The sequence below is a fragment of the Veillonella sp. genome (assembly GCF_032470285.1).
Classification (GTDB): domain Bacteria; phylum Bacillota; class Negativicutes; order Veillonellales; family Veillonellaceae; genus Veillonella.
In genome coordinates, this window is the sequence record NZ_JAWEKP010000001.1 from 1 (window position 1) to 230,686 (window position 230,686).

Below are 230,686 nucleotides of genomic sequence, written 5' to 3' on the forward strand. Positions count from 1 at the left end.
AGGATCCACCTGTTCCCATCTCGAACACAGTAGTTAAGCTCATAAACGCCGAAAGTACTTGGCTGGAGACGGCCTGGGAGGATAGGAAGCCGCTGATTGACTAAAAGAAAAAGGTCTACCTAAAGGTAGGCCTTTTTCTTTTTGCTAGTCTTCGACTAGCTAACCCTACTAGAGCAGCCTCCAGCCAAGGTTGTAGAGGTTGTATCTATGTACGTGTCCGTGTAAGACGGCCCTGGGAAAAGCAGGGCAGTAGAAGATGGAGGAGTGAAACGACGACAGATTCACTGCATCGCTTTCTTCCGAACGTAAGATTTACCGAGCTGCGAAGCAAAGAAGGAAAATCCACAGTGAGGAAGCAAGTAGGGCAACCGAAGAGGTCTTAGAGCTAAGCGACGCAGCCGAACCATATGAGTGCTTCCGAACGTAAGATTTACCGAGCTGCGAAGCAGAGAAGGGAAATCCACAGTGAGGATTGATAGGAAGCCGCGGCTAATGGTAGTATCTAACTAATCCATACGGTAACGAGGCACAACGTGCCAATGTTACCGAACCGTAAAGCAGTTGAGCTACTTTAAATATATGTAAATAAACTTTATCTAATCGATACCGCGGTGCGCAGCACCAATGGTATCGAACCGTAAACTAGTTGAGCAACTCCATATTTATGTAAATAACAAGCCCCATGATCACAAAATCATAGAGCCTATATATTAATAACAACTTATTAGGAATTTAATATATATACAAAAAAAGAGCTGCCTAAGCAGCTCTAATTCTTTATTATTCTACACCAACCATTACGCTAGTGGATTTGATAACAGCGACAACTTCTTTGCCAACTGCTAAGCCTAATTCTTTAACGGATTGAATAGTAATGTCAGCAGTAACAATATTATTATTACCTACGTTGATTTTTACGATTGCATTTACAGCGCCTTCTTGGATCTCAACGATAGTACCTTTTAATTGATTTCTTGCACTTAATTTCATGGATATCTCCTTAAAAAACAATACAAAAAGTATATATATTATAATATTTTGCATATAATTTGTGATATACATTACATCACAAATTATATGGAGCGGGCGAAGGGAATCGAACCCTCCTCTCAAGCTTGGGAAGCTCGCATTCTACCGATGAACTACGCCCGCACGATGTAAATATTGTATCATATATTTACATATACATTCAAGTAATCATAGATATATCTATGATTATACCTATAGTAGTAAATGTATTGAATTACTTTCAATCTAGATGTATAAAATAATAGAAAAGGAGGAATTCGTATGTCAAAAGTATATAAAGTTCATAAATGGTTATCTATCATTTCCTTAATTTTCTTCTTAATGTTTTGTATTACAGGATTAGTACTCATGTTTCGAACTGAGTTAAATGCATGGGCTCAAGGTGGAACAATACATCATTCATCAGCTATAATGTCGATGAATGAACATGAAGAATCTATATTTAAGTATGCTGATCAGGGGGCACTACTTGTTAAACAGAAATATCCATCAAAAGATATTTTGAATATATCCCCTGCTATGGGGGCTACACATATTTTACGGTATCGTATTATTGAATCTACGGCTACGGTAGCACCTCCAGCTCGCATGGGAATGGGTGGGGATTATGTTTTATATAATCCTATATCTAAAGAACTGATTACTTCACATAATGAGCCTCCTGTACATCCTTGGATTCGTAGTATGTTACATACTCTTCATCAATTACATACACGATTAGATTTAGGTAAAATTGGCATATATATTGTAACATTCTTATCATTTTTATGTAGTCTCACTATTATTTCAGGGATTTTTTTATATGGTCCATTTCGTAAAAGTTATTCTAAAGCCTCTGTTTTATCTAAGAAAATGAAAATAGGTGTATTACATCGTGAATTCTCAATAGTTGCAACGGTCTGGGGATTTATATTATGTATAACAGGTGTATGGATTGGGGGCTTTTTTATTGCAAATGATAACTATAATGCCGATGTACTTCATAATGCTAAACAGGAACTTTCGATTGGACAATCTGAAATATTGCAACCATCAGAAGCAATTTCTCGTATAATGAAAGTATATCCAGATCGACAAGTTATTTCTATGGATTATCCATCTAAGTTTAACAATTACCATTATGCATTTTATTTAGGTGCAGAAAATGATGATGATCCAGCTATGTTTCTTGGACAGCCTGTATATGCTAACTTGTATGTCGATTCTAGTAATGATAGATTTTCTACTAAAGCAGTTCCATGGTATTTTACAGGTATGACGACTATGATTAACCTACATATTCATAATCATAATACGATGGCTCTGAAGATATTGTGGGCTATATGGGATATTGTTCTCATTATTGGTATCGTGACTGGACTTATGATGACTATTATTAGAAAGTATAAAAAATCAGATGTAATTCTATCTAAAGTATCGGTAGAGGAAAAGCATATTTGGCGTACACCATTATTTTGTAGTATATCTGTTCTTATAGGATTGCTTCTACCACTTTGGCAAAATCCTGTTATGAATACGATTGCTGCTATTTGTTTAACTGTATCACTTATTGTATTTTTTATCTCTTTACTTAAAGAAAGTAAACAATATTGATTATTTTCGAACTGAAATGATATAATAATAAATATAGTTGTTTTTATATACATAAAAATACGTATTATTATTTATGACTCAGAAAGTGGTAGTTATTATGAATTTTATAAAAGCATTTTTCCAGTCAGAGTCTGCTGGTGGGATATCCTTGCTGTCCGCTGCTATTTTAGGCGTTCTTGTGGCGAACTCACCGATTGCAGCACAGTATTTTGCAGTCATGCAAATACACCTTGGTCCAATGACTATACTGGAGTGGGTAAATGATGCCTTAATGGCTCTTTTTTTCCTTTATGTTGGTATAGAGATCAAGAAGGAAATGATTTCTGGGGAGCTTGATACGAAGGCGAAACGTGTGCTTCCCGTATTAGCCGCATTTGCAGGTGTTATTACGCCAGCTATTGTGTATTATTTTGCGGCTGGATATATGCCAGAATATAGACATGGTTGGGGGATTCCTACCGCTACAGATATCGCTTTTGCTATAGGCGTTATTACAATGCTTGGTAATAAGGTATCTACAGCGATGAAAGCCTTTCTAGCTGCATTAGCTATTATTGACGACTTGATTGCCATAGTCGTTATTGCTCTCTTTTATGGGGCAGGCGTTAATTTTATGGATTTAATAGCTGCTGCGGCTGTAACTGGTTTACTGATTTATACTAATAAGCAAGGCTATTTAAGACCACTTCCGTATTGTGTTCTAGGATTAGTTCTTTGGTATTTAGTTTTAAAATCTGGTGTGCATGCTACCATTGCTGGTGTTGTACTGGCTATGACAATTCCTTTTAAAGGTAAAGTTATAGATAAGGTAGTATATCCTATGGAAGAATGGGCCCATGCTTTACGCAATTGGGTAAACTTCTTAATTATACCATTATTTAGTTTTTTAAATGCTGGTGTATCCTTTGCTGATTTTTCCATAGATAATTTATTCCATCCTGTAATCATAGGTGTTTCATTCGGTTTAATCTTAGGAAAACAATTAGGTATATTCTCTGCCGTCTACATTTTGGTTCAATCTAAGGCAATTAAGATGCCTACAAAAACGACGTGGCCTGAAATTTATGGGACAGCTATTTTGTGTGGTATTGGCTTTACTATGAGCCTTTTTGTTGCTACACTGGCTTTCCCACCAGGTATAACACAAGAAATGGCTAAGGTAGGTATCTTTATAGGATCAATCACGGCAGGCTTGCTAGGTGCGATTGTCCTAATTTTAGCTTATCAAATACGCAAGATGCGTGGTAAAATTTAATAAAATAATCTTTTGTAAGTATAGAAAGGATTCAAATGGAACGCATTTTTGTTTTCTTACGTTCTCCAGGTGCAGCTACATCTGTACTCCTAGGAGCAACAGTACTCGCTTTAATTTTAGCGAACTCTCCATCATCTGAACAATACTTTCAAATCGTTAATCACCATATAGGTAATCTAACAATTTTAGAATGGGTTAATGATGCATTGATGGCAATCTTCTTCCTTTTTGTAGGTCTCGAAGTTAAGCGTGAATTAGTATCAGGTGAGCTTAATACTAATGCTAAGCGTGTGATGCCAGGCATTGCCGCATTATTTGGTGTTCTAACGCCCGCTTTTATCTACTACTTAATTGCAGGTTTTCATTCTGAATATATACATGGTTGGGCAATACCAACTGCTACGGATATTGCATTTTCCATCGGTATTATATCTGCATTAGGCTCTAGAGTACCGAATTCAATGAAAGTATTTCTAACAGCTCTTGCCGTTATAGATGATTTGATTGCTATCATCGTAATTGCAATCTTCTATGCGTCAAGTATTCACATGATGTATTTAGGTGCAGCTGTCGTAGTTGTAGCTGCTTTAATCTATTGTAATAAGCAAGGATATGTACGACCTTTACCATATATCATTCTAGGGTTTATCCTTTGGTATTGTGTATTAAAATCTGGTTTACATGCAACTATGGCTGGTGTAATCTTAGCTATGACAATTCCTTCAAAAGGCAAACGAGGCCGTAAGTATGTTCGCCCAATGCAACATTGGGAACATTTATTGTCCAATTGGGTTAGTTTTTTAATTGTACCAATATTTGCATTCTTTAATGCTGGTGTAGATTTACGTAATGTATCTGTTAATGACTTAACGCATCCTGTAGTGCTTGGTGTTGCATTAGGCCTTATTATAGGGAAACAAATAGGTATTTTTGGTGCAGTATTTGCGATGGTGAAATGTGGCCTTGTACCAATGCCGACAGAAGCTAATTGGAAGCATGTATATGGTACTGCGATTGTATGTGGTATAGGCTTTACAATGAGTATCTTCGTATCTATCTTGGCATTTGAACCCGGTCACGCTCAAGAAATGGCAAAAGGTGGCGTTATACTTGGCTCATTAATCTCTGCATTATTCGGCTACATCTTCTTAAGACTTGTTGGTGCAAACCGAAAAGAATGTCATATTGGTGTATACCATAACTGCTAAAATTGAATAAAACTATTAAATCTCCATTATAGACTGAAGAGTATTTCCGACTTTAGAAGTAATCTAAGCGAATATTCTTGCAGGATATAATGGAGATTTTCATTGGTATCTTATAATTTTATGATATATATGTAATACACCCTTAAAACTATACTATAACTATAATTTAATATATATGAATTATTGATATTAATAGAACTTTTATGGTTTATAGATTATTTAAAACTGTATAGTATACTACTTAATGTAAGGTGAGGTGTATATGATAAAAAAAATAATTATTGCATGTACGCTTGTTTGTATGATTGTAATGGTATCCTCTGTATCATTAGCAAAAACTATTGATCGGGGGCAACGAGGGCATCACGTTAGTAAGGTGCAAACCATGTTAAAGCATCAAGGTTTTTTACATGATTCTATAGATGGCATTTACGGTCATAATACAGAACAAGCTGTTCGAAAATTTCAAAAATCTAAAGGGCTCGCTGTAGATGGTCGTGTTGGTCCTGCTACGATGAATGCTTTAGAAAAGATGGAGACTCGTTATGGTGGACATGGCACAGAACGCGATCATAATGGAGTGCCTAATAAATACTCTAAAGTTTTAACGATGGAGGCTAGTGGCTATTCATCTCAAGATCCTGGCAACGGAAAATATACAGCTACAGGCAGTCGTCTACGGAAGGGACTTGTATCTGTAGACCCTAAATTAATTCCTTTGGGAACGCGATTATATATTGAAGGTTATGGCTATGCTGTAGCTGACGATGTAGGTGGTGCTATTAAAGGGCATCGCATTGATTTAGCCTTTGATTCTCGTGCAGAAGCATTGCAGTTTGGACGTCAATCTGTAAAGGTTTATATTTTATAATGATAACTCTCTAGTTTTATATGATTATATGATAGATGTATAGACTACAATCATATTCTTGTATAACATGCTAGAGAGTTTTTCTTTTACCGAATTATAATGTATTCAAAACCTCGAATATTCGGAAAATATGGTATAATAAATAATAGATATATGATGATGACTCATGATGTTAAATTAATAAGCATACTTAATAGTTATATGATGAATGGTAAAGGATAATCCTATGGATAAAGTACGGCGCGTAGAACGAATGGTGGCAATGACAAAACTGTTAGTTGATTCACCGCAAAAATTGATTCCTTTAAATTACTTTTGCGACTTTTTTGGCATGGCTAAATCAACGGTTAGTGAAGATTTAACATGTGTAAGGCAGTCTATGGAACACTTTCAACTGGGGACCTTAGAAACGGTGGCCGGTGTAGCTGGTGGGGTACGATTTATTCCGCATCGCAAGGGAATACAAGCGAACGATATTCTACGCGATGTGCAAGCTCGTTTAATGGAGCCAGATCGCATCATTCCAGGTGGTTTTATTTATATGTCTGATATCTTATATGATTGGCATGTAATGACACGTCTGGGTGAGATTATTATGACTCGTTTTGTGGACCGTGAACCAGACTATATTTTGACTGTAGAAACAAAGGGGATTCCTTTGGCTGTAATGGTAGCGAGAGCTTTCAATAAACCACTTGTTATTGCTAGACGTGATAGTAAGGTAACAGAAGGTTCTGCTATTAGTATCAATTATGTAACAGGTTCCTCTGGGCGCATTCAAACTATGACTCTAACTAAACGGGCAATTCCTCCAAATGCGAAAGTGTTAATTATCGATGACTTTATGAAAGCTGGCGGTACCGCTAAGGGGCTTAAAGAATTAGTTCTTGAAATGAGTGGCGTCGTTGTTGGCACAGGTGTTCTTGTAGCTACAGCTGAACCAAGTCCGAAGTTGATCGATGATTATGAATCACTATTTACTTTTTATGGTATCGATGAAAATACAAAGAAAATTAGTATAGAGCCTGTGTTAGATGCAGAGTAAATCATTAATATTAGGAAGATTATAGGCTGATATAATGGTTTATATTGAGTATTGACCTATGGGCTAAATAATGACGTAAATAATATTTAAAATGGTTTAGAGATATAAGAGATAACAGATAGGAGATTACTATGAATATTGCAAGCCTTATTTTAGCTGCTGGTAAGGGCACGCGTATGAAGTCTAAATTGCCAAAAGTGTTACACAAGGTCGGCGGTAAGGCGATGGTAGAACGCGTTCTTGAAACGGTTCAATCCATTGGTACCAATCGCGATGTTGTTATCGTTGGTTTTGGTGGCGATGCAGTACAAAATTACTTGGGAGAGCGTGCTGAATTTGTTCGTCAAGAAGAACAAAATGGTACAGGTCATGCAGTTAAGATGGCTCAACCAGTACTTGGTGATTATGATGGTACAATCTTATTGTTATGCGGTGATACTCCCCTGGTTACAAAAGAAAGTTTAGAAGCACTTTTAGAAGAACATAAAAATTCCGGTGCAGCAGCTACAATCTTAACTGCTCATATGCCGAATCCAACTGGTTATGGACGTATCATTCGTAATGAAGCGGGTTCTGTAGTTCGTATCGTAGAACAGAAAGATGGTAAACCTGAAGAATTAGCGGTTCAAGAAGTAAATACAGGTATGTACGCTTTTGATAGTAAAAAATTATGGCCTTGCTTAGATCAATTATCTGATGATAATGCCCAAGGTGAATTGTATATTACTGATGTAGTTGGTATTCTCGTAAATGGTGGCGACAAGGTAAGTGCATACATGACTAAGGATTTTGAAGAATCTTTAGGTGTAAACTCACGTTTGCAATTAGCAGAGGCTGAAGCTATATTAAAACATCGTAAAAATGTTGAGTTAATGACTGCTGGCGTAACAATTATTGATCCTGAAAATACCTATGTGGCTCCTGAGGTAACAGTAGGTGCAGATACAATTTTGCATCCTGGTACAATTCTTGAAGGTGATACCGTGATTGGTGAGCGTTGTGAAATTGGACCACACACTCGTTTGACGAATGTAAAAGTCGGCAATGATACGATTATCCACTTTACTTATGGTCATGACTGTGAAGTAAAAGACGGTGTAGATGTAGGTCCATATGTCCATTTGCGTCCAAATACAGTTTTAGGTAACAAGGTTCATGTAGGTAACTTTGTAGAAGTTAAAAACTCTAATGTTGGGGAAGGTACTAAGTTCCCACATCTCTCCTATATCGGTGATAGTGATGTTGGGGCCGGTGTTAATATTGGCTGTGGCACTATTACCGTGAATTATGATGGGAAAGTTAAGCATCGTACGACTATTGGTGATGGTGCATTTGTTGGTTGTAATAGTAACTTAGTTGCCCCTGTAACAGTAGGTAATTATAGCTATGTAGGTGCGGGCTCTACTATTACTAAAAATGTACCAGATAAGGCCTTGGCTGTAGGGCGCAGTAAGCAAATTGTGAAAGAAAATTGGGTAACAGAGGATACTTTCAAAAAGAAATAAAAAAAATCTCATATTTTTTAACACAATTAGGTCAAAATAGTATACAATAAAAAGGCAATAGTGTGTATCTGTAATGTATAGATTATGGATAAGTAACCAGTATAGGAGCAAATGAAAGGGTAACAAAATGGCATTTGAAGACGGCAAAAAACTCAAGATTTTCACAGGTAATGCAAATCCTGCATTGGCAAAGGAAATTTGTGATTATTTAGGGTTGCCTTTAGGTGAAGCATTTGTAGGTCGTTTTAACAATGGCGAAGTACAAATAATGATTGATGAAAGCGTACGTGGCAAAGATGTATTTATCATTCAACCAACTAGCTATCCTGTAAATGATAATTTAATGGAACTCATGGTTATGGCTGACGCGTTAAAACGCGCTTCTGCACGTCATATCACTGCAGTAGTACCTTACTATGGCTATGCTCGCCAAGACCGTAAGACTCGTGGTCGTGAGCCGATTACAGCTAAATTAGTAGCTAATTTGATGCAAACGGCAGGTATTACACGTCTTGTAACAATTGATTTGCATGCAGGCCAAATTCAAGGTTTCTTTGATGTGCCTGTAGATCATTTGTTTGGCGCATCTATTTTGGCTAAATACATTAATGAAAAAAATATGGAAGATGTTATCGTTGTATCTCCTGACCTTGGCGGTGTTACAAGAGCTCGTGATTTGGCTGACCGCATTGGTGCACCGATTGCAATCATTGAGAAAAAACGCCCTGAACCAGGTGTGGCTAAAGTTATGAATCTCATCGGTGATGTGGCAGGTAAAAACTGTATTATTATCGATGATATCGTAGATACGGCTGGATCCTTGGTTGAAGGTGCTAAAGCATTGGAAGAATTCGGTGCTAAATCCGTTACCGCCGCTGTTACACATGCAGTGTTGACAGATCCGGCAAGTGAACGAATTGCAAATTCCAATATTAAGGAACTTATCGTTACTAATACTATTCCATTGCCGGAAAATTGCAACTTACCAAATATTACGCAATTATCCGTAGCTCCATTGTTGGGTGAAGCAATTATGCGTATCTTCCATGAAGTGTCTGTAAGTAATTTATTTGATAAATAATAGGTGATTCTTGAAATTAGTAGTAGGCCTCGGTAACCCCGGCAAGCAATACGAAAAGACAAAACATAATATTGGATTTATGGTTATTGATGCCATAGCCGATAGTGTCCCTCACACGCCTTGGAGAGAGGAGCAACGTGCTGAGGTATGCAGTATTACCGTAGATGGTGAGAAAGTATTACTTGTAAAGCCGCAAACATTTATGAATCTAAGTGGTGAGTCTGTAGGACCGTTAATGCGGTACTATAAAATTGATCCATCTGATGTGTATTGTATCTATGATGACATGGATTTACCTATAGGTAAGTTGCGTATTCGACCAAATGGTAGTTCAGGTGGACATAATGGGATTAAATCTTTAATTTCCCATATAGGAACAGAAAATTTTCCTCGTTTCCGCGTAGGAATTGGACGTCCATTGCCACAATGGACTGTCATTGATCACGTTTTAGCACCATTTAGTGAAGAGTCGCAAGAGAAGGTACAAAAAGGTATTAAGGATACGGTAAAAGCCGTATTAGGCACCTTAGAGGTAGGTATTGATAAAGGCATGAATCAATTCAATCCTAAACGTCGTCCACGGCGATAAATACATGCATAAGGGCATGAGTCTCATTGAGATTCATGCCCTTTTTACGAGGTACATATGAGTAATCAAGAAAAAATGCCTTTTGTAGAGGCTTTAGAATCATATAAAGAACAACATTTTGTGCCCTTTCATACGCCAGGTCATAAGATAGGTGTTGAAGCACCTCAACTGTTAAAGAATTGGATGGGGCCAGCGTTATCCTATGACTTAGGTGTTATGTATGCTTTAGATGATTTACATGAACCTGAACGGGAATTAAAAGAAGCGCAAGACTTAACAGCCGAATTATATGGAGCTGATTGTTGTTGGTTTTCTATTAATGGTACTACAGCTTTGATCGAAGCCATGATCATGGGCACTGTAGGGCCTGATGAAACCATTATCATTCCTCGAGAAGCACATCGTTCTGTTATTAGTGGACTTGTTCTCTCAGGAGCCAAACCAGTATATATGGGCTGTGATTTTGATGAACGCTGGGGGATTCCACTAGGAGTATCATTAGAAAATGCTATCAAATCAATGGATGCACATCCAGAGGCAAAGGCGATTCTTTTAGTGTATCCAAACTATTATGGCGTGGGCATAGATATTGTTAATATCATACAAGAGGCTCATAAGCGGGAACTTATTGTACTTGTTGATGAAGCTCATGGGCCTCATTTGCCGTTTTCTGAAAGTTTACCTATAGAAGCTACAGAGGCTGGAGCAGATTTGGTGGCTCAAAGTACACATAAATCTGTTGGCTCTTTGACACAAACATCTTGGCTATTAGGGCAAGGTAAAAAAATTGATAAGCGGCGTATTACGCAAATGCATCAAATGTTACAAAGTACGAGTCCAAACTATATTTTCCTTGCTTCCTTAGATATGGCGCGCCATCAATTAGCCACAGCAGGTAATGATTTAGTAAGTCGTGCAGTAGAGTTGAGTATGTACTTACGTGAGGAACTCAATAAAATTTCTGGTATTGCTGCTATGGAATACACGGATATTCAAGAGCGAGTAATAAATTATGATTGTACTAAGGTGCTGATTGATGCTAAAGAATTAGGGCTCACAGGTGTAGAATTTGAACGGATGTTACGAGAACATCATATTGAGGTGGAGTTAGTACAAGCTCATCATGTGCTAGTGCTCATTACCATAGGTGATACAAAAGAGTCTGTAACTGCTCTTATTAAGGCTGTACAAGCTGTAAGTGAAAAGGTGTTACGTGCATTTAAAGAATTTAATAAAACAGAGGAAGAGCAATTGCAAGACATTAGTAAAGATTCTGCGCTGCTGCCAGCGCCTATTGTGCGCATAACCCCTCGTAATGCTATGTATGCAAATCGTGAGCAAGTACCTTTAAAAGAAGCACTTCATCGCATTGCAGGGGAGACAATTGCTTATTATCCACCGGGTATTCCCTGTGTAGCAGTAGGTGAAGAGATTAGTGCCTCTGTGTTACAATATATAGAGAATCGCAAGGCTTTAGGTTTTGTACCGAATGGTGCTGATGATATGACATTGGAAACGATTTGGGTATTACAGGAGTAATTATGGGGACTTTGATTATATTAGAAGGTGGAGATGGCAGCGGTAAGGCTACACAAACTAAACTCTTAGTAGAACGCTTAACCAAAGAAGGGCATGCCGTTAAGTCTGTGAGCTTTCCAAACTATGATAGTGGCGCCGCTATGCCTATTAAAATGTATTTAGCTGGTGAATTTGGTAAAGATGTACATGATGTAAGTCCTTATGTGGCAAGCTCTATGTATGCCATCGATCGATTTGCTTCCTTTAGAACTGATTGGGAGCAATTTTATAAAAATGGGGGTATCATCATTGCAGATCGTTATACAACGTCTAACATGGTGCACCAAATGGTAAAATACGATGATCCGAAGGAACGCACTGAATTTTTAGATTGGCTTGAAGATTTTGAGTTCCAAAAATTTGGCTTGCCTAAACCTGATGCGGTGTGCCTTTTGGATATGCCCCTTGAAGTGAGCGAAGCCCTTATGGCGGAGCGCACTGGTAAAACTGGGGGCAATACTGGTGATATTCACGAAGGGAATCATGCATATTTAGCAGCCGTCCACGATGCGTATGAAGAATTAGTAAAGCGTTATCAATGGCACCGCATACCTTGTGTGGATAAAGCTAAATCTAGTCAGTATACATTACGTACTATTGAAGAAATTCATAATGATGTATATAGTGTAGTAGAAAATCTACTACCTTAGAAAAAGGCGACTCTTTTAAAAGTCGCCTTTTTCCTATATAATATTAATATTGAGCATGTATTGATAGGAGGCGCTATGACATATTTTGATTCTATAATTGGTCAAGATTCGATTAAGGCACACCTATCTGAACTTGTAAGTCGTAATGCTTTACCTCATAGTCTCTTGTTTTATGGCGAATCTGGTCTTGGCAAGCTAGATATGGCCATAGGCCTAGCGTCTTTATTACTAGGACGTCAAGTATTCTCTCAACCTAAGGGGGAATCTTATTTAGCAGAGGTTAAGGAAGCCCGTTTAGCAAATGGGGATACGGAAAAACGTATCGAAGCCGAAGGATTATCTATCTATATGGATAAGGGTGATGCCTTTTGGATTCGCCCTATGAAAACAACCTTAAAGGTAGAGCAGTGGTATTCATTATTACAAGATCATCTGTCTGTGGCGGGCAATGGGAACCGCGTTGTCATTGTGGAGGACTTTCACACAGCCAATGCAGTTATGGCAAATGCTATGCTAAAAACCATTGAGGAGCCACCTGAACAGGTGTACTTCATCATTATTACGAACAAGATTAACACCGTATTGCCTACCATCATTTCTAGATGTATGGGAGTTGGTTTTAACAGTGTTGATGTAGATACGATTCGCACCGCTCTTATAGCGCGTGGAATTACCGGTGATATAGAACAGGCTTTATTAGCTGGTCATGGTAATCCACAATTGGTGGAAAAACTGACGACACAAGGTCGCATTGAAATGCTAGAGTTAGCCGTTAAGGTGATGGATATATTAGCTTTTGAAACGCGATGGTTTACTATGATTTCCTTAGCTTGTGAAAGCTTATCTCGTGAAAGCCTAACGGAATTGATGCGCTGGCTACGCCTTGTAAGTAGAGATATGATGGCTCTTAAAATGGGGGCTCAAGACACGCAATTACAAGTACCTATGTACAAAACTCAATTATTACGATTATTACCGCGCTGGTCCATGCAAGCATTGTCAGAGGTTGTTACTGAAACATTGCAAGCAGAACGGGCTTTGCGCTTACATATAAAAACCGCTCTCGTGGTGGACGGTCTTAGTATCGCCCTTCATGATGCTCGGGAGGAGGATTAAATGCTAACCATAGTTGGCGTACGCTTTAAAAAGGCGGGAAAGATTTATTATTTTCAGCCTGAACAATTAGAACTATCCGTTGGGGATGGAGTTATCGTTGAAACAGCACGTGGTGTAGAATACGGCACAGTTGTGATTGGACCTAAAGAGGTCTATGAAGATTCTGTTGTTGCCCCTGTGAAGCCTGTTATTAGACAGGTGACGTCTAAGGATTTGAAACAAATCGAGAAGAATAAAGAGCGCGAAGAAAAAGCCTTTGAAATTTGTCTCGAAAAAATTGAAAAACGCAAGTTACCGATGAAACTTATCAATGTGGAATACACATTTGATATGAATAAGATTATATTCTTCTTTACTGCAGATGGCCGTATTGACTTCCGTGAGCTCGTTAAAGATTTGGCAACTATATTTAGAACGCGCATCGAGTTACGCCAAGTAGGTGTCCGTGATGAGGCTAAAGTACTAAATGGTATCGGTGCTTGTGGTCGACCTTTGTGTTGTTCAAATTTCTTAGGTGACTTTACGCCTGTATCGATTCGCATGGCAAAGGATCAAAATTTGAGCTTAAATCCTACGAAGATTTCTGGTGTATGTGGTCGATTGATGTGTTGTCTTAACTATGAAGATGATTTATATAAAAAAGGTGGCGACCTATATGTGAAGAAGGAACGCCCTCAATCTCCTCAAGATATAGCACCTCCTGGCATTGGTAAGGAGGTTGTTACCGATGAAGGTATTGGTAAAGTTTTAAAGGTAAATCATCATAAGCATACTGTAAAGGTACAGCTCGAAGCGGGCCGTACTATCGATTTGAAATGGTCCGAGGTGGCATTGCCTGATGAATGATCAAGAACGACTTGATGATTTAATTATCGATGGCTTACAGATTTATCAGCGTTCTGATATGTTTCGCTTTTCCTTTGACGCCATAGCACTCATTCATTTTTGTCGTTTTAATGGTCGTCATACCTATGTTGATCTTGGAACGGGGTCAGGGGTTATGCCGCTTATAGGTACGTCATTAGGGGCAGGTCATATTACAGGTATAGAAATTAATGAAACTCTCGTTGAGTTGGCTAAGCGTAGCGTAGAACATAATCGTAAACAAGATGTGGTAAATATATTATGTGGCGATTATCGACATATGACATATCGCGATATACAAGATAAGCCTTTTGATGGTGTTATTGTTAATCCCCCTTTTTATGATTGTGAAAGCGGTGCAAAGCCTACATCTGAAGAGCGTAATTTAGCACTTCATGATGGACATACAACTTTATGTGATGTTCTGAAAGCGGTACAGTCCTTTATTAAATATAAAGGTCGTTTGTGGATGATTTATAGTGCTAGTCGCTTGCAATATGTATTACATGAACTAGAAAGGTTTAACTTTCAAGCAAAACGAATTCGGTTTGTTCATGGTATGCTAGATAAACCAGCAAAATTAGTTTTGATAGAGTCTATTTTTCAAGGTCAGGCAGGTCTTGTACTTGAGCCACCACTCATCGTTTACAAAAAAACGAATGTGTACACGAAGGAGGTGTCCTCTTGGTATGAACGATAATGAATGGGGCACCTTATACTTGGTGCCTACACCGATTGGTAATTTAGAAGATATGACGTATCGATCTGTTCGTATTTTGGGTGAGGTAGATGCTATTGCGGCTGAGGATACGCGTCATACGGGCATATTGTTAAAACATTTTGATATTAAAAAGCCTTTGATTTCTTATCATGAACATAATAAGGAGGAAAAAGGTGCTTATATTTTGGAGCTTTTGTTAGAAGGTCAGTCGATTGCTTGCGTTAGTGATGCGGGTATGCCTGCTATTTCTGATCCAGGGGCAGACCTTGTAACAAAGGCCATTGAAGAAGGCATAACTGTAGTTCCATTACCAGGAGCCAATGCGGCGTTAACAGCACTTATTGCATCAGGTTTAGATACTAAATCCTTTACCTTTGCAGGGTTCTTGCCTAAACGGGGAAAACATCGTATTGAAGAATTAAAAAGACTTTCACAAGTGACGGGAACCTTGCTGTTTTACGAAGCCCCGCATCGACTACAAGAGGTTTTACAAGATATGTATGAAGTCTTTGGTAATCGCTCTATAACGGTGGCAAGGGAATTGACGAAGAAGTTTGAAACCTTTGTACGCACCGATCTAGAAAGCCTTGTAAAGGATTTAGAACAGCTCACCTATAAAGGTGAATTCGTCCTTATCGTAGGCGGTGCTGATACAGTGGAGTCTGATACTAGTGAAGTGTTGGATGAACCAGTATCTTATGAAGATGCTGTGCAAGCCCTTGTAGATACAGGGGTACCTAAAAAAGAAGCTATTCGCCAGGTGGCAAAGCGTTTTAACGTTTCCCGCCGGGATGTATATAATATTGTAGAACGTTAAACCTTCCCATTCGAAGGTTAGAAGGAGGCTCATCATGGGAGACACAAAGAAAACGTATTATATTACGACACCTATTTATTATCCAAGTGCTAAGTTGCACATTGGTCATACGTATTGTACATCTGTAGCAGATACGATTGCTCGTTTTAAGCGATTGGCTGGTTATGATGTACGTTTTTTGACTGGTTCAGATGAACATGGCCAAAAAATCCAACGTGCTGCAGAAGCACAAGGCATTACTCCTCTAGAATATACTACAAATATTGTAAATGGTTTTAAAGCATTGTGGGAAAAAATGCATATTTCCAATGACGATTTTATTCGGACTACCGATGAACGTCATGAAAAGGTTGTTCAAGCGTTATTTACAAAAGCTTATGAGAAGGGCGATATTTACAAAGCCGAATATGAAGGCTGGTATTGTACACCAGACGAAACTTTTTGGACAGAGCAGAAGCTAGGACCTAATCATACTTGTCCGGATTGCGGTCGCCCTGTAGAGCGTGTTAAAGAGGAAAGTTATTTCTTCAAACTCGGTAAATATACGGATCAATGGCTTAAGTTTATTGAAGAGAATCCTGACTTTATTCAGCCTGAATCTCGTCGCAATGAGATGATTCAATTTGTAAAGCAAGGTCTAGAAGACTTGGCGGTGTCTCGTACATCCTTTGATTGGGGAATCAAGGTTCCATTTGATCCTAAACATGTAGTATATGTTTGGTTCGATGCATTAGTGAACTATATTAGTGCCCTTTCTCCATTTGATGGTGATGGTGAACTATATAAAAAATACTGGCCTGCAGATCTTCATTTAGTAGGTAAGGAAATCGTACGTTTCCATACAATTATTTGGCCTATGATGCTCATGAGCCTTGAGTTGCCATTACCAAAAAAGGTATTTGGACACGGTTGGATGATTGTAGATGGTACAAAGATGAGTAAATCCTTGGGGAACGTAATCGATCCAATCCCATTGATTGATACATATGGTGCAGATTCTTTGCGTTATTACTTATTAAGCGAGATTACGCTAGGTAATGACGGCAACTTTACGTTACCTAACTTCGTTACAAAAATTAATGCAGATTTATCTAATGATTTAGGTAATTTATTAAACCGTACTATTGCGATGATTGAAAAATACCATGGTGGTGTGATTACAAAATGCGATGATATGGACGATTTGGACCGTGATGTATCTACATTAGCTGTTCAAACTGCAAAAGATTTTGAAGCGGCGATGGAAAATATGGAGCTTAATAAAGCTATCAAAACTGTATGGGCTTTTATTGGTCGCATGAATAAATACATTGATGAAACAATGCCTTGGGTATTGGCTAAATCTGAAGATGCGCATGATAAAGCGCGCTTGCAATCTGCTATGTATCACTTGGCAGAGGCATTGCGTATCATTGCCATCTTGGTAAGCCCTGTAATTCCTGTAGGAGCTCCAAAAATCTGGGAACAATTAGGGCTTACAGGTTTTGAAGCGGCTACGTTGGAAGATGCTAAAACTTGGGGATTATTGGCAACAGGTACTAAGGTTGTAAAAGGTGAGCCTATCTATCCACGTTTTGAAGTTCCTGAAATGGTAGATGTAGTTGTTACAGAAAAAGTTGAAGAAGCTGTAGATACATCTAATATTCCACCATTAAAAGAAAATATTACCTATGATGACTTTGAGAAACTCGATCTTCGTGTAGCTAAAGTTATAAGCTGTGAAAAGGTGCCTAAGTCCAAAAAGTTGTTGAAATTTGTATTGGATATCGGTATTGAAGAACGCACCGTATTAAGTGGTATTTCCCAATATTATGAACCGGAGACTATGGTTGGTAAAAAGGTAATCTATTTGTCTAACTTGGCTCCTAAAAAGATGATGGGCATTGAGTCTTATGGTATGATTTTGTCCGCCTCTGATTGGGAAGAACATTTAGAGGTAACAAATATCGAATCATTACCGGCAGGAAGTGTGGTTAAATAATGAAACTTTTTGATACACATGCTCATGTGAATGATGGGCGCTTTGATAATGATCGTAATGAGATGTTACAAGCCTGCTTTGATACAGGTGTAGAATATATTATGATTCCTGGTGTTGATAGAGGTACCGTTGAGTCTGGTTTAGCTTTGGCTAAACAGTACGATCAATTATATGCTGCTGTAGGGACTCATCCCCATGAATCAAAGGACTTCACAGAAGAAGACTACGAGTTTTATAAGGAACAAGCTCTTAACAATGATAAGGTACGTGCTATTGGTGAAATTGGACTAGATTATTACTATGATTTTTCTGACCGTGAAACACAAAAACGCGTATTTATTCGTCAGTTAGAGCTTGCTCGTGAAGTAGATCTCCCGATTATTATCCATGACCGCGATGCACATGGTGATATTATGAATATCTTGCGCAATGAAGGGAAGGATAACTGGGGCATTTTCCATTGCTATTCTGGTAGCTGGGAGATGGCAAAAGAAGCCATTAAAATGGGCTTTTATATTTCCTTTGCAGGTCCTGTAGTATTTCCTAAGTCTACAAATCTTAAGGAAGTGGCAAGACAAGTGCCATTAGAACGAATCCTCATTGAAACCGATTCACCGTATTTGACACCACCACCATTTAGAGGCCGTCGTAATGATCCAAGTAAAACTCAGTTTGTGGCAGAAGAAATTGCAAGCCTTAAAGGGCTCGATGTAGATGAGTTTTGTGAAATTGCTTTTAATAATGGTAAACGAGTATTTGGTATCGAGTAAATGTAGAAACTAGTTCATAAGATAATTAGCGAATAAAATATCTGTTTGGCTTTAATTACTAAGTTTTTGCGTACAAAGTATTAGAATACATGATAAAACTAAATTAGAATTATAAATTATAAAACGCGGTTCTCCCTTATCGGTGAGAATCGCGTTTTTCTATGGTATACTAAAGTATATTCATACTGAACAGAAGTAAGATGAGGATAGCAACATGAAACGTATTGCATTTATAGATTTAGGCTCGAACTCAGTTCGTTTTGTCATATATGAAATTTCTAAGACTGGTAGTTATCGACTGATATATCAAGAGAAAGAAAGTGTACGTCTCAGTGAGAATATGTGGGGAACTCACGAACTGACCAAAGAAGCTATGGAACGCTCTTTGCGTGCTCTAAAAGGTTTTGTACACATGGCTGATGCAATGGAGGCAAATACGATTAAAGCTGTTGCTACCGCAGCAGTACGTTTGGCTAAAAATGGGGATGCTTTTATTAAATCTGTAAAAGAACGAACGGGTTTGGATTTAGAATGTATTGCTGGTGAAGAAGAGGCTCGCCTAGGGTTTCTTGGCGTTATCAATACCATTGGACTTAAGGATTTTATTATTTTTGATTTAGGTGGTGCCAGTACCGAGATAACCCTTGTACGAAATCGTCATATTACAAAATCGGTGAGCTTGCCGATAGGGGCCCTTACCTTAACAGGCACCTATCAGAAGGGGGATGAATATACTCCTAAAGAACTTGATAAACTGACGAAGGTTGTGAAGAAAACGATTAAGGAACATACATGGCTTCGCAATGTGAAATTACCGCTCCTTGGTATCGGCGGCACTGCTCGTAATATTGCTAAAATGGATCAACGCAAGTTATCTTATCCTATTACAAAGCTACATAATTATGAAATTCCATATCATAGATTCCATGAGATTTTGGAAGAAGTAAAAGGTAAATCTCTAGAGGAACGCAAAAAGATTAGTGGTTTATCATCGGAGCGCGCTGATATCATTATTGCAGGCCTCACTATCGTAGAAGAATTATTTAACTACGTAAATACTAAAACACTCGTTGTTGGTGGTTGTGGTCTGCGTGAAGGCTTATTTTACGACTATTATGGAGAGCACTACTTAGGTGGTAACTCTATTATTGATGATATTTTAGTACATTCTGCAGAGAATGTCTTGTTAGGTATGACTAAACATGAGTTAGTTCATGCTAAATATATTACAGGTTTAGCTATTAAACTGTATGATGTATTAGAGCCACTTCATAGAGCTGATAAAAAAACAAGACGTTGTTTGATTGCTGCTAGTTTATTACATGATATTGGTAAACGGATTAACTATTATAGTCATGCCCGACATGGCTGCTATATGCTTGTCAATAGTAATTTATATGGGCTTTCTCATGTTGAACAAGCTTTTAGCGCGTTCCTTGTTATGAACTCTCATGGTTTGACACCAAAAGAGTATAAAAACTTCTTATACGGTAAATTATTAGATCAAGAGCAGCGTTTGTTGGGTCAAAAAATATCTATTATTCTGGCTTTAGCTGAAGCTCTTGATGAAAGTCATGAACAATTTATTCGCCATTTATCCGTGAATCTAAAATATACTAGTGTACTATTAGTAGTAACCTATTTGAACGGTCGCGATATAAGTGTAACAAAAGCGGCTGTAGAGAAATTAGGAAAATCTTTCAAAAAAGAATTTAAGAAAACATTAGAAATAGAGTGGAAGGAAGCTCGTAAGGAGGCATAATGGCATTACCAAAAGCATTACGATATGCAGTGCTACATGTAGGCTCCAGTAGCATGAGTATTACTATTTTAGAATACAAGGGCATCGATGATGTACGCGTTATAGATTATGCAGCTAGGGAGGTAACCTTTGGGGAAGAATTATTCCAAACCTCTCGTTTGAGTTTTGAAACAATTGAGGAAATTTGTCATATCCTAAAGGGATATAAACAATTAATGGCCGATTACGGTGTGAGTCGCTCTAGATTATATGGCACTACTGTAATACGTGAAGCCGCTAATCGTCGTAGTATTCTCGATCAAATTTATATTCAAACAGGTATGCGTGTTGAGGTTATCGACATGCCTAAAGAGGTGTATTACAAATATGCCTTACTATACTACAAGATGACTAATCAGTACCGCTTGACGGATCCTACAAAGGCAACATTATTCCTTGATATTACTTCTGGTGGTGTAGGTTTAACCGTTTGGCGTGGTGAAAGCTTATTATTCCAGCGCAATATGCATAGCGGGTCATTACGTGTTATGGAATCTTTTAATCGCAACCAACGTTCCTCTACATCGTTTCCAATGGCTATTACTGAGTATTTACATCGCATGATAGGCCCATTGCGGGAGGAGCTTAAAACTTTTAATATTAATAGTGTCATTTTATCTGGCGATGAAGCTCAATATATGGCGCGTCTCATGGGAGATGGCAGTAATAAGGACGATATTATTACCATTGAACCAGAACGTTTTAAGGGCTTCATCAAATCCTTTGATGGTGTAACAGCCACTAAGTTGATCAATCGATATAAACTACCTGAATATAAGGCGAATATTTTGATGCCTACTATGATTTTATTTAATGAAATTATAACGGCTATAGAGCCTAAATCGTTGATTTTTAGTAGCTTCTCCTTTTCACAAGGAATAAGCTGGTTCTATGGAGTTGAGGCGGAAAATAATCCCTTTATGTACCAATTGCGTGAGCAAAATGCTCAGCTAGCTCGTGCTGTTGCCGCTAGATATCATACTGACAGCATTCATGATGCTGAGGTGGAACGTTTCAGTTCTTTGTTTTGTAAAACATTACGCCATAAAGGTTTACCGGAGCGGTGGGGTTACTTATGCCGCATTGCAGCTATATTGTGTTCTGTAGGTAAGTTTGTTAATTTACGAAACCATGGAGAGCATGCGTATCATATTGTGATGGGCACAGATATTTTCGGGCTTTCAGAAGAAGAAAAACAAGTAGTGGCAAATGTCGTATTTTATCACTATAAGGGAACTCCATCAGATGATGATACATATTTTAATTCTTTGACAGAATTACAAAAGATTCAAGTTACAAAGTTAGTAGCTATCATTCGTGTGGCCTGTGCTCTCGATGCAGGGAGTAACCAAAAAATCTCAGATGTTATATTGGAAGAGCGCGATAATGTATTGTATGTATTCTGTCGCACTAATGAGGATATTTCTCTAGAATGGTGGACGTTTAATCGAGATGCTGAATATTTTACAGAAGTATTTGGTATGGAACTTATGCTTGTAAGAGGAGGTGACCGCCATGTTCAGTAATGCTAAATATTATTTTAATCGTGAATTATCTTGGCTAAAATTTAATCAGCGTGTACTATTAGAGTCCATAGATACAAATACTCCGCTGTTGGAGCGGTTGCGTTTTATTGCTATTGCTAGTTCTAATTTAGATGAGTTTTTTATGATTCGAGTGGCTGGTTTACGTCATCAAGTTGTGAATGGCATTGTTAAATATGATGCGGCTCATATGGATGCAAAGGCACAATTAAAGGCGATAGATGAATCTGTACAACGCCTTGTTGCTATGCAAAGTATGTATTTAAATAATGTTTTGACTGAACTAGAAAGTTATGGTTTTTTCTTTACACATCCTGATGAGCTAGATGTAAAAACAAAAGCCTGGCTACGCCATTATTTTGAGGAACATATATACCCCGTAGTAACACCATTGGCTGTTGACTCGGGGCACCCATTTCCATTTTTAACAAATCATACCATTAATGCAATTGTACGTATCTTTCAAATACAAGAGGATGGGACTAAGGATTACAAGATTGCTATCTTGCCAATACCATCTGTATTAGATCGAATCATTGAAGTTCCAAGCCGTGGCAATAAGGAACATCGATTTGTTTATCTAGAAGATGTCATTACTTATTATGCAAATCAATTTTTCCAAGGTTATGGTATTGAAGATTATATGGTTTTCCGTATTACTCGTGATGCAGATCTTGAAATAGATGAGGAAGAAGCAACAGATTTGCTATCTGAAGTAGAGGCATCCTTGCGGCGTCGCCGTCGTGGTGATGCGGTACGTCTTGAAGTTTGTGGAGAGATAAAGGATCACTTATTAGATTTTGTCCTTACAAGTGTAGAATTAGAGCAAAAGGACGTATATCGCATTGATGGACATTTGGATTGCCGTATGTATTTTGATTTCTGTAATTATCCAGGTTATGATAAGCTCCGATATGAACCGTTTGATCCTAAGATTCCTAGTGAATTAGTTGATTATGAAGGTGATAGCTTATTTTCTATTATTGGGAAGCAAGATCTTTTTGTTCATCATCCCTTTGAATCTTTTTCAGTGGTTGAGCAATTTATTGCACAAGCAGCGATAGATCCTGATGTATTGGCTATTAAACAAACATTATATCGCGTTAGTGGGGATTCTCCGATTATTGCGTCCTTAATAAAAGCGGCAGATAATGGGAAACAAGTAACCGTCCTTATGGAGGTTAAGGCGCGGTTTGATGAAGAAAACAATATTCATATGGCTCGTCGACTCGAAAAAGCGGGATGTCATGTTATTTATGGTTTAAAAGGTCTTAAGACACACTCTAAAATTACTATGGTGGTACGCCGGGAAACGGATGGTATTAGGCGGTATGTCCATCTAGCAACGGGAAACTATAATGGTAAAACAGCTCGGATGTATACTGATTGTGGTATATTTACTTGTAATGATGAGTATGGTGATGATGCGTCACGTTTTTTTAACTTGATTTCTGGATATTCTGACCCACCGATTTGGAATAAGTTTATTGTAGCGCCTTTAAATTTACGTGAAAAAATTATGGAACTTATTGACCGTGAAATCGAGTTTGCTAAGAATGGGGAAGAAGCCTATATCATTGGTAAGATGAATTCTCTGCTCGATAAAAAGGTCATTGCTAAGTTGTATGAAGCTTCTTCTGCTGGAGTTCGTATCGATCTTATCGTGCGTGGTATTTGTACGCTTCGTCCTGGCATTGCCGGTGTTAGTGATAATATCACAGTACGCTCTATTGTGGGGCGTTTTCTTGAACATCATCGTTTGTTCTACTTCCGTAATGGAGGGAATGAAAGTCTGTACCTATCTAGTGCAGATTGGATGCCTCGAAATTTGAATGAACGTGTAGAGCTTATGATTCCGATTGAAGATAAACGCCATAAAGAACGGGTAAAAAGTATTTTAGATTTATATTTAGATGATACATTAAAAGCTCATTTTATGAGAGCAGATGGTTCGTATCATAAAATCAATGATCGAGAGAATCCTATATCTGCTCAAGAGGAGCTAATGAAAACTGCTATTGAGCATGAACACAGAGAGTCAATGACGGTCATTGAACGGTTACAACCGATGTTAAAAATGAATAGATGATGAAAAAACCTTAATATATTAGGTAATGAATTTTAATACAATTACATAACATATAAAAAGCCCATTATATGGGCTTTTTTACTTTCTTATACATTTAAAAATGAGGAGAAAGTGAAGTTTTGAGTGTTCTAGAAAATATTGGTAACAATTGAAAAACACATAAAAATACAAATTTAGTAATAAAAAATCTGTATATACTATATGTGGTATTAGTGTTGTATATATGTACACAATTCGGAATATATTGTATAGTATTTAAAAATATAGATATGTACGCATACAGTGGACTTTTATTAAAAAATACAAAATACAATCTATTACGAATTCAGTATTTATAAAGGGTTTCGTCTTATTGTTAACTTATGGTGTTTGACAGGTTGTATCTATCTGTAGTAGAATAATACCATTACAGGAGGGATTACAACATGAGAATTCATAAGACACACAAGCGATATATTTCGTCTGTTGTTGCCGGATTGATTGTAACAGCTGTAACCATGACCGGTTTTTCTTATAATGATAAAACCGTTACCGTTATGGTAGATGGTGCAGCACACACTGTTAGAACGCATTTAAATTCTAACGAAGGCATTGTACGCGATGCTGGGGTTAAGTTAAATCCAAATGATAAAGTTATTTCTAGTTCATCTACAGTTCAAAATGGAACAACCTTAACGGTTGTTCGTGCTATTCCAGTTTATGTAACTGTAAATGGTAAAACAAGAGCTGTATTCACTACAGAAACAACTGCTCAAGGTGTTGCTAATGAGCTTGGTTTCAAAGCACCTAACTATGTAGTAGTGGGCGATGAAAATGGATCTGTTTTAAGTGGTACACGTATAACAATTGCTCAAGTAACAAGCCGCTCTCTATCTACAGTAGATCAAGAAGTTGCTGTTGAAGTGGTTCGTCAAAAAGATGATACTATGGCTAAGGGCGAAGAAGAGGTTGTTCAAGTTGGTCAACCTGGCTTAGAACGAGTACAACGTGAAACACTATATAGTAATGGTACAGTTATTAAAACTAATGATGTATCTAAAGTAACACAACGTGCAATGGTACCTACAATTATTAAAGAGGGCACTCGTGAGGTGACTACATCTCGTAATGTAGCAGGACGTGCATCTCGCGCTATCGTAATGGAAGCATCTGCTTATCTTGCTGGCGATGGTGATGGTGCTGGTATTACCGCTACGGGTCTACCTGCAGTACGTGGCATTGCCGCAGTAGACCCAGATGTTATTCCATTGGGTACACGTTTATTTATTCCTGGTTACGGTGAAGCTATTGCTGCCGATACAGGTGGTGCTATAGTAGGTAACAAAATCGACCTTGTAATGGACTCTTATGGGGAGGCTATGGACTTTGGTCGCCAAGACGTTACAGTGTACGTTTTGGACTAATATGATGATTTAGAGGGTATATCTATAAGATATATTCTCTTTTTATTGGACCTACTTAGCTCAGTAATATTCAATTATAATAGATATAGTAGAAGGACGCCTTATGATTAAGGCGTCCTTTTTTAGTCTTCAATATATGGAATTAGATATTCGTACTTTGTACCTTTTAATTCATCTTTAGGGATAAATCGTAAAGATGATCCATTGATACAGTAGCGAAGAGAGCCATTAGGACCATCTTCAAATACATGACCTAAATGAGCATTACCGATGCGGCTACGAACTTCTATGCGATTCATACCATGTGAGTTATCTTGGTAATACTTGATAACATCTTTAGCTATTGGTTTAGTAAAGCTAGGCCAGCCACAATGAGAATCGAATTTATGGGCTGATACAAAAAGGGGTTCTCCAGTTGTAATATCTACGTAGAGACCTGCTTTGAACTCATCTGTTAGTTCATGGCTGAAAGGTGCATCTGTAGCAGAGTTTTGAGTTACTTCAAACTCTTGTGGCGTTAATGCCTCTAAATCTTCCTGGGAAGGTTTAGCATATGTATTATCATCGATGAGTGGTTCATCAGATAACCCCAATGGAATGTGACAATAGCCATTAGGATTTTTGTCTAAGTAATCTTGATGGTATTCCTCAGCAGAGTAGTAATTCTCTAAAGGCAATACTTCAATAGCAAATGGTTTACCTTCAAAGGCTTGAGCACGTGCTAAGGTACTTTCAATAACGGCTTTATCGGTTGGATCAGTATAATAAATACCCGTACGATATTGAATGCCTACGTCACCACCTTGTTTATTGACACTAAAGGGATCAATAGCACGTAGAAAATATTGAATTAAGTGATCTAAAGATAGTATATCAGCATCGTAAATGACCTTGAGAGCTTCTACGTGCCCGCTATTGTGGCATACATCTTCATAACTTGGATTTTCTGTAGGACCATTGGCATAACCTACTTCGGTAGAAAGGACACCGGAGATCTTTTTGATATACCCTTGAAGGCCCCAGAAGCAACCACCGCCTAAATATATAGTATGTTCATTCATTTAATCACCCCAAACTTCATGAGCTATTTCTTTGACTAATGCGAGTTTAGCCCATTGTTCTTCTTCGGTCAATTGATTGCCGATTTCACAAGAAGCAAAGCCACATTGAGGAGATAAACAAAGTCTTTCAAGTGGAATATATTTTGTAGCTTCTTTGATACGTTCTTTGATGATTTCTTTATCTTCTAACTCTGGGCGTTTAGATGTGATAAGACCTAATACAACTTTTTTATTAGGAGAAACTTCACGCAATGGCTCAAAACCTCCAGAGCGATCATCATCAAATTCTAGGTAATAAGCGTCTACATTTTCCTTGGCAAATAGGATAGGGGCAATAGGTTCGTACCCACCACTAGCGGCCCATGTAGAGTTATAGTTACCACGACATACATGTGTAGTAAATGCTAAGTCGTGAGGGCGACCTTCAAGAGCTAAGTTATTCAAACGTAAATATTTAGCGGTTTCACCTTCAATGGTTACACTTTTATCCTTTTGACGACCTGTCCAGTAAGCATGGTCACAACACATACCCCAAGTACAATCATCAAATTGAATATTGCGGCAACCTGCATCGTAAAGGTCTTTAATTACTTGGCGATAGGCGGCAGCAATATCTTGAATCAATTCTTCTAAATCTGGATAGAAGGAGCGCGTTGTAATGCCATTGTCTTCACGGAATAACTCTGCCAAAAACTGAGAGGGAGCAGGAATCGTTTGACGCGCCGTAGTATTTTCGTCTTCAAATTGTTTTACAAATTTGAAATGTTCAACGAATGGGTGGTTTGTTCCCGTAATTTTGCCAGTAAGGGCGAGGGAACCTGGCGCTGTTTCTTGACCGACGAATTTGTAACCGTGTTCCAGTTCAATTTCTTTTACGCCGTTAAAGCCCCACATGAAGTCTAGATGCCAATAGGCACGACGGAATTCGCCATCTGTAATCACTGGTAGGCCAGCTGCTTTCTGTTTTTGAATGAGGTCTGTAATAAGACGATCTTCAACGGCTGTTAATTCTTCTCGAGTAATATTTCCCTTATTAAAAGCTTCGCGTGCTTCTTTTAATTCTGCTGGGCGTAGGAAGGAACCTACGATATCAAAGTGGAATGGTGCTGTATGTTTGGACATAATAATCCTCCTTATATAAACGATTAAACCGATAATTTTGATAGGTTAATTATAGCTAAGTATGATTATATATAAAAATATCAATATATTTGAGTTGTATATAGTTTAAAGTTATGTCTATGAGTGATTTTATGCTTTAAGTTATACCCAAGAAGGCACTCTCTAAAATAGAGAGTGCCTTCTTTATGGATTATCTGATACATCTAAATTGAACAATAGTGTTGTATCGCTCTATAAATAATATGATATATAATTATTTTTTGTTTTCTGGTAATTGAATATGTCTACCGTAATTACTAACGTATTGTTCTAGAGCGTGGATATATTCTTGACCTAAACGGCTGCGTTGCATTTTATTATTAGTAATGTAGCCAATGTGCATTAAACCTTCTTCGGCAAGTGGAACGGAAATGATATTTTCACCATTTACCTCTTTATCGATTACACCACTAGATACAGTGTATCCATCAAGGCCAAGTAATAGGCTAAATAAAGATGCTCTATCGCGAACACGGATATGTTTTGGGCGCACTACGGTACTGAAGATTTCTTCAGAGAAGTAGAAGGAGTTGTGATCGCCTTGCTCAAAGGAAATATATGGATATTCCTCTAATTCGTCCATAGAGACTACCTCTTTATGGGCTAATGGATGCGTTTTACCAATAAAGATATGAGGATGGGCCGTAAATAATTCAGTAAAGGTTAATTCGTTAGTGTGAATTAATTTTTCTAATACAGGACGGTTGAAATCATTATAATAGAGCAAACCAATTTCACTCTTCATATGAGCCACGTCATCGATAATTTCATAGGTTTGTGTTTCTCGTAAGGATACATCATATTGATCGATTTCAGCGCCTTTTAAAAGCTCTACAAAGGCATTGACTGCAAAGGAGTAATGTTGAGTAGACACAGAAAATTGTTTTTTACCACCGCTTTGGCTCTTATATTGCTCCTCTAAAAGGGCTGCTTGTTCTAACACTTGGCGCGCATAGCCGAGGAAGCGTTCCCCTTCTTTAGATACGGTAATTCCTTTATTTGTACGATCGAAAATGGTAATACCCATTTCTTTCTCTAGTTCTTTAATAGCCTTGGTGAGACTCGGTTGAGACACAAATAATCTCTTGGCTGCCTCACTAATACTGCCTATATTGGCAATTGTTGTGACATACTTTAATTGTTGTAAGGTCATAATTGGCCTCCTTTTATATATTACACTATTAATACTACTCGATTATAAGTATTTAAGCAATGTTATATATATGTTACAATGTATTAATAGAATAAAAGGGGGATATATGTTAAAACAAGTCATTGTCGTAGAAGGAAAATCTGATATACAACGTATCGCTCAAGCTGTAGACGCTGATTGCATTGCTACAGAAGGATTTACCCTCAGAAGAGGTGTTATCGATATGATTCGTGTTGCCTATGAGAAACGTGGCATTATTATATTAACTGATCCTGATACAGCAGGGGAGCGAATCCGACGCGTTTTAACTAAAAAATTCCCTAATGCACAACATGCTTTTGTGCCTCGTGACGAAGCGTTTGCAAATGATGATATTGGCATAGAACAAGCATCTCCAGAGTCAATTAGAAAGGCTCTATCTACATTACACGTAGAATCTCTAGAATCATCTAACGAATTTACTATGGTGGACTTAGTGCGTCACGGATTGTCTGGTATGCCTGATAGTGCAGCTCGTCGAGCGGTTATTGGTGCTAAATTAGGTATTGGATACGGTAATGGAAAGCAATTTTTATACCGTTTAAATCATTATGGTATAACCCGAGATGCTTATGAAGAGGCAGTAAATTGTTAAAATAGGAGTTAAGATGTTAGAATCAGTAATTGCAAGCCCAGAGGTTGTGCATTATATATGTAAGCGCTTTGATATTAAAATGAGCAAAAAGCTAGGACAAAACTTCCTTATTAAGCGAGGTATAGTCGATGAAATTGTACATGCTGCGGAATTAACCGTGGGAGAACCTGTTCTAGAGGTCGGCCCTGGTATTGGTACGTTGACACAAGGTTTAGCTCAAAGTGGGGCAGATGTAACGGCTATCGAGCTAGATCGTCGCTTATTGGAGGTACTAGATACGACATTGGCATCTTATGACAATGTACGTATCATTCATGGTGATGTGTTAAAGCTTGATGTGCCAACGATTATGAATCATAAACCATTTAAAGTGGTTGCCAATTTGCCATACTATATTACAACACCTATTATTATGTCTTTGTTGGAAAGTAAACTACCTATTGAACGTCTAGTTGTGATGGTGCAAAAAGAGGTGGCCTTACGGATGATAGCAAAGCCCGGTACAAAGGACTATGGCGCATTATCTGTTGCTGTTCAGTATTATACGGAACCAGATATTGTTCTTGATGTACCGCCTAAATCTTTTTTGCCAGCTCCAGCGGTGACAAGTTCTGTTATCCGTTGCGTATTGCGTGATAAACCACCTGTAGATGTGATTGATGAGAAACTATTTTTTCGCGTTGTGAAAGCTGGTTTTGCGCAACGCCGTAAAACATTCTCTAATACGATGAAGACAACGGGTTTAACAAGAGATAGAATTGAAGAGTTATTAGCAAAAGCAAATATTGATGGTCAACGAAGAGGTGAGACCTTTACACTTCAAGAATTTGCTGATGTAGCCAACGCATGGGCAGCATTAATCAAATAGTATAATACATAAAGAGCTTATTGGACTGATAAAATATCATTCCAGTAAGCTCTTTTTCATGAAAAAAGGACCCGAATGGGTCCTTTTTAGTTAGTAAAGAATGCCAGCCATGGTTGTAATGAGGAAAGCATTCGCAAAGTCAATTAAGAATGCACCTACTAAGGAAACTACGAGCCAAGCACGAGGAGATGGGCCGTGTTTACTTGCTAAGGATAACATGTTAACTAATGCGTTTGGTGTAGCACCCAATCCGAAACCGATAGCTCCGGCACCAAGCATAACTGCATCGTAGTTGCGACCAAAGAGGAAGTAAATAAGGTATGCAAATACACAGATAAGTGCCATTTGTACAACTAAGATTGTAATAAGCGGTAAAGCAAGATCAATTAATTGAACTAATTTCAAGCTGTTGATAGCCATTGTTACGAATAAGGATAATGCTACATTAGATACTGCATCAAGAGCTGCATCGTTGATTTTGTATGCTTTAGTAAAGTCACCAAAGTTACGAATTACTGCTGCACAAATCATAGCGCCAATATATGCAGGTAGTGGAGTAAGAACAGACAATCCAGCACTTACGATGGTACCGATACCTAATGCAAGGCCAATCCACATACAAATTGTTAAAAGATCTTGAGAGTTAAATTGTTTGCCGCCGCTCTCAACGTGATCTTCGATCATATCGATGCCTTCATCCTCCATTAATTCAGGATTTTCATAAGGTGTTTTAACTTTATGCATTTTAATAATGCGTTCACCTACAGGCGCGCCGAGGATTGTACCAGCTACCATGCCAAATGTTGCAGCTGCAACTGCTGCGGAAGCGGTACCAGGGATACCAAGTAATTGTTCGTAATATGGACCGAAGGCACCAGCTGTACCAAGGCCACCAATCATAGATACAGAACCAGCCATGATGCCAATAATCGGCTCAATTCCTAATGTTTTGGCAATCATAATACCTGCAGTATTTTGTACTACAATCCACACCGCACAAGCAAGGAAGAAGAAGATAATAAAAATACCACCCTTTTTGAGGACTTTTAAAGATGCCATTAAACCGATAGTGGTAAAGAAGGCAAGCATTAGAAATGTTTGTAAGGAACCTTCAAAGGTAATGTTTAAGATTTTATAATAAGACAAAATAGCAGTTAAAAATGCAAATGGAAGAGCGCCTACGGCTGGTGCAGGCATACACATACGTTGTAAGAACTTGGAATGCTTATTGATCCAAGTACCGATGAATAAGGTAATTACAGCAAGACCTACAGTTTGAATCATGGACAGTTTTAAGGTCCATACATTGTTGACTAAGGCTAAGTCAATAAGTGGCATAAAATCACTCCTTTAAAATAAAAAATAAATCTGAATTTTATGGTATCATGAATGGTCAAAAAATACTATAGAATATATAACGTATAAAAAGTTTACATTTTTATCTTTAAACACTCATAACAACACAAAAAAACAATAATATTAATAAAGCTATTTTTATGATTATACATATAAATATAGAAAAGTAATAGTATATATTACTTATGTACATAATCATACTATATATATTCGACTTAAATCTGTGATTTTCCTTCTTGTTATAAAAAAATAAACTGGAATATATTTTTTATATTTATAATCATATAAAATATACTCCAGTTCTAAAACTTAATATTTTTATGTTGATTTAGTAAGACTCTAAATTATATATGGCGATAAATTCGCTCTATAAATGCATGTTAAGATATAACTAAAATGTATAGACCTAGCAATAAGTTAATTAGAAGTTATAACTCATGGTGTAATTTAGGGGTCGTTAAGAATGTTACATCCGGATTACGCTCTTGAACCCAACCCATTTGCCATTCATTGGAAATAAGAACAACGGTGCGATCGCGATTATCTTTTACAATCATCGCATTATCTATACCTTTCAAGGATGCAATATCAACTTCGCCGTCAATCCAACGAGCAACACCATATGGCAAAGTATGATTTAATAAATCTACACCATATTCATTTTTGAGGCGGTACTCAAGAACTTCAAATTGAAGCATACCTACGGCACCGACCACGAAGGAATCAAGGGCAACTGGTTGTTCAAAGATTTGAACAGCCCCTTCTTGAGCCAATTGAGTCATACCCTTTTGGAATTGCTTACGTTTCATAGTATCTTTTGGGGATACACGAGCAAAAAACTCAGGAGGGAAGACAGGGAAGTCGCCAAAGGTTACTTTATGCTTTTGTGCACAAAGCGTATCTCCTACGCCCATAGTACCGGCATCAAAGACACCAATAATATCGCCAGGGTATGCATCTTCTACGATGGTACGTTCCGTAGCCAAAAATTGTTGAGGCTGAGATAGGCGGATTGTTTTATTAGATTGGCGATGTAATACAGACATACCTTTTTCGAATTTACCAGAGCAGATACGCATAAATACGATACGGTCATGATGATTAGGATCCATATTTGCTTGAATTTTGAATACTAGAGCAGAGAAGTCTTCGCTAGTAGGCTGTACCATTTCCTCTACCGCTTGTCGTGGAGCAGGGGATGGAGCTAGTTCTAAGAATTTTTCTAAGAATGGTTTTACCCCAAAGTTCGTCATAGCAGAACCGAAAAACATAGGCGTTAATTCACCAGCACGAACCTTATCAAAATCGAATGGATCGCCAGCAACATCGAGCAACTCAATATCGTCAAGCAATGCTTGGTATACATCGTCACCTAATAACTCTTTCATACGAGGATCCGTTAACGCCCCTTTTTCGGAAGCTAACTTTTCTTGACCATGTGTTTCGTCTTTTGCAAAGAGCTCTATAGTTTCGTGTTCTCTATCGTATACGCCTTTGTATTCGCCATTAATACCGATAGGCCAGTTCATAGGACACGTACGAATACCGAGAACATTTTCGATTTCTTCCATTAGATCGAATGGGCTGCGACCGAAATGGTCAATTTTGTTTACAAATGTAAAAATAGGAATACCGCGTTCTTTTGATACAGCAAATAGCTTCTTTGTTTGGGCCTCTACGCCTTTTGCTACGTCAATAAGCATGACAGCACTATCAGCAGCCATCAATGTACGGTATGTATCTTCAGAGAAGTCTTGGTGACCAGGAGTATCAAGGATGTTTACGCGACAACCATCGTAGTCAAATTGCAATACGGAACTCGTTACAGAGATACCACGTTGTTTCTCGATTTCCATCCAGTCGGATACGGCGTGTTTTGCAGTTTTACGAGACTTTACGGAGCCTGCTAAGTGAATAGCACCACCATATAATAGTAATTTTTCCGTTAATGTTGTTTTACCCGCATCCGGGTGAGATATGATTGCAAACGTACGACGACGTTGTACCTCTTCTAAAAATGTCATGATTCACCTCTATTAATATGTTGTGAAAGCAGATAAATCTTTAGGCTCTACTTTCACAGTCTATATATCGTAAAAATTATACATGATTTTTCTAGTTATGACCACTAAATTGTAGTATAATGAGATTTCATAGAACGGCTTGGGGTTAGCCGTTATCTTCAGGTTAAGGAGGGGATCCATGCGGTTATTTATTGCAGAAAAGCCATCCATGGCTCGCGAAATCAGTAAATGCTTACCAGAAAATAAGAATATCCAAAAACGGAATGGTTATTTTATCCAAGGGGATGATGTGGTGACTTGGGTAGTAGGTCATGTACTGCATCAGGCTGAGCCCGGAGATTACGATGATAAATATATCCGTTGGCGTCCTCAAGATTTGCCTATCGTGCCAGCTGAGTGGAAATTGCTTGTCACAGATAGCAGCCGTCAACAGTTTGAGATTGTAAAAGACCTTATCGACAAAGCTGATGTCATCGTCAACGCAGGTGACCCGGATCGGGAAGGGCAACTCTTAGTTGATGAAGTTTTGTACTATGTAGGTAATACAAAACCAGTACAGCGTATTCTATTAAATGCCCTCGATGAAAAATCCATTCGTTCCGCTCTTGATGATTTGAGAGATAACAAGGACTTTCACAATCTATATCAATCTGCATTGGCAAGAGCACGGGCAGACTGGCTCATTGGGATGAATTTATCTCGGGCCTATACATTATCTGAACGTTATAAAGGTCATAAGGTAACATTGCCAATTGGTCGTGTAAAGACGCCAACGTTAGCTCTTGTTGTACGTAGAGAACGAGAGTTAGCTGCATTTAAACCAGTAGACTATTTTACTGTAAAGGTATTATATAACCATCCTAATGGGGTGTTTTGGGCGACTTGGCAGCCTACAGACGAACAAAAGGGGCTTGACCCAGATGGACGACTCATTAATAAAGCTATTGCTGATGAATTAGTAGAATGTTTACAAGCTGGACCAGACGGTTTTATTAAAGGTGTTACAAAGTCTAAGAAAAAAGATGTACAACGATTGCCTTTATCCTTATCATCCTTACAAGTATTGGCAGGTAAAGCCTTTTCTTATGATCCACAGACTGTACTTGATACAGCGCAAAAATTATACGAAAAGAAATTAACTACCTATCCACGTTCTGATTGTGAATATTTACCACCCAATCAATATGATGATCGCAATGCAATCCTCAACAATCTACAAAATGCAGGTGATGAGAGATTAGCACAGTGGGCTGCCGATGCAGATCGTTCTATTAAGAGCCGTGCTTGGAATGAAAAGAAAATTACCGCCCATCATGCTATTATTCCTACAACGGTGGCTTGCAATATAAATAGTTTGTCCCAAGAGGAGCGAAATATTTATTTCCTCATCAGTCAAGCTTATATTGCGCAATTTTATGGGGAGCATATTTACGAGCAAACTAAAATTGTAGTAGAACAAAGTAAGGAAGAGTTTGTAGCTAATGGTCGTGTAGTTATCGAAGAAGGATGGAAATTGCTTTATAAACGACATAAGTCTAAATCTACGACGGACAATGACGAGCCCGATCTAACCGATGAGCGTGGGGCTGAATCAGACCCTAAAAAAGAGGTTATTGAAGAAACGGACCACTTGCCAGCGGTTAAAAAGAACGATACTGTTTTATATACGGATTCTTCTATAGAGTCTAAACAAACGAAACCACCATCCCGTTTTACGCCGTCCACATTACTACAAGCGATGAAGGAAATTCATAAATTCGTAAAAAATGAAGACTTGAAAAAGCAATTAAAGGCTGTATCTGGTATTGGTACAGAAGCAACTCGGGCAAACATTATTGATGAGCTTATCAGTCGAGACTTTATGAAAACGTCAGGGAAGAAGCAAGTCTTATCTCCAACGGAAACGGGCTATCTCTTAGTAGATGCTCTGCCAGAAGAGCTGCTTTATCCTGATGAAACAGCTGTTTGGGAAGAACGCTTAGCACTTATGAGCGAAGGAGAGGATACATTAGATTCCTTCTTAGCGGATCAAATTAAGTTTTTAAAATTATTAATTGATAAACTTGGTTTTGATAAAGTAGTAAGCTCTGATCAAATGATGCCCAATGTGGTGCGAACTATAACGAGTCAAAATCGTAAGCGCCCTATGGATAGTGAAAGCGTAGACTTGTCTTCCTTACCTGTATGTCCTAAATGTAAAAAAGGACGTTTGCAACAGCGGAATGGTAAATTTGGTGCCTTTTTAGGGTGCACGAATTATCCTACGTGTAAACATACTCAGCCAGTAGAAGGGGATACTTCTAGTGTTGAAGGTAATATTGAAGTATCTGATGAAGATAAACAATATAAATGCCCTAGATGTAACGTAGGTTACTTTGTGAAACAAGAGGTGAGAGGTCGAACAAACTGGATTTGTAGCAATCGATCTCAATGTAAGACCCAATGTTCTGATGTAGATGGGGTACCGAGCATTTATGCCAACAAATAAAGTAACCAATAAAAGGTAACTTATTATCGGTAAATATATATAATCGAATATAGATTATTGTAAAGTTTTTAGTTATCTAAGATTACCAAGAAACAACTATTTTTACAGTGATAATAAAAAGACGCGTACAGCTTAGCTGTGCGCGTCTTTTTTTGAAACTGTTCTTGTAGAAGAAAAATTGCTTCATTTAGTTTAGGATATTAAGCTGAATTTTATCTGCGTTTGCCACGACGACCAGTTTGGGAGGTAGAAGCACGGCGTTGGCGTGTATTGGAGCCTTTATGGCCTCGTGCTTTGTGAGCTTTAGCCTTAGTGGATTGGTAAGTGCTTGTAATCTTAGGTTTACTAGCTAATTTTGTGCGTTTTGGAGCAGTGCTAGCATTGCCCTTAGTTTTGATCTGACCATCCTTAGTATATTTTGTAAGTGTAGCTTGGATAGCTCGTTCGATGCGTCGTAACCATGATTCGTCTTGTGGTGTCGCAAAGGTTACAGCCACGCCAGAGTTACCAGCACGACCTGTACGGCCAATGCGGTGGATGTAGTAATCTACATCGCGAGGTACGTCGTAATTATATACATGTGTGATACCTTCGATGTCGATACCGCGAGCCGCAATATCGGTAGCCACTAAGATTTGTGTTTTAGCTTTTGCAAAGTCTCGCAGAATTTGTGTGCGACGACCTTGTGTCAAGTCACCGTGCATTTCTGCTATATTGAGCCCCGCTGCAGTTAATTCGTAGGATAAACGAATGGCACCTTCCCGTTTATTACAGAAAACTATAGCTAAAAACGGATTATCATCTTCAATCATTTTGATGAGCCGTTGTGTTTTTTCTTCAGGATTCATCATATACACTCGTTGATCAATTGATTCGAGAGTGATGTGTTTTCCTTCTGCCGTTACTGAAACGGGTTTAGACATATATGCCTTTGCGAGATTTCGGATTTTATCTGGAATTGTAGCGGAGAATAGTAATAGTTGTCTATTGGCATCTGTTTGGCCGATGAGATTTTCGATATCTGGTAAGAAGCCCATGTGAAGCATTTGGTCTGCTTCATCTAGTACAACACGACGAATACAGTCTAGATGGAGAGAACCGCGCTTTGCATGATCCAATAGACGACCAGGTGTACCTAAGATGACTTGAGGTCGGCGGCCTAACTGTTGTAACTGTGCCTCGATTGTTTTGCCGCCGATAAGAGGGAGGATATCTACATTTAAAATAGAACCTATTTCCTTCGCTTCATCGGAAATTTGTTTAATTAGTTCTCGTGTAGGCGCAATGATAAGCACTTGTTCTTGATGAACATCAGTATGTACACGTTGTAGAATTGGCAGTAAGAATGCTAGTGTTTTCCCCGTGCCGGTTTGAGCTTTGGCTATGACATCATTCCCTTTAAAGACGACAGGAATGGATTGTTCTTGAATTGGCGTAGGCTCCTTTATACCTTGTTTTTGTAGGGCTTGGATAAGTTCATCACAAACACCTAAAGATTTAAAAGATTTCATGAATCGTCCTTTCTATAATACATATTATATTAATTATAACGTATGCACATATTAGGGGCAAATGAATTGAACTTGGAAGATGTATAGTCTTAACATACTCTAGGCTCAATAAATATTATAGTATTTTGGGTATATTTTTTTGATAATATATGGAAAAATACTGATATAACTAAGTAAAATGAGAAATGAAAATATTAAAATAGCTACATTTAAACTGTTTATAAACTATTAATTGAGAATGTGAGAGTATTTGTAAATGATAATCTTAATAGAGTTTATTGATTACAGTATCTAAATATATAGCTATGAAATATTAAATTTCAGCTAGTATTCAGTATTTTATTAGATAATTATATAGATAATCTCATATTAAATATGATAATAAAATATAGATATGAGATAAAAAATAACCATAAAAATGATAATAATTGTTGAAATTAATGCTTGATTTGATATAATAATTTAAGATATTAATACGCATTATTATTTGGTGTGTTTAATATGAGGTTGTTAGGTACAATAATTAGGAGGTGTCGTATGGCTATCAAAAAGTTAAAAGACATGAAACCAGGTGAGTCTGGTCTTATTGTTGCACTACATGGCAGTGGCAATGTTAAGCATCGTCTAATTGACATGGGTCTTGTAAATGGTACAAAAATCCATGTTATGAAGTTTGCCCCTTTGGGGGATCCGGTGGAAATCAAAGTAAAAAACTTTGAATTAGCACTTCGTACAAGCGAAGCTGGCATGATTGATGTAGAGGTTCAATAGGAGGTTCACATGGCAGAGAATGGGCAAATTCGCATTGCCTTAGCAGGTAACCCTAACTGTGGTAAAACTACAATGTTTAACAATATCACAGGGGCGAAGCAACACGTTGGTAACTATGCCGGCGTTACAGTAGAAAAAAAGGAAGGCCATACGAACTTTGATGGCCATGAGTTATTGTTTATTGACTTACCAGGTACATATAGCTTAACTGCACGTTCCTTGGATGAGTTAGTAGCGCGTAATGTTATCGTAAATGATAACCCAGATGTTATTGTTAATGTTCTTGATGCATCTAACTTGGAACGTAACTTATATTTAGCTGCACAATTATTGGAACTTGAAAAGCCAATGGTTATTGCTCTAAACATGGCTGACGTTGCTGAAGAAATGGGCATCAAATACGACCTAAAAAAAATGGCAGAAATGACAGGGGCTACAATTGTTAGCACAGTAGGTCGTACAAACATTGGTACAAAAGACTTGTTAGAAGCAACAATTAGTGTAGCTGCTTCTCAAAAAGCTCCTGGTGTAACAATTAACTATGGTGATTTGTTAGAAGGTAAAATTAGTGAGCTTGTAGAATTGCTAAAACAAGCGGGCACTGTTACATATCCACTTCGTTGGATTGCTGTTAAGTTGTTAGAAAAAGATGCTGACGTTATTGGCAAAGTTATGCGCTTTGATAATACGGAAGCTGTTATTCAAAAGGCTGAAGCTATTCGTGAAGAAATTAAGGATCAAGTTGATCTTGATATTGTCTTCCAAGAATATCGTCACCGCTTTGCAGTAGAAGTATATAATACATGTTTAACACAAGCGCCAACTCAATTGGAAACACGCTCTGACCGTTATGACAAAATCTTAACGCATCGAATTTGGGGCTTACCAATCTTCATGGTTGTTATGTACTTATTGTTTGCGTTCGTTAACTTCGTTGGTGGTATTCCTCAAGGTTGGATCGAGGATGGTTTCGCTGCATTACAAGCTTATGCGGTTCAGACTATTCCAGAGGGCCAATTACAGTCACTCGTATCTGATGGTATTATTGCCGGCGTAGGTGCGGTACTTTCATTCTTACCATTAATTTTATTACTCTTCCTTGGCATTTCTTTCTTGGAAGATACAGGTTATATGGCTCGTGCAGCCTTCGTTATTGACCGTGTAATGCGCGCATGTGGCTTACATGGTAAATCCTTTATTCCTTTATTATTGGGTTTCGGTTGTTCCGTACCATCCGTAATGGGTGCCCGTATCCTCGACAACTACAAGGATCGAATGGTTACGATTTTGATTACACCATTCATGAGTTGTTCTGCACGTTTGCCAGTGTATATCTTATTTGCAAATGCGTTCTTCCCAAATGGTTGGGATAGTACTTTAGTTGTATTCTCTGTATACTTCTTGGGTATCATCTTCGGTATTATCTTTGCAAAAATTTTCCGTAAGTTCTTATTTGCTGGTGAAGCAGAACCATTTGTAATGGAATTACCTCCATATCATTTGCCTACATTGAAAGCTACATGGATGCACATGTATGAACGTGCTAAATTGTACATCATTAAAGCCGGTACTTTCATTATGGCTGCTTCCATCTTGATTTGGTTCATCACTGCATATCCAATGGATGTAGAATACTCCAAAGATTATGATGCAGTGAAAGAACAAGTTGCTCAAGAGTATGAAGTAAAAGATGCAGCTACATTATCTCAATTCGGTATTGCTACAGATGACCAAAAAGATGCAGTTGATAAAATTGTTGAAGATATGAAATCTACTGTACAAGATGCTACTGATGCTGCTAAGCAAGCAGGAGAAGATGAACCTGAAGTAGCAGTAGAGGATGATTCTGAAGCACCTGAATTATTCAATGATATTAAAGATGAAAATAAAGACTTGTTCCCAGCAGCATGGGCAATGTATAAAAACAGTGCTAACTTAGATGCTGAAAATGACAAACTTGATAAAGAACAAGCTGCTGAAAAAATTGAACAATCCTATGCAGCATCCTTTGGTAAAGCAATCAACCCAGTACTTGAACCATTGGGCTTCGACTGGAAAATGGGCTTATCTCTCGTAGCTGGTTTAGCGGCTAAAGAGGTAGTAATTTCTACATTGGGTACAGTATATGCAGTAGGTGGTGATGATAAAAATCCAGCTCCATTGACTGATTACTTACAAAATGATCCAAACTTCTCACCATTGATTGCATTAACAATGATGTTGTTCGTATTAATTTACCCACCTTGTTTGGCAACATTAGCTGTTATCAAACGTGAAACAGGTTCTTGGAAATGGGTTGCATTCATGTTCTGCTATGAAAATACATTTGCATGGATTGCATGTTTCATCTTCTATAACATAGGTCGCGCATTAGGTTTCTAATCTAAAATCGCTAAATAGGAGAGTTTAGCCACTTTTAGATTCTTTAAACAAAAATGAATTTAAAAATTGCGATTTTGTTATAAGTAATTTAAAAATAATACTTGATAATTATCAATATTCGTGGTTAAATGATAATGAGAAAAGGGAAATATCCTTTAGATATTGCTTTTATCTTGTTTATCACTAATACACATATTATAATTTAGTAGATATTGAGAAAGAGGCATAATAATGGATAATCTTGTTATAGGACTCATAGTTGTATTAGCATTAGCTTATATCGGTAATAAATTTTACAAACAAATGTCTGGTAAAGGTGGCTGCGGCTGTGGTGGCGGTAGCTCCAAGTCTGGCTCTAAAAAATCTTCTGGTTGCGGTGGTAACTGCAGCTGTGATGGTTCCAATAAAGCACTAGGCATTAAACGTACTGCTAAGTAAGCTAATACGAATTCTGAATTTGAATGAGGGGTCTCTATAATGGCTCCTCTTTTCAAATATAGTAATTAAATTTTTTATCATATTTAGTAGAAAGGAATATTATCATGTTCAACATCGATCAAAAAAATCTTAAAAACGCTAACTTATTCGCAGCAGGTCTTGCATTGGGTACTGTAGGTCTTAAAGTATTAACTTCTAAAGATGCTAAAAAAGTATATGCTGGTATCGTAGCAGCTGGTCTTCGCGCTAAAGAAACTGTATTAGAAACAGCTGAAAAAGTACAAGCATCCGCATCTGATGTATTGGCAGAAGCTCAAGAAATCAACGAAGCACGCAACGAAGAAATCTTTGAAGAAAACAAATAATTAGAGGATTGCACATATGTTACAATTTTCTGTAGTAAAAAAACTCAGAAATCGCTTGCATGTTAAGGTAACTGGTCATCACTTTACAGAGGCTGAAGCAGCTTATGTAGAGGATACATTACTCCTTAATGATGCAATTGTAGATGTAACCTTCTACACTCGTAGCAGTCAAATCGCCATTAAACATACTGGCGATGTTGATGCTGTGCGTGATGCAGTGCTAGGTCTACGCGATTTAGATTTGTCTGAAGCTCCTGCTTTAAACGAATATTCTCCTCGCTTGGTAAATAAAAAATACCGTGAAATGATGATCAACCGTACTGCACTTTACTTAGGTAAAAAAGCAGTGCTTCCTGCGCCTATTGCAGCTGCATGGGCTTGGTTTGATGGTATTAAATTTATTGGTAAGGCTATTAAAACATTGTGGCAACGTAAGTTAACTGTCGAAGTACTTGATGGTGTAGCTATTGGTGCTGCATTACTTCAAAAGGATTACCCTACAGCTGGCGCTGTTATGTACCTATTAGGTATTGGTGATATCTTAGAAGAATGGACTCACCGTAAATCTGTATTAAATCTCGCTCAAAGCATGTCCTTGAACGTAGATAAAGTATGGGTTTTAGTTGATGACATTGAAGTGAGCAAGCCAGTTAACGAAGTTGTGGCAGGTGATCAAATTATTATTCGCCAAGGCGAAGTGATTCCTTTGGATGGCGTCGTTATCGATGGTGTTGTTCTTGTTAATGAAAGCTCCATGACTGGTGAACCAGAAGCGGTTCGTCGCGATCAAGACAGTTCTGTATATGCAGGTACTGTTGTTGAAGACGGTAAAGCTATTGTAGAAGTACGTAGTACATCCAAAACATCTCGTTACGAAAAAATCGTTAACCTCATTGAAGAGTCTGAACAAATGAAATCCGGTATGGAACAACAAGCATACCGCATGGCAGATAAATTAGTTCCAATTAGCTTTATTGGTGCTGGTTTAACATATTTGTTGACTCGAAATGTAATGAAAGCATTGTCTTTCGTTATGGTTGACTTCTCTTGTGCTCTAAAATTATCCATTCCATTAGCAGTACTTTCCGCTATGCAAGAAGCATCTAAACGCGGTATCACTGTTAAAGGTGGTAAGTTCTTAGAACAAATTGCACAAGCAGATATGATTGTGTTCGATAAAACTGGTACTCTTACAAAAGCAGAACCTGAGTTTGAACAAATCATCCCGTTCAACGGTCATGATGCAGATGAAATGTTGAAATTAGCTGCATGTATTGAGGAACATTTCCCTCACTCCATGGCAAAAGCAATTGTACGCGCTGCTAAGGATCATGACTTGCCTCACAAGGAAATGCACTCCGACGTAGAATACGTTGTAGCTCATGGTATTGCATCTAAAGTTGGTCGCTACCGTGTACGCATTGGTAGTGCTCACTACATCTTTGATGATGAAAAGACAAAAATTCCTGCAGATGAACAAGAAAAATTCAACAATTTACCAAATTCATCTTCACATATTTACCTCGCTATTGGAGGTACACTAGCAGCGGTTATTTGTATTAAAGACCCTGTTCGTGAGGAAGCAAAACAAGTTATAGCTGATTTACACACATTGGGTATTAAAAAGGTTGTCATGATGACTGGCGACTCCAAACGTAATGCACAACGTGTAGCTGACGAACTCGGCATCGATGAATTGCATGCTGAAGTATTGCCAGAAGATAAAGCAGCTTATGTAAAACAAGCAAAAGCTGAAGGCTATACTGTTATGATGGTAGGGGATGGTATTAACGATTCCCCAGCAATTTCTGAAGCACATGTTGGTATCGCTATGAATGAAGGCGCACCAATCGCTCAAAAAATTGCAAATGTTACTATTTCTTCCGATCATCTACAAGCTCTTGTAGATTTACGCCGCATTTCTATGGCATTGATGAAACGTATCAAAGCTAATTACAATGGTATCGTTGGTTTCAACGGTGCTCTTGTAGGTGGTGGCGTACTCGGTATTATGCCGCCAAGCCAAACAGCATGGTTGCATAATCTATTCACATTGGGTATCGGCTTAGAAAGCATGACTCCATTGTTGAAAAAAGAAGAACCAAAGGACGCTGTTCCTACAATTGATGTAACAGCTGACTCTGTAGTAGCTTAATTAGAAACCTCCATATAAGGTATTCATTTACCTATATGGAGGTTTTTCTTTTTTGATGACATTTATCTATGATTATTGTAAAATACAAAGAGATTACATATCATAGGAGATCTTTATGAACACATTAATGGATATTTGTAAAAGATCCATCTACTTGAATCTATTTATTGTAGTCATTCCTATTATTGCGTATATGATTCATAATGGATCGAGTGCGATGGTAGCACTTGTATGGTATTTGCTTTTATCCCTAATTATGCCTTGGGCATATTTATCATTTAAAAGTAGTACCTTTGGAGATGGTAAATCGATTAGCCGTATTGCTTATGTTGTAAGTTGGATTATAATCCACGGCATTAGCTATAAAGGTATTTTTCTCGGTGTAGATTTATCGATGTTATGGGGCTGGCCTACAGCAGGCCGAGATGTAGCTTTCTTAGTAGCTATGTATATCGGTGTCACTATTAGCTTGATTCTAGCGTATGGTCTTACTCGCTTAGTGGGAGGCCGTAATGAATAAGAGTTTCTGGTTATTTACCGTTGTTTGCGCTTTATTTGTAAGTGCTGTAACAACAGTTCTTTCCTTGAGTGGAGCATTAGCGTTACCTATATTAGTATTCCCTGTATTGTCTCTTGTAATACCACTCATGGTGCGTAGACTTAAGAATGCTAAATTTAACGACGACCTACCATTGAGTATGGGCTATCATGCATATAGTTGGGCTTGGTGGACAGTATTTTCATTTCTTCATACGCCATTTAGCTTTACAACAGAGAATGGAATTGTAACAGCATTGCTTCTATTCGTGGTGTATTTTATCGTTCAAGTGCTCATTGAACTTTGTGGTCTGTTAGCAACTAAGTTTTTTGATCGAAAACATCGATGGGGCATGGTAGATGAAGCCCTTGATATAATCGGGTATACTATACCAATCCCATTTTTATACATTGGTTCGCTTTTGTATATTGATTTACAGGATCCGATGGTATACTTCATGTATGCATCATCAATGAATGTGAATATATTATTTGCTGAACTTGTATTATTACTAGTTTCTTTGTTGGTATTTGTATTTTATTTATATCCAAGAGATATAGCATATAGAGGTATACGATTATTTCGCATTGTTTTAACCGCTGCTTTATGGCTTGCTATGAATGCCCATATTTTATACGGTGGTTATATTCCAGAATTTATTGTATCTTTAGTTCCCACCGTTTTCCCAACGTATCAAGGTAATCCGCTCGTGTTTGTTACTCCCACTTTATTAGAAGCTGGTATGACAGGTATAGCGGTGATTATAGGCGCATTGGTAGAACGTGGTATAATTTCACGACGCCGTGAACGTATTTAATTTCTAGTTTCGACTTATATCCGTAAGGAATGAGAACGAAGGAGGATCTATGAACAACATTGAACGTCCAGTGGATGATAACTCAACTGTATCAATCCACGACAATGAAAAACTGAAGCAAGTTGAACGTAAAGAGGCCAAAAAAGAGAAGAAAAGTGGCATTACGATTCGAGAATTGACAATTATTGGTCTACTAGCAGGTATCACTATTGCATTAGGGCTTTCTGGTTATGGTATTATTCCATTAGGACCGCTAAATGTAACAACTTTACATGTACCAACTCTAATTGGTGCTATTGTAGAAGGACCAAAAGTGGGGGCCTTTGTTGGCTTTATCTTTGGTTGCTATAGTTTGTGGCAAAATATTACAGCTCCTAATATTTTATCCCCACTATTTATTAATCCAATCATTTCCGTATTACCGCGTATACTTTTCCCAGTATTAGCATATTTGGTATATCTATTATTGTGGAAAGCACCGCAAGGTCCGCGTATTATTGTTTCTGCTTTTATGGGGACTGTATTTCATACGATCATGGTTATGGGATTAATCTTCTTACTCTATGCAGATATGTTTGCTCTTAAAATGAATCTTAGTCCAGATCAAGTATTAGGCTCTATTGTATTCTTGTCTGTTACACATGGTATTCCAGAAGCAGTTTTTGCTGCTGTAATTGTAACACCAGTGGCAATGGCTTTACGAAAAGTATTGCGTAAGGATGCTCCTAAGAAAACTAAAGGTGAAGCTATGCGAGACGCAAAAGTTACAGACCATCAATTAGGAGAAACTGAAGTGGTAGAAACCAAATAAGCTGAAGTTGTAGACGAAAATATAACGAAATAGTATTTTACAGGCTTTTTATAAATATGATAAAATAAATATCATTCGATAAGTATTGAGGAGGATAATCATGGCTAAACGTATTCGTACTATCAACACTGAATCCTTACAAAAAACTGCTAAAACTGGCGGTTGTGGGGAATGTCAAACATCTTGCCAATCCGCTTGTAAAACAAGCTGCACAGTTGGTAACCAAGTTTGCAAACAAAAATAATGAAGAGGCTCGCTTAGCGGGCCTTTTTTATTTATGTTTTAAAGACATACATTGTATAGTATATCTTTATGACTCTTTTTATAACGTTTAGTGTGGAAATGTGGTACAATTATCTAGAAAGTTCTATATACTAGAGCTTTTACCATACAAATCAATTGGAGGTACCATGTTAGAATTAAAACCAATGATCCATAAGTTTCGGATGAAGGATAACTATTACTGCTTAGACGTAAATAGCGGTATTATCCATGTTATCGACGAACTCATCGATAGAGTTCTTGACATATATGATGGCACTAATCGCGATGCTGTACATGCTGCGTTAGATGCTAAAGAAGATGCAGTAGAACTAGATGAGATTATGGACGAGTTAGATGAGCTCATCAAAGCGGAGCAATTATTTGCACCGATGAGTAAAGAGTTTAAACTTGTAGTAGGTGAGAAACCTATTGTTAAGGCATTATGCTTAAATATTGCTCATGATTGTAACTTAGCATGCAAATATTGCTTTGCTAGTCAAGGTGATTACGGCGGTGTTAAACGAGAATTGATGAGCTTTGATGTAGCAAAACGAGCTGTGGACTTTCTTATTAAAATGAGTGGACCTCGCCAACATTGTGAAATTGACTTTTTCGGTGGTGAGCCATTGTTGAACTGGGATGTTGTTAAGCAAACGGTTGAATACATTGAATCCATTCAAGAAAAGCACAACAAAATCTTCAAACTTACATTGACCACGAATGGTATGCTTTTAACACAAGATAAAATTGATTATGTGAATGAGCATAAGATGAGTCTTGTATTATCTTTGGATGGTCGTGAATCCGTTCATAATGCGATGCGACCTGTAGCGGGTAGTGGTGCTGAATCCTATAAATATATTGCAAAGAATCTTGTCAATGCTGTAAAACAGCGTCACGGTCTTGAATACTATGTACGTGGTACGTATACACATAAAAACTTAGACTTTACTAAAGACGTTATGGCAATGTCTGATCTCGGCTTTGAGCATTTGTCCATGGAGCCTGTTGTCGGTGAAGAAGGGGACTATGTACTTCGTGAAGAAGATTGGCCAGCTTTAGAGAAAGAATATGAAAAACTAGCAGATATTTATTTACAACGCCAGTTAGAAGGCTGGGGTGAGAAGTTTAACTTCTTCCACTTCCGCATGGATTTATATCGTGGGCCATGTATGGCGAAACGCCTTCGAGGTTGTGGGGCAGGTCATGAATATATGGCGATTGTACCAAATGGTGATATTTATCCATGCCATCAATTTGTAGGCAAAGATGGATACGTGCTTGGTAATGTGTATGATGGTTTACAAAATACAGAGATTCCTAAAGATTTCCGTAATACACATGTATTCTCTAAGCCAATTTGTGCTGAATGTTGGGCGAAATTCTTCTGTTCCGGTGGCTGTCATGCTAACAACATTACATTGGGTGGCGATCTAGAGACACCTTATGAATTTGGTTGTCGTTTACAGAAGAAACGTATTGAATGTGCTATCATGATTCAAGCTGAATTAGAACAAGCTGGTATTGATGGCAGTATTCCTGTTGCATTAGGTTAATTACACTTGATTCTCCGAGTATAGTAGGAGTTTATATGAAACAAAATAGTAATCAAACTACAGAACGCTGGGGAATTCGCTATACCGGTATAGTTCAAGGGGTCGGATTCCGACCCCTTGTTTCTATGTTGGCCCATTCTCTAGGATTAACAGGTTTTGTATATAATGATAGTCAAGGCGTGTATGTTGAAGTTCAAGGTTTTCTAGGTGAATTGCAGTTATTTTTAGATGCTGTTCAAGAGGAGCAACCTCGTTTATGTCGTATTACTAGTCAAACTGTACAGCATCTTACACTTAATATGCATGAAAGTGATTTTGTTGTGCAGGCATCCCCTTTAGGTGAATCCGTGAGTACCTTTATTAGTGCTGATACTGCGCCTTGTAATGATTGCCTTAAAGAGTTACAACAAGATAAACGTAGAAAGGAATATCCTTTCATCAATTGTACAAATTGCGGACCAAGGTATACGATAATCAAATCTTTGCCCTATGATCGAGAACGGACGACGATGAATGAGTTCCCCATGTGTGAAGATTGTAAGGCTGAATATGAAGATATAGAGGGGCGTCGTTATAGAGCTGAACCAAATGCATGCACTTATTGTGGGCCTTGGTATACTTTATACAAGCCAAATCGCACGGCTGTAGATACGGTAAATGTATGGAATACTACGCGGGAATTGATCAATGAAGGTAATATTATCGCCATAAAAGGTGTAGGAGGGTATCATCTTGTTTGCGATGCTAGAAATGACGCTGCTGTACAACGATTACGTAAGCGGAAGAATAGACCGCATAAACCATTAGCAATAATGGTGGGATCTCTAGATATGGCGATTGAGTTAGTACATATTAACGATGTAGAACTAGATGTATTAACGGGGATGGAACGTCCTATTGTGTTATTAGAAAGGAATCATAATAGTTCTGTTCGGTTAAGTCCTCACGTTGCACCTGACAATCATATGTTGGGTGTGATGTTGCCTTATTCACCAATGCATGAGGTGTTATTGCCCTCTGATGCAGCCTGGGTTATGACCAGTGGTAACAGAAGTGGTGATTCCGTATTATATAATGACGACCAAGCGTTTAATGAACTAGGTGAGGTAGCAGACTATTTCCTCGTTCATAATCGTGAAATCTATGCTCCTCTTGATGATTCTGTGGTGGTGGTCATCAATAATAAACCTCGATTTATTCGTCGCAGTCGTGGCTATGTACCTGAGCCAATTCATTGTGACTGTTTAGAACAAACTTCGATATTAGCTATGGGCAGTGATTTGAAAAATGCGTTTGCTGTGAATAAAGGTAGTGAAGCTCTTGTAGGACCCCATATTGGAGATTTAGAGAATGCATCTACTCATAAAACCTTAGAATGGACCATTGAGCGATATAAAAATTTATTTTCTATACAACCAGAAAAGATTATTATAGATAGTCATCCCCAGTTTTTCTCTTCTCGGTTAGGTGAAAGAATAGGTGAAAGTTTCCATCTTTCTGTTATACCTGTTCAGCATCATCATGCTCATATAGCGTCTGTTATGGCAGAACACAATTTAAGGGGGCTGGTACTAGGAATTGCTATGGATGGTACTGGCTATGGACCAGATGGGACTATATGGGGGGGGGAATTTCTCCTTTGTAAAGGCAATCAATATCAGAGATTGGCACATATTCATGCGGCTCCATTGCCTGGTGGAGAAAAGGCTGTTTCTGAACCCTGGCGACAAGCCTTATGGTATATTCGTAATTATTATGGCGATGATATCCCTTTTGTATATAAAGAGTGGATGAAAGAACTTCCAAAGGGATGGGAAATTTTAGATAAAGCATTACAATCTACGATGCCCATGATTCAAGCTACAAGCTGTGGGCGATTATTTGATACTGTAGGTGCTTTATTAGGTCTTGGTATGGTCCATAGTTATGATGCACAAATTGCCATTTCCTTAGAAACTCTATGTGGTGATGAAAAAGGATCACTACTTGCTTACAATTATGACGGACATATTCTTGATTTTACACCTACAGTTCAATCTATTATGGATGGCGTTGTTCGTGGTGAATGTCGAGCTCATTTAGCCGCTTCATTTCATAAAACAATGGCAATCGCACTATGCGAAACGGCTGCAGACTTGATGGAGCGATATAATATTAGTGATGTGGCTATGTCTGGTGGTGTATTTCAAAATCGTAAACTATTAGAATTTATATATAAGACGTGGCATATAGGTAATTTATATATGAATGAAGCGGTTCCCTCTAATGATGGTGGACTTGCTTTAGGACAACTGTGGTTAGGAAATCAATTATAAATTGTCATATAGCTCTTATTCTTAGATAAATTTATTTAGTAATGTCCTGAATATTGTTTAATCTATGTGAGTGCCATAGCTAGTTTAAGTTCTAGTTGTTTGTGCACACTATCACTAAATAATGAGTGTAACTGTGATACAATAATATTAATTTTATTCATATATTTCGGAGCTGTTTTATTGAAGTAAATGTATATAAAACTTGTTATAAATGATATAGATAAGGAGATAATATGTGCTTAGCTGTACCAGCGCAATTGATTGCTGTGAATGATGCTATTGGTACCGTTGAATTGACAGGTGCTACCCGTGACTGCAGCTTGCTCCTCGTACCAGATGCAAAGGTCGGGGACTGGTTGTTAGTTCATGCAGGTTTTGCTGTACAAATTGTTGATGAAGAAGAGGCTCAAAAAACATTAGAGGCCTTTAAGGAGTTAGAAGAACTTGAAGAAGCTTACTTTGCAGGAAAAGCAGCACACAGCTGATGCTTTGTTAAGGCGCATCAATGCGCTTCATAAGCCCGGTGAAACTGTGCGGCTTATGGAGGTTTGTGGTACGCATACAGTATCGATTTTCCGAGAAGGTCTTCGTCAATTATTGCCAAGTGGCATAGAACTTGTTAGTGGACCAGGATGTCCAGTATGTGTAACTGATCAAACCTATATGGATAAGGCTTTAGCCTATGCAGAACGTGAGGATGTTATTATTGCTACCTTTGGGGATATGTTAAAGGTTCCAGGTAGCTATAGTAGTCTCAATGAAGCTCAAACAAAAGGAGCTCATATCCATGTTATTTATACGCCTTTAGAGGTAATAGAACTTAGCAAAAAATATTCAGAAAAGAAAATAGTATTCTTAGCTATTGGCTTTGAAACGACTATTGCGATTATATGTGCTACTGTGAAAGCCGTTCACGCAGCAGGACTTAAGAATGTATTCTTTTTAGTATCTCATAAATTAGTGCCTCCAGCATTGCGTGCACTATTAGATAAACAAGAAGGTCATATCGATGGATTTATTTTACCTGGCCATGTGAGTGTTATTATTGGTGAAGAACCATACCGATTTTTGCCCAAAGAATACGGTATTCCATCTTGTATCGCTGGCTTTGATGGCTTAGAAATATTGTCTGCCATAGCTAATATTTTAGAGCAACGTGAGTCTGGTAATATTGTGGTGGGCAATACGTATCATTCTGTAGTTATGCAGAAGGGAAACCCTGTAGCCCAAGCTATGATCGAGGAAGTATATGAAGTATGCGATGATGTATGGCGTGGTATTGGTGTGATTCCTAACTCTGGTTTAGCATTAAAGGGTGAGTATGCAGCTTATGATGTAGAGCTTGTCCTTCCTATTAACTTGGATAAACCATCTCTTGATCCTAAAGGCTGTCAATGTGGACGTGTTTTGCAAGGCCTTATTAAACCGAGTGAATGTCCGTTATTTGGTAAAAGCTGTACCGCAGATCATCCGGTGGGTGCCTGTATGGTATCTGTAGAGGGTAGCTGTGCTGCATGGTATAAATATGGTTATTCTAGTGGTGGATCGACGTGGGAGGATTAATATGGAACGAGTTCGCTTAGTCCATGGTAATGGTGGACGATTTAGTCATGAGTTGACGGACCGTTTTATTTTGAAATATTTTACAAATGATTTATTGGCGCCCCTACACGATGGTGCCCAGTTTCCTGTTACAGCCGGGCGCATGGCCTTCTCTACAGATTCTTATGTGGTGCAACCTGCGTTCTTTCCTGGTGGTAATATTGGCAAGTTGGCTGTTTGTGGAACTGTGAATGATTTAGCCATGAATGGCGCGATACCTCAATATTTAAGTTGTGGTCTTATTTTAGAAGAAGGTTTGGCCTTTGAAGAGCTAGATGAAATTCTTCGCACTATGTCAGAAATGGCAAAAGCCGCAAATGTTCAAATTGTTACAGGTGATACAAAGGTCGTTAAAAAGGGCGAAGTAGATAAAATCTACATTAATACTGCTGGTATTGGCATGATTCCAGATGGAATAGATATTGGTCCACATCGTGTGAAAGCAGGGCTAGATATCATTTTGTCAGGTGCTATTGGAGATCACTCCATTGCCGTTATGGGGCAACGGTTTGGGTTAGATTTATCTGACTCCTTAACAACTGACTGTGCACCACTAAATAAGATGGTTCAAGCAGTATTAGATAAAGTAGGAACTCAAGTTGCTTTGTTGAGAGATCCCACTCGTGGTGGCCTAGGTACCGTTTTAAAAGAGATCGCTGATCAGAGTCAAGTAGGCATTAAAGTTGAAGAAACGGCCATACCTATTCATGAAGAAGTGCAGTCAGTATGTAATATATTGGGGTATGACCCTTTATATTTAGCGAATGAAGGGAAAGTAGTTCTTATCGTTGAACCATCTGTTACGGACGAAGTTCTCAAGATTCTTCATAGTTTTGAAGAGGGAAGCGAAGCAGTTTTAATTGGTAAAACTTTAGATAAAAATATTGGTAAGGTTGGTCTACAAACGGCTATTGGAGGTGTTCGTTTGATTGATTTATTAGGCGAAGATCAGGTTCCACGAATTTGTTAAATTTATAATTAATAAAAGTAATTAAACTATATCATTTTGTTAATCTTTTTATTTCAATTTTTGAGCTTTCTAGATGTAGCTCGTATTAGATATTGACACGATTTATCGTTGATGATAGCATTAAATTAAGTTGCGTAAAATTCATTAAGAATTCATCGAAAATCTATATTATGTTAGTATCTTTATGTGTAAGTTCTTATACTTTCACTAGAATCTATGTATAGAATTTGTTAAAATATAAGTATCTATAGGAGGCTTATTATGAAAAAGAAGATTATTACAGCTGTTCTAGGGATTTGTTTAACTACAACTGCATTTGGTGGTATCTTGACAACTCAAGCTGGTGGACTTAGTAGCATTCTTGGTGGTGCAGCTAAAATTGGTGGTATCGGCATTGTTGTTAACAAATTTGGTCCACAAATTGACTCTTTCCTAAATAAATTATTGAAACAAAATAACTTGAGTACTGAATATACAACTAAAGTAGTTCCTATTATCAGTATTGGTACAAAAGGTTATATCGGTGCTGCTCAAGTTACTGGGCCTGCTTCTAGCATTGAAGAAGTTAAAGCTGTTGCTCAAGTAGAAGGTAGCTTTAATGGTATGGTTCGTGTCAAAGGCTTAGTTCCTGTTGATAGCACAAACCCAGTTGGTGCATCTCGTGTTCAAGGCGTAGGTGTATCTGCTATTATTGATTTGAAAATTTAATGGCCACTGAGCATATAAATTGATAGACTCAGGGAATAAGCACGGTCTTAGGCCCGTGCTTATTCTGTTGTATAACAGTTATACATTAGATACATTGTGGAGGAATTTATGAAGAAACAAGTACTTACACTTTTAATGGCATCCCTAATTTCAGGCACTGCATTTGCCGCTCCTGGTACAGTAACTGAAAAAACAAATGTTTTAGAAACTACTGTATATGGAACTGTACAAGATGGTGCTGTTGTGGACCGCATTAATCAACTTGATGAAACCGTGTATGGTACTGGTTTCAATGGTAATTCCGCAACATTGAGCAAACGTGTTGACTCCCTCTACAATTCCGTAGAAGGCAGTGGTACTAATATTTCTTTGCGCGAAGAAATGGATGCATTGGAATATACATATCAAAATAGCATTAACGCAGGATCTCTTGTAGACCGTGTAGAAAAGATGGAACGTAGTGTTAATGGTCGCATTGGTAGCGGTTCCTTACAAAAACGTATTATTTCTTTGAAGACAAAGGTATATGGTAGCAATGTGTCTCTTACTAACCAAGTAGGCACATTGTCTGGTAACCAAGTGTTCAAAGTGACTTTAAATGAAGCGGTTTCTTCTAAAACTAGTCGTGAAGGTGATACTGTATCCTTTACTGTTGCAGAAAATGTAATGGATGGCAATGTCTTATTAGTACCTGCGGGCACTGTAGGTTCCGGAACAATTACTTCTTTGAAAAAGGCTCGTTCCTTTGGTCGTAATGGTGCGTTAGATATTACATTTGATACAATCCCAGCTATTGATGGTACAGAATTTACTGCTGTACAAGGTAAAGAGGCTAAGGATAAAACTCGTAGTGAAGTTAAAGCAGCAGGTGCATCTGTGGCGGGCGCAGTTCTACTCGGTCCTGTTGGGCTTGTAGGGGGCGCTTTCATCAAAGGTAAAAATATTGAGTACCCAGCTGGTGCTACTGTATATGTACAACCTCAAGATTCCGTAACAATTCAAGGTCTTGTTATTGGTGGTGATGGTTTAGCTCATAGTGATGATGAATTAGCTGATGCTGTAACTGTACCTAATACAACAGGTGAATCTGAAGAATATGTAGAAAATAATGATACTGATGAAAATGCAGCTGTAGCTGAAGATGCTACAGCAGTTGAGGAGCCAGAAGAACCTGTAGAAAATGTTTCTCAACCTATCGTTGTTGTAAAGCGTAATCAATAATTAACAAATTCTTAAAGTAATAGGAGTTCTAGTAACCATGAGGAAACGTAAAGTACAATGGCTGGCAGCGGCATGTGTTGTTTGTTTAGCACAACCTGTATGGGCCGCTACTGAGTCAACTATTGTATATCAAGATACATTGGATAGCGTAGGTCAATCCTATGCAGGAGAAATTTCTAAAGCATCTACACCTGAATATAGTAATATCCGTGTTGTACGTCGTGGTGAAAAAGCGAAATCTGCTACTCCTGCTGAACAGTTGCCTACACGTATCGATGCTAACAAAATGTCTTATACTGGCTCTACAGGTGATGTATATGCTCAAGGCGATGTTGTGGTGTCTCAAGGTAATCAAACTTTGATGGCTCCACGTATTGAAGGTAATACTAAAACTACAGAGTATCGTACTGTTGGGGGCTATCGCTATTTGGAAGATGGCGGTAAAACAAAAGATATTACAGGTCAAAATATGACGTATCGCACTAGCGATCGTCACTTTGAGGCGGACCAAGCCATGGGATGGAGCGATCCCTATTATGTAAAAGGCAATAACGCTACTTTTGATGGACAAATAGGCCATATGGAAAAGGGCATGGTAACTACAAAACATGCAATGGCTTTTGTTCATACTCCAGATTATCGTGTGGAGGGTCAAGATATTCAGGTATATCCTGGTGATAAAGTCGTTATTAAAAAACCATCCTTTTATATTAAAAACTTTAAAGTATTATCCTTGCCATCTTATACGACTTCATTGCGTCATGACAAAGAAGGCAAATTTAGTATTTTTTCCTTAATACCAAAACCTACGTATAGTAACGATGATGGTATTGGCTTACATGGTAGTACAGAATATCCTATCGGTAAAAACGGTGAAGCTTATATTGACTATCGTTGGTATTCTAAATCTGGTTTTAAACCTCAGGTGGGATATCGTCATTATTTACCTTGGGGGACTGCTTCTGTTGGGTATAGCAAGGAGTCTAATGAATATAATGATGAAACAGTATGGGTAGAAAAAATAGGTGAAGCTCGTTTGGATACTCATACATATCATGTAGGGAATTCTCCAATTACTGTACGTGGTGGTATTAATGCTGGTTATTGGAAAGAGGGTTCTGTAAAAGGTTCTCATAAAGAATATTATGCAGAAGTTTCTCATGATCCTATTAAGCTTGGCAAAAATGCTGATTTGCGCTTCTTAGGTGGTTACCAACGTGACTACTATGGCTATGATGGTAGTATCCGTAGCATGCCTTATTGGGGGGCTAGATTCCAATCTAAAGTTGGTAATCGTGCTAATGTATGGGTTAGCTATAATCAACGAAATATTACCTACAATAATTCACCTTATCGTTTTGATACGACAGAGCTTCCAAAAGAGCTTATTTATGGTGGTACCTATAAATTGACTCGCCTTGATGATATTTCTGTAAGTGTTAAGAATAACATGATGAGTGGGGATATTGATTCGGTCTATTATACATGGCATCGTGATTTACACTCCTTCGATATGTACTTAACATATAAAGATGGACATAAAAATAAAAATGATCAATGGAAAATTAAATTTGTAGGTAAAGACTTTTAGTTAGGAGAATACTATGCAACGCATTAGAAAAGCTGTAATTCCAGCAGCTGGTTTTGGTACACGTTTCTTACCAGCTACCAAGGCACAACCAAAAGAAATGCTTCCTATTGTCGATACACCTGCTATCCAATACATTGTAAAAGAAGCTTTAGATTCTGGGATTGAAGAAATTCTAATTATTACAGGTCGTAATAAACGTGCTATTGAGGACCATTTTGATAGTAGTGTTGAATTAGAATTGTTATTACAAAGTCAAGGTAAAAATAAACCATTGGCTATGATTAAGGATTTGGCGGACATTAAAGTTCACTTTATTCGTCAAAAAGCACCTCGTGGACTTGGTGATGCTGTATTGTGTGCAAAAGCATTTATTGGTGATGAGCCATTTGCAGTATTACTTGGTGATGATATTGTTTACAATCCAGAAAATCCATGCTTAAAACAGTTGATTGATTGCTATAATGAGCATCCTGGTATTATTTTAGGCGCTCAATTTGTACCGGAAGATAAAGTTAGTTCTTATGGTATTGTATCTGGTGAAGCATTGGCTGATAATTTATATCGCGTTGATAACTTGGTGGAAAAACCTAAGAAAGAGGATGCTCCATCTCGACTCGCTGTATTAGGTCGTTATATTTTAACACCAGATATTTTCAATATCTTAGAAGCTACTAAGCCTGGTGTAGGTAATGAAGTCCAATTAACTGATGCATTGGCAGCCTCTAAAACGGATACGTATGCATTAGCATATGAAGGTATTCGCTACGATACAGGGGATAAATTGGGCTATTTAAAAGCCACTGTTGAGTATGCATTGCGCAACGAAGAATTGGGTGAAAGCTTTAAAGCTTACCTAAAGGAATTAGATCTAAAATAGATAATCTATGAGACTTCCATGTGAGGGGCCTATGATATATGTCATAGGCTCTTTTTATTTATAGTTTCAAACTCATTTGATATTTATTTGTTAACATATGAACAATGCATTTTGTTGACGAATGAAATAATGTTGATTATAATCAAGATATTGAATAAATAAAAGGACTGTGATTATATGAGAACATTATTTAAAGCATTATGTAATAATGATTTGAACCTGCCAGGACATAGCGTTATTAAACATATGCATTATGATTCCTCAGGTAGTGATAGAACCGTATGTGAAATTGTATCGAAAGTAGCTAAAACCACCACAATTGGTATTATGGATACGACTGGCTTCTTAATGGTCGATTTACGACCAGTGCCAAAACAATTTAACATTCGTTCTACTATAAACCAACAGGGAACAGATGGTGCTATATCTTTCTCTAAGGAAGAGGTCATACGATTTGTAAATGATATTAATGATACGAACCCCATCCATCGTGAGAATCCTTATGTTGTTCCTGGCTGCATGATTTTAGAAACGATGTGGGATTTTTGGAATATTAGTAAATCTGCTCTGCAAATGGCGATTTATTTTCATGCACCAGTTATTGCAGATGACAAGGTAACTTTGGTGGAATATCCTGAAGATGCTCATGTAGAAGGTTACATTGGCGATACATTGGCATTTTCGGCTACGTTTTTTGGTGAAAATGAAGATTCATCATCTTTGAAACAAAGATGTATTAGTTAGAGGTAATTATGGAAACAAGACGTTTAACAAAAATGGCTTTATTAACAGCCTTATTATGTATTTCAGCATATATTTCTTTCCCATTGCCATTTAGTCCCGCTATGGTAACGGCTTTGACTTTGGTAGCCACATTAATCGGCCTATTGTTACAGCCTAAGGATGCACTTATCGTATTTATCATTTATATTTTGCTTGGTGCAGTTGGGTTACCAGTATTTGTTGGCGGTACGGCTGGTCTTGGCAAATTGTTGGGACCAACAGGTGGCTTTATTTTTTCTTGGCCAGTTGCATATACATTACTAAGTATATTTAAAGGTTCTAAAAAAAGCTTTTTCTCTTATGCCTGGCGATCTCTTGTGATTACCATTCCTGTAGTGTACCTCTTTGGTGTAGCAGGTTTTATGATTGTTACAAAAACAGAACTTTGGGCGGCCTTGCCTGTAGTCATGTTCCCATTTATTCCTGGAGATATCGTAAAATGTCTGGTTGCTTCTTGGTTAGCAACTAAAGTTAAAATTTAGAATACAATTAAAGTGGCATTCTGCGGGATGCCTCTTTTTTGCTTTTAATAGAAGGAGTATATATGTCAGTATATATTCATGGTGGGCTTAGAAGTCCTATCGGCGTTTTAAATGGACAATATAAACATATGAGACCCGAGATTTTGGGCTCTCAAGTAATTGATGAAATAATTAATCGTTATACTATTTCACATATAGATGGAATCTTCTGTGGTAATGCAGTTGGTACTGGTGGTAACCTTGGCCGTCTCATGGGTCTTATGTGTAATTTACCAAATTCTGTGCCTGCTATCACCGTTGATATGCAATGTGCCTCAGCTTTGATGAGTATTGAGATAGCATATGCACATATTGTGTCTGGTATTATGGATTCTGCTATTGCAGGCGGTATTGAAAGTTCGTCGTTACAGCCAGAGCGGGTGTATGCATCTGGGGATGACCGAGAAGGTCCCTATAAGGTAGCTCAATTTACGCCCCAAGATCAATCGCCTTTAGCTATGCTCAAAGGGGCCGAGCGGACTATTCATAAATACAATGTAACAAAGGAAGATTTATATCCGCATATTATTGGCAGTCATCAAAGAGCATCAGCAGCTTTAGATAACCCATATTTACAGTCATATATTATGCCTATTACTATAGATGGTAAAAGATGTATAGATGAATGTATTCGACCTACGATGAACGAAAAACTCTTGTCTAGGATGAAACCTTTGTTGGGAGCTGACTCTATTACAAATGCAGGCAATGCGTGTTTAACTCATGATGGAGCGGCCTTTGTATATTTATCTAATAAAAAAGGTCCTTTTAAAATTCATAGCGTTAAACCTTGGGCAGGAAATCCTCAGTTTAGTCCGGAGGGCGCTCTTGAAAGCACAGAAGGCATTTTAAAACGTACAGGTTTAACTATGGATGATATTGATGTGGTGGAATGGAATGAAGCTTTTGCCATCATTGATGTTCTTTTTAACAAGGCGTACCCTAATCACATTAAAAAATATAACATGCTTGGAGGTGCCTTAGCTTATGGACATCCCTATGGATGTTCTGGTGCCATATTAGTGCTTCACTGTATGGCTGCTTTAGAATCTTGTGGTGGTCGCTATGGTTTATGTGCTATTGCTGGTGCAGGGGGCACAGGTACGGCTTTAATTATGGAACGCATGTAATATGACAATTATTGAACGCTTACAACAGCATAAAGATTTAGAGCCCCATAAAATGGCTTTAATCGTAGATGACATACAATATACATATGGTGAACTATATGATGCTATTCTATCGGTAGATATTAATAATACAAGTCGCATTGTAAATCTTACTCAGTCTAAAAAGACATTAAATACTAAGATTCTTTTAATTCAGGAACTGTCGTTTGTTGAACAACTTACACAGTGGCTTGGGGCATTACATAAAGGTAATATTCCTATGGTATGTCACAATGAGATGGATACGGCTTATGTAGATGAGCTAGCTCGTGTTATAGCCTATGAAGGTGTACCGCCATTAGCTGATTTTGGGGTACTTACATCGGGGACTACGGGACAACCAAAACCTTTGTGGAGACGAGAAATGTCTTGGCGCGATTTTTTTGATATTCAAAATGATATTTTTCATATAAACAAAGATACTAAAATCTTTTTACAGGGAAACTTTAGTTTCACAGGTGTTAGCAATATGGTCATTGCCTCTTTATGGGCTGGAGGGACTGTTGTTACAACGAGTTCCTTGCGTCCTAGTAGATGGATGCAGCTTATAGAGGAATACAATGTAGACCATATATATGCATTACCAACGAAACTACGATTATTGGTTCGACATTGTAAAAGTAAATTATCATCCATTAAATACATCATTGCAGGATCTCAAGTTCTGGATCGACAATTAATGGAACAGTTACAACATATATGCCCTGATATGGAGTTTATCTTGTACTATGGTGCATCAGAGCTTAACTATATAACGTATTGCACTGGTAAAGAATGGTTAGCGCGAGAAGGTACGGTAGGGAGACCATTTCCAACCGTGAAAATCGCAGAGAATGATAATGTCATTTATGTGACAACAAATTATCGTATTGAAGGGATTCCCAATACGTATACTGTAAATGATTGTGGATACATTGATAGTGACGGGTATCTTATGTTTAATGGGAGAGCAGGTGACGTAATCAATAAAGGGGGATATAAAATTTCTATCCCAGAGATGGAATTGTATTTACAATCCTTACAAGGGGTTTCCGAGGTTGCTATTATCGATATTGCTGATGAGATACGAGGAGAAGACTACGTAGTTTATATGGTGCTAGATGGTGAGGCTAGATTGAGTGAAGTTATAGAACTTATTCATAATAAAAGACCTCCTGTAGAGTGGCCAAAAGCTATAATAGAAATTCCTATGTTACCCCTTACGGAATGCTCAAAAGTTGATAAACGAAAGTTAAAAGAGTGGTATAATAAAGGGTAAACATTTTTTGTACTACAAGGAGGCATCATGCAGATTAATAAGGCGGCGCTAGAGATTTTCGACTTTACATCCTCGTTAGCTGTATATTCTGAACATGAATTAAAGGTTGGGGATCAAGCTATACAAGATTATATAGCAAATCATGTAGTTAAGGCTTTTAAAGATCCAGGGGCTAGAACCGGAACCCTACATGATGCGAGTCCTGTAGGCAAACAATTAGTAGACTATAAAAATGGAGCGCTTAAGTTTATTGATTTATGTAAGAATTTAGGTGAAAGCTTGTTTACATACATGAAACAAGCTACTGATTTTGTTGTTATTGATACAATTATCTGTGAAGCCGTTACGGATATGCCTTATGTTTGTATTCTTTTGTGTCAAGCTCATGATGCTTTTACCCATCAATTATTCAGTGAAGATGATGGTACATTGGCTACAGAACTCGTTTCTCATAAGGCAGTACTACCTATGCCATCACAAAAATTACGGGCCTTTGCATCTATTAATCTCTCTAATTTTAGTGTTCGTATTTTTGAACCTAAAGGTGAATTTGATGGTGAGGTATCCTATATCCTAGCAGATAAGGTCTTGCAATTAGGGACTAATCAATCCTCGCGAGATACGGTGAGAAAGGTAAAGACTATCGTAGATAAGGTGGCTCAAGCTCATGAGTCTGATGGCGTTGTTGAGTTGACAACCGCTAAATCTATGATTGCTAAAAATGCAGAAGTATCAGATACCGTTGATCCTGTTCGTATTGTAGAAGAGGTATTTAAAGCGAATCCTATTCAACAAGAGGCGGCAAAGAAAGAATTAGCTGATGCGGATATGCTGCGTCCTTTGCCAGTAAATCGTGAGTTCGCCACGAAGGTTGGAGAGCATCATAAGATTAAAACAGATACAGGTATTGAGATTTCATTTCCTGTAGAATATATGAAAAATCGTGAGTTTATTGAGATAAAAACTAATGATGATGGTACTTTGCGTATTGAATTAAAAAATATTAATAAAATCATAAATAAATAGTAATGAAAAATTATATTTGTCTATAGAAATATATTATGTAATGATTAAATTTATTTGCTATGCTAGTATATGGAGGTTATGATGAGTAAAGAGAAACATAAAAAAACAAATGCATTACGTATTTTAGATACTCATAAGATACCTTATAGTATTAGCGAATATGAGTGGTCTGAAGAGCGTGCTGCTGGCCTTCATGTAGTAGAAGCATTAAAACTCGATGAGAAACAAGTCTTTAAAACATTAGTTGGCAAAGGTGACAAAACTGGATATGTAGTATTCTGTATTCCTGTGGCTGAAGAGTTAGATATGAAACAGGCAGCACGTGTTAGTCATAATAAGTCTGTAGAGCTTGTTCATGTTAAGGATTTGTTAAGTATTACAGGTTATTTGCGCGGTGGATGTTCTCCAGTAGGCATGAAAAAAGCATTTCCTACCTATTTTGATGCTACTATGGAACCCCAAAAGTTTGTATATGTAAGCGCAGGTTTACGCGGGATGCAAATGAAGGTAAATCCAAAGGATTTGGCATCTGTCGTAAATGCTGAATTTGTTGAACTGACAATGGACCATTAAGGGGGGCGTATGGCAAAAAAGTTTTATGCTGTTCGTCAGGGTCGTGTGCCAGGAGTTTACACTACATGGTCTGACTGTGAGAAACAAGTAAAGGGCTATGGTGGTGCTATCTACAAATCATTTTCCACAGAAGTAGAAGCACGTGCTTTTGTAGAGAATTCAGGTTTGTCTTTAAGTGATTTTATGAGCGCTAAAAAGAGTGAACTTAAATCGCCACAAGAAGTGAAGTTTAAATCTAAAAATTCTAGGCCTATAGGTTCTAGTTCTAGTATTCAAAGTAAAGTATCAGCAAGTGTTGTGAAACCAGATTTTACTATTCCAAACTATATGGTTGGGTATATCGATGGTAGTTATAATAAAGAGACTAATACTGTTGGGGCAGGTGGGGTTATCTTTTTGAATGGCAAGAGGAAAACTTTTTCTTTTTCCTCTACTGATGAACGATATACATCGTTTTGGAATGTAGCTGGTGAGTTGTTGGCTGCTATGCATGTTATGAAATATGCTGTTGATAATGGAATTTCTGAATGCTCACTTTACTATGATTATATGGGCATAGAAATGTGGGCTACTAAGAGATGGAAACGTAATAATGAGCTAACCAAAGAGTATTCAGCATTTTATGATTCTATAAAAAATCATGTGCGAGTATACTTTCACAAGGTGGCTGCTCATACAGGCGATACATATAATGAAATGGCTGATGCACTAGCAAAACAAGGTGCAGGTATTTAAAGATATTAGAAGGGAGGGCGCTATGAATATATGTGTTACTGGTGGGGCCGGATTTATTGGGTCCCATTTAGTTGATAGATTAATTGAATTAGGGCACGATGTACTCGTTATAGATGATTTATCTACAGGTATGCGCTCCTTTGTACATGAAGATGCTCGATTTATTGAGATGGATGTACGAGATCCAAAATTACTATCTGTATTTGAAGAGTTTAAGCCGTCTATCGTATTTCATGAAGCGGCGCAAACAATGGTTCAATCCTCCATGGAGAACCCAAGTTATGACTGTGATGTAAATCTAATAGGGCTTATTAATGTTCTCGATGCTTGTCGTAAAGTGAAAGTTGAACAATTTTTAATGCCTTCATCAGCTGCTGTATATGGTGACTTGGCAGTATTGCCATTGACTGAAGACTTGAGTGGTATGCCTTCGTCTTTTTACGGCTTGACAAAGCTTACTGCAGAAGGTTATTTGCGAATTTATCATGAAGCTTTTGGATTAAATACAGTATGCTTTAGATATGCAAATGTATATGGACCACGTCAAGGTGATGGCGGTGAAGGTGGTGTTATCAGTATTTTCAACCGCTTGATTGTCAAAGGGCAAGCATTAACTGTATTTGGTGATGGTGAGCAAACTAGAGATTTCATTTATGTAGATGATGTGGTAGATGCTAATATTAAGGCTATGGAGAATGGTCAATGCACAGGTATTTATAATGTATCTACCAATATGGGAACATCTGTGAATGAGTTGATTACGCGATTCCGGGCTATTAGTGGGACAGATTTTATGGTTTATTATGAAAATGAACGTATAGGGGATATTAAACATTCGCGCTTAAGTAATGTGAAAGCTGAACGTGATTTTGGTTTTATTGCCACTACAACATTAGAAGCTGGTTTACAAAAGACATTGGAATATTTTAAAGCTCATCATAAGTAAGAAAAATAAGGTTTGGGGATATGAGTGATACGCAATTTTGGGTGACCGTAGGTATTTGGAATCTTATCGTATTTAGTCTGTATGGATATGATAAATTATGTGCCATTAATGGATATGATCGAATTTCAGAGTTTACATTATTATTTTTAGCGTTTGCCTTTGGGGGTGTTGGTGCTTTATTAGGCATGGTCCTATGGCGTCATAAGACGTTAAAGCTTAAATTTAAATTAGCCATTCCTTTTGCATTACTTTGGTCTGTATATGCAGTTGGATTCGGTTATGGCTTGTGGGTAAAATGATTGTATAAACTAATATTTTATTCATTCTTTTATGGTATAATAAAAAAATATTGTACATAAAATGTCAGTGAAGGAGATATTTGATGTTGCGATTACAATCAGGTTTTGAGTTAGATTATGCTAATATATATAATGAAAGTTGCATACAAGAACGCGATGTGAATAATTTTGAACGAGCTATACAAAATGTATGGCGTCATACAAATATTTTGCGTTCTACAGGCTTCGAAGAAGGTCATGTTTCTAAAGATGGTTTACCTGAACCTGTGTTGTTTTACCAACTTCCATATATTTCAGAAGATGGTATCAATACACCAGATATGTTAGAGCGGCTCTACGAATTACGTGACTATGCACGCCATAATATTGATACGGTTGTATCTCTAGGTATTGGGGGCTCCTATTTGGGAAGCAAAGTTATTTTTGATGTGCAATGTGGAGCATTTTGGAATAACTACAGTGCAGAGGAACGCGACGGCTATCCTAGAATGTACTTTGCAGGCTTTAATGTGGATGGTGATTACTTAGTAGGGCTAATTCGTACGTTAGAGTGTCAAGCTCAGAAAAAAGGTCCTGATTATAAGGTGATGCTCGTTATTAATTCTAAGTCTGGATCTACCATTGAACCTATGGCTAACTTCATGATTTTGGAGAAGGCTTTACAAGATCGTAATATTAACTACGAAGTGATAGCTGTTACAGATGTATCTGATGATGAACATCCTACGATTTTACGATCTATGGCGATAGAAAATAATTGGAAGACCTATAGTATTCCTTATGGCGTAGGTGGTCGTTTCTCTGTATTTACAGAAGTTGGTTTTGTAACGGCCGCTCTTGTAGGATTTGATATTGAAGGATTTTTAGCTGGTGCTGCATCTATGGATGTAGCATGTCAAGAAGAAGACATTTTTAAAAATCCAGGCCTTTTAAGTGCATTATTGAAATATATTGCATCTGAACGATATGGTCGTATTATAGAGGTGTTTATGCCTTATAGTGAAGCACTCCACTCATTATCTGATTGGTATGTACAGCTCCTATCCGAATCTCTTGGAAAAATGAGTAATACTTGTCTACCATATGGCCGCACGCCAGTAGCTGCAGTAGGTACTATGGATATGCATGCTCAAGTTCAAGAGCATCAAGAGGGGCGCCTAAATAAGGTAGTTCAATTTATTAAGGTTAAGGACTGGAAACATAATCTCATTGTTCCAGATTCTTATAGTCAATATGAACGTTTACACTCTCTATCTGATGTAGGCATTTGTGATATTTTAAACATTGCTTTAGATGCTAATAGAGAAGCCTTGTCTAGTGACAATCGTTTTAACATGACTATAACTGTACCAACATTAAACGCATTCCATTTAGGGGAAATTATGTTTATGCATTGTTGGGCCGTTTATTTTGAGTCCATTTTTGCGGGCGTTGATGCTTTTGATCAACCAGGGGTAGAGGTTTATAAGCGTCTCATTGGGCCCAAATTGGCTCGAGCAAAGGATGTACATAATTCATGAGGGGGAACTATGAATATTTTAGTAACAGGTGGTGTTGGTTATATTGGGAGTCATACTGTACGTGCTTTACAACAAGCAGGATATACACCAATCATTGTAGATAATTTATCTCGAGGGCATGTAGAATCTATTCCTGAAGGGGTAAAGTTCTACAATATGGATATTGCAGATCCTAAACTAGTAGGCATTATGAAAGAACATAACATCCTAGGTGTAATGCATTTTGCTGCTCACTCACAAGTTGGTGAATCCATGCAAAATCCAGCTATTTATTATGAAAATAATGTAGTTGGTTCCTATCACCTTATTGAGTCTGCTCGTACCGCAGGTATAAAGCATTTTGTATTTTCTAGTACGGCTGCTGTGTATGGTGAGCCAAAGGTAGTGCCTATTCGTGAGGATGCTCAACTGCAACCAACAAATGTATATGGTCGCACTAAATTGATGATAGAAGAAATGATGTCTGATTATAGTTCTATCTATGGTTCTACATATGTTGCGTTGCGTTATTTCAATGCGGCCGGTGCAGATCCGTCTGGTATGATTGGAGAAGACCATCATCCTGAAACTCATTTGATTCCACTTGTGTTAGATGCGGCTCGCGGTAAAAGAGAGCATATAACTGTATTTGGTACTGATTATGATACGGCTGATGGCACATGTGTACGCGACTATATTCATGTCAATGATTTAGCAACTGCTCACGTATTGGCTATGGACTACTTACGTAAAGGCGGAGAATCTCAAGTATTTAATCTTGGTAGTGGCAATGGATTCTCTGTAAAGGAAATCATCGAGACTGCAAAAGAGGTTACAGGTATCGATATTCCTGTTCAATATGGTGATCGCCGTGCTGGTGATCCAGGAACATTAATTGCATCCTCTGAAAAAATTAAAAATTTACTTGGTTGGGATCCTAAATTTAGTAATGTTGCTGATGTTATCAAAGATGCATGGCATTGGCATACATCTCATCCAGATGGGTTTAGTAGTAAATAAAGAACAAATAGTTTTGATTTGTCAATATAATGAATGACTCTATTAGTCACCGTGGTGACTGGTAGAGTCATTTTTTTGTAGGATTTTAAAAGAGCCTCCTAGAATATGTCAGCAGGAGGTGGATTATGAATTTACGAGACTATATAGAACGTATGAAAATGTGGATTGATAAGCAGCATTTTATTATGCGCCACTATAAGTTTGCACTTGGTATTTTCCTTATCATTGCGGTGGCCCTTTTAGGTATTGGTATTTTTTATCCTCATGAGGAGGAAAATGTTCATATTAGTTTAGATCAATCTAATGGTAGAGATGGTAATCAAAATGAACGAGGCTCAGAGAAATTATCAAAAGAAACAACACATGGTAATAGAACAGGGAAAGGAAAGAACTATTTTAAAGATGAAAGTGATATAAAAAATGTAAAGGATAGAGAGGTAAAAAGCAATGTTCATGGACGATTATTATATGATATTACCGGTGTTGAGCGAGCAAATCCTTGGCGAGAGGTTTTTAAAGATATTCCTATAGATGATTTACTTGGTCAGAATAAGATGACTAAAGATAGTAATGGCAATTTCGTTGATATAAATAATAATTTATATGAGTCCGATGATGAAAAGAGTACTTTTGGAAAAGCGGAAGATAAAAGTCGTAGAAATGGAAAATATCAACAAAAAAGAAATAATAAAAAGCATAGTGGTAATTATATTGAATTAAAATCTAAAGATACTAGTGCTAGACGAGTTGGATCCAGTATACAACCTACTATAAGTAATCCTATCAAACAACATCCCATAGAGCTTATAGGTATTATTGAGGGACAACAGAATATTGCCATTTTACGAAAAGGTACAGAGGAACAAATGGTTAGTATAGGAAGTGTGTGGAAAGAAATATCAGTATCTAAGATAACTGCAAGTGGTGTAGAAATTATTGAAGGAGGTTCATCACGGTGGCTAAGAATCGAGTAAACTTTCTAGGTCTAAAATATATAGATAAGATTATAGTGATAGTTATATTGCGAATAAGCTTATGGATGGTCGTCATGCTTGTAACTCCGTTCATGGTATTTGCTAATAGTACTGATAGGATAGGTACTAATAGAAATGATAGAATAACTGCTAGTAGTTCTGAAACTATCGTAAATAGTAGTGAAGTAGATAAAAATGAAAAAAAGGTTGGGAACGAACTCATAACGATTTCTGTACGCAATGCATCCTTAAAGGAGACCGTCTTAGGCATTTGTCGTAGTTATGGTATATCCGTAATTGGTGTAGAGTCGTTAAAAGGGAGTATTACGGCCACTGTAAAGGGAGAATCACCAGAAGCAATTATTAATGAATTAGGTAAGTTATATCATTTTTCCGTATCGAAGGAGCATAATACCCTTCTTATTGATTCTGATGATGAAAAACTTGAAAAAAGAGAGCTATATGTTATATCACCTGAACATTTGCCGGCTGAGTCTTTGAAAAATGTGGTAGGCACAGTGGTAAAAAATGATAAAATGGCAGTGCTTTCAGAACAAAACGAAGTAATTATGCATTTGACGAGTGGAGAAAAGCGACGTGTAGAAACCTTAGTACGTGCTATCGACAAGGAACCAAAACAAGTGCAATTAGAAGCTACCATCATTGCTATGGAACAATCCTATGCTAAGGAACAAGGATTTAGATGGTCTTGGCTTAGCTTGACCGGCCATGGAGAAGATAAAACACATTCCTATGGTGCCGTTACCTTTGGCAAAACTCCGACTGGAGAGGCCTATAAGTTCTTTGTAAAACCAGAGCTAAGTCTTATGGAAAGCTCAGGTAAAGCCGTTCTAATTGCAAAGCCATCTATTATGGCTCTCAATGGTGAGACTGCACATATCTTGATAGGTGAAAGAATACCAGTTATAGAAGAATCGGAAGTGAATGGAGAACGAAAGCGTTCTACTCGTTATGAAGAGGTGGGCATTAAGTTGAATTATACTCCTATTATTACTGCTGATGATGGTGTAGATGCTAAAATACATGCAGAGGTGAGTACACCTATTATGGTATCTGAAATGAAAGCCTATAAAATAAGCACACGTCAAGCACATACAAGAGTACGATTACAACCAGGAGAAGTGCTGGTTATTGGTGGACTCATGGACAATCGAGATCAACATCAAATACAAAAGATACCTATTTTAGGAGATATCCCTTTGTTAGGAAAATTATTCCGTCATAGTCGAAAAACAAAAGACTCTATAGAAATGCTAATGTTAGTGAGGGCAACTGTGGTATAATGAAGAGTAAATGATTAGGAGGTTGTGAATGGAACGCATTCGAATGATAGGCCTTGGAAAATCGTTTGGAGTGCGCCAAGTATTTTCCAATGTGTCCTTTGAGTTAAAAGAAGGTGATCGACTCGCCTTGGTAGGCCCTAATGGGGCTGGAAAATCTACCTTGTTAAAGTGCATATTAGGCTATGAAGAGCTGGATGAAGGTAATGTAGTCAAGTCGCCTGTTGCTAGTATTGGCTATTTACAACAAGATGTAAATCTGGGGGATGATAGCCTTGCTACAGAAATAGAAAAGGCTTGGGCCGATGTTCATGCATTGGAAAAACAATTAAAAGAACTCACTAGTCGATTGGAATCTGAAGAGGCTAGCGAATCGGATTTACAACGCTTAGATTATTTACAGAATCGTCTAGAATGGTTAGGCGGGTATGACTACGAGCAAAAGACAAAGCGCATAGTCTATGGTCTTGGTTTTACTGACGATGACTTAGATAAGCCGGCTAATGCATTTTCAGGTGGTCAAAAAACACGTATTAACTTAGCTAAAGCATTAGTACGTAGTCCCGATTTTTTATTCTTAGACGAACCAACTAACCATTTAGATATGGATATGCTGGAGTGGTTAGAGGGGTACCTATCTGCCTATCAGGGTGGAATTTTCATTGTAAGTCATGACCGGTATTTTTTAGACCGTATTGTCACAGGTGTTGTAGAGTTAGATAATCACAAGGCTACAACCTATCGCGGTAACTATAGTCGGTATATTCAACAACGGGATGAACGCTTAAAGGCAGATATGGTGGCTTATGAAAAACAACAGGAGTACATTAAGAAAACAGAGGCTTATATAGATAAATACCGTGCTGGTATCAAGTCTAAAATGGCTCGTGGTCGTCAGTCTCAACTCAATCGATTAGAACGTCTAGAGGCACCTGTTACTTCACATCATTTACAATTTTCGTTCCCTCCTGCAGCAATGAGTGCCGATAAGGTTTTAGTACTAGATCGCTTATCTGTAGGATATGGTGAAAGTCGTATTATTAATGATATCTCTCTTGTTGTTCGACGTGGTGAATCCGTAGCACTTATCGGGCCTAATGGAGCTGGTAAGTCTACACTGGTGAAAACTATTGTAGGAGAATTATTCCCTGAAAATGGTCATGTAGATATTGGCAATCGGGTACAAGTGGGTTACTTCTCACAAGAGCACGAAGAGTTGCACGATTCTTGGCAGGTAGTAGAAGAGATTATGAATCACTTTAACTACAGTGAGGATAAGGCGCGTAATGTGCTTGGGTCGTTCTTATTTAAAGGTGATGATGTATTTAAGCTAGTAGGTGAATTATCGGGTGGTGAGCGCGCTCGTTTAGCTTTGCTTAAGTTATTTCTTCAAGGCGATAATTTCCTAATTTTAGATGAACCGACCAATCATTTAGATATTCCTACACGAGAAATCGTAGAAAGAGCATTACAACAATTTGAAGGGACTTGCTTTATTATTTCTCATGATAGATACTTCTTAGATCAAGTTTCTACAAAAACAGTAATTCTAGATGAAGGTAAAATTACAGAGTACCTCGGTAATTATTCATACTATAAGGAAAAGCTGAAAGAGCAAGAAGACTTATTAGCATTAGCTAATGAGAAAAACTCTGAGAGCAGTAAGCGTGATAGTAAAGCTACTCCTACTAATGAGTCAATGCTTTCAGCATCAGAAACTATAGAGGAAAATCAGAAGAAGCCAAATGCTTATATGGTAGAAAAACAATTAGCTGAGGTAGAAGCTGAAATTGCTCGCCTCGAGGCGACGATGAAAATGTATGAGGTGCAATTAGCTAATCCTGTAGTACAACAAGATTTAGATGAAATGTCTAAAATTTCCATACAAATTGAAGAGACTCAAACTGAGTTGGATTCATTATATGAGAAGTGGGAACGGCTATGTGAATAGCTTTTTAATGTATATATTATTAAGGAATTAAAATCATTTTCTTTTAATTGACAAAAGATTGAAATTTCTCATAATATAGGTATAGAATCAAAGTTTTATGTTTTAAAGGAAGGGTGTAACATGAATAAATCCATGTTAAAAAAAGCAGTCATTTTTGGCCTTGCTGGTGTAATGGCAGTTGCTGCTGGTTGTGGCAGCAATAAAGATGCAGGTAATGCAAATAGCAATGAAGCTAAAATCGCATTGTTGACAACAACAACTGGTGGTGCAGCCGCATATGGTGAGTCCATTAAAGCTGGTGCAGAATTGGCAGTAAGCGAAATCAATGCTGATGCAAATGCTGTAAAAATTAACTTATTAGTAGAAGATACTAAAGGTGATAAAAACGAAGCAATTAATGCAATGAATAAAGTAATTTCTAAGGATAAAGTTGTAGCTGTTATCGGCCCAATGTTATCTGGTGAAATGATGGCAGCTGGTCCTGTAGCAAACAAAAGTAAAATCGTAGCTCTTGGTACATCTACAACTGCTGAAGGTATTACAGATATCGGCGATTACATTTTCCGTAATGCTGTACCTGAATCCTTGGCAGTAGATACTGCAATTAAAGAAGCACATAAAACTTTAGGCTTCAAAACTGCAGCTATTATGTACTCCAACAATAATGACCAAATGGTATCTGTAAATAATACAGCTCGTAAAGCATTGGAATCTGAAGGCGTACAAATCGTTGATACTGAAACATTTGCAGATAAAGATACTGATTTCTCTGCACAATTAACTAAGATTCAACAAGCAAAACCTGATGTTATCGTAGTTGCTTCTCTTTACCAAGAAGGCGCATTAATCATGAAAAAAATGCGTGAAATGGGTATGAATCAACCTGTAGTTGGTTCCAATGGCTTTAACAGCCCTGAATTCATTAAAATTGCAGGTGCTGCAGCTGATGGCGTTATCGTAGGTACACCTTGGTTCCCTAACAAAGACGATCAAAAGGTAAAAGATTTCCGTAAAGCTTATAAAGATAAATACGGTAAAGAACCAGACCAATTCGCAGCTCAAGCTTATGATGCGGTATACCTCTATGAAGCAGCTTTGAAAAAAGCAGGTTCCACTACAGATCGTGAAAAATTCCGAGAAGCTTTGAAAAATATTGCTGACTTTGTTGGTGTAACTGGTCAATTCAAGTTCAACGAAAAACGCGACCCTTCCATGGAAGTTCAAGTTTTACAAATTAAAAACGGTCAATTTGACGCATTAAAAAAATAAAAGTTGAGGTAGTATAGTGTTTTTACAACAATTAGTTAACGGGTTAACCCTCGGTAGCTTATATGCTGTACTCGCTATTGGCTTAACACTTGTGTTTGGCGTTTTAAATATCATCAACATGGCACACGGAGGCATCTTTATGATAGGTGCCTTCGTTGGTCTTTTTATGGTAACTGTTTTTGACGTTAACATTTTTGTAGCCCTTATCGTAGCTATGGCTGTCGGTGCTATCCTTGGTTATCTTTTAGAATTTGTGGCGCTTCGTCCACTTCGTAAGAAAAAGGTGTCTCACTTGGCACCACTTATTAGTACCATTGGTGTTTCTATTTTCCTTGAAAGTTTGGCACTATTGCTTTGGGGCCCTCAAACTAGATCGTTCCCACCAGACTATATTGGTGGCCTAATCGACTTTGGAGCTTTCAAAATTTCCATGGTACAAATTATTGGCTTAGGCGTTTCTATTGTTTTAATGCTGATTCTTAATATAGTTATTAAGAAAACTAAGATTGGTAAGGCTATTCGCGCTGTATCTATGAGTACGGAAACAGCAGCTCTCTTGGGTATTAATCCAACAATGATTATATCTGTTACAGTTATGATTGCATCTGCTTTAGGTGCTGCTGCAGGCGTGTTGGTAGGCTTGTCCTTTAATGCTATTGAGCCTACGATGGGGGTTATTATAGGCTTTAAAGGCCTTGCAGTACTTATCTTAGGTGGCCTTGGTAATATTACAGGTGCCATGGTTGGCGGCTTCATTTTAGGCGTAGCAGAAATCTTCTCTGTTGCATATGGCGCATCTACATTCCGTGATGCTGTGGCCTTTGGTCTCATCATCCTATTATTATTCTGGCGCCCACAAGGCTTGTTTGGATCTAAAGATAAAGGGGGGAGACCATAATGGATTTATTGAACCCGTATTATCTACAGATCGTGATGTTTTTCATCATCAATGCCATCATGGGTATTTCAATTTATTTCACACTTGCAAGTGGTCAGCTTTCTTTAGGGGCTGCTGGCTTTATGAGCGTTGGTGCATATGTAGGCGCTATCCTTTCTTTGAAAGCTGATTTGCCTATCGTTTTAGGCATTATCATTGGTGGTTTAGTTGCTAGTCTTGTAGCCGTTATTATCGGTTTACCAACAACACGTCTTCGCGGATTATATCTTGCCATTGCTACTCTTGGTTTTGGCGAAGTTGTGCGTGTTATTTTCTTGAATTTGGATATTACTAATGGTGCATTAGGCCTTTCTGGTATTCCATCCATTCCTCAAGAATTAACAAACTTAGCCTATGAACTTGATATCGATGGTTTAATGGGCATTGATGCTGTTGCATGGGGCAATCTAATGGCTATCATTATTTTGTTAGCTATTTTAGTATTGATTATCGCCTTTTGCGTACGAATCAATAATAGCCGTGTGGGTCGTGCCTTTGCAGCGATTAAGGCTGATGATCATGCAGCAGAATTGATGGGGATTAACGTTGTATACTACAAGATGATGGCCTTTATCATTGGTGCTTTCATCGCTGGTATTGGCGGTGGTTTGTATGCTCATATTACAAACTTTATAAATCCTACAGACTTTAGCTACCATAAGGTAGTACAAATCTTATTATTCCCTGTATTTGGTGGTTCTAATGTAGTATGGGGCTCCGTATTAGGTTCCTTTATTCTTACATTATTGCCAGAAGTATTGCGCTTCTTATCCGATTATCGGGATATTATCTATGGTGCATTACTCGTTATCTTGATGGCAGTTCGCCCAGATGGTATTTTAACAGAATCTATGGTAGACAAAATTAGTCGTAAATTAGGTTTTAAAAAAGCTCCATATATTCCTGAATCACAAGTGTTGACAGAACGTTTTGAAGCATATAAACGCAAACAACAAGAAGAAAAACAAGGATAGGAGGGAACTGAATGCTATTAGAATTAAATGACGTAAGTAAAAGCTTTGGTGGCGTTGCAGCCCTCACAGGAGTATCTTTTGGCGTTAAACAAGGTGAAGTATTTGGTGTTATTGGTCCAAATGGTGCTGGTAAGACGACACTGTTCAACTTGATTACAGGTGTATTCCCAGTAAGTTCAGGCGAAATTGTTTTTGATGGTATGTCTGCTGTAGGCATTAAGCCTCATAGAACTGTTGAAATGGGCATTGCTCGCACATTCCAAAATATTCGTCTCTTTGGCAATATGACTGCTCTTGAAACTGTTTTAACTGGTATGCATTGTCGCACTGGCTCTGGATTTCTGTCTAGCTTTTTGAAAACAAAACGTCAACGTATTGAAGAAGAACGTTGCCGTGGTATTGCCTATGAATTTTTAAAGCTTGTAGGGCTTGAAGCTGATGCGGAAGAGGTTGCCACATCATTACCGTATGGTAAGCAACGTCGTCTTGAAATTGCTCGTGCTTTAGCGACACATCCTCAGTTAATTTTACTTGATGAACCGGCAGCCGGTATGAATGATAGTGAAACTGAAGTTCTGCGTCAATTGATTGGCAAGATTCGTGACCTAGGTATTACTGTTGTGGTTATTGAACATGCCATGGAATTAATGATGAATATCTGTGATCGTTTGGTAGTACTTAACTTTGGCAAGAAAATTGCTGAAGGTACACCTCAAGAAATTCAAAATAATGAAGCTGTAATTGAAGCATACTTAGGTAAAGAAGAGGTGTAATATGTTAAAACTAGAAAATATTGTGGCTGGTTATGGACATATTACAGCCCTAAAAGATATAAGCCTAGAGGTTCCACAAGGTTCGATTGTATCTCTTATTGGCGCTAATGGTGCTGGTAAGACTACTACGATGAAGACTATTATGGGACTTGTAAAACCCACATCTGGTCGAGTGATTTTTGAAGGTCAAGATATTACAGGTCGTCAAACTTATCAAGTTGTAAAAAATGGTATCTCTTTAGTTCCTGAAGGGCGTCAAATACTACAAGATATGAGTGTTTATGAGAACCTTGAAATGGGTGCTTATACACGTAAAGATAAAGAAATCGAAGCAGATATTAAAAAGGTATTTAAACGATTCCCTATTCTCGATGAACGAAGCTATCAATTGGGTGGTACTTTATCTGGTGGTCAACAGCAAATGCTAGCTATTGGCCGTGCACTTATGGCTCGTCCAAAGTTGTTATTACTAGACGAACCATCTATGGGGCTTGCGCCTTTAGTAGTAAATGAGATCTTTGAAACAATTAAAGAAATCAGTGCCGATGGAACAACAGTTCTTTTAGTAGAACAAAATGTACGCCAAGCATTAAAGATTGCTGATTATGCGTATGTTTTGGAGACTGGTAAAATGGTATTATCTGGATCTGCTGATGAAGTTCGCCATAATCCTCGTGTTATGGAAGCTTATTTAGGCGGTCGTGTTGAATAAGTAATTATATAAAGCGATCATTAGTGTCAAAAACTTTGAATAAGGTGTATATACTAGATTTCTAGTATATACACCTTATTTTTTATCACTAATTCTGATAGAAATAGGAGCACTATGTGAGCTGATAATGAAGTGAGTTTATAAAATTTTTATTATTTTTGAGAAAATCAATAATAAATCTAGTGAATTAGGAATGAAAAAAGCAAATAATTATTAATGAACATATATTGAAAATACTGTATTTTTAAGGGATCGTTGTTGAAGATTTTATGAAGTTCGCCTAGAAGATACTATATTTGTAGAAGTATATTTAAAAAAATGATAAAATAGCATGACTGATTTTTTAGATATAAGATACATCAATAATTAAGTGATGAATTAAATAAGTTGAATAAAAAAGAGGTAAGTATGAAGAAGAAACAGTATATGATGATGGCTACATTCTTATGTACTACAACAATGGTCATGGCTGCACCAGTTAATATAAATACTAATCAGCCTTATAATGCTAAGAATGTACAAATGGAAGGCCATGCACCATTGGAAAATAGTGCATCTGTAATTAGCTCTGATAAAGAATATCGTCTGCATCAAGGCGACGAACTAAATATTCAAGTGGTTCAGCAGGCAGAGCTTGGTAAACGTAATGGTAATGACATTGTGTATACCGTCAGACCAGATGGATATGTATCGTTTCCTATGGTTGGTGCTGTAAAAGCAGATGGCTTAACTGTAGATGAATTTACGGCTGAATTACAGCAAGGTTTGTCTCGTTATATCATTAATCCTGATATCACAGTAAATGTATCGAAATTGGGCGGTGTTCGCGTATATGTATTTGGTGAAATTAATAAGCCTGGCGCCTATACGTTGACTAAATCTAGTACAGTTATTGATGCGATTGGGGCTGCAGGTAGTTTTAACTGGGATACAGCAAAGAAGAAAATTTACTTGATTCATCAAGATAATCCAGAGAAACCAATTCCTATCAATTTGAATCGTATTTTACAAACTGGAGATATGTCTGAAAACTACATCATGCGTGAAGGTGATATTCTTTACTTAACTAAGAATAGTCGTATCAACTTTGCTCGTGATATTGCTCCAATCTTAACAGGGGCTTATATGGTATCACGAATAGGTAAGGATTAAAGATAAGGCGATATCTATCATATAAGGGGGCGTTTTTTTGCGTTCATATTTATTACCATCCATATTGTTTATTACCGATATTGTGACGATTGTAATCGTTGCTTTTATCAGTCTTTTTATTCGATTTGATGGGCACATAGAACCTCAATATATTAATCAAATGGTGGATGCACTTCCGTTATTACTTATTTCGTATATGTTGATGTTCTTGATAATGCATTTATATACACGTATTTGGCGATATGCAGGGATGCGAGAGGTATTAGCAGTATTTGTAGCGACTACAATTGGTACGGCTTTATTCTATTCCTCTATGTTTGTATTTGGTAAGTCATTACCACGTTCTGTCTATTTTATTACATGGTTCCTCACTACAGGTGCTGTTGGTATGGGACGTATGTTGCTTCATTATGTGGCACTTCACTATAGCAGTGGGGACGATGGTGAAAGTGGCCAAGTGAATACATTGATCATAGGAGCCGGTGATGCAGGTGCAACTATAGCTCGTGAAATTGAACGATATCATAAGCGTTCTCGTCGAGTGATTGGTTATGTTGATGATGACATGTTTAAACATAATCGTCTTATGAATGGTTTTAGAATTCTAGGTAATCGTGAAGATATTCCAGCATTAGTTGCTAAGTATAAGGTAGAAGAAATAATTATTGCCATGCCTTCTGTGAAGCGAGATATTATTCAAGAAATCATGGAAATCTGTTCTCCTTTAAAATGTAAAATCAATATTTTACCGGGGATGTACCAATTGCTTGATGATGAAGTTCTTGTATCTCATTTACATCCTGTTTCAATCGAGGATTTATTGGAGCGTGATGAGATTCAGCTCGATACGTCCAAGGTTGAAACATATCTTAAGGATAAAGTAGTTTTAGTTACTGGTGCGGGGGGCTCTATTGGTTCTGAAATTTGTCGTCAAGTTTTACGTGTAAAACCTAAAAAGCTATTGCTCCTAGGTCATGGTGAAAATAGTATTTATCTTATTCATCAAGAATTGCGCAATATTGTGCCTCAAGATACATTGATTCCAATTATTGCAGATATTCGTGATAAGAATCAATTAGAACAAATTTTCAAAAACTATAATCCTGATGTAGTATTTCATGCGGCAGCTCACAAACATGTGCCTCTTATGGAAATCCAGCCAATTGCTGCGGTATTAAATAATATTTATGGTACTCGTAATGTTGCGGATGTAGCCGGAGCTCATGGGGTAGATCGATTTGTTATGATTTCCACGGATAAAGCGGTGAATCCAACTAGTGTTATGGGCGCTACAAAACGGGTTGCTGAAAAAGTTGTACTTGGTATGAATCATACATATGATACTAAGTTTATAACAGTTCGTTTTGGTAATGTACTTGGTAGCCGTGGTTCGGTTATTCCTTTATTTCGTAAACAAATTGAAGCAGGTGGTCCTGTAACCGTTACAGATCCAGAAATGACACGTTATTTCATGACTATTCCTGAAGCCAGTCAATTAGTACTTCAAGCTGGTGCCATGGGGAATGGAGGAGAAGTGTTCCTTTTGGACATGGGTGAACCGGTTAAAATTGTCGATTTGGCTAAGAATATGATTCGCCTTTCTGGCTTTGAGCCTAATAAGGATATTCGTATTGAATTTACTGGCTTACGTCCAGGTGAAAAGTTATATGAAGAACTATTAACTGCCGGAGAAGGTACGAATACTACTACGCATAAGAAAATTTTTGAAGCAGCTCTAGAAGATGTTGATCAAGAATGGCTGAGTCGTGAAATAGAGCGCTTTGATACATGTAAAACTGATATAGATGTAATTAATGTATTGCAGGATATTATTCCTACATACGATCCAAATCATAATGTATAGGTCATGGACGATACATTTATTACCCGATATATGTATAAGACTATTTTAATTTTGATACATTATGCCTTTATTGAGAGGGTTAGGTACAGTTAATATTCTAAGTGGGAGAGACCCTGTTGTTTGTATACTTTTACAGAAAGGGGTATATGGGTGGAACAAATTATTGATTTAAAAGAGGTGGGCAGAGTCCTCATTAAAAAGCGCCGTAAAATTATTAATATTACGGTAGCATGTATGGTTTTAGGTGGTGCGTATGCCTTTCTTGCACCATCTACATATCAATCTACATCGATGTTACGCATTAAACAAGCTCAAGGTTTGAGTAATTCTGTATTATCTAGTGCTAATGCCTATTCTGATTCTATGTCTCGTCAATTGATGAACACAGATGCAGAAATTTTAAAAAGTCGTAATGTAGTAGAGCCAGTAATTACTGCTATAGAAGATCCTGAAGGTACTGGTAATGCGCCAACATATGAAGATTTTGTTAAAACTCGCATTGAAACTAAACCGTATAAAGAAACCGAGTTATTACAAGTAAGCGTAACTGGTAAGAGTCCTGAGCAAGCACAAGAAGCTAATCAATTACTTATTGATACCTTCTTAAAACGTCTTGCCGAAATTTCTCATGTTGAACAACGAACTACTCGTGAATTCTTACAAAAACGCGTTGTTACTGCGAAATCTGAATTAGAGCAAGCAGAAAATAAATTGCAACAATTTCAAGTAGATAATAAGGTGTACTCTACAGCTGATCAGATGAAAGGCTTAACTGATAAGATTACTCTAATTGATCGTGAGAAGGCTCAAAATCAACTCGATTTAGAAACGGCACAAGCTGCACTTGGCAGTATCAATGAGCAATTAGGTTCTGCAGGTAAAAGCATCGCTGATAGTGCTACGGTTCAAGCCTACAAGGGTCAGTTAGCAGATTTAGAATCTCGTAAAGCTTCTTATATTGGTAAATATACTGATGAACATCCTGCGATGAAAGAAATTAATCAACAAATTGAAGAAGCTAAAAGTGGTCTAAATGCTGAAATCAATGCCATTGCATCTCAACAAGCACCTTCAAGCAACTCTGCACAACAAGGATTGCTAGCGGATAAGTTTAAAAATGAAGCTGCATTAGCTGTAGCTCAAGGTAAACAATCTACATTAGCTGAGTTAGATAAAGCAAACGAAGAAGCTATAAAGGGATTACCTGAAAAAGAACGCGGTTATATCCAAGCAAAACGTGATGTAGATGTGGCACAAGATATCTATCAAATGCTATCCACTCGCTTAGAAGAAGCGAAGGTAGCAGAGGTTATGGTACCAAATGAAGTTCAAATCGTAGATGCTCCAACATTACCAGAAAAAGCAATTGCGCCGCGTAAAGTACTTATTTTATTAGGCGCTGCCATTTTAGGGGTCCTCTTTGGTTGTCTCTATACATTGGTCCAATTCTTCGGTAATCGCAAAGTCCAATCTGTACAAGAGATTAATGACATCCTTGGCATTCAAAACTTGGGCGTGATTCCAAATCATAAAGAAGTAGAATACGAAGAGCCTAGTAATCGTTTCGTAGCATTGTTGCGCAAAGTGAGAGGTTAATATGATTAGACTAATTTCTAATGAACGTGGTGATACACCACTTGTGGAAGCATACCGTACATTGCGTAGCAATCTTCAATATGTATGTAACCAATATAAGTGTAAGCTTATTTGTATTACTGCAGCCACTAGTGGTGAAGGCACTTCTGAGGTGGCTGCTAATACTGCATTAGCTTTATCTAAAAATAATAATAAAGTTCTTCTAGTAGATGGTAATCTACGTAATCCAACACAACATATAGCCTTTAATGTACAAAATAAGGGCCTTACAAATGCGGTGGTGATGGATGAAGATTTGACGATTCATCGTAATGTAGTGCCTCATTTGGATGTTCTTACGGCGGGTGAAGTTGTTGAATATCCATCTGATATTGTAGATTCTAGCAAATTACCTGCGATTTTTGAGTATGTACGTGATGAATATGATGTGGTTATCATAGATACACCACCCGTATTGTCTGTTACAGATGCGGTTGTATTGGCAGAAAAATCAGATGGTGTTGTGTTAGTTGTTAAAAATGAAGTAGCTAGTCCAAAAGATTTGATTGAAGCTAAGAAACGGCTTTCACAAGTAGGTATTTCTCTTTTAGGATCTATCGTAATTGATGCTTAATATAACTGTTTTAATCAGTCTTCTATGTGATAAATCAAACGTATCAATATGGTACAGAAAGTATTGAGGTGATTTATATGAGAATTAATTTTTCTCCTCCAGATATTACAGAGTTAGAAATCAATGAAGTCGTTGAAGCCTTAAAAAGTGGGTGGATTACGACGGGTCCTCGTACTAAAGAATTAGAAAAAAAGATAGCTCATCAGTTAGGTACACCTAAATCCGTTTGTTTAAACTCTGCTACGGCAGCGCTTGAAATGTCTCTTCGCGTATTGGGGATTGGACCTGGAGACGAAGTCATAACTAGTGCTTATTCTTATACAGCTAGTGCGAGTCCTGTAGTTCATGTAGGTGCTACCTTAGTACTCGTTGATACACAGAAAGATGCTTATGAAATGGATTACGATGCAGTCGCTCGCGTTATTACACCAAAAACAAAAGCAATCATCCCTGTAGATATTGCGGGGGTGCCTTGTGATTATGATCGCTTGCGTTCCATTGTAGAGGAAAAGAAATCTCTCTTCACACCATCTAATGATATTCAAAAAGCATTAGGTCATATCCCTATTGTGGCTGATTGTGCTCATTCCTTTGGTGCATCTTATAAAGGAGTATCAACAGGTAATGTTGCAGATTTTAGTAGTTTTTCCTTTCATGCAGTAAAAAACTTTACTACTGCTGAAGGTGGTTGTGCTACATGGCGTCATATAGATGGTATTGATGATGAAACTATTTACAAGCAATTCCAATTGCTATCTTTGCATGGTCAAGATAAGGATGCTCTTGCAAAATCAAAAGCAGGTGCTTGGGAATATGATATTAAAGGTACCTATTATAAATGTAATATGACGGATATCATGGCGGCTATTGGGCTAGCTCAATTTGAAAGATACCCAAAACTTTTGGCACGTCGTAAAGAAATTATCGAAGCTTATGATACAGCATTTAAGGATTTACCTGTTACATTGTTGAACCATTATACAGATGAGCATGAGAGTAGTGGTCACTTGTATTTAGTCCGTTTAGATGGCCGTGATGCGGAATATCGCAATAAGGTTATAGAAGCTATGGCTGAGGCTGGCATTGCAACGAATGTTCACTATAAGCCAATTCCAATGCATACGGCTTACAAAAACTTAGGCTTTACAATCGATGACTATCCAAATGCTTATGACCAATTTAAGAATGAAATTACATTGCCACTTCATACGCTCCTTACAGATGAAGAAGTGCAATATATCATTGAGCAGTTTAAAAGGATTATTACCGAATGCTAGTAAAGAACTTTTATGATCTACCACAAGCGCTACAGTGTGAAGCGGTTCGTCCTTATTTTGAAATATTAAATCAAAGACGTACAAGCCTTCTTTGTAAAAGCATTTTTGACCGCGTAATGGCAGCGGGACTGCTTATTACATTAAGTCCTGTATTTTTCATACTAGCCATCATGATTAAACGAGATAGTGCGGGAGAGGTTTTTTTCCGTCAAACTCGAGTGACACAGTACGGTCGTACCTTTGGCATCTACAAGTTCCGTACTATGGTAAAAAATGCAGAATCTTTAGGAGCACAAGTGACGTCGCAAAATGATATGCGTGTCACTAGGGTCGGAAATATGCTTCGCAGCTGTCGCCTCGACGAATTGCCTCAGCTTATCAATATCCTTTTAGGTGATATGAGTTTTGTTGGTACAAGACCTGAGGTTCCACGTTACGTGTCTGCTTATACAGATGAAATGAAAGCTACCTTATTATTACCAGCTGGGGTTACCAGTATTGCCAGTATTACTTATAAGGATGAAGATCAACTTTTACAAAATGCTCAAAATGTTGATGAAGTCTATATAAATGAGGTTTTACCGGGCAAGATGGCTTGGAATTTAAAGAGTATTAAGGAGTTTTCTTTTTTACAAGATATAAAAACGATGATTGATACAGTATTAGCTGTATTACGTTGAAAGAGGTCCCTATGAGTACATCTATGACAAAGGAAATACAAGAAAAAGAGCTGAATATGTTGCTGTACTTTAAAGAGTTCTGTGATAAACATAATTTGCGCTTTTATCTTTGCGGCGGTGGTCTCATTGGGGCTATACGGCATAATGGATTTATCCCTTGGGATGATGATTTAGATCTATTTATGCCTCGTCCAGATTATGAAAAGTTAGCTAAATTATGGCCAAAATATGCTGACACTGAACGATTTACGTATTGTCGTACTGATCGAGATCACATCTATCATGATGCAGGTGCATCTATAAGAGATAATAATACGACCTTTATTAATCGTCATAGTATGCATGAAGATGTTTGTCATGGTTTAGCACTTGAAATTATGCCTATTGATGGCTGTGCACCCGGCAAAATTAGTCGTTTATTGCAATTGATGTGGGCCATGACGTTTGCACTCTTTAATGCGCAGCGTTTACCAGATAATAAAGGGCCTACATATCGCGCTTTAGCTGGTTATATTTATAAAATCTTTTCCAGTCAGTCTATACGCTATCATATTTGGCGATTTGCAGAAAAGAGAATGACTCAATACGACTTTGATACCAGTGATGAATGTACGGAGTTAATTGGCAGTTTAAAAGGTATGAAGCTACGTCATCCTAGAGAGGACTTTGCTTCTGTTGTATATAAAGACTTTGAAGGTCATCAAATACCTGTTATGAAAGGGTATGAGAGATATTTGCGTCTTATTTGGGGCGACTATATGCAATTACCACCTATAGAACAACGTGTGGCAAAACATGATGCAGTATTTGCTGATCTACATACACCTTACAAGGAGTATAAAGGCATACATTATGCCAAAAAAGAAGCTCAACCATAAGGAGGGCCTATGAAACGAATAGCAGTAATCTTTGCGGGTGGCGTAGGTGCTCGTATGAAAAATAGCAAGACGCCAAAACAATTTTTAGAATGGAACGGTAGACCAATTTTGATTCAAACCTTAGATGTGTTTGAACAAACGGAGACAATTGATGGGATTGTTCTTGCCTGCAAAGCAGAATGGATTGATCATACAAAACAGCTCATCAAAAAGGCGGGGCTACAAAAGGTATTATCCATTGTGCCTGGTGGTGAAAGCGCTCTAGAATCCCAATATAATGGACTCGTAGAGGCTAAGCGTTTATTTCCTGATGATGCGGTGACTGTATTGATTCATGATGGGGTTCGTCCACTTGTAGATAATTCTACTATAGAGAGAAACATAGAATCTGTTGAATCAAAGGGGTCTGCCATTACTGTTACTCCAGCTATAGAAACGGTTATGGTTACCCAAAATGGTTCTATTAAGCATATTTTAAATCGTAATGAATGTCTCATGGCTAAAGCTCCTCAGAGTTTTAGATTAGATGATATTATATCAGTTCATAATCGTGCAAAAGATGAGGGCATTCATGACTTTATTGATTCCGCATCGATGATGATGCACTATGGATATACTCTATATCCTGTATTAGGGGAAACTGAAAATATAAAGATTACAACTCCATCTGATTATTATATGTTCACAGGGATTATTAAAAATCGTGAGCTAGGAGGATTAAAAGATGAGTAATTCCGTTATTCAACGTGAGTTAACGGCTTTAGTACATGAAAAAAATTACTTTCATTTCCTCCGTCATCAACGCATTCTTATAACAGGTGCAACGGGGCTTATTGGATCGATGTTTATAAAATTACTTATACTTGCCAATGAGACTCATGACCTGGATTTAAAAGTGATTGGTCATGTACGAAGTCATGAAAAGGCAAAAACTATTTTTGGTGAGTATTTAGATAATAAGTCGTTATCTCTAGTGGATAGTTCATTAGAATCTATTGATGTGCCATGTGATTATATTTTGCATGGAGCCGCACCAACACAATCTAAGTTTTTTGTAGAACATCCAGTAGAAACTATCCGTACCTCTATTTATGGCACGGAGGCCATGCTCGAGTTAGGCCGTCGAAAAAAGGTAAAGAAAGTAGTTTATTTATCTAGTATGGAACAATATGGTGTACCTTATGAGTCTGGTCAAGTTATGACTGAAGACCGATTAGGGTATCTTGATCACCTAAATGTTCGTAGTTCCTATTCTGAAAGTAAGAGACTATGTGAATGTTATTGCAAGTCCTATGTTGTGGAATATGGCGTGCCTGCTGTAATAGCTAGACTAGCTCAAACCTTTGGACCTGGTGTTCCGGTATCAGATAACCGTGTATTCATGCAGTTTACCAAGAGTGCTCTTAAACATGAAAATATTGTTCTTCACACAAAAGGCGATTCTATGTCGAACTATTGCTACATTACCGATGCATTAGCTGGTATTTTAGCCCTTATGAAGGCGGGCGAAGCTGGCGAAGCCTATAATGTATGTCATGATGAAGAGACTCGTTCTATTGCAAGCATTGCTCAATTAGTGGCCACTCATGTGAGCAATAATAAGAGTAAAGTTGTTTTTGATATTCCAGAAGATGTACAAGGGTTCGGCTATGCACCGACAGTACACATGTTCTTAAGTTCTAAGAAGTTAAAGTCTTTAGGTTGGAAACCTAAGGTATCAATGGCACAAGCCTATGTAAGACTGGCAGAATATATCCAAGAGGAAGGCTTATGAAAAAGGAAATAATAATTGTCACCATCTCCCTTGGTAACGATGGGGCTGAACGAATCTTAACAGAGTTGGCTCGTCAGTGGGTACATGATGGTCATCATATTACAGTTATCCAAACAAGCCCTAATCGATATGGTAATGAATATGCGTTAGAGGAAGGTATTGAACAAATCGAAATTCATACTACAAGCTCTAATAAAGTCATTCGCTTTATGCAAGAAATAAAAGAACTAATCAAAATCTTAAAGACTAGGCCAAATGCGACATGCTTATCTTTTTTGTCTGCATCGAGTTTTATCTTAGCGATTAGCTCTTGGTTTATAAAAAATCGCATTGTTTTTTCTGAACGCAATAATCCACGCAAAGTTCCTATTGGTTGGCATCAGCAAGCGTTGCGCAACTTTGCCTTTAGATTTGCAGATGCACTAGTATTCCAAACGGAAGATGCTCGTTCTTATTTCCCAAAATCTGTGCAAAATCGTGGTGTTATTATCCCCAATCCTATTAATGGTAAATTGCCACCACCAATAGAGGGGGAACGAGAAAAGACAATTGTTACAGCTTGTCGTTTGCATCCGCAAAAGAATTTGCCTATGATGATTAATGCTTTCAGTATGTTGGCAGACGAGTTTCCAGCGTATAAACTCGTTATTTATGGACAAGGTGTATTAGAGGATGAACTACGAGCTCAAATTAAGTCTCTTAATTTAGAGAATCGCATTTTATTGCCTGGCTTTGCTAGTAATATTTTAGAAAAGGTAGCCCCTTGTTCTATGTTTGTATCATCCTCTGATTTTGAAGGTATTTCAAATTCCATGCTAGAAGCATTGGGTATGGGCTTACCTGTAGTAGTCACAGATTGTCCTGTAGGCGGTGCTCGCATGGTAATTAAAAGTGGAGAGAATGGCATTCTCGTACCTGTAGGTGATACGCAGGCTATGTATGAAGCCATGCGCAGTGTATTAAAGGACCCTGCACTAGCGGCTAAACTTTCACAGAATGCCATCAAAGTACGCGATGAATTTCCATTATGGAAAATCGCAAAACGTTGGTTAGAAGTTTTATGAGTTGTAAGGAGGAGAACCATTGAAGTTAAATATTACGGCTCTTGCTGATCGCATGATATGGTTCATAACTCTAATCTTTTTAGTGTTGTCGTTGACCATTTCCTTTGCCCTTGGCGAAGCGAACTATGGTGCGTATGTATTATTTGTATGCTTATTTGGCCTCATCATTTTTTATCTTATACGAGAACAGGGTGTTATAAAACTGCGGTTTAATTGGATGCATGCTTATATGTTAATTTTTATTGGTGCTTGTTATCTAAGTGCGATTAATGCCACAGATGTTTCCGTAGCTATGAGCCGAAGTTTTGATATGGTCAAGATATTCTTTATGCTCATCATTTTATACATGTGTTATCAAGATAAGAAATCGGTGGATACATTATTAAAGATTGGCATGTGGACAGGCTATATAGTTTGTTTCTATACTGTTTATTTCTACGGTTTAGATTATTTTATTACTGTTTTATCATCCTCAGCACGTATTGCTAATGATGCATTGAATGCGAATACGGTAGGGCTATTGGGGGCCAATGCTATTGTTATGACCTTGTATTATATGCTATACGACCGTCCTCGTTGGTGGCATATTATTGCATTACCAACACTTGGTATTTTAGCGGCTACAGGTAGTCGTAAGGCCTTAGTTTTTGTCGGTGTTGGTACAGTATTACTCTTTATTTTTAAAAGTTTTCGTAGTGCTAATGCGGTCAATTCTATTGTAAAAATTATTGGTTCCTTATTAGGTCTTACCATTATAGGTATTGCGGTATTGCAATTGCCGATGTTCTCTGAAGTATTAGACCGAATGTCTAACATGGTAGAAGCCTTTACAGGCACAGGGGGGGACTCATCCACTATTATTCGGTTAGCTTTGGTAGATATTGGATGGGACTTATTTTATCAATCTCCCATAACTGGTGTAGGTATCAATAATCCATCTGTATATACTTTTTTCGTGTATGGCAAAGATAATTACTACTTGCATAACAATTATATTGAGTTATTAGCTGGCACGGGTGTTATTGGTTTACTAGCCTATTATTCAATGTATCTCTATGTGGCTTATAATTTAATTCGCTATCGTGATATCCATAATAATGAATATATAATGGTACTCATTCTATTCCTTTCACAGATTGTTATGGATATGGGTATGGTTTCTTATGAAAGTAAGAGCACTTATTTTTATATGATGTTGTTTTATTTAGAGGTGCAACTGCTTCGGAAAGGACGAAAACATGAAGTTCAGCAAATTGTGTAATGTTGGCATGTCCTTTTTAACAAAACCTTACTATCGTACGAGGGTATTAATTAAATCGGGTTATTATGACTCTTTGTCTGATGAAGACTTTTTGAAGAAGGTATTTCCTAAGTATATGGGATACCCTTTAGATCTAGAAAATCCAAAAACTTTCAGCGAAAAGTTACAATGGCTTAAGGTTAATTTTAGAGACCCAATACAAACGGTGATGGTTGATAAGCATGAAGCTAAACATTTTATTGCTCAACGTGTAGGTAATCAGTATATAATACCTACGATTTCCGTATGGAACTCTGTAGATGATATTGACCTTGATAGATTGCCTAATCAATTCGTTTTGAAATGTACACATGATAGTGGAGGCATCGTTATTTGTAAAGATAAATCAACACTTGATTGGGAAGCAGCAAAAGCTAAATTAAGAACATTCTTAAAACGGGATTATTCACGTATTGCTAGAGAGTGGCCTTATAAGAATGTTCCTCGACGTATTATCGGAGAGGAATATTTGTCGGAGTTAGGTAGCAATGACATATTAGATTATAAGATGTATTGCTTTCATGGTGAACCAAAGTTAACAGTAGTATGTTCTAATCGTTTTTCTAAAACAGGAACGAGTATGAACTTCTATGATATCGATTGGAATCCTATGGGAATTCATTTTGGACATTATCCACCGTTACCTACAGAGTTTCCAAAGCCAGATACATATGGTGAAATGCAACAGGTTGCGATGGAGCTTAGCAAAGGGTGTCCATTTTTGCGTGTTGATTTTTATGAAATTAAAGGGCATCTATTTATTGGAGAATTAACATTTTTCCCTGGTGCTGGATTTGAAAGATTTCGTCCTATGTCAAAGGATTATGAATTAGGAGAGTGGTTACATCTTGAGAATGTACATCGGGGCTGATTTAGTTCCTACGGATATTAATAAAACATTATTTGAAAACGGTAATGGAGAAGCTTTTGTAGGAAAAGAGCTTTATGAAATTTTGAAGCAATCGGATTTAAATGTTTTCAATTTAGAGGTTCCTCTTACTGATATAGAGACACCCATCGTAAAATTTGGTAATAATTTAATTGCGCCAACAAAAACAATTAATGGATATAAGGCGTTAGAGCCGTTATTTTTAACACTGGCTAATAACCACTCCTTAGATCAAGGGGTGGAAGGGTTGACGACAACATTAAATTTGTTGAAGCAGCATAATATTTCTCATGCAGGAGCCGGAGCTAATTTGAAAGAGGCTAAGGAGCCATTTATCTTTGAAAAAGATAATGTACGTATTGGATTCTATCTTTGTACAGAGAACGAGTTTACTATGGCTACTTGTCATACAATGGGGGCTAATCCTTTTGATGTGCTAGAAAGCTTTGACGAAGTAAAAGTTTTAAAGGCACAATGCGACTACGTCATCGTTCTATATCACGGCGGCAAGGAATTCTATCGCTATCCATCTCCTATGCTACAGAGATATTGCCGTAAATTTGTCGATAGTGGAGCGAATCTCGTTATCTGTCAACATAATCATTGTGTAGGGTCTCGCGAAGATTACCAGGGGGGCACTATCATTTATGGACAGGGAAACTTTATTTTTAATTCCGACTTTTATGTAAATCATCAGGAATTTGTGAAAGATGCAATACTAGTTACTATAGACGTAACTAAGGATGATTTTGTGGTGTCTGAATTGCCTATTCGTAGAATCGATAATGGTACACGACTAGCCACAGAAGTTGAAGCTACAGAAACATTAGAGGCTTATAGAAAACGTAGTGAAAAAATTAAAGACCCTCACTTTGTGACTCAAGCTTATAAGGCCTTTGCTGATACACATGTAAAACGTTATTTGCGTGAGTTTTTAGGTAGATCATTTATTGTACGCGCTATTAATGCTTTATTGGGCCGAAAATTGGTAGAACTTATTTTGGGCAAAACGAGTTATTTAGCAATACAAAATTATTTGGAATGTGAAGCTCATCATGAACTATTCTTGAGAGGCATTAAGAATATCAATAAGAAATAATGGATACTAAAATCGTAGCTGCTGCTAAATGGTCTGTTATTACAGAGGTTTTGGCAAAGCTTATCACACCACTGACAAATATAATATTGGCTCATATGTTAGCACCGACTGCATTCGGCATATTGGCGACGATTATGATGGTTATATCTTTTGCGGAAATGCTTGCTGATGCGGGTTTTCAAAAATTTCTTGTTCAGCATGAGTTTGAAAGTACCCAAGATAAGCAAGAGGCCGCAGATGTGGCCTTTATTGCCAACCTAGTGTTTTCTCTAGTTTTATGGGGCGCTATCATAATCGGTCGTGATGAATTGGCCGTATTAGTAGGTAATGATGGCTTAGGTATACCTTTAGCCGTAATGGGCGCTATGATTCCTTTATCTGCTTTTAGTAGTGTCCAAATGGCATTGTATCGAAGAGATTTTAATTTCAAGTTTCTTTTAAATATTAGGCTCATAACAATTCTTACACCTATATTGATATCTATACCAATGGCGCTTATGGGGTACGATTATTGGTCTTTAATTGCTGGTATGCTAGGGTCTCAGCTATTTACGGCGTTGGCATTATTAAAGAGTCGGAAGAATCAAATTCATCTGTTTTTTAGTAGTCGCGTCTTTATGAACATGTTTAACTATAGTGCATGGTCTTTAGCTGAAGCATTTTCTATATGGCTCACTGCTTGGGTGGATACATTCATTATTAGCCGTTTTTTAGATGCCTATTATTTGGGTATATATAAGATGCCAATGGCTATTGTTACGACTGTAATGGCTATGGCTACAGCATCTTTGGCTCCTGTATTATTCGCGGCTTTAAGTCGTGTGCAAAATAATCAACAGGCCTTTTCGAATACATTCTTTACATTCCAACGCTATATGGCTCTATTTTTGGTACCTCTAGGTGTAGGCTTATTTGTATTTCAAGACTTTGTTGTTCAGTTTTTACTAGGGCCACAATGGACGTTAGCGGGCATTGTATTAGGTTCCTGGGCATTGAGTTCGGCTATTATGACTGTAACAGCTAATTTGATTTCCGAAATATTTCGTGCAAAAGGGATGCCTAATCTATCATTTTGGGCTCAAATATTACATCTAGTAGTTTTAATACCAGTTATCTATATTTGTATTCAATATGATTTCAGTACCTTTGTATATGCTCGATCGTTAGTAAGAATGGAAATGCTAGTGGCTTCTATGTTGCTACTGGCTTTATTTGTCAATATGAGTGCATTTCGCATAATATCTAATATCAGTGTATATCTCATTACAGCATCTATAGTTGGGTTAATTGCCTATAGTATTTTACATCTCTATGATGCAGTATGGTGGACCGTCGTCTGTATGCTTTTATGTGTTGTATTATATGTGGCTATTTTATACGTCATTCCATCTGAGCGCATAATTATTGCTTCTGGCTATAAAAAAGTCTTAAGTAAAGTAAAACGACATAATTAACAGAACTATGAAAGGAGTACATATGCTTTCAAAAAATGTAGATTTAAACAACACGGTAATCCTTGTAACGGGTGCCGCTGGATTTGTAGGGGCTAATCTAGTTATGTCCTTACTATCTGAAGCAGAAGGGACTCAAATTATTGGCATAGATTCTGTTAATGATTACTATGATGTAGCATTGAAAGAGTATCGATTGCAACAGATTGATGAACTTAGCAAAGATAATAAGAATATATGGATTTTTAAAAAAGGGAATATTGCAGATAAGTCCTTTGTTGATGAAATTTTTGCTATCTATAAACCACGAGTTGTAGTGAATCTAGCAGCTCAAGCAGGGGTTCGTTACTCTATCACTAACCCCGACGCCTATATCGAGTCTAATATTATTGGATTTTATAATATTCTAGAAGCTTGTCGTCATTCTTATGACGATGGTGAAAGAGGTGTAGAGCATTTAGTGTATGCATCATCTTCTTCTGTATATGGTGCAAATAAACAAATCCCATACTCTATAGATGATAAAGTAGATAATCCTGTATCTCTTTATGCAGCTACAAAAAAGTCAAATGAGTTATTGGCTTATTCGTATGCTAAATTATATAACATCCCTAGCACAGGGCTTCGTTTCTTCACTGTATACGGCCCTGCAGGTCGTCCAGATATGGCATACTTTGGTTTTACAAATACATTACGTAATGGTGGGACAATTAAAATTTTTAACTACGGCAATTGTAAGCGTGATTTCACCTATATCGATGATATCGTAGAAGGCGTTTCTAAGGTTATGTCTACTGCACCAGAGCGTCGCAATGGTGCGGATGGCTTGCCGGTTCCACCGTACGCTATTTATAATATCGGCAATAGCAACCCAGAAAATTTACTTGATTTTGTGCGCATTCTTTCAGAGGAATTGGTTTCTGCTGGCGTATTGTCAGAAGATTATAATTTTGAGGAGCATAAAGAATTAGTACCCATGCAACCAGGGGATGTGCCTGTTACATATGCTGATACAAGTGCGTTAGAAGCAGATTTTGGCTTTAAACCTAATACAACCTTACGAGAAGGGTTAAAGCGTTTTGCCATATGGTATAAAGATTTCTATATGATGGAGGGCAAATAAATGAAAATTGCAATTGCTGGTACAGGTTATGTAGGCCTTTCCAATGGTGTGTTATTAGCTCAACATAATGAAGTAGTAGCCCTCGATATCATCCCGGAAAAAGTAGATATGTTAAATCGCAAAGAGACACCTATTGTAGATGCTGAATTGCAAGAATATTTAGCTACTAAGGAGTTAAACTTCAAAGCTACACTTGACCCAGTAGAAGCTTTTAACAGTGCAGATTATGTTATCATTTCGACACCTACAAATTATGATCCTCAAAAAAACTTTTTCGATACATCTTCTGTTGAACAAGTCATTAAAACTGTGCTAGAGATTAATCCTGATGCAGTAATGATTATTAAATCAACTGTACCGGTAGGCTATACGGTACAAATGCGTAAAGAATTTAATACGGAGAATTTAATTTTCTCGCCAGAATTCTTGCGTGAAGGTAAAGCCTTATACGATAATTTACATCCATCCCGTATTGTTGTGGGCGAGGATTCTGACAGAGCACGTCGTTTTGGCCAATTACTAGCGGAAGGTGCTATTAAAGAAAATATTCCACAATTATATACTGATTCTACGGAAGCGGAAGCAATTAAATTGTTTGCTAATACGTATTTAGCATTACGTGTAGCGTATTTCAATGAGTTAGACTCCTATGCTGAAGTACGTGGCCTTAGCACAAGTCAAATCATCAAGGGGGTTTGTTTAGATCCTCGTATTGGAGATTTTTATAATAATCCTTCCTTTGGTTATGGTGGTTATTGCTTGCCAAAAGATACAAAGCAATTATTAGCTAACTATAATGATGTACCACAAAACTTAATTTCTGCCATTGTCGATGCGAATAGAACACGTAAAGATCATGTGGCAGATACTATTATTGCTAAAAATCCGAAAATTGTTGGTATCTATCGCTTGACCATGAAGATGAACTCTGATAATTTTAGAGCATCAGCCATTCAAGGTGTTATGAAACGTATTAAGGCGAAAGGGATTGCTGTGGTAGTATATGAACCTACACTAGATGCAGAAGATTTCTTTAATTCGCCAGTTATTCGTAATTTTGAAGACTTTAAGCGTGTCAGTGATGTTATTGTAGCTAATCGCTGGGATAGTAGCTTAGAAGGTGTAAAAGATAAAGTTTATACACGAGATATTTTTGATAGAGATTAATACAGCTATATGTATTGTGGCGTTTAGGAGAGTAGTATGAAACGTTGGATACTATATATTGTGTTATGTCTAATTGTGTTTTTTATATGGGATAATTCCTTGCAAAATGGAGGAACCTCTGATGGGTTTAGTCTTATTTTTGCAAAGTGGATTGCCCCTATAGCTAATAAATTAGGCTTTTACGGAAATATATGGGCCTTAAATAGGATTATTCGAAAATTAGCCCACCTTACAGAGTTCACAATCCTTGGTGGTGTTTTATATGTAGTTCTACGCCGCTATATTGAATATGGCACAGTAGTAAAAACAATAGGAGTGGGTATAGTAATAGCTAGTCTAGATGAATTTATACAATTATTTTCTCTAGGACGCAGCTCTCAACTGTCTGATGTACTGATTGATACAGTTGGTATAATCATCGGTATATCGGTAGTGAAATTAACTTATTATATTAGTCATGATAAAAGATAAAAGTACATTTAAAAATTAAATAATTATTAATATAATAATGTGTAAAATATGACTCATAATTGTAGAGATTATGGGTCATATTTTATGAAGAATAAATGAATATATAAAAATTGTATTAAATGAACATATAATAATTTATTTATTTTTATAGAAAAACCACTATACAAGCGACAGGTCCCTTGTTATAATCGTGAATATAAAATGAATTATAAACTTAAATGAGAAGAACATGAACTTTATAGAAGAGGTCGATTTTTGAAAAGAGAATCGAAAGTAGAAGGGAAAGATTATGAGTCGCGTGGTTGATTTACATGGTTGCATTTTGCCAGCTGTGTTAGGTCCACAAGGGCCTCAAACAATGGCAGAATCAGTAAAAATGATTAAGTCCTTGTCTGAACAAGGTATTACAGATATTTTTAGTACGCCTGATGTAACAGTATCTATGGAGCTGAACACATGGAATGCTATAAACTCTTTAGTTAATGAAGTAAAAGTTATGGTTAAGGAGCAACAAGTAGATATAACTATTCACAGTGGAGCTCGCGTAATGCTTTGTGATGAAATGGTTGCATATATAGCTTCTCATCGCAATCAATATACGTTGGGAGATAGCCATTTTATATTAGTTGCTCTTCCACAAAATAGCAAAGTGCATCATATTAATGCGTGGTTATTAAGTCTACTAGATATGGGGCTTGTACCTATTATTAGTGAAGTAGAAACTTATGGACAATTATTTACTAAACCTGAACAATTACTAGCATGGGTTGATAGAGGTATTTTGATTCAATGTAATATGGCATCTTTTGATCATGGTAACGCTAACTATGATAGGGCTATTGAATTATATCGAAATGGTTTAATTCATTTCTTTGGTACTGGTTACAGCGATGGCTATGATGTTGAGGCGTACCAAGGTTATGTGGAAGCAATTTCTGAATTAGACAATACGTATAAAAAAGATTTGTTGCCAAATATCCATCTTAATGAACGCGACCTCTTAGCTAATCGCACATTTTATCCTTCTGTCCCATCTAGTTGGGTGGGGAAAAAGGGTAATTTCTTAACTCGTCTATTTGGCTTTGCATTATAATTTATATAGGTTCTTTTATCCATGTCATATTGACATAGATAGAGGGACCTATTTTTACTTTATATTGTATTTAGGGTTGAAAACAACCACCATATATAGTATACTGAGAAGGCAGTAAAAATAGAGGGGTTTTCTAATAATTCTTTACATTTTTACATTTAAATTTATAAAAAGTGTGATTAGACATACTTTTTATACTTCTTAACATATATTTTGGCAGTAACAAGATGGGGAGGTTGCCAATATGTTGCAGGTCATTAAGCGTGATGGCACGAAGGTACCATTCGACAAAAACAAGATTGCTTTGGCTATTGAAAAAGCTGAACATAGTAGTACTGGGTTGTACGAAGAGGGCTTGGCACAGCGTATTGCAAATGAAATTGAGGAATATGCTACTAAGCTTCAAAAAGACATGACAATTTATGCTATTGAAGATCAAGTGTATTATAAGTTGATTGAGTATCATAATCCTGCAACGGCACGTGCCTATGAAGGTTACAAAGCTGTTCAAGCTTTTAAACGCCGTCAAAATACAACTGATGATGATGTAATTGGTTTATTAGATCGTAGTAATATCAGTGTTCTTGATGAAAATTCTAATAAGGATGCTGCTATTGTATCTACCCAACGGGATTTAATTGCTGGTGAAGTATCTAAGGATATTGCTCGTCGTAAATTGATTCCTACCGATATTTTGGAAGCCCATGATAGTGGAGCTATCCACTTCCATGATATGGATTATATTATTCAACCTATGTTTAACTGTTGCTTGATTAATTTGGAAGATATGCTTACAAATGGCACAGTAATCAATGGTAAGAAAATCGATACACCTAAGTCTTTCCAAGTTGCTTGTACTGTAACAACACAAATCATTGCACAAGTAGCATCTGGTCAATATGGTGGTCAAAGTATTAATGGTATTGACCGTATTTTGGCACCATTTGTACGTAAATCTTATGAAAAAATCCTCAATAATGTTATTGAAGAGCAAGTTGAGATTTACGGCATGGAGCCTAATATGGAAAAGGCTCGTGAAATAGCGTGGAAACGTACGCGTAAAGAGGTTAAAGATGGTATCCAAACTATTCAATACCAAATCAATACATTGATGACCACAAATGGTCAATCTCCATTTGTTACATTATTTATGTATTTCCAACCAGACTATGAATACGCGAAGGAAGCGGCTCTTATTACAGAAGAAATTTTGCGCCAACGTATTAAAGGTGTAAAAAACGAAGCCGATGTATATATTACACCAGCCTTTCCTAAGTTGATTTATGTTCTTGATGAGCATAATGTAACACCAGATAGTCCATACTATTACTTAACTGAATTGGCAGCACAATGTACGGCTAAGCGTATGTACCCTGATTATATTTCTGCGAAAAAAATGAAGGAAAACTACTCAGGTAATGTCTTTAGTCCTATGGGCTGTCGATCCTTCTTATCTCCTTGGAAGGATGAAAATGGTGAATACAAGTTTGATGGACGTTTTAACATTGGTGTAGTAAGCTTGAACTTACCTCAAATCGGCATTCTAGCCCGAGGTAGTGAAGAACGATATTTTGAAATTTTAGATAAACGACTTGAGTTAGCAGAAAAAGCTCTAATGCTTCGTTATGAATTACTTAAGGACGTAGTGAGCGATGTGTCGCCAATCCATTGGCAACACGGTGCCATTGCAAGACTTAAAAAAGGCGAGAAAATTGCTAAATTCTTGACTGGCGGCTATGCGACTATTTCCTTGGGATATATTGGTATTTATGAAGCAACTCGCTTAATTACCGGTGAATCGAATACGGGCGAGAAAGGTCGCGTTTTTGCGATGAAGATTATGGATCGTTTAAATGCAGCTGTTGATGAATGGCGAGTTAAACATAACATGGGGTTCGCATTATATGGTACACCTGCTGAAAGTTTAACCCATCGATTCTCTTCTTTGGATCGCGCTCGTTTTGGTATTATTGAGGATATTACGGATAAAGGTTATTATACTAATAGTTATCATGTAAGCGTACGAGAAGAGATTAATGTATTTGACAAGTTTTCTTTTGAATCTGAGTTTCAAAAGAAATCTACAGGTGGCTGTATTTCCTATGCGGAAATTCCTAATATGACTAATAATATTCCAGCTGTTTTGACGATGATTCAATATATTTATGATCATATTTCTTATGCTGAATTTAATACCAAGTCTGACTATTGTCACGAATGTGGCTTTGATGGAGAAATTAAGGTAAATGAACATAACGAGTGGGAATGCCCTCGTTGTCACAATACAAATCGCGATAAATTAACTGTTATCCGTCGTACTTGTGGATATCTTGGTGAAAACTTCTGGAATGAAGGGCGCACAAAGGAAATTAAAGATCGTGTAATGCACATTTAAGATTATTAGAGGTATAGTTTTAATAATTATTCTATATATTAAGATAAACTGTTATATAGATTAATATAATTATCATAGATATCTAATGATGTGGATATTTTAATAGATACGATTTTAATTCTAAATACGATAGTTCTGTAAATGGTAAAAGCTGTGCCTAAGGCACAGCTTTTACTGTATATATGAGAAATTGAAATATATCTATATAGTGTTAATCAAAGTTGATAGGCACTACTATGGAGGTTATGATGAGATATGGGCAAATAAGACAATATGATATTGCCAATGGAGAAGGGATTCGTACATCTATATTTGTAACAGGGTGTACACATTGTTGTTATAATTGTTTTAACGAAGAATACCAAGATTTTAATGCCGGTAAGGTGTGGACGCAAGCTGAGACAGATTTAGTAGTTTCCTATGTGAAGAATCCTACATGTTCAGGCTTAACATTATTAGGTGGGGAGCCATTTCAAAATGTACAAGGCTTATTACCGGTGGTGAGAGCTGTTCGTGCAGCGGAGCCAGAAAAGAAGATTTGGGCCTATTCAGGCTATGAAATAGATGATATCTTAGAAGATGAGTTACGAAGTGCCTTATTACAAGAAATTGACATTCTCGTAGATGGCCGCTTTGTAGATGAACTTAAGGACCCTGCATTGCGCTTCAGAGGTTCCTCAAATCAGCGCATCATTGATGTTAAAAAGACATTAGCGACTGGGGAAATTATATTAGCAATGGAGTAAATATGATATTTGATAAACGATTTATAGGTCTCATTATTATAGTTGGCTTTATAGCGGGGTTAGTAGGAGCTTCCTATACGCATTTATTACATGGAATCCAACATTTCGTATATAATTATTCCTCTTCTGATCATTTGAGCTTTGGTGCAGCTGTGGCCCGAGTATCACCAGTAGAACGATTGATACCTTTAATCGTCTGTGGCGTGATAGGTGGCGTAGGTTGGGTTTTGATTCATAGATATGGTAAAGGCGTTGTAGATATAAAAACGGCAGTTTCTGTTAAAATGGATATGAATCCAATTACTACTGTTTTACATGCAACACTGCAAATAATTACGGTAGGTATTGGTTCTCCATTAGGTCGAGAAGTTGCACCACGTGAGGCTAGTGCTGGTATTACCACCTTTTTAGTTAAACATTTTGATATAAAACAAGAAGACCGTCAATTATTAATTGCATGTGCTGCAGGCGCTGGCCTAGCTGCAGTTTATAATTCACCATTATCTGCGACAATTTTTACATTAGAAACTTTGCTTCTTACTTGGAATGTACGCGCTATGAGTGCAGCCCTTTTATGTTGTGGCTTGGCTACATTTGTGACGCGACAAGCTGGCGTAGGAGATGTCATTCAATATACAATGGCACAACCCAGTTTGGGAAGTCATTATGTAGAGTTTTCTATCGTTTTAGGCGCTATTATTGCAATTGGTGTTGTTTTATTTAATATTACACAAAGTAAGCTACCCGCTATTCACCGTAGTAGTCCCATAATGATTCCTATTTCTATCGTAGCATTTACACTAATTGGTGTTTTAGCTATGTATTTTCCTGAAATTCTTGGAAATGGTAAAGCAGGCAATGAGTTGACTTTTACGAACGATATCACATGGACATATGCATTGGGTTTATTTGGATCCAAATGGGTAGCTGTTTTACTTGCTTTGACCGCTGGTGCATATGGTGGTCGTATTACACCATCTATGATGTTAGGTAGTACTTTGGGAATCGTATTTGGTACCGTATGGGCTATTGCTATAGCGCCAGTATCTTTGGGAATGTCTGCTTTTGTGGGGGCCGTAGTATTCTTAGGCCTTGCACAAAAAATGCCTTTGACATCTTGTGTATTTATGCTTGAATTATCTCGTTTCTCTGTAGAGATGTTGTTTCCTATAGCTTTAACAATGGGGACAGCTCTTATGGTAGAGCAAATCATTCAATCAAAATTAAATAGCGCTAAGTAGCAATAAATAATAGTTAATAAAAGTAAATATAATATATAGAAAAGAAGCGGATAGTTGAATTAATCAACTATCCGCTTTTAATGTATATGTAATTATACGATTTTTGCGTTCTTATCGTATTCCTCGCCACCCGCATCAGGAAGCATGCCATATTCTACAGTCCACAAGTGTTTATATTTTAGTGCTTGATTGTGAATACGTTCGATTTGCGTTTCATCTGTACGAGCTATGCGAGCTGGGATTCCAACAACTAAAGAATTAGGTGGAATTACAGTGTTCTCCTTTATGACTGCACCAGCAGCAATAATAGAGCCAGAGCCAATATGACAACCGCTCAATACAATAGCGCCCATTCCAACTAATACATTATCTTCAATGGTACTAGCGTGTACTATTGCACCATGGCCAATTGTTACATAATCTCCAAGAATGCAAGCCCTGTCATCATCAACGTGTAATACAGAGTTATCCTGTACATTAGAATAGCGACCTACTACAATTTTATTTACATCACCGCGAAGTGCACAGTTTTGCCAAATGGAAGCATATTCTTTTAGTTCAACATCACCTGCAAGTTCTGCACCAGGCATAACACAACTTTTGGGATCTAATTTGGGGTATTTTCCGTGAAATGGTAACATAAGGAACTCCTAATTTATTAACTATACGATTTCAATAAGACGTTGTGCTTTACGAATAGACATGATAGCTTCGTTCATTACTGTTTGTACTATAGTGTGAGCAGGTTCAATAGTAGTAAGTCGGTTTAAACCTTGTCCAACTTGTACAGCACCATTTACAACATCACCATCGATAGCAGCACGTTTGTTAGTGCCTTGGGACATTTTGGTGCGTTCTTCAGGGGTAGTAACACCATCTGTTTCGGCAGCTAAGTAACGTGAAGTGAATTCGTTTTTCAAGCTACGTACTCCACCGTGACCGGAGAGGAGACCCGTTACAACAGAGTCTGTATCTGTGGCTTTGATAATTGCTTCTTTCATATTTATGTGGGCTTGGCATTCTTCAGCTAACAAAAAACGGGAACCCATTTGTACACCCTCAGCACCCATCAACAATGCTGCTGCAATACCACGACCATCTACGATAGCGCCTGCTACAACAACAGGAATGGAAATCTCAGGTAAAATATTTTCCATCAAGGACATGGTTGTTTGGCTACCAATATGTCCACCAGCTTCCATACCTTCAATAATAATTGCATCAGCACCAGCTTCTTCAATACGTTTAGCAAGTTTTAGAGATGGAACAACAGGGATAACTTTAATGCCTGCATCTTGCAATGGTTTAATATATGGTACAGGATTGCCTGCTCCAAGTGTTACAAATGCAGGCTTTTCTTCAATGATAACATCCACTAATTCGTCTTTATTGGGAGCCATTAACATGAGATTGACTCCGAAAGGCTTATCCGTTAAGTCTTTACAGGCACGAATCTCGTTGCGCGTCCATTCTGCATCACGACCACCAAGAGCAATTACACCTGTAGCACCTGCATTAGCTACGGCAGCAACTAGTTTGTGTTCAGATACCCAGGCCATAGCACCTTGGATGATAGGGTATTCGATTTGTAAAAGTTGTGTTAACGCTGTTCTCATAAAGCCTCCTATGATAATAATTAAATTTACTGAAACTTTATTATACCTTTATAGGAGAATTTTATATAAGAATGATTTTATTTTCTTATATAAAATTAGAGTATTAATAAAGTCAAGAATATTCATCAGTATATACTTATATACTAAAGAGATTAAGCGTAATATTATTTGGAGATTATATGTAGTCACATAATCTCTTCTCTATATAATAGTATAATATAGTAATTATGTACACCTTAGATAAGGTTATTATAGTTATTTATTTAAACAATATGCTTTCAAAATTAATTTCCAATTATTAGATTAAAATAAAATATTCAGCAGTAGTCTAAAGATAAAAAAACTAAATGATAATATATTTCAAATGAGTTAAGTAGTAGAAAACCGCATAGTATCTATGATTATTAAATATTATAAAAAATGAGAAAATAAGAAAATGAGTATTGAAAAGTTTCGATGTCTTTGATATACTACATTACAGATAGAGTATCTGAATTAATTAAAGATAAACATTAAACAATAATTTTCAAGTGAAGGAGGAAATACACATGGAAAAATATGTATGCGTAGTATGTGGTTGGGTTTATGACGAAGCTGTTGAAGGCGTAAAATTCGAAGATCAACCAGCTGATTATGTTTGCCCAATTTGCGGTGTTGGTAAAGACCAATTCGAAAAAATGTAATTGACTTACCAAAAGGCTATCTTGAGTCCACTTGAGATAGTCTTTTTTATTTGACAAAGCACCATGTCATGTTTATAATATTATGAGTCGAGGTAAGATTATGAAACTGCAAGTAGAGCAAGCAAAAGAACATATAGGAAAGAAATTTCCTTATAGCTATACGATATCAGCCTCTGAGCTTGGTGACGTAACTGCTTTTCCTTGGAGCCGTCATGATATAACCATTAGTGGTGAGTTTTGGTTTGATGGTCAAAATTACATCGTTCAAGGTTCGATTCAGTCTAAAGGCGATTATGATTGTTCCCGTTGTTTAAATACCACAGAACATTATCGAAAAGATTTCTTTGAGGAAATCTTTAGTGATTGTCGAGATGCTGCAGATGATGTGAATTCTTTTGATGGAGAAGAAATTGACTTAACTGAACTAATTAGGGATACATTAATCATCAATGAGCCCTCTCAAGTGTTATGTCAGGATGATTGCAAAGGATTGTGCGTTCATTGCGGAGCAAATTTAAATGTTTCACCTTGTTCTTGTGAATCCTTTGTGGTGGATCCTCGATTTGCAGAGTTACGTGCTTTGCTTGATGAGAAAGATGATAGATTATCCTAATGATTGTACTAAGGAGGTGCAGATAATGGCAGTACCTAAACGTAGATTGTCTAAATGCCGTCGCGATCGTCGTCGTGCTAATTGGAAATTAGAAGCTCCTGGTTATGTAGCATGTCCACAATGCCACGAACCTAAGATGCCTCATCGTGTTTGCCCTACATGTGGTCACTATAAAGGTGAACAAGTAGTAGCTAATGCTTAATATGTGAGCAGAGAGAGACGCCTACTTTGTAGGCGTCTTTTTTATATGCTTTCAAAATATACACTCATATTTTTATATATTTTGTTATCAATAGCAAGTGTCACTATTTTATAGTAAGATTATTCTATAAAATGGTGACACATTTTTATTTTTTATAAACAATAATACTAAAATATAAAAAAACAACTATATTTTGTATATGCTATGAAAATATCTTACTATATGTATGAAAAGTCTTGCCAATAAGGGAATTATTGTATATACTTAGGATGTAATATTAATACTAGGTCATAAAAGGTGGTCCCATAGGTCATAAAAGGTGGTCCCATGAGTCGGTTAAAGAAGCAAGAGCGCCAGAAGCAGTTACAAGAAAAACTGAATATTACGCCATTTCTTACTGATGAAGAATTGGCAACACACTTTGGTGTAAGTGTGCCAACAATTCGTCTCGATCGACTAGAATTGGGTATTCCTGAATTGCGTGAACGTATTCGTGTTATGGCTACAGGTCAATCACATGAAATGGCAGAACATGTATCATATGAAGTGGTTGGCGAATTGATTGATGTCACCGAGGGGCACCAAGCATTATCTATGTTGCGTACTACGGCTGATATGGAAGATCAATTCGGATATGTAGAACCGCAGTATTTATATGCTCAAGCAAATTCCCTTGCAAAAGTGGTTATGGGGACGACTGTTTGCTCTGCGGAAGTTGGAAATATAAAATATAAGAACCCGGTAGGATCTGGTACTAATTTGGTAGCGAAAGCAGAAATTGTTCGTCGCCGAGGTAATAAGTTCTTTATTTGGGTTATAATAAGAGATAAAATAAAAGAAGTGTTTCGCGCAAAATTTATTATGGAATCCGTAGAGAATAGGGTGTAAATTATGAAAATTGCAATAGACGCCATGGGTGGCGACTTTGCTCCAATGGAGACTGTACTTGGATCCATTGAAGCCGTACGAGCAAATCAACACATTGAAGTGGTGCTCGTCGGCGATGAGCAGCAAATTTTTGATATATTAGAAGCTAATAATGAAGCTAAGAATCCACGTATTTCTGTACATCATGCTAGCCAGGTAATCGGCATGGATGAACATCCAGGTCAAGCATTGCGCAAGAAAAAAGATGCATCTGTTGTGGTCGCTACTTCGTTGGTTCGCGATAATCGTTGTGATGCTGTAATTGCTCCAGGTAGTACGGGAGCTGCTGTTGCAGCGGCTTTGTTTGGTCTTGGTCGCATTAAGGGCATTGATCGCCCTGTCATTGCAACTCCAATGCCAACGGTAAGTGGTATAACAGTTATGTTAGACTCTGGTGCAAATTCTAATAGTAAACCTAAACATCTTGTACAAGGTGCTTTAATGGGGTCTGAATATGCTAAGCTTTTATTAGGAAAAGAAAATCCTACTGTGGGATTGTTAAATATTGGTGAAGAGGCCACAAAGGGGAACGATGTCGTATTGGCGACATATCCGATTTTGGAGGGTATGAAGACTATCAATTTTAAAGGAAATATTGAAGGTCGTGATATTCCTAAAGGTGCCGTTGATGTTGTCGTATGTGATGGCTTCGTAGGCAATGTGGTACTTAAATTTGCGGAAGGTTTAGTAACAGGTCTTACGCAATTAGTAAAGGATAGCATCATGGCAGGAAGTATTTTCGCCAAGATAGGAGCTATGCTTGTAAAACCAGCTTTGAAAAAGATGGCAAAACGTTTGGATCACACAGAAAATGGTGGTGCTCCGCTCTTAGGAGTTAATGGGGTATTCATGATTGCTCATGGTAGTTCTAAAGCAAAAGAAATAAAAACTGCTATTGAAATTGCTAGTGATTTAGTAGAGCGTAAAATTATTCAACACATAAGAGAAACGATGGATATTGAAGGAGCCTTAAAGTATGACTATGATGAATAAACCTGTAGGAATCATTGGTACTGGGAGCTTCCTTCCTGACAATGTAGTAACAAACTTTGATCTTGAAAAAATGGTTGATACCAATGATCAATGGATTAGAGAGCGTACGGGTATAGAAGAACGACGCATTGCACCGGAAGGTATGAATACATCCTATATGGCGACAGAGGCAGCAAAAAAAGCTATGCAAATGGCTAATGTCACTGCAGAGGAAATCGACATGATTATCTTTGCTACCTTAACACCAGATATGATTATTCCTTCGGCAGCTTGTGTATTGCAAGCGAACTTAGGTGCCAAAAACGCTGCAGCCTATGATTTACAAGCGGCATGCTCTGGGTTTGTATATGGATTGATTACTGCCGCTAGTTATATTAGTTCTGGTATTTATAAAAAAGTACTCGTCGTGGGGGCGGAAATTCTTTCCCGTCGAGTAAACTGGAATGATCGTGGTACATGTATCCTCTTTGGTGATGGTGCTGGGGCTGCAGTAGTATCTGAAGTACCTGAAGGCTATGGCATTAAAGGTATTGACATGGGCGCCGATGGCACTGGCGGACCAGCGCTTTGCATTCCTGCAGGTGGCACTGCTGTGGTGGCAAATGATCAACGCGTAGAAGAGGGCTTAACATTTATTCATATGGATGGCCCTGAAGTATATAAATTTGCCGTTAAAACGATGGGGCGTACGGTTTTAAAATCCTTAGAACGCGCTGGTATGGAGTTAAACGAATTAGATTACTTCATTCCTCATCAAGCGAATATTCGTATTATTGATTCGGCAGCCAAACGTTTACATCTGCCAATGGAAAAAGTTTTTGTTAATTTACATAAGTATGGTAATACATCTGCCGCGTCTGTAGCGATTGCACTTGATGAAGCTAATCGCGAGGGACGTTTCAAACGCGGTGATAATGTTGCGTTTGCAGGATTTGGTGCAGGCCTAACATGGGCAAGCCTGGTCTTGAAATGGTATTAAGGAGGACACATCAAGATGATTAAGACTGACATTTGTGATTTATTGCAGATTGAGTATCCAATCTTTCAAGGTGGTATGGCTTGGCTCGGTACTGCAGAATTAGCGGCAGCCGTTTCTGAAGCTGGTGGCCTTGGGATTATTGGTGCTGGTCATATGCCTCCTGATATTTTCCGTAATGAAATCCATAAATTAAAAGAGCGCACTAGCAAGCCTTTTGGCTGTAATATTATGCTCATGTCTCCATTTGTAAAAGAGGTTATGGAAGTAGTTGTGGAAGAACGTGTTCCTGTTATTACTACAGGTGCAGGTAATCCTGGTGTTTATGTTCCCGCTTTGAAAGAAATTGGTACAAAAGTTATTCCTGTAGTTGCATCAGTATTACTTGCAAAGCGCTTATTACGTGGCGGTATTGATGCAATTATTGCTGAAGGTACAGAGTCTGGTGGTCACGTAGGTGATATTACAACTATGGCATTAATTCCTCAAGTAGTTGATGCTGTAGATGTACCAGTTATTGCTGCTGGTGGTATTGCAGATGGTCGTGGTATGGCTGCGGCATTTGCATTAGGTGCTAAAGCGGTACAAATGGGGACACGATTCGTATTATCCGAAGAATGTATTGCCCATGAAAATTATAAAAATGCTGTATTGAAAGCAAAAGATCGTGCTACAGTTATGACTGGCTTAACAACAGGTCATCCTGTACGTATTATAGATAATGCGTTAGCTCATAAATATAAATCCCTTGAATTTAGTGGTGGTTCTAAAGAGGAATTGGAAGCATTAGGCGCTGGCACACTTCGTTTAGCTGCTATTGATGGTAATATAAAAGAAGGTTCTGTAATGATCGGTCAAATTTCTGGTATGTTAACAGATGTTAAACCATGTGAAACTATCATTAAAGATATCATGACTGAAGCTGAAACAGTGATTAAGAATCTTCAAGGTCTTAGTAAATAAGGAGGCCCCTAATGAAAACGGCATTTGTTTTTCCTGGTCAAGGTTCTCAAAAAGTAGGCATGTTACAAGATTTGTATAATGCGTATCCTATTGTAAAACAACGTTTTGAAGAGGCTGACGAAGCACTTGGTTATTCCATCAGTAAATTATGCTTCGAAGGTCCTGATACAGAGCTCGTTAAAACAGCAAATACACAACCAGCTATTTTGACTGCATCCGTAGCTTGTTATGAAATTCTAAAAGAACAAGGCTTTACGCCTGATATCGTAGGCGGGCATAGTCTTGGTGAGTATAGTGCTCTAGTAGCAGCCGGTGTATTGAACTTTAAAGACGCAGTATATGTAGTTCATAAACGCGGTGAATATATGCAAGAAGCTGTGCCATTGGGTAAAGGCGCTATGGCGGCAATTTTGGCATTACCTCGTGAGCAAGTTGTAGAAATTTGTGAAGAAGTAAATGCTTCTGTAGGTTCTGTACAAGCAGTTAACTTCAATTGCCCTGGACAAATCGTTATTGCCGGTGAAACTGCAGCGGTGGAAACAGCAGCTGAAAAAATGAAAGAAGCAGGAGCGAAACGTGCAGTAATGCTTCCGGTGAGTGCTCCATTCCACAGCCGTTTGATGGAACCAGCAGCTCTTCGGTTAAAGGAAGAATTGGATAAGATCCAAGTGAGTGATGCACAAATTCCTGTAGTTGCAAATGTTACTGGTAAGATTTTGACTAATGCCAATGACATTAAAGAGTCCTTAGTTACTCAAGCCGCTAACCCTGTTTTATGGGAAGATTGTGTAGCTGAAATGGTAAACTTTGGTGTTACTCGCTTTGTTGAAGTGGGGCCTGGGAAAGTACTTACAGGTTTTACTAAAAAGATTAACAAAGATATGGAATTAGCCAATGTTGAAGACATTGCATCCTTAGAGAAAACGCTTGAATTTTTGAAGGGGGTTCGATAAAATGCATTTAGAGGGTAAAGTAGCCATTGTAACTGGCGCATCCCGTGGCATTGGTCGCGCTGTAGCTATCAATCTAGCACAATCTGGTGCTGATGTTGTTGTAAACTATAGCGGTAGCGAAGGTGCAGCGCAAGAAACTGTTGAAGCTGTACAAGCGTTAGGCCGCAAAGCCATTAAAATTAAAGCTAATGTAGCCAATGCTGATGAAGTTGCTTCCATGGTGGAAGAAGCTCATAAAGAATTTGGTCACATTGATATTCTCGTGAATAATGCGGGTATTACACGTGACGGTTTGTTAATGCGAATGAAAGACGAAGATTTTGATGCTGTTATCGATATTAACCTAAAAGGTGTTTACTTGGTAACTAAAGCAGTATCTAAAATCATGATGAAACAACGTTCTGGTCATATTATTAACATGACATCTGTTGTAGGTGTTATAGGTAATGCTGGTCAAACTAACTATGCTGCTTCTAAGGCGGGCGTAATTGGTTTTACTAAATCCTGTGCTAAAGAATTGGCTAGCCGTGGTATTACAGTTAATGCTATTGCTCCAGGCTTTATCAACACAGATATGACCGATGTATTACCAGAAAAAGTTAAAGAAGCTATGGTTACTGAAATTCCATTGGGCCGTATGGCTGATGCTGAAGAAGTAGCAACAGTAGTAACATTCCTTGCTAGCGATTTTGCTAATTATATTACGGGTCAAGTCATCAATGTTGATGGTGGCATGGTAATGTAGTTGTAAAATTAGACTATATATAAATACACTTTGAAAGGAGGTGAACCACTAATGAACACTTTCGATAAAGTTAAAGCAATCGTTGTGGAACAATTAGGCGTTGATGAAGCTGAAGTTACCATTGATTCTACATTCATCGACGACTTAGGCGCTGACTCCTTAGATATCGTTGAATTGATCATGGCATTTGAAGAAGAATTCAATGTTGAAATCCCTGACGACGTTGCAGAAAAAATTAAAACCGTTAAGGATACAGTAGAATATATTGATTCTGCTAAATAAGCTGTAAAGCTAACAATTCAACCGAACGGGAGGCCGAGTGGCCTCCCAACCGGTTTTATTTACAGGAGGATTTGATAGTGAAGCTCCCTGAACTTCGCATTGGGAATCTAGTGGCCAAAGTACCTATTATTCAAGGTGGTATGGCGATTAGATTGTCTACAGCTCGCTTGGCAGCAGCCGTTGCAAATGAAGGTGGTATCGGCCTTATTGCGGCATCGGGCTTGCCTTTCGATGAATTACGATACGAAATACAATTAGCTAGAAAATTATCACCTACGGGTATTATTGGTATAAATGCGATGGTAGCAGCAACTCAATTTGCTGGCTTAGTAAAGACTGCCATCGAAGAAGGCATTGATCTTGTAGTAGCAGGTGCTGGTTTTTCAAGAGATATGTTCGCAATGGGCAAAGAGTCTGGTACTCCTATTGTACCAATTGTTTCGTCCGCAAAATTAGCTCGCATTTCTGAAGGTTTAGGTGCTGCAGCTGTAATCGTAGAAGGCTGTGAAGCTGGTGGACACTTGGGGACGGATCGTTCCGCTCGAGAAATCGTTCCCGAAGTTGTAGCAGCGGTAAAAAACATTCCAGTAATTGCTGCTGGTGGTGTTCTAGATGGCCATGATATCGTTGAAATGTTAAAAATCGGCGCTAGTGGTGTTCAAATGGGTAGCCGTTTTGCTGCTTCTGATGAATGTAATGCATCTGATGAATTGAAAAAAATGTATGTACGAGCTACAAACCCTGAGGATATAGTATTGATTCAAAGTCCTGTTGGTTTGCCTGGTCAAGCAATAAAAAACAAATTTGCTGAATCTGTTTTAGATGGTACTGTAGCGCCTCCAACGGTGTGTGATAACTGTTTAAAACATTGTTCCCATAAATTCTGCATTATCCGTGCTCTTTCTCGCGCACAACAAGGTGATGTGGAAACGGGGTTGGTGTTCTCTGGCAATAATATGAGAAAAGTCGATAGGATTATGCCAGTTAAAGATATCTTTGCTCAATTAAAACAGCAAGTAGCAGAGATTGATTAATTTAAAGGGCTGTATAGCTATAAGAGGTGGAATAATTGGAAAAACGTGTAGTAATTACTGGCTTAGGGGCAGTGACTCCTGTAGGTATCGGTAAAGAGAACTTCTACAATGCGTTATTGGCAGGTCAATCTGGTATTGGGCCGATTACACGCTTTGACGCATCTGACTATGCAACACGCATTGCGGGTGAAGTAAAAGACTTTGATATTACAAACTATGGGGTAGACAAGAAAGAAGCTCGTCGTATGGACCGTTCTGTAGAATTTGCTATCGGTGCAGCTGTTCTTGCTTGTGAAGATGCTGATCTTGATTTAGATAAAGCAGATTTAGATCGCTGTGGTACTGTAGTTGGTACAGGTATAGGCGGCATTGACTCTATCCATGAGGTGTATGAAACATTATTCGAAAAAGGTCCTGGCCGTGTAAGTCCATTTGCAGTACCTATGATGATTGCAAATATGACATCTGCACGCGTATCTATTCGCCTTGGTCTTAAAGGTCCAGTTATTACAGACGTAACTGCTTGTACTTCTGGTACAAATGCGATTGGCGATGCATTCCGTATCATCCAACGTGGAGATGCTGATGTGATGTTTGCTGGTGGTACTGAGGCTGCGGTATCTCCGGCTGCTGTAGCTGGTTTTGCGGCTATGAAAGCTATGTCTACACGCAATGATGAGCCAACAAAGGCGTCCCGTCCATTTGACCGTGACCGTGATGGTTTCGTAATGGGTGAAGGTGCTGGTATCGTAGTTCTTGAAGAATTAGAACACGCAAAAGCACGCGGTGCGCATATCTATGCTGAAGTTGTGGGCTATGGTAGCAATGGTGATGCTTACCATATCACTGCACCAGCTCCAGGTGGTGTTCAAGCTCGTAAATGTATGGAATTAGCAATTAAAGATGCAGGTATTGATCCTAAAGACGTTAACTACATCAATGCTCATGGTACATCTACTGGCCTTAATGACCAAAATGAAACATTGGCTATTAAAGAATTGTTCGGCGATCACGCTAAAAATATCGCTGTTAACTCTACTAAATCCATGACAGGTCACTTATTGGGGGCTGCTGGTGCTATTGAAACTATCGTAATGGCAATGGCGATTGAAACTGGTAAAGTTCACCCTACAATTAACTGTGACAATCCTGATGAAGGTTTGGATCTGGACTATGTTCGTGAAGGCGCACGTGAACTTCAAGTAAAATGTGCACTTTCTAACTCTTTCGGTTTTGGTGGTCATAACGGTACACTTTGCATTCGCCGTTATGAAGCTTAATGGTTACTATCGAAACGCATAAGAGTAAGATAACACAAGCTCGTGAAGAATCTCTTCATGAGCTTGTTGCTCGTTTAGACATACCTGTGTCAGATATATCCATTATAGATTGTGCTTTTACACATACTTCTTATGCGAATGAACATAAATCAAAGCATATTCATCACAATCAGCGATTAGAGTTTTTAGGCGATGCTGTTTTGGATCTTATTATTGGGGAATACCTATTTAAGACATATCCAGATATGGCTGAAGGTAATTTAACGAAAATTAAGGCCGCTACAGTGTGTGAAGATTCTTTAGCATCTGTGAGCCGTTCTTTGCAACTAGGACAATATTTATTGCTCGGTCATGGAGAATGCGCTTCCGGTGGTAATGATCGAAACTCTATATTAGCGGATACCTTTGAGTCTCTCATCGGTGCTATTTATATTTCTACAGATTATCAAACAGCTATGGTCTTCGTTTTAAAACATTTAACTACTTATATCATGCAAGCCTTAGAAGGTAAGCGGGGCAAAGATTATAAGACATTATTACAAGAATATGTGCAAAGAGATGGGGATAAACATATTGTCTATCATTTGCTCAGTGAAAGTGGTCCCGACCATGCTAAAACCTTCCTTATGGAGGTTGAAATCAATGGTGTTACTTACGAGGCCGGCTCTGGTAAAAGTAAAAAAATTGCAGAACAACATGCGGCTCAATTGACTTTAGAAAAGTTGATGGCTGATAAATAGAAAAGCGCCGAATGGCGCTTTTTTCTGTATAATAGTATGTGAGTAATAATTTATAAAATAGTAGATGAGTAATAATTTTTGCATAAGAAGAGGAGGTGTCTATGAAACCATTTGGTATGATTCCCTTTTTTATACCTCACGTAGGTTGTCCTTATGTGTGTACATTTTGTAATCAATCTCGTATTACGGGCCAATCTGGTATTAGTCACCTAACTCCAGAATATATACAACAAACAATTAAAGACTATGTAGGCACAAAACGGTGCGAGAAGTTTTGGGAGGTTGCCTTTTATGGGGGATCATTTACGGCTATTCCTAAAGATTTACAACATAAATTATTAATGCCTGCCTATGAAATGCTTCAACGGGGAATCATTGATGGCATACGTTGCTCTACAAGACCTGATGCTGTAGGTGATGAAGCGATTACATTATTACAGTCTTATGGAGTAAAAACTGTAGAACTTGGCGTGCAGTCTATGAATGATGGTATTTTAGTCGATGCTAAGAGGGGTCACACGGCACAAGAGGTAGTAGAGGCTGTTGCACGATTAAAACAGCATGATATGACCGTTGGAGTTCAACTTTTACCAGGACTAAAAGGTGAGACCTGGCAAACAATAATAGAAACGGCCATTGCGGTAGTCGCATTACAACCTGATTTTGTACGTATCTATCCCGTACTAGTTATAGAAAATACAGAGCTAGCCGACCAGTATAGAGCTGGAGAATATGAACCACTAAGTACTGAGCTAGCTATACAGTATTGTTCATTTTTAAAAGATTGGTTTGAACAGCATGGTATTGAAGTCATTCGCACGGGTTTACAAAGTACAGAAGAATTAGATTCCAGGAATAGCTTAGTAGCGGGGCCATATGAGCCCGCTATGGGGGAGCTGGTTGTGAACGAACAGTATAAGCAGCGAATTGAACGTTGTATTGATGAGCATGTATCTCAGTATAAGTACTTAATAAGTAATGATTGTTTTAGTTTAATTGAAGATGCTACTTATGGAAGCTTAAAATTAAGTAGAGTTAATGTTGATAATAGTGGATGTATAGATAACACTAATAATGATAGAACAAATTATATTAGGAATAATGGTAGTGCAGTACAGCATAATATTGTTATTTCTTATCCGAGACGCTTAACATCTAAGGTGCGAGGGCTTAATAATCGAAATGTATTATATTTTGCAGAATTATACCCACAATATAGTATAAGCTGGTGTGAAGAAAGTACGAGAAATACCGTTCGGTGCTGTATTGATGGCCTACAATATGTGTTATAATAAAAGATATGATTATTTAAGGTTGTTGGTAGAAAGGAGGCAGTCATGCAATTACTTCGGTTGGAATTAAAGGGCTTTAAATCGTTTGCGGATAAAACGATTGTAAAATTCTCACCAGGAATGACTGCCGTTATTGGTCCTAACGGAAGTGGTAAAAGTAATATTACGGATGCTATGAAATGGGTATTGGGAGAATCCAATGTCCGTAATTTGCGCGGTCAAAAAGCAGAGGATATTATTTTCTCTGGTACGGAAAAGCGCAAACCTATGAGCGCTGCTGAGGTTACACTTGTGTTTGACAATAGTGACCAACAATTAGATATAGATATGGCTGAGGTAGCCATTACACGCCGTATATACCGCACTGGTGAAAGTGAGTTCCTCATTAATAAGCGATCTTGTCGTTTAAAGGACATACATCTTTTACTAGCAGATACCGGTCTTGGTAGAGACTCCATGGCTATCATTGGGCAGAACCGAATTGATGCTATTTTAAATTCTAAACCTGAAGAACGGCGCCTTATCTTTGAAGATGTAGCAGGTATTTCTCGCTTTAAGATCAATAAAGAAGATGCATTGCGTCGTATTGCCAGTACAGATCGTAATATGGAGCGTGTACGAGACGTAATGGCTACCATTGAAGAGCAATTAGGACCTTTGTCTGAAAAAGCGGAAAAGACTAAAAAATATATGACCTTAAGCCGCACAAAGCGCGATTATGATGGGGCATTAGGCTTTCACAATTATAAAACCTCTGATCGTCTTTTAACGCGTTTTGAAAATGATAATATTGCCTTTAAAGATGAAGAAATTGAGCTTCAAACTGAATTGTCTAAATTAGAGGCTCGTCGTCACGAATTGCAATCGTCTTCGTCAAAAGAGCAGGAACAGCTTAAGTTGTGGGAGGCTCAGTATACTGAAAAGCAACGTGATGAAGAACGCTTATCTGGTCACTTACGTCTCTTAGAAGAGCAACTAAAAACAGCGCGCCGTGAATTAGATGAAACGTCTATGCGCATTAGCGAGCTAGAGGCTACGCAAAAAGGCGAGGAGCAACAATTGCGCATCTTAAATCAATTGATTCAAGATGAAAGTGCTCAATTAGTAGAGAAAGAGTCTAATTTAGAAGAATTAGAAGCGACCTACAAAAAGGCTGTTGAAGATGTAAGGTCAGAACAAGCTAAGTTTCAATCCTTGCAATCCAATCGAGAGGCTTTTGAGCAACGTCAATTAGAAGTTGTGAGTGCTATTGAAACGGCTAAGGCTAGTATTCGAAGCTTAGAAGCTCGCAAGGTAGAAAGCAAAAATCAATGTGCTATTCTAGAATCTGAGATAGCACAGGTAGATAGTGAACTTCAAGTCGCTCGTTCTGAATTTGAAGCGCTAGGCCAAAAGTTTAATGCTATTTCTGCACAACGACAAGCCCTCGTTGATGGTGGTAAAGAAGCAGCTATACAAGCTCGTGAGGAACGTAAAGAATTACAAAAATTACGTACCCAAGAGCAACGTGTTAAAGGTCGTATCGAACTATTAGCCCAATGGGAAGAACAACATGAAGGTTATTTAGAAGGTACAAAGAATATCTTAAATGGTAAAGGTTCTTGGCGCGAACAAATCACAGGCGCTGTTGGTGATCTCTTTACGGTAGAGGACAAATATACTACGGCTATTGAAACGGCATTAGGCGGCAGTGTTAACCACGTTGTAACTACTACGGCTCGTGCAGCGGCTGAGGGTGTAAATTACTTGAAATCTATCCAAGGTGGTCGCGTAACCTTCTTGCCTATGGATTCTGTAAAAGGAAAACCTTATGATACACCGGCTCTAAATGAAAGCTGTGTATTAGGCACTGCTGTTGATTGTATCTCCTTTGATAATAAGTACGCTCATATTTTCCAGTATTTATTGGGCCGTACCTTAGTAGTATCCTCCATGGATGATGCTATTGGATTACAGAAAAAATACAATCAACAATTGCGTATTGTAACCCTTACGGGTGAACAGTTCCAACCGGGTGGTTCTTTAACCGGTGGTGCTACGAAGCGTAAGCGCGCCTCTGTATTGAGCCGTAAGGAAGAAGCAGCTAGTCTTGAACAAGAGCTTGTACAAATTGAAGAACAAATCCGTTCCTTAACAGCTAGCTTAGAAAATCTAGAAAAACGGGTTGAAGAGGCTGAAAAAGAACGAGCTAGCCTTGATGAAATCTATCAACATACGAACTTACTCTATGTGGCTAGTGAAACAAAGGTACAAAATATACAACATCAGATAGATCGTAAGAAACGTGTTCTTTCAGAAGAAGAGCAACGTTTAGTACAAATTGATATTGATTTGGCTACTACAACTGCTAACTTGAAAGATCAAGAAACAGCATTAGCTTCCTTGCAAGAGAATCATGGTGTGGATGGTAATCAAGGGGCGTTGATGGATCGATTGACTGTGTTGCAAAAGGTGCAACAAGAGGCGTATGAAGCTTTTACAGAAGTTCGCCTTACTTGTGATACCTTGCGACATACCATTCAGGAACGGGAAACACAACGTGAACAGCGTAATCAGTCTATTTCTAGTATTATAGAGCGCTTAACACCACTTCGTAATTTGTTAGTTAGTACTACACAACGCTATGAAGAGGAAATACCTAAGGCTCAGGAAGTTGCAGAACAAGAGTTGGCCTCTGCTACGGCTGAGGTTGAACGATTACGTGCTCTTCGTGATGAAGCCTATGATAAAACATCTACGGGGCGCGAGGAAATGGAATCTATCCTCAGTGAGCAAGACCGATTGAATCAACGCTATAAAGTGGTGCAAGGTCGTCTTGTTGATATGGAAGGTAAAATTACACGTCATCGCATGGATTGTGAGCGCTTTATAGAAGAATTACAAGAGCTAGGCTTTACATTGGAAGATGCTCAAGCCCTTCGCATTGAAGGTTCCGTTAATGATTGGAAGGATGAGCAAGCTCGGTTGATGGCCGAAATTGCCGAATTGGGTCCAGTCAATCCAAATGCCGTTGAGGAATATGAAGAGACTAAAGAACGATATGATTTCTTAACCACACAATTAGCTGATTTAGATACGGCAAAGACGCAATTACAGGCGGTTATTGCCGAAATGGATAAGGCTATGAGTACACAGCTATACGATGTATTGGATGTGGTAGGCCGTAGATTCCAAGAGGTATTCAGCCAATTGTTTGGCGGTGGTACTGCGCAAATTGTACTGACTGATCCAGATAATATTTTGACGGGTGGTATCGATTTCTATATTCAACCACCAGGGAAAAAGCGTCAACAATTGACACTTTTATCGGGTGGTGAACGTGCTCTTACGGTTATCGCTTTATTGTTCTCATTCCTCGATTATCGTCCAGCTCCGTTCTGCGTGCTTGACGAAGTTGACGCGGCGCTTGACGAAGCCAATGTTGAACGATTTAGTTCCTACTTAAATCGAGTAAATAAAGAAACACAATTTATCGTTGTATCTCACCGTAAAAAGACGATGGAAGCTGCCGAAGTACTTCAAGGGGTAACAATGGTGGAACGCGGTGTATCGCGATTATTAACAGTAGCATTTGAAGATGTGAAGGAGGATCTAGCATAATGGCATTTGGATTCTTTGATAGAATTAAAGACGGTTTAGAAAAAACTCGTAAGTCTTTTGTAAAAAATGTAGAAAGCATCGTTATTGGTTATGCGCAAATCGATGATGATTTTTTAGATGATTTAGAAGCAGTTATGCTTACTAGTGATCTAGGCCCTAAGACGACAGAATACTTGATGAAAGAAATTCGTCGTGGTGTAACAGAAGGTATCATCAATCATACAGGCGATGTAATGCCGTTCATGGAAGACCGCATCACGGAAATGCTCATCGATCAAGAAGATGAAATTACTTTGCATCATCCTGAGGTTATCCTCGTAGTTGGTGTAAATGGTGTCGGTAAAACAACGACAATCGCTAAATTGGCTAATTATTATACTAAAGAAGGTAAAAAGGTTATCATTGCAGCAGGTGATACATTCCGTGCTGCTGCAGCTGACCAATTATCCATTTGGGCTGATCGCGTTGGTGTGCCGATTGTTAAACATAAAGAGGGCGCAGATCCTGCTGCCGTTGTATATGATGCAATGGAAGCTGCGAAAGCTCGTAATGCAGACCTCGTTATCGTAGATACGGCTGGTCGTCTACATACTAAGGTTAACCTTATGGAAGAGCTTAAAAAGATGGGACGCGTAGCGAATAACCACGTAGAAGGTGCGCCACATCAAACATTGCTCGTATTAGATGGTACTACGGGTCAAAATGCAGTAAGCCAAGCTAAATTATTTGGTCAAGCCGTGCCAGTAAATGGTATTGTAGTAACTAAATTAGATGGTACAGCTAAAGGTGGTGTAGTTATCTCTATTAAAGAGGAACTAGGCGTACCAGTACGCTGGATTGGCGTTGGCGAAGGTATGGATGACTTGCGTCCATTTAATGCAAAAGAATTTGCTAATGCATTATTTAATAAAGGAATGATTCAAGGTGACAAATAAATATAACCGGGAATTCTTACTTGAATATGTAGAATCTGAAAATAAAAAAAATGAATGTAATGTTAGCCTAGAAAATATGAATAAGATTGTTAGCTTAATCGAGTACTTTGGTATTGAACTATATCGCCCCATTACGCGATTGCTACTTTCAAACTGGGAAGAAATTACAGATCGTATTAATAACTATACTGAATCAGATTGGATGATGGCTGATGAAATCCAAAAGACCACACCTACATTAGATCGTTTTTCTATTGCTATGCTCATCGAAGTCTTAGAAGGTGAGGATACATTGAATCAAGCGGAAAATGCAGGTCGTCGTTTGACGGATGAAGAAATGAAAGCCATCCGTAAACATCAGGATGAACAGTAATGAAGCATAGTACATATAATTACGAGGGGGGCCAACCATTTAAAGTGGAGGCGCCCTTTGCGCCTACAGGGGACCAACCTACTGCGATTCAATCTTTAACAGAAGGCATTGAACGCGGTGAATGGGCCCAAGTTTTGCTCGGTGCCACTGGTACTGGTAAGACCTTTACAATGGCCAAGGTTATTGAGGCAGTTCAAAAGCCGACCTTGATCATTGCTCATAATAAAACCTTGGCGGCTCAATTATGTAGTGAATTTAAAAGTTTCTTTCCAAATAATGCGGTAGAATACTTTGTATCTTACTACGATTTTTATCAACCGGAGGCCTATATTCCTTCTAGTGATACATATATCGAGAAGGATGCGTCTATTAATGATGAAATCGATAAACTGCGACATAGTGCTACGATGAGCCTTTTTGAGCGCCGCGATGTCATTATCGTTGCCTCTGTTAGCTGTATTTATGGCTTAGGTGACCCTGAGGACTATTCTGATCTCGTATTGTCCTTACGCTTAGGTCAAACGAAGTCGCGCGATGAAATCTTATCTAAACTCGTAGATATTCAATATACGAGAAATGATATGAACTTTATCCGCGGTACCTTCCGTGTACAAGGGGATACAATTGATATTTTCCCTGCTGCTTATAGTGAAAGAGCCATTCGGGTGGAGCTTTTTGGTGATGAAATCGACCGCCTCGTAGAGGTAGATCCCTTGACGGGTGAAATTATTGCGGAACGCAAACACGTTGCTGTCTATCCGGCATCTCACTATGTGACGACGAAAGAGAAGATGAATATTGCCGTAGAGCGTATAGAAGCCGAACTAGATGAACAGCTAGCGAAGTTAAAAGCTGCTGACCGTCTATTGGAGGCTCAGCGCTTAGAACAGCGTACGCGTTACGATATAGAAATGATGCAAGAGATGGGCTATTGCTCGGGCATCGAAAACTATTCCCGTCATATGTCTGAACGAAAGGCTGGGGAAGCACCGTTTACATTGATTGATTATTTCCCAGATGATTTCCTTATCATGGTGGACGAGTCTCATGTGACGATGCCTCAAATTCGAGCTATGTACAATGGTGACCGTGCCCGTAAAGAATCTCTTATCGAATACGGTTTCCGTCTTCCTTCTGCATTAGATAATAGACCTCTTCAATTCGATGAATTTGTAGAGCGTATCAATCAAATTGTATACGTATCGGCTACACCTGGCCCATACGAAATGGAAGTAGAAACGAATATTGCAGAGCAAATCATTCGTCCTACGGGCCTATTAGATCCATCTATAGAAATTCGTCCTATTAAGGGGCAAATGGATGACTTGCTTGGAGAAATTCACAAACGAGCTGCCAAGAATGAACGGGTTCTTGTTACGACATTGACGAAGAAGATGGCTGAGGACTTAACGGAATTTTTGAAGGAAATGGGCGTACGAGTTCGTTACCTTCATTCCGATATTGTTACTATTGAGCGGGCTGAAATCATTCGTGATTTGCGGGCTGGCGTATTCGATGTATTAGTTGGTATTAACTTGCTTCGTGAAGGTCTCGATATGCCAGAGGTTTCCTTGGTTGCTATCTTAGATGCGGATAAGGAAGGTTTCTTGCGTTCCGATACGGCCATGATTCAAACTATAGGTCGTGCGGCTCGTAATGTGAATGGTCATGTTATCATGTACGCAGATCGTGTAACAGGTTCCATGCAACGAGCTATCGATGAAACCGATCGTCGTCGTGCCGTGCAAGAGGCTTATAATATTGAACATAATATCACGCCTAAATCTGTATCTAAAGATGTAAAAGAGCTTATCGAATTAACGAAAATCGAAGAAGATATGGTTACCGAGGGAAAGGGACTTTCACCGAAAAAAGGAAAACAAAAAAAATCCTCAGAGGGCATGGACCATGGACACGAATCATATGTTCAAGATACATCAGCACCTAAGGTGGCAGATATAACACCGGAAGAATTGTACAATAAGATTGAAGAGCTAGATCGTCAAATGAAGGCCGCCGCCAAGCAGCTTGAATTTGAATCCGCTGCTAAATTACGTGATCAATTGGGCGTATTACGTCAACAATGGTCCGATATGCATAGTGCAGGAGATAGCAAGTTGAAGAAGCCTGCTTCTACCAAATCTAGAAAGCGGACGAGTCCAAAAAGTAAATCTTAAGAGCAATTTTAAAAGATTGTAAGAAAACACATAGATTATATAGACTATATGTGCGATAATATACATATATTATTTCATGTTAGTAATCGGAGAGATGATGCCGTTTGGTATCATCTCTTTAAATAGGAAAGATAATGAAAGATCAATTGATTGTAAAAGGTGCGCGTCAGCATAACCTAAAAAATATTGATATATCCTTGCCACGTGATCAGTTTATCGTCTTAACTGGCCTCAGTGGTTCTGGTAAATCATCCCTAGCATTTGATACGATTTACGCAGAAGGACAACGACGTTATGTTGAGTCCCTGTCTGCGTATGCACGTCAATTTTTGGGACAAATGGATAAACCCGATGTCGATTATATTGAAGGTTTATCTCCCGCCATTTCTATCGACCAAAAGACGACGAGTCGCAACCCTCGTTCTACGGTTGGTACCGTAACGGAGATTTACGACTATTTACGTCTCTTATTTGCACGCGTAGGTCATGCACACTGTCCAGAATGTGGTAAGCCTATTACCCAGCAAACAATACAACAAATGACCGACGATGTAATGAGCTTTCCCGAAGGTTCAAAGATTTTAGTGCTGGCCCCTATGATTCAAGGTAAAAAAGGGGAACATAAATCGGTGTTTGAACAACTTCGCAAAGAAGGCTTTGTTCGTGCTCGAGTAGACGGTGTAGTGCGTACCTTGGACGAAGAAATTGTATTAGAGAAAAATAAGAAGCATTCCATCGATATCGTTGTGGACCGTCTCGTTGTAAAAGAAGGCATTGAATCTCGGTTGGCTGACTCTATGGAGACCGCTTCAAAATGGGCAGAAGGCATCGTTGTGATTCAAGAGGTAGACGGACCTGAACACATGTATAGCCAACATTTTGCGTGCCCAGATTGTCATATTTCATTACCTAAAATTGAACCGCGTATGTTCTCTTTTAATAGTCCGTTTGGTGCGTGTCCATCTTGTTTAGGGATTGGTTCTACTATGGAGGTTGATGAGGAGCGCATTATTCCAGATGGATCTATTAGCTTTGCCGATGGTTGCGTGCAAGCCTTGAGCTCCAATCCTAATGCTTGGTTTATGCGTCAAGTAGAAGGTCTATTAAAAGCTAATGGATATTCCTTAGACTCCACCTATGATGAATTGCCGAAAGCATTACAGAAAAAGGTGATGTACGGTACGACGGATAAGGTAAGTTTCACCTATGAAAATATGAGAGGTGAGATAAAGGAATTCTTTACTGAGTACGAAGGTATTTTACCGATGGTTAAGCGCCGTCATAGTGAAGCCTCTACAGACTCTATGCGTGAAGAATTTGAAAAGTTTATGTCTATTAAGCCGTGTACTACATGTCATGGGGCTCGTCTTAAACCTGAAGTATTAGCTATTACTGTAGGGGATAAGAATATCAACGAAGTAACGCAGTTAACTATTAAAGAAGCACTCGATTTCTTTGGTAATCTACAGTTAACTGAACGTGAACAAGTGATTGGTGCTCAAATTTTAAAGGAAATCAATGCTCGTCTAGGTTTCCTTAATAATGTAGGTCTCGATTACCTAACAATGAACCGTAGTGCAGGCACATTATCTGGTGGTGAAGCACAGCGTATTCGTCTAGCTACGCAAATCGGCTCTGGTTTGGTAGGTGTATTGTACATCCTAGACGAACCGTCCATAGGTCTACATCAACGAGATAATGATCGACTTATCGATACCTTAAAAGGCTTGCGGGACTTAGGTAATACCTTGCTCGTTGTAGAACACGACGAAGATACGATGCGTGCGGCTGACTATCTCGTGGACATTGGTCCAGGTGCAGGTGAGCATGGCGGTCAAATTATTGCCGCTGGTTCTGTTGACGAAGTTATGAAGGTAAAAGACTCTATTACTGGTCAGTATTTGAGTGGTCGTAAATTTATTGCTCTTCCGGAAGAACGCCGTAAACCAGGTAAGAACTGCATTGAAATTCGCGGTGCTAAGGAAAACAATTTACAAAATGTAAATGTAAAATTTCCTATTGGCTTGTTTAATGTTGTTACTGGTGTCAGCGGTTCTGGTAAGTCTACCTTGATTAATGAAATTCTCTACAAAGGTTTAGCTAATCAATTATATCGCTCTAACCACAAAGTAGGGGCTCATAAAGAAATCCGTGGTCTTGAACATATCGATAAAATCATCAATATTGATCAAAGCCCTATCGGACGTACACCTCGTTCCAATCCAGCTACATATACAGGTGTATTTGATGCCATACGCGAACTATATAGTCAAACACCGGAAGCAAAGATGCGCGGTTACAAACAAGGGCGCTTTAGCTTTAACGTAAAAGGTGGCCGTTGTGAAGCTTGTCGTGGTGACGGTATCATTAAAATTGAAATGCACTTCTTACCAGATGTGTATGTACCTTGTGAGGTTTGTAAGGGAGCCCGTTATAACCGAGAAACCTTAGAGGTTAAATACAAAGGTAAATCTATTGCAGATGTACTAGATATGACGGTAGATGATGCGGTTGAGTTCTTCAGCGCTATTCCGAAGATCAATCGTAAAATGGTTACCTTGCAAGAGGTGGGTCTTGGCTATATTCGTTTAGGTCAAGCCGCAACAACCTTATCTGGTGGTGAAGCACAACGCGTTAAATTAGCTACTGAATTAGCTCGTCGCAGCACAGGTAAAACGCTATACATCCTAGATGAACCTACTACAGGTCTTCACGCCGAGGATATTCGCAAGTTATTACACGTATTGCAACAACTCGTAGAGGGTGGCGATACAGTTGTCGTTATCGAACATAATTTAGATGTTATTAAGATGGCTGATCACATTATTGATCTTGGTCCTGAAGGTGGTAATCGCGGAGGCACTATCGTGGCAATTGGTACGCCTGAGGAAATTGTTAAGGTGAAAGAAAGCTATACCGGGAAATTCTTAGGTCCTGTATTGGAACAGACTAAGAAATTTATGAAAGCTGCAAAAAATAAGAAATAAAACATCTAAAAATCTACAAGGAAAGGAGGAAATATGCCGTCTGAAGAATTACTGGAAAAGGTTAGCCATTTGCCAACTACACCAGGCGTATATTTGTGGCGTGATCAATATAACCGAATTATTTATGTAGGTAAGGCTATTAACTTGCGAAATCGTGTGCGTTCCTATGTGCGTAACGATGCAAATCGCGCACCAAAGGTTACGGCCATGATGAAACGAGCCGTCGATGTGGAAGTCATTCAAACAAAAACGGAGATGGAAGCGCTCATCTTGGAGAATACACTTATCAAGGAGCATGAACCGAAATATAACATTAGACTTCGTGATGATAAGACATACCCATATGTAAAAGTCTCTGTGCAAGAGGATTACCCACGCGTATATATGACGCGTCGTTTAGAGCGGGACGGAGCCAAGTACTTTGGCCCTTTTACAGATGTCACATCTGTTCATGTGGTACTGAAATTAATACGACAGTACTATCCATTGCGTACCTGTAAGTCTATGAAGGTAGAACGCCCATGCTTACAGTATCATATGCATTACTGCGAGGCGCCGTGTTTTAATAAAATATCGGTACCCGATTATCGGAAGTATATTGACGAAATCATAGAACTTTTTGAAGGTAAACCTATACCATTGCTAAAGGAAATTAAATCAAAGATGGAGGCTGCTGCAGAAGATTTGCGCTTTGAAGATGCTGCACGTTATCGTGATCAATTGTCTAGCATTGAAAAGATACAAGAAAAGCAACGCATGGTTACTCAACGTGGCGATTTAGACGTCTTAGGATTGGCTGTAGATACATCGATGGCCTGTGTACAGTTGCTATTCATCCGCGGTGGTCGTCTGTTAGGCCGTGAGAATTACTTTGTGCAACATGATGGCGATAGTTCAGAAACCATTATGACAGACTTTATCAAGCAATACTATGGAGATACAAACTTTATTCCTAAAGAGTTGTTACTACCTATGGAGAGTACAGATAGAGACTTATTAACAGAATGGTTTACACAGCTCAAAGGTCAACATGTAGATGTATCTGTGCCACAACGTGGCTATAAGATGGATATGATTAAGATGGCGCATGAAAATGCGGAAACCTTCCTTGAAGAACGTCGCCGTCAGTGGCAGCACCAAATCGATAAGACTGGCGGAGCGATTAAGAAGCTAGCCGAGATTCTCGACTTACCACGCTTACCGGAACGCATGGAATGTTTCGATATCTCCCATACACAAGGCTCTGAAACCGTGGCGTCCATGGTTGTCTTTGAAGGTGGCAAGCCAGCGAAAAAGGAATATCGTCGTTTTAAATTGAAAACTACGCAAGGTAAATCTGATGACTTTAAGTCTATGGCTGAAATTATGGAACGACGCTATGGTAATGAAACAGATTGGCCTATGCCAGACCTCATTATTATCGATGGTGGTAAAGGTCAGCTCAATGCAGCTTTGCCGTTGATTCGTGCAGTAGGTGTTACTGATGTGCCAGTTATCTCTTTGGCTAAGCGTATTGAAGAGGTCTTTGTAGAAGGGCAATCTGAAAGTATCATTTTGAGTCATCACACGCCGGAACTTCAATTACTCCAACAAATTCGTGATGAAGCCCATCGTTTTGCCATTACTTATCACCGTAAGTTGCGGGGCAAGCGAAATCTTGAATCTATTCTAGATCATATTGAAGGCATCGGTCCTAAACGCCGTAAGGCCTTATGGGCTCACTTTAATAGTTTAGAGGCCATGAAAGAGGCATCTATTGATGAACTAGCAAATGTAGAATCTATGAATTATAAGACGGCAGAAACACTATATAATTTCTTCCGTATGTCCAAAGTAGAAAAACAAGATATACTGAAATAAAAAAGAGCATCTTACATAAGATGCTCTTTTACTGTATTAACTGTTATTTAGTTTTGTTTACGTTGAATGTACCATGTACGCCATGTGAATAATATACCTGCTACTAGTACGCTAGAGAGTAAGCCAATCCATACGCCAAATGGTCCATAATTAGGATTTTTAGCAAGGGTATAAGCTGTTGGAAAACATACACCCCAATAGGAAATGAGTGAGATGTAAAGAACTACTTTAACATCCTTGTAGGCTCTTAGAATACCTTGTAATGGAGTACCTATGGCATCGATGGCAGCAAAAAATACGCCATACCCAAGGAAGTGATAAATAAGCTCATATACTTCATCATCATTGGTAAATAGATCAGCAATATTATCCATATGAGTGAACGTAAAGGCGCAAATGAGAACGGCTATGATGATGGCCAATACACGAGAAATATAAGAGTATTGAATGGCTTCCTTTTTTCGCCCTGCACCGAGTTCATAAGCAACGGCAATGGTAGAAGACATGGCAATGCTTAATGGTAAGCAGTAGAATACATTAGTAAAGGAAATAACCGATTGATGAGCTGCTACTACAGCAGATCCAAAGTGAACCATTAAGAGACCAGCAATGCTAAAGATACTAGCTTCAAAGAAGATGGAAAAACCTATGGGAATACCAACTTGTAATTGTTCACGGATATAGTGGAAATTAGGACTATGGAAATCTTTATAGATGCGATAGCCTTTTAACTTAGGATGCAATAGAATGACTAAGCTAAATAGAATAAAGTTCGTCCAACAGGCACCAGCAATACCGTAGCCAGCTCCAACGCCACCAATTTCAGGAAAGCCGTAATGTCCAAAGATGAGTGCGTAGTTTAAGAATACGTTAATCACAAAGCTTGTAAAGACAATGGCCATGGAGTAATGCGTCAATCCGTGAGAATCGACTGTATTACGCAAGGTATTTACCCAGAGTAATGGGAATAAACCAAGTGCAAAGGCTTTCAGATAACTAATACATACCTCGGTGGCAGCGGGTTCAAGATTTAAATATGTCAATAAAGGGCGTAAGCCGAATATACCAATTAATAAAATTAAAAATGCTAGTCCTGTACCGATGAAAAGGCCTTGATGAAAGATTATTGGAATATCATCTGTTTTCTTAGCTCCTAATAGTTGAGAAATGATTGGCGTGATACCCATTAATGTACCTTGTGCAAAGATATAGAAGAGGAGCCACAAATTATATCCCGTAGCGACACCAGCTAAATCAGTCGTACTATATTGCCCCGTTAAAAAGATGGCGATGAAGGTAGCCCCAATCAGGGAAAATTGAGTGATGCACATTGGAGTAAATAGTTTTATGAACAACCATAATTTTTGCAGTATAGAATATGTTTGATACATACTAACCTCCCTAGTAACGATATACTATACCATACCATAAAGTAGCTTAATTTAATAGCCAAAACCTAAGAAAAAAAGGAATTAAATATATAAAGAAATAGAGCCCATATTATGATTATGTAAGGGGAGAAATGAGCTTATATAAACTATCTTATTTAATAAGATAGAGTTATGATAAAAACGTATATATATGTTGATAATTGAATTTTACACTACCTTACTATATCGATTATAATATATACACTGTTATTTTATTCTAAGGAGGATACATTGGACATCTTAACTGTACAAGGATTATTGGCGATGCTTCAAATCATCGTTATTGATATTTTATTAGCTGGTGATAATGCCATTGTTATTGGTATGGCGGCTCGCAACTTACCCGCAAATTTACAGAAGAAGGCGATTTTCTGGGGCACAGCTGGCGCCATTATTTTACGTCTTGTTATGGCATTCCTATTTGTAGAGGCATTGAACAATATTCCTGCTTTACGTTTAGTAGGTGGTATCCTTCTTTTATGGATCGGTTACAAGCTTGTTGTTGATGATGAAAGCGAGCACAATATTGAGGCTAAAGATAACTTGCGCGCTGCTATCATGACCATTGTTATTGCAGATGGAATTATGGGTATTGATAATGTTATTGGTGTAGTTGGTGCCGCTGGTGGTGATATGACATTAGTTGCTATTGGTATGCTTATTACAGTACCTATTATCATTTATGGTAGTACTTTATTTGTAAAAGTGATCGAACGCTTTCCAATCATCCTTTACGTTGGTGGCGGTATCCTTGCCTGGGTGGGTGCAGCGATGAGTGTGGAAGATAAATTAATTTCACATACCGTAGAACCGTATGCATTACTCATCAAAGTCGGAGCTGTTATCCTCGTAGTAGGGGCATCTTTGTTAGCTAAGAAACTTAAAAAATAATGTAATAAATCTCTTCTTCTAGTCATAGGAGGAGAGATATTTTTTCGTAAAAGTATAGCCATTATAAAGAACCTTATAGGCTAATCTTAAGAATAACAGTGGTAATCTAAGAGCTTTCTTTTAGATGAGAAAATAGAGAATTTGTGGTATAGTTAAGGGATAGTTATTGAATTAGCAGAGTGAATTGAGGTAAGTATAGAATGGAATTTTTAGAAGCTGCAACGTGGATAACGATTAGCAAAATTATTTTGATCGATATTTTATTGGCAGGAGATAATGCCGTCGTTATTGGTATGGCAGCGGGTAAATTGGCGCCAGAATTACAAAAGAAAGCCGTTATCTGGGGTACAGTAGGGGCTATTGGAATGCGCCTTGTATTTGCCACTCTTTTAGTGGAAGCACTTACTTTAATTCCTCTTATTCACTTAGGTGGTGGCCTTGTACTTGTATGGATTGCCATTCAACTCTTAAAAGGCGGAGATGAAGAGGCACATATCGAAGCTAAGAATTCCTTAATGGGAGCCATTTGGACAATCATTGTGGCTGATGCGATGATGAGTATCGATAATGTAATTGGCGTAGTTGGTGCCGCTAAAGGACATTTAGAGCTCGTTATTGTTGGTATGTTGATTACTGTTCCCATCATTGTGTTCTGCTCCACACTATTTGCTCGTATCATCAATAAGTTTCCTGTCATTCTTTGGGCTGGTGGTGCGTTATTAGGTTGGGTTGCTGGTGAAATGATTGTGGAAGATCCACTTCTTATGCCATATATTCAAGGTGAAGAATTGCTCGTGAAATTTGGCACTGTATTCTTCGTACTTATCGTAACTGGCATGATTAAAATTTGGAAGAAAAGAGACTCGTAATGAACGGTACAAGTTGTACATCTCGTAAAAAGAAATCTAAACAACAACGTAGAAATGGTAATCGTGCGAATACAGGTCAATCAGTTACTAGTACATTATCTAAGAAGCAACAGGCCATACTCAATGCTCCAGTTAAGTTAGGTGATGAAGTATTAGTTACTATTCATGGTATCGGTAGTAGTGGTGAAGGTGTAGGTCGTGTAGATGACTTTACGGTTTTTGTTCCCTTTGCCTTGCCTGGGGAAACCGTGAAAGTATCCATCAATATGGTGAAAAAGACTTATGCTACAGGGCGTCTGTTAGAAATTGTTACCATGGCTCCTAATCGTATCGATCCGCGCTGTGATCTCTATGGCTTTTGTGGTGGATGTCAGTTGCAACACATTACCTATGAAGGCCAGCTTTCACTAAAAACACAAAAGGTGAAGGACGTTATCGAACGCATTGGTCATCAAAATCCAGAACTTGTAAAACCAGCATTGGGACCTAAAGAACCATGGGCGTATCGTAATAAGATGCAAATGCCTGTGGGTGGGACTAAAGGGAATATTCAAATGGGATTCTATGCGATGGGATCACATGATATTGTGCAAGGTACGAATTGTCCCATTCAAGATGAAGGTAATAATATCATTGCTCAAGCTTGCTACCAAATTGCTAAAGAATTTGATATTGAGCCTTATGATGAACATACTGGTAAAGGTGTGCTACGTCATGTAATCGGTCGCATTGGACAATCTGGATGGATGATTATCCTTGTAACCGCGACAGAACACTTGCCACATCAAGAGAAGTGGGTTGAAAAATTAACTGAACGAGTTCCCCAAGTGGAAACCATTGTTCATAATGTAAATGGGAAGCGTACTAATGTTATATTAGGGCCTAAAAATACTGTTCTCTATGGGGATGGAACGATTACAGACCATATCAAGGATTTACGGTTTACCTTATCTCCACATTCCTTTTTCCAAGTTAATCCTGAACAAACTACGGTGCTGTATGACCAAGCGCTAGCTTATGCGGATCTAAAAGGAAATGAAACAGTTATTGATGCGTACTGTGGTACAGGCACTATTTCACTATTCTTGGCACATAAGGCAAAACATGTTATCGGTATTGAAATCGTAGAACCTGCTATTATCAATGCTCGTGAAAACGCCCAACGCAATGGCTATGATAATACAGAGTTTATCGTTGCCGATGCGGCCGTAGAAATGCCAAAACTTTACAAAGCAGGCGTACGACCTGACGTTATCGTATTCGATCCAATCCGGGCGGGCTGTAAAGAAGAAGTACTAACCTCTGCGGCGGGTATGGAACCAAAACGTATTGTCTACGTATCCTGTAATCCTGCAACCATGGCACGAGACATTGAAATACTAACACACTACGGCTATGAACTACAAGAAGTACAACCTGTAGACATGTTCCCTATGACAGCGCATGTCGAAGCTGTTGCTTTGCTTACTAGGAGCGAAGCGACGCAGTGAGCATTAGCACTGCCCATACGATAGGCGTCCAAGAACACGAGGGAAAGACGAAGTGTGATTGGAAACGCCGAACCGCTGAGGCAGTGGCTTTGCTTACCAAGAGTGAAAGGACGCCCATATAATCAAATTTAAAATAGAAAAACCTAGAATTCATTTAAATTACAATTTTAGATTTAATCTTGTGAGGGATAATATGGATTTTATACATGATAGACATAGTAATATCCTTTTCAGTCTTTATGGTAGTAAAGTAAATAGAATTAAAATTCATAATAAAACATTAACGTTAACAGTTGACGAAATGTATCAATTGGTAGATGGTGAAGAAAAAGCATTCTCAGGAGAAATATGTTTTAACAACTGTGATTTAGATTTGGGGAATGTACTGATATTTAACAAAACCTTGGGTGAAGGTCGCTTTTTGATCTGCACCCATTTTCTTGGACAGATATAATTAAGCTATTCTTTGGGAATGAGTTCGGTATTCTACCGGGCTCATTCCTTTTAATTTGAGCTTAATACGTTTTGTATTGTAATAATCAATATAATCTTTTAATTTGTTGATAAAATCTTCATAGGAAGTAGATTCCTCTAAATATAACAACTCTGATTTTAGTAAGCCAAAGAAGTTTTCCATCACGCTATTATCCAAACAGTTTCCTTTTCGAGACATACTTTGGATGATAGCGTGATTTATTAATGTTTCTTGATAACTGCTATGCTGGTACTGCCATCCTTGATCTGAATGTAAGATGCAACCTTTGCTATGTGGCCTGTTCTTAAAGGCTTTATCCAGCATAGATAACACCTGTGTTAATACAGGTCGTTCTGATATTTCATAGGATACAATTTCTCCATTATACATATCTAAGATTGGTGATAAATAAACCTTACGCCCAAACAAGTGGAATTCGGTAATATCTGTGGTCCATTTTTGATCTGGCTTTGTTGCAGTAAAGTTTCGCTTAATAATATTAGGAGCAATTTTTCCTTCTGTACCTCTATATAAACGATACTTCTTTAGACGAACTTTGCATGTTAAGTTTTCTTCCTTCATAATACGCATCACAACTTTATGATTTATATTGAAGCCTAATTTATGTAATGCTATTGTGATTCGTCGATATCCGTAACGACCCTTGTTCATCGATACAAGGGTACGAATAGCGTCTCGTTCCTCTATATATTTGTCCCCTTTATTTATGCTGGCTAGGCGCGCATAATACGTACTTCGACTAATACCAAAGTATTTGAGCATAAACTGAAGCGGATATATTTTTCTTAATCTTTCAATGGCAATTGCTTGTGCTTTTTTTTACGGCTCGATTAGGTTTAGCAATTTCACGCATTTCTTTCATAAAGTCGTCATAAAAAGATATTTCATACTTTAATCGAGCATTTTCAGCTTCCAGTTCTTTAATACGTTCCTTATCTGATTTTTGGCTTGAATCTACTTGTATCTTAATTTCTTTCTTAGTCTTCATAGGTGGTCTACCTTTAGGCTTGGGTTGCAACCCCAAAATCCCTTCTTCTAAATACCGCTTTTGCCATGTAGCAATTAGACTAGGGTTATCTAAATTAAATAATTCTGCTGTTTCTTTAAAGGATAACTTATTCTTCCACCTAGCTTCAAGAACTTTACGTTTAAAATCTGCTGAAAATACTTGTGTACCAATTTTATGGGTCAAATTATGATTAAGGTTAAATTTGTGTAGCCAATTTTTTATAGTACTTTCTGGCACCTCAAGCTCTTTAGCAATTCTAAATCGACCCCATCCTTTTTCAGAAAGATAAATTGCCTTTTCTTTTACTTCTTTTGAGTATTTTGACATAAAAAACTGCACCTCCCAAAATTGTGTCCAAATTTTGGGGTGCAGTTCACTAATATAACCTTTGACATAAAAAGCAAAAGTTTGAATATTTGTCCCATAAGTATAGAATTATGTCCCAATATATGATATAATAAAAAAGAAAATAGGAGGTATAGCAATATGAAAAAACAAAATGTTTTGAATTTAATAAAATACCATGTGGAAAGGAACGAAAATTCCTTTAGAAATGAAGCGATAGCAATAGCAAGATATTTTGATAGCATAGGAGATTATCAGTTATCCGAATATATTATGGGGTTAATATCTGAATCAAATTTATATTCACCACAAAGTAGTGATTTTGAAAGTGAGTTTTTAAAGCAAGTTGAAATAAGAAATTTAGAGGCTTTAAATTTACCGCTTGAAATAACAGAGGATATAAAAGGCATTATTAATGCTGTAAATCATAATGTTGGTATTAATAAATTTTTATTTGAAGGATTACCGGGAAGTGGAAAAACAGAAGCAGCAAAAAATGTTGCAAGATTGCTGGATCGCTCTCTTTTTAGAGTGGACTTTGAAAATCTGATAGATAGCAAGTTGGGGCAGACTAATAAAAACATTATAAAAGTCTTTAGAGAAATAAATATGCTTCCAAATGCAAATAAGGTTGTGGTTTTATTTGATGAAATTGATGTTATTGCTTTGGATAGAATTAATTCTAATGATATTAGAGAGATGGGAAGAGTAACATCTACGATTTTAAGAGAATTAGACAGATTAACAGATCTTAATAAAGAAATAGTGCTTATTGCAACTACTAACCTATATTCCAATTTTGATAAGGCATTAGTCAGAAGGTTTGATGCAGTTATTAATTTCAACAGATATAGTGATGATGATTTAATAGAAGTAGCGGAATATTATTTTTCTTCGTTTATCAAGAATTTTAAAGGAATATCCAAAGATACAAGATTATTTAAAAAAATATTGAAGACAGCAAAAAAAATACCTTATCCTGGAGAATTAAAAAACATTATAAAAACATCACTTGCATTTAGCGATGTTAGTTCTGAGTATGATTATTTGAAAAGATTATACAATAGCTTGATAGGAAGTTTAGATCAAAAGGATATAAACCAGCTTCATGAGGAAGGATTCACTGTAAGAGAAATAGAAAAATTAAAAGGGGAGTCTAAAAGTGCTGTCTCAAGAAAGTTAAAGAAGGAGGAAGTAGATAGTGAATAATGTCTTGGAATTAAAAGGGAAACGCTTTTTGCAAACCAGTAAAAATGGTATGCGTGGTGGTATAGCCATGAACGGGAAAGTGGAAGTCAGTACAGAGCATTTGTTAAGATTAAAATCTCAGCTAATTCAGATTAAAGAATTTTGGGATAAAGAAACAAAACCATTTGAAGGGATTTTAGTTAGCGTTTATTACAATAAAATTGTTGCAAAAAGTAATCGAATCGCCGGACTTTTTAAAGGTGCGGATTCTAATGAAGCAATTGTTGGAGCAAAATTTAATAGAGATAAGAGCAAACACATCATAACATATTTTCTTGATGAGTATGATTTGATAAAAAGTATAGAATTGATTTCAAATACTTTAAATATATTGTCCCAAAAATTTGCAGGCAAGATCAGCAAGAATATATTTGAAGATAAAAATATTGTCAATCCACGAGTTTTTAAAGATCTTTCTGTGAGTATGTCAATATTTAAACAGGTGATTGCAGATGTATCATACATTGATTCTTTTGAAGTAGAGTTACCTACGATAGATGTAAAGCAGAGCATTATAACTTTGTATGACGTAAGAAAAGATACCAAACTATTATTTGAAAGATTAGGGATAGATATTTTAAGTAGCAGAATTTTAGATAATCAAACTGTTTACTTAGACGAAAAGCAGGTAGGACTACTTTTCGAAAAAGCACCTTATCTTGTTTCAATGGCAACCGTTGATTTATCAAATTTATCACCTGATGATTTTATCAATGAGTATCAAACAAAAATGGTAACTATACCATCCCCATCTATTGAACCAACAATTGGGGTGATAGATACCTTATTTGATGAAAGTGTTTATTTTAGTGATTGGGTTGAATATCATGATATGGTCTCAGAAGATATACCAAAAAATCCAAAAGATTATAATCATGGGACAGCAGTGTCTTCCATTATTGTTGATGGAGCAAGATTAAATCCTTGGCTGGATGATGGTTGTGGAAGGTTTAAGGTTAGGCATTTTGGAGTAGCGGTAGGTGCTGAATTTTCTTCATTTTCAATAATAAAGAAAATAAAGAGTATTGTAGTAAATAATTCAGATATAAAAGTCTGGAATATTTCACTTGGTAGTAATCAGGAAATTAATGACAACTTTATTTCTGCTGAAGCTGCAACATTAGATAAAATTCAGTTTGAAAACAATGTAATATTTGTTGTTGCAGGAACAAATAAACCAAGTGCAGATATAGTAAAAATAGGATCTCCGGCAGATTCTGTTAATAGTATAGTTGTAAATTCAGTTAGTAAGAATGGTATGTCTACTAAATATGCTCGTAAAGGATTAGTATTATCTTTCTTTGCAAAGCCAGACGTAAGTTATTATGGCGGTAGTGAAGAAGAATACATTAGGGTTTGTGAACCTTTAGGGGCGGCAAGTGTTGCCGGTACTTCCTATGCTGCACCTTGGATTGCAAGAAAATTATCCTATTTAATTGATGTATTAGGGCTTAACAGGGAAGTCGCAAAAGCTATGATTATTGATGCAGCGAGAGGTTGGGATGAAAAACCAACTCCTGAAGAAGTTGCCTTATATGGGCATGGAATTGTACCCATTCATATAAATGAAATTATTCAAACAAAAGATGATGAAATAAAATTTGTGGTATCAGATATTAGTGAAAAATGGAATACTTATAATTATGATTTTCCTGTTCCTCTAAAGGATAATAAGTACCCCTATATTGCAAAGGCTACAATGTGCTATTTTCCACTGTGTGATAGATTGCAGGGGGTGGACTATACAAATACGGAATTGAATTTGCACTTTGGTCGAATAGGAGATGATAAAAAAATTAAGGATATTAAAGGTGATAAACAGAATACAGAAGACACATTAGATGGAGAAAGAAATTATCTTGTGGAAGGTGAAGCAAGAAAGCAGTTTAGAAAATGGGATAATGTAAAGTATATTGCAGAGAGTGCTACAAAAAGAATGATACCAAAAGATTCTTATAGAAATAAGAATTGGGGCATGGAAATAAAAACAAATAACCGATTAGCTCCTCAAGATGGCGTAGGAGTTAGGTTTGGTGTTGTTGTAACACTCAAAGAAATGAATGGAGTTAATAGAATTGATGAATTTATCAGAAGTTGTACATTGAATGGTTGGCTAGTAAATGTAATTGATATTGTTAATAGAGTAGATATTCACCAAAAAGTGAATGAAGAAATTGAGTGGGAGTAATAATGAAAGTGTGGGGATATAAGTGTTAGAAAATATAGGAACTAATTTGATTAGCAGTGGAATTTGGTTTTTGATTGGTATATTTGCAGCTAATTATAGAAGAATAGGGTTGTTTGTAAAATCGTTGATACATTGGAGCGAAGATATTAGGTTTAGTATTGCGTATTTATATAAAATAAAAATAGATGATAAATATCTTTTAATTAAGGGAAGTAAAATAGAACAACTGCAACCTGTTGGTGGAGTATATAAGGTTTGTAGTTCGTTTAGTACTATTGAAAGGAAATTGAATATTATTTTTGAAAATGAACGAGGTTTTTATGAAAAAGAAGATTTAAGATTTTGTATAAAAGGAAAAAATATTAGCAAAGTTCTAAATTGGTTTGATAGTAGAAAAAATAGGGAAGTGGCGGTATATAGAGAGTTTTATGAAGAAATTATAAAAAATAACATATTGCCTATAGAAGTCTTAAGTAGCATGAGAATAGAGTTTTTAAAGCAAATAAAACCTAAAATGGCTTATTCTAAGCATTTTAAAAAGAATGAGATATTATTATTTGATATTTACGAGATTCATTTACCAGATGAATATACTGATATGATACGTAAATATGTAAAAGAAGAGAATGATTTAATTAAGCTTGTAGATAGAGAAGACATTGAAAAGGAATGTGTTGATATAAGAGGAAAATCATTTAAAATAGGAGCTCATTCGCAATATATTATTTAATAAGAGAGGGGGAATAAAATGAAAAAATTTGAAATGTCGAAGGAGATAAAAGAGCTTATTAATGAAATTGATGTTTCTGAATCAAATTACGAAAAAGCATCAAACAGGTATAAGGCAATTGCAAACTATATAAAAGAATCTGACCTAGCAGAATATAGTCCGGATATTTACTTACAAGGTTCTATTAAATTAGGAACAGCAATTAAACCTCTTACTGAAGACGGGGCGTATGATATAGATATTGTTTGTAATATGACGAAAAAAAGAAGAAATCACCAGACTCAAAGAGAATTAAAAGACGAACTTGGAAAAGTAGTTAAAAATTACTCGTTAAAGCATAGTATGGAAAATTTTCCAAAAGAAAGCAATAGGTGTTGGACATTAAATTATGTAGATGAATCAAATTTTCATATAGATATTTTACCTGCTGTTCCTTGGAATGATACGGATGATGGAAATATTGCAATTTCAGATAAAAGAAGTGATAACTATGATGATATAACATTTGACTGGGAAGTTAGTAGTCCTAAAGTATATTCCGATTGGTTCAAAAAACAAAGCGATTTTCAAATTATAAAAGAATCCTATGCTAAACGATTTTATGCAAATATAGAAGAAATTCCAGATTATAAAATAAAAACTCCATTACAAAGAATTGTGCAATTATTAAAGAGACATGCAGAAGTTATGTTTGAAGATGATATGGAACAAAAACCGTCTTCCATTATAATTACTACTTTGGTTGCAAAAATTTATCCTGAAAGTATGATTATTAGTGATGATTTTAAAACATTATTATTGAATGTAGTCAAAAATCTTTTGAGTGGAGTTGAATATGAAAATGAAAATCCTTGTATTTATAATCCGGTTAATAGAAAAGAAAAATTATCTTTGAAATGGGATAAGGATGGAAAATACTTTGAAAATTTTTTGAAGTGGTATGATCAACTTAAAGTTGACTTTAGCATAGATAATAAAGCAATGTCTTTAAATGAGAGTTTGTTTTATATGCAGAGAAGTTTGCGTAAAAATACTAATGAAATTGGAATCTCGTTAAATTCTTTAAGTTATCATCAAAAACCTAAATGGAAATTATCAAGTATTGCTAAGACTAACGTAGAGATAAAAGCATATTACAGTTGGCGTGGTTTCAGATTTAAGCAAATAAAAAGTGGTGAAGCTTTGAATAAAAAAGGAAAACTTAGATTTGAAGTCAATGCACTTACACTTAATATAAAAGACTATGATATATACTGGCAAATAACCAATACTGGTTACGAAGCAATAAATGCGAATTGCTTAAGAGGAGACTTTTATAATTCTAAGCTTGAACAAGGAAAAAGAATAAGAACAGAAGAAACTTGCTATGTAGGTAGACATTATGTTGAGGCGTATTTGGTAAAAAATGGTATTTGTTATGGGAAAAGTAAACCTTTTGAAGTTAATATAATTGATGGTATTACTTTTGAGTGGTTTAATACCAAAAAACTCGGAGGGTAGTGTATGTCTGATACAATTATATATTGGTTATGGTAAAAACAATACCTGAAGATATTATTAAGGGACTAATAGCATCATTTGTAATTTTACTTATAATAAAACTTGTTAACAAAGTTAAATTTTTAAATTTTAAATTGCAATATGAAATTGAACAGTATCCAAATCTACAATTCTATTAACTTCTTCAAGAAAGACATCCAAGGGGGTTCTATAATTTAGAAGCTTGCGTGGCAAATTATTACACCATTGAAGTGTTCGTTGAATTGTTTCCTCTGAAACGGCTTTTATTGGCATTCCTTTCGGTATACATCTACGAAGTAAACCATTATGCCTTTCGTTTGATCCACGTTCCCAAGCAGAATAAGGTCTAGCAAAATAAATAGACAAGGTTTCATTTTCTAAATTAGATATCTCTGAAAACTCTAAACCGTTATCTGCAGTTATTGTTTTACATAAGCAAGCTAGATTAACATCTTTAAACGTATTTAACCATGCATGCAGTGTTTCTTTTACATCAGTAGCACGCGCTGAGGGACATCGTAAAGCCACATACAATCTGCTTTTACGCTCAAGTAAAGAGATTAAAATATGGTCTGTCTTATCTTTTGTTCCACGGACGGTATCTAATTCCCAATGTCCGAATTCCTCGCGCGTTTCAATAGTAGGATCGCGAAGTTCTATGGATTTACCAAGTTCTCGCTTATGTTTTCTAGAAATAGATTTTCGTTGGGAACGCCGTACTACCAATGGTAAATCAATTGCTTTTATACCTAATACACCTTTGTGAAGATAGTTATATAAAGTTTTAGTACAAACCATTTCATTACGCACAAACAACCCCTTATGTTTAGCATATCCAACAGCAGCATCAAATGACCAACGATCAGCTAGAGTCTTGCTTTCAATCTAATTTATAAAAGATTCTATAGCACCAATTCTCATGGTATTAAAGGAGCCAACACGTTGTCTTTCATATGTTGCTTGTCCAGAATCAGCTAAATATACAAGTTGAGATTTACCATGTCGAATTTGAATTACAGTACCACGTTTTAATTCTGTATAAATAGTTGTTCTAGAACGGCCCAGTGCACGTGAAATTGCAGCAATACTATCTCCTAGAACGATTCTCTTTTCTAAATAAAATCGTTCTTCGAAGTTTAAGTGTTTGTTTGTGTGTAATGTCGTGTTATGATTATTGTAGTCCATAGTGATTACCTCGGTTATATTTTGATTAGTCACCTAAATCATAACACAAGGTTCACTATGGATTTTTTATGTGTTCAATTTCATTCTACAATTAAGCAAAAAATAAATATCTGATATTATCCAAATTTAAAAACACATTGTTAATAGCATTAACAAAAAGAGGAAGATATGACTATACAAATTGAACTTATCTCAGAGTCTGAGTTAGCAGACGAATCTTTCAATATTGTCATCAATGGCTTAAAACCAAGAGAAACATATCGAGTCGAGATGTACCTAACTGATTATTATTGTATCAATGCTCCCATGCTTTTAGCTCATGATGTTTTATGGAGATCAACAGGGACTTTTGTATCAGATAAGAATGGCATTATTGATATTTCACAAACTCCATCTTGTTCTGGCTCTTATGAAGGCATTTCAACAATGGGACTATTTTTTAATGCTAAGCCCTTGACCAATAAGAAAAAGAAACTCCCAAGTTCTCTTTCTAAAATTCCTTTACTGGATCAATTTTTTGTGAAAATCAAAATTATGCAAGGAAATACTGTTATTGCAGAGAGAACCTTCTCAAGACGTTACATGAGTTCGCAAATTAGTCATCAAGATATTTACGGGGAACATTTTCAAGGGAGACTATTTTATGATAAAAAGTCACTAAAAGCACCGGCATTGATTATTGTGAGCGGTAGTGAAGGAAGAATTGAAAAGGCACAGAATATGGCTCAGCTTCTATCTTCCAGAGGTTATATTTGCTTAGCAGTTGCCTACTTTGGTTTAGAGGGGTTACCAAAACATTTGGAACGTATTCCTTTAGAGTGCCTTGTGGGAGCAAAGGATTATCTACGTCAGCATCCTCAAGTAGATAGTGAAAGCATTGGAATCTATGGACGGTCTAAGGGAGCAGAATTCGTTTTAGCTGAGGAGAGCCTTTTTAATGACGTTCAATGCTTGGTACTAAATTCCCCCTCTGATGTGGTGTATGAAGGAATAAAAGGAAAATGGAACTCTCATACTTCCTCTTGGACGCATTTGCAAAAAGAACTTTCCTATCAAAAGTTTCGACTTAGAGATTATCTGTTCAGTAAACTTTTTAGAAAAACCTTCCCTAAAGATTGCTCTGCTAGAATAGATGTTGGTCAAATTCATTCACCAATCTTATTGCTCGGAAGTACTGTTGATGAAATATGGGATGCTTCGTCAGCAATTGATGATATTGTCTCCCATTATAAAGGACACTACATTATATTTAAAAAATATCATGAAACAGGTCACATGTTGACGGTGGCCTATCAACCAAATCATCGTTATCGAAAAGATTGGCGTTTACTGATGAAAGAGAGCAAGGATTCTTGGTTGGCTACGATTCATTTTTTTGATAGGCATTTGAAGAAGCAATAAAAATAGATTATAAATATGCTATAATAGTCCTAACTAAGATAAAAACACAGTTCTGGTTGGTAGTCCAGACGTAGGCAAGCCTATCAGTAACCTTCCTCCTTGGTTGTCCATTCTTAGGGATAGATTTAAGGAGGTGCTGTCGTGGAAACAATTTCAATTAGATTGACAGTTTATTTTGAAGATGGATTTTGGCATGGATTGTTTGAACAAGCGTATCAGGAAACTTATCAAGTTTGTCGTGTGACATTTGGTCAGGAACCGAAAGATGATGAAATTCTTGAGATTTTACAAACTCAGTTTGCTCGCTTATCTTTTAGTTCAGAGTCAACAGTCAAACAGTATGTGAAGATTAAGAATCCGAAACGCCTACAACGTGTTGTAAAGAAGCAGGTAAAGCAGAAAGTTTCTTCTAAGTCGAAAGAACTATTGCAGTTGCAGTATGAGGAAAGGAAAAAGATTTCAAAACATCAATCTAGTGTCCAAAAGCAATTCCTCAAACAAGAGAAATTTGAACGCAAGCAGCAAAAACGTAGAGAGAAGCACAAAGGTCACTAGTGACTTTCTCTTTCATAAAATAGAACAGCTCTTTTCGTATAAAAAGAGCTGTTTTTACTTGTACGCCGAATAGGCATAACTAAATCCCCAGTTAAACTGGGGTCAGTAAAAATTCTTAGAGAAAAGGAAAGAACCTCCTAGTGCTAGAATGGAGTTGGTCTGGCAACCACAACATTTCAACATAGGAGGTTCACTGTCAATGAATGACGTAAAAAGCTTATCACATAGTAAATGGAGATGTAAATATCATATTGTTTTTGCTCCAAAATATAGAAGATAAATAATTTATGGTCGGATAAAAGCTGATGTAGGTAAAATTCTAAGAGATTTATGTAAGAGAAAAAATGTAGAAATTATCGAGGCAGAATGCTGTCCAGATCATATCCATATGCTAGTAACGATTCCACCACATTTAAGTATATCGAGTTTTATGGGATATTTAAAAAGCAAAAGTAGCCTCATGATATTCGATAGACACGCAAATTTAAAATATAAGTATGGAAATAGACATTTCTGGTGTAGAGGATATTATGTGGATACGGTGGGACGATATGAAGGAGCGATAAAAAGTATGTTCGCAATCAACTACAAGAGGATATAGCACAAGATACATTAAACTTTAAAGAATATACCGACCCGTTTACGGGTGAGCCAGTAAAATAGGCAAAATAAAAGCCCCCGAGTAGGGGGTAGCCAGTGGTAATAGAGTGGTTGTCAGATCATTCAATGCCCTCTTTAGAGGGCCACCATTAGAGAAAGACCCTTATAGGGTCAGAGCAAACCACCCGTTCTACGGGTGGTTATGATTGTGTTGGAAATTCCTTTTGTATATGATGAATTGCAATAAGTAATGCGACAAAATTAAATCAATTTTTTAATCTCATGTTTAAACATGTCAAATGGTGTTTTAAACCTAAGGCATTTTCTAGGTCGATTATTAATCAGCACTAGTGCTTCTGTTAGTTTATCTAGTGTTACTTTAGCTAAATCGGTTTTCTTAGGAAAAAGCTCTCGAAGTAAACCATTACTATTTTCATTAGAGCCACGTTGCCATGCTGCATAGGCATCAGCAAAATACATTGGTATCCCAAACTCGTTTTCAACCTGTTCAAAGCACGCAAATTCTTTACCACGGTCCACTGTAAAGGTTTTAAGTAATTTACTTGTTAATGTGTTGTATAGGGAACTAATAGCTAAAAACATAGAATCCTTAGTTCGGTCATCCATTTTTATTGCTACATAAAATCGAGTTTTACGTTCAACAAATGTAGCTAAACAACCTTTACTTTGACCTCTAGAAGACACCATTGTATCTAGTTCCCAATGACCAAAAGTCTTACGGTTTTCAACTTCTTGAGGTCGGTCCTTAATGGTCTTTTTCACATTGAACCGTCCACGCTTTTCTTGTGTACCAGGCTTTTTGCCTTTCCGGCGAAGTACTGTTTCTGTTACAGCAAGAAAACCACGATGGATCCAAGAATAAATTGTTTTAAAGCTTAGAACTCCAACTAATTCAGCACCAACTATTTCTTCTGGAGACCAAGTTTGTTGTAACCTGGATTCAATTAAAGCCGCTAATTGAGGTGTTAACTTTGTTGGTCTGCCTTTATTAGCAGACTCACTAATTGCTAATTGTTGTGCTTTAATCGCAGAATATTCACCTTCAACGCGATTTAATTCTCTTGCTACAGTAGAATGGTGAACCCCGATTAAGCTAGCAATCCTACGAACAGAGTATCCTTCTCTTCGTAAAACTTCTATTTGACTTCGTTTTTCTATGGTAAGATGTATATAGCTCATATTAGAGACCTCCGTGTCATGTAGTTGTGGTTATTTACATTTTACACGAGATCTCCAATATGAGTCTTTTTATTTGTCGCAATATATTTTACAATTCATCAAATAAATAAAAATACACTATTTTAAGTATAGCATTGGAATATGTATCTGAATATTATCATGTTATGAATGCTACTTATATTAATATGAATTTTACTAATGGGTATGGAGCGATATGTAAGTAGGTTAAAGAGTTTAATTCATCTTTTATTGATTATGTGTTTTTCTAATATATTTGAGGTGATTACTATGGCAGTGTCTAATATGAGAGCTACATTACTATATCCAATAGAAGTAGTGTGGGATACAGTGACGAATCTAAAGGATTTTTCCTGGAGAAGTGATTTAAAAGATGTAAGAATTATAGATGAGAATAACTTTATAGAGATTACCAAGAATGGAGTTGAAACTTATTTTAGAATTACAGAATGTATTAAATACCAGTCATGGATATTTGAGATAGAAAATAAAAATATTAAGGGGGCTTGGGTCGGAAAGTTCTATGTGGAGGATGATAAAACGATTCTAGATTTTACAGAAACTGTTGTCTCTAAAAAACTAATATTTAAGCCATTTATAAGTTTGTATTTGAAACGACAACAAAAAATATATTTTAGAGATTTAAAAGCAAAACTGAATTGTGAAGAGTTTGAAGCTGTTAGATAATATTTATAAGATTAGTTTTATCAAAATAGAAGGTGGTGCGTTTTGTGGCTGAGATTAGATTTGAAAATCTTCGAAAGCTATTAAAGAGCATGATAGAAAAGTGATAAAGAGACTATCTGTCTATTTTCTAAGCGTCATGGTAAATAGACTATCTGTGGAATGCAATTTTTAAATGTGCATGGATTAAAATTTATTAATGTTCTTGTTATTTCGTTATGAAAAAGATAAATTGAGATTTTAGAATTGTATTTGGTATATGATAGCCTTTCGCTTATACGAGGGGCTTTTACTATACACTCATACTTATAAATATAATATAATGTAATTAGTGATAATCATTTAAAAAATATAGTTCATGGGAGAGATATATGATACAGTTAAAAGATTTAGGTACGTTTGAATCTGTGCCTAAAATAGTGACGGATATTATTGAGGGTAATCTACCTGCACTTGTGTCGGCGTTAGCGGCTGGTTGGGATATTCATGAAGTCATAGAAATTGATGAATATAGTGAGCATACACCTTTAGAATTAGCTCTTGTCATGTGTTGCTTGCCAAGTATTCAATGGTTAGTAGAACATGGTGCTAATCTTAATGATGAAGAAAATCCAAGTTTCTTATTAGCGGTACAGTATGGTAATAAAGAGAGTATAGACTATGTTGTGGCTCATGGTGCTAATATTCACGCTTTGAACCGTGTGAAAGTAGATGCTTTTCAAGCTGCTTTATATGGCAAGAAATATGAGAACCTACAAATTATTCATGACTTAGGTCATACGGTACAGAAGTATGGCGGTAAAGCTTTCAGAAATATCATTACAGATAGAAATTATGAGGTTCTAGATTTCTTTATTCATAATGGTGTAGATATTAATTACAATAAGCCTGATTCTGTATATCCCTTTAAGCCAACCCCATTGTGCGTTGCGGCTCGTTATGTGGATTTACAGATGTGCAAATACTTGGTAGAACATAATGCTGACGTTACCATCACAGAAAAGGATGGTATGCGTCCCTATAGCATTGCCGTTGAAAAAGGCGATATGGAAATGGCAGAGTATTTTAAATCCTTAGAGCCTACGGAGTTCCATGATATACAGAATAAAATAGATCAGTTAAAGCCATTTAAATTACCAAAAGCATTAGTGAATTTTTTAGAAGGTGAACATCTTTACTTTGAATTACCAGACTCCGATTTTATATCTATAGAGTTCTTCCCACTTATTGATACAATTCCATTTAAATTAGGTCGCCGTAATCTATTGCGTTTATCTAAAGAACTAGGCGAGTATAACGATTGGCAAATTGTATGGGACACTAAAACTAAGAAGATAAGTTGCTATGATATAGAACATCAAGAGTTACGAGAACTTTGTAAATTTGATGAATTTATGGCGGATATGTCAGGTCAATTAGAAACCTTATTTTAGTCTATATTGTAAAGGAGAGGCGATACATATGACGACAGATTCATTTGAGAAAACATATACAAATTGGTCAATTGATATAGGTACCTATAAATATGAAGGTATTACACTGAATGAAGTTGAGCAAAATCTATATGCTATTCAGGATCAAGAGCAAGATTTTGTGATTGTATCCCCATCAAATAAAATCTCAATAGATAATAAACAGTATAACTTTGTACAAGTTTGCTGTAATGAAGATACTGATTTATTACATATAGAACTTAGTGTAACTAATGATGGCGAGCAGGGCGCTATCATATATGGTAAAAATGAATTGGGCCATCAAGAGGTATTACAGATAATAGAAGATTTTATTGCACATCATAAGGTTCCAGCATTAGATAGCTGGGAAATCGTGTTAGATTTAAGACATAATACGGAAAGCTAGTAAAGGATATTGAAAATGACTAATCCAAGATTTGTATTATTTTGCCGTAGATGGCTGATATATTCTTAATGTTTTCCCCATTATGACGTATATGTGGAGCATATCATGTTATACAGACCGAATAACCTCTTATATAAGTATATTCGCTATCGATTTAGACGGATTCAGATTCAATACAATATGGTATATGATGTAACACCAGAGGAAGAAGATGCGATTTGCCGTGAGCTATTAAAAAAGAGAGCGAAGATATTGATTCCAGTTGGTATATTATATTGTCTGATCTTTGCTGTAAGTTTTGTTTGGCTATTAGGAACTAGTGAAGAATTAAACTCCTTAATGCAATGGGAGATAAAAGTCTTTGACTATGTCACACCAATTTTAAATACCATTGATTTTAAATGGTATGCATATTCCCTTGACTTATTGAGAGTAGCACTTATTTTAGCCCCTATAGCGATTATAAATGTATCTCCTTATATCATTTTTTCCTATATGGTTGATACCATTTTGATACGACGCAGGGTAAAAGCTTTAATTAAAGAATATTACAGTGATGAGAAACCATTTGGTTAAAATAATCTATTAACTAGGAGCGAGTATTATGAGTAATCTAAAAGACTTTGATTGGACCGGATTTTGGAACGATGTTGATTATGCATTTGAATCCTATATAGGTAAACCTGTTACCGATAAGGATATTAAAGATGCTGAAACTGAGCTAGGCTATACATTACCTGCAGCATATATTGAATTACTTAACAATCATAATGGCGGTGTATTGAATAAGAACTGCTTTATTAATAATGATGGTGAGTGTGTATATGTGACAGGCATATATGGCATTGATAGAGATAAAAAGAAATCTATTTTTGGAGAATTTGGCAACGAATTTTGGATGTCTAAATGGGAATATCCTCCTATTGGTGTCGTGGTGGCGGATACGATTTCTGGCGGTCACGATATGATTTTTCTCGATTATCGTGAGTGTGGTCCTACAGATGAGCCTAAGGTAGTCCGAGTAGACCAAGAAGGGGATTACTCTATCACTCTTTTAGCAGATAGTTTTGGGGATTTTATTAAGCAATTATATATAAGCATAGAAGACATTACGGATGAAGAGTTTCAAGCGTTAAGTGATGAGGATAAGGTAAAACTTATTAATGAACAAGAGGACCTAGATATTGATCGTGCTATGGAACTTTTAACTAATATAGGCATCGATAATTTATCTCCTATATTGTTAAGTACCTTAGGACGTATCTACAACAATAATGACCGTGCAGCAGAGGCTGTTGAGTTATTTGAACGTATTGATGAGTCTTACCGTGATTGGTCTTGGTATTATCGTAAGGGTTATGCGCATGCCTCTTTAGCACATGGTGAAAGTTATCATTCTGAACATGTGCAGCAAGCTTTACAGTTAATTGAAACTGCTATGAAAAAGACAAAAGAAGCACACTTAGAAAAACAATTGAGCTGGTGCTGTGAAGTGGTAGAATATATTTTATCTTTTATAAAGCCAAGTGAGTATGAAAAGGATTATCCTATGATTTTTGAAACGATTAAAACGTTCGTTAATAAGAGCCAAAATGCTGAAATTAATAAACTTGACGCAGAGCAACTTGAAATATCAGAGGATAACTATCCTTCTTACAGTGCAGTGCATTGGGTATTCAATAAAAAATCATATACTAAAGAGAATTTTTCTAAAGAGTTTAATCAAATATTAGAGGAGTATGCTGAGTATGGCGCTAAGGAAAGTGCATTAGCGCTATTAGAAGAGCCTGAAATTTTAGTGACTTATGAAGCATGGATAGAAAGTGAAAATCAGCTTCATAATAATGAACGTTTAAACGGTGAAGAGTTACTAGAAGAAGAAAAAGAAGATAACATGTGGCAAGTAGAAATCATGGCCCATATTACTGCTGATAATGGTAAATATTTTACGGGAGAAGAACTTACCTTTAAGTTACAAAATTTAATGGCCAATAAAGAATTAGGCGATCATATATTCTATGAAGGCATAGAATACGAGGGACATGAGTGCGAGGGACATGGCCTCATCGATAATGAAGATGGTATCCCTGTCTTTTATGTATGTTGTGGCAGCTAAGTAAATAACCCATCTTATAAATCAATCACCATTAAGTAAAGTTTATTGTTTTGTGTGTTGGTTAATATTACTACTTTAGAATGATTTCATATACATATTAATTGGGATGAAGGGATGCGTATTGTATGTCGTTAAGTGTTGAACGTTTTTTATCTTTTTCTGAAGAGGCGCAATTACAAACTATTAAAGATCTTAATGATATAGGACAAGAGGAGCTGATTATTGAGACATTAACTGGTGTGGGCATCGAGAATCTACCTGTACCTTTATTAGGTGAGCTTGGTAGAGCGTATAACAATAATGATAAACCGGAAGAAGCTATCAAGGTATTAAACTCTATAGATGAAGAGTATAGAGATGCTGTGTGGTATTATCGCTGTGCTTACTCCTATGGCGCTATTGTTTCTAATAATCATGAGGTTTATACATCCAATAATATGCAACATATGCTAGCACTTGTAGATAATGGTATACGCCTAGCTGTTAGTGAGAATCGAAATAATATAACAGGATATTTTTTTGAGATTATTGATATGTGTTATATGCAGATAGATTTTGAAAGGTGTGAGTCTGATTACCCAGAATTGTGTTCTGCTTATAGTAAATACGTAGCCGAAAAACAGAAGAATAGGAGAGGTGTATCTCAGCATCGGACTATAACTGTTGAAGAAATTAAAGAAACTGATGATATGTGGACTATTAATGAACCTGCATATTGGACCATAAATATTTATGGCTCTTATGATGATTATATAGAAACATCTAAAGAGTTTACATTAGAGCAACGATATCTTAATGCAATATGTTGGTATTTTGCTGAGGTCAATAATGGTGGTCATCACCAGTTTTTCTATAACTCTACAGGTATCGTATGGGAAGATACTTTAGTGGGGTTGCGTCTATTCAATATGAAAGAGTTGGCAGATAATTTCCAATCAGTACTAGATTTCTTTGGTGGTACTGTACCATTTGATAGAGCGGAACGATGGTACTTATTACAACAATCTGAGAATAATCCAGAATTCTTTGATTTTCTCGATGAAAAAGATGATGCAGTATATACATATGATGGTATCTTTGAAGATGTATTTGTACATGAGAACCCTCATTTATTTGTATTTGATGGAACCTATACGATTCCAAACTAATTTTGGAGATATATTTAGCTAGATATAATAGATACTTTCATTATGCTAGTTACTTTCACAAAGAATAACCGATGTATTAGAGGTATTACATGTTAGATAAACAAGGCGTATATGATTGTTTGCGTGACCATCATATCGATTTTGAAATTACAGATCACGCACCATTATTTAGTATGGACGATAAGCCAAATGTGCAGTTGCCATATCCTGATTGGGATGCGAAGAATTTATTTATACGAGATCATAAACGAGAGCATTACTATTTAATTACTGTTCGTGGATCAAAGCGTGTAGATTTAAAACAATTTCGTAAGGACCACAAACTTAAAAAAATTTCCTTTGGTTCTGAAGAAGAACTATGGGATATATTGAAGATTAAACCAGGTCACGTATCTCCATTTTGCTTGCTCCATGATGAGGACCGTAAGGTCCATTATTATATTGATGCGGACTACGAAAATAATGTAATCGGCATACATCCGAACCAAAATGATGCGACTGTGTGGCTTCAAGGCAAAGAACTAGTTAAACTTATTGAAGAGCATGGTACAACTATTGAATATATAACAATATAAGCTTAACATCCTATTTGTTGGAACTAATATTACTCAATATAGTTTTAATAGATAGGATGTTTTTATATGCAAAAGGACTCATAATCTTTTATAATAATGTAAAAGCATTTGTTATATAAGAGGTTTTATATGAAAGTTAAATTGATTCAACCACGTATGTTGAAGCGTCCTATGGATACAGATTTAAAAATACGTATGTCCCCACATTTAGGGTTATTAACTGTGGCTAATATTATTCGGCATGAGTGTGAGGTCACAATTGAAAATGAAAATATTAGAGAACTAGATTTTAATGATGTACCTGATTTAGTAGGTATTGCGGTGACTGTTGATGTATTGCCTAGAGCAATTGAAATTGCAGCTATATATAGAAAGAAAGGGGCTAAGGTGATTGCTGGTGGTATACATATTACGACAGCATTCGATACCGTACCTAAGGAGGCATTTGATAGTCTTTGTATAGGTTTCGCAGAAAATACATGGCCTCAAATTATAGAAGATGCTAAACATGGTCGGTTGCAATCTCAATATGTTTCTGCGCCTTTAGAATCTGGAGATGATATTGCATCACCTGCATATGACTTGATAGATAAGACCGATTACTTATGGTATAACGTTGTTTCTACTAGTAGAAGTTGTCCTCATAAGTGCGATTTTTGCTATAATAGCTCTGGAACACACCAATATATTAATCGCAATATAGAGGATGTGTTGGGAGATATCAAACGATTAGGTACAAAACATATTATGTTTATTGATGATAATTTTATTGGTAATATTTCTTGGACTAAACAGTTTTTAGAACGTATTAAACCTTTGAAGTTAAACTGGAATGCAGCGGTTACTATGAAAATAGGGCAACACCCTGAATTGATGGATTTAATGAAAGAAACTGGTTGTCAGAGTTTATTTATTGGTTTTGAAAGTATCAGCCCTCAATCTTTATCTAGCGTTCATAAAATGCAGAATAATCGTGAAGAGTTTGAACGACTTATTAACGAATTACATAAGCGTGGTATTATGGTTAATGCTAGCTTTGTATTTGGCTTAGATGGAGATACACCAGAGACTTTTAAAAATACGTTAGATTGGATTATTAGCCAGAAAATTGATACAATTACATCACATATTGTCACACCATACCCAGGTACTGAATTCTACAAGAGAATGGAAGCTCAAAATAGAATTTTTGATTATGATTTATCAAAATATAATACGTCTCACGTAGTTGTATCACCGTTAGGTATGTCTAAAGAAGAATTAGAAAAAGGCTATCTTTGGATCTATAAAGAGTTATATTCCATAAAAAATATATTTCGTCGCTTGCCTAAAACTATCAGTACAATACCAGCATATCTAACTTTTAATTTCTTTTACCGTAGATTTGGACAATTTACATCAAGAGTATGTGAGTTGTTAACTTATAAGCGTATTGGTTTGTTTGCCGAGAAGTTATCAAGATATATGTAAAGGAGTATATATGAATAAAAATTTATTAAAACGTATTGTACTAACCTCTGCGATTGCAGTATTAGGTGTGAGCACATCCTTTGCAGCGCTCGTTATGGAACGTGATGAAGGTTTAGATACAGCACCTAGTGTAGGCATGTATCGCTATCAGGTGCCTACAGAGTTACAGGACATATATAATAGTGCAAACGTTGCCAATCTAACAGCATCTATGGAGAAAGAGCCTAATACATTATCTATGAATGTAGCGCATGTAAAAGGTAATCCATCTGAGTCTTATGTAGTAGAGATTTATAAAGATTTAGCTGCTATTGAAGTACATCGCAAATCTGATCATTATCAAGCCTTTGTTAATGAAGTAGGTTCTAAATTAACAAACCGAAAATTGTACGATGTACAGTCTGTATTATTGTTTGAGAAAAAAGATGCTTTATCTATCGTAAATGATGGTAAGGCAGTAGTTACCTTAACTGAGTTTACTGTTGATAGCAATGAAATCGATACGGTACAACGACAATATCAACTTGATATGGAACGTGCCGTTCGGGATGATGCGGGTTATAAGGCTGGTTATGTTCTTCGTGAAAGAAACGCAAAAAATCGCTGGTACGTTATTCAGATCTATAGCGATCAGGAAGCCCTTACTAAACATTTGAATAGCCCAGGCTATCGCTTTATGATGAGCCAAATCCAAGGTAGTCTACAAGGGGTTATTACTAAAGTATTAGATGGAGATATCCTTGTAAACCATGGTGGTCAAGCTTTTGTTAGACCTTAGTTTTTGATATAATACTAATCAGTAAAGTTACTGCTAGCATATTATGTGCTAGCAGTTTTTTGCTATATAATAGGTTATACTCTAGTCAATTCTATTTAGGAGTTTATATGACACAGCAAGAACGATTACATTATCTTTTAGAGGGTTTAGTAGCAGAATACAAAGAGAGGCATAACGAACATTTAGAAATTCCTGTGAGTGAAGAAGAACAATTTACTCTATTTAGAGCTCTATGTAATATTCGTCCTGCAGGAGCTATGCCCACTGACTGGATGAAGGTAGAGGATGAATATTTAAATACATTGGCTCATGAAAAAGGCATCGTTACGATTAATGATATGGAAGAACGAGAACCACAAATTTATTTGTGGCAAGGTGATATAACGCGTCTAGCGGTAAAGGCTATAGTCAATGCAGCTAATGAGCAGTTGCTCGGTTGTTTTCTACCGAATCACAAATGTATTGATAATGCCATTCATACTTTTGCTGGTATTGAGTTACGTATGGCCTGTGCTAGGATGACTGAGTATATGGATATGCCTAAAAAGACAGGTGTAGCTCGTATGACCTATGGTTTTAATTTACCTGCCAGTCATGTTATCCATACGGTAGGGCCTATTGTTTATGATACTGTTACAGACTTAGAAAAAGAACAATTGTCATCGTGCTATAGATCTTGTTTGGAGCTAGCTAATGCTTATAGTTTGAACTCCATTGCATTTTGCTGCATTTCTACTGGTGAGTTTAGATTTCCTAATGAATTGGCGGCCCAAATTGCTATCGATACGGTACGTAGGTATTTAAAAGAAACTAATAGTAAAATACAAGTGGTATTTAATGTATATAAGGATATAGATTATGAAATCTACAACAAATTATTGGGATAATATAGAACGTGTAAAAGATTTTTTGAATACAGCTGATGCGGTACTCGTAGGTATTGGGGCCGGTATGTCTACTGCAGCGGGTCTGACCTATAGTGGAGAACGTTTTCATAAATACTTCGATGACTTTCACAAAAAGTACGGTATCACAGATATGTATTCTGGTGGATTCTATTCATTTGAAAGCATGGAAGAATATTGGGCGTGGTGGAGCCGTCATATCTTCTATAATCGCTATGATATTTTAGCAGGTGAACCTTATATTCGGTTGATGGAGTTATTACAAAATAAGAATTACTTTGTGATTACCACTAATGTAGATCATCAAATGCAATTTGCTGGAGTGGATAAAAATAGATTTTATTATATGCAAGGTGATTATGGCTTGTGGCAATGCTCTGAGCCATGTCATCAAAAGACTTATGATAATGAAGAACAAGTGCGTCGTATGGTGAAAGAACAAAAGGATATGAAAATTCCTACAGAATTAATTCCTCACTGTCCTAGATGTGGCGAACTAATGACGATGAATTTACGTGTCGACGGTGCCTTTGTGCAAGACGAAGGTTGGTATGCGGCTCAAAAACGATATGCAAGTTTTATAGAGAATTATAAAGATAAGAAAACTGTATTGTTAGAACTTGGTGTTGGCTATAATACGCCGATGATTATCAAATATCCATTTATGCGGATGGCACATGACAATATAGACACACTATATGTACCAGTTAATATTGAAAAACAATCGATTCCATTTGATATTCAGCAAAATACAGTATTATTTAATAAAGACATACAAAAGGTATTGAATGATTTGTTATCTTAAGAAGGAGTTAATGTACTATGAATTATAAATACACCTATGAAAGCCCATTAGGAACTATGGTTATGCTTGGTACATTATCATACTTAACAGATTTATTTTTTATTGATGAAGCTCATGCACCTAGTTATGATGATGCGGAGTATATAGAGCAACTAACAGGTCCATTTGAAGTAACAATTATGTGGCTAAATCAATACTTTAATGGTAAAAATCCCTTTATTACACCTCCTATCCAGTTAGAAGGTACTGAGTTCCGTAAATCCGTATGGTCTATATTACAAACAATTCCTTATGGTGAAACTACAACATATGGAGATATTGGTAAACAGATTGCACAGCAACAAGGTAAAGAGAAATTCTCTGCTCAAGCCGTAGGGGGGGCTGTAGGGCACAATCCTATTTCTATCATCGTTCCTTGTCACCGTGTTATTGGTAGTAATGGCCAGTTAACAGGATATGCAGGGGGCATTGAACGTAAGAAATATATGCTAGACCTAGAGTTGGAGCATAAATAAAGTAATAGTAAATATAAAATATAGATAATAATAAAAGAGATTACTTCTATGTATAGTTAGACATACATAGAAGTAATCTCTTTTTTGTGTTTAGATATATTTAGTTGTAATGTAAATAGATATCGTAATAATTAGAATACGAGCAAATACAATACTTTAACAATGTACTTATTTTAAATAAATTTGTTTTCTAAGGTACCAATACCGCTTATGGAAACTGTAACAATATCTCCTGGTTTTAACCAAGAATACTTACTTTCATTTTTACCTAATACTACACCACTAGGCGTACCTGTAAAGATAATGTCACCTTCTTGGAGTGTCATATATGTTGATAAGAAGGCAATAATGTTATAAGGCTTAAAAATCATTTGTTCTAGCTTTGCTTGTTGACGTATTTCACCATTTACTGTTGTCGTAATATTAGCACTTTCAAAGTCAAAATCATCAGGAGATACAATATTAGGACCAATAGGAGCAAAGTGATCAAGCGATTTGCCAAGAATCCATTGAGAGCCTCTAAATTGTAATGTACGGGCAGATACGTCATTGCCAATGGTATAGCCTAAGATATGTTCCATTGCCTTTTCAGGAGATATGTTTTTACCAGATTTACCGATGATGATAACTAATTCTCCTTCATAATCGTAATGGAAAGTTTCGTCTTCAATGGTAATTGTATCATGATTACCTGCAAGAGCATTTAATGTTTTCATAAAGATTTCTGGAAAATCATGTGTAGCTAGACTAGTTTCAGCAATATGATCAGCGTAGTTAAGGCCAATACAAATGATACTTTTAGGATTAGGAATTAAAAAATGTTTATTTTCGTTCATAATAGGGACCTCCTAGTAAAATAGGATAATGTATATCTGAAATTATTATAATATAAATAGGGCGGCAGCTATACTGTAAAGAAACAATTTTTATATTCAACGATAGTATAGCTGGTGGCCTATTTGATAATATACATATCTATTAATATGTTACCTATGTATAGATGATATATCTTAATAGATACTATATCTGTATATATAATTTATCATCTCTATAGAATCTATTGAAAATACAAGATGATAGTGATAAGATTAAGTGTATATCAATATAAATGGAGGTTATTGTTATGAGCAAGAATATCGATTGGGATAATCTCGGTTTTGGTTATGTAGAAACCGAATACCGTTATTTGACTACATATAAAGATGGTAAATGGGACGAAGGTGGTTTAATTACTGATGCTAACGTTGTCCTTAATGAATGTGCTGGAGTATTCCAATACGCTCAAACTGTCTTTGAAGGGTTGAAAGCATACTACACAAAAGATGGTCATATCGTATGCTTCCGTCCAGATTTGAATGCAGAACGTTTGAATCAATCCTGTGAACGCCTTGTAATGCCTACATTACCTGAAGGTCGTTTCCTCGAAGCTGTAAAAGAAGTTGTAAAAGCAAATAAAGACTTTGTTCCTCCATATGGTCATGGTGCAAGCCTTTATATTCGCCCTTACATGATGGGTACAAACTCCGTTATCGGTGTAAAACCTGCTGATGAATATCAATTCCGTGTGTTTACAACACCAGTAGGCCCTTACTTCAAAGGTGGTGCTAAACCAATCAAAATTCGTATCACTGATTTTGATCGTGCAGCTCCTCATGGTACTGGGCATATTAAAGCTGGCTTGAACTATGCTATGAGTTTGTATGCTATCACTGATGCTCATAACAAAGGCTATGCAGAAAATATGTATCTTGATGCGGCTACTCGTACACATGTAGAAGAAACTGGTGGTGCTAACTTCATCTTCATTACTAAAGATGGTAAATTAGTTACACCTAAATCTGATAGTATCTTGCCATCCATTACACGTCGTTCGTTGATGTATGTGGCAGAACACTACCTTGATATGACTGTAGAACATCGTCCTGTTCATAAAGATGAATTAAAAGACTTTGCTGAAATTGGTCTTTGTGGTACAGCGGCTGTTATTTCTCCAGTAGGTCAAATCGATACTCCAGAAGGCACTATTAATGTTCCTGCTGGCATGGATGATATGGGTCCTATCACTAAAAAATTATATGACACATTACTTGGCATTCAACATGGTGAAATCGAAGCTCCTGAAGGCTGGGTAGTTAAAATTTGCTAATTCTTTAGTAGATTATATAATTTAATATGTAAATAGAAACGGCATCTGTCATTTGATAGATGCCATTTTTGTTTTGTATTTTATTATTTTAATAAAGTAAATAAGATATTAGCAATAAACCTATTAGTAAAATAGTAGACTATTAGTTAGATTTTGCTCTACTATGCACCTTAGCCATAAATTTTTCGTTGTTAATAACAAATCGTTCATGTGTGCCACGACCAATAATACCAACACCATCAGAGGCTTCAATATCAAATGTTATTTTACGACCTTCTACAGCACTTACAGTAGCTTTTGCTGTTACTGTTGCGCTTAAAGGCGTAGGGGCCTCATGAGTAATAGATAGGGAGATACCTACTGTGCCTTCACCGTCCTCTAAATATGGCTGTACTGCAGCTTGTGCAGCTTCCTCCATAAGTGCACACATCGCTGGTGTAGCAAAGACCTCTAAAGAACCAGACTTCATTGTTTTTGCAATATTAGATTCAGTTACTATAACTGTTGCTGTAGCTGTTTGACCTGCTGATACCATATTATACCTTCTTTCACTAAGAATATTCTCATTATACTAGTATTATACATCTAAAGTTAATTATTATGCTATTGGAATTATATATATTTTAACTGGTAATACCTTAGGAAATAGAATGTTTATGCTCTAAAAACAATAGTTTTAACCGGTAGAAATTAGATAAATAGAGTATTAAAATTGCTATTCAGATTAGAATTAAAGAAATGTAACTAGTTATAACTCTTCTATAGAATACGTGATATAATGAAGCTAGTCTTTTTAATACGAGGTATATATGAGTAAAAGAAATTTAAAACCTTCTGGTGAAGGTTGGGTACAGTTAATAGCAGGTATTGGTTTCATTGTTTTATTAATTGTCATAAATATAGTAGATCCTACGTTTTATCCGACTATGTGGCACTTGGCAACGAGTGGCTCTATGGAGGAGGTAGCGGAGTATATTCAAAGCTTTGGTCCTATGGCCATGGTGGTGAGTATGGTCCTCGATATTTTTGTTAATGCCGTAGGCTTTTTACCGTCAATTTTTATATCTACAGCTAATGGTCTAGTATTTGGTATGTGGCCTGGGATTATTATCTCTTGGCTTGCTGAGACGATTGGCGTAGTCATTAGCTTTTATATTATGCGTTACTTCTTACGTGATACAGCGGACAAGTTGATTGCTAAGAGTACAGTATTGATGAAAGTAGATGATTTTTCTGGTAAAAATGGTTTTGTGGTCATGTTATTTGCCAGATCTTTACCATATTTTCCATCTGGTGTTATCACAGCATTGGGTGCCATTAGTAAAATCAAACCGAGAGATTATATCTTAGCGAATTTAATCGGTAAATTCCCATCTACAGCTCTTGAAGTAGCTATCGGTACAGATATTGTAAACTTCCAAGAGAATATGGGGCGCTTAGGAATCATCGTAGTTGTTGCAGGGGTTGTATACTTTATTCTTTGGAAAGTATATAAGAACTACATCAATAAGAAAAATGCTGAACAAGAGCATGATCCTAATGCTTAACAATTTCTAATTAATTAAATGTTATTCAATTTAGTATATATGAAAGAGGCGATAGTATGAGCTTTTCTCTTCCTGAACGTGTAACTTTAAAAGGTCCTAATTTTATTCGTGAAGTATTTGAACGTGGTGTAGGCGTGGAAGGATTTATTAGTTTTGGTATTGGTAATCCTGCGCCTGAAGCGATTCCTGTAGAGATTATCGAAAAGGCTTTTGATGAAGCGGTTCATTCCAATCCTATGAGCCTTTTACAATATGGTCCAATGCAAGGTGATGCACATTTAGCAGAACTTACGTTAGAACGTTTAGTACAAACTCATAAGATGAATCCAGAAGGACAAGGTCTCATTATTTCCAATGGTGCAGGTCAATTATTAGGTCTTGTACCGATTACTGTATTAGAACCTGGCGATGAAGTATACATGGATGAATTCACTTTCACTAGTGCAATCAATTCTGTACGTAACATGGGTGGTAAAGCATTAGGTATTAAAACTGACGAGCACGGTATGATTCCAAGCGAATTAGAAAAAGCGGTCCAATCTGGTAAAGGTAAATATATTTATCTAATTCCTAACTTCCAGAATCCAACAGGCATTACTATGCCTTTAGAACGACGTAAGGAGATTTATGCTATTGCATCTAAATATGATTTATTTATCTATGAAGATGATCCATATGGTGAAATTCGTTTTGCTGGCGAATATATCCCAACATTTAAATCCTTTGATACAGAAGACCGCGTTCTATATGCAGGTTCTTATTCTAAAACATTATCTGCAGGCTTGCGTGTAGGCTTTTTATTTGGTCCGGCCAAGGTAATTGAGGCTATTCAAGCATTAAAGAATAATACGGCAGGACAAATGCCATTAGTCACTCAAAAGGTGGTAGCGAAGGTTCTTGATACCATTGATTACGATGCTCATTTAGATAATGTACGAAAAGTATATAAAATGAAATGTGAGGCTTTACTTAACGCTTTTGAAAAGTATGCGAGTTCTAAAGTTCATTTGACACAACCTACAGGTGGTATGTTTGCATGGATGACGATGCCTGAGGATGTAGATTGTGATGTATTCTTTGAAACTTGTATGGATCGCAATGTAGGGATTATTAAATGTGGTGCCTTTGCAGCAGATGGGGCAGGAGAAGGCCATGCATTTCGTTTGAGCTATACGGTACCAACAGTAGAGGAAATTACAAAAGGGATGGAAATTCTCGGCGGGTTAACTAAAGAATTTTGTGGTGAGTAATATATTGATAATTTTTGATATAACGTGATACAATGTAGGCGTAGATACATTGTGTTTACCATATAAAAAAGTTTTTAATATAGATGTGAGGTATAGCCTCAAAGAAAGTAGGTGTTTACTATGGGTTGCGGTAGCAGCAGTGATTGTGGCGGATGCCCATCTCAATCTTCTGGTTGCGGTGGTGGCGCGTCTCAACAACCTCAAGATCTTACAGCTCAATTACACGAGCTTAGTTCTGTTAAACATGTAATTGGTGTAGTATCTGGCAAAGGTGGCGTAGGTAAATCCTCCGTTACCAGCTTGATGGCCATTACAATGGCGCGTAAAGGTTACAAAGTAGGTATCCTCGATGCGGATATTACAGGTCCTTCTATTCCTAAGATGTTTGGCATTAAGGAAAAGGCATATGCTGACGAAATCGGTATGTATCCTGTAAAATCTAAAGGCGGTATTGACGTTATGTCTGTTAACCTCCTTTTGGAAAACGATACAGATCCTGTTTTATGGCGTGGTCCTATTTTAGGCAATGTTGTAAAACAATTTTATACAGATGTTATTTGGAAAGATATCGATTATTTATTTGTTGATATGCCACCAGGAACAGGTGACGTTGCTATTACTGTATATCAATCCTTGAAATTGGACGGTATTATTATCGTTACATCTCCTCAAGACTTGGTATCCATGATTGTTGAAAAAGCAGTTAAAATGGCTGATTTAATGCAAGTACCTATTATTGGTGTGGTGGAAAACTACTCTTACTTCCATTGCCCAGATAACGGTAAGGATTATCAAATTTTCGGTGAAAGCCACATCGAAGAAATCCTTCAAAAATATGGTCTATTATTGTTGAACCGTTTACCAATTGATCCGACTATTGCAGACCTTTGTGATAAAGGTGATATTGAGTCTATCGAAAAAACAAATTTAGAGGACGTATCTCTACCTGAATAGGATTCATATGATGAAAGCTGTGCATACTTAGTAATGCACAGCTTTTTATCAAATCTTTTTATCGTGAAGTATATTATATTTATGGTAAGAAGCTAGAATTATATCTTTAATTCTCATACTACAGAAATACTGAACATAGTTAGTATAGATTTTTATTTTTCTTAAAATGATACCATAGGGGGTACTGGCATTTTATTGGATGAATGTTAATGTTTTTCTAAGTAGGAGGTATGTGTATGAAAAAACTATTGAACTGGATCATTCCGGCAGCCTTTGGTTTAGGTCTGTGGTTTGTTCCAACTCCAGAGGGATTAACTCCTCAGTCATGGCATTTATTTGCAATCTTTGTAGCTACTATCGTAGGCTTCATTACTCAGCCCTTACCGATTGGTGGTGTATCTATCGTTGTTATTACTGTTGCTGCATTGACAGGTACATTAAAGATTAGTGAAGGTATTTCAGGTTTTGCTAACTCTGCGATCTGGCTAATTGTAGGTGCTTTTTTATTCTCTCGTGGCTTTATTAAAACTGGTTTGGGTAAACGTATCGCTTATAATTTGATTTCTGCTTTTGGTAGTAGTTCCTTGCGTTTGGCCTATGCATTGGCTTTGTCTGATTTGATTTTAGCTCCCGCAACACCATCTAACACAGCTCGTGTAGGCGGTGTAATCATGCCAATTACAACTAGTTTAGCAAAAGCTTTTGGTTCTGAACCACAAGATGGACCTCGTAAAATCGGTTCTTTCTTGATGCAATCTATTTATCAAGTAAATACGATTACATCTGCTATGTTCCAAACATCCATGGCTGGTAATACATTGGTTGCTGCATTGGCACTTCAATCCTTTGGTATTGGTATTACTTGGGGTGACTGGGCTATGGCAGCTATCGTTCCTGGTATCATTGCATTGATTATTATGCCGTACTTTATTTACAAAGTGTATCCACCGGAAATTAAAGATGCTCGTGAAGCTCAACAAATGGTTCGCGAAGAGTTAAAAGGTCTTGGAAAGATGTCTTTCCAAGAATGGATAATGCTTGGCGTATTTATTTTAGCATTAGTTTTATGGGCTACGTCTCAATTCACAAAACTCGATGCTACAACTGTTGCATTTTTAGGTATTTCTATTTTACTTGCTACAGGCGTTCTAATTTGGGACGATGTTAAGAGTGAAAAGGGCGCTTGGGATACCTTAGTTTGGATGGGGACATTGATGGGCTTTGCAGGGTTCCTTTCCAAATTGGGCTTTATTAAATGGGCTACACTTCAAGTTGGTGGTTATATTCCAGAAGGATCTTGGGTAATTGCCTTTGTTGTAGCTGTTCTTGTTAATACATATGCTCATTATGTATTTGCCTCCTTAACAGCGCATATTTCTGCGATGTTCGTAGCATTCTCTGCAATCGCTATTTCTGCAGGTGCGCCACCAATGTTGACATTGTTGATGATTGCATTCACATCTAACTTGTGTATGTCTTTGACTCACTATGCAGCAGGTCCATCTCCAGTAATCTTTAATACTGGTTATGTTCCTCAAAATACATGGTGGAAACTTGGTTTCTTCACATCTGTAATCAACTTAATCATCTTTATGGGTCTTGGCTCTGTATGGATGAAGTTGATCGGTATGTGGTAAAATCCGATACTGACAATTTTATATGGTTGTAATAGATGTACTTTAAAACTTATTTGATTTAGAGTGTTATGCATTTACAATGTATACAAAAGCCGTCCCGATAGGGGCGGCTTTTTTGTGATAAAATATGAGTAGTTAATAGATAATTAATGTAAATATTGTAAAATAATATACATAATAAATTATTCAAGCTAATTGTACAAATTTTATATGATTTGTGCATAGGAGGGACCTATGAAGTTTGATAATGAACAGTTATTAAAGTATATTGGCGCTTGTACATCTCCGTATCATACAGTAGATACGAGTTTACAAATGCTATTGGACTCAGGTTTTACAGAACTCAGTTTAGAAGAGGCGTGGCAGTTAGATTCTGGTTCATATGTAGTTAATGTATTTGGCACCACCTTATTTGCCTTTCATATAGGTAAGAAACCAGAACATACATTACGTATTGCGTCAGCTCACACCGATTTTCCTGCTATACGTGTGAAGCCAAACCCTATAACCTCTGTGAAAGGATACACAAAGTTAAATGTAGAAATGTATGGCGGTCTTATAGAAAATACATGGCTTGATCGTCCATTAGGTGCAGCAGGTACGGTTGTGTTAAAAGGGAAAAATGCCTTTGACGTAGATTCTGTTCTAGTCGATACAAAACGGCCTATCGCTATTGTCCCAAACCTAGCTATTCATATGAATCGCTCTGTTAATGATGGGGTTAAACTAAATCGTCAAAAAGAAATGCTTCCTATATTGATGATGGAACGTAATAATGAAGATAATCCTACAAAAGCTTTAAATAATAGAAATAATCCAAGTTTATTTTCAGAATCAGATACTCAATACGATGAGTGGACAAAGTTTTTAGCTGATGAAGTAGATTGCGATCCTTCCGAAATATTATCTTATGAAATGACTTTATATCCTACGGAACAAGGCTGTGTACTCGGTACGGAAGGTGATTTCATTAGCTCACCTCGTTTAGATAATTTAACATCTTGCTTTGGTGTATTATCTGGTATTATTCAAGCTCAAAAAATGAATGTCAATGGTGTTCGCTGTGCTATACTTTTTGATAACGAAGAGGTTGGTAGTCGTACGAAACAAGGTGGGGCTGGCATGATATTACCAAATCTCGTTAAACGCGTGTATGACGCATTAGGATATTCTAATCAAGAGATGGACAGCTTTATCTCTAAGGGCTTTATGATTTCTTCCGATGTAGCGCACGGATTACACCCAAACTATCCAGAGAAAAATGATATTACGAATATTCCTGTACTTAATAAAGGGTTAGCCCTCAAGATTGCATGTAGCCAATCTTACGCCGGGGATGCTAAGGCCATTGCTATCGTTAAAGGCCTTTGTGAAGAAGCGGATGCACAGTATCAGATTTATGTAAATCGTTCGGATATTCCAGGTGGATCTACTGTAGGTTCTATTTCATCAGCTATGTTACCAATGCGTACTATTGATGTAGGATTGCCTCTTTTAGCAATGCATTCAGCTAGAGAATTGATGGGGGCAGCTGATCAAGAGCAATTAAATCGATTAATGAATCATTTTCTAGGTGGTAAGTAATATAAAATGGAATTTATTCGATGTGCATTATTGAAAGACATATGATTTTTTGTAATGAACAGTAAAAAATATATTTTATACTTTCATAATTGGTATAATCCTTTAAATATAATGAAAATATTGTATAATAAGTATATATTATTATGAATATAAAACCTTATCATAAATTTTGATGAGGCTTTCCGCAATATTGATTTATCTATAAGTATAGGAAATATTCATATATTAATAAAAATGAAAGCTGATAGTTCACATTTGTGGAAGCTAGTAGGAGGCAATACATGAGAAAAATTAAATCCGTATTGGTTGCCAACCGTGGAGAAATTGCGATCCGCGTGTTCCGTGCATGTAATGAAATGGGGATTAAAACTGTAGCCATTTACTCTAAAGAGGATACATTATCCTTGCACCGTAACCAAGCCGATGAAGCCTATCTCGTAGGGGAAGGTAAAAAACCAGTTGACGCATATCTTGATATTGAAGATATCATCCGTATTGCAAAAGAACATGACATCGATGCTATCCATCCAGGTTATGGTTTCTTATCTGAAAATGAAGGCTTTGCTCGTCGTTGTGAAGAAGAAGGTATTATCTTTATCGGGCCTAAAATTAAGCATTTGAATATGTTTGGTGATAAAGTAAACGCTCGTGAGCAAGCTAAATTAGCAAAAATTCCGATGATCCCAGGTTCTGATGGGGCTTTAAAAGATTATGCTCAACTAGAAGAATTTGCTGATACACATGGTTTTCCATTGATGATTAAAGCCGTTAATGGCGGCGGCGGTCGTGGTATGCGTGAAGTTCATCATAAAGAAGACCTTCGAGATGCATATGATCGTGCTAAATCTGAAGCGAAAGCTGCGTTTGGTGATGATGATGTATATGTAGAAAAACTTATCGTAGAGCCTAAACATATTGAAGTTCAAATCTTAGGTGACGAACATGGCAATGTAGTTCATTTGCATGAACGTGATTGCTCTGTTCAACGTCGTCACCAAAAAGTAGTTGAAATGGCGCCAGCCTTTGCGTTGTCATTAGAAACTCGTAAAGCTGTATGTGATGCTGCCGTTAAAATCATGAAAAATGTTGGCTACGTGAATGCAGGTACTGTAGAATTTTTGGTAACTGCTGATGGTAGCTTCTACTTTATCGAAGTTAATCCACGTATTCAAGTAGAGCATACTGTAACAGAAATGATTACAGATATTGACATTGTTCATGCTCAAATTAGAATCGCTGAAGGCTTTAGTTTACATAGCCCTGAAGTAGGTATTCCTGAGCAGGATAAAATTCCTTGTAAAGGCACTGCTATCCAATGTCGTATTACCACAGAAGATCCTAAAAACAACTTTATGCCTGATACCGGTAAAATCTTAGCGTACCGTAGCTCTGGTGGTTTTGGTATCCGTCTTGATTCTGGTAATGCTTTTACAGGTGCCGTTGTAACACCTTACTATGACTCCTTGCTTGTGAAAGCGACAGCATTTGGTCCTAACAACGAAGAAACTATTCGTAAAATGCTTCGTTGCTTAAAAGAGTTCCGTATTCGCGGTGTAAAAACAAATATTCACTTCTTGATTAATGTATTGGAACATCCTGAATTCCAAAGTGGTTCTTACAATGTAAACTTCATTGAAGAACATCCTGAATTATTCGAATTGAAACCAGATCGCGACCGTGGTACTAAATTATTACGTTACATTGCTGATGTTACAATTAATGGCTATTCTGGTGCAGGAGCTCAAGAGGTTCCTGACTTTGAACCGATTCAAATGCCATCTACTTTGGATGTAAGTCCAGCATCTGGTACAAAACAAAAATTTGATGAACTTGGACCAGATAAATTCAGTAAATGGTTATCGGAACAAAAACAAGTATTCTTCACTGATACCACTTGGCGTGATGCCCATCAATCCTTGTTTGCTACACGTCTTCGTACAATCGATATGGCTCGCGTAGCTGGTCATGCTGCAAAAGGTGTACCTAACTTATTCTCCTTAGAATGTTGGGGGGGTGCTACTTTTGACGTATCATACCGATTCTTACATGAAGATCCGTGGGAGCGTTTGCGCATGTTCCGTCGTGAAGTGCCAAATACATTGCTTCAAATGCTTCTTCGTGGTGCAAATGCCGTAGGTTACACATCGTATCCAGACAACGTAGTTCGTCAATTCATTCAACGGGCTGCTGCTAATGGTATTGATGTATTCCGCGTATTTGATAGCTTGAATAGTCTTGATAATATGCATGTTGCTATCGATGAAGTGCGTGCACAAAATAAAATAGCTGAAGTTGCATTGTGCTATACTGGCGATATCCTTGATGGTGCTCGTACAAAATACAACTTGGACTATTATGTAAATATGGCAAAAGAGCTTGAAAAAGCTGGTGCCAATATTATTGCCATTAAAGATATGGCCGGCCTTTTAAAACCACAAGCTTCTTATAACTTGGTATCTGCCTTGAAAGATGCTGTCTCTGTTCCAATTCACTTGCATACTCATGAAGGCTCCGGTAACTCTATCTATACATATGGCCGCGCTGTAGATGCTGGTGTTGATGTAATCGACTTAGCATACTCAGCATTTGCTAATGGTACTTCTCAACCTAGCATGAATTCCATGTACTATGCATTGTCTGGTCATGAACGTCAACCAGAAATGAACATTGATTACATGGAAGAAATGTCTCATTATTTTGGTAGTATCAGACCATATTACAAAGGTGTAGATAAAGCAGAAGCATATCCTAATACTGAAGTATATCAACATGAAATGCCAGGTGGACAATACTCTAACTTGCAACAACAAGCTAAAATGGTAGGGCTTGGTGATCGTTGGACAGATATTAAGAAAATGTACCACCAAGTAAACATGATGTTTGGTGATATCATTAAAGTTACACCATCCTCTAAAGTGGTAGGGGATATGACATTGTACATGGTACAAAACAACTTAACTGAAAAAGATATCTACGAAAAAGGCGATGTATTGGATTTCCCTCAATCCGTAGTTGAATTCTTTGAAGGCCGTCTTGGTACTCCATATCAAGGCTTCCCTGAAAAATTACAAAAAATCATCTTGAAAGGTGCTCGCCCAATCACAGTTCGCCCTGGTGCTGTATTACCTCCAACAGATTTTGAACATATTCGTCATGAATTAAGCGAAATGGGAGCCCAAACAACTGATGAAGATATTAGTGCATATTGCTTGTATCCTAAGGTTTACCAAGATTACAATAAATTTGTAAAAGACTTTGGCGATGTATCTGTATTAGATACTCCAACATTCTTCTTTGGTATGAAACGGGGCGAAGAAATTCAAGTAACTATTGAAAAAGGTAAAACACTGATTATCAAGATGAATGGTTTCTCTGAACCTGATGAAGATGGTAACCGCATCGTATTGTTCGAGTTTAATGGTCAACCTCGTAGCATTAAGGTTCATGATAAATATGCTAAGACAACTGGTGTTGTTCGTCGCAAAGCAGATGAATCTAACCCTGGTGAAATAGGTGCTACATTGTCTGGTTCCGTTGTTAAGATCCTCATTAAGAATGGTCAATCTGTAACTAAAGGTGAACCATTGATCGTTACAGAAGCAATGAAAATGGAAACAACAATTACAGCTCCTATCGACGGTATCGTAGAAGAAATCCTTGTACGTGAAGGTAGCCGTATCGAATCTGGTGACTGCTTGCTTCGTATTGAAGATGCTTTAAAACGATAAGCTAACAATCATTTAAAATTAAAAATATTATTTCTCAAATATTTCATAAAATGAAAAATTGAAGAATAATGGAAGAATCCCTAGGAAATCCTAGGGATTCTTTGTATTTTCAAGGGTTTCATGGTACTATATAATATAGAGAAAATGGGCGTATTATGCGTTATTTTAGAATGATTAGTAGAAAAGGAGTAGTAACAGATGAGATGTCCTTATTGCCAACACACAGACACGAAGGTAACAGACTCTAGAACGACTGATGAAGGTAATAGTATTCGCCGTCGCCGTGAATGTATCAATTGTGGCCGTCGCTTTACTACCTATGAAATTATAGAAGAAGTACCACTAATGGTATTGAAGAAAAATGGACGACGTGAATTATTTGACCGCGGTAAGCTCCTAAATGGGTTATTGCGCTCTTGTGATAAGCGTACAGTTCCTATGTCTGTGATGGAGCAAGTAGTTAATGATGTAGAGCGTGACATTCGGAATGAAATTAACCAAGAGGTTACAACTGATCGCATTGGTGAGCTTGTGTTACAACAACTGAAAGACATAGATCAAGTTGCATATGTTCGTTTTGCCAGTGTATATCGTAAGTTTGATAATATTGATAGCTTTATGGAAGAGTTAAAGGCTCTGAAGAAGTTAGACGCTAAAAAGCCGAAACGCAAACCTGTCGTAGAAGAATAATTGTTTTTGTATTACTGATTGGTTATACATAGTTTTGAAATTAGCGATGTGTGAGGCTTTATGATAGATTTACATTGTGATACGATGATGCAATTGCTAGATCATCCTGATAGTGGTGATTTATATCGTAATACTTGGAAAATAGATATAGAAAAATTACAAAAGGCTCATAGCAAGATACAAGACTTTGCACTCTTTATTAATATGGGGGAGACGAATGACCCTTATGGTCGCTATGAAGAGATGCGTAATTTGTGTGTATCACAAATTCATAACTATGGAGAGCACATACAACATGTGCTCTCTTATCAAGATGTAGAGTCTGTATACAAGTCTGGTAAGATTGGGGCGCTCATGTCTATTGAGGAAGGTGGCGTGCTAGGTGGCGATTTAAATAAACTTAAACAAGCTTACCAAGATGGAGTCAGACTTATAACGCTAACATGGAACTATCCAAATGGACTTGGCGAGCCACACTGTGGTGAGCAACATAAAAAATTAACATCTAAAGGTGTTGAATTTGTAGAAGCTATGCAAGAGTTAGGGATAATTGTTGATTGCTCACATCTTAATGATGCTGGTACAGAGCAACTAGGAGATATTCTAGATGTTCCTTTTATAGCATCTCATTCAAATGCACGGGAAGTTCGGGCTCATACGCGAAATTTGCCGGATAATCTTATTAGACTTATCGCTAATAAGGGAGGTATTATAGGACTTAATTTTGCTCAGAATTTTCTCGGCACATCGCCAATTAGTCGCATTGAAGATATTGTTAAACATGGTCTATATTTCATCGACAAGGGCGGTGAAGATGTAGTGGCATTAGGAACTGATTTTGATGGGATTCCACCCAACACAGAGATTGCAGATATGTCTCAAATGAGTCGTCTTTATGATGCTTTTAAAGAGGCAGGATTATCTGTGGAGCAGTGTGAAAAGTTGTTCTGGAAAAATGCAGATAGACTACTAAAGGAGATTTTATAATGACTGATTTAAATCCAATCATTGCTGATCGTTTTACTGAGCATCTTGAAGTGTTTGGTAAGACGATGGAACATATGGATACCATTCAAGAAATTGGGTATCGCTGTAAAGCGGCTTTAGAAAATGGTAATAAAATTTTGTTCTGTGGTAATGGTGGCTCTGCGGCGGACTCTCAACATTTAGCAGCTGAATTGATTTGTCGCTTTAAAAAGGAACGGCGCTCTCTTGCAGGCATTGCATTAACTACTGATACATCTGCATTAACAGCTATTGCGAATGACTATGATTTTGAATCTGTTTTTGCACGTCAAGTAGAAGGTTTAGGCCGTACAGGTGATGTCCTCATCGGTATTTCTACATCTGGTAACTCTAAGAATGTTGTAAAAGCTGCAGAAATGGCCCGTTCTATTGGTATGCATACCATTGCTTTCACTGGGGAAGGCGGTGGCAAACTAGCCGAACTATGTGATATTACACTGGCTATTCCCAGTAATGTGACAGCGCGCATTCAAGAAATGCATATCTTAGCTGGGCACATTATGTGCGAAATTATTGAAGAAGACTATTAACCGACAGGTTTTTACTCATAGATACACATTGTTTCAATTAAAAATTTATTTAAATTAGGAACATATGTAATTTTGATAAGGAATAGGTGGATTATGATAAATACTACCATTAGTCAGTTTTTAACAAAGCAACTGCCAAACTTGAAGATTGCCGTTGTAGGCGATGTAATGGTAGATCGTTATGTGTTTGGTGATGTAAGTCGTATTTCTCCAGAAGCACCGGTTCCTGTAAACCGCGTGTCCAAGATGAAAGAGGTCCTTGGTGGAGCTGGTAATGTTGCATCTAATCTGTCTAATTTAGACTGTAAGGTATACCTTGGTGCACTAGCAGGTAATGATGATCATGGCCGTTTATTAAAAAATTTACTTGATACTGATAAAATCGATACGACTGGTTTAATCACTAGTGATGACCGCTCTACTATTACTAAGATGCGCATATTGGGTGATCGTCAACAGATGATGCGCCTTGATTTTGAAACGATTACAGATTTAACCGATCAAGAAGAACAACAATTGTCTGTTTGGCTGGAAAATCTATGTAAAGAGGGTATTGATGGTATTGTCGTATCTGACTATGGTAAAGGCGTTTGTACACCTACCTTGTTGAAGACAATCTTTAGTTTGGCTAAGGAATATGGTGTTCAAACTATCGTAGATCCTAAGGGGGCAGACTGGTCTAAATACAATGGTGCTACATGTATTACACCGAATGTGAAAGAACTTGGCGAATGTGTAGGCCGTACGTTAGAAAATGATGATGCTACTATCGTAGAGGCTGCTAAGTCTGTACTTGCTACTGTAGATTTAGACTATATTGTGGCTACTCGATCTGCTAAGGGTATTACGGTTATTGCAAGGGATGGCCGTACATGGCATAATCCTGCTACTCAACAAGAGGTATTCGATGTGAGTGGTGCTGGAGATACCGTTGTATCCATGATGATGACCTGTCTTGCAAGTGGTTTATCGATGCGTTTAGCCTTACATATCGCCAATGGTGCAGCGGGTATCGTAGTATCTAAGGTTGGTACGTATCCAATACATCGTTCTGAGTTATTAGACTTATGGCATTCCTATAAACATAGTATTCAATCTAAGCCATTATATACGAAGGAAGAGATGAAAGAACTCATTTCACAATGGCAAAGCAAAGGTGAAACTGTAGTGTTTACAAATGGTTGTTTTGACATTCTTCACCGTGGACATATCACGTATTTACAAGAAGCTGCGCAGCTAGGTGATCATTTAATCATTGGATTAAATTCTGATTCATCTGTTCGACGTTTAAAAGGAGAAACACGGCCCATCGTAAGTGAAGCGGATAGAGCGGCCTTGTTGAGTGCGTTGCAATGTATTGACGGTGTAGTACTATTTGAAGAGGATACACCGGCTGAATTATTAGCGTACTTGCGTCCCAATACTCTTGTTAAGGGCGGAGATTACAAAATAGAAGATATTATTGGACGCGAGTCCGTTGACAATGTAGAGGTTCTTTCATTTAAAGAAGGTTACTCTACATCAGATATTGTAGGGAAAATAGCCACTATGGCTAAGGAGGGCAAATTATGATTATCGTAACAGGTGGTGCTGGTTTTATTGGCAGTAATATTGTGAAAGCACTGAATGATCGTGGTCGTACAGATATTCTCATCGTAGATGATCTTACAGATGGTCGTAAGATTCGCAATATTCAAAATCTAGAATTTCTAGATTACATCGATTGTGATGATTTTGATTGTGCTATTGCTGATGGTACATTCGACGTTGGCCCTATTGAAGTCGTATTCCATGAAGGTGCTTGTGCAGACACAATGGAATATAATGGCAAATACATGATGAAGAACAACTATGAAGGTTCTAAAAATCTATTCCATTATTGCCAAGACCGTCGCATTCCATTCATCTATGCCTCCTCTGCATCTACCTATGGTAATGGTACACATGGTTTCGTAGAAACGCCTGAAGCTGAAGAAGCACTTAATCCATATGCGTATTCTAAATTGTTATTTGACCGTTATGTACGTAAATATGAAGGTGAATATACTGCACAAGTTGTGGGGCTACGTTATTTTAACGTATATGGTCCTAATGAAGCCCATAAAGATAAAATGGCTTCTTTAGTACGTCAAATGTTCTACAAAAATAAAGAAACAGGTATTATTAATCTCTTTGAAGGTACAGATGGCTACGAAGATGGTGGTCAAACACGTGACTTTATCTATGTAAAAGACGTAGTTAATGTAAACTTCTATTTCTGGGAGCATCCTGAAATCTCTGGTACTTTTAACTGTGGTACAGGTAATGCTCATAGCTTTAACCAATTCATGCAAGCTGTTATCGACTACAATGGTCAAGGCAAAATTGAATATGTGCCATTCCCAGAGGTGTTAAAGGGTAAATACCAAAGCTTTACAGAGGCTGATACTACTAAGTTGTTAGCTGCTGGCTATGATAAAGGGTTCCATAAAATGGAAGATGCCGTTAAAGAATATTGTGAACTATTAGATAATAACGAAGGGTATTTACGCTAATGCGCAAGGTATTATTTTTAGATCGCGATGGTGTTATTAACAAGGATGTTAGTTATCTATATAAAATCACCGATTTAGAGTGGGTAGATGGTGCAAAAGAGGCCCTTGCTTATGCTCATAGTAAGGGCTATGATCTCATTGTAGTGACAAATCAGAGTGGTGTAGCTCGTGGTTACTATAAAGAATCTGATGTTCAGATTTTACATGACTATATGGCTCATGAACTAGATTGCAGTGGAGCACCGATTTTACATTTCTATTACTGTCCACATCATAAAGAAGGTATTGTTCCTCTCTATGCAGTAGAATGTGAATGTAGAAAGCCTAAACCTGGCATGATTAAGCAAGCTATTAAGGATTATGATGTAAATATATCAAATAGTTTTCTTATCGGTGATAGTCAGCGTGATGTTGATGCAGCTGAGGCTGCTGGCATTAAGGGGTACTTATTTAAAGGCTCTAATCTATTGGATTTCATTAAAACAATAATTTAATCATTTATTCCATTTAGTTTATTTCGGAAGAATATATTTGGGTTTGTTGTGTTGTATTTGGGGAGGCTATATGAAAGATTACAAGAATATACTCATCATCAAGATGAGTTCCTTAGGTGATGTAATTCACGCATTGCCTACCTTGTACGCTGTGCGCAAGAATTGGCCTAATGCTCGTATTACATGGGCTATTCATGAGCAATTCGCTAGCCTCTTACCTGGTACACCATGGGTTGATGACGTGATTATCATTGACAAAAAACAACTAAAGAAGCCTACGTATTTATATCAATTGCGCAAGGAGCTACATAGTCGTCATTTTGATATGACCTTAGACCTTCAATGCATCGCTAAAAGTGCTATTGTTTCTTTATTATCTGGTGCCCCTGAAAAATATGGCTACTGGGAGCTTCGTGAGGGCAGTAATCTTGTTAATAAAGCCTTAGTAGGTGAGCATAAATACGACCATGTTATCGAACGGTATCTTGATACTGTACGTGCACTTGGTGGCGAGGTAGAGGAGATTGAATTTCCTATGCCAGCTTACGTTGAGGCTGAGAAATCCATAAAACAAAAGTTGAAATGCCATGGTGTAGATGATGAATATATTGTAGTTGTACCAGGGGCACGATGGATTGTTAAGGAGTGGCCACTTCTAAATTTTGGAGAACTTTGTATTCGTTTATGTGAATCTGGTAAGAAGGTTGTTATTGCCGGTGCTCCTGATGATGTAGATAAAGGTGCTTTCATAGAAAATTATGTAAAACATAAGAATCTCATCAATTTAGTGGGATCTACAACCATGCCTGAACTCATTGAGTTGATTCGTCATTGTCAGATTTTTATTAGTGCCGATACGGGACCATTGCATATTGCAAATGCTTTGAAGCGTCCTTTGATTGCCATGTTTGGTACAACATCACCTAAGCGTACAGGTCCTTATGGTGGTAGTCATGTACATCTCATTATTTCACCTACTTCTAAGGCTACACCTGAGCAACCACTAGTAGATGATCCAGACTGTATGGCACAAATTCCTGTAGACGCGGTATGGTCAGTGTATGAACAAGTACTTGGAAAGGAACTATAATGGAACTAGATTATAAGCGCATTGTGGTAACCTTTTTAATGCATTTAGGCGATGTTATATTAACGACTCCGTTTTTAGAAGTGCTTCGCAAAGCGGCTCCTCATAGTCATATTACGTATGTAATAGATGAAAAATTACAACAAGTAATGGAATATAATCCAAATATTGATGAACTTATTGTTGTAGATAAAAAAGGGCGCCATAATAGCATCTCAGGTCTCAATGAAGTGGCTCGTGAAATCAATGCTAAGGGAAAACCTGACATTGTCATTAATTTACATCCTAATGAGCGTACTTCATATTTAGCCTGGAAGATTCATGCACCTATTACAACTGGTATGAGTCATTTCCTCTTTAGACCATTCATGACAAAGTATACGCGCTTAGATCGTAAAACTCGTCATGCTGCGGATATGTACATTAATGTACTAGAGCAATTAGGTGTAACAGATACTTCTAACTCTGGTTTACATATTGAGACCTGTGAAGAATGGCGCCGTCAGGCTCAAGAGTTTTATTCTGGTCATGGATTAACTGATACTGATATACTCATTGGTTTTAATATCGGTAGCGCCGTTCCTGAGAAACGTTGGCCAGCTGAACGATTTGCTCATGTAGCAGATTACTTTGGTCGTTTAGGTTATAAGACGGTTTTCTTTGGCGGACCTATGGATCTTGAAATGGTGCATCCCGTAGTAGAACAAATGGAAACAAAGCCTATTGTGGCTACCGGAAAATTCCAGTTAGGCCCTTTGGCAGCGGCTATGAGCCGTTGTAATCTATTAATTACTAATGACTCTGGACCAATGCATGTAGGAATTAGTCAAGGTGTGCCAATTGTGGCACTGTATGGTCCATCAAATCCATTCTTTTATGGACCTTATCAAGCTCATGCTGTCGTTTTAGAAACGATGGATTCTTATGAGATTGGTAAAAGCATGAAGAAAATTATTAAAGAAGGAAATTATAAAGGATTATCTGTAATTTCTGAAGAACAGGTTATTAAAGCAGCGGAAACATTGCTTTTAGAATCGAAATAAACATATGAACTATATTGTATTTGATTTAGAATGGAATCAACCCTATAGCAATGATATTAGCTTTATGAAGCGCACAAAAATGCCGTTGACAGGGGAAATCATTCAAATCGGAGCGGTAAAACTGAATGAAAAGATGGACATTATAGATCATTTTACGATGTTCATCAAACCTCAATATCTGCCACGGATGCATAAACATGTGCGTGAGTTGACAGGGATAAGCACCCATGAGCTCAATCATGGTGTGCCATTCAAGACGGCTATGCAGTACTTTCAAAAATGGTGTGGTGATGAATATATGCTGCTTTCTTGGGGATCAGACGATATTCTTATCCTACGCGAAAATCTTATGCTTCATAAGATGAAAGCATTATCTTATGATCAATGGGTAGATGCGCAAATGATTTATTCTTATCAACGCTATGGAACAAATCAGCAGTACTCTGTGGCACATGCTATGGAGGATCTTAATATATCAACGGAGCATCTATCTGCTCATAATGCCTTGCATGATGCAGTCTTTACAGCTCACATTTGTCAGTCTTTAGATATCGCACAAGGAATTTTGCATTATGATCTAATTCGCAAGGAAAGTAGTAATCCTTTCCTATATCCTCCTATTCTTACATTTTTTATGTATGAAAATTTTTCTGAGAAAAAACGTATTGTTCATGATAGAAGAGTACGTATGTCCTTCTGTCCGTACTGTCAAACACGTTTAGAAATGACAAGACCTGAACGATTACAAGGGGATAAGCACCTAGCCATTGGAGTATGTCCTAAACATGGCGATTTTGCGGTGCAACTTAAAGTTGGAAAGTATACGATTAAGTCTGGCAGTAGTAAATTCTATGTTACTAAGGTACTGACCCATTGTACGGATGAAATTCGTTCTCTATATACTCAGAAGTCTGAAATCAATCGCGAAAAAGAGCGAAAATATTTAGAGTATCGTAAGGCGGAACAAGAAAAAGTCCGCCAAAAATAGTTATGTAAATTCAAGTTCATTTTCTGAACTGTACTATATATTAGGATATGAACTTTTAGAAAGGATAGATTATGGAACGTAAATATGCATGGCATAATTATGATGATGCCACTGTGGAAAAAGTATATGCTTTAAGTGATACATATCGTCAATTTTTAGATAATGGTAAAACAGAACGTGAATGCGTTGTACAAGCTGTAGAATTTGCAGAAGCAAAGGGCTACGTAAATCTAAATGACATTATTAAAAGCAATACGTCAATCAAAGCTGGTGATAAGATTTATTACACACATATGGATAAATCTATTGCTTTATTTAATATTGGTACTGATGATATTGAATTGGGTATGAATATTTTAGGTGCTCATATTGATTCTCCACGCATCGATGTAAAGCAAAATCCACAATATGAGGATAGTAATTTAGTATTTTGGGATACTCATTACTATGGAGGTATTAAAAAATATCATTGGGTAGCTATGCCTCTTGCTATTCATGGCGTTGTGGTAAAAACAGATGGTACACATATCAACATTAATATTGGTGATAAGGAAAACGATCCTGTATTCTGCATTACTGACTTGTTACCTCATTTGGGTCAAGAACAAATGCAAAAGAATGCAGCTAAGGTAATTGAAGGGGAAGCTCTTGATTTACTAATCGGTAGTCGTCCAGTTAAAGACGAAGAAAAAGAAGGGGTTACTAAATTTATTAATAACCTGCTTGAAAAAGAGTATGGGTTTATAGAACGCGACTTACTGTCTGCAGAATTAGAAATTGTACCAGCTGGTAAAGCACGTGATATGGGCTTTGATCGTTCCATGATAATGGCGTATGGCCAAGATGACCGCGTGTGCGCTTACACATCCTTGGTAGCAATGCTTGAGGTGGATAATGTAAAGCGTACTACTTGTTGCTTACTTGTAGATAAAGAGGAAATTGGTTCTGTAGGTGCTACAGGCATGCAATCACGTTTCTTTGAAAATGCAGTGGCTGAAATTTTAACACTTATGGGTAAACCTAATTCTGTAAGTGTACGTCGTACGTTAGAGAAATCTCGTATGTTGTCCTCCGATGTAAGTGCAGGCTACGATCCGCTTTATGCATCGGCGTATGAAAAGAAAAATGCTTCTTACCTTGGTATGGGTGTAGTATTTAATAAATTTACAGGCTCTCGTGGTAAAGCTGGTTCTAATGATGCTAATGCTGAGTATATGGGCTTTATTCGTCGTGTCATGGAATCTAACAATGTAACATACCAAACAGCAGAGCTCGGTAAGGTTGATTTAGGTGGTGGTGGCACCATCGCGTACATCATGGCTCTTTATGGTATGAATGTCATCGACTGTGGTGTAGCCGTACTTAGCATGCATGCTCCTTGGGAGGTTACATCTAAGGCTGATATTTACGAGGCTAAACAATGTTATGTGGCGTTCTTAAATGCAGCTGATGAATCAATCTAAGATAATGGGGCTTTCACCAATGGTGAAAGTCCATTCTATGTGAGGTGTATATGAAGCAAACAGAATTAGGCGCAGCTATAGAGTCTGCGAAAGGAGAGGCTACAGAGGTCAAGACTGTAAAGGTAGATATCTTTGACATCCCTGAAACGAAGGTTGAAGAATATATTGCTAATCGTGAAGAGGTAGCAAAAGCAGCAGCGCAGGTTATGAGACCATACTGTGTTACTGTAAAACGTGAAACCTTAGATCCTGAAGAAGGGGAAGCAGTGGTTGGTTACTATGTAACGGGTGAAATTCTAATGTGCGTCATCTTGGACCCATTTGAAGTGCCTGTTATGAAGGTAGCTCTCGATAAAGGGACTCTTAAGGACTATATTTTAGCAGCTAATGATTTAACAGAAGACATGTTAGCGTCTCTTGAAAAGTAAAAGGATTTCGTATCTTAATGTGTTCTATAAATGGACAAATGTAAAATACTTTAACCTGCTACATTGATGTAGTAGATAAATTTGTTTATAATAAAAGTATTATAATCTTTGCAGATAGGAAGGAAATCCCCATGAACTTGAAAAAAGGTATTGCTTTGGCGCTCACAGCGACAGCATTGTTGGCGTTTACAGGCTGTGGCTCAAATGGAACTACATCGAATGGTGAATACAAAGTTGGTGTTGTACAACTGGTAGAACATCCTGCATTAGATGCGGCAAATAAAGGTTTTGTTGATGCGCTAAAAGAAAAAGGTCTAGCAGAAAAGATTACTTTTGATCAACAAAATGCACAAGCAGATCAATCTAATTTGAATAGTATTGCACAACGTTTCGTATCCGATCGGAAAAACTTGATTTTAGCAATTGCTACGCCAGCGGCTCAATCCATGGCGAATGCAACTCATGATATTCCAATCTTAGGTACAGCTATTACTGATTACGAGGCAGCTAAACTTGTTAAATCTAATCAAAAGCCTGGTGGTAATGTGTCTGGTACATCCGACATGAATCCAGTAGAGCAACAAGTAGATTTGATTTTACAAGTAATGCCGAATGCGAAAACAATTGGCACTATTTATAGCTCTAGCGAGGTAAACTCTCAAATTCAAGTGGAGAAGATGAAAGCTTATGCAGCTACAAAAGGCATTAAAGTTGAAGAAGTTACAGTTTCCAATGTAAACGATATTCAACAAGCGGCACAAAATCTAGTATCTCAACGTGTGGATGCAGTTTATGTGCCAACAGATAATGTGGTAGCTTCAGCGATGAGCAATCTTGTAGCTATTACCGATCCAGCAAAAATTCCTGTGTTTGGCGGTGAAGATAACCACGTAAAAGGTGGGGCAGTTATGTCCTTGTCTGTAGATTACTACAAACTCGGGTACCAAACCGGCTTAATGGCAGCTAAAATTTTAACTGGTGAAGCTAAAGTTGAAGATATGCCTATCGAAATGCAGAAAGAATTTAAATTAGTTGTGGGAAAAGATAAATTAGAAAAATTGGGCATCACCTTACCAGAGGATTTGATGAACAAGGCGACTATGATTTAATACATATCTGGTAAGGAGTTTTATACATGAACTGGAAAAAAAGTATTGCAGTGGCACTTAGTGCCATCGCTGTTATGGCAATGGTAGCAGGTTGTGGTTCCAATACCGCAACTAATGACCAAAAGAAAATTGGTGTTATTCAATTAGTAGAACATCCATCTCTTGATGCTGCTAATAAAGGCTTCGTAGATGGTTTAGCAGCTAAAGGATATAAGGATGGTCAAAATATTAAAATTGACCAACAAAATGCACAGGCCGATCAATCTAATTTAAATAGTATTGCACAACGTTTCGTATCTGATAAAAAAGATTTAGTATTAGCTATTGCAACGCCTGCGGCTCAGACGATGGCAAATGCTTCTCATGACATGCCAATCATGGGTACAGCTATTACAGACTACGTGACAGCTAAACTCGTTCAATCTAACGAACACCCTGGTGGTAATGTATCTGGTACATCCGATATGACACCTGTTGAAAAAGAGGTTGATCTTATCATAGCATTAGTACCGAATGTAAAGCGCATTGGTGCCATTTATACATCCTCTGAAATCAACTCCCAATTGCAAGTTGAAAAAATGAAAGCGTATGCTGCTACAAAAGGTATTACTGTTGTAGAAGCAACTGTTTCCAATGTAAATGATATTCAACAAGCGGCTACCAATCTTGTAAATCAAGATGTACAAGCTATTTATACGCCAACAGATAATGTATTGGCATCCGCTATGGCTAACTTAGCACAAATTACAGATGCTGCTAAAATTCCAGTATTTGCTGCCGATGAAGGTATGACAATGACTGGTGGTGTAGCAACGTATTCTGTTGATTACTATCAATTGGGTTATCAAACAGGTTTAATGGCTGCTAAAGTTCTTGCAGGAGAAGCAAAAATTGCAGACTTAGCTATTGAGACACAAAAAGAGATTAAGTTAACTGTTAACGAAGAACGTGCTAAAAAATTAGGTATTACGATTCCTGAGGCTCTTCGTAAAGATATGAAACAATAGAGGAGAATTTGATGTTAGATTTAGTGGTAGGCACCATAACCACAGGCCTTTTATGGTCTTTGTTAGCGGTCGGCGTATTCATAACCTTCCGTGTATTAGATGTGGCTGACTTAACTGTGGAAGGTACGTTCCCAATGGGGGCAGCCATTTCTGCTATTTTAATTACAAGTGGTATGAATCCAATCCTTTCCATTTTACTTGCCGGTGTGGGTGGTATGATAGCCGGTGCTGTAACAGGTTGGATACATACAAAATTAAAAATTCCAGCATTATTGGCCGGTATTTTGACAATGATTGCACTGTACTCTGTAAACCTTCACATCATGGGCAAAGCTAATGTATCTTTGCTTCGAATGGATACAATTTATACGATTCTTGGTGGATTTTTCCATACGCCGAATATGTGGTCTGCAGCTATCGTAGGTATTATCGTTGCTGTAGTTGTATGTTTGCTCTTATTTTGGTTCTTCGGTACCGAAATTGGTACAGCCTTACGTGCTACAGGTGTTAACCCTCAAATGATTCGCGCTCAAGGCGTAAATACTGATAATATGATCGTTCTTGGTCTTTTGATTTCCAATGGCTTTGTTGGTATGTCTGGAGCTCTTATCGGTCAATTCCAAGGCTTTGCTGATGTAGGCATGGGTATTGGTACCATCGTTATTGGTTTGGCTTCTGTAATCATCGGTGAAGTAGTATTTGGTACGAAATCCTTCGTACGCAGTCTCATCGCTGTAGTACTTGGTTCTATAGTATATCGTATCGTTATTGCTGCCGTTCTCTACATGGGTATGCCACCAAATGATTTGAAATTATTCACTGCAATTCTTGTTGCCATAGCGCTTTCCTTACCTACATTGAAAGCAAAATGGTTGGCTCGTTAAGGAGGACACTATGTTAGAAGTAAAAAATATGGTAAAAACCTTCTTTAAGGGCACAATTAATGAAAAGACTGCATTACAAGGCATCAACCTTCGCCTAGAAGAAGGAGATTTCTGTACTGTAATCGGTGGCAATGGTGCTGGTAAAAGTACTTTACTAAACTCCATCGCCGGTGTATTCCCAGTAGATGAAGGCTCCATTACAATTAATGATATTGATGTAACAAAAATGCCAGAATACAAGCGTGCTAAATACATTGGCCGTGTATTTCAAGATCCTATGGTAGGTACTGCTGGTAATATGCAAATTGAAGAAAACTTGATTCTTGCTATGCGCCGTGGTAAAAGCTTAGGTCTTAAATGGGCTTTCAAAGATAGCGAACAAGCATTCTTTAAGGAACGCCTTGCATTATTAGGTTTAGGACTTGAAGAACGTTTATCTGCTCGTATGGGCCTACTATCTGGTGGTCAACGCCAATCTATTACATTATTAATGGCTACCATGCTTCGTCCAGAGCTTTTGCTATTGGATGAGCATACTGCGGCACTTGACCCTAAGACTGCAGAAAATGTATTGCAACTAACAGATAAACTTGTTGCAGAGCATAATCTAACAACTCTTATGATTACTCATAATATGCGTGATGCATTGCGCTTTGGTAATCGCCTCATCATGATGGACGCTGGTCGAATTATCTATGATGTAAAAGGAGAAGAAAAGAAACAATTAACTGTTGCGGACTTACTTCAAAAGTTTGAGGTAGCTGGTGAAAATGCACTGAGCGACCGCATGGTGCTAGGTGCTAAATAATAGAAGGAAGTTCTAATCTATCTTTTGTTCAATTACTGTATTTTTGCTTTACAAGATAGGGCAGATACTGTATACTAAATTAGGTCGTAAGACATATCGTAAGCGAAGTATTCGATTCTCCAACGGTTACTTAAGCTTATCGGGATTATAATTTTTTAGGAGGTAACATTAATGTTAACTACAGAAGCTAAATTAGCAGTAATTAAAGAATACGCTACTCATGAAGGTGACACTGGTTCTCCAGAAGTACAAGTTGCGATTTTAACAAGTCGCATTCAATACTTAACTGAGCACTTGAAAGAGCACAAAAAAGACCATCATTCCCGTCGTGGTTTGTTGAAATTGGTTGGTCAACGCCGTAACATGCTCGACTACCTTCGTCGTAAAGATATCGAACGTTATCGTTCTCTTATCGAACGCCTTGGTCTTCGTAAATAATAAAAAAAGCCGTCCTAAAGGACGGCTTTTTTATTTTGAATTGGCTATTTAGCTTTAATTGATATATAATTAGAAGGTATACATATAAGAAGATTTTTAGGAGGAATAGGAATGGAACAATTCCAAATGGACCTAGCTGGTCGTACGCTTACGATTGAGACTGGGGAACTTGCAAAACAAGCTGGCGGTGCCGTAATGGTTGGTTATGGCGATACTCGTGTACTCGTTACTGCTACAGGCTCTAAAGAGGCGAAGGATATTGACTTCTTCCCACTTACAGTAGACTATGAAGAAAAAATGTATGCTGTTGGTCGTTTACCAGGGGGGTTCATTAAACGTGAAGCACGTCCACCTGAGTCTGCGATTTTGAATAGCCGTTTGATTGACCGTCCTATTCGTCCATTATTTAATAAAGGTGTACGTAACGAAGTACACGTAGTAGCAACAGTTATGTCTGTGGACCAAGATTGTGATCCAGCCATTTGTGGTATGATTGGTGCTTCTGCGGCATTGTCTATTTCTGATGTTCCTTGGAATGGTCCTATTGCAGGCGTTCGTATGGGACGTATCAATGGTGAATTTGTTGTAAATCCAACGAAAGCACAATTTGAAGAAACAGATCTTAATATCGTTGTAGCTGGTACTAAAGATGCTATCCTCATGGTTGAAGGTGGCGCTGAAGAAGTACCGGAAGATATCATTCTTGAAGTTATCATGGCAGCTCACGAAGAAATCAAAAAAATCGTAGCATTCCAAGAAGATATGACTGCAAAAGTAGGTAAGGAAAAACGCATATTTGAATGTAAAGATGTTCCAGCTGAAATTAGTGATGCAGTTCGTGCCTATGGTCATGATAAACTTGATGCTGCAGTTCGTTGTGCAGATAAACAACAACGTGATGCACAAGAAAATGAAGTACGTGCAGATGTATTAGCTCACTTTGAAGAAATATACCCAGATAACTTGGCTGATGTAAATAAAGCATTTGATGCAATGACAAAAGAAATCGTGCGTCATATGATTACTGTTGAAAAAATCCGTCCAGATGGTCGTCAACTTGATGAAGTTCGTCCAATCTCTTGTCGTACAGGCGTATTACCTCGTACACATGGCTCTGGCTTGTTTACACGTGGTCAAACTCAAGTGTTGAATGTCACAACAGTAGCGCCTTTATCTGAAAAACAAACTATCGATGGTCTTGGTGTTGAAACTGAAAAACGTTATATCCATCATTATAATTTCCCATCTTTCTCCGTAGGGGAAACTCGTTCTTCCCGTGGCCCTGGGCGTCGTGAAATTGGTCATGGTGCGTTGGCCGAACGCGCGTTGGTACCTGTGATTCCAAGTGAAGAGGATTTCCCATATGCTTTGCGTTTAGTATCTGAAGTATTGGAATCTAATGGTTCTAGCTCCATGGCTTCCGTATGTGGGTCTACATTATCTTTGATGGATGCGGGTGTACCTATTAAAGCGCCTGTAGCGGGTATCGCTATGGGTCTTGTAACTCAAGGGGAACACTATACAATTTTAACAGATATTCAAGGCATGGAAGATGCTCTTGGAGATATGGACTTTAAAGTTGCTGGTACAGCTAAAGGCGTAACAGCAATTCAAATGGATATCAAGATTTCTGGATTATCCCGTGAAATCCTTCAAGAAGCATTAGAACAAGCTCACAAAGGCCGTATGCATATCATGGGCATCATGCTTGATACAATTGCTGAACCACGTCAACAAATGTCCCAATACGCTCCACGTATTATTACAATGAAAATTGATCCTGATAAGATTCGTGACGTAATCGGTTCTGGCGGTAAAGTAATTCGCAGTATCATCGAAGAAACAGGCGCTAAAATCGACATCGAAGATGATGGTACAGTATTTATCGCTTCTGTAGAACAAGAAGGGGCTGCGAAAGCTCAAGAAATTATCACAAACCTTACTAAAGAGGTTGAAGTAGGTGAAGTATATCTTGGTAAAGTAACTCGTCTAATGGCTTTTGGCGCATTTGTAGAAGTATTACCAGGTAAGGAAGGTCTTGTACATATTTCCAAACTTGCGAAAGAACGCGTTGAAAATGTAGAAGACGTAGTAAGTGTAGGGGATGAAATCATGGTAAAAGTTATCGAGATCGATAAACAAGGCCGTGTAAACTTATCCCGTAAAGATTGTTTAAAATAAGAGGTGTTACATGGATATTCGTGGCTTTGAAGTAGTTTCTGCTTTTGAAGAACAAGATATCAACTTACCAACACGTAAAACAACTGAAAGCGCAGGCTATGATATTGAATGTGCTGAAGCTGTTACATTAGAACCAGGCCAAGTAGTGCTCGTTCCGACAGGTATTAAAGCTTTCATGGCGTACGACGAATACCTTGCCATTCACATCCGATCTAGCATGGCTATTAAACGCCATTTAGCACTAGTGAATAGCACAGGTATCATTGATAGTGATTACTACAACAATGAGGACAACGAAGGTCATATTATGATTGCCCTTCTAAACTTTGGCAATGAACCAGTTACCCTTGAAAAAGGCGAACGCGTTGCTCAAGGTATATTCTCTAAATACCTTATTACAAATGATGATGACGCTACAGGTGTAAGAACTGGTGGCATTGGAAGCACCGGGACTATGTAAATAATTTATGCTTTTGTATAAACTAGTAAAAACCGCTCAACTTTGTTGGGCGGTTTTTGTGTGTTTATTTCTCTCCTCAGCTGTAATTATTATCAATAATACTATATAATAATTATTATAGTTAGTAGAACAATTCGGGAGGCTTTATGAAACAGGAGTCAAAACAAAAAAAGAACGTAGGTACATCAGTTATGGGGAATGACATTGAGACTACACAAAATACTATGCATTTATTGGATGAGAATAAGGTTCTTAAAAAGAGTTATGAAGATGTAGTATATATATCTCAACCTTTTGGGGCAACCTCATTGAACACATTAGCAGCGCGAGCTTTGTTATTTGGATTAAATCCTGTATCTTTAAAAAAGGCTCGTGTCCTTGAGCTCGGATGTTCGTTTGGTGGAAATATTATTTCCCAAGCTTTATATTATCCTGAAGCATCTTTTACGGGCATCGATTTATCGTTTTCCCAGATTAAGATGGGAAATGAACTGATTGCGTCGATGGGACTTACCAATATACATTTGATTGAGAAGGATATTCTAGATATTGATGAATCGTTCGGCACTTTTGACTATATTATTGTACATGGTATTTGGTCCTGGGTTCCAGATGTGGTAAAAGATAAAATTCTATCTATCTGCAATAAGAATTTATCCGACAACGGTGTAGCTTATGTATCGTATAATACGTATCCTGGATGGAAACGATTAGAGCAGTATCGAGAAATCATGCAATATGCAGAGCAAAAAGAGTTAGAGCTACCGTTGATGGAACGGACTTTATATACGAAGAATATATTGAAACTTGTAGCTGATACGATGGGGATGGATAATCGGATAAGTCAAAAAGCGAGCTATAAAATTGATAATATCCAAAATGTGTTAAGCTCTAACGATTATTATGTGGCCCATGAATATTTAGAGCCTTTTAATGATCCTGTATATGTACATGAATTTATAAAACGTGCCAATGACCAAGATTGTGCATATATAGGGGATGTATTTCTTTCACGATCTTTCATAAGTTGGTTACCAGAGGATATTCATGATAATATAGCTCAATTGGCAAATGATGATTATATTGCAAAAGAGCAATATTATGATTACATTTATGATACGCAGTTTAGAATGTCCCTGTTAACGAAAAATAAACATACTAAAAAGATTGTTCGTAATGAACGAGTTAGTATAGATGTATTATCAAAATTATATTATTGCAGCGTTGTTAATACAGGTATTCCTTCTAATATGACGGATAGTATCCATATTGCTATTAAAGAGGTTATGGATCGGGGTGATATATTTACTATTCAGGATATAGTAGATCATATACATAGAAAGCTACCTGGTTATACTATAGAAATGGACAGAGTTTATTCTCGTTTACTATATTTAATTATTGTAGATAATCTTGATATGTATGCCGAACCATATGAAAGAGTTGCTTTTGAAGATAATAAGGTGTATATACCTCAACGTTTTATAGATTTTATTTCTACTATAGTAGAAAAGGAAGGCAGCTCCTATATTGGTATAGGCGACATGTACAATAAAGTACAACAAGATATAGATAATGGATTTCTTTTTGTAATAAAGCAAATGGTGGAGCCTACAACAAGAGAAAAGATTCTTGCTATTATGGATGACAATATTACAGTTCAGCGTCATACGCGGGATAATATTGATTTTATTGTTCCTAATAAAGTGTATTTAGAGGAAATTTTACAACGTATAAGAATGCTCGGGTTTTTACATAAAATAGAAGATTAGAGGTATATATGGCAATTAGTAAGGAAATTCAGAAATCCAGTGAAATGAAATTTAACGGTAAGTTGATTCAAGTTACCTATGATATAGCCGATGTGAACGGAAAGGATGCATGGCGTGAGGTTGTGCATCATCCGGGTGCTACAGCGATTGTGGCAGTAACAGAGGATAATAAGATTGTTATGGAACGTCAATTTAGATATGCTTTGCAACAGACGCTACTGGAGGTACCAGCAGGAAAATTGGATCCAAACGAAGAACCGATTGTTTGTGCTAAACGGGAGCTTGCTGAGGAAACCGGCTATCGTGCAGCTCAATGGATTTCGTTAGGGACAATTGCTACGAGTCCTGGTTTCTGCAATGAAGTATTACATTTATATCTTGCGAAGGACCTTACCATGGGGGAAACTAATTGGGATCCTGATGAATATGTAGAGTTAGAATACTACACATTGCCAGAACTATTGGAGGTTATCAAGAATGAGACTATTAAGGATAGCAAATCTTTGGCGGCCCTTATGCTTGCTATGCCATATCTTAAGTAAGTTTTAGAAATTTTATCTCTCAATATATTATGTATTTTATTAATTCATATTGATGATTTTAACTGTAATATGTTACAAAGTATTTTTACATTATATGAGTAACTAATCTCATATAGATTTAGGAGTACATATGTATAATCGAATTATTCTACTAGTAATGGACAGTGTCGGCGTAGGATATGCAGCTGATGCGATTAAATTTGGCGATGAAGGTTCGAATACATTGGGACATATCGAAGCTGTAGCAGGACCTATTCGCTGCCCAAATTTAAAATCCATAGGTTTAGCTAATATTGCCGATATTTCAGCGTTTGATGAGCCTGTTATTGGTGCTTATGGTCGTATGGCGGAAATGAGTACCGGTAAAGATACGACAAGCGGACATTGGGAGATGATGGGGCATCCTGTAACGGTACCATTTCCGACATTTTATGAAGGATTTCCTAAGGAATTGATGGATACTTTCACGAAGGAAACGGGTTATGGCTTTCTTGGTAATGAGGTAGCATCTGGTACAGAAATTATTGAACGCCTCGGAGAAGAACATATAAGAACAGGTAAGCCAATCGTTTATACATCGGCGGATTCTGTTTTTCAAATCGCTGCTCATGAGGATATCATTCCTTTAGAAGAGTTGTATCGCATGTGTCAAATTACACGTGATAAGGTATGTGTCGGTGATTATTATGTGGGGCGTATCATAGCTCGACCTTTTGTTGGTACACCAGGGCATTTTGTACGTACTTCAAATCGTCATGACTATAGTCGCATGCCTGAAAAGAAAATGGTGCAACAAGAGTTACAAGACGCAAACATTCCGACAGTGGCAGTTGGCAAAATCGGCGATATTTATGCTCATGTTGGCTGGAATGCATCATATCCGACAAAGTCTAACGCGCATGGTATGAACGTAGTTCCTTATCTATTGGGCCAAAGCTTTGCACGGGGGTTCATGATGGTCAACCTTGTTGAATTTGATAGTCTGTACGGTCATCGGCGTAATGTAGAAGGGTATAAGCGTGCTATTGAAGACTTTGATTACCAATTAGGTGGTTTGTTGGACTTGCTTAAAGATGACGATTTACTTATTATCACCGCAGATCATGGGAATGATCCGACTTGGAAAGGTACAGACCATACGAGAGAAATGGTGCCTTTGCTAGCTTATAGTCCAAGTATGAGTCATTCAGTAGCTTTGGGTGATAGACATAGTTTTGCGGACATAGGTGAAACAGTATTACAAAACTTTGGATTGAAACAATGGGGGATTGGCTCTTCATTTTTAGATTCCCTGAAGGGATAAATCTAGAATTTATATTTATTTAGAGTTGAATAGATTTACATTATTGATTTTATAAATGATTACATATGCGAAATACCGCAGTATATATTTACTTTAATTGAGTTAAATACATACTGCGGTATTTTTTTATAGAGTAGATTTTAATAAAGAACAGGAAATTCTTACTTATATGTGGAAATATATAAGTATAGGAGAATACGCTCATGATTGTAAGTACGAGAGGAGGAATTATTATGAGAGAACAAGTTCAAGGTAGTGTATGGGACAAAGTATTCAAAATATCAGAACGAGGCTCATCCGTATCGAGAGAGTTATTTGCGGGAGCCACTACATTTCTTTGCGTTTCTTATGTATTAGCTGTAAATCCTGCTATTCTTGGCGCTGCCGGTATGGATGTAGGCGCCGTATTCACGGCAACGGCTGTTAGTGCTATCATTATGACATTATTGCTAGCTTTGTATAGCAATATGCCATTCGCCGGCTTATCCGGTATGGGTATCAATGCATTTTTTGCTTACACTATTGTGGTCCAAATGGGACATAGCTTTGCCTTTGCGTTAACGGCTCAATTAATCGCAGGTTTAGCATTTTTACTAATCGCAGTTACACCGTTAAAAGAATATCTGTTTAATGCCATACCTCATACAATTAAATTGGCTGTAACAGCGGGTATCGGCTTGTTTATCGCTCTCATTGGTCTTAGTAGTGCTGGGCTTATCGTCAGCAATCCTGCTACTATTGTGAGCATTGGGGACTTACAGGCACCATCTAGCTTGATATCCATTTTGGGAATCATATTAATCGCCGTTTTTACGGGACGCAATGTAAAAGGAGGAATATTTCTAGCCGTTATCATTGCTGCGGTTGTTGGGTTCTTCTGTGGGATTACAAAGTTGCCGTCGACGATATTTTCTATGCCACCATCGTTGGCACCGATTTGGTTTCATTATGATATGAGCGAACTTTTATCTGTAGATATGGTATTTGTGGCCTTTACGTTCTTGTTCGTTAATTTATTTAATGTAGTGGGCGTATTGATTGGTCTTACAAATCAAGCTGAGGTGCCTCAAGATAAACAGTTGGGCGTACAAAGCTCTTGTATGAAAGTATCTGCATTAGGTACTATCATTGGTAGTGCACTAGGTACATCTCCTCATATCGTAGCGGTTGAATCGGCAGCAGGTATCGCAGAGGGAGGCCGTACAGGCTTGACCGCTTTAACTATTGCAGGACTCTTTATAGCATCCTTATTTTTAGCGCCGTTACTCATGGTTATTCCTGTAGCGGCTACTGCTCCGGTACTTATCGTAGTAGGTCTATTTATGATGGCCTCTGTTAAAGATATAAACTTCGGTGATATTTCTGAAGGATTACCAGCATTTTTAACTATAATCATGATGCCTTTTGCTTATTCCATAGGTGTAGGTATTGAATGGGGTCTCATCAGTTATGTATTAATTAAGGTTTTGACTGGGAAATATCGAGATGTTTCCGGTGTCATGTATTTCTTGGCACTTATTTTCATTTTGAAAGAAATCTTTATGTAAGGAGGATCCTTATATGATACAATTTAATGAAAAAATTTCTCGACAGGCACAGGGGTTGGATAAGGCTACTGTCGTATTAAAGGGGGCATCTGTTTTAAATGTATTTACTGATGAATGGGTAAAAGCGGATGTTGCGATTCATGATGATACGATTATAGGCGTTGGTACCTATAGCGGTGAAACAGAATATGATTACAGCGGTAAATATATTGTGCCCGGATTTATAGACAGCCATCTCCATCTGGAATCAACCTTGGTAAATCCGAAAGAACTCGTATTTGAGGCCTCTCAAGTGGGAACGTTAGGATTTATTGTAGACCCTCATGAAGCCGGTAATGTAGCGGGTATTGCAGGTGTTGAGTACATGATCAATGAAACTGCATCGGCTCAAGGTGATGTATATGTTATGGCTCCATCCTGTGTGCCCGCTGTACCAGGTGAAGATAATGGCGCTATTTTAGATGGCGATATGTTACATAAGCTACAAGCTAATCCACGTATTTTAGGATTAGGTGAAGTCATGGACTGTTATAGTGTTATCAATAGTGATCCTTACATGATGAAAAAGTTAGATTACTTTAAAGATACAATTATGGATGGACATATTATTGGACTTTCACCAGAGCAAGTAGCAAGTTATCGTTTGGCAGGCATTACTACAAATCATGAATGTATTTCCTACAAAGAAGCAAAAGAGCAAGTTAAAAATGGTATCTATGTATGGATTCGTGAGGGCAGTGCGGCTCATAATCTAGACTCTATTGTGAAAGGGCTCGTAGAAGAGCAAGGGAATACGGAACGTTATGGTTTCTGTACAGATGATAAACATATTGAGGATATTCGTTCAGAAGGCCATATCAGCTATAATATTCGTCGTTCTATTGAACTGGGACTGACACCAATCCAAGCTTATAAAATGGCCTCCACTCATCCGGCATCATGCTACGGTTTGAAACATTTAGGCGCTATTGCACCCGGCTATAGTGCTAATCTTGTAATTCTTAATGATGAACAACGCGTAGATATTCACGAGGTGTTTTATAAAGGAAAAATGATTGAACGTGTTCTCGTAAGAGAAGAGAAGGTTGTACCAGCTGAATTACTGCATACGATTAATATAGGTACTTTCACAAAGAATAAATTAGATGTTTTTGTTGAAGGTCCGCAAGCGATTATTAATATCGTACCTGGGCAAATAGTTACACAAAAAACTGTTGAAGAGGTTCCTGTTGAAAATGGACTGTTCAAGCCTAATGCTGAGTACAATAAAATTACTTGTATCGAGCGGTATAAAGCATCTGGTAGAAATGGTATTGGTATTTTGAAAGGCTTCAATTTAAAAAATGGTGCTATTGCGTCATCCTTTGCACATGATTCACATAATCTGATTGTTGTTGGCGACAACGATGCAGATATGATGGTTGCTATTGAGCGTATTCGCGAAATTGGCGGCGGATATGTCATTGCTAGTAAAGGCAAAGTAGTAGAGGAACTAGCTCTTGAAGTAATGGGCTTAATCACAAATCGACCTCACGAAGAAGTAGATGCAAAAGTAGCTAAGATGAAAGATATTGCTTACGGTATGGGCGTGCCGAAAGGCCTAGATCCTTTTATTAATTTGAGTTTCCTTGCATTAACTGTAATTCCAGAAATTAGAATCACTACTACAGGTGTGATGGAGTTCTAGTGTTAAGTTTAATGAAAAGCTAATATAAAAAGGGGCTGTAACAGAATGTGGTTTTACCACATTCTAGTTGCAGTCCCTTTTGCTTTTATCCTTGAAACAGGATGAGTTTATTTAATTATAGCAAGCCTTGATTTTCCATCATATCTTTAATATCAAGTATGGTAGATTTACATACTACATCATAATCTAATGAACCAAGGAAGTCTGCAAATTTAGTGTCATCTTCATTTTTACAGTTTCCATATGGAATTTTACCAAATTTTTGATATGGCTCTAGAATGCGATTTCGTCTGTGCTTCCACGTATTATAATAAGGCCCTTTGAATTTAGTCATAATATCTGTATAACAAACGAAAATTTATTTTATGATTAAATAGGAAAAGGGCATAAAAAAACAGTCTCAACGGATATCCGAGAGACTGTCTTGCTTGCTTTTAAAATTATAAAGCGTTTACTTTAGCTGCAAGGTTAGATTTTTTGCGAGCTGCAGTGTTTTTATGAAGTACACCTTTGGAGGCTGCTTTATCAATTACGCTAGTAGCATGAACAAGTGCTTGTTTTGCTTCTTCTACTGCGCCTGCTTGAACAGCTTCAACGGTTTTACGAGCTGCTGTACGAATTTGAGATTTTACAGCGGCATTTTTCGCACGACGTTCAGCATCCGTTTTTACGCTTCTAATACTGGATTTAATGTTTGGCAATTGAGTCACCTCCTTAAAAATCGTTTCTTATACCTGAATGATTATATCATACCAAATATTGATACGCAAGGACTTTTCAGCCCAATATTTTCCTTAATGACATGATTTGTAAAACATTTTCTACTGTTTATTAAGGAAAGCATATATGTGGTTTTTAAAATCAAATTACTTACTCATTTTCTAGTGTAACAATATATTAATTTTTATTTATGAAAGTTAAAAGGGTCCTTATGTTATAATGAAGAATAGAATTAAGTGAGGTGTCTTATGAAAAAATTAATGATTATAGATGGCAGCAGTTTGTTATTTCGCGCATTTTTTGCATTACCACCGTTGAAATCTGCTTTAGGAACACCAACGAATGCAGTATATGGCTTCTTAACGATGCTCATTAAATTGTATGAAGAAATTAATCCTGACTATATTGCCGTAGCTTTTGATAAAGGTCGTCAAACATTCCGTACTGAAATGTATAGTGAATATAAAGGAAATCGTCCAGATGCACCTGAGGATTTGCGTCCACAATTTAGTTTAATTCAAGATGTATTAAAAGCATTGGGCATTTGTGTCATCGAAGAAGAAGGTTTTGAAGGGGATGATATCCTTGGATCCTTGAGTAAAAAGTTTGGAGCCCCTGAGATGGCTGTTCAAATTATTACAGGTGACCGCGATAATTTACAGCTTGTAACAGAACATAGCCATGTGTTCTTAACTAAAAAAGGTATTTCTGACATGTTAGAAGTTACTCTAGATAATATGGAGGAACTTTATGGTTATGGTCCTGATAAGGTTATCGAAATGAAGGCGCTTATGGGTGACTCTTCTGATAATATTCCAGGTGTACCAGGCGTAGGTGAGAAAACAGCGCTTAAATTAATTACCGAATATGGCAATCTTGAATCTGTATACGAACATATTGAAGATATTTCTGGTAAGAAATTAAAAGAGCGACTCGTAGATAATAAAGAGTTAGCCTTCTTATCTCGTGAGTTGGCAACAATCAAAACAGATATGGAGTTATCTTATAAAGTAGAAGATTTTGTACAAAACTTCCATACCTCTGAAGTACAGCCTTTATTTGAAACTTTAGGCTTTACTAAATTAACACCTCGCATTGTTCAAGTAATGGGGGGCGAGGAAGCAACTTTTGGAGATCCAGGCTCTTTATTTGCACCACAAGAGGAGATTTCTTTAGATGATTTAGCGGATGCTAAAGCATTAACAGCCGACTTCTATAAAGATAAAACGGTAGCAGTGCATGTTATATTAGATGGTAAGACTCCATTTAGAATGGTAACGAATACGTATCTATATAATGGTGATACTATTGTAAAAACAGACGATACTAAAGCTGTTTTAGCTGTATTACAAGGTGCTAAAGTCATTGTTACAACTCAAACTAAGGAGATTATCGAAGCCCTTGGTGCAGATGTGCCAGCTGAGATTTCTTTATTTAATGCTGATAAAACTGCTCGTGTTCACGATATGTCTCTCATTGCGTATTTATTAGATCCTACGCGTACTAATTATGGATATCTATATCTAACTGAGCGCTTCTCTGTACCTAGCATTGCTAGCGGTAGTGCAGATGTTGAATGCGTATCCATGGTGAAAGCATTACTCGCCATGAACGAAGCAGCTTGTGAATCTGCTCGTCGTGAAGAGTTATGGTCTTTATATGAAACGATTGAGTTGCCTTTGATTCATACTTTAGTAGTGATGGAAAAGAATGGTATCTATATCGATACAGAGAAGTTGGCAGAAACAACGGCTCGCTTTAAAGAGGAACTAGCTCAAGTACAACAAGAGATTTATGAACTGGCCGGAGAAACTTTTAATATTAATTCACCTAAACAATTGGGTGTAATATTGTTTGAAAAGATGAACTTGCCAATCATCAAGAAAACTAAGACCGGCTATTCTACAGATGCGGAAGTACTGGATATGCTTCGTCACGAAAGTCCGATTGTTGAAAAAATCTTGGCATACCGTTCTGTTGCTAAATTAGTATCTACCTATTGTGAAGGTTTGGCAGTTCTCATCAATGATAAGACTCGTCGTATTCATACGACTTTTAATCAAATGGTTACGGCTACAGGTCGACTTAGCTCATCTGATCCGAACTTGCAAAATATTCCTGTTCGTACCGAAAAAGGCCGTGAAATTCGTGCCTTATTCTATCCGGGTGCTGGATATGATACATTGGTGAGTGCCGATTACTCCCAAATTGAGTTGCGTATCTTAGCCCATTTATCTGGCGATGAAGCATTGATTAAAGCCTTCGTAGAAGGCAAGGATATTCACCGCTTTACTGCGGCAGAGGTGCTTGGTAAAGCTCAAGATGATGTAACTAGCGAAGAACGTTCTCATGCGAAGGCTATTAACTTCGGTATTATTTACGGTATTTCTGACTTTGGTTTATCTCGTGACCTTGGTATTACACGTGGTGAAGCTAAAAATTATATTGATCTTTATTTTAGCCGTTACCCTAAGGTTAAAGAGTATATGGATCGAATGGTTCAAGAGGCTCATGAAACAGGGAAGGTTCACACTATGTTTGGTCGTCAACGCGAGTTACCTGATATTAATAGTCGTAACTTTAACCGTCGTTCTTTTGCTGAACGGACCGCAATGAATACGCCAATTCAAGGCACTGCCGCAGATATTATTAAGTTAGCCATGAACCAAGTGGAGCAAAAATTAGAAGAACAAAACTTTAAGTCTCGACTTTTATTACAAGTACATGACGAACTAGTGCTTGAAGTAGTGAACTCTGAATTAGAAGCTATAGAAGAATTATTGCGTAGTACAATGCAATCTGTTGTAGAGCTACAAGTACCTCTTATTGTAGACGTACATCATGCAGAAAACTGGGCATTAGTAAAGTAATATGTGTTTATAATTAATAGAAGGTATATATGTTTAAAATTGGCTTAACTGGTGGCATTGCATCTGGCAAAAGTACAGTTCTTACATATTTTAAGGATAAAGGTATACCATATATCGATGCTGATATTGTGGCTCGTGAAGTTGTAGAGCCTGGTACAAAAGGGCTAGAAGCAATTGTAGCTGCATTTGGAACCGATGTATTGCACGATGATAGGACATTAAACCGAGAAGCATTAGGGGCTATTATCTTTCACAATGAAAAAAAACGCCAACAACTGAATGGTTGTTTAAAAGAGCATATTCAAAATCGAATCATGGAGCTCACAGCTCATTATGAGGCACTACATACACCAGTTTTACTATATGACATTCCCTTACTTATCGAAGGAGAGTGGTATACCATGATGGACGAGGTGTGGCTCGTATATGTGAATGAGTCAACTCAAATTGAGCGCTTAATGAATCGCAATGGATTTACCAAAAAGGATGCATTGGCTCGTATTAAGAGTCAAATGCGTCTTGATGACAAACGGACTTATGCGGATGTAATCATTGATAATAATGGTACACCTCTGGATTTAAAGGAACAATTAGATACCATCTGGAATGAGCGTATCGAATCAGCTCTATAAGAAAATTGATAATTGCCATTTTATGTGTCAAATTTGGTATATAAATAATAGTAATAAATGGTATAATAAGCCCATAAAACTTAGCATGATATTAGTTTAGCATTTGTTATATGTTAGATTTTGATGACTATTTTCAGTTTGTATGTAGAAAGGGGGATATATGAAACGTGCAACGGCAACGGCACTATCCTGTGTCGTACTAGGATGGTTTTATTTTACATATCTAGATGACCATTTCGCGCGTCAAATCGCGTATCCCTTTAACTATAAAGAGGAAGTTATAGCCGCAGCTGAGAAAGAGCAGGTACCTCCGTCTTTGGTGGCCAGTGTTATCTTAGCTGAAAGCAAGTATAAAAACACAGCGGAGTCTGAAACTGGTGCGCTTGGATTGATGCAACTCATGCCAGATACAGCTCGTTGGGTGGCACAACAAGTTGGGCATGGCAATTATACAGATCGTCAATTAAAAGAACCTACTATAAATATTGAGCTAGGTACTTGGTACCTAGGTCATTTGCTGAAGGAGTTTAATGGGGATCAAGTACTAGCATTAGCTGCTTATAATGCTGGTCGTGGTCATGTAGAATCGTGGATTCACGAAAATAACTGGAATGGAATGGTTGATACGATTCCGTTTCCTGAGACTCGTAGCTATGTAAAAGCAGTCTTACAGTATCAAGAAAGATATGAGGCATTATATGGAAACGATTATTGAAGCTTGTAAAGCCTTAGACTATTCCTGGTTGCCTCAATCCATTGAAGGCTTTACACTAGTTACCTCTACTGAAAGTGACTATACAAAGTTAGCTAATCGTATTAGTGCTGGTGAAGACGTATTGAAGGTACCTATTTTCCACTATCAAAACGATTTAGGATGGTGTTGGTCTGCCTTATATGATAAAGAGGTAGAGGACTATACAGTACATATAGAAATGCCACTATTTTCCTTTGTGGACATTTCTTTTGTGCGAGCCGATTTAGAGTCTTTTTGGACAGGGCTACAAGAACGATGTGTAAAAGGGTTAACCAATATGTTAATAGAACCTGCTAATAATTTTACCTTTACTTATCGTCGCCGAGGGATTCCTGAATGGGACTTCTCACAAGCTATGCCTGAGGAGTTAGAAGGTTTTGTACGCGATATTGATCCAGCCCACGCGATTCGCATGATTAATGGGTCTTTTATCATCGGCGAATACCGTAAGATGGACGAGTGTACAGGCTTACTATTGTATTATAATGAATTACGTGATGAATACTTTGCGGAACTTCGGTATAAAAGCTATCCAGAAATTGACCATCATTTAGATGCAAAAAATCTAGATGATTTAGCATTGTTATTGCGCGAGCATTTAGGTGCTATATTAAAAGGTTTGAATGAGCGCATTGATTAAAGTTTGGATAGATTTAACTATGCTATTTTTTGTCATTTGTTTGTTTTTATAAAATGACTTATGTGGGATTGGTTTCTTTAATGCCCATTAGAAAACGTAGAATTTGTATATACGCAGTAAATGTGATATACTATATATGACTTTTATATAAATCTTTTAAAAGAGTGGGCTTATGTCCACTCTTTCATTTATGATTAGCTCAATTTTATAGTGTTTTTATCAAGAGATATATACAGGATGTAGTAAGTAAGGAGGCGATGGCTATGAAAAGAGAAGCAGTGGAGGAGATTGTATCCTCTGTGGTTGAAGGTATTATAGCCGGCACCGATATGGAACTCGTCGATGTAGACTATGTACGTGAACGGGATTGGTATTTACGTGTCTACATTGATAAACCAGGTGGTGTAGATTTGGATGACTGTCAGTTGGTGAGCGAAAAATTAAGTGCTGTCCTCGACGAAAAGGATCCAATTACGGAAAACTATTTATTGGAGGTATCTTCTCCCGGTCTTGATCGAGTTCTTAAGAAAGACAAGGACTTAGTTCGCTATAATGGCCGTGATGTAGATATTCAGTTGTTTAAGGCTATTAATGGCAGTAAACAATTTACTGGTGCATTACAAGGTTTTACAGACACAACTATCGAATTTACTATCAATGGTGAAAGCATGACATTTGAACGTTCTACCATTGCACAAATTCGATTACATCTTGATTTTTAATATATGGAGGCATACGAGTGAGTCAAGAATTAATTCAAGCGGTAATGGTGCTTACAAAGCAAAAAGGTTTTGCTCCTGAGGTTATTTTTGAATCCTTAGAGGCTGCATTGTTGCAAGCATATCGCAAAGAACCAACATCTAACCCAGATGCGTACGTTGTGATTGACCGCGAAACAGGCGTTTATAAAGTAATGGCTAAAAAACAAGTTGTGGAAACTGTTGAATTACCTGAAACAGAAATCAGCTTGTTGGATGCTCGCAAAAAAGATAAACGTTTTGAGATTGGTGATGTAGTAGAAGTAGATGTAACTCCTGCCAACTTTGGCCGTAGTGCTGCCCATACTGCTAAACAAATGCTCATTCAACGTTTAAAAGAGGCTGAGCGGAGTGTAGTATACGAAGAGTATTACAGCCGTGAAGGAGACATCATCACTGGCGTTATTACTCGCGTTGAAGGTAAAAATGTATTTATCAATCTTGGTAAAACGGAAGCGATTTTGCCTCCAACTGAGCAAATTGTTACTGAAACATACCGTGAAGGAGATCGTATTAAATGCTATATCGTAGAGGTTAAGAAAACTACGAAAGGCCCTCAAATTATGATTTCTCGCACACATCCAGGTTTATTGAAACGTCTATTTGAGCTAGAGGTTCCAGAAATCTTTGAAGGCGTAGTAGAGCTTAAGTCTGTAGCTCGTGAGCCGGGGATGCGTTCTAAAATCGCTGTATATAGTCGTGATGAAAATATTGATCCTGTAGGTGCTTGCGTAGGTCCTAAAGGGCAACGTGTACAACATATTGTTGATGAATTACACGATGAAAAAATAGACATTGTAAAATGGGATGAAGATCCAGCAATTTACATTGCTAACTCCTTAAGCCCTGCGAAGGTTGTATCGGTAGATGTAAGCGAAGAAGAAAAATCTTCATATGTAGTAGTACCTGATTACCAATTATCTTTAGCTATTGGTAAGGCTGGTCAAAATGCTCGTTTGGCGGCTAAGTTGACTAACTGGAAAATCGATATTAAAAGTGAAACTCAAGCTGCTGAAGAACCTTTTACAGGTTTCGGCAATGCTGAGGATGGTGAATAGTCATGAAACCAAAATCCCAACCTATGCGTACTTGCGTAGGATGTGGTGAACCTAAGGCAAAACGAGAGTTGATTCGCTTAGCCTTGAGTCCTGACGGCAATATCACTATTGATCGCAGCGGTAAAGCACCAGGACGTGGAGCTTATTTATGTGAATCCATGTCATGTTTTGAGCAGGCCTATAAGGCAAAACGATTAGAACGGTCCTTAAAGCATAGCGTATCTAAAGAGATATATGAAGCGTTACAACGTGATTTACAAGAGAATGAGTAATCACTGATATACATGAATGAAGATAAAATTTTAAATCTCTTAGGCTTAGCGCAACGAGCAGGAAAAGTTATTTCTGGTGATTTTATCGTAGAAAAAGCTATAAAGAGAAAGGAACCGAAATTAGTACTTCTCGCTAGTGATTGTGCAGCCAATAATGAAAAGAAATATACTCAATTAGCAGAAACCCATCACATTCCACTTCACAGTATTGCCGATAAAGAGGCTTTAGGCACGGCCATTGGTAAGGAAGTTCGGGTAGTAGTCGCCGTACTAGATGATGGATTTGCAAAGGCATTACTTAAAGAGATTGATCGATAATAAGGGGGTATGTAGATGTCCAAAAAACGCGTTCATGAAATCGCCAAAGAGTTCGGCGTTGAAAGTAAGCAGGTCATTTCTATCTTGCAACAACATAATATTAATGTTACTAAAGCAGTTAATTCTGTAGATGATTCAGGTTATGAAATTGTAAAAAAACAATTAGGTAAAAAATCTGAAGCTCCTAAAGTAGCACAAAAAAAAGAAAAAAAAGTAGAATCGAAATCTGCTCCAACTGCAGCTCATAAACAAGAAGCTGCATCACATAAACAACAGCATTCAAATCGTTCTAACGAACAGAAAAAAGATAAACACAAACAAGCTGGTCAAAAACAAGACGATCAATCTAAACAAAAGGACCATAAAAAAGGCAATGTCCGTCATGTACAAATCTCTGAGCCTACACGCAAATCCGATGGTAAGCAACATGGTGGAGACCGTGCTAACAATCGCCCTAATAATACCCGCAATAATGATAACCGTAATAACGGTCGTTCTAATGATGTGCGTAACAATGACAGTCGAAACAACGATAATCGTAATAGCGACAACCGCAATAACGATAATCGCAATTCTAATAATGATCGCCGTAACAAGAAAAATAAAAAAGGTGGTAATAATCGCCCACAATCCTTGTTATCTACATCTATGCAAAAAAAGAAAAATCGCGTAAAACATCGTAACGAGCAGTACCTACAACAAAAAGCAGAAGCTGAACGTAAAGCTGAAGCAGCAATTGCTACAGAAATTGAATTGAGCGGGCCTCTAACTGTTAAAGACTTAGCTGAAAAAATGGGTCGCGAAGTATCTGAAATCATCAAAAAATTGATGCTTTTAGGTGTTATAGCCAGCATTAACCAAGAGGTTGATGTAGATACAGCTACTATCGTGGCTGAAGAGTTCGGTGTAACTGTAACTGAAGTAGAACCTGAAGAAGACCCTACAGATGTTATTGAAATTGAAGATGCACCAGAAACATTAAAACCACGACCTCCTGTAGTAACTATCATGGGTCACGTTGACCATGGTAAAACATCCTTGTTGGACGTAATTCGTCAAACTAATGTAACAGCTGGCGAAGCTGGTGGTATCACTCAACATATTGGTGCGTACCAAGTTCGCTACAAGGATAATAAAATCACATTCCTTGATACACCAGGTCATGAAGCATTTACTGCTATGCGTCTACGCGGTGCGAAATCTACGGATATTGCAGTTCTTGTAGTCGCTGCCGACGACGGTGTAATGCCGCAAACTATCGAGGCTATTAATCATGCGAAGTCTGCAGATGTACCTATTATTGTAGCCATCAACAAAATGGATAAACCAGGTGCTAACCCAGACCATGTTAAACAACAATTGTCTGAACATGGTCTTTTACCAGAAGAATGGGGCGGCGATGTAATCATGGTTCCAGTATCTGCTAAACAAAAACAAGGTATTGATGACTTACTTGAAAATATCTTGCTCGTAGCAGAAGTTATGGAATTGAAAGCGAACCCTAACCGTAAGGCATATGGCGTAGTTATCGAGGCTCAACTTGATAAAGGTCGTGGTGCTGTATGTACTGTCTTGGTACAAAAAGGTTCTCTTCGTGTAGGTGATACAGTACTTGCTGGTACTGCATACGGTAAAGTACGTGCCATGACAAATGAGCGCGGTGAAAAAGTAAAAGTTGCTCGTCCATCTATGCCGGTAGAAATTTTGGGCTTCTCCGAAGTTCCACAAGCCGGTGAAATTATAAATGGTATGGATGACAACGAAGCACGTGCAATTGCTGAAAAACGTATTGCTAAGCAACGGGTTCAAGAATTGCAAGCTACACATAAAGTTACATTAGATGATATTTTCAACCAAATTCAACAAGGCGAGTTGAAGGATCTTAATATTATCATCAAAGCCGATGTTCAAGGTTCTGTAGAAGCATTGCGTCAATCGTTAGAAGGCATCAAAAATCCTGAGGTTCGTATTGTTATTGTTCATGCTGCAGTAGGTGCTATTAATGAATCGGATATCATGTTGGCATCTGCATCTAATGCGATTGTAATGGGCTTTAATGTACGCCCTGATGCTAATGTTCGACGTGCAGCGGAACAAGAAAAGGTTGACTTGCGTACATATCGTGTAATTTATGATGCTATTAATGACGTTGAATCTGCTATGCGCGGTATGTTGGCGCCTCAATTTAAAGAGGTTGTCGTAGGTCGTGCAGAAGTGCGTCAGGTTATTTCCACACCAAAGGCTATTGTAGCTGGCTCTTATGTAACAGAAGGTCGTATTACTAACGACTCTGAAGTTCGTTTAATTCGTGACGGCATCGTTGTATTTGAAGGTAAGGTTGATTCTTTACGTCGATTTAAAGATGAAGTTAAGGAAGTTAAAACATCCTTTGAATGTGGTATCTCCTTAGAAGGATACCGCGACATCAAGGAAGGCGACGTTATTGAAGCTTACTTGATGGAAGAAATTGCACCTCAATTATAGGAGGTTTATATGAGTGATGTTCGTGTCAGAAAATTACAAGAATTTATCAAACAAGAGGTAAGTCAAATGTTGATGCGCGGATTGAAAGATCCGCGTATCGGCTTCACTACTATTACCGATGTTCATGTAACAGGTGATTTACGTGAAGCTACGATTTATGTCTCCTTGTTTGGTTCCGATAAGGAAAAAGAAGATACCCTTATCGCATTAAAGCATGCAGCAGGTCATATTCGTACAGAGCTTGGCAAAGTACTTAAATTACGCCATATTCCTTCTATCACATTTGATAAGGATACGTCTTTAGACTATAGCATGCATATTGAATCCCTTTTGAATGAAATCAAAAAGGATGAAGAAACAAATTAACAAAAAGGATACAGAACATGAGTAAGATTACTATTAGTCAATTACATATGGCTCTGTGTGAAGCTAATTCTATTATGCTAACCGTCCATATTAGACCTGATGGTGATGCTATTGGGTCCATGGTAGCCTTTTACGAAGCCCTTGTAGGACAAGGTAAAACTGTATATATGGTAGTGGATGATGTAGTTCCTGAGAAGTACACATTCTTACAATATACGGACCACATTCATGATGTAGCGTATTTTGAAACTAATCCAGTTGATATTGATATGCTTATGGTTTTGGATGCTAGCACGTATGAGCGAATTGGCAAAGTAGGTGCACTTTGGAGTGCACCTATTTTTAATATAGATCACCATATTTCTAATACAGAATTCGCGGACCATCTATATTTAAAGCCTGACTTTGCTGCTACTGGTGAAATTGTTACCGACTTATGTAGAAAATGGAATTGGCCTATCACTGAATCTATGGGTACGGCATTATATATGGCGATTGCTACAGATTGTGGTTTCTTTAAATTTAGCAATACTACAGCAAATACTCTTGAGATGGCTGCCAAATGTGTAGCTGCAGGGGCTAGACCAAATGTTATTTCTGAAACCATAGAAGCCGTATCTGCCAGTCGTTTAGAATTAACAAAACAAGTTATGCAAACTATCGAGTTTTACAAGAATGATACGATTGCTACCATCGAGTTGAATCGTGAGGCTATGACTATTCTTGGCGATGATACAGATGGTTTTGTAGATATTATTAGAAATGTTGATACTGTAGATGTGGCAATTTTGTTAAAAGCAGAAGCTGATGATATAACACGTGTAAGTTTACGTTCTAAAGGTATTGATGTGAACGTTGTAGCAAGCCATTTTGGTGGTGGCGGTCATATTCGTGCTGCTGGTTGTACTATTAATCTACCATTAGAAGAGGCAAAACAAGCTCTCATTGAGGTAATTTAATAATGGATGGGATATTACCATTTTTAAAACCACCTGGCATTACAAGCCATGATGCCGTTGCTATTTGTCGTCGTATTCTAAAGGAAAAGCGCATTGGTCATAGCGGTACATTAGATCCTATGGCTTATGGTGTATTGCCTGTGTTTCTTGGCAAGGCTACGCGCCTTATAGAATACACGGATGAATTTGATAAAACCTATGTAGCAGAATGTAAATTGGGTACTTTTACGGATACTGAAGATAGCTCAGGACAAACTGTATTGCCAGATACTAATATGGTATTGCGTGATGGCGTTGTATTGAATCAAGCTATTCAATCTACAGAGATCTCAGCAACTATGGTTAAACCAAGCTTTGAAGAACTGGTTAGTATCTTGAAAAAATTTGCAGGTATTCAGGACCAAAGACCGTCTAAGTATTCAGCTATTAAAGTAAACGGCATTCGAGCTTATGAATATGCCCGTAAAGGTATTCCTGTGGAGCTACCATTACGCCAAATTCATATTAAAAATATTGAGCTCATTGCTTATGGATTCCCTTTTTTCACGGTTCGCGTGACATGCACAGGGGGGACTTATATTCGCTCATTATTACGCGATATTTGTATTGCTTTAGGTATTCCTGGCACTATGACTTCTTTGGCACGTACTCAAGTAGGGCCTTTTGACATCGGTTCCGCTAAGATGGCTGAAGAGATAATGCTACATGGTAAAAGCCTTTTGTTACCAACGGATGCGGCGGTTTCTCATCTTTCAAAAGTGACTGTAAATAGTGTACAATTAAGGATGATGGTGCAAGGGAAGGAATTACCTATTGAAAGGGAATTTTCTTTTACCGAGCCAGATAATTTTTATAGAGCCTATGGACCTCTTGGTTTCATAGGTATTATGAGACGAACAAACCACTCATTAAAGGTGGAAAAAAATATTTTTATTGAAGGATAAGTATGAAGCAAATACATTCGTTTGATGAACTACGCCAAATCAAAGATACAAAAGTATATGCCCTTGGTACCTTTGATGGCATTCATCGAGGTCATCAACGAGTTATACGTAAGGCTGTTGAAGAGGCTACATCAGTCAATGGCGTAAGTATTATCATTACCTTTGAACATCATCCGTTGACTATATTACATCCAGAACGAGTACCTAAACGGGTGATTCAAGAAGAGATTATGGATACTGTGCTAGAAGAGCTCAAAGTTGACTATATTTTACGATTACCTATGACTGAAGCATTATTAAAAATGACTGCAGATGAATTCTTACATGATCTCTGCAATGATATGAATGTGGAAGCTATTGTAATTGGTGAAAACTTTACATTTGGTGCAAAGGGGCTTGGCAATCCAGAATATATGAAAAAAGTGGTAGCGGATAAGAATATACGAGTTCTTGTACAGCCTTTACTGCCATGTGATGGTTGTAGTACACCTATTTCTAGTACAGAAATTAGAAAGGCTATTCATGAGGGACGTTTGGAGGATGCAAATCATTGGCTAGGTAGGCCATTCCAGTTTAAAGGAACTGTGATTAAAGGTGATCAACGGGGACGCACATTAGGATTTCCAACATTAAATCTATTACTTCCTAATGAAATGGCTACACCTCCAGATGGAGTCTATGCTAATCGTGTATGTATTGGTGGTATTTGGTATGATGGGGTAGGCAATATTGGAGATAATCCAACCTTTAGAAATCAGTACCATAGATGTGAAGTACACGTTTTTAACTTTGACCAGGATATATATGGAAAAGAAGTGATTGTACAGTTCATTTCTTATATTAGAGGAGAAGTTAAATTTAATAACTTACAAGACCTTATCGATCAAATGAAGGTAGATGAAGAACAGGCTCTAGCTATTTTAGCTAATGCATAAAAAGGGGGTTCTCATGGATATTAAAGAAGCTCGAAAACAGATAGATAGTATTGATTCTGTATTAGTTACGGAGTTTGAAAAGCGACTCACATTGATTAAAGAAATTGGTAAATATAAGGATGAACATCATTTACCACTTATTGATGAAGAACGGGACGAAAGTATCATTGCTTTACATACTCAAAATTGTAAAGATAAAGTTTTAGCACCTTATGTTGAAAATTATATAAAAACCGTCGTTTCTATGAGTAATGAGTTCTTAAAAGAACACATGCATAAGCATATTTTTCTCATTGGTATGCCTGGCGCAGGTAAGACTACTGTTGGTAAGGTTCTAGCTAAAGAGTTGGGGCGAGATTTTTTTGACTTAGACCAAACGATTCAAGACAAAGTGGGTAAATCTGTTCAAAATATCTATATTTACGATGGTAAAGATGCTTTTAGTGAATATGAATATACTACAATTAAAGAATTAATTCATAACAAACCATCTGTTATTGCTACCGGTGGCGGTACTGTTACCTATGACAAAACTGTAAAATTGATGCGCAATAATGGTCTTGTTGTATTTGTTAATCGCGATGTGAATCATATTTTAGATGATTTGGATTTGGAGATTCGTCCGCTTGTAAAAGAAAGTATCGAATATATTTTTAATGTATATGAAGAACGATATCCTTTATATGAAGAAGTAGCACATATTAAAATTGGTAACGAAGGCAGTATTACCGATGCAGTGCAAGAAATTATTGAAGCTTTGCCGAATACGGAGAAATAATGGACGCCATACGAGGATTTGTATACCGAACTATATATGAGAATACACAACGTACATATTGCGTGTTTATCCTAAAAGATTATAATGAGGAATACATTACTTGTACTGGCAAATTTGAGTCTCCTAAAGAAGGGGAAGACATCGAAGTACGGGGCCGCTATGTAGAACATGAAAAGTACGGCCGCCAATTTGATGCGAGCAGTGTTGAAAAGTTAAAACCTGATAATATGGGTGCTGCCAAGACTTATTTGTTGAATCTAGGAATAAAAGGTTTTGGTGAAAAATCCGTAGAGAAGGTACTAGAGTATTTCGGTATTCGTATTTTAGAAATTTTACGGGAAGAACGTCCAGAAGAGATTAAAGATATTCCAGGTCTCCGAAAGAGTGTTAAGGATGAGCTATTCAATACCTTACTTGGCGAAGGTATTTTATCTGATTTAAATCATTTTTTTGAAAGTCATCACATTTCATCGAAATGGAGTCGTATTGTATATACCTATTATGGTGTGCAGTCCGTCGCAGTTATAGAGGATAATCCTTATACATTATTACGTGTAGCACCGGATATGCTCTTTGGTACGGCCGATACACTAGCAGAGCATCTTGGTATTAATGGTAGTGATACACGCCGTTTAGAGGCTGGTTTAGAATGGATTCTACGTAGTTTAGATAATCAAGGTCATACATGTTTACCAGTAGACCAACTTATCGGTCGACTTGACGATTTATTACAAACTGATGTAGATGATATTGCGAACTTTATTGAAAGCCTGCTGGAACAAGGTGCACTGTATAGTACGTATTATGAAGATATCTTATATATCTATCCGCCAGAGATGTATGTTTCTGAAGTGGAAGGGGTCAACTATACTCGTGAGTTTCTATTACAAGCTGATCCAATAGCATTAGATATTTCTAGTTTTATTGAAAAGTTTGAACGAGACAACTACATTACTTTTGGTGATGCTCAAAAAGAAGCTATACAGCTCTCATTTTTTGAAAAGTTTTCTCTTATAACTGGTGGTCCTGGTACAGGTAAAACAACTATCATCAAGGCGCTAGTAAAAGGTTTCCAACTCGGTGGATTGGGGCGCATTATACTTTGTGCTCCTACGGGACGTGCTGCAAAGCGTCTGACCGAGGCCACTGAGTTTGAAGCTACTACAATTCATCGTCTATTGGTACCTGTTCAAGGTAGTGACTCCTATGACTTTACAAAGAATGAAGATGATCCTCTAGATATAGATGTCATTATCATCGATGAAGCATCTATGCTTAATGTGCGTTTATTCTATTCTTTGATGGCTGCTATTCCAAAGGAAGCCCATGTCATTATTGTGGGTGACGTAGATCAATTACCACCTATAGGTGCTGGGTTCGTATTAAAAGATTTATTAGATAGTGATTGTGTGCCCTATACACGACTTAATCAGATTTATCGTCAAAGCTCTGGTAATACTATCGTTGAAAGTGCTTACGCAATTAACCGTGGTGAAATGCCTAACCTGGAAGGTGTGAGCGAAGAGTTTTCTTTTATTCCTGTTAAATCTTATGATATGATGATGAAAGCCATCATTGATGTATATAAACGTGAACAAGAGACGATAGAGGATGAATTAGATATTCAAATTATTTCTCCTATGCGCCGTGGTGAAGCAGGTAGTACATTGATATCACAATATGTACAACAAGCCGTAAACCCTCCAGACAGCTATAAGGGAGAAGTTCGTGTCAATGGCATTACGTATCGCGTTGGGGATAAGGTTATTCAAATTCTCAATGATTATGAGTTAGAAGTGTTTAATGGCGAAATTGGCGTTATCTATGCTATTACGCGGACCGATATTTGTATTCGATTTATCCATAAAGAGGTTCGTCTACCTATCGATGAAGCACATATGATTATGCCTGCTTATGCTATTACAGTTCATAAGAGTCAAGGCAGTGAGTATGGTGTAGTTATTATTCCATTTGTTCCACGTTATGGTGGCATGTTACAACGTAATTTGTTGTATACTGCTGTTACACGGGCAAAGCGTAAAGTAATCATCGTTGGTACTACGAGCGCAGTTGAACGTGCTGTGCGTACTGTTAATGCCGATGAACGTTACACATTGTTTAAAGAACGACTACAAGGGAGATGTGATTCGTAATGAGTCTTTGGGATTTCTTATTTCCACCTGTATGCCCTCACTGTGGTGCACCTGTGGCAACACAAGGAGATTGGTGTAAAGCTTGTTTTACAGATTTATTACATATTCGTCATATACCACATAAATTTTTACACTATGTAGATGATGTATGTGTGTTGGCCGAATATCGTGGTGGTCTAAAGTCTATGATTTACGATGTAAAATTTAATGAAAAAAAGGAGCAGTCCAAAGGGGCCGCTCCTTTTTTAGTATCGTACAACTTTTACATGAAATATAATGAGTCTAACATTGTGAACAGTAATTGTAAAATTATGTATGATTATATTGTTCCCGTACCATCTAGCGAAAAGAAAAAAGCTAAGAGAGGATATAATCAAGTAGATTTATTCTTTCTTGAATGGGCTCATTCTTTATGGGAGATAGATAGAAAAAAATTTAAATGGTTAGATTGTATATACAAGTTTGATACTTCTCGAGATATGTGGAGATTAACAAATAAAGAAAGACATCAAAATATTGATGATGCCTTTGTTATATGTGCTGATTATAAGGATATTGATTTTACCAATAAGAATACATTAATTGTTGATGATATATATACTACAGGTGCGACAATTGAAGCTGTAGCAAAAGTCTTACAAAAGCATAAAGCGCTACGCGTTGATGCCCTTACGCTGGCTAGTGGTAGTTTCTAATCTTTATTACTAAATGTAGGAATATAATATTTGATTTCATATTAGCCAAGCACATCAATAAATGCTTTAACTACATCAGGATCAAAGAGAGAACCAGACGCACTAAAAAGTTCTTCTTTTGCTTTAGCTTTTGTTTTAGCCCAAAATTCAGTAGAAGGATTAACTGTTGTATCATAGTAATCTGCTACAGCAATGATTCGAGCTCCTAACGGAATATTGGCACCACGTAGATGTTTAGGATAACCGGAGCCATCCCATTTTTCATGATGGTAACGAATATAAGGTAAAATTTGTTGGCAGCAAGGATAGTTTTCAATCATATTGGCACCACTTGCAGCATGTTGTTTATACTTAGACATTTCTTGCTTATTAAGATATGGAGATTTTTGGATTAATGCATTAGGTACCATTAATAGACCTACGTCATGAAGTAAAGCTGCATGACGAATCTGTTCAATTTCATTTAATGGTAAACCCATTTTAGCTGCGATGCTAACAGCATAGTTTGAAACCTGAATAGAATGTGTATAGAGATGATAGCTTTTCATTTGTATCATCTGTAAAAGTTGTGCGCTTATGGCTTCTAAACTATCTTTCTCCAGTTCATACAAACCTGATGGTTGCATCAATGATAACATAAACATAATAAACCCCTCTAACTAACAAACTGAACATATGGTACAACCCCTCGTACTTATGTTCATATCGTACAACTTTAGGCCGTTCTAATTTAACAGTATACAAATTATACACCATAAATAATTTTTTGTGTATGATACGTATGTTCTTACAAATATGTTGTATTCATATTTGGCATACAAAAAATAATTGACAATTTAAGAATCCACTAGATATGGTACTTAAAAAATGTGATTTTAGAAATATTAAAATATTATGAAGAATATTTTAGGTTTTCTATTCCAATTTTCTATACATCAACAAATAGGGGTTGCAAAATTTATTCTCATTGTTCTAAGAATTATGCGATAGTATGTTTGGTAAAAAAATTATATTTGGCTACTTAACTATATAATCAAAATTTTTTAAAATAATAGTAAAACTAGACATGAATACTGTTATTCTTTATAATACGTCTATACGGGTCTGTGGTTGAAAGTCGAGGCTAGTCGCAGGCAAAACGATCCACATAAGCAGCCCAAAGGGTTGTGAGCATGGTGCGGCTTAGGTGTAAGTCCTGCCGATAAAATCGAGAGAGGTAGTAGTGGGGAGTCTTGGACTTATGAGCGAACCTTCCAGCAGGCGAGTGTGGGGGCAAAGACCAGGTCAGCCGTATAGGGGCACATGAGGCTTTTCTCATGTGCTTTTTTTATACAGTTGTATATTATAAAATTTATAGAAAACCACTAACTATGGGAAAGTTTTTATACATAGCCGTAATATTTATACAAATAATGCATAAAATTAAAATATAAATATAGTGATTTTGCGATTATATCTAAAGTTATATACAAAATTATTGACATAATTATACTTAATCTATATACTATTATAAAGTAGTAGTAAGTTAAAATAATGAGGTTGATAATATGTTAAATAGCAAAGTAAAAAAAATAATTCTTGGCGGTTGTATGTTAGTGATGGCTGCTTCTTTAGTTGGTGGATGTGGTTCCTCTAATCAACCTACATCTAATAAACTTATCGTTGGCACTAATGCTACATTTGTTCCATTTGAGTTTAAAGATGAAAAAACTCAAGATTATACAGGTTTTGATATTGAATTGATTCGTGCGATCGGTAAACGTATTAATAAAGATGTAGAGCTAAAAAATGTAGCTTTTGATGCTTTGATTCCAGCTTTGAACACACATGATATTGATGTTGCTGCATCTGGTATGACTATTACAAAAGCGAGAAGTGAAAAAGTATTATTTTCTTCTCCTTATTATGAAAATGCCTTAGCAGTAGTATATAAAGATGGAACGGCTGTGAATTCTCTTGATGACTTAAAGGGTAAAAAAATTGCAGCCCAATTAGGTACTACTGGTGCAGATTTAGCTCATAAAATTGAAGGTACTACTGTAAAAGAATTTGACCATAGTAATGAAGCTTTGTTAGAATTACAAAATGGTGGAGTAGATGCAACTGTAATCGATTTACCTGTAGCTCAATATTACAGTACTAAGCATCCTGACCAACATATTAAATTTATGGCATATCCAAATACTAAAGAATACTTGGGCTTAGCAATTAATAAGGATAACAAAGCATTGCAAGAAGAAATCAATAAAGCAATTGCTGATATGAAGGCTGATGGTGAATTTAATACATTATATAAAAAATGGTTTAATGTAGATGCACCTGCTGATATGCCAGTAGTTTTAGAATTTAAATAATAGGAGAGATTATGAGTTTTAATTGGGGGTTAATTGCGGATAATTTACCGCTCTTGCTACAAGGTGCTCTAGTGACTGTAGAAATTACAGCCATGTCTGTAGGTTGTGGCTTTTTTATCGGTCTTTTAGTATCTTTAGCAAATTTATCTAAATTTAGATTAGTTAGATTGCTTGCAAAATGTTATGTAGATATCATTCGTGGTACACCATTACTGGTGCAAATTTTCCTAATCTATTTTGCCTTGCCTATGATTACAGGTCAACGGATTGATCCATATATTGCGGCTGTTACCGCATGTAGTATTAACTCTGGTGCTTATGTATCTGAAATTTTCCGTGCTGGTATTCAATCTATTGATAAAGGTCAAATGGAGGCCGGTCGTTCTCTTGGTTTAACTTGGGGACAAACTATGCGTTACATCATTATGCCTCAAGCTTTTAAAGCAATTATTCCTCCGTTAGGGAATGAATTTATTGCCATGTTGAAAGATTCCTCTTTAGTTTCTGTTATCGGTTTCGAGGAGTTGACACGTCGTGGTCAATTAATCATTGCTAAAACCTATGCATCCTTTGAAATCTGGGGTACGGTTGCTGTGATTTACCTTATTATGACAGTGACTATCTCACAATTAGTTGGATATCTTGAAAGGAAATATAGCATTAAATGATTAAATTAGAAAATGTACATAAATCTTTTGGTAAAAATGAAGTACTAAAAGGTATTAATTTACATATTGAACAAGGTCAAGTTGTTGTAATCATCGGTCCTTCTGGTTCTGGTAAAAGTACGGTACTGCGCACTATGAACTACTTAGAAGAACCTACATCTGGTAAGGTTATCGTAGATGGTATGGATCTTTCTGATAAGAAAAAGTTAAATGACGTTCGTGCTGAAGTAGGAATGGTATTCCAAAACTTTAATCTATTCCCACATATGACGGTTATGGAAAATCTTACTTTAGCACAAACTAAGGTTCGTAAAACATCTATGGAAGAGGCTAAGAAGATAGGTCAAGCTTTACTTGATCGAGTAGGTTTGGCGGATAAAGCCAATGCATATCCTGATTCTTTGTCAGGTGGTCAAAAGCAGCGTGTTGCTATTGCTCGTGCTTTAGCTATGAGACCTAAAGTAATGCTTTTTGATGAACCTACTTCAGCTCTTGATCCTGAAATGGTTAGTGAAGTACTAGATGTAATGAAGTCTTTAGCTGAGGAAGGTATGACGATGGTCATCGTTACTCATGAAATGGGCTTTGCGAAAAAAGTAGCGGATAGAGTTTTATTTGTTGATGGTGGCTTGATTTTAGAAGATGATACACCTGAACGCGTATTCGATGCTCCTACCAATGAAAGAACAAAATCATTTTTAGACAAAATTTTAATAGATTAATTAATGATATTATAGGAAGCAAATTCTAGAATTAGAAATTGCTTCCTGTTTTTTTACATTAAATTTAACCTATTTATTTATATTAATTTTTATTATATATGTATAGCTTAATATCTATTAATATATTTGATAACCTTTAGGCTGTATTTATTAATTATAAAGAGTTTGTATAAAGATTTAAAGTGTAGATTAATCTGAAAAATACGATTATTGCTATAAATATTTGTGATATAACAATAATTTATACAGTCATTTTTAAAAACAATAATTTTTAATTCACATATTTTTATGATTATAAAAATATACAATTAATTTATAGGGCTTATATAATTATTTATGACATGTATAGATATAGGGATTTTTGAGATTTACAGCAAATGATATTCTTATTTCTAGTGTTTGTATATTTATTAAAAATGTAAATATTGTTGTTTGATATTTTATACATGCTGTGTTATGATACACATATAGAGCAAGACAGTAAGACAATATATATATTTTTAGGAGGATGTTACCATGTTAGGTAAAGTAAAATGGTTCAGCGCAGAAAAAGGTTATGGTTTTATTGAACGTGAAGACGGTAGCGATGTATTTGTACACTACTCTGCAATCCAAGACGAAGGTTTCAAATCTTTGACTGAAGGTCAAAATGTAGAATTTGAGATTGTTGATGGAAACCGTGGACCTCAAGCCGCTAACGTTGTTAAAGCGTAACTACATACCAAAAAAATTATAAAAACAATATATAATTGGCCCCCGATAGTATATACTATCGGGGTTTTTTGATTTTCTATATACATTTTATACATAATTCTACAAAAAATATAAAATTTTTACATAAAAAAGAAGGAGTTTTACAGTTAGATGTAGAAATACTAAATATAACACGAGAGATAAGGTTATATAATACCACACACTCGCATCTCGTGGATGATTTTTAGAAAGGGTGTTGACTTATGAAAGTAGCAATTAGAGGAAAAAACATTGAAGTGACAGATGCCTTAAGAGCATATATCGAAAAAAGATTGAGTAAATTGACTCGTTACTTCGATGATGAGTTAAATGCACAAGCGGTTTTATCCGTTGTAAAAGATAAATCTACAATTGAACTTACATGTTTTGTTGATAAAATCGTTCTTCGTGGTGTGGAAACTAATGATGATATGTACGCAGCTATTGATTTAGTAGTGGATAAAATTGTTCGCCAAATCCATAAATATAAAACTCGTTTGGCTAAACGTTTCAAAAAACAAGAAGCTTTCCATCCTGAAGCTTTGGCGGCTCCTGTGGAAGAAGAAACTATTGAAGTTGTAAAACGCAAACACTTTGTTGTGCGTCCTATGGATGTTGAGGAAGCGATTTTACAAATGAATCTTATTGGTCATGATTTCTTTATGTTTTTCAATGCTGAAACTGAATCGATGAACGTTGTATATCGTAGACATGATGGTTTCTATGGTTTGATCGAGCCAGAACTTCAATAATATATAATGTCGGCTGAACTTAATCCTAACTCCTTTCTACTTTAAATCAGCCGATTATTATATTAAGGTGGATGACTTAAAATAGTCATCCACCTTTTTTGCCAAAATAATATTATAAATAATCTTGAAATGCCTTGAATTCTTTGACTATTCAAGGCTTTTTCGTTATAATAAGTTAGATAAAATAATGTAAGATGTCCCGTAGAGGAGTGATTTGTTTGTTAAGCTTTTTACAAAGGCTATTAGGCAATAATAACGCAAAAGAAATTAAAAAAATGCGTGCTATTGCAGATCATATTAATGAAATTGAACCTAATTATATTAAATTAAGTGATGCTAACTTAGTGGCAAAAACTGATGAGTTTAAACGTCGTTTGCAAAAAGGGGAAACGTTAGACGACCTATTGCCAGAAGCATTCGCTGTAGTTCGTGAAGCATCTAAACGCGTTTTAGGCATGCGTCATTTCGATGTACAGTTAATGGGGGGCATTTGCCTGCATAATGGTAATATCGCGGAGATGCGTACTGGTGAAGGTAAAACATTAGTAGCTACATTGCCCGTATATTTGAATGCATTGACCGGTAAGGGTGTACACGTTGTAACAGTAAATGATTATTTGGCGACTCGTGATAGCGAGCAAATGGGACGTTTATATAATTTCTTAGGACTTTCCACGGGCCTTATTGTGGCTAATCTTGACTTTAATCAACGTAAAGAAGCCTATGCGTGTGATATTACATATGGTACAAATAATGAGTTTGGTTTTGACTATTTACGGGATAACATGGTAACCGATGTTGTTCAAATGGTACAACGACCATTGAATTATGCCATTGTGGATGAAGTAGATTCCATTCTTATTGATGAAGCAAGAACACCACTAATTATTTCAGGTCCTGGTCAACGTTCCACCGATAATTATTATAAATTGGCTAAAATTGTTCCTCACCTTGTAAAAGATGAAGACTATGTTATTGATGAAAAACAAAAAACTATTGCCCCTACAGATTCTGGCATCGCAAAGGTTGAAAAAATGCTTGGCGTTGAAAACCTATATGATGCAGAAAATATCGAGTTGAATCATTTGCTTGGTGCTTCTTTGCGTGCCTATGCTATGATGCATCGTGATACAGACTATGTGGTTAAAGATGGTGAAGTTGTTATCGTCGATGAATTTACGGGCCGTTTGATGTTTGGACGCCGTTACTCTGATGGTTTACATCAGGCTATTGAGGCTAAAGAAGGTTTGAAAGTTGAACGCGAAAGCCAAACCTTAGCATCTGTTACATTCCAAAACTATTTCCGTATGTATGATAAATTATCAGGTATGACAGGTACTGCTAAAACAGAAGAAAAAGAATTTATCGATATTTATGGATTAGAGGTTATACCCATTCCACCGAATAAGCCTTTAATCCGGATGGATTTGCCAGATCAGATCTTTAAAACTAAAGCTGCTAAATATCGTGCCGTAGTACGAAATGCAGTAGAACGCCACCAAATAGGGCAACCTATTTTGATTGGTACTACATCTATTACACAGTCTGAAGAACTTTCAGATATGTTGTTGCGTGCAGGTGTACCTCATAAAGTATTGAATGCTAAACATCATGAACAAGAAGCAGAAATCGTTGCAGCTGCGGGCCAAATGGGAATGGTAACAATCGCTACTAATATGGCTGGTCGTGGTACTGATATTACTCTTGGAGAAGGTGTGCCAGAACTAGGTGGGTTAGCCATTTTGGGGACAGAACGCCATGAAAGCCGACGTATTGATAATCAATTACGCGGACGTGCTGGTCGTCAAGGGGATCCTGGTTCTTCTCAATTCTTCTTATCATTAGAAGATGACTTAATGCGTATCTTTGGTGCTGACAATATTACAGGTATCATGGATAAACTTGGTATGGAAGAGGATGAACCTATCGAGCATTCTTTGATTACTAAATCTATTGAACGTGCTCAAAAGAAAGTAGAGGATCATAACTACAATATTCGTAAATATGTACTTGAGTATGATGATGTTATGAATCAACAACGTGAAGTATTATACGAACAACGACGCCGTATTTTACGTAACGAATCCTTGCGTGAAACAATTAACGAAATGATTGACAAGCTTGTTACCGAATCTGTAGATGCTTATGCTGATGAAAAGCTCTATCCAGAAGAATGGGATTATGAAGGCCTCTATAAACATTTAAGTCAATATTTCTTAACAGAAGAGATTATGTCTTCTCAAGATATGGAAGAATATAGTCGTCAAGACTTATTAGAACGCTTATTAGAAATTGCTCATGAAGAGTATCAAGATCGCGTTGATATGCTTGGAGAGGCTATGTTTAGTCAACTTGAAAAGGCAATTATGTTGCGCGTTGTTGATAATAAATGGATGGAACATTTGGATAATATGGATATGTTACGAGAAGGTATTGGCCTTCGTGCATATGGTCAAAAGAATCCGTTGGTAGAATATAAGTTTGAAGCTTTTGATATGTTCCAAAACATGATTGCAGCTATTCAAGATGAGACAATCATGGCATTATACAAAATTCGTGCACAATTGATTCAAGAAATCGAAGAACCAGTTGATCACTTAGAAGGTGCACAATCCCATCATGAAGATGTGTTGGAGCCACAAAACATAGATTAAGATTTGTGAATGGCACGTTGCTCAAAGGGATTTCCACTGGGCAACGGCCATTTTTCTATTTTGTTAAGGTAATAGTTTATTGATGTAATAGACTAATTAACTAAAGGTGGTGAACATAAATTGTTAGAAGATCTAAAACCGATTATTTCTAATTTAGAAGAACGTATTTATGGGATGAGGGATTCACTTTAACATCGCTCAAAAGGAAGACCGAATATTTACACTTGATGTACAGATGAGTGATCCTACATTTTGGGATAATCCAGATAAAGCTCGTGAGATTTCTCAAGAGGCCACACAATTAAACAATGCTGTAGAAAGCTATAAGCAACTTGTTAGTGATATTGAAGATGCTAATGTGATGCTTGAAATGGCTATAGATGAAGATGATCTCTCCATGGAGAGTGAAATCAAGGAATATGTTAAGCAAATAGAAGAAACCTTGGAAAAGCAAGAAGTACTTTTATTGTTAAGTGGTGAATATGATGCAAATAATGCTATTTTAACATTTCATGCCGGTGCTGGTGGGACTGAGGCACAAGATTGGTGTTCTATGTTAATTCGCATGTACTTGCGCTGGGCTGAAAAATCTGGCTTTTCCATCGAGTTAATGGATGAACAACCTGGTGATGAAGCAGGAATAAAATCTGCTACATTCCTTGTTAAAGGTGAAAATGCCTTTGGTTACTTGAAGTCTGAGAAAGGTGTACATCGTCTCGTTCGTATTTCACCATTTGATGCTGCGGCTCGACGTCACACATCATTTGCTGCTGTCGATGTAATGCCTGAAATCGATGATACTGTGGAAATTAATATCGATATGAAAGACGTTCAAGTTGATACATATCGTGCTAGTGGCGCTGGTGGTCAGCATATTAATAAAACCGATTCTGCTGTTCGCATGACACATAAGCCGACAGGTATTGTAGTACAATGCCAAACACAACGTTCTCAAATGCAGAATAGAGAACAAGCTTTACGTTTGTTACGGGCGAAACTATTTGAGTTAGAGCTCGAAAAGCAAGCTGAACTTAAAGAACAGATTGGAGGTACCTACCAAGCAATTGAGTGGGGAAGTCAAATTCGTTCCTATGTATTCCATCCATATAATCTTGTTAAGGATCATCGTACTAGTGTAGAAACTGGTAATGTTCAAGCTGTTATGGATGGCAACTTAGACCCATTTATCGAAGGTTTCTTAAAAAAAGAGGCTAACTTAACAATTTAGGAGATACTATGAAAAAGTTTTTACTATTCCTATTAGTGCTAATTATTGCTCTTGTAGTGGCATCCCAATTTTTATTACCATCTTTTATTGGCTCTCGTATTGAAAGTCAATTAAATGAAACATTGAAACCAACGGCTCAAACAGTAAATGTTGAGGCTCAACCTGCTTTCAAAATTTTATATGGTGAGGTGGATCGTGTTTATGGCACTTTGGAGAATATTAAACTGGGTAAATTGAATTTTGCTAGCTTCCGATATGATGCTAAACAAATTCTTGTTAATCTAATTTCTTTATTAGCTAGTCAACAAATTGATATCGTTAGTGTTGGGACTGCTAGTATTGATGGGACTATTAATAAAGCTGATTTAGCGACTTTCTTAAGTAATGAAGCAGGTAGTGATATTCAAGACGTACAAGTTGACATTAGTAAAGATAATATCAGCCTAACCGGTAAAATGAATGTAGGCATGGTGTTTAAAGGAGATGTTAAATTAGATGGGAATTTAGAATTAAAGGGCAATACATTATTGTTTTCACCTAAAAAGTTCACCATAAATGGTGCTACAATTCCTGGTATGACATCTAATGTGTTAGAAAGTACTCAAATTTATGACTTCAACAATTTTCCAATTCCTGTAAAAGCGGAAAGTTTAACTGTTGATAATGGTGAAATTCTCATTAAAGTTAAACCTGTACTCAACTAGAAAGGATTTGTCGTGAATCATCGGAACACACAAAAAAGTAAGTACTCATGGATTCTTATACTTTGTATTATTATAGGTCTTTTATCTTCCTTATACTTAGTATTTGAACGCCATCAGATTGAGAAATCTCAAAATCATATTGAAAATATTGTAGACTATGATGCAGTTTTACGAGCCAGCGCCTTTGAAAAGCGTAGTCAACAAGAAGCTTTTGATGCATTACGTAATGCTGGTGTGACTGCTTTTGCTATTTATGATCGCACGTTAGAAAAAGCAAAAGATGCGGGCCAAGTTAAAGTATTAAGCTCTGAAGAGATGGACTCTGTTCGTGTTAATGGCGCTGCGATTAAACCTGGGGCGACTTATGTGGCATTAATTTCAGGTAAAGAAGGTTATTATAAAGAAATTCGAGAGGATTTATACCACCGTATTGGCAAGGACAAGGTGAAAGAGCTTAATACAAGTATTGGTCCTGTTCTTGAATTGTATGGTGCAACAGCAGATAGCTATGCAAAGATGAATCTTGGTATTTCAAAGTTGCAAGCACAAGAGGTTGCAGATCGTGGTTTCAATGTTATCGTTCGTCCAACAAACTATAGAAACGTAACATCTGAAGATATTCAATATGTATTTAAACGACTTGAAGGCATTCCTCATGTAACAGGGATGATTTTTGCTGGTAAAGAAGCTCTAGGTGCACCTAATTTAACGGATGAAACATTAGCATTACTAAATAAAAACCATATTCCACTAGTTGGTATCGAAGCTGTAAATCAGTTGCAGTATGAGCCACAACAAGGTTTCTTGGAAATGGCGGCCAAAAATAATTATAGTGTAGGTCGTGTGTATACTATCGCTAAAGAGGAGTTAAAGAAAATTACCCCTGAAGAAGCGGCACAACGCTTTTACATTAGTGATATAGAACGAAATATTCGTTTTAACTTATTTCCGATGTATGAAACAGGTATAAATAATGAAACTGTTTTACAGACTACAATCAACTATATTAATATAGCTACAGAGAAATTGGCTGTAAAAGGTTATGAATTTGGTCCAGCGGATATTTATCCTGCTTATACACCAAATCCATTATTAGTAGTTATTACAATGATCGGGGCTATCGCACTTTTTGTATATGTTCTACAAATGATGTTACCAATGTCTAAGCATACGCAACTTGTGGCCTTTTTTGGCATTTCTTTGGCATCCATTGTTGTATTTATTCTTACAAGTGGTACCTTAATTACTCAAATATGGGCTCTATCTAGTGCTATTATGGCTCCTGTAGGTGCTATGATACGCTTGATGGAAGAGTGGCGCCGTTATGATGGTGCACGTCCATTAGGTGCCATTAAGTCTACTATTCTTGCCTTATTATACCTTGTAATTGCTGCATTATTTGCTGCTATTGGCGGTATGTATATCGCATCTTTATTGGGCAATACGAAATTCTTTATGGAGTTTGCTCTCTTTAGAGGTGTTAAGTTGACCTTTGTTCTGCCAATTATTTTAGTTATTATTGCGTACCTTCAACGATTCCCATTGTGGAACGGCCGCATGATTAATTCCAAAGAAGAAGCGAAAACATTTGTAGTGGAATTCTTAACTATGGATGTTAAATTATATGCATTCTTTATAATAGCAGCACTTGGTGGCGCAGTATGGGTATTTGTTGGCCGTAGTGGACACACTGCAGGTGTTCCTGTACCAGGCTTTGAACTTATGCTACGTCGTTTTCTTGAAAATGCAATGTATGCGAGACCGCGTGAAAAAGAGTTCATTATTGGTCATCCTGCTTTAATGCTAGCTACCTTTGCGTTCATGCGTAAGTGGCCTACAGTAATTCATTTCTTATTAACTCTAGCTGGTGTTATTGGCATTGCTTCAATGGTTGAAACCTTCTGTCATCTTAGAACGCCAGTGTTCATGTCCATCATGCGTGGTTATGATGGTTTGTTAATTGGCGCCCTTTTTGGAGTGCTTCTTATCATCGCAGTACGGTTTATGATGTACGTAACACAATGGTTCCAAGCTAGGGAGGTTGACCATGAGTAATATTGTTATCTCTGGTTATTATGGCTTTGGTAATGCTGGTGATGAGGCCATGCTTTGTGCTATTATCGATGCTATTCGTAAAGAAGAGGCTGACGCACATATTACTGTAATTTCTGGTAATCCTAAAGAGACTAGTAAAAAGCATAATATTAATGCTGTAGGTACATTCTCTGCATTGGGTATCTTAAAAGCAATTGCTCATTCGGATCTTGTTATTAGTGGTGGTGGTAGTTTATTACAAGATGCTACTAGTATTCGCAATACTTACTATTACTTAAGTATTATGGCGCTAGCAAAGTTGCTTGGGAAAAAAGTAATGCTATACTCCCAAGGTATTGGTCCTTTAAATCGTTCATCAACACGTCGTGCCGTTGGATTTGTATTGCGTTTTGTAGATACTATTACAGTTAGAGATTCTATTTCAAAGGATGAACTAGTTTCTTTGGGAATTGAAGATGTAGAGGTTACTGCAGATGCTGTATTGGCCATGCAACCGACAGAGCTTTCAATTGGCGCGCATATTCTTGAGGGCTATACATCTAAATTGCCTGCTACTAATGAACAACGTAAACGGATTGGTGTGGCTGTTCGCAGTTGGAAAGAGGATACGGAATATAGAGAAGCCTTAGCTAATGTATTGAGCCGATTACAAGAACAAGATAATGTGGAAATTATCTTTATTCCTATGTCACATCCAGAAGATACAAAAGAGGCTAAGATTATTGCTGGTTATATGCCAAATGGTGCTATTGTCCTAGAAGGCCCGTTTTCTACGGAGCAACAAGTATCCTTATCTGGTAATGTGGACCTCATGATTGGTATACGTCTTCATGCCTTAGTTTTTAGTTCCTTAATGGGAAAACCAGTTATTGGTATTTCTTATGATCCTAAAATTACAAGCTTTTTACATATGATTGGTCAAGAGCCGATTGGCACAATGACTCATTTGCGTGAAGAAGCCTTGTACCAATGGTGTCATAAATTATTGAATTCTCGTGAGGAGTATCAAGCATCTTATGACCGTATTGAAGCATTGCGTGTAGATTCTCAACGCAATGCAGAAATTGCTATTTCATTACTTAAAGAGTATTAATATATTGGATTTTATCCAGAAAGTGAGGTCTCTATGGCTACATTAACACAAGATGTTAAACAATTAGTTCAAGAGAAGGCAAAAGCTATTCGCGTTGGTATTGTACAGTCTGTAACGGCAGCGAAATCCGGTCACCCAGGTGGTTCATTATCCATCGCCGATGTGATGGCCTTGTTGTACTATGTTGAGATGAATGTAGATCCAGCAAATCCAAAAGCTCCTAATAGAGATCGTTTTGTCCTTTCTAAAGGTCATGCAGCGCCTGCACTATATGCTACATTGGCAGAAAAGGGTTATTTTCCTAAAGAAGAACTCTTGAACTTACGTAAAATTAATCATATGTTACAAGGTCATCCTGATATGAAACACACACCAGGTGTAGATATGTCTACAGGTTCTTTAGGACAAGGCATCTCTGCGGCTTGTGGCATGGCATTGGCAGGGAAAATTGATAATGCAGATTACCATGTATACTCTATTCTTGGTGATGGTGAGCTTGAAGAAGGTCAAGTGTGGGAAGCTGCAATGTTTGCTGGCTTTTATAAACTGAATAATTTGACAGCTTTTGTCGATTTTAATGGTCTTCAAATTGATGGTGATATTACTAAAGTTCTTTCTCCATTGCCAATTCCAGAAAAGTTCAGAGCTTTCAATTGGAATGTTATTGAAGTTAATGGTCATGATTTTGATGAACTTCATAATGCTATTGAAGCTGCGAAGGCTTTCACAGAAGGCCCAACATGTATTGTAATGCATACTGTAAAGGGTAAAGGTGTTGAAGAGATGGAAGGTCAAGCCGGCTGGCATGGTAAAGCACCAAGTGAAGAGCAAGGTGTAGCCTTTGTTAATGAAATTATGGGGGTGCAATAATGGGTAAAGCAACACGTGAAGCATATGGTAATGCGCTAGCTCGCATTGGTAAAGAGAATACTAATATTATCGTACTAGATGCGGATTTATCCAAATCTACTAAAACAGATACATTTAAAGCTGTGTGCCCAGAACGTTTCTTTAATGTAGGTATTGCAGAGCAAAACTTGATTTCTGTTGGTGCTGGACTTGCAGCGGCAGGTAAGATTCCATTTGTATCTTCTTTCTCCATGTTCGCAACAGGTCGTGCGTTTGAACAAATTCGCAATGCTGTATGCTATCCAAAATTAAACGTAAAAGTTTGTGCCACACATGCGGGTATTACTGTTGGTGAGGATGGTGCAACGCATCAAAGTTTAGAGGATATTTCCTGCATGCGTACATTGCCAAATATGACCGTAGTGGTACCTGCTGATGAGCGCGAAACAGAGGCTGTTATCGAATGGGCTGCATCTTATAACGGCCCAGTATACGTTCGTTTGGGTCGTGCTGGTGTAGATGATGTAACTAAAGAAGGCTATTCTTTTGTGCCAGGTAAATCTACTACCTTGGTAGATGGTTCTGATGTTACAATTATCGCCTGTGGCGCATTGGTTGGACCTGCTGTAGAGGCGGCTAGAACTTTATCTGAAGCTAATGTATCTGCTCGCGTTATTAATATGGCATCTATTAAACCTATTGATGCTGAAGCAATTGTAAAAGCGGCTACTGAAACTGGTGCTATTGTTACAGCCGAAGAACATAATATTATTGGCGGTCTTGGTTCTGCAGTATCCGAAGTAGTAGTAGCTAATAAGCCTGTACCTATGGAATTCGTTGGTGTCCAAGATACATTTGGGGAGAGTGGAACACCAAAAGAACTAATGGCAAAGTATGGCTTAACTGCCAATGATATTGTAGCAGCCGTAAAACGTGTAATCTCTCGTAAATAATCAAAGGGGATCCCATGATTGAATTTAAGAATGTTAGTAAAGTCTATGATAATGGTTCTGTTGCATTAGACGATGTGTGTTTAACCATTAACGATGGTGAATTTGTTCTCGTTTGTGGTCACAGTGGTGCAGGGAAATCAACATTATTTAAGTTATTAACGCATGAGGTAGTGCCAGATGCTGGTACTGTCATTGTTGATGACTTTGATGTTACGCGTATGAAGCGCAGTAAAATTCCTAAATTGCGGAGAAAGCTTGGCGTTGTATTCCAAGACTTCCGATTATTGCCTAATAAAACGGTAGCAGAGAATATTGCTTTTGCTCTTGAAGTTATTGAAGAAAAACCAAAAATCATTAAAGAAAAGGTGAGTCATGTATTAGACCTTGTTGGTTTATCTGAGAAGGCTAATGACTTACCAGAGGATCTTTCTGGCGGGGAACAACAACGTGTTGCTATTGCGCGTGCAATTGTTAATCGCCCAACAGTATTAATTGCTGATGAACCTACTGGTAACCTTGATCCTGATACTAGTAAGGATATTGTTGAATTGTTTAAGCATATTAACAATTTCGGCACTACCGTTATTATGGTTACCCATAATATGGATCTTGTTTCATACTTGAATAAACGCGTTATTCGTTTAAAAGACGGCCGTGTTCAAAGTGATAATATGAGAGGTGCAGAAATTAATGAAGCCTAGAACGATAAAATACTATTTTAAAGAAGCACTGAAGTCTATGAAACGTAATGGACTTATGACATTGGCGTCCATTTCTACAGTGGCTTTATCCTTATTTATGCTCGGTGTATTCCTTTGTGGTGTCATTAATTTGAATAACATGGCATCCAGTCTAGAAAATCAAGTACAGTTAAGTATTTACTTAAAGGATGGTTTAACAACTGATCAAATTATGGCAGTAGGAAAGCAAATTAAGGCTATACCTAACTTAAAGCATTTAGAATTTGTTAATAAAGAGCAAGCTATGAAGGAGTTCAAAGAACGCCTTGGTGATCAACAACAATTGGTGAATGCTTTAGGTGATGTAAATCCGTTGCCTAACTCGTATGTGTTGACCTTTGATAATCCTAGCGATGTAAAAGCAACTGCAAAATTAGCTACGACATTCCAAGGCGTAGAAAGTACACATTATGGTCAAGATATTGTAGAAGAGCTTTTCCGCATTACGCAAGTAATTCGTATTGGTGGGATTGTATTGATTGCTTTCCTAGCAGCTGCAACACTATTCATCATTTCAAATACAATTCGGTTGACTGTATTCGCACGTCGTAAAGAAATTGCAATCATGAAATATGTAGGTGCTACTAATGGATTTATTCGTTGGCCATTTTTGATTGAAGGCATGTTGTTAGGCTTAATTGGTGCTATCATTGCCGTTCTTTGCGTTGGTGAATTTTATCACTTCATCACACTGGAAGTTTCTGAATCATTAGCATTCTTCCCTTTAGTACCAATGTTCCCATTCTTCTATGATGTAGCCCTTTATATCTTAGGTGGCGGCATAGTAGTAGGTGCTATTGGTAGTACTATTTCTTTAAAACAATACATGAAGGTGTAATGTTTATGAATAATAGTATATTTAAATCTCGCTTCGTAGCGGCAATTTTGACTGGTATAGTGGTATTGGGAACACCATTATACATCGTTGCAGAGGACGAAGATTTAACAAATCAACTTGATTCAATTCAACAACAAGTTAATCAACAAAATGCTAAAAAGGCAGATGCTGAAACTGTAATAGTCAGTGTATCCGAACAGTTACGTCAAATCGAAGAACAATTACGTCAGGCTCAGCAACAATTGGATTCTATTCAACAACAACGTATATCTGTTGAAAATGATATTACAGTGAATGAAAAATTACTTGCTGAAGCACAAAAGCGACTAGAAGGGCGAGAAGCCGTATTTTATAAGCGTGTACGTGATATTTATATTAACGGTCGTTTAAGTTATTTAGATGTAGTTATTGGATCTAAAGATTTTACAGACTTTGCTAATCGTTTAGAAATTTTAAAACGAATTATTGATTCTGATATTAAATTAATTGAGGAAATCAAAAAAGAGCGCGCTGAAATAGCGGCTCGAAAGCAAGCACTAGAACAGTCTCGTGCAAAACTAGTTGAGATTGAAAAAGCAGCTGCGGCAAAACGAGCTGAAATAGAGCAAAAAAAGAAAGAACGTGAGGTAGTTCTTCAAAAGGCTCAAAATGATCGTGCTACAGCAATGCAAGCAGTAGAAGAATTAAATGCATCTTCTGCACAGATTACAGCGTTATTGAAAGCACGTCAAGCAGAGCGTGCCGCTGCTCGTGCTGCGGCAGCGGCTCAACAATCTTCACCAACTTACTCTTGGGTACAAGGGTCTGGTCAACTTGGGTGGCCTGTAAGTGGTGAAATTACCTCTCCATATGGCTATCGTACACATCCGATTTGGGGCACTACAATTTATCATTCTGGCATTGATATTGGTGTTGATGAAGGTACACCTGTTCATGCTGCAGATGGTGGTACTGTTGCTTGGTCGGGTTGGATGGGTGGCTATGGTTATGCCGTAGTTATCGATCATGGTAATGGCATGTCTACTCTTTATGGACATAATTCTGAACTTGCTGTCTCTGAAGGGCAAGATGTGGGTAAGGGTCAAGTTATTGCCTATGCTGGTAGCACAGGCAATAGTACAGGGCCACATGTACATTTTGAAGTTCGTATAAGTGGGGATCCTGTGGATCCTATGGGATATTTATAATATGAAATTTGATACACGTACGGTGTTATGGAGTCTATTGAAATATATAGGCTCTGGCATCGTTATTATGTGGCTTACATTTTGGTACCTTTCCGGTTCATTCTGGGGTCTGCCAAGATTATTTATAGCCTATTATACTGCGAGTCAAGTTTTTATGACACCTATGGCTAAAAGTACCCTTTATGATGGTATGCTAAAGGGGTTAATTGACTCTTTGGGAGAACCGCATAGTGTTTATTTAAATGCAGAAGAATATAAGTCCATGAAAATGCAAACATCTGCAACATATGCTGGTGTCGGTATGGTCCTTGGTACTGATGATAAAGGTCTATATGCTGTTAGCGTTATGGAAGACCAACCAGCTTTCAAAGCTGGAATTAAACCTGGAGACCACATTATTGCTATCGATGGACAATCTACTACTGAAATTCCGGTAGAGGAAGCATCTTCTCGTATTCGTGGCGAAGCAGGTACTACTGTAGCTCTTGATATTGAGCGTAATGGTGAAAAGTTGCATTTTGATATCACTCGTGAATCCATTGTTTTGCCTACTGTTAAAAGTAAAATGCTAACTAGCACAGTTGGGTATATTCGTATTAGTCAGTTTGCAGAGAATACTGCAGAAGATTTTGCCACTCAATATAAAGAGCTCCAATCTCAAGGTATGAAGGCTCTTGTCTTAGACTTACGAGATAATCCAGGCGGCTTATTATCTACTACTGAAAAGATATCTAACTATATTATGCCTCCAGGTACACTCGTAACGGTACAAAATCGATCAGGTAAAAAGGATACTTATAAGTCAGATGGACCTGATGTAGCTATGCCGTTGGTTGTTTTAGTTAATAAGGGCTCTGCTAGTGCATCAGAAATCATAGCAGGTGCTGTTCAAGATCGTAAATTAGGCACTATCGTAGGTACAAATACATATGGTAAAGGTACCGTTCAAACTATTTTCCCTAGTTTAGATGATGAAGGAATTAAAGTAACTATTGCTAAGTACCACACACCAAGTGATCGTGTTATTGATGGAACAGGTATTAAACCTGATGTAGAAATCGATTTACCAAAAGGTGTACATCCATCTAGTACATTAGATGATATTCAAATTAAAAAGGCATTAGAGCTATTACAGCAATAATGCATAGGAGTTAAATTATGTTTATAGATAGAGCGCGTGTCTTTGTTAAAGCTGGTGACGGTGGGGATGGTATGTCCAGCTTCCGTCGAGAAAAATACGTGCCAAATGGCGGCCCTAGTGGTGGTGATGGTGGTAAAGGTGCGGATGTTGTTTTTAAAGCTGACAAGAATATTAATACGCTTGTAGACTTTAGATATAAACGTCAGTTTAAGGCACCGGCTGGCGGTAATGGTGAAAGCGCTAATAAGCACGGTCGAGGTTCCAATCCTCTTATCATTCCAGTTCCATTGGGAACTGTAATTAAAGATGAGGAAACAGGAAAAATCTTTTGCGACCTTGTCAACGATGGCGATACCTTTGTTATTGCCAAAGGTGGTCGTGGCGGCCGTGGCAATGCTCGCTTCCAAACGAGTGCTAACCGTGCACCAACCTTTGCAGAAAAGGGTGAACCTGGTGAAGAATTCTGGTTACAATTAGAGCTTAAAGTATTAGCTGATGTAGGTTTATTGGGTTATCCATCTGTAGGTAAATCTAGTATTTTGCGAAAAGTATCTAAGGCTCAACCAGAGGTGGCTGCCTATCATTTTACTACACTAACACCAGTACTCGGGGTAGTTACAATTTCTGGAGATCGTAGCTTTGTTTTGGCCGATATTCCGGGCCTTATTGAAGGGGCTAGTGAAGGTGTAGGTTTAGGTCACAATTTTCTACGTCATGTTGAACGTACGAATATTTTAATTCATGTTTTAGACGTATCTTGTATGGAAGGCCGAGACCCTAAGGTCGACTTTGATGCGATTAATGAAGAGTTACGTAAATACTCTGAAAAATTGGCTAATAAGAAACAAATTGTAGCTCTCAATAAGATCGATATGGTCTTTGATGACACGACGATTCCCGAAACAAAAAAATATTTTGAAGACAAAGGCTATGAAGTATTTCTCATTAACGCCTTAAGTGGTGAAGGTTTGTCAGAACTTATGGAACGAGCTTACTACTATGTAGAAAACTACGAACCAGAGCCTGAAGCAAATGATGATACAGTTGTATACGAAGCAAAACAAGATGTAGAATTTGTCATTACTCGCGGTGATGATGCTGCTTTCTACATTACTGGTAAACGTATTGAACGATTAGTAGCTATGACAAATCTTGACGATGATCAATCTCTTCGTAGATTCCAACGCATTTGGCGCTTTATGGAGCTTGATGCAAAATTGAAGGAAAAAGGCTGTAAAGACGGTGATGAAGTTGTAATCGGCGATCAGCGCTTTACTTTCCAAGAGTAGGAGTAATAATGACAGGAAAACAAAAACGGTATTTACGTTCATTGGCGGCTACAATACCACCAGTTGTCCAAATTGGTAAAAATGGTTTAGAGGATAGTGTTATAGATAGTGCTCGTGCAGCGATTACAGCACGTGAACTTATTAAGGTTAAATTACATAATAATAGTCCTGAAGATAAGACAATTTTTCAAGACTTAGCAGATATGCTTGGCGCTGAATTAGTTCAAGTGATTGGCTTTAATGGTGTTTTATATAAAGCTAAAAAAGAACCTAAAATCATTTTGCCAAAATAATTTTATAATTTAGTAAATCATAAAAATCTGTATACATCGTAGTTAAGAATTTCAACCTTAGGAGGTTAGTCTATGCGCAGCGCTATCGTTAATGCAAAACGAATTGTAGTCAAAGTTGGTAGCAGTACGCTTTGTTACACTAACGGACATTTAAATTTGGAGCGTATTGAAAGATTAGTGCGCCAATTATCAGATTTGGCTAACCAAGGTAAAGAGATTATTCTTGTTTCCTCTGGTGCTACTGGTGCAGGTCTTGCCCCTTTAGGCTTTAAAGAAAAGCCTAGAGATCTCGTATTAAAACAAGCAGCTGCTGCAGTAGGTCAAGGTATTCTCATTCATATGTACGAGCGCATGTTCCGAGAATATGGTCGCACCGTAGGGCAAATTCTTTTAACGAAAGAGGATAGTACTGGACGACATAGTTATCTTAACTTGCGTAATACATTACATACTTTATTGCAACTTAACGTTATTCCTATTATTAATGAAAATGACGTGGTTGCTATCGAAGAATTTAAAATCGGTGATAACGATACATTATCTGCTACTGTTGCAGGTATTGTAGATGCAGATTTACTTATCATTTTGTCAGATATTGAAGGCTTATATACAGCTAACCCAGCCACCAATCCAGATGCTACTTTGATAGAAACTGTTTCTGAAATTAACGATGAAACCTATGCTATTGCAGGTGGTGCTGGTTCTAATATGGGAACGGGGGGTATGTATACAAAAATTAAAGCTGCTCATATGGCAACAAATTCTGGTGTACCAATGGTTATCACCTCAGGTGAAGTAGAGGATTCTGTTCGTCGTGTATGTAAGGGTGAACAAATTGGGACACTCTTTGAAGCCCATGATGCAAGTTTATCTGGTAAACATCATTGGTTGGCTTTTGGTAAACGATTAAAAGGATCCATTACGATTGATGACGGGTGTGCTCGCGCTGTTTTAGATAAGGGTGCTAGCATTCTGCCCGCTGGTATTATTGAAGTAGAGGGGACTTTTGGACCTGGTGATACAATTTCCATTTATCATGATCATAAGGAAATTGGTCGTGGACTTATTAATTATAGTATTGATGATATGAAGGCGATTAAAGGTCACAATACAAATGATATAGCCGAGATTCTGGGTATTAATACGACCTATGATGAGGCTGTACATCGTAATAATCTAGTTTTATTACACTGAGGAAATCCTATGAACCAGTATGAAAAAATTTGTAAAGATATGGGCCAGAGAGCTAAAACGGCATCTTTTGAATTAGCCCAACTCGACCAAGAAACTTTAGATTCTGCATTGTTAGCAATTGCTGATGCTGTAGAAGCACAAACAGATGAAATTATGGCGGCTAATGAGTTAGACCTAGAAAAATCTGTTGACTATAATTTACCTCGAACTATGATAGATCGATTGGCTTTGACACCTAGTCGCATTGCTCAAATGGCAGAAGGGGTGCGTCAAGTGGCTGCTCTTGAAAGTCCTGTAGGTTCCATTATAGAAACAATCACTCGGCCTAATGGTTTGATTATTGAAAAGCGATCAGTACCTTTTGGTGTTATTGGTATCATCTTTGAAGCCCGTCCAAATGTAACCATAGATGCAGGTGTTCTTTGTTTAAAGACGGCAAATGCTACAATTTTACGAGGTGGTAAGGAGGCATTTCACACGAATCAAATCATCGTGTCTATCATGCGGGATACCTTAGAGTCGTTAGGTATTAATGGTGACTCTATTCAACTCGTTGAGGTGCTTGATCGAGATCTGGTTGGAGTACTTTTACAACAACGGGAATATATTGATGTAATCATTCCACGTGGGGGTGCTGGACTTATTCGTCGTGTTGTAGAAGATAGTAGCATTCCTGTTATTGAAACTGGCAGCGGTGTATGTCATACCTTTGTTGATGAATTTGCTGATTTAGAGATGGCTTTAGAAATTGCAGTCAATGCTAAAGTTCAACGTCCATCTGTATGTAACTCTATGGAAACCCTACTAGTTCATCAAGCTGTGGCTAGAGAGTTTTTACCACGCCTTAATATAGCACTACTAGAATATGGTGTTCGTATTCATGGTGATGAGGCTGTAGCTCAATATATGGAGAATACAATTCCTTTAACAGAAGAGTCTTTCAGCACAGAATACAATGATATGGATTTAAATGTGCGTATCGTTGAAAATCTTGAAGAAGCTATTGATCATGTGAATCGGTATACTACACATCACTCTGAGGCTATTATCACAGATGAACCTATGCGTGCTAATGTATTTATGAATTTAGTAGATTGCTCTACTGTGTATCATAATGCATCTACACGTTTTACAGATGGCTTTGAGTTTGGCTTTGGTGCTGAGATTGGCATTAGTACACAAAAACTCCATGCTCGAGGCCCTATGGGGTTACAAGCTTTAACATCTTATAAATATTTTGTATTTGGGGAAGGCCAAGTACGGACGTGAAGAAACTATATTATTTTATAAGGGCATACTTCAGATATCTTCAAACACCTAAGGGCCGATATGAATGGATATCCTATGGAAAGGCATTGCTCTTATTCATCATTATTTGTGTCATTGTCATTAAGGGAGTGACCGCATTATGGTAGAAAAACGTCGCATAGGTATAATTGGTGGAACATTTAATCCCATTCATTTAGGTCATCTCATGATCGCAGAGGTGGCTTGTGAAAGTTTTAATTTAGAAAAAGTTATCTTTGTACCTGCTCGTATTCCACCGCATAAGCAACATGATGTGATTGATAGTCATCATCGGTATGCTATGACGGCGGCCGCAGTTTCAGATAATCCAAATTTTGAAATTTCTGATGTAGAGATGCTCCGAGAAGGTCCTTCGTATACCGTAGATACGATTCAATATTTTAAAAAACTATATGGTCCTACTGTTGAATTTTATTTTATTGCGGGTACGGATACTATTCGTGCATTACCGACTTGGAAATTTATAGATGAACTTATAGATGAGGTTCATTTTATTGGAGCTACTAGGCCAGATGGATCAAGTGCTATTGATTCTACTTTGGATGAGTTAGGATCTAAAGCACGTGAAAAAATACATGTTATGGAAGTGCCTGAAATGAAATTGTCTGCTACGTATTTACGAGAGCGCTTACGGTCTGGAAAGACAGTTCGTTATATGTTGCCTAAATGTGTAGTAGATTATATAGAAGAAAACCATATATATGGGAAGGAATAAATGATGTTATC

The 230,686-nt window shown here is 37.3% G+C and carries 209 protein-coding genes, 1 tRNA gene, 1 rRNA gene and 2 pseudogenes (1 of these 213 cut by a window edge); 193 read left to right on the forward strand and 20 right to left on the reverse strand.

The annotated features are described in order from the left end of the window. Positions 1 to 98 (forward strand): 5S ribosomal RNA (gene rrf / locus E7B10_RS00005); the annotation flags it as partial. A 682-nt stretch (positions 99 to 780) separates the two neighbouring features. Here the strand turns inward: rrf and E7B10_RS00010 are convergent. Together E7B10_RS00010 and E7B10_RS00015 are read right to left on the reverse strand one after the other, a co-directional pair. After that, a complete protein-coding gene (locus E7B10_RS00010; RefSeq protein ID WP_004693239.1) occupies positions 781 to 990 on the reverse strand; it encodes a molybdopterin-binding protein in 210 nt (69 codons plus the stop codon). 88 nt (positions 991 to 1,078) lie between these two features. Next, a tRNA-Gly gene (locus E7B10_RS00015) sits at positions 1,079 to 1,152 on the reverse strand. A gap of 138 nt (positions 1,153 to 1,290) precedes the next feature. Between E7B10_RS00015 and E7B10_RS00020 the strand changes: the two genes are divergently transcribed. From E7B10_RS00020 to E7B10_RS00115, 20 genes are all read left to right on the forward strand, one after another. Further along, positions 1,291 to 2,622, forward strand: a complete 1,332-nt coding sequence (locus tag E7B10_RS00020) for a PepSY domain-containing protein (RefSeq protein ID WP_008600513.1) — start codon at positions 1,291 to 1,293, stop codon at positions 2,620 to 2,622. A gap of 97 nt (positions 2,623 to 2,719) precedes the next feature. Beyond that, on the forward strand, positions 2,720 to 3,877 hold the full coding sequence (nhaA, locus tag E7B10_RS00025; RefSeq protein WP_004693243.1) for a Na+/H+ antiporter NhaA: 1,158 nt from the start codon (positions 2,720 to 2,722) through the stop codon (positions 3,875 to 3,877). A gap of 35 nt (positions 3,878 to 3,912) precedes the next feature. Next, positions 3,913 to 5,085, forward strand: a complete 1,173-nt coding sequence (gene nhaA, locus E7B10_RS00030) for a Na+/H+ antiporter NhaA (protein WP_024060197.1) — start codon at positions 3,913 to 3,915, stop codon at positions 5,083 to 5,085. 262 nt (positions 5,086 to 5,347) lie between these two features. Continuing rightward, positions 5,348 to 5,956, forward strand: a complete 609-nt coding sequence (locus E7B10_RS00035) for a peptidoglycan-binding protein (RefSeq protein ID WP_024060198.1) — start codon at positions 5,348 to 5,350, stop codon at positions 5,954 to 5,956. 226 nt (positions 5,957 to 6,182) lie between these two features. Beyond that, positions 6,183 to 7,001, forward strand: a complete 819-nt coding sequence (gene purR / locus E7B10_RS00040) for a pur operon repressor (protein WP_004697116.1) — start codon at positions 6,183 to 6,185, stop codon at positions 6,999 to 7,001. A 131-nt stretch (positions 7,002 to 7,132) separates the two neighbouring features. Next, positions 7,133 to 8,506 carry a bifunctional UDP-N-acetylglucosamine diphosphorylase/glucosamine-1-phosphate N-acetyltransferase GlmU gene (gene glmU, locus E7B10_RS00045; RefSeq protein WP_077708284.1) on the forward strand — a complete coding sequence of 458 codons (1,374 nt, stop codon included), beginning with the start codon at positions 7,133 to 7,135 and terminating at the stop codon, positions 8,504 to 8,506. Positions 8,507 to 8,633: 127 nt separating this feature from the next. Beyond that, entirely contained in the window at positions 8,634 to 9,587 is a 954-nt protein-coding gene (locus E7B10_RS00050) for a ribose-phosphate pyrophosphokinase (RefSeq protein ID WP_004693255.1), read from the forward strand. 10 nt (positions 9,588 to 9,597) lie between these two features. After that, positions 9,598 to 10,176: an aminoacyl-tRNA hydrolase gene (gene pth, locus E7B10_RS00055; RefSeq protein ID WP_004693256.1), complete on the forward strand. Its 579-nt coding sequence runs from the start codon at positions 9,598 to 9,600 to the stop codon at positions 10,174 to 10,176. A gap of 57 nt (positions 10,177 to 10,233) precedes the next feature. Then, the gene (locus E7B10_RS00060; RefSeq protein WP_004697178.1) at positions 10,234 to 11,715 is read left to right on the forward strand and encodes an aminotransferase class I/II-fold pyridoxal phosphate-dependent enzyme; all 1,482 of its coding nucleotides are present in this window, start codon (positions 10,234 to 10,236) and stop codon (positions 11,713 to 11,715) included. Positions 11,716 to 11,717: 2 nt separating this feature from the next. Then, positions 11,718 to 12,404 (forward strand): thymidylate kinase, encoded by a 687-nt coding sequence (locus E7B10_RS00065; RefSeq protein ID WP_287510760.1) that lies wholly within the window; start codon positions 11,718 to 11,720, stop codon positions 12,402 to 12,404. Positions 12,405 to 12,479: 75 nt separating this feature from the next. Continuing rightward, positions 12,480 to 13,520: a hypothetical protein gene (locus E7B10_RS00070; protein WP_287510759.1), complete on the forward strand. Its 1,041-nt coding sequence runs from the start codon at positions 12,480 to 12,482 to the stop codon at positions 13,518 to 13,520. Continuing rightward, positions 13,521 to 14,366 carry a stage 0 sporulation family protein gene (locus E7B10_RS00075; protein WP_278470014.1) on the forward strand — a complete coding sequence of 282 codons (846 nt, stop codon included), beginning with the start codon at positions 13,521 to 13,523 and terminating at the stop codon, positions 14,364 to 14,366. Then, the gene (locus tag E7B10_RS00080) at positions 14,359 to 15,084 is read left to right on the forward strand and encodes a tRNA1(Val) (adenine(37)-N6)-methyltransferase (RefSeq protein WP_058948402.1); all 726 of its coding nucleotides are present in this window, start codon (positions 14,359 to 14,361) and stop codon (positions 15,082 to 15,084) included. The genes E7B10_RS00075 and E7B10_RS00080 overlap by 8 nt, the downstream gene beginning before the upstream one ends. Continuing rightward, entirely contained in the window at positions 15,074 to 15,922 is an 849-nt protein-coding gene (rsmI, locus tag E7B10_RS00085) for a 16S rRNA (cytidine(1402)-2'-O)-methyltransferase (protein WP_205112270.1), read from the forward strand. Before E7B10_RS00080 ends, rsmI begins: the two co-directional genes overlap by 11 nt. Before the next feature lie 34 nt (positions 15,923 to 15,956). After that, positions 15,957 to 17,903 carry a methionine--tRNA ligase gene (metG, locus tag E7B10_RS00090; protein WP_278472433.1) on the forward strand — a complete coding sequence of 649 codons (1,947 nt, stop codon included), beginning with the start codon at positions 15,957 to 15,959 and terminating at the stop codon, positions 17,901 to 17,903. Next, positions 17,903 to 18,673 (forward strand): TatD family hydrolase, encoded by a 771-nt coding sequence (locus E7B10_RS00095; protein WP_004693274.1) that lies wholly within the window; start codon positions 17,903 to 17,905, stop codon positions 18,671 to 18,673. Before metG ends, E7B10_RS00095 begins: the two co-directional genes overlap by 1 nt. Before the next feature lie 214 nt (positions 18,674 to 18,887). After that, positions 18,888 to 20,435, forward strand: a complete 1,548-nt coding sequence (gene ppx, locus E7B10_RS00100; protein ID WP_004696994.1) for an exopolyphosphatase — start codon at positions 18,888 to 18,890, stop codon at positions 20,433 to 20,435. Then, positions 20,435 to 22,000 carry a Ppx/GppA phosphatase family protein gene (locus E7B10_RS00105; RefSeq protein ID WP_004697172.1) on the forward strand — a complete coding sequence of 522 codons (1,566 nt, stop codon included), beginning with the start codon at positions 20,435 to 20,437 and terminating at the stop codon, positions 21,998 to 22,000. The genes ppx and E7B10_RS00105 overlap by 1 nt, the downstream gene beginning before the upstream one ends. Continuing rightward, complete coding sequence (gene ppk1 / locus E7B10_RS00110) at positions 21,990 to 24,107, forward strand: polyphosphate kinase 1 (RefSeq protein WP_004697370.1); 2,118 nt, start codon at positions 21,990 to 21,992, stop codon at positions 24,105 to 24,107. Before E7B10_RS00105 ends, ppk1 begins: the two co-directional genes overlap by 11 nt. A gap of 425 nt (positions 24,108 to 24,532) precedes the next feature. Beyond that, positions 24,533 to 25,510 (forward strand): 3D domain-containing protein, encoded by a 978-nt coding sequence (locus E7B10_RS00115; RefSeq protein ID WP_004693280.1) that lies wholly within the window; start codon positions 24,533 to 24,535, stop codon positions 25,508 to 25,510. 122 nt (positions 25,511 to 25,632) lie between these two features. Here E7B10_RS00115 and msrB read toward each other — a convergent pair whose 3' ends face one another. The 3 genes from msrB to E7B10_RS00130 form a co-directional block, all read right to left on the reverse strand. Continuing rightward, positions 25,633 to 26,571: a peptide-methionine (R)-S-oxide reductase MsrB gene (msrB, locus tag E7B10_RS00120; RefSeq protein WP_004697196.1), complete on the reverse strand. Its 939-nt coding sequence runs from the start codon at positions 26,569 to 26,571 to the stop codon at positions 25,633 to 25,635. Beyond that, the gene (locus tag E7B10_RS00125) at positions 26,572 to 27,693 is read right to left on the reverse strand and encodes a 5-methyltetrahydropteroyltriglutamate--homocysteine S-methyltransferase (protein WP_004693284.1); all 1,122 of its coding nucleotides are present in this window, start codon (positions 27,691 to 27,693) and stop codon (positions 26,572 to 26,574) included. Positions 27,694 to 27,946: 253 nt separating this feature from the next. Continuing rightward, positions 27,947 to 28,885 (reverse strand): LysR family transcriptional regulator, encoded by a 939-nt coding sequence (locus E7B10_RS00130; RefSeq protein WP_004697127.1) that lies wholly within the window; start codon positions 28,883 to 28,885, stop codon positions 27,947 to 27,949. A gap of 106 nt (positions 28,886 to 28,991) precedes the next feature. Here E7B10_RS00130 and rnmV point away from each other — a divergent pair, with 106 nt between their 5' ends. Both rnmV and rsmA read left to right on the forward strand, forming a co-directional pair. Continuing rightward, positions 28,992 to 29,519, forward strand: a complete 528-nt coding sequence (rnmV, locus tag E7B10_RS00135) for a ribonuclease M5 (protein WP_004697202.1) — start codon at positions 28,992 to 28,994, stop codon at positions 29,517 to 29,519. Positions 29,520 to 29,532: 13 nt separating this feature from the next. Continuing rightward, a complete protein-coding gene (rsmA, locus tag E7B10_RS00140) occupies positions 29,533 to 30,387 on the forward strand; it encodes a 16S rRNA (adenine(1518)-N(6)/adenine(1519)-N(6))-dimethyltransferase RsmA (RefSeq protein WP_004697159.1) in 855 nt (284 codons plus the stop codon). Positions 30,388 to 30,477: 90 nt separating this feature from the next. On the opposite strand, the gene E7B10_RS00145 is transcribed toward rsmA, so the two are convergent. Both E7B10_RS00145 and E7B10_RS00150 read right to left on the reverse strand, forming a co-directional pair. Then, positions 30,478 to 31,725 carry a sodium/glutamate symporter gene (locus tag E7B10_RS00145; RefSeq protein WP_004697267.1) on the reverse strand — a complete coding sequence of 416 codons (1,248 nt, stop codon included), beginning with the start codon at positions 31,723 to 31,725 and terminating at the stop codon, positions 30,478 to 30,480. Between the two features lie 446 nt (positions 31,726 to 32,171). Beyond that, positions 32,172 to 33,767, reverse strand: a complete 1,596-nt coding sequence (locus E7B10_RS00150) for a peptide chain release factor 3 (RefSeq protein WP_004697298.1) — start codon at positions 33,765 to 33,767, stop codon at positions 32,172 to 32,174. Positions 33,768 to 33,945: 178 nt separating this feature from the next. On the opposite strand from E7B10_RS00150, the gene E7B10_RS00155 reads away from it, so the two are divergent. Beyond that, entirely contained in the window at positions 33,946 to 36,255 is a 2,310-nt protein-coding gene (locus E7B10_RS00155) for a DNA topoisomerase 3 (protein WP_004697350.1), read from the forward strand. A gap of 212 nt (positions 36,256 to 36,467) precedes the next feature. On the opposite strand, the gene E7B10_RS00160 is transcribed toward E7B10_RS00155, so the two are convergent. Continuing rightward, complete coding sequence (locus E7B10_RS00160; RefSeq protein WP_004697119.1) at positions 36,468 to 37,766, reverse strand: DEAD/DEAH box helicase; 1,299 nt, start codon at positions 37,764 to 37,766, stop codon at positions 36,468 to 36,470. Between the two features lie 537 nt (positions 37,767 to 38,303). Between E7B10_RS00160 and E7B10_RS00165 the strand changes: the two genes are divergently transcribed. The 58 genes from E7B10_RS00165 (at position 38,304) to E7B10_RS00450 (ending at position 99,740) form a co-directional block, all read left to right on the forward strand. Then, positions 38,304 to 38,537 (forward strand): FeoA family protein, encoded by a 234-nt coding sequence (locus tag E7B10_RS00165; RefSeq protein WP_004697076.1) that lies wholly within the window; start codon positions 38,304 to 38,306, stop codon positions 38,535 to 38,537. A gap of 9 nt (positions 38,538 to 38,546) precedes the next feature. Continuing rightward, positions 38,547 to 40,919, forward strand: a complete 2,373-nt coding sequence (gene feoB / locus E7B10_RS00170) for a ferrous iron transport protein B (protein ID WP_004696974.1) — start codon at positions 38,547 to 38,549, stop codon at positions 40,917 to 40,919. A 231-nt stretch (positions 40,920 to 41,150) separates the two neighbouring features. Continuing rightward, a complete protein-coding gene (locus tag E7B10_RS00175; protein ID WP_004697259.1) occupies positions 41,151 to 41,357 on the forward strand; it encodes a FeoB-associated Cys-rich membrane protein in 207 nt (68 codons plus the stop codon). Positions 41,358 to 41,461: 104 nt separating this feature from the next. After that, on the forward strand, positions 41,462 to 41,722 hold the full coding sequence (locus E7B10_RS00180; protein WP_004697111.1) for a DUF6110 family protein: 261 nt from the start codon (positions 41,462 to 41,464) through the stop codon (positions 41,720 to 41,722). Between the two features lie 16 nt (positions 41,723 to 41,738). Further along, positions 41,739 to 43,877 (forward strand): heavy metal translocating P-type ATPase, encoded by a 2,139-nt coding sequence (locus E7B10_RS00185; RefSeq protein WP_004697375.1) that lies wholly within the window; start codon positions 41,739 to 41,741, stop codon positions 43,875 to 43,877. A 115-nt stretch (positions 43,878 to 43,992) separates the two neighbouring features. Then, positions 43,993 to 44,397, forward strand: coding sequence for a hypothetical protein (locus tag E7B10_RS00190; RefSeq protein ID WP_004697236.1), 405 nt, complete (start codon positions 43,993 to 43,995; stop codon positions 44,395 to 44,397). Continuing rightward, positions 44,390 to 45,232 (forward strand): hypothetical protein, encoded by an 843-nt coding sequence (locus E7B10_RS00195; protein ID WP_004697021.1) that lies wholly within the window; start codon positions 44,390 to 44,392, stop codon positions 45,230 to 45,232. Before E7B10_RS00190 ends, E7B10_RS00195 begins: the two co-directional genes overlap by 8 nt. Before the next feature lie 49 nt (positions 45,233 to 45,281). After that, positions 45,282 to 46,043 (forward strand): ECF transporter S component, encoded by a 762-nt coding sequence (locus E7B10_RS00200; protein ID WP_004697341.1) that lies wholly within the window; start codon positions 45,282 to 45,284, stop codon positions 46,041 to 46,043. Positions 46,044 to 46,143: 100 nt separating this feature from the next. Then, the gene (gene scfA / locus E7B10_RS00205; protein ID WP_004693318.1) at positions 46,144 to 46,287 is read left to right on the forward strand and encodes a six-cysteine ranthipeptide SCIFF; all 144 of its coding nucleotides are present in this window, start codon (positions 46,144 to 46,146) and stop codon (positions 46,285 to 46,287) included. A gap of 166 nt (positions 46,288 to 46,453) precedes the next feature. Beyond that, positions 46,454 to 47,863: a thioether cross-link-forming SCIFF peptide maturase gene (gene scfB / locus E7B10_RS00210; protein WP_004697254.1), complete on the forward strand. Its 1,410-nt coding sequence runs from the start codon at positions 46,454 to 46,456 to the stop codon at positions 47,861 to 47,863. Between the two features lie 35 nt (positions 47,864 to 47,898). Then, positions 47,899 to 50,178: a carbamoyltransferase HypF gene (hypF, locus tag E7B10_RS00215; protein WP_004697256.1), complete on the forward strand. Its 2,280-nt coding sequence runs from the start codon at positions 47,899 to 47,901 to the stop codon at positions 50,176 to 50,178. A 233-nt stretch (positions 50,179 to 50,411) separates the two neighbouring features. Further along, positions 50,412 to 50,663, forward strand: a complete 252-nt coding sequence (locus E7B10_RS00220; protein WP_004693324.1) for a HypC/HybG/HupF family hydrogenase formation chaperone — start codon at positions 50,412 to 50,414, stop codon at positions 50,661 to 50,663. Then, entirely contained in the window at positions 50,623 to 51,741 is a 1,119-nt protein-coding gene (gene hypD / locus E7B10_RS00225; protein WP_077708297.1) for a hydrogenase formation protein HypD, read from the forward strand. The genes E7B10_RS00220 and hypD overlap by 41 nt, the downstream gene beginning before the upstream one ends. A gap of 1 nt (position 51,742) precedes the next feature. Then, a complete protein-coding gene (gene hypE, locus E7B10_RS00230) occupies positions 51,743 to 52,750 on the forward strand; it encodes a hydrogenase expression/formation protein HypE (RefSeq protein WP_077708299.1) in 1,008 nt (335 codons plus the stop codon). Positions 52,751 to 53,011: 261 nt separating this feature from the next. Further along, positions 53,012 to 53,458: a hypothetical protein gene (locus E7B10_RS00235; RefSeq protein ID WP_004693328.1), complete on the forward strand. Its 447-nt coding sequence runs from the start codon at positions 53,012 to 53,014 to the stop codon at positions 53,456 to 53,458. A 108-nt stretch (positions 53,459 to 53,566) separates the two neighbouring features. Then, on the forward strand, positions 53,567 to 54,679 hold the full coding sequence (locus E7B10_RS00240; RefSeq protein ID WP_004693331.1) for a hypothetical protein: 1,113 nt from the start codon (positions 53,567 to 53,569) through the stop codon (positions 54,677 to 54,679). A gap of 37 nt (positions 54,680 to 54,716) precedes the next feature. Continuing rightward, a complete protein-coding gene (locus tag E7B10_RS00245; RefSeq protein WP_008600604.1) occupies positions 54,717 to 56,270 on the forward strand; it encodes an organic solvent tolerance protein OstA in 1,554 nt (517 codons plus the stop codon). 13 nt (positions 56,271 to 56,283) lie between these two features. After that, on the forward strand, positions 56,284 to 57,147 hold the full coding sequence (gene galU, locus E7B10_RS00250) for a UTP--glucose-1-phosphate uridylyltransferase GalU (RefSeq protein ID WP_004693334.1): 864 nt from the start codon (positions 56,284 to 56,286) through the stop codon (positions 57,145 to 57,147). Positions 57,148 to 57,324: 177 nt separating this feature from the next. Further along, positions 57,325 to 57,891: a hypothetical protein gene (locus E7B10_RS00255; protein ID WP_008600605.1), complete on the forward strand. Its 567-nt coding sequence runs from the start codon at positions 57,325 to 57,327 to the stop codon at positions 57,889 to 57,891. 8 nt (positions 57,892 to 57,899) lie between these two features. Further along, positions 57,900 to 58,412: a biotin transporter BioY gene (locus tag E7B10_RS00260; protein WP_004693338.1), complete on the forward strand. Its 513-nt coding sequence runs from the start codon at positions 57,900 to 57,902 to the stop codon at positions 58,410 to 58,412. Between the two features lie 62 nt (positions 58,413 to 58,474). Next, positions 58,475 to 59,581: an acetyl-CoA C-acyltransferase gene (locus E7B10_RS00265; RefSeq protein ID WP_077708303.1), complete on the forward strand. Its 1,107-nt coding sequence runs from the start codon at positions 58,475 to 58,477 to the stop codon at positions 59,579 to 59,581. 1 nt (position 59,582) lies between these two features. Continuing rightward, positions 59,583 to 60,878 carry an AMP-binding protein gene (locus E7B10_RS00270; RefSeq protein WP_004697325.1) on the forward strand — a complete coding sequence of 432 codons (1,296 nt, stop codon included), beginning with the start codon at positions 59,583 to 59,585 and terminating at the stop codon, positions 60,876 to 60,878. Between the two features lie 27 nt (positions 60,879 to 60,905). Beyond that, positions 60,906 to 61,904 (forward strand): nucleoid-associated protein, encoded by a 999-nt coding sequence (locus tag E7B10_RS00275; RefSeq protein ID WP_004696999.1) that lies wholly within the window; start codon positions 60,906 to 60,908, stop codon positions 61,902 to 61,904. 81 nt (positions 61,905 to 61,985) lie between these two features. Further along, the gene (gene ybaK, locus E7B10_RS00280) at positions 61,986 to 62,477 is read left to right on the forward strand and encodes a Cys-tRNA(Pro) deacylase (protein WP_004697210.1); all 492 of its coding nucleotides are present in this window, start codon (positions 61,986 to 61,988) and stop codon (positions 62,475 to 62,477) included. A 9-nt stretch (positions 62,478 to 62,486) separates the two neighbouring features. Beyond that, the gene (locus tag E7B10_RS00285; protein ID WP_004697169.1) at positions 62,487 to 63,212 is read left to right on the forward strand and encodes a viroplasmin family protein; all 726 of its coding nucleotides are present in this window, start codon (positions 62,487 to 62,489) and stop codon (positions 63,210 to 63,212) included. A gap of 22 nt (positions 63,213 to 63,234) precedes the next feature. Beyond that, on the forward strand, positions 63,235 to 64,158 hold the full coding sequence (locus E7B10_RS00290) for an NAD-dependent epimerase/dehydratase family protein (RefSeq protein WP_077708304.1): 924 nt from the start codon (positions 63,235 to 63,237) through the stop codon (positions 64,156 to 64,158). A gap of 20 nt (positions 64,159 to 64,178) precedes the next feature. Beyond that, positions 64,179 to 64,457, forward strand: a complete 279-nt coding sequence (locus tag E7B10_RS00295; protein WP_077708305.1) for a DUF1294 domain-containing protein — start codon at positions 64,179 to 64,181, stop codon at positions 64,455 to 64,457. Positions 64,458 to 64,540: 83 nt separating this feature from the next. Next, positions 64,541 to 65,977 (forward strand): glucose-6-phosphate isomerase, encoded by a 1,437-nt coding sequence (locus E7B10_RS00300; RefSeq protein WP_024061211.1) that lies wholly within the window; start codon positions 64,541 to 64,543, stop codon positions 65,975 to 65,977. Between the two features lie 9 nt (positions 65,978 to 65,986). Next, positions 65,987 to 66,976, forward strand: coding sequence for a UDP-glucose 4-epimerase GalE (gene galE / locus E7B10_RS00305; protein WP_077708306.1), 990 nt, complete (start codon positions 65,987 to 65,989; stop codon positions 66,974 to 66,976). A 125-nt stretch (positions 66,977 to 67,101) separates the two neighbouring features. Beyond that, a complete protein-coding gene (locus tag E7B10_RS00310) occupies positions 67,102 to 67,950 on the forward strand; it encodes a hypothetical protein (RefSeq protein WP_118091537.1) in 849 nt (282 codons plus the stop codon). Continuing rightward, complete coding sequence (locus E7B10_RS00315; protein WP_118091538.1) at positions 67,932 to 69,254, forward strand: type II secretion system protein GspD; 1,323 nt, start codon at positions 67,932 to 67,934, stop codon at positions 69,252 to 69,254. Before E7B10_RS00310 ends, E7B10_RS00315 begins: the two co-directional genes overlap by 19 nt. Before the next feature lie 28 nt (positions 69,255 to 69,282). Then, positions 69,283 to 71,202: an ABC-F family ATP-binding cassette domain-containing protein gene (locus tag E7B10_RS00320; protein ID WP_118091539.1), complete on the forward strand. Its 1,920-nt coding sequence runs from the start codon at positions 69,283 to 69,285 to the stop codon at positions 71,200 to 71,202. Between the two features lie 120 nt (positions 71,203 to 71,322). Further along, the gene (locus E7B10_RS00325; protein WP_118091540.1) at positions 71,323 to 72,471 is read left to right on the forward strand and encodes an ABC transporter substrate-binding protein; all 1,149 of its coding nucleotides are present in this window, start codon (positions 71,323 to 71,325) and stop codon (positions 72,469 to 72,471) included. 16 nt (positions 72,472 to 72,487) lie between these two features. Next, complete coding sequence (locus E7B10_RS00330; protein WP_024061206.1) at positions 72,488 to 73,369, forward strand: branched-chain amino acid ABC transporter permease; 882 nt, start codon at positions 72,488 to 72,490, stop codon at positions 73,367 to 73,369. Next, complete coding sequence (locus E7B10_RS00335; RefSeq protein ID WP_024061205.1) at positions 73,369 to 74,382, forward strand: branched-chain amino acid ABC transporter permease; 1,014 nt, start codon at positions 73,369 to 73,371, stop codon at positions 74,380 to 74,382. Before E7B10_RS00330 ends, E7B10_RS00335 begins: the two co-directional genes overlap by 1 nt. 11 nt (positions 74,383 to 74,393) lie before the next feature. Next, positions 74,394 to 75,155 carry an ABC transporter ATP-binding protein gene (locus E7B10_RS00340; protein WP_004697257.1) on the forward strand — a complete coding sequence of 254 codons (762 nt, stop codon included), beginning with the start codon at positions 74,394 to 74,396 and terminating at the stop codon, positions 75,153 to 75,155. Position 75,156: 1 nt separating this feature from the next. Continuing rightward, complete coding sequence (locus E7B10_RS00345) at positions 75,157 to 75,867, forward strand: ABC transporter ATP-binding protein (protein ID WP_118091541.1); 711 nt, start codon at positions 75,157 to 75,159, stop codon at positions 75,865 to 75,867. Between the two features lie 408 nt (positions 75,868 to 76,275). Further along, a complete protein-coding gene (locus tag E7B10_RS00350; protein WP_287510754.1) occupies positions 76,276 to 77,019 on the forward strand; it encodes a polysaccharide biosynthesis/export family protein in 744 nt (247 codons plus the stop codon). Between the two features lie 37 nt (positions 77,020 to 77,056). Continuing rightward, a complete protein-coding gene (locus E7B10_RS00355) occupies positions 77,057 to 78,883 on the forward strand; it encodes a nucleoside-diphosphate sugar epimerase/dehydratase (protein ID WP_118091543.1) in 1,827 nt (608 codons plus the stop codon). A 150-nt stretch (positions 78,884 to 79,033) separates the two neighbouring features. Next, entirely contained in the window at positions 79,034 to 80,479 is a 1,446-nt protein-coding gene (locus tag E7B10_RS00360) for a GumC family protein (protein ID WP_058948428.1), read from the forward strand. Position 80,480: 1 nt separating this feature from the next. After that, on the forward strand, positions 80,481 to 81,092 hold the full coding sequence (locus E7B10_RS00365) for a CpsD/CapB family tyrosine-protein kinase (RefSeq protein WP_118091544.1): 612 nt from the start codon (positions 80,481 to 80,483) through the stop codon (positions 81,090 to 81,092). A 77-nt stretch (positions 81,093 to 81,169) separates the two neighbouring features. After that, positions 81,170 to 82,369 (forward strand): DegT/DnrJ/EryC1/StrS aminotransferase family protein, encoded by a 1,200-nt coding sequence (locus tag E7B10_RS00370; RefSeq protein WP_118091545.1) that lies wholly within the window; start codon positions 81,170 to 81,172, stop codon positions 82,367 to 82,369. After that, positions 82,363 to 83,049 (forward strand): sugar transferase, encoded by a 687-nt coding sequence (locus E7B10_RS00375; RefSeq protein WP_118091546.1) that lies wholly within the window; start codon positions 82,363 to 82,365, stop codon positions 83,047 to 83,049. Before E7B10_RS00370 ends, E7B10_RS00375 begins: the two co-directional genes overlap by 7 nt. A gap of 11 nt (positions 83,050 to 83,060) precedes the next feature. Continuing rightward, a complete protein-coding gene (locus E7B10_RS00380) occupies positions 83,061 to 83,927 on the forward strand; it encodes a phosphorylcholine transferase LicD (protein WP_118091547.1) in 867 nt (288 codons plus the stop codon). Positions 83,928 to 83,936: 9 nt separating this feature from the next. Continuing rightward, the gene (locus tag E7B10_RS00385; protein WP_060918974.1) at positions 83,937 to 84,659 is read left to right on the forward strand and encodes a 2-C-methyl-D-erythritol 4-phosphate cytidylyltransferase; all 723 of its coding nucleotides are present in this window, start codon (positions 83,937 to 83,939) and stop codon (positions 84,657 to 84,659) included. After that, complete coding sequence (locus E7B10_RS00390) at positions 84,652 to 85,701, forward strand: NAD(P)-dependent oxidoreductase (RefSeq protein ID WP_195213263.1); 1,050 nt, start codon at positions 84,652 to 84,654, stop codon at positions 85,699 to 85,701. The genes E7B10_RS00385 and E7B10_RS00390 overlap by 8 nt, the downstream gene beginning before the upstream one ends. Continuing rightward, positions 85,698 to 86,765: a glycosyltransferase gene (locus E7B10_RS00395; protein WP_118091549.1), complete on the forward strand. Its 1,068-nt coding sequence runs from the start codon at positions 85,698 to 85,700 to the stop codon at positions 86,763 to 86,765. Before E7B10_RS00390 ends, E7B10_RS00395 begins: the two co-directional genes overlap by 4 nt. Before the next feature lie 19 nt (positions 86,766 to 86,784). Next, on the forward strand, positions 86,785 to 88,026 hold the full coding sequence (locus tag E7B10_RS00400; RefSeq protein ID WP_060918972.1) for an O-antigen ligase: 1,242 nt from the start codon (positions 86,785 to 86,787) through the stop codon (positions 88,024 to 88,026). Continuing rightward, positions 88,004 to 88,936, forward strand: coding sequence for an ATP-grasp fold amidoligase family protein (locus E7B10_RS00405; RefSeq protein ID WP_118091550.1), 933 nt, complete (start codon positions 88,004 to 88,006; stop codon positions 88,934 to 88,936). Before E7B10_RS00400 ends, E7B10_RS00405 begins: the two co-directional genes overlap by 23 nt. Then, on the forward strand, positions 88,920 to 90,053 hold the full coding sequence (locus E7B10_RS00410) for a CapA family protein (protein ID WP_229039599.1): 1,134 nt from the start codon (positions 88,920 to 88,922) through the stop codon (positions 90,051 to 90,053). The genes E7B10_RS00405 and E7B10_RS00410 overlap by 17 nt, the downstream gene beginning before the upstream one ends. Beyond that, the gene (locus E7B10_RS00415) at positions 90,053 to 91,507 is read left to right on the forward strand and encodes a lipopolysaccharide biosynthesis protein (RefSeq protein WP_118091552.1); all 1,455 of its coding nucleotides are present in this window, start codon (positions 90,053 to 90,055) and stop codon (positions 91,505 to 91,507) included. The genes E7B10_RS00410 and E7B10_RS00415 overlap by 1 nt, the downstream gene beginning before the upstream one ends. 22 nt (positions 91,508 to 91,529) lie before the next feature. Further along, positions 91,530 to 92,627: an NAD-dependent epimerase/dehydratase family protein gene (locus tag E7B10_RS00420; RefSeq protein ID WP_024061192.1), complete on the forward strand. Its 1,098-nt coding sequence runs from the start codon at positions 91,530 to 91,532 to the stop codon at positions 92,625 to 92,627. Next, positions 92,628 to 93,794, forward strand: coding sequence for a nucleotide sugar dehydrogenase (locus tag E7B10_RS00425; protein ID WP_004696963.1), 1,167 nt, complete (start codon positions 92,628 to 92,630; stop codon positions 93,792 to 93,794). Between the two features lie 36 nt (positions 93,795 to 93,830). Continuing rightward, a complete protein-coding gene (locus E7B10_RS00430) occupies positions 93,831 to 94,265 on the forward strand; it encodes a VanZ family protein (protein ID WP_004693407.1) in 435 nt (144 codons plus the stop codon). Positions 94,266 to 94,554: 289 nt separating this feature from the next. After that, positions 94,555 to 95,358: a tyrosine-protein phosphatase gene (locus E7B10_RS00435; protein ID WP_004693408.1), complete on the forward strand. Its 804-nt coding sequence runs from the start codon at positions 94,555 to 94,557 to the stop codon at positions 95,356 to 95,358. Between the two features lie 244 nt (positions 95,359 to 95,602). Further along, positions 95,603 to 97,753 carry an anaerobic ribonucleoside-triphosphate reductase gene (nrdD, locus tag E7B10_RS00440; RefSeq protein WP_004693410.1) on the forward strand — a complete coding sequence of 717 codons (2,151 nt, stop codon included), beginning with the start codon at positions 95,603 to 95,605 and terminating at the stop codon, positions 97,751 to 97,753. Positions 97,754 to 98,001: 248 nt separating this feature from the next. After that, positions 98,002 to 98,499 (forward strand): anaerobic ribonucleoside-triphosphate reductase activating protein, encoded by a 498-nt coding sequence (gene nrdG / locus E7B10_RS00445; RefSeq protein ID WP_118091477.1) that lies wholly within the window; start codon positions 98,002 to 98,004, stop codon positions 98,497 to 98,499. A gap of 2 nt (positions 98,500 to 98,501) precedes the next feature. Beyond that, positions 98,502 to 99,740, forward strand: a complete 1,239-nt coding sequence (locus tag E7B10_RS00450) for a chloride channel protein (RefSeq protein WP_118091478.1) — start codon at positions 98,502 to 98,504, stop codon at positions 99,738 to 99,740. Between the two features lie 92 nt (positions 99,741 to 99,832). On the opposite strand, the gene E7B10_RS00455 is transcribed toward E7B10_RS00450, so the two are convergent. Continuing rightward, the gene (locus E7B10_RS00455; RefSeq protein WP_004693416.1) at positions 99,833 to 100,381 is read right to left on the reverse strand and encodes a gamma carbonic anhydrase family protein; all 549 of its coding nucleotides are present in this window, start codon (positions 100,379 to 100,381) and stop codon (positions 99,833 to 99,835) included. Between the two features lie 21 nt (positions 100,382 to 100,402). Then, positions 100,403 to 101,356 carry a nitronate monooxygenase gene (locus E7B10_RS00460; RefSeq protein WP_118091479.1) on the reverse strand — a complete coding sequence of 318 codons (954 nt, stop codon included), beginning with the start codon at positions 101,354 to 101,356 and terminating at the stop codon, positions 100,403 to 100,405. A gap of 548 nt (positions 101,357 to 101,904) precedes the next feature. Between E7B10_RS00460 and E7B10_RS00465 the strand changes: the two genes are divergently transcribed. The 20 genes from E7B10_RS00465 (at position 101,905) to uvrC (ending at position 124,971) form a co-directional block, all read left to right on the forward strand. Continuing rightward, the gene (locus E7B10_RS00465; RefSeq protein WP_004693422.1) at positions 101,905 to 102,039 is read left to right on the forward strand and encodes a rubredoxin; all 135 of its coding nucleotides are present in this window, start codon (positions 101,905 to 101,907) and stop codon (positions 102,037 to 102,039) included. A 100-nt stretch (positions 102,040 to 102,139) separates the two neighbouring features. After that, positions 102,140 to 102,652, forward strand: a complete 513-nt coding sequence (locus E7B10_RS00470) for a DUF177 domain-containing protein (protein ID WP_004693424.1) — start codon at positions 102,140 to 102,142, stop codon at positions 102,650 to 102,652. 25 nt (positions 102,653 to 102,677) lie between these two features. Continuing rightward, positions 102,678 to 102,854, forward strand: a complete 177-nt coding sequence (gene rpmF, locus E7B10_RS00475; protein ID WP_004693428.1) for a 50S ribosomal protein L32 — start codon at positions 102,678 to 102,680, stop codon at positions 102,852 to 102,854. Between the two features lie 327 nt (positions 102,855 to 103,181). Beyond that, a complete protein-coding gene (fapR, locus tag E7B10_RS00480; RefSeq protein ID WP_004693429.1) occupies positions 103,182 to 103,742 on the forward strand; it encodes a transcription factor FapR in 561 nt (186 codons plus the stop codon). A 3-nt stretch (positions 103,743 to 103,745) separates the two neighbouring features. After that, positions 103,746 to 104,774 carry a phosphate acyltransferase PlsX gene (plsX, locus tag E7B10_RS00485; RefSeq protein ID WP_004693432.1) on the forward strand — a complete coding sequence of 343 codons (1,029 nt, stop codon included), beginning with the start codon at positions 103,746 to 103,748 and terminating at the stop codon, positions 104,772 to 104,774. Next, complete coding sequence (locus E7B10_RS00490) at positions 104,758 to 105,753, forward strand: beta-ketoacyl-ACP synthase III (protein ID WP_012864189.1); 996 nt, start codon at positions 104,758 to 104,760, stop codon at positions 105,751 to 105,753. The genes plsX and E7B10_RS00490 overlap by 17 nt, the downstream gene beginning before the upstream one ends. Before the next feature lie 15 nt (positions 105,754 to 105,768). Next, complete coding sequence (fabK, locus tag E7B10_RS00495) at positions 105,769 to 106,713, forward strand: enoyl-[acyl-carrier-protein] reductase FabK (RefSeq protein ID WP_004693435.1); 945 nt, start codon at positions 105,769 to 105,771, stop codon at positions 106,711 to 106,713. 11 nt (positions 106,714 to 106,724) lie between these two features. Next, on the forward strand, positions 106,725 to 107,666 hold the full coding sequence (gene fabD / locus E7B10_RS00500) for an ACP S-malonyltransferase (protein ID WP_004693437.1): 942 nt from the start codon (positions 106,725 to 106,727) through the stop codon (positions 107,664 to 107,666). Between the two features lies 1 nt (position 107,667). Beyond that, positions 107,668 to 108,411: a 3-oxoacyl-[acyl-carrier-protein] reductase gene (fabG, locus tag E7B10_RS00505; RefSeq protein WP_004697260.1), complete on the forward strand. Its 744-nt coding sequence runs from the start codon at positions 107,668 to 107,670 to the stop codon at positions 108,409 to 108,411. A 51-nt stretch (positions 108,412 to 108,462) separates the two neighbouring features. Further along, positions 108,463 to 108,693: an acyl carrier protein gene (locus tag E7B10_RS00510; protein ID WP_004693441.1), complete on the forward strand. Its 231-nt coding sequence runs from the start codon at positions 108,463 to 108,465 to the stop codon at positions 108,691 to 108,693. A gap of 77 nt (positions 108,694 to 108,770) precedes the next feature. Then, positions 108,771 to 109,727, forward strand: a complete 957-nt coding sequence (locus tag E7B10_RS00515; RefSeq protein WP_004693443.1) for a nitronate monooxygenase family protein — start codon at positions 108,771 to 108,773, stop codon at positions 109,725 to 109,727. Positions 109,728 to 109,762: 35 nt separating this feature from the next. Beyond that, positions 109,763 to 111,007 carry a beta-ketoacyl-ACP synthase II gene (gene fabF, locus E7B10_RS00520; protein WP_004693446.1) on the forward strand — a complete coding sequence of 415 codons (1,245 nt, stop codon included), beginning with the start codon at positions 109,763 to 109,765 and terminating at the stop codon, positions 111,005 to 111,007. Next, a complete protein-coding gene (gene rnc, locus E7B10_RS00525) occupies positions 111,007 to 111,747 on the forward strand; it encodes a ribonuclease III (protein WP_287507843.1) in 741 nt (246 codons plus the stop codon). Before fabF ends, rnc begins: the two co-directional genes overlap by 1 nt. 101 nt (positions 111,748 to 111,848) lie before the next feature. Continuing rightward, positions 111,849 to 113,039, forward strand: coding sequence for an elongator complex protein 3 (locus E7B10_RS00530; RefSeq protein WP_287510744.1), 1,191 nt, complete (start codon positions 111,849 to 111,851; stop codon positions 113,037 to 113,039). 45 nt (positions 113,040 to 113,084) lie between these two features. Continuing rightward, positions 113,085 to 116,639, forward strand: a complete 3,555-nt coding sequence (gene smc / locus E7B10_RS00535) for a chromosome segregation protein SMC (protein WP_155086269.1) — start codon at positions 113,085 to 113,087, stop codon at positions 116,637 to 116,639. After that, the gene (gene ftsY / locus E7B10_RS00540) at positions 116,639 to 117,574 is read left to right on the forward strand and encodes a signal recognition particle-docking protein FtsY (protein WP_004693455.1); all 936 of its coding nucleotides are present in this window, start codon (positions 116,639 to 116,641) and stop codon (positions 117,572 to 117,574) included. The genes smc and ftsY overlap by 1 nt, the downstream gene beginning before the upstream one ends. Positions 117,575 to 117,650: 76 nt before the next feature. Then, the gene (locus E7B10_RS00545) at positions 117,651 to 117,947 is read left to right on the forward strand and encodes a hypothetical protein (RefSeq protein ID WP_259343134.1); all 297 of its coding nucleotides are present in this window, start codon (positions 117,651 to 117,653) and stop codon (positions 117,945 to 117,947) included. Continuing rightward, positions 117,947 to 120,124, forward strand: coding sequence for an excinuclease ABC subunit UvrB (uvrB, locus tag E7B10_RS00550; protein ID WP_287510741.1), 2,178 nt, complete (start codon positions 117,947 to 117,949; stop codon positions 120,122 to 120,124). The genes E7B10_RS00545 and uvrB overlap by 1 nt, the downstream gene beginning before the upstream one ends. Positions 120,125 to 120,258: 134 nt before the next feature. After that, positions 120,259 to 123,111 carry an excinuclease ABC subunit UvrA gene (gene uvrA / locus E7B10_RS00555; protein ID WP_278472365.1) on the forward strand — a complete coding sequence of 951 codons (2,853 nt, stop codon included), beginning with the start codon at positions 120,259 to 120,261 and terminating at the stop codon, positions 123,109 to 123,111. A gap of 33 nt (positions 123,112 to 123,144) precedes the next feature. After that, on the forward strand, positions 123,145 to 124,971 hold the full coding sequence (gene uvrC / locus E7B10_RS00560; protein ID WP_101928181.1) for an excinuclease ABC subunit UvrC: 1,827 nt from the start codon (positions 123,145 to 123,147) through the stop codon (positions 124,969 to 124,971). 47 nt (positions 124,972 to 125,018) lie between these two features. On the opposite strand, the gene E7B10_RS00565 is transcribed toward uvrC, so the two are convergent. Further along, positions 125,019 to 126,362, reverse strand: coding sequence for an MATE family efflux transporter (locus E7B10_RS00565; protein WP_101928182.1), 1,344 nt, complete (start codon positions 126,360 to 126,362; stop codon positions 125,019 to 125,021). Between the two features lie 270 nt (positions 126,363 to 126,632). Between E7B10_RS00565 and E7B10_RS00570 the strand changes: the two genes are divergently transcribed. The 4 genes from E7B10_RS00570 to E7B10_RS00585 all read left to right on the forward strand — a co-directional run bounded on the left by E7B10_RS00570 (position 126,633) and on the right by E7B10_RS00585 (position 130,105). Continuing rightward, the gene (locus tag E7B10_RS00570) at positions 126,633 to 127,292 is read left to right on the forward strand and encodes a TerC family protein (protein ID WP_278472361.1); all 660 of its coding nucleotides are present in this window, start codon (positions 126,633 to 126,635) and stop codon (positions 127,290 to 127,292) included. 200 nt (positions 127,293 to 127,492) lie between these two features. Continuing rightward, a complete protein-coding gene (locus E7B10_RS00575) occupies positions 127,493 to 128,161 on the forward strand; it encodes a TerC family protein (RefSeq protein WP_101928184.1) in 669 nt (222 codons plus the stop codon). Further along, the gene (gene rlmD, locus E7B10_RS00580; RefSeq protein WP_278472357.1) at positions 128,161 to 129,651 is read left to right on the forward strand and encodes a 23S rRNA (uracil(1939)-C(5))-methyltransferase RlmD; all 1,491 of its coding nucleotides are present in this window, start codon (positions 128,161 to 128,163) and stop codon (positions 129,649 to 129,651) included. Before E7B10_RS00575 ends, rlmD begins: the two co-directional genes overlap by 1 nt. Before the next feature lie 193 nt (positions 129,652 to 129,844). Next, positions 129,845 to 130,105, forward strand: coding sequence for a hypothetical protein (locus tag E7B10_RS00585; RefSeq protein ID WP_024062202.1), 261 nt, complete (start codon positions 129,845 to 129,847; stop codon positions 130,103 to 130,105). On the opposite strand, the gene E7B10_RS00590 is transcribed toward E7B10_RS00585, so the two are convergent. Both E7B10_RS00590 and E7B10_RS00595 read right to left on the reverse strand, forming a co-directional pair. Next, the gene (locus tag E7B10_RS00590; RefSeq protein WP_058948451.1) at positions 130,106 to 130,909 is read right to left on the reverse strand and encodes an IS3 family transposase; all 804 of its coding nucleotides are present in this window, start codon (positions 130,907 to 130,909) and stop codon (positions 130,106 to 130,108) included. A 31-nt stretch (positions 130,910 to 130,940) separates the two neighbouring features. Continuing rightward, on the reverse strand, positions 130,941 to 131,483 hold the full coding sequence (locus E7B10_RS00595; RefSeq protein ID WP_058948452.1) for a helix-turn-helix domain-containing protein: 543 nt from the start codon (positions 131,481 to 131,483) through the stop codon (positions 130,941 to 130,943). A 159-nt stretch (positions 131,484 to 131,642) separates the two neighbouring features. On the opposite strand from E7B10_RS00595, the gene E7B10_RS00600 reads away from it, so the two are divergent. The 4 genes from E7B10_RS00600 to E7B10_RS00615 are packed head-to-tail and all read left to right on the forward strand — an operon-like array spanning position 131,643 to position 137,167. Then, complete coding sequence (locus E7B10_RS00600) at positions 131,643 to 132,710, forward strand: ATP-binding protein (RefSeq protein ID WP_024051170.1); 1,068 nt, start codon at positions 131,643 to 131,645, stop codon at positions 132,708 to 132,710. Further along, positions 132,703 to 134,937 (forward strand): S8 family peptidase, encoded by a 2,235-nt coding sequence (locus E7B10_RS00605; RefSeq protein WP_024051169.1) that lies wholly within the window; start codon positions 132,703 to 132,705, stop codon positions 134,935 to 134,937. The genes E7B10_RS00600 and E7B10_RS00605 overlap by 8 nt, the downstream gene beginning before the upstream one ends. Positions 134,938 to 134,959: 22 nt before the next feature. Beyond that, positions 134,960 to 135,667: an HU-CCDC81 and SPOR domain-containing protein gene (locus E7B10_RS00610; protein ID WP_024051168.1), complete on the forward strand. Its 708-nt coding sequence runs from the start codon at positions 134,960 to 134,962 to the stop codon at positions 135,665 to 135,667. Between the two features lie 18 nt (positions 135,668 to 135,685). Beyond that, the gene (locus E7B10_RS00615; protein WP_024051167.1) at positions 135,686 to 137,167 is read left to right on the forward strand and encodes a nucleotidyltransferase; all 1,482 of its coding nucleotides are present in this window, start codon (positions 135,686 to 135,688) and stop codon (positions 137,165 to 137,167) included. Between the two features lie 129 nt (positions 137,168 to 137,296). On the opposite strand, the pseudogene E7B10_RS00620 reads toward E7B10_RS00615, so the two are convergent. Further along, positions 137,297 to 138,373 (reverse strand): annotated as a pseudogene (locus E7B10_RS00620) (IS30 family transposase). Between the two features lie 168 nt (positions 138,374 to 138,541). Here E7B10_RS00620 and E7B10_RS00625 point away from each other — a divergent pair. The 3 genes and pseudogenes from E7B10_RS00625 to tnpA all read left to right on the forward strand — a co-directional run bounded on the left by E7B10_RS00625 (position 138,542) and on the right by tnpA (position 140,992). Beyond that, complete coding sequence (locus tag E7B10_RS00625; protein WP_058948455.1) at positions 138,542 to 139,774, forward strand: acyl-CoA thioesterase/bile acid-CoA:amino acid N-acyltransferase family protein; 1,233 nt, start codon at positions 138,542 to 138,544, stop codon at positions 139,772 to 139,774. 141 nt (positions 139,775 to 139,915) lie between these two features. Beyond that, positions 139,916 to 140,329 (forward strand): YjdF family protein, encoded by a 414-nt coding sequence (locus E7B10_RS00630; RefSeq protein WP_024062706.1) that lies wholly within the window; start codon positions 139,916 to 139,918, stop codon positions 140,327 to 140,329. A 199-nt stretch (positions 140,330 to 140,528) separates the two neighbouring features. Next, positions 140,529 to 140,992, forward strand: a pseudogene (gene tnpA / locus E7B10_RS00635) (IS200/IS605 family transposase). 198 nt (positions 140,993 to 141,190) lie between these two features. On the opposite strand, the gene E7B10_RS00640 reads toward tnpA, so the two are convergent. Continuing rightward, complete coding sequence (locus E7B10_RS00640) at positions 141,191 to 142,129, reverse strand: IS30 family transposase (RefSeq protein WP_058948456.1); 939 nt, start codon at positions 142,127 to 142,129, stop codon at positions 141,191 to 141,193. 288 nt (positions 142,130 to 142,417) lie between these two features. On the opposite strand from E7B10_RS00640, the gene E7B10_RS00645 reads away from it, so the two are divergent. The 12 genes from E7B10_RS00645 to E7B10_RS00700 all read left to right on the forward strand — a co-directional run bounded on the left by E7B10_RS00645 (position 142,418) and on the right by E7B10_RS00700 (position 153,003). Next, positions 142,418 to 142,834 carry a hypothetical protein gene (locus E7B10_RS00645; RefSeq protein WP_044117164.1) on the forward strand — a complete coding sequence of 139 codons (417 nt, stop codon included), beginning with the start codon at positions 142,418 to 142,420 and terminating at the stop codon, positions 142,832 to 142,834. A 368-nt stretch (positions 142,835 to 143,202) separates the two neighbouring features. Next, positions 143,203 to 144,264 (forward strand): ankyrin repeat domain-containing protein, encoded by a 1,062-nt coding sequence (locus E7B10_RS00650; protein WP_058948457.1) that lies wholly within the window; start codon positions 143,203 to 143,205, stop codon positions 144,262 to 144,264. 28 nt (positions 144,265 to 144,292) lie between these two features. Further along, the gene (locus E7B10_RS00655) at positions 144,293 to 144,691 is read left to right on the forward strand and encodes a bacteriocin (RefSeq protein WP_316055443.1); all 399 of its coding nucleotides are present in this window, start codon (positions 144,293 to 144,295) and stop codon (positions 144,689 to 144,691) included. Positions 144,692 to 144,796: 105 nt separating this feature from the next. Then, positions 144,797 to 145,267 carry a hypothetical protein gene (locus tag E7B10_RS00660; RefSeq protein ID WP_024062119.1) on the forward strand — a complete coding sequence of 157 codons (471 nt, stop codon included), beginning with the start codon at positions 144,797 to 144,799 and terminating at the stop codon, positions 145,265 to 145,267. 28 nt (positions 145,268 to 145,295) lie between these two features. Then, the gene (locus E7B10_RS00665; RefSeq protein WP_058948458.1) at positions 145,296 to 146,807 is read left to right on the forward strand and encodes an SMI1/KNR4 family protein; all 1,512 of its coding nucleotides are present in this window, start codon (positions 145,296 to 145,298) and stop codon (positions 146,805 to 146,807) included. A 125-nt stretch (positions 146,808 to 146,932) separates the two neighbouring features. Then, entirely contained in the window at positions 146,933 to 147,955 is a 1,023-nt protein-coding gene (locus E7B10_RS00670) for a DMP19 family protein (RefSeq protein WP_024062155.1), read from the forward strand. Between the two features lie 89 nt (positions 147,956 to 148,044). Beyond that, positions 148,045 to 148,530 carry a prolyl-tRNA synthetase associated domain-containing protein gene (locus E7B10_RS00675; protein WP_058948459.1) on the forward strand — a complete coding sequence of 162 codons (486 nt, stop codon included), beginning with the start codon at positions 148,045 to 148,047 and terminating at the stop codon, positions 148,528 to 148,530. A gap of 129 nt (positions 148,531 to 148,659) precedes the next feature. Next, positions 148,660 to 150,000 carry a radical SAM protein gene (locus E7B10_RS00680; protein ID WP_058948460.1) on the forward strand — a complete coding sequence of 447 codons (1,341 nt, stop codon included), beginning with the start codon at positions 148,660 to 148,662 and terminating at the stop codon, positions 149,998 to 150,000. 10 nt (positions 150,001 to 150,010) lie between these two features. After that, positions 150,011 to 150,778, forward strand: a complete 768-nt coding sequence (locus E7B10_RS00685; protein WP_101928187.1) for an antibiotic biosynthesis monooxygenase — start codon at positions 150,011 to 150,013, stop codon at positions 150,776 to 150,778. 107 nt (positions 150,779 to 150,885) lie between these two features. Continuing rightward, positions 150,886 to 151,665 (forward strand): protein-ADP-ribose hydrolase, encoded by a 780-nt coding sequence (locus E7B10_RS00690; RefSeq protein WP_077708342.1) that lies wholly within the window; start codon positions 150,886 to 150,888, stop codon positions 151,663 to 151,665. Beyond that, on the forward strand, positions 151,637 to 152,488 hold the full coding sequence (locus E7B10_RS00695; protein ID WP_024062271.1) for a Sir2 family NAD-dependent protein deacetylase: 852 nt from the start codon (positions 151,637 to 151,639) through the stop codon (positions 152,486 to 152,488). The genes E7B10_RS00690 and E7B10_RS00695 overlap by 29 nt, the downstream gene beginning before the upstream one ends. Positions 152,489 to 152,505: 17 nt before the next feature. Continuing rightward, positions 152,506 to 153,003: a methylated-DNA--[protein]-cysteine S-methyltransferase gene (locus E7B10_RS00700; protein WP_004693510.1), complete on the forward strand. Its 498-nt coding sequence runs from the start codon at positions 152,506 to 152,508 to the stop codon at positions 153,001 to 153,003. Positions 153,004 to 153,176: 173 nt separating this feature from the next. Here the strand turns inward: E7B10_RS00700 and E7B10_RS00705 are convergent, their stop codons facing one another. After that, positions 153,177 to 153,839 (reverse strand): fumarylacetoacetate hydrolase family protein, encoded by a 663-nt coding sequence (locus E7B10_RS00705; protein ID WP_077708343.1) that lies wholly within the window; start codon positions 153,837 to 153,839, stop codon positions 153,177 to 153,179. A gap of 287 nt (positions 153,840 to 154,126) precedes the next feature. On the opposite strand from E7B10_RS00705, the gene E7B10_RS00710 reads away from it, so the two are divergent. After that, entirely contained in the window at positions 154,127 to 155,149 is a 1,023-nt protein-coding gene (locus E7B10_RS00710) for a branched-chain amino acid aminotransferase (protein WP_077708344.1), read from the forward strand. Between the two features lie 142 nt (positions 155,150 to 155,291). Here the strand turns inward: E7B10_RS00710 and E7B10_RS00715 are convergent, their stop codons facing one another. Next, entirely contained in the window at positions 155,292 to 155,684 is a 393-nt protein-coding gene (locus tag E7B10_RS00715) for a thioesterase family protein (RefSeq protein WP_024062426.1), read from the reverse strand. 274 nt (positions 155,685 to 155,958) lie between these two features. Here E7B10_RS00715 and E7B10_RS00720 point away from each other — a divergent pair, with 274 nt between their 5' ends. From E7B10_RS00720 to ade, 29 genes are all read left to right on the forward strand, one after another. Beyond that, positions 155,959 to 156,696 carry a TVP38/TMEM64 family protein gene (locus E7B10_RS00720; RefSeq protein WP_060918806.1) on the forward strand — a complete coding sequence of 246 codons (738 nt, stop codon included), beginning with the start codon at positions 155,959 to 155,961 and terminating at the stop codon, positions 156,694 to 156,696. Positions 156,697 to 156,752: 56 nt separating this feature from the next. Then, on the forward strand, positions 156,753 to 157,946 hold the full coding sequence (locus tag E7B10_RS00725; RefSeq protein ID WP_101928188.1) for a PLP-dependent aminotransferase family protein: 1,194 nt from the start codon (positions 156,753 to 156,755) through the stop codon (positions 157,944 to 157,946). Positions 157,947 to 158,066: 120 nt separating this feature from the next. Beyond that, positions 158,067 to 158,900: an Mrp/NBP35 family ATP-binding protein gene (locus E7B10_RS00730; protein ID WP_287511225.1), complete on the forward strand. Its 834-nt coding sequence runs from the start codon at positions 158,067 to 158,069 to the stop codon at positions 158,898 to 158,900. Positions 158,901 to 159,136: 236 nt separating this feature from the next. Continuing rightward, positions 159,137 to 160,537, forward strand: coding sequence for an anion permease (locus E7B10_RS00735; protein ID WP_101928189.1), 1,401 nt, complete (start codon positions 159,137 to 159,139; stop codon positions 160,535 to 160,537). A gap of 234 nt (positions 160,538 to 160,771) precedes the next feature. Continuing rightward, entirely contained in the window at positions 160,772 to 162,121 is a 1,350-nt protein-coding gene (locus tag E7B10_RS00740; protein ID WP_287511227.1) for a M18 family aminopeptidase, read from the forward strand. Between the two features lie 281 nt (positions 162,122 to 162,402). Next, positions 162,403 to 165,849: a pyruvate carboxylase gene (locus tag E7B10_RS00745; RefSeq protein WP_287511228.1), complete on the forward strand. Its 3,447-nt coding sequence runs from the start codon at positions 162,403 to 162,405 to the stop codon at positions 165,847 to 165,849. Positions 165,850 to 166,047: 198 nt separating this feature from the next. Beyond that, on the forward strand, positions 166,048 to 166,539 hold the full coding sequence (gene nrdR, locus E7B10_RS00750) for a transcriptional regulator NrdR (RefSeq protein ID WP_004692976.1): 492 nt from the start codon (positions 166,048 to 166,050) through the stop codon (positions 166,537 to 166,539). 60 nt (positions 166,540 to 166,599) lie between these two features. After that, positions 166,600 to 167,526 (forward strand): dipeptidase, encoded by a 927-nt coding sequence (locus E7B10_RS00755; protein ID WP_101928192.1) that lies wholly within the window; start codon positions 166,600 to 166,602, stop codon positions 167,524 to 167,526. Beyond that, positions 167,526 to 168,095 (forward strand): D-sedoheptulose 7-phosphate isomerase, encoded by a 570-nt coding sequence (gmhA, locus tag E7B10_RS00760; protein ID WP_008600733.1) that lies wholly within the window; start codon positions 167,526 to 167,528, stop codon positions 168,093 to 168,095. Before E7B10_RS00755 ends, gmhA begins: the two co-directional genes overlap by 1 nt. Before the next feature lie 93 nt (positions 168,096 to 168,188). Next, the gene (rfaE1, locus tag E7B10_RS00765) at positions 168,189 to 169,667 is read left to right on the forward strand and encodes a D-glycero-beta-D-manno-heptose-7-phosphate kinase (RefSeq protein ID WP_101928193.1); all 1,479 of its coding nucleotides are present in this window, start codon (positions 168,189 to 168,191) and stop codon (positions 169,665 to 169,667) included. Then, the gene (gene rfaD / locus E7B10_RS00770) at positions 169,664 to 170,629 is read left to right on the forward strand and encodes an ADP-glyceromanno-heptose 6-epimerase (protein WP_101928194.1); all 966 of its coding nucleotides are present in this window, start codon (positions 169,664 to 169,666) and stop codon (positions 170,627 to 170,629) included. The genes rfaE1 and rfaD overlap by 4 nt, the downstream gene beginning before the upstream one ends. Then, positions 170,629 to 171,123 (forward strand): HAD family hydrolase, encoded by a 495-nt coding sequence (locus E7B10_RS00775; protein ID WP_287511229.1) that lies wholly within the window; start codon positions 170,629 to 170,631, stop codon positions 171,121 to 171,123. Before rfaD ends, E7B10_RS00775 begins: the two co-directional genes overlap by 1 nt. A 70-nt stretch (positions 171,124 to 171,193) precedes the next feature. Then, a complete protein-coding gene (locus tag E7B10_RS00780; protein ID WP_004697170.1) occupies positions 171,194 to 172,213 on the forward strand; it encodes a glycosyltransferase family 9 protein in 1,020 nt (339 codons plus the stop codon). Further along, on the forward strand, positions 172,213 to 173,253 hold the full coding sequence (locus E7B10_RS00785; RefSeq protein ID WP_156697498.1) for a glycosyltransferase family 9 protein: 1,041 nt from the start codon (positions 172,213 to 172,215) through the stop codon (positions 173,251 to 173,253). The genes E7B10_RS00780 and E7B10_RS00785 overlap by 1 nt, the downstream gene beginning before the upstream one ends. A 4-nt stretch (positions 173,254 to 173,257) precedes the next feature. Next, a complete protein-coding gene (locus E7B10_RS00790) occupies positions 173,258 to 174,241 on the forward strand; it encodes a 3'-5' exonuclease (protein ID WP_156697499.1) in 984 nt (327 codons plus the stop codon). A gap of 71 nt (positions 174,242 to 174,312) precedes the next feature. Beyond that, positions 174,313 to 175,704 (forward strand): aminopeptidase, encoded by a 1,392-nt coding sequence (locus E7B10_RS00795; protein ID WP_156697500.1) that lies wholly within the window; start codon positions 174,313 to 174,315, stop codon positions 175,702 to 175,704. Between the two features lie 50 nt (positions 175,705 to 175,754). Next, positions 175,755 to 176,132 carry a hypothetical protein gene (locus E7B10_RS00800; protein WP_004692986.1) on the forward strand — a complete coding sequence of 126 codons (378 nt, stop codon included), beginning with the start codon at positions 175,755 to 175,757 and terminating at the stop codon, positions 176,130 to 176,132. Between the two features lie 131 nt (positions 176,133 to 176,263). Beyond that, positions 176,264 to 177,241, forward strand: a complete 978-nt coding sequence (locus E7B10_RS00805; RefSeq protein ID WP_004692987.1) for an ABC transporter substrate-binding protein — start codon at positions 176,264 to 176,266, stop codon at positions 177,239 to 177,241. 26 nt (positions 177,242 to 177,267) lie between these two features. Continuing rightward, complete coding sequence (locus tag E7B10_RS00810; RefSeq protein ID WP_155086254.1) at positions 177,268 to 178,248, forward strand: ABC transporter substrate-binding protein; 981 nt, start codon at positions 177,268 to 177,270, stop codon at positions 178,246 to 178,248. 11 nt (positions 178,249 to 178,259) lie between these two features. Beyond that, the gene (locus E7B10_RS00815; RefSeq protein WP_004697183.1) at positions 178,260 to 179,132 is read left to right on the forward strand and encodes an ABC transporter permease; all 873 of its coding nucleotides are present in this window, start codon (positions 178,260 to 178,262) and stop codon (positions 179,130 to 179,132) included. 10 nt (positions 179,133 to 179,142) lie between these two features. Further along, the gene (locus tag E7B10_RS00820; protein WP_004692990.1) at positions 179,143 to 179,940 is read left to right on the forward strand and encodes an ABC transporter ATP-binding protein; all 798 of its coding nucleotides are present in this window, start codon (positions 179,143 to 179,145) and stop codon (positions 179,938 to 179,940) included. A 171-nt stretch (positions 179,941 to 180,111) separates the two neighbouring features. Continuing rightward, positions 180,112 to 180,378 (forward strand): 30S ribosomal protein S15, encoded by a 267-nt coding sequence (gene rpsO, locus E7B10_RS00825; RefSeq protein WP_004692991.1) that lies wholly within the window; start codon positions 180,112 to 180,114, stop codon positions 180,376 to 180,378. 111 nt (positions 180,379 to 180,489) lie between these two features. Next, positions 180,490 to 182,559, forward strand: a complete 2,070-nt coding sequence (locus tag E7B10_RS00830) for a polyribonucleotide nucleotidyltransferase (protein ID WP_287508965.1) — start codon at positions 180,490 to 180,492, stop codon at positions 182,557 to 182,559. Positions 182,560 to 182,569: 10 nt separating this feature from the next. Further along, positions 182,570 to 183,019 carry a dUTP diphosphatase gene (dut, locus tag E7B10_RS00835; RefSeq protein ID WP_287508964.1) on the forward strand — a complete coding sequence of 150 codons (450 nt, stop codon included), beginning with the start codon at positions 182,570 to 182,572 and terminating at the stop codon, positions 183,017 to 183,019. A 146-nt stretch (positions 183,020 to 183,165) separates the two neighbouring features. Continuing rightward, the gene (locus E7B10_RS00840) at positions 183,166 to 184,791 is read left to right on the forward strand and encodes a class I SAM-dependent methyltransferase (RefSeq protein ID WP_287508963.1); all 1,626 of its coding nucleotides are present in this window, start codon (positions 183,166 to 183,168) and stop codon (positions 184,789 to 184,791) included. An 8-nt stretch (positions 184,792 to 184,799) separates the two neighbouring features. Further along, entirely contained in the window at positions 184,800 to 185,333 is a 534-nt protein-coding gene (locus tag E7B10_RS00845; protein WP_101928206.1) for an NUDIX hydrolase, read from the forward strand. A gap of 130 nt (positions 185,334 to 185,463) precedes the next feature. Continuing rightward, entirely contained in the window at positions 185,464 to 186,636 is a 1,173-nt protein-coding gene (locus E7B10_RS00850) for a phosphopentomutase (protein ID WP_287508962.1), read from the forward strand. Between the two features lie 233 nt (positions 186,637 to 186,869). Next, a complete protein-coding gene (locus tag E7B10_RS00855) occupies positions 186,870 to 188,183 on the forward strand; it encodes an NCS2 family permease (RefSeq protein WP_278469402.1) in 1,314 nt (437 codons plus the stop codon). 13 nt (positions 188,184 to 188,196) lie between these two features. Further along, entirely contained in the window at positions 188,197 to 189,870 is a 1,674-nt protein-coding gene (gene ade / locus E7B10_RS00860; protein ID WP_278469404.1) for an adenine deaminase, read from the forward strand. A gap of 115 nt (positions 189,871 to 189,985) precedes the next feature. On the opposite strand, the gene E7B10_RS00865 is transcribed toward ade, so the two are convergent. Continuing rightward, entirely contained in the window at positions 189,986 to 190,204 is a 219-nt protein-coding gene (locus tag E7B10_RS00865) for a hypothetical protein (protein ID WP_287510681.1), read from the reverse strand. A gap of 106 nt (positions 190,205 to 190,310) precedes the next feature. Continuing rightward, positions 190,311 to 190,571: a 30S ribosomal protein S20 gene (gene rpsT / locus E7B10_RS00870; protein ID WP_004692998.1), complete on the reverse strand. Its 261-nt coding sequence runs from the start codon at positions 190,569 to 190,571 to the stop codon at positions 190,311 to 190,313. Positions 190,572 to 190,838: 267 nt separating this feature from the next. Here rpsT and polA point away from each other — a divergent pair, with 267 nt between their 5' ends. The 16 genes from polA to E7B10_RS00950 all read left to right on the forward strand — a co-directional run bounded on the left by polA (position 190,839) and on the right by E7B10_RS00950 (position 207,206). Beyond that, the gene (gene polA / locus E7B10_RS00875) at positions 190,839 to 193,460 is read left to right on the forward strand and encodes a DNA polymerase I (RefSeq protein ID WP_316055444.1); all 2,622 of its coding nucleotides are present in this window, start codon (positions 190,839 to 190,841) and stop codon (positions 193,458 to 193,460) included. Positions 193,461 to 193,489: 29 nt separating this feature from the next. Then, a complete protein-coding gene (gene coaE / locus E7B10_RS00880; RefSeq protein ID WP_077708365.1) occupies positions 193,490 to 194,092 on the forward strand; it encodes a dephospho-CoA kinase in 603 nt (200 codons plus the stop codon). A 160-nt stretch (positions 194,093 to 194,252) separates the two neighbouring features. Then, positions 194,253 to 194,807, forward strand: a complete 555-nt coding sequence (locus tag E7B10_RS00885; RefSeq protein ID WP_012864253.1) for a lytic transglycosylase domain-containing protein — start codon at positions 194,253 to 194,255, stop codon at positions 194,805 to 194,807. Continuing rightward, positions 194,791 to 195,486, forward strand: coding sequence for a hypothetical protein (locus tag E7B10_RS00890; RefSeq protein WP_077708366.1), 696 nt, complete (start codon positions 194,791 to 194,793; stop codon positions 195,484 to 195,486). The genes E7B10_RS00885 and E7B10_RS00890 overlap by 17 nt, the downstream gene beginning before the upstream one ends. Positions 195,487 to 195,749: 263 nt before the next feature. After that, on the forward strand, positions 195,750 to 196,208 hold the full coding sequence (gene rimP / locus E7B10_RS00895; RefSeq protein ID WP_077708367.1) for a ribosome maturation factor RimP: 459 nt from the start codon (positions 195,750 to 195,752) through the stop codon (positions 196,206 to 196,208). Between the two features lie 17 nt (positions 196,209 to 196,225). Further along, complete coding sequence (gene nusA, locus E7B10_RS00900; protein ID WP_012864256.1) at positions 196,226 to 197,302, forward strand: transcription termination factor NusA; 1,077 nt, start codon at positions 196,226 to 196,228, stop codon at positions 197,300 to 197,302. Positions 197,303 to 197,304: 2 nt separating this feature from the next. After that, positions 197,305 to 197,574 carry an RNase P modulator RnpM gene (gene rnpM / locus E7B10_RS00905; protein ID WP_021148062.1) on the forward strand — a complete coding sequence of 90 codons (270 nt, stop codon included), beginning with the start codon at positions 197,305 to 197,307 and terminating at the stop codon, positions 197,572 to 197,574. A 12-nt stretch (positions 197,575 to 197,586) separates the two neighbouring features. Further along, on the forward strand, positions 197,587 to 197,892 hold the full coding sequence (locus E7B10_RS00910; protein WP_012864258.1) for a ribosomal L7Ae/L30e/S12e/Gadd45 family protein: 306 nt from the start codon (positions 197,587 to 197,589) through the stop codon (positions 197,890 to 197,892). Positions 197,893 to 197,907: 15 nt separating this feature from the next. Beyond that, positions 197,908 to 200,376, forward strand: coding sequence for a translation initiation factor IF-2 (gene infB / locus E7B10_RS00915; protein ID WP_287510685.1), 2,469 nt, complete (start codon positions 197,908 to 197,910; stop codon positions 200,374 to 200,376). A 9-nt stretch (positions 200,377 to 200,385) separates the two neighbouring features. Then, on the forward strand, positions 200,386 to 200,742 hold the full coding sequence (rbfA, locus tag E7B10_RS00920) for a 30S ribosome-binding factor RbfA (RefSeq protein ID WP_008600771.1): 357 nt from the start codon (positions 200,386 to 200,388) through the stop codon (positions 200,740 to 200,742). 17 nt (positions 200,743 to 200,759) lie between these two features. Beyond that, a complete protein-coding gene (locus E7B10_RS00925) occupies positions 200,760 to 201,701 on the forward strand; it encodes a bifunctional oligoribonuclease/PAP phosphatase NrnA (RefSeq protein WP_287510686.1) in 942 nt (313 codons plus the stop codon). Positions 201,702 to 201,703: 2 nt separating this feature from the next. Further along, the gene (locus tag E7B10_RS00930) at positions 201,704 to 202,645 is read left to right on the forward strand and encodes a tRNA pseudouridine(55) synthase TruB (RefSeq protein ID WP_287510687.1); all 942 of its coding nucleotides are present in this window, start codon (positions 201,704 to 201,706) and stop codon (positions 202,643 to 202,645) included. A gap of 2 nt (positions 202,646 to 202,647) precedes the next feature. Then, entirely contained in the window at positions 202,648 to 203,580 is a 933-nt protein-coding gene (locus E7B10_RS00935; protein WP_287510689.1) for a bifunctional riboflavin kinase/FAD synthetase, read from the forward strand. 13 nt (positions 203,581 to 203,593) lie between these two features. Continuing rightward, positions 203,594 to 204,358, forward strand: a complete 765-nt coding sequence (locus E7B10_RS00940; protein ID WP_174892304.1) for a shikimate kinase — start codon at positions 203,594 to 203,596, stop codon at positions 204,356 to 204,358. Then, positions 204,358 to 206,511, forward strand: coding sequence for an ATP-dependent RecD-like DNA helicase (locus E7B10_RS00945; protein ID WP_174892303.1), 2,154 nt, complete (start codon positions 204,358 to 204,360; stop codon positions 206,509 to 206,511). The genes E7B10_RS00940 and E7B10_RS00945 overlap by 1 nt, the downstream gene beginning before the upstream one ends. After that, positions 206,511 to 207,206, forward strand: a complete 696-nt coding sequence (locus E7B10_RS00950; protein WP_287510690.1) for a ComF family protein — start codon at positions 206,511 to 206,513, stop codon at positions 207,204 to 207,206. Before E7B10_RS00945 ends, E7B10_RS00950 begins: the two co-directional genes overlap by 1 nt. Positions 207,207 to 207,247: 41 nt before the next feature. Here E7B10_RS00950 and E7B10_RS00955 read toward each other — a convergent pair whose 3' ends face one another. Next, on the reverse strand, positions 207,248 to 207,850 hold the full coding sequence (locus E7B10_RS00955; protein WP_004693025.1) for an HD-GYP domain-containing protein: 603 nt from the start codon (positions 207,848 to 207,850) through the stop codon (positions 207,248 to 207,250). Between the two features lie 903 nt (positions 207,851 to 208,753). Between E7B10_RS00955 and E7B10_RS00960 the strand changes: the two genes are divergently transcribed. The 22 genes from E7B10_RS00960 to yqeK form a co-directional block, all read left to right on the forward strand. After that, entirely contained in the window at positions 208,754 to 209,560 is an 807-nt protein-coding gene (locus E7B10_RS00960; RefSeq protein ID WP_012864267.1) for a basic amino acid ABC transporter substrate-binding protein, read from the forward strand. Positions 209,561 to 209,571: 11 nt separating this feature from the next. Next, positions 209,572 to 210,228, forward strand: coding sequence for an amino acid ABC transporter permease (locus tag E7B10_RS00965; RefSeq protein WP_004693053.1), 657 nt, complete (start codon positions 209,572 to 209,574; stop codon positions 210,226 to 210,228). Then, entirely contained in the window at positions 210,225 to 210,950 is a 726-nt protein-coding gene (locus E7B10_RS00970; protein ID WP_118091533.1) for an amino acid ABC transporter ATP-binding protein, read from the forward strand. The genes E7B10_RS00965 and E7B10_RS00970 overlap by 4 nt, the downstream gene beginning before the upstream one ends. Positions 210,951 to 211,466: 516 nt before the next feature. Continuing rightward, entirely contained in the window at positions 211,467 to 211,664 is a 198-nt protein-coding gene (locus E7B10_RS00975; RefSeq protein ID WP_004693056.1) for a cold shock domain-containing protein, read from the forward strand. Positions 211,665 to 211,906: 242 nt separating this feature from the next. Further along, positions 211,907 to 212,434, forward strand: a complete 528-nt coding sequence (hpf, locus tag E7B10_RS00980; RefSeq protein ID WP_287510694.1) for a ribosome hibernation-promoting factor, HPF/YfiA family — start codon at positions 211,907 to 211,909, stop codon at positions 212,432 to 212,434. 218 nt (positions 212,435 to 212,652) lie between these two features. Continuing rightward, the gene (secA, locus tag E7B10_RS00985; protein ID WP_278604410.1) at positions 212,653 to 215,088 is read left to right on the forward strand and encodes a preprotein translocase subunit SecA; all 2,436 of its coding nucleotides are present in this window, start codon (positions 212,653 to 212,655) and stop codon (positions 215,086 to 215,088) included. Positions 215,089 to 215,208: 120 nt separating this feature from the next. Next, positions 215,209 to 216,316 (forward strand): peptide chain release factor 2 gene (gene prfB / locus E7B10_RS00990; protein WP_278466663.1). Its coding sequence is split into 2 segments (ribosomal slippage): positions 215,209 to 215,265 and positions 215,267 to 216,316, totalling 1,107 coding nucleotides; the frame shifts between segments, so codons are not numbered across the junction. Positions 216,317 to 216,324: 8 nt separating this feature from the next. Continuing rightward, a complete protein-coding gene (locus E7B10_RS00995; protein ID WP_278466661.1) occupies positions 216,325 to 217,020 on the forward strand; it encodes an LmeA family phospholipid-binding protein in 696 nt (231 codons plus the stop codon). Between the two features lie 12 nt (positions 217,021 to 217,032). Next, positions 217,033 to 219,075, forward strand: a complete 2,043-nt coding sequence (locus E7B10_RS01000) for a DUF5693 family protein (RefSeq protein ID WP_278466660.1) — start codon at positions 217,033 to 217,035, stop codon at positions 219,073 to 219,075. After that, complete coding sequence (csaB, locus tag E7B10_RS01005; protein ID WP_278466659.1) at positions 219,068 to 220,168, forward strand: polysaccharide pyruvyl transferase CsaB; 1,101 nt, start codon at positions 219,068 to 219,070, stop codon at positions 220,166 to 220,168. The genes E7B10_RS01000 and csaB overlap by 8 nt, the downstream gene beginning before the upstream one ends. Before the next feature lie 33 nt (positions 220,169 to 220,201). Beyond that, positions 220,202 to 221,038: a transketolase gene (locus tag E7B10_RS01010; protein WP_278466657.1), complete on the forward strand. Its 837-nt coding sequence runs from the start codon at positions 220,202 to 220,204 to the stop codon at positions 221,036 to 221,038. Continuing rightward, positions 221,038 to 221,970: a transketolase family protein gene (locus E7B10_RS01015; protein ID WP_278466656.1), complete on the forward strand. Its 933-nt coding sequence runs from the start codon at positions 221,038 to 221,040 to the stop codon at positions 221,968 to 221,970. The genes E7B10_RS01010 and E7B10_RS01015 overlap by 1 nt, the downstream gene beginning before the upstream one ends. Before the next feature lie 14 nt (positions 221,971 to 221,984). Beyond that, complete coding sequence (ftsE, locus tag E7B10_RS01020; RefSeq protein ID WP_004693165.1) at positions 221,985 to 222,671, forward strand: cell division ATP-binding protein FtsE; 687 nt, start codon at positions 221,985 to 221,987, stop codon at positions 222,669 to 222,671. Further along, positions 222,661 to 223,548: a permease-like cell division protein FtsX gene (gene ftsX, locus E7B10_RS01025; RefSeq protein ID WP_012864279.1), complete on the forward strand. Its 888-nt coding sequence runs from the start codon at positions 222,661 to 222,663 to the stop codon at positions 223,546 to 223,548. Before ftsE ends, ftsX begins: the two co-directional genes overlap by 11 nt. 5 nt (positions 223,549 to 223,553) lie before the next feature. Continuing rightward, the gene (locus E7B10_RS01030) at positions 223,554 to 224,735 is read left to right on the forward strand and encodes a murein hydrolase activator EnvC (RefSeq protein WP_012864280.1); all 1,182 of its coding nucleotides are present in this window, start codon (positions 223,554 to 223,556) and stop codon (positions 224,733 to 224,735) included. Between the two features lies 1 nt (position 224,736). Next, positions 224,737 to 225,876 carry a S41 family peptidase gene (locus E7B10_RS01035; RefSeq protein ID WP_012864281.1) on the forward strand — a complete coding sequence of 380 codons (1,140 nt, stop codon included), beginning with the start codon at positions 224,737 to 224,739 and terminating at the stop codon, positions 225,874 to 225,876. Positions 225,877 to 225,893: 17 nt separating this feature from the next. After that, positions 225,894 to 227,165, forward strand: coding sequence for a GTPase ObgE (gene obgE, locus E7B10_RS01040; RefSeq protein WP_278604412.1), 1,272 nt, complete (start codon positions 225,894 to 225,896; stop codon positions 227,163 to 227,165). Between the two features lie 8 nt (positions 227,166 to 227,173). After that, a complete protein-coding gene (yhbY, locus tag E7B10_RS01045; RefSeq protein ID WP_004693176.1) occupies positions 227,174 to 227,458 on the forward strand; it encodes a ribosome assembly RNA-binding protein YhbY in 285 nt (94 codons plus the stop codon). Between the two features lie 72 nt (positions 227,459 to 227,530). After that, positions 227,531 to 228,652, forward strand: coding sequence for a glutamate 5-kinase (gene proB, locus E7B10_RS01050; RefSeq protein ID WP_004693178.1), 1,122 nt, complete (start codon positions 227,531 to 227,533; stop codon positions 228,650 to 228,652). A 9-nt stretch (positions 228,653 to 228,661) separates the two neighbouring features. Beyond that, complete coding sequence (locus tag E7B10_RS01055) at positions 228,662 to 229,921, forward strand: glutamate-5-semialdehyde dehydrogenase (protein ID WP_278471475.1); 1,260 nt, start codon at positions 228,662 to 228,664, stop codon at positions 229,919 to 229,921. 139 nt (positions 229,922 to 230,060) lie between these two features. Beyond that, positions 230,061 to 230,675 carry a nicotinate-nucleotide adenylyltransferase gene (gene nadD, locus E7B10_RS01060; RefSeq protein ID WP_278604413.1) on the forward strand — a complete coding sequence of 205 codons (615 nt, stop codon included), beginning with the start codon at positions 230,061 to 230,063 and terminating at the stop codon, positions 230,673 to 230,675. Positions 230,676 to 230,678: 3 nt separating this feature from the next. Then, positions 230,679 to 230,686 carry the beginning of a bis(5'-nucleosyl)-tetraphosphatase (symmetrical) YqeK gene (yqeK, locus tag E7B10_RS01065; RefSeq protein ID WP_004693186.1) on the forward strand. 562 nt of this gene lie beyond the right edge of the window, so 8 of the gene's 570 nt are visible here — the first part of the coding sequence; the start codon lies at positions 230,679 to 230,681; the stop codon falls past the right edge of the window.

Excerpts from the sequence above, each read along its gene's own strand:
- E7B10_RS00180 (WP_004697111.1), top strand. The coding sequence starts at position 41,462 with ATGTTCAACATCGATCAAAAAAATCTTAAAAACGCTAACTTATTCGCA.
- E7B10_RS00865 (WP_287510681.1), bottom strand. The coding sequence starts at position 190,204 with ATGACTAAATTCAAAGGGCCTTATTATAATACGTGGAAGCACAGACGA.
- E7B10_RS00785 (WP_156697498.1), top strand. The coding sequence starts at position 172,213 with ATGGAACTAGATTATAAGCGCATTGTGGTAACCTTTTTAATGCATTTA.
- ybaK (WP_004697210.1), top strand. The coding sequence starts at position 61,986 with ATGAGTAAAGAGAAACATAAAAAAACAAATGCATTACGTATTTTAGAT.
- smc (WP_155086269.1), top strand. The coding sequence starts at position 113,085 with ATGCAATTACTTCGGTTGGAATTAAAGGGCTTTAAATCGTTTGCGGAT.
- E7B10_RS00020 (WP_008600513.1), top strand. The coding sequence starts at position 1,291 with ATGTCAAAAGTATATAAAGTTCATAAATGGTTATCTATCATTTCCTTA.
- polA (WP_316055444.1), top strand. The coding sequence starts at position 190,839 with ATGAAAAAATTAATGATTATAGATGGCAGCAGTTTGTTATTTCGCGCA.
- E7B10_RS00420 (WP_024061192.1), top strand. The coding sequence starts at position 91,530 with ATGCTTTCAAAAAATGTAGATTTAAACAACACGGTAATCCTTGTAACG.
- E7B10_RS00700 (WP_004693510.1), top strand. The coding sequence starts at position 152,506 with ATGAATTATAAATACACCTATGAAAGCCCATTAGGAACTATGGTTATG.
- E7B10_RS00220 (WP_004693324.1), top strand. The coding sequence starts at position 50,412 with ATGTGCTTAGCTGTACCAGCGCAATTGATTGCTGTGAATGATGCTATT.
- E7B10_RS00185 (WP_004697375.1), top strand. The coding sequence starts at position 41,739 with ATGTTACAATTTTCTGTAGTAAAAAAACTCAGAAATCGCTTGCATGTT.
- proB (WP_004693178.1), top strand. The coding sequence starts at position 227,531 with ATGCGCAGCGCTATCGTTAATGCAAAACGAATTGTAGTCAAAGTTGGT.
- E7B10_RS00065 (WP_287510760.1), top strand. The coding sequence starts at position 11,718 with ATGGGGACTTTGATTATATTAGAAGGTGGAGATGGCAGCGGTAAGGCT.
- E7B10_RS00390 (WP_195213263.1), top strand. The coding sequence starts at position 84,652 with ATGAGTAATTCCGTTATTCAACGTGAGTTAACGGCTTTAGTACATGAA.
- E7B10_RS00105 (WP_004697172.1), top strand. The coding sequence starts at position 20,435 with ATGGCATTACCAAAAGCATTACGATATGCAGTGCTACATGTAGGCTCC.
- E7B10_RS00645 (WP_044117164.1), top strand. The coding sequence starts at position 142,418 with ATGGCAGTGTCTAATATGAGAGCTACATTACTATATCCAATAGAAGTA.
- nrdR (WP_004692976.1), top strand. The coding sequence starts at position 166,048 with ATGAGATGTCCTTATTGCCAACACACAGACACGAAGGTAACAGACTCT.
- E7B10_RS00855 (WP_278469402.1), top strand. The coding sequence starts at position 186,870 with ATGAGAGAACAAGTTCAAGGTAGTGTATGGGACAAAGTATTCAAAATA.
- uvrA (WP_278472365.1), top strand. The coding sequence starts at position 120,259 with ATGAAAGATCAATTGATTGTAAAAGGTGCGCGTCAGCATAACCTAAAA.
- E7B10_RS00365 (WP_118091544.1), top strand. The coding sequence starts at position 80,481 with ATGATTAGACTAATTTCTAATGAACGTGGTGATACACCACTTGTGGAA.
- E7B10_RS00600 (WP_024051170.1), top strand. The coding sequence starts at position 131,643 with ATGAAAAAACAAAATGTTTTGAATTTAATAAAATACCATGTGGAAAGG.
- E7B10_RS00095 (WP_004693274.1), top strand. The coding sequence starts at position 17,903 with ATGAAACTTTTTGATACACATGCTCATGTGAATGATGGGCGCTTTGAT.
- rnc (WP_287507843.1), top strand. The coding sequence starts at position 111,007 with ATGGTTACTATCGAAACGCATAAGAGTAAGATAACACAAGCTCGTGAA.
- E7B10_RS00850 (WP_287508962.1), top strand. The coding sequence starts at position 185,464 with ATGTATAATCGAATTATTCTACTAGTAATGGACAGTGTCGGCGTAGGA.
- E7B10_RS00155 (WP_004697350.1), top strand. The coding sequence starts at position 33,946 with ATGCGGTTATTTATTGCAGAAAAGCCATCCATGGCTCGCGAAATCAGT.
- E7B10_RS01035 (WP_012864281.1), top strand. The coding sequence starts at position 224,737 with ATGAAATTTGATACACGTACGGTGTTATGGAGTCTATTGAAATATATA.
- E7B10_RS00465 (WP_004693422.1), top strand. The coding sequence starts at position 101,905 with ATGGAAAAATATGTATGCGTAGTATGTGGTTGGGTTTATGACGAAGCT.
- hypF (WP_004697256.1), top strand. The coding sequence starts at position 47,899 with ATGAAACAAAATAGTAATCAAACTACAGAACGCTGGGGAATTCGCTAT.
- E7B10_RS00730 (WP_287511225.1), top strand. The coding sequence starts at position 158,067 with ATGGGTTGCGGTAGCAGCAGTGATTGTGGCGGATGCCCATCTCAATCT.
- E7B10_RS00595 (WP_058948452.1), bottom strand. The coding sequence starts at position 131,483 with ATGTCAAAATACTCAAAAGAAGTAAAAGAAAAGGCAATTTATCTTTCT.
- E7B10_RS00125 (WP_004693284.1), bottom strand. The coding sequence starts at position 27,693 with ATGTCCAAACATACAGCACCATTCCACTTTGATATCGTAGGTTCCTTC.
- msrB (WP_004697196.1), bottom strand. The coding sequence starts at position 26,571 with ATGAATGAACATACTATATATTTAGGCGGTGGTTGCTTCTGGGGCCTT.
- uvrC (WP_101928181.1), top strand. The coding sequence starts at position 123,145 with ATGCCGTCTGAAGAATTACTGGAAAAGGTTAGCCATTTGCCAACTACA.
- E7B10_RS00195 (WP_004697021.1), top strand. The coding sequence starts at position 44,390 with ATGAATAAGAGTTTCTGGTTATTTACCGTTGTTTGCGCTTTATTTGTA.
- rpsO (WP_004692991.1), top strand. The coding sequence starts at position 180,112 with ATGTTAACTACAGAAGCTAAATTAGCAGTAATTAAAGAATACGCTACT.
- E7B10_RS00245 (WP_008600604.1), top strand. The coding sequence starts at position 54,717 with ATGAGGAAACGTAAAGTACAATGGCTGGCAGCGGCATGTGTTGTTTGT.
- E7B10_RS00190 (WP_004697236.1), top strand. The coding sequence starts at position 43,993 with ATGAACACATTAATGGATATTTGTAAAAGATCCATCTACTTGAATCTA.
- E7B10_RS00035 (WP_024060198.1), top strand. The coding sequence starts at position 5,348 with ATGATAAAAAAAATAATTATTGCATGTACGCTTGTTTGTATGATTGTA.
- E7B10_RS00350 (WP_287510754.1), top strand. The coding sequence starts at position 76,276 with ATGAAGAAGAAACAGTATATGATGATGGCTACATTCTTATGTACTACA.
- nhaA (WP_024060197.1), top strand. The coding sequence starts at position 3,913 with ATGGAACGCATTTTTGTTTTCTTACGTTCTCCAGGTGCAGCTACATCT.
- rnpM (WP_021148062.1), top strand. The coding sequence starts at position 197,305 with ATGAAACCAAAATCCCAACCTATGCGTACTTGCGTAGGATGTGGTGAA.
- E7B10_RS00010 (WP_004693239.1), bottom strand. The coding sequence starts at position 990 with ATGAAATTAAGTGCAAGAAATCAATTAAAAGGTACTATCGTTGAGATC.
- E7B10_RS00345 (WP_118091541.1), top strand. The coding sequence starts at position 75,157 with ATGTTAAAACTAGAAAATATTGTGGCTGGTTATGGACATATTACAGCC.
- E7B10_RS00165 (WP_004697076.1), top strand. The coding sequence starts at position 38,304 with ATGGCTATCAAAAAGTTAAAAGACATGAAACCAGGTGAGTCTGGTCTT.
- E7B10_RS00340 (WP_004697257.1), top strand. The coding sequence starts at position 74,394 with ATGCTATTAGAATTAAATGACGTAAGTAAAAGCTTTGGTGGCGTTGCA.
- obgE (WP_278604412.1), top strand. The coding sequence starts at position 225,894 with ATGTTTATAGATAGAGCGCGTGTCTTTGTTAAAGCTGGTGACGGTGGG.
- E7B10_RS00810 (WP_155086254.1), top strand. The coding sequence starts at position 177,268 with ATGAACTGGAAAAAAAGTATTGCAGTGGCACTTAGTGCCATCGCTGTT.
- E7B10_RS00665 (WP_058948458.1), top strand. The coding sequence starts at position 145,296 with ATGAGTAATCTAAAAGACTTTGATTGGACCGGATTTTGGAACGATGTT.
- E7B10_RS00235 (WP_004693328.1), top strand. The coding sequence starts at position 53,012 with ATGAAAAAGAAGATTATTACAGCTGTTCTAGGGATTTGTTTAACTACA.
- E7B10_RS00050 (WP_004693255.1), top strand. The coding sequence starts at position 8,634 with ATGGCATTTGAAGACGGCAAAAAACTCAAGATTTTCACAGGTAATGCA.
- E7B10_RS00310 (WP_118091537.1), top strand. The coding sequence starts at position 67,102 with ATGAATTTACGAGACTATATAGAACGTATGAAAATGTGGATTGATAAG.
- E7B10_RS00410 (WP_229039599.1), top strand. The coding sequence starts at position 88,920 with ATGTACATCGGGGCTGATTTAGTTCCTACGGATATTAATAAAACATTA.
- E7B10_RS00270 (WP_004697325.1), top strand. The coding sequence starts at position 59,583 with ATGACAATTATTGAACGCTTACAACAGCATAAAGATTTAGAGCCCCAT.
- E7B10_RS00510 (WP_004693441.1), top strand. The coding sequence starts at position 108,463 with ATGAACACTTTCGATAAAGTTAAAGCAATCGTTGTGGAACAATTAGGC.
- E7B10_RS00615 (WP_024051167.1), top strand. The coding sequence starts at position 135,686 with ATGAAAAAATTTGAAATGTCGAAGGAGATAAAAGAGCTTATTAATGAA.
- E7B10_RS00460 (WP_118091479.1), bottom strand. The coding sequence starts at position 101,356 with ATGAGAACAGCGTTAACACAACTTTTACAAATCGAATACCCTATCATC.
- E7B10_RS00795 (WP_156697500.1), top strand. The coding sequence starts at position 174,313 with ATGGAACGTAAATATGCATGGCATAATTATGATGATGCCACTGTGGAA.
- E7B10_RS00200 (WP_004697341.1), top strand. The coding sequence starts at position 45,282 with ATGAACAACATTGAACGTCCAGTGGATGATAACTCAACTGTATCAATC.
- E7B10_RS00405 (WP_118091550.1), top strand. The coding sequence starts at position 88,004 with ATGAAGTTCAGCAAATTGTGTAATGTTGGCATGTCCTTTTTAACAAAA.
- E7B10_RS00430 (WP_004693407.1), top strand. The coding sequence starts at position 93,831 with ATGAAACGTTGGATACTATATATTGTGTTATGTCTAATTGTGTTTTTT.
- rfaE1 (WP_101928193.1), top strand. The coding sequence starts at position 168,189 with ATGATAAATACTACCATTAGTCAGTTTTTAACAAAGCAACTGCCAAAC.
- E7B10_RS00335 (WP_024061205.1), top strand. The coding sequence starts at position 73,369 with ATGGATTTATTGAACCCGTATTATCTACAGATCGTGATGTTTTTCATC.
- E7B10_RS00815 (WP_004697183.1), top strand. The coding sequence starts at position 178,260 with ATGTTAGATTTAGTGGTAGGCACCATAACCACAGGCCTTTTATGGTCT.
- E7B10_RS00805 (WP_004692987.1), top strand. The coding sequence starts at position 176,264 with ATGAACTTGAAAAAAGGTATTGCTTTGGCGCTCACAGCGACAGCATTG.
- E7B10_RS00965 (WP_004693053.1), top strand. The coding sequence starts at position 209,572 with ATGAGTTTTAATTGGGGGTTAATTGCGGATAATTTACCGCTCTTGCTA.
- yhbY (WP_004693176.1), top strand. The coding sequence starts at position 227,174 with ATGACAGGAAAACAAAAACGGTATTTACGTTCATTGGCGGCTACAATA.
- E7B10_RS00710 (WP_077708344.1), top strand. The coding sequence starts at position 154,127 with ATGAGCAAGAATATCGATTGGGATAATCTCGGTTTTGGTTATGTAGAA.
- E7B10_RS00370 (WP_118091545.1), top strand. The coding sequence starts at position 81,170 with ATGAGAATTAATTTTTCTCCTCCAGATATTACAGAGTTAGAAATCAAT.
- gmhA (WP_008600733.1), top strand. The coding sequence starts at position 167,526 with ATGACTGATTTAAATCCAATCATTGCTGATCGTTTTACTGAGCATCTT.
- E7B10_RS00720 (WP_060918806.1), top strand. The coding sequence starts at position 155,959 with ATGAGTAAAAGAAATTTAAAACCTTCTGGTGAAGGTTGGGTACAGTTA.
- E7B10_RS00780 (WP_004697170.1), top strand. The coding sequence starts at position 171,194 with ATGAAAGATTACAAGAATATACTCATCATCAAGATGAGTTCCTTAGGT.
- E7B10_RS00150 (WP_004697298.1), bottom strand. The coding sequence starts at position 33,767 with ATGACATTTTTAGAAGAGGTACAACGTCGTCGTACGTTTGCAATCATA.
- E7B10_RS00925 (WP_287510686.1), top strand. The coding sequence starts at position 200,760 with ATGAGTAAGATTACTATTAGTCAATTACATATGGCTCTGTGTGAAGCT.
- purR (WP_004697116.1), top strand. The coding sequence starts at position 6,183 with ATGGATAAAGTACGGCGCGTAGAACGAATGGTGGCAATGACAAAACTG.
- E7B10_RS01030 (WP_012864280.1), top strand. The coding sequence starts at position 223,554 with ATGAATAATAGTATATTTAAATCTCGCTTCGTAGCGGCAATTTTGACT.
- E7B10_RS00565 (WP_101928182.1), bottom strand. The coding sequence starts at position 126,362 with ATGTATCAAACATATTCTATACTGCAAAAATTATGGTTGTTCATAAAA.
- E7B10_RS00255 (WP_008600605.1), top strand. The coding sequence starts at position 57,325 with ATGAGAACATTATTTAAAGCATTATGTAATAATGATTTGAACCTGCCA.
- E7B10_RS00640 (WP_058948456.1), bottom strand. The coding sequence starts at position 142,129 with ATGAGCTATATACATCTTACCATAGAAAAACGAAGTCAAATAGAAGTT.
- E7B10_RS00455 (WP_004693416.1), bottom strand. The coding sequence starts at position 100,381 with ATGTTACCATTTCACGGAAAATACCCCAAATTAGATCCCAAAAGTTGT.
- E7B10_RS00415 (WP_118091552.1), top strand. The coding sequence starts at position 90,053 with ATGGATACTAAAATCGTAGCTGCTGCTAAATGGTCTGTTATTACAGAG.
- E7B10_RS00755 (WP_101928192.1), top strand. The coding sequence starts at position 166,600 with ATGATAGATTTACATTGTGATACGATGATGCAATTGCTAGATCATCCT.
- rsmA (WP_004697159.1), top strand. The coding sequence starts at position 29,533 with ATGTTAGAATCAGTAATTGCAAGCCCAGAGGTTGTGCATTATATATGT.
- fabK (WP_004693435.1), top strand. The coding sequence starts at position 105,769 with ATGATTAAGACTGACATTTGTGATTTATTGCAGATTGAGTATCCAATC.
- E7B10_RS00450 (WP_118091478.1), top strand. The coding sequence starts at position 98,502 with ATGATATTTGATAAACGATTTATAGGTCTCATTATTATAGTTGGCTTT.
- rlmD (WP_278472357.1), top strand. The coding sequence starts at position 128,161 with ATGAACGGTACAAGTTGTACATCTCGTAAAAAGAAATCTAAACAACAA.
- E7B10_RS00935 (WP_287510689.1), top strand. The coding sequence starts at position 202,648 with ATGAAGCAAATACATTCGTTTGATGAACTACGCCAAATCAAAGATACA.
- ftsX (WP_012864279.1), top strand. The coding sequence starts at position 222,661 with ATGAAGCCTAGAACGATAAAATACTATTTTAAAGAAGCACTGAAGTCT.
- E7B10_RS00745 (WP_287511228.1), top strand. The coding sequence starts at position 162,403 with ATGAGAAAAATTAAATCCGTATTGGTTGCCAACCGTGGAGAAATTGCG.
- E7B10_RS00295 (WP_077708305.1), top strand. The coding sequence starts at position 64,179 with ATGAGTGATACGCAATTTTGGGTGACCGTAGGTATTTGGAATCTTATC.
- E7B10_RS00660 (WP_024062119.1), top strand. The coding sequence starts at position 144,797 with ATGTTATACAGACCGAATAACCTCTTATATAAGTATATTCGCTATCGA.
- E7B10_RS00470 (WP_004693424.1), top strand. The coding sequence starts at position 102,140 with ATGAAACTGCAAGTAGAGCAAGCAAAAGAACATATAGGAAAGAAATTT.
- E7B10_RS00655 (WP_316055443.1), top strand. The coding sequence starts at position 144,293 with ATGACGACAGATTCATTTGAGAAAACATATACAAATTGGTCAATTGAT.
- E7B10_RS00080 (WP_058948402.1), top strand. The coding sequence starts at position 14,359 with ATGAATGATCAAGAACGACTTGATGATTTAATTATCGATGGCTTACAG.
- rbfA (WP_008600771.1), top strand. The coding sequence starts at position 200,386 with ATGAGTGATGTTCGTGTCAGAAAATTACAAGAATTTATCAAACAAGAG.
- E7B10_RS00070 (WP_287510759.1), top strand. The coding sequence starts at position 12,480 with ATGACATATTTTGATTCTATAATTGGTCAAGATTCGATTAAGGCACAC.
- E7B10_RS01055 (WP_278471475.1), top strand. The coding sequence starts at position 228,662 with ATGAACCAGTATGAAAAAATTTGTAAAGATATGGGCCAGAGAGCTAAA.
- E7B10_RS00675 (WP_058948459.1), top strand. The coding sequence starts at position 148,045 with ATGTTAGATAAACAAGGCGTATATGATTGTTTGCGTGACCATCATATC.
- E7B10_RS00955 (WP_004693025.1), bottom strand. The coding sequence starts at position 207,850 with ATGTTTATGTTATCATTGATGCAACCATCAGGTTTGTATGAACTGGAG.
- E7B10_RS00545 (WP_259343134.1), top strand. The coding sequence starts at position 117,651 with ATGAATAAGATTGTTAGCTTAATCGAGTACTTTGGTATTGAACTATAT.
- E7B10_RS00260 (WP_004693338.1), top strand. The coding sequence starts at position 57,900 with ATGGAAACAAGACGTTTAACAAAAATGGCTTTATTAACAGCCTTATTA.
- E7B10_RS00670 (WP_024062155.1), top strand. The coding sequence starts at position 146,933 with ATGTCGTTAAGTGTTGAACGTTTTTTATCTTTTTCTGAAGAGGCGCAA.
- E7B10_RS00265 (WP_077708303.1), top strand. The coding sequence starts at position 58,475 with ATGTCAGTATATATTCATGGTGGGCTTAGAAGTCCTATCGGCGTTTTA.
- E7B10_RS00585 (WP_024062202.1), top strand. The coding sequence starts at position 129,845 with ATGGATTTTATACATGATAGACATAGTAATATCCTTTTCAGTCTTTAT.
- plsX (WP_004693432.1), top strand. The coding sequence starts at position 103,746 with ATGAAAATTGCAATAGACGCCATGGGTGGCGACTTTGCTCCAATGGAG.
- fapR (WP_004693429.1), top strand. The coding sequence starts at position 103,182 with ATGAGTCGGTTAAAGAAGCAAGAGCGCCAGAAGCAGTTACAAGAAAAA.
- E7B10_RS00320 (WP_118091539.1), top strand. The coding sequence starts at position 69,283 with ATGGAACGCATTCGAATGATAGGCCTTGGAAAATCGTTTGGAGTGCGC.
- nrdD (WP_004693410.1), top strand. The coding sequence starts at position 95,603 with ATGTTGCAGGTCATTAAGCGTGATGGCACGAAGGTACCATTCGACAAA.
- E7B10_RS00885 (WP_012864253.1), top strand. The coding sequence starts at position 194,253 with ATGAAACGTGCAACGGCAACGGCACTATCCTGTGTCGTACTAGGATGG.
- fabD (WP_004693437.1), top strand. The coding sequence starts at position 106,725 with ATGAAAACGGCATTTGTTTTTCCTGGTCAAGGTTCTCAAAAAGTAGGC.
- E7B10_RS01010 (WP_278466657.1), top strand. The coding sequence starts at position 220,202 with ATGGCTACATTAACACAAGATGTTAAACAATTAGTTCAAGAGAAGGCA.
- ftsY (WP_004693455.1), top strand. The coding sequence starts at position 116,639 with ATGGCATTTGGATTCTTTGATAGAATTAAAGACGGTTTAGAAAAAACT.
- rimP (WP_077708367.1), top strand. The coding sequence starts at position 195,750 with ATGAAAAGAGAAGCAGTGGAGGAGATTGTATCCTCTGTGGTTGAAGGT.
- coaE (WP_077708365.1), top strand. The coding sequence starts at position 193,490 with ATGTTTAAAATTGGCTTAACTGGTGGCATTGCATCTGGCAAAAGTACA.
- E7B10_RS00845 (WP_101928206.1), top strand. The coding sequence starts at position 184,800 with ATGGCAATTAGTAAGGAAATTCAGAAATCCAGTGAAATGAAATTTAAC.
- ftsE (WP_004693165.1), top strand. The coding sequence starts at position 221,985 with ATGATTGAATTTAAGAATGTTAGTAAAGTCTATGATAATGGTTCTGTT.
- E7B10_RS00160 (WP_004697119.1), bottom strand. The coding sequence starts at position 37,766 with ATGAAATCTTTTAAATCTTTAGGTGTTTGTGATGAACTTATCCAAGCC.
- ppk1 (WP_004697370.1), top strand. The coding sequence starts at position 21,990 with ATGTTCAGTAATGCTAAATATTATTTTAATCGTGAATTATCTTGGCTA.
- E7B10_RS00060 (WP_004697178.1), top strand. The coding sequence starts at position 10,234 with ATGAGTAATCAAGAAAAAATGCCTTTTGTAGAGGCTTTAGAATCATAT.
- hpf (WP_287510694.1), top strand. The coding sequence starts at position 211,907 with ATGAAAGTAGCAATTAGAGGAAAAAACATTGAAGTGACAGATGCCTTA.
- E7B10_RS00435 (WP_004693408.1), top strand. The coding sequence starts at position 94,555 with ATGAGTCGCGTGGTTGATTTACATGGTTGCATTTTGCCAGCTGTGTTA.
- E7B10_RS00240 (WP_004693331.1), top strand. The coding sequence starts at position 53,567 with ATGAAGAAACAAGTACTTACACTTTTAATGGCATCCCTAATTTCAGGC.
- scfA (WP_004693318.1), top strand. The coding sequence starts at position 46,144 with ATGGCTAAACGTATTCGTACTATCAACACTGAATCCTTACAAAAAACT.
- E7B10_RS00890 (WP_077708366.1), top strand. The coding sequence starts at position 194,791 with ATGGAAACGATTATTGAAGCTTGTAAAGCCTTAGACTATTCCTGGTTG.
- E7B10_RS00945 (WP_174892303.1), top strand. The coding sequence starts at position 204,358 with ATGGACGCCATACGAGGATTTGTATACCGAACTATATATGAGAATACA.
- E7B10_RS00740 (WP_287511227.1), top strand. The coding sequence starts at position 160,772 with ATGAAGTTTGATAATGAACAGTTATTAAAGTATATTGGCGCTTGTACA.
- E7B10_RS00930 (WP_287510687.1), top strand. The coding sequence starts at position 201,704 with ATGGATGGGATATTACCATTTTTAAAACCACCTGGCATTACAAGCCAT.
- E7B10_RS00820 (WP_004692990.1), top strand. The coding sequence starts at position 179,143 with ATGTTAGAAGTAAAAAATATGGTAAAAACCTTCTTTAAGGGCACAATT.
- E7B10_RS00275 (WP_004696999.1), top strand. The coding sequence starts at position 60,906 with ATGCAGATTAATAAGGCGGCGCTAGAGATTTTCGACTTTACATCCTCG.
- rsmI (WP_205112270.1), top strand. The coding sequence starts at position 15,074 with ATGAACGATAATGAATGGGGCACCTTATACTTGGTGCCTACACCGATT.
- scfB (WP_004697254.1), top strand. The coding sequence starts at position 46,454 with ATGTTAGAATTAAAACCAATGATCCATAAGTTTCGGATGAAGGATAAC.
- E7B10_RS01015 (WP_278466656.1), top strand. The coding sequence starts at position 221,038 with ATGGGTAAAGCAACACGTGAAGCATATGGTAATGCGCTAGCTCGCATT.
- E7B10_RS00375 (WP_118091546.1), top strand. The coding sequence starts at position 82,363 with ATGCTAGTAAAGAACTTTTATGATCTACCACAAGCGCTACAGTGTGAA.
- galE (WP_077708306.1), top strand. The coding sequence starts at position 65,987 with ATGAATATTTTAGTAACAGGTGGTGTTGGTTATATTGGGAGTCATACT.
- E7B10_RS00380 (WP_118091547.1), top strand. The coding sequence starts at position 83,061 with ATGAGTACATCTATGACAAAGGAAATACAAGAAAAAGAGCTGAATATG.
- E7B10_RS00695 (WP_024062271.1), top strand. The coding sequence starts at position 151,637 with ATGAAATCTACAACAAATTATTGGGATAATATAGAACGTGTAAAAGAT.
- E7B10_RS00425 (WP_004696963.1), top strand. The coding sequence starts at position 92,628 with ATGAAAATTGCAATTGCTGGTACAGGTTATGTAGGCCTTTCCAATGGT.
- E7B10_RS00940 (WP_174892304.1), top strand. The coding sequence starts at position 203,594 with ATGGATATTAAAGAAGCTCGAAAACAGATAGATAGTATTGATTCTGTA.
- rfaD (WP_101928194.1), top strand. The coding sequence starts at position 169,664 with ATGATTATCGTAACAGGTGGTGCTGGTTTTATTGGCAGTAATATTGTG.
- rpmF (WP_004693428.1), top strand. The coding sequence starts at position 102,678 with ATGGCAGTACCTAAACGTAGATTGTCTAAATGCCGTCGCGATCGTCGT.
- E7B10_RS00385 (WP_060918974.1), top strand. The coding sequence starts at position 83,937 with ATGAAACGAATAGCAGTAATCTTTGCGGGTGGCGTAGGTGCTCGTATG.
- E7B10_RS00910 (WP_012864258.1), top strand. The coding sequence starts at position 197,587 with ATGAATGAAGATAAAATTTTAAATCTCTTAGGCTTAGCGCAACGAGCA.
- feoB (WP_004696974.1), top strand. The coding sequence starts at position 38,547 with ATGGCAGAGAATGGGCAAATTCGCATTGCCTTAGCAGGTAACCCTAAC.
- fabG (WP_004697260.1), top strand. The coding sequence starts at position 107,668 with ATGCATTTAGAGGGTAAAGTAGCCATTGTAACTGGCGCATCCCGTGGC.
- E7B10_RS00715 (WP_024062426.1), bottom strand. The coding sequence starts at position 155,684 with ATGGTATCAGCAGGTCAAACAGCTACAGCAACAGTTATAGTAACTGAA.
- E7B10_RS00830 (WP_287508965.1), top strand. The coding sequence starts at position 180,490 with ATGGAACAATTCCAAATGGACCTAGCTGGTCGTACGCTTACGATTGAG.
- csaB (WP_278466659.1), top strand. The coding sequence starts at position 219,068 with ATGAGTAATATTGTTATCTCTGGTTATTATGGCTTTGGTAATGCTGGT.
- E7B10_RS00950 (WP_287510690.1), top strand. The coding sequence starts at position 206,511 with ATGAGTCTTTGGGATTTCTTATTTCCACCTGTATGCCCTCACTGTGGT.
- E7B10_RS00960 (WP_012864267.1), top strand. The coding sequence starts at position 208,754 with ATGTTAAATAGCAAAGTAAAAAAAATAATTCTTGGCGGTTGTATGTTA.
- E7B10_RS00625 (WP_058948455.1), top strand. The coding sequence starts at position 138,542 with ATGACTATACAAATTGAACTTATCTCAGAGTCTGAGTTAGCAGACGAA.
- E7B10_RS00285 (WP_004697169.1), top strand. The coding sequence starts at position 62,487 with ATGGCAAAAAAGTTTTATGCTGTTCGTCAGGGTCGTGTGCCAGGAGTT.
- E7B10_RS00115 (WP_004693280.1), top strand. The coding sequence starts at position 24,533 with ATGAGAATTCATAAGACACACAAGCGATATATTTCGTCTGTTGTTGCC.
- E7B10_RS00775 (WP_287511229.1), top strand. The coding sequence starts at position 170,629 with ATGCGCAAGGTATTATTTTTAGATCGCGATGGTGTTATTAACAAGGAT.
- E7B10_RS00685 (WP_101928187.1), top strand. The coding sequence starts at position 150,011 with ATGAATAAAAATTTATTAAAACGTATTGTACTAACCTCTGCGATTGCA.
- E7B10_RS00530 (WP_287510744.1), top strand. The coding sequence starts at position 111,849 with ATGAAACCATTTGGTATGATTCCCTTTTTTATACCTCACGTAGGTTGT.
- uvrB (WP_287510741.1), top strand. The coding sequence starts at position 117,947 with ATGAAGCATAGTACATATAATTACGAGGGGGGCCAACCATTTAAAGTG.
- E7B10_RS00680 (WP_058948460.1), top strand. The coding sequence starts at position 148,660 with ATGAAAGTTAAATTGATTCAACCACGTATGTTGAAGCGTCCTATGGAT.
- E7B10_RS00290 (WP_077708304.1), top strand. The coding sequence starts at position 63,235 with ATGAATATATGTGTTACTGGTGGGGCCGGATTTATTGGGTCCCATTTA.
- nadD (WP_278604413.1), top strand. The coding sequence starts at position 230,061 with ATGGTAGAAAAACGTCGCATAGGTATAATTGGTGGAACATTTAATCCC.
- rnmV (WP_004697202.1), top strand. The coding sequence starts at position 28,992 with ATGTTAAAACAAGTCATTGTCGTAGAAGGAAAATCTGATATACAACGT.
- E7B10_RS00995 (WP_278466661.1), top strand. The coding sequence starts at position 216,325 with ATGAAAAAGTTTTTACTATTCCTATTAGTGCTAATTATTGCTCTTGTA.
- E7B10_RS00590 (WP_058948451.1), bottom strand. The coding sequence starts at position 130,909 with ATGCTCAAATACTTTGGTATTAGTCGAAGTACGTATTATGCGCGCCTA.
- E7B10_RS00790 (WP_156697499.1), top strand. The coding sequence starts at position 173,258 with ATGAACTATATTGTATTTGATTTAGAATGGAATCAACCCTATAGCAAT.
- dut (WP_287508964.1), top strand. The coding sequence starts at position 182,570 with ATGGATATTCGTGGCTTTGAAGTAGTTTCTGCTTTTGAAGAACAAGAT.
- E7B10_RS00725 (WP_101928188.1), top strand. The coding sequence starts at position 156,753 with ATGAGCTTTTCTCTTCCTGAACGTGTAACTTTAAAAGGTCCTAATTTT.
- E7B10_RS00300 (WP_024061211.1), top strand. The coding sequence starts at position 64,541 with ATGTTGCGATTACAATCAGGTTTTGAGTTAGATTATGCTAATATATAT.
- E7B10_RS00690 (WP_077708342.1), top strand. The coding sequence starts at position 150,886 with ATGACACAGCAAGAACGATTACATTATCTTTTAGAGGGTTTAGTAGCA.
- E7B10_RS00325 (WP_118091540.1), top strand. The coding sequence starts at position 71,323 with ATGAATAAATCCATGTTAAAAAAAGCAGTCATTTTTGGCCTTGCTGGT.
- E7B10_RS00970 (WP_118091533.1), top strand. The coding sequence starts at position 210,225 with ATGATTAAATTAGAAAATGTACATAAATCTTTTGGTAAAAATGAAGTA.
- E7B10_RS00975 (WP_004693056.1), top strand. The coding sequence starts at position 211,467 with ATGTTAGGTAAAGTAAAATGGTTCAGCGCAGAAAAAGGTTATGGTTTT.
- galU (WP_004693334.1), top strand. The coding sequence starts at position 56,284 with ATGCAACGCATTAGAAAAGCTGTAATTCCAGCAGCTGGTTTTGGTACA.
- E7B10_RS00130 (WP_004697127.1), bottom strand. The coding sequence starts at position 28,885 with ATGACCTTACAACAATTAAAGTATGTCACAACAATTGCCAATATAGGC.
- E7B10_RS00575 (WP_101928184.1), top strand. The coding sequence starts at position 127,493 with ATGGAATTTTTAGAAGCTGCAACGTGGATAACGATTAGCAAAATTATT.
- E7B10_RS00395 (WP_118091549.1), top strand. The coding sequence starts at position 85,698 with ATGAAAAAGGAAATAATAATTGTCACCATCTCCCTTGGTAACGATGGG.
- E7B10_RS00145 (WP_004697267.1), bottom strand. The coding sequence starts at position 31,725 with ATGCCACTTATTGACTTAGCCTTAGTCAACAATGTATGGACCTTAAAA.
- nrdG (WP_118091477.1), top strand. The coding sequence starts at position 98,002 with ATGAGATATGGGCAAATAAGACAATATGATATTGCCAATGGAGAAGGG.
- infB (WP_287510685.1), top strand. The coding sequence starts at position 197,908 with ATGTCCAAAAAACGCGTTCATGAAATCGCCAAAGAGTTCGGCGTTGAA.
- E7B10_RS00650 (WP_058948457.1), top strand. The coding sequence starts at position 143,203 with ATGATACAGTTAAAAGATTTAGGTACGTTTGAATCTGTGCCTAAAATA.
- metG (WP_278472433.1), top strand. The coding sequence starts at position 15,957 with ATGGGAGACACAAAGAAAACGTATTATATTACGACACCTATTTATTAT.
- E7B10_RS00840 (WP_287508963.1), top strand. The coding sequence starts at position 183,166 with ATGAAACAGGAGTCAAAACAAAAAAAGAACGTAGGTACATCAGTTATG.
- E7B10_RS00800 (WP_004692986.1), top strand. The coding sequence starts at position 175,755 with ATGAAGCAAACAGAATTAGGCGCAGCTATAGAGTCTGCGAAAGGAGAG.
- ppx (WP_004696994.1), top strand. The coding sequence starts at position 18,888 with ATGAAACGTATTGCATTTATAGATTTAGGCTCGAACTCAGTTCGTTTT.
- E7B10_RS00075 (WP_278470014.1), top strand. The coding sequence starts at position 13,521 with ATGCTAACCATAGTTGGCGTACGCTTTAAAAAGGCGGGAAAGATTTAT.
- ade (WP_278469404.1), top strand. The coding sequence starts at position 188,197 with ATGATACAATTTAATGAAAAAATTTCTCGACAGGCACAGGGGTTGGAT.
- hypE (WP_077708299.1), top strand. The coding sequence starts at position 51,743 with ATGGAACGAGTTCGCTTAGTCCATGGTAATGGTGGACGATTTAGTCAT.
- E7B10_RS00490 (WP_012864189.1), top strand. The coding sequence starts at position 104,758 with ATGACTATGATGAATAAACCTGTAGGAATCATTGGTACTGGGAGCTTC.
- E7B10_RS00735 (WP_101928189.1), top strand. The coding sequence starts at position 159,137 with ATGAAAAAACTATTGAACTGGATCATTCCGGCAGCCTTTGGTTTAGGT.
- nhaA (WP_004693243.1), top strand. The coding sequence starts at position 2,720 with ATGAATTTTATAAAAGCATTTTTCCAGTCAGAGTCTGCTGGTGGGATA.
- E7B10_RS00705 (WP_077708343.1), bottom strand. The coding sequence starts at position 153,839 with ATGAACGAAAATAAACATTTTTTAATTCCTAATCCTAAAAGTATCATT.
- E7B10_RS00175 (WP_004697259.1), top strand. The coding sequence starts at position 41,151 with ATGGATAATCTTGTTATAGGACTCATAGTTGTATTAGCATTAGCTTAT.
- glmU (WP_077708284.1), top strand. The coding sequence starts at position 7,133 with ATGAATATTGCAAGCCTTATTTTAGCTGCTGGTAAGGGCACGCGTATG.